The organism is Streptomyces sp. NPDC102283, from assembly GCF_044766265.1.
Taxonomy (GTDB): Bacteria; Actinomycetota; Actinomycetes; order Streptomycetales; family Streptomycetaceae; genus Streptomyces.
In genome coordinates, this window is the sequence record NZ_JBIWLQ010000010.1 from 89,514 (window position 1) to 320,199 (window position 230,686).

Genomic DNA, 230,686 nt, shown 5'->3' on the forward strand with positions numbered 1-230,686 from the left:
TCCCGGGGGGGGCCCCCGGCCCCCGGGCCCCGGCCGGGGCCCCCCCCGGGGGGGCCGGCCCGGGGGGGGGGCCCCCCCCCGGGGGGGCGGGGCGCCCCCCGCGCCCGGGCCCCCCCCCCGGCCCCGTTGACGCCGTTGCTCGCCGTCGCTCAGAACAGCCGCAGTTTGTCGTCCTCGATGCCCCGCATCGCGTCGTAGTCCAGGACCAGGCAGCCGATACCGCGGTCCGTCGCCAGCACCCGGGCCTGCGGCTTGATCTCCTGCGCGGCGAAGACGCCCCGGACCGGCGCGAGGTGCGGGTCGCGGTTCAGCAGCTCCAGATAGCGCGTCAGCTGCTCCACGCCGTCGATGTCACCGCGCCGCTTCAGCTCCACGGCCACCGTCTGCCCGTTCGCGTCCCGGCACAGGATGTCCACCGGGCCGATGGCGGTGGGGTATTCGCGGCGGATCAGGGTGTGACCCTCGCCGAGGATCTCGATCCGGTCCGCGAGCAGCTCCTGGAGGTGCGCTTCCACGCCGTCCTTGATGAGCCCCGGGTCGACGCCCAGCTCGTACGACGAGTCGTGGAGGACTTCCTCCATCGTGATGATCAGTTTTTCGCCCGCCTTGTTCACCACGGTCCAGACGCCTTCCTCACCATCGGCGCCCTCCTTCAGGGTGCACGGCGGGGACATCCAGTTGAGCGGTTTGTACGCCCGGTCGTCGGCGTGGATGGAGACGCTTCCGTCCGCCTTCACCAGGATCAGTCGGGGGGCGGAGGGCAGGTGGGCTGTGAGCCGGCCCGCGTAGTCCACGGAGCAACGGGCGATGACGAGACGCATGGTCGGCAACGCTACTCGACGACGGGGGCTCGGCGCGATTTCCCCACCCGTCGCCCCCTGTCACTCGGTGCACACCGGATCGCGACCGAGCGGGCTTGCCCCTCTTTGCGCCCCTTCGTTATTGGCCGGTTGTGTTCCCAATCTCCTGGTGCGGCCCCGACTGCGCGCTTACCGTGGAAGCAGGAGGTCGCCGTCCGTGCACGCTGCGTCGTCGCCGCCCCCCTTCCCTGCCCGTAAGGCCCCGGCCATCGCCCGGGGTCGCGAGAGGAGAACCCATGTCGCTCGACGTCTCACCGGCGCTGTTGGAACAGGCCGAGCGAGGCGAGGTCGACGAAGCCGACTTCGTCGACTGCGTCCGGACCTCCCTGCCCTTCGCATGGGAGATGATCAGCTCGTTGGTGGCTCAGCTGAAGGTCGACGGCGGACAGTTCGCCGACAACCAGACGCCGCCGCCGGACGAGCAGGCACGTGGTCAGCTGCTGCGCGCGCTCGCGAGTGATGCGATCCGCGGCGCGCTCCAGCGGCACTTCGGAGTGCGCATCGCATTCCAGAACTGCCACCGCGTCGCGGTGTTCCCGCTGGACGCCTCGGTCGACGACCGACTGGCCAAGTTCACTTCGGTGAGGGGCCAGTTGCTCAACCAGTCGCCCGTACTTCGGGACTGCTGAACGCTTCTGCTGCCGTCCCGGGCCGCGGGAGGTGCAACTGGCTCCGGGGCGGCAGCTCCCGCACCACCGCACCACTAGTCCCACCGATCCCGGCTGCCAGATGCCTCCGAGGAAACACCGGCATGCGCAGGTCAGGTGAGCAGTGGCAGGACGTCGGCGCCCAGCCGCCGGACGTTCTCCTCGGTCGCCGCGAGATCGCCCGACCCCTCCACGAGGAGGGCGAAGCGCGTGATCCCGGTGCGCTCGGCGGTGGCCGCCAGCCGGTCGGCCGCCAGCCGCGGCGGGCCCACCGGGTGCAACCCGCACAGCAGTTCCGTGTACGCGACCGGGTCCCGCATCACCCGGTGCCTGTCGTCGACGGTGACATGGGCGTCGAGCCCCTGGCGCAGCCAGCCGGGCATCGACTTCACCAGCATCTCCGTGGCCTCCCCGGCGCCGTCCTCGATCTGGGCCACCCCGGCGGACACATGTGCGGCCCCCTCCACCACCTCGGGCGGATGGCAGGCCTCCCGGGCGGCCGTCCGCCACAGGGCGACCATCTCCGCCTTCTCCTCGTCCCCGCAGTGCATGCCCAGCAGCATCGGAAGCGCCTGACGGGCCGCGAGCCGCACGCTCTTCGGCGAGGTGCACGCCACGACGACCTCGGGCCCCGCCGCGTCCGCCGGGCCTTCCAGCAGCTCGTCCGCGCGCGGCACCACCGCCACCTCACGGAAGCCGAACCGCTCGCCGCGCCCCGCGACGCGGGGCTCCCGCAGCCAGTCGAGCACCAGCCCGAGCGCCTCGGGGAAGCCGTTCTCGTACGCGTCGAGACCGCCGCCGAACACCTCCAGGTCCACCCACGGGCCGCCCCGCCCCACTCCGAGCGAGAAGCGTCCGCCGCTGGTCAGATGCAGCAGCGCGGCCTGCTCGGCGAGCGCGACCGGGTGGTGGTTGGGCAGCACGCTGACCGCCGTGCCGACCCGGATTCTGCGGGTCCGGCCCAGCAGCAGCGCCGCCAGCGTGGTCGCGGACGGGCAGACCCCGTACGGCACGAAGTGGTGCTCGGCCAGCCAGACCGAGTCGAGACCGCTCTCCTCCGCGGCCTCGGTGGACCGGACGGCCCGGTGCAGGGCCTCACCAGGCCCCTGTCCCGGGAACTGGGCTGCCAGAACGAACGTTCCGATGCGCATCGCCTATTGCCTCCTTGCGGCCGACGCGTTTCTCCCCCACCGGCAACAACGTCTGACACGTGCCAAAGGCACGCTCCAGGAGGAAGTTGTTGCGATTTTCCGCTAACTCACCCCACTGCCGAACAGGGGTGCCGGACAGCCCGGCCGCCGCCCCCGACACCAGGCTCTAGGCTTGGGCGGTACCGTGTCCGATCCGCCCCGTGAGGTGTTCTGTGTCCCCGCGCCGAAACCGCCCCCGCGGCGGCGAGAGTCCCGACGAACGCCCCGGCTCGGCGCCCGGCAGATACGGCGGGGGAGGGGCCACCGAGAGCTGGCAGGGCGAGGAGTGGTCGGTGCGCCCGGTGAGCGGCGCGAGCTCCCAGGGCAAGCGGTACCGCTGCCCCGGCTGCGACCAGGAGATCCCCTCCGGGGTCCCGCACCTCGTGACCTGGCCCGAGTTCGGCGGCATCGACGACCGCAGGCACTGGCACAAGGCGTGCTGGAACGCGAAGGACCGCCGCACCACCAGGGTGCAGCGGTCCCGTAACGCCCCGCGCCACTGAGGCCGACCGGCACCCTCGGACGTCGCTCGGCCCCTCACACGTCGCTCGGCCCCTCAGACGTCGCGCCGGTTCAGTATCACGACGGCCCCGCCCAGCGCCGCGGCGGCCAGGCACAGCATCAGCAGCAGCGGCTCCCAGCCCGACGGGCCGGTACTGGTCATCGTCGTGCCGTACAGTCCGCCGATCTGGTTGGGGATCGAGTAGTCGATCAGGAAGCGCTGAAGACCCCGCAGGCTGTTGGCGAACATGAACAGCGCGAGCACCAGGGGCGCCAGCACAACGCCGACCATGATGGTGATCGCGCCCGCCGAGTGCCGCACGATCGCGCCGACCCCGAGCGACAACAGACCGAGGGCCGCGAGATAGAGCCCGACGCCGGCCGTGGCGAGCGCCCAGTCGCCGCCCGAAGCGGAGGGGCCGTCCAGGATCAGGGTCTGGAGCCCCGCCACGACCGCGGCGGTCACCGTCGTGACCGCGAAGGCGAGGGAGGAGAGGACGATCGCCTTCGCCGCGAGCACCCGGACCCGGCTCGGGCAGGCCGTCAGCGTCGTACGGATCATCCCGGTGCTGTACTCGGATCCGATGGTCAGCACACCGAGCGTGATCACACAGATCGATCCCAGCAGCACCCCGAAGAAGCCGAGGGCCAGGACCGGCTCGTTCGGCATGCCGCCGCTGCTGTCCGCCGCGAGCAGCAGCGCGATGCCCGGCCCGACCGTCAGCATCAGCGCGATCATCACGCCGAGCGTCCAGATCGTGGCGCGCACCGAGCGGATCTTGGTCCACTCCGAGGCGACCGCGTCGCCGAGGGTGGCGGGCCGGATCGGGATCGGCGACACGTAGGAGCCCAGCAGGCCGGCGTCCGGCGCCTGCTGGTGGGCCTGCGGGGTGGCCGGCGTCGTCATCGGAGATCCTTGCTCGTCTGTTCTCCGGCCGCGGCGGCGGAAGAGGGCTCTGCTGCGGGTGAGGGCGCCACGGGTGCGGGGCTCCGGCCCGGAACGGGCGGCGGCGGGGCGTACCAGCCGTCCTGCGGCACCTCCACCGGCTCGGGGTACACGAAGCTTTCGGCGCTCCCGTACGGGTCCTGGGGGAGCGGCTCCACCAGCCCCGCCTTGGCGTCGTCCGTCGAGCGGTAGTCCACCAGGCCCTGCGTGAGGCGCATGTACGCCTCCTCCAGGGAGGCCTGGTGCGGCGACAGCTCCCAGAGCCGTACGTCGCACCCGTGGGCCAGGTCACTGATCCTCGGCAGCGGCAGCCCGGTGACCCGCAGCGCCCCGCCCGGCTCCGTCATGACCCGGCCGCCCGCCTCGATGAGCGAGGCCGTCAGCTTCTCCCGGTCCTCGGGGCCGTCCGTGGGCACCCGGACCCGGGCGAAGTCGGCGGAGTTGGCGGAGATGAAGTCCGTGACGCTCATGTCGGAGAGCAGCCGGCCGCGCCCGATCACGATCAGATGATCGGCGGTCAGCGCCATCTCGCTCATCAGGTGGGACGAGACGAAGACCGTGCGCCCCTCGGCGGCCAGCATCTTCATCAGATTGCGGACCCAGTGGATGCCCTCCGGGTCGAGACCGTTGACCGGCTCGTCGAACAGCAGCACCTGCGGATCGCCGAGCAGCGCGGCCGCGATCCCGAGCCGCTGCCCCATCCCGAGCGAGAAGCCCTTGGAACGCTGCTTGGCGACGTCCTGGAGGCCGACGACGCCCAGCACCTCATCGACCCGGGCCGCCGGGATGCCGGCCAGCTGGGCCAGGGACAGCAGGTGGTTGCGGGCGGTGCGTCCGCCGTGCACGCCCTTGGCGTCCAGAAGCGCGCCCACCTGGCGCGGGGCGTTCGGCAGGTCGCGGTAGGGGTGGCCGCCGATCGTGACGTGACCTGCGGTGGGGCGGTCCAGGCCGAGGATCATGCGCATGGTCGTGGACTTGCCCGACCCGTTGGGACCGAGGAACCCGGTGACGGCCCCCGGCCGCACCTGGAAGGAAAGGTCGTCCACGGCCGTCTTCGCGCCGTAGCGCTTGGTCAGGCCGACTGCCTCGATCATTCTCCAGCCCCATCGACTCACTCTGTCGTTCGGGGCTCGGGCCACCCGGCCGCGCACCCCCGTAAGAGTTAGGAGGATAACCAGGCGCTGACGGTTCCGGCCAAGTTGCGCACTGCGTGCGAGCGGGCCGTCACACAGATCAGGACATGGGCGGGGGCCCGCCCTTCAGGCGTCCCGCTTCTTCAGGACCAGGAAGCCGCCGAGCACCGCCGCCAGCACCCAGAGCACCATGATCCCGAGCCCGGCCCAGGGGCCGTACGGGGCCGGGTCGGTGTTCATCGCGTCCGGGACGACCTGCATGATCCGCATCCCCGCCTTGTCGGGGAAGTACCGGATGACGTCCTTGGCGTACGGCACCACGCTCAGGATGGTCGAGATCAGGAGGAAGAGGGTCACCAGGATGCAGATCGCCAGCACGGAACTCCGCAGCATGGCCGCTACGCCCATGGAGAAGATCGCGATCAGCCCCATGTAGAGGCCCGCGCCGACCACCGCGCGCAGGACGTTCTCCTCGCCGAGATCGGTGCCGTGATCGCCCAGCAGGGCCTGGGCGAAGAAGAACGAGACGAAGCTGGTGAGCAGGCCGACCAGGAGCGCCACCACCCCGGCCACGGTGATCTTGCTGAGGAGGAGCGTCCCCCGCTGCGGCACGGCCGCCAGTGAGGTGCGGATCATGCCGGAGCTGTACTCGGTACTGACGACGAGCACCCCGAACACGATCATGGCGAGCTGGCCGAAGGTCATTCCGGTGAAGCTGACGAGGGTCGGGTCGAAGGTGAGGCGTTCGGCCTCGGAGAGGTCGTCGAACGTGGCATTCACCAGGGCGCCGGAGCCCGCGGCGAGGCCGACCGTGACGGCGAACGCGGCGATGAGGGTCCAGGTGGTCGAGGAGACCGACCGGATCTTGGTCCATTCCGAGGTGAGAACCGCGGGTACTGATGCCATGGTCGTCACGCCCCCTTGCCGTCGGCGCCGTCGGGCTTGTTCCAGCTCTCGCCCCAGTTGGCCCCCACCGCTGGTGGTTCGGCCGCCGGGTCCCGTTCCGAATGGGCGTGGTACTCCACCGAGCCGGCGGTCATCTGCATGAACGCCTCCTCCAGGGAGGCCCGCTGGGAACTCAGCTCGTGCAGCACCAGCTGGTGCCGGGCTGCCAGCTCACCCAACTCCTCGGTGGTGGCGCCGTCGATCTCCAGGACGCCGCCCGCCGTCTCGACCACGGTGAAACCCTCCTGGTGCAGCACGTCGCGCAGCCGCTCCTGCTGCGGGGAGCGCAGCCGCGCGTAACTGCGGGAGTTCTCCTGGATGAAGTCCGCCATCGAGGTGTCGGCGAGCAGCCTGCCCTGGCCGATCACGATCAAATGGTCGGCGGTCAGCGCCATTTCGCTCATCAGATGGGACGAGACGAAGATCGTCCGGCCCTCCGAAGCGAGCGCCTTCATCAGATTGCGGATCCAGTGGATGCCCTCGGGGTCCAGTCCGTTGACCGGCTCGTCGAACATCAGGATCTCGGGGTCGCCGAGCAGCGCGGACGCGATGCCGAGCCGCTGGCCCATGCCGAGGGAGAACCCCTTGGACTTCTTCTTCGCCACCGCGCTCAGGCCGACCATGTCGAGCACCTCGTCGACCCGGCTGCTCGGGATGCGGTTGCTCTGCGCCAGGCAGAGCAGGTTGTTGTACGCGCTGCGGCCGCCGTGCATCGCCTTGGCGTCGAGGAGTGCCCCGATGTACTTCAGCGGTTCCTGGAGTTCGCGGTAGTGCTTGCCGTCGATGCGCACCGTACCGCTGGTCGGGTTGTCGAGATCGAGCATCATCCGCATCGTGGTGGACTTGCCCGCCCCGTTCGGGCCGAGGAAACCGGTCACGATGCCCGGTCTCACCTGACACGACAAATGATCGACGGCGACCTTGCTGCCGAACCGCTTGGTGAGTCCCTCGAGCTCGATCATGCGTTCACGCTAGAACGGCCGAGCGCCCGGCGCCACCACAAAGGCGGAACCGGGCGCACACGGGGGTATTACACGTGCCGGGGGTCAGCGGGTCTGCTGGGCCGGGACGCCGCGGGTGGCGGACTCGTCCTCCACCGGGGAGCCGGCGGCGGCCACGGCGGCGCCGGTCAGCGTCGCCAGCATCTCGCGGACGTTGGTCAGCTGCGCGTTGATCGAGTCGCGGCGGTTGGTGAGCGCCGCCAGCTCGCGCTCCGACTCGCTGCGGATCCGGTCGGCCTTGGCGTTGGCGTCGGCGACGATGTCCTCGGCCTGACGCTGGGCGGTCTCCACCGTCTGGCGGGCCCGGCGCTCGGCGTCCGTGCGGAGCTTCTCGGCCTCCAGGCGGAGCTGCTCGGCGCGGTGCTCGATCTCGGCGAGACGCTTCTCGGCCTTGGCCTGGCGGGACGCGAGGTCGCGCTCCGACTGCTCGCGGCGCTTGGCGAGGTTGGTCTCGAAGTCGGCCGCGGCCTGGGCGGCCTTGGCGCGGGTCTCCTCGAAGAGGGCGTCGGCCTCCTCACGCTTCTGCTGGGCGTCCTTCTGGGCGTCGGTGCGGAGCGTGTTCGCCTCGCCCTGGGCCTTCTCGACGATCCGGACGCCTTCGTCCTCGGCCTTCGCCTTGCGCTCGGCGGCGAACGACTCGGCGTCGTTGCGCACCTGCTGGGCCGCCGACTCGGCGAGCTCCCGGTGCTGCTCGGCCGCGCGACGGGCCTCCTCGCGCAGGTCCTTGGCCTCCTCCTCGGCGAGGCGGAGAATCTTCTCGACACGGGCGCCGAGACCGGCGTACGACGGCTCGGCGTCGTTTACCTGGGCCTGGGCGTTCTGCGTTTCGAGGTGCAGCTCCTCGATGCGCTTTTCCAGAGAGGTGATTCGGGCCAGAGCACTGTCACGGTCGGCGACGAGCTTGGTGATGCGGTCGTCCACCTGACCGCGGTCGTAGCCACGGCGCACGAGCTCGAAGCCGAAGGGGGAGGAAGGGTCACTCATGGGGTTCCTGTCGAATGAGACCGGTGAGGTGATAGGGGGAATCCTAGGGGCCATGGCGGCGTGTCAGCGTGCAGATGCCGGTTTGATCTGGAGAATGACACCCCTTTTGAGTGGCTGACCCCCGGAGTGCTTGCCACTCGGAAGGCTGAATGTCCATGACGAAACACGGCGCATCGCGGATCGGTTACCGCTCGGACGACTTGCCCCCCGATCGAGTGCCCGCCGCCGCCGGGGCCTTGGCGCCTCCCGCGGAACCGCCCGCCGACTTCCCGCCCCCGGTCGGAGCCTCGAAGGACTCCAACGCTTCGAGCACATCCTGGACACGGGAGATCTCCGCGTTGATGTCCTCGCGCCTGCGCACCAGGACGTCCAGCTCGCGCTTGCCCTCGTCCACCGTCTGCTGGGCCTCGGCCTCGGCGTCGGCACGCAGCTTCTCCGCCTCGCGGATCAGCCCGGCCTTCTTGGCCTCGGCCTCCTTCAGCAGCGACTCGGCCCGTTTCACCGCGGCGATACGGACCTTGCTCGCCTCCGAATTGGCCTGGGCCATCAGCTCCTTGGCCTTCGCCTCGGCCTCGTCGCGCTGCTCGGTCGCCGCCTTCATCAGATTGTCGACACGCTCGCCGGCGGTCCTCATCTGCTCGGACGTCTCCCGGCGGGCCCGCTCGTGCAGCTCCTCGATCTCGCTCTCCAGCCGGGCCCGCAGCTCCTCGGCCCGCTCCCGGATCGCCGTCGCGTCGCGCCGGGCGCCGACCAGCAGCTCGTCGGCATCCGCACGGGCGCGCTCGACCAGGGTGTTTCCCTCGACGGTCGCCTCCGAGGTGATGCGCACGGCCTCCTTGCGGGCCGCGCCGACCATCGTGTCGGACTGCCCCTCGGCCTCGGTGGCCGTACGAAGGGCCTCTTCCCGCGCCTTGTTGATGAGCTGGTCCGCCTGCTCGGCCGCGTCCGCCCGGCGCTTGGCCGCAGCCTCACGCGCCTCGTCCAGCAGCCGGTCCGCCTCCTGGCGGGCCTCCGAGCGCATCTCCTCGGACGCCGACTCCGCCTCCGCGCGCAGCCGTGTCGCCTCCTCGTGGGTGCGGGCCGCGTGCTCCTGCGCGGAGCCGAGCCGCTCGGCCGCCTCCGCGCGCAGCCGCTCGGCCTCGCCGGTCGCCTCGGCCAGCATCCGGTCCGCCTGCTCGGTGGACTCGGCCCGGCGGCGGTTGGCCTCCGTGGTGGCCTCGACGACGAGCTGCTCGGAGGCCTGGGCCGCCTCGTTGCGGACGCGTTCGCTCTCGTTGGCCGACTCGGCCACCAGCCGGTCCGACTGGGCCGCCGCCTCCGAACGGATCCGGTTGGCGTCCTGCCGGGCCTCGGCGCGTGCCTTCGACGCGTCCTGCTCCGCCGACGCCAGCGCGTCGGACGCCTCGGTGCGCATCCGCTGGCTGTACTCGGAGGTGTCCGCGCGCAGCCGCTCCGACTCGCCGATCGCGTCGGAGACCGTCCGCTCGGCCAGCGCCTTCGCGGCGTCGGTCTCCTCCTCGGCCTCCCGCCGGAGACGGGCCGCCTCCTCGTTCGCCTCCCGGCGCAGCCGAACCGCGTCCTCGGCGGCCCGCTCCCGCTCCGCGTGCGCGTCGGAGCGGACCCGGTCCGCCTCCTCCTGCGCCTCGCCCCGGGTGCGCTCCGCGACGTGCTCCGCCGTCGAGCGCAGCCGGGCGATCTCCTCCTCGGCCTGCTCCTGCAGCCCCGCGACGGAGTCCCGTACCTGCTGGGCCTTCTGCTCGGCCGCCGAGACCAGCTCGGTCGCCCGGGCGTCCGCCTCCTCGACGAGCCGGTGCGCCTCGGCCTGGGCCTCCGCGACCCGCTTGCGGGCGGAGGCGAGCAGCTCCTCGCTCTGCTCGCGGGCCCGCTCGCGCTCCTGCTCCGCCTCGGTCCGGGCCGCGCCGAGGATCTCCTCGGCCTCCCGGCGCCGGCGCGTGGCCTCCTCCTGGGCGGCGGTCAGCGCCTCGGCGGCCTCGGCGGCGACCCGCTCGGCGGCGGCCGCGGCCTCCGCGCGCACCCGGCCCGCGCTCTCCTGCGCCTCGGACTTGAGCCGCTCCGCCTCGGCGGCGGCCTCACCGCGCAGCCGTACGGCGACACTCTCGCCCTCGGCACGGGACTGGGCGGCGTCGGCGGCGGCCTCGTCGCGCAGCCGCTCGGCCTCCGCCCCGGCCTGCTCGGTCAGCGCCCGTACGCGCTCGGCGGCCTCGGCGCGCTGCCGCTCCGCCTCCTCGTTCGTCTCGCGGCGGATCCGCTCGGCCTCCGTGCGGGCCTCGCCCAGCGCCTCCTCGGCGCCGGCGAGCCTGGTCTCGGCCTCGGTGTGCAGCCGGGCCAGCTCCTCGGCGGCCTCGGTCTGCCGGGCGGCGACGCCGCGCTCGGTCTCCTCGCGCAGCTCGGTCGCGGCCCGCTCGGCCGCCTCCGTGACGGCCGCCGCCTGCTCCTCGGCCTCGGCCCGCAGCCGGTCGGCCTCGGTCCGGGTGCGCTCCAGCGTCTCCTCGGCCTGCTTGCGCAGGGTCGCGGCCCGCTCGGCGGCCTCGGTGCGGATGCGCTCGCTCTCGCCGTTGGCCTTGGTGCGCAGCTCGTCCGCGTCGGAGCGGGCCTCGGTCAGCAGCTCCTCGGCGGTACGGGCGCCCTCCTCCAGCTGCTGGACCGCCTCGCGGCGGGCCTCGCCCCGGATGCGCTCGCCCTCGGCGACCGCCTCGGAGCGCAGCGTCTCGGCCTCGCCGCGCAGTCGGCGGGCCTCCTCCTGGAGTTCGACCGTCTTGGCCCGGTACTCCTTGGTGTCGTCCTTGGCCGCGCCCTTGAGCTCGTCGGCCTGCTCGGCGGCCTCACCGCGCAGCCGGTCCGCCTCGGCCTCCGCCTCGCGGCGGATCCGCTCGGCCTCCTCGCTCGCCGCCTTCGTCGTCGACTTCGCGTCCTCGGAGGCCTTGGTGAGCACCTCCTCGGCGCTGCGGGCCGCCTTCGCCAGCTGGGCGGCGGCGTCCTCGGCGGCGACCGTACGGGCCTTCTCGCCCGCCTCGGCGACCAGTCGCTCCGCCTCGGCGCGGGCGTCGACGAGGGCCTGCTCGGCCTCCTCCTTCAGCGCCTCGGTGCTCTTGGTGGCCTCGCCGACCAGCCGGGCGATCTCCGACCTGGCCGTACGGGTGCGCTGTTCGTTCTGCGACTCGGCGGCGGCCAGCTGCTTGGCCGCGGCGTCCTTCGCCTCGGAGAGGAGCTTCTCCGCCTCCAGGCGGGACTCGCGCAGCCGGGTCTCGGCCTCCGAGAGGCGCTGCTCGGCGGACCGGCTCAGCTCGGCGGTCCGCCGGCGGGTCTGGTCGGTCTCCGCGGTGGTGCTGGAGCGCAGCTGCTCCGCGTGGCTGGTGGCCTCCTGCGCCTGGGCGGAGGCGGCCCCGAGGAGACGCTCGGCGTCCTTGCGGGCGCGCAGCAGGATCGCTTCGGCTTCGGTCCTTGCGGTCTCGGTCTCCGAGCCGGTGCGCCGACGGGTCTCCTCGGCCAGCCGGGCGGCCTCGTCGCGGGCGGCGGCCAGCGCCTGTTCGGCCTCGGCGCGGGACTCCTCCAGCAGCCGGCGGGCCTGCGACTCGGTGCGGGCGCGGAGCTGTTCGGCCCAGGCGACGTTCTCGTTGACGTGCGACTCGACGGTCTGGCGGCGCTCCGCCAGCTCCTGGTCGAGCCGCTGCCTGCGTTGGACGGCCTCGGTGTGCAACTCGGCCTGGAGGCGCGCCTGGTGCTCGGCGTGCTCCTGGAGGATCCGCTGCGTCTGGGCACGGGCCTCGCGCAGCTCGCGCTCGGCGTCGCCGCGCATCTGCTCGGCCTGGACCTGCGCGTTCCGCAGCATCTGCTCGGCCTGGTAGCCGAGGTCCGCGCTGTCGTAGGCGGGACGGGTCGCGAGATTGCGCCGGGCCTCGTGCAGCTTGGCACGCAAGACCTCGACCTGGTAGCCGAGGTCCTCGGCGTGCTGGACGGCCTTCTCCCGGTCGGTCTTCAGCCGGTCCATCTCGGCTTCGAACCGCGAGAGATGGTCGTCTTCAGCTCGGTGGCTCTCCTGGCGTTCGTAGCCCCGCACTGCGCGGTCCCATCCTTCCCCGAGCTCTCAACTTCGTTCGAGCGGGGGAGCCCCCTACCCTGGTCGCGACTCTCCGCACGAGCTGCTCGCCGACGTGAGTCCCCCGGGAATGGTGACAGACGAACGACGAGGACGCGGAACGCCCCCGACCCGGCCCCGGCCCGGAATCGCCCACTCTACCGGGCCGGGTATGCGGTGGTCAGTGCTCCGTCCTGCTCGTGACCAGTTCGGTGAGGACGCCATGGCAGTCCTTGGGGTGCAGGAACGTGATCCGGGACCCCATCGACCCCGTCCTGGGCTCGTCGTACAGCACCCGGACGCCCTTCTCGCGGATGTCCGCGGCGTCCCCGTCCACGTCCTCCGTACCGAAGGCGATGTGGTGCACGCCCTCCCCGTTCTTCGCCAGCCACTTGCCCACGGCGGAGTCCTCCCGGGTGGGCTCCAGCAGTTGGAGGTAGGAGGCCCCGCCGTCCGAGGTCCCGTTGATCCTGAGCATCGCCTCCCGGACGCCCTGCTCCTCGTTGATCTCGGAGTGGTACACCTCGAAGCCGTACGTGGCACGGTAGAACTCGACCGTCCTGTCCAGGTCGAAACAGGCGATCCCGATGTGGTCGATTCGCGTCAGCATGGATCCAGTGCAGCGCCACCGCGATGGTTACGCAACGTGCGCGCCGTCACACCGGTTGCCGGATGACGGGCGCGACACCGCTCAGTACATTCAGGTAAACCCTCGTTCACATCCGATCCCAAGGGGCCGTGCCCATGCCAGCAACGACCGGTACCACCACCTCAGTGATCGTCGCGGGCGCCCGGACGCCCATGGGCCGCCTCCTCGGCTCCCTCAAGAGCTTCTCGGGCGCCGACCTCGGCGGCTTCGCCATCAAGGCGGCCCTCGACCGGGCCGGCATCGGCGGTGACCAGGTCCAGTACGTGATCATGGGCCAGGTGCTCACGGCCGGCGCGGGCCAGATCCCCGCCCGGCAGGCCGCGGTCAAGGCCGGCATCCCGATGAACGTCCCCGCGCTCACCGTCAACAAGGTGTGCCTGTCCGGGCTCGACGCCATCGCGCTGGCCGACCAGCTCATCCGCGCCGGGGAGTTCGACGTGGTGGTCGCGGGCGGCCAGGAGTCCATGACCAACGCCCCGCACCTGCTCCCCAAGTCCCGCGAGGGCCACAAGTACGGCGCGATCGAGATGCTGGACTCGATGGCGCACGACGGTCTCACCGACGCGTACGAGAACATCCCGATGGGAGAGTCCACCGAGAAGCACAACGGCCGCCTCGGGCTCGACCGCGCCGCCCAGGACGCGATCGGCGCGCAGTCCCACCAGCGGGCCGCCGCCGCCCAGAAGAACGGCCTCTTCGAGGCGGAGATCACCCCGGTCGAGATCCCGCAGCGCAAGGGCGACCCGGTCCTCTTCGCCAAGGACGAGGGCATCCGCGCCGAGACGACCGCCCAGACCCTCGGCAAGCTGCGCCCGGCCTTCGCCAAGGACGGCACGATCACCGCCGGCACCTCCTCGCAGATCTCCGACGGCGCCGCCGCGGTCGTCGTGATGAGCAAGGCCAGGGCACAGGAGCTGGGCCTCGACTGGATCGCCGAGATCGGCGCCCACGGAAACGTCGCGGGCCCCGACAACTCCCTCCAGTCGCAGCCCTCGAACGCCATCCGGCACGCCCTGAAGAAGGACGGCCTGACCGTCGAGGACCTCGACCTGATCGAGATCAACGAGGCGTTCGCGGCCGTCGCCGTCCAGTCCATGAAGGACCTGGGCGTCACCTCGGACAAGGTCAACGTCAACGGCGGCGCCATCGCGCTCGGCCACCCCATCGGGATGTCCGGCGCCCGGATCGTCCTGCACCTCGCCCTGGAGCTGAAGCGGCGCGGCGGCGGCACCGGTGCGGCGGCGCTGTGCGGCGGCGGTGGTCAGGGCGACGCGCTGATCATCCGCGTCCCGGGCAAGTAGTCGTACCCGTAGGGATTCAGGGCAAGGCGAACGGAGCGGTGAACGTGGACGTGGACGTCCCCACGCTGGTCGAGCAGGCACGAGCAGGCAGGCCGCGTGCGGTGGCCCGGCTGATCTCGCTGGTGGAGGGGGCGTCCCCGCAGCTGCGGGAGGTGATGGCCGCGCTGGCGCCGCTGGCGGGCCACGCCTACGTCGTCGGGCTCACGGGCTCGCCGGGCGTCGGCAAGTCCACCTCCACCTCGGCCCTGGTCGCCGCCTACCGCCGGGCGGGCAAGCGGGTCGGCGTCCTCGCCGTCGACCCGTCCTCGCCGTTCTCCGGCGGGGCGCTGCTGGGCGACCGGATCCGGATGGCGGACCACGTCTCCGACCCGGGCGTCTACATCCGCTCGATGGCGACCCGGGGCCACCTGGGCGGCCTCGCCTGGTCCGCGCCGCAGGCGATCCGGGTGCTGGACGCGGCGGGCTGCGACGTGGTCCTCGTCGAGACGGTCGGCGTCGGCCAGTCCGAGGTGGAGATCGCCTCCCAGGCCGACACCTCCGTCGTGCTGCTCGCCCCGGGCATGGGCGACGGCATCCAGGCGGCCAAGGCCGGGATCCTGGAGATCGGCGACGTGTACGTGGTCAACAAGGCGGACCGGGACGGCGCGGACGCCACCGCCCGCGAGCTGAACCACATGCTGAGCCTCGGGGAGTCCCGGGGCCCCGGCGACTGGCGCCCCCCGATCGTGAAGACGGTCGCCGCCCGGGGCCAGGGCACGGACGAGGTCGTCCAGGCCCTGGAGAAGCACCGGGCCTGGATGGAGGAGCACGGCGTCCTGGCCGAGCGCCGCACCGCCCGCGCCGCGCACGAGGTCGAGACGATCGCCGTCACCGCGCTCCGGGAGAGGATCGCCGACCTGCGCGGCGATCGCCGGCTGCACGTCCTGGCCGAGCGCATCGTGGCAGGGACCCTGGACCCGTACGCGGCGGCCGATGAGCTGGTGGCGGGGCTGACGGGGGGCTCCTGAGCTATACGACGGAGGCCCCGGAACGGCACCCAGGCCGTTCCGGGGCCTTCCTCTTCCGCCCGGGGGTGTCCCGGCAGGCGGGCCGGGCTGCCTCCACGCGCGCGTCGGGACGCCCGGAGCCTCAGCCGTCCCCTCTCGTCAGCCGCCTTGCGCCGGACGCCCTTCATCGGCCGCGGCTTGGCCCGGCGAGCGGCGCCCCGGAGGCGCCGGGCGCCGGGCGCCGGGCGGCGGTCAGCTGTCGTCGTCGTCCCGGTCGTCCCGGTCGTCGTTGCGGTCGTCCGCGCGGTCGTCCCGGTCGTCGTCACCGTCGTCGTCGCTGTCCACGGTGACCTTGCCGGTCTTCGCGTCGACGCGCAGCTCGTGCTGCTTGCCGTCCTTGCCCGTGATGTCGATGTCCCAGCGCAGGACGTTGCCCCTGCTGTCGTCATCGTCGTCGTCCAGGTCGATCGACGTGACGCTGCCCGGCGCGGTCTTCAGAGCCGCGTCCACCGCCTGGTTCAGGGTGACGGCGGAGGCGCGGGGCGCGTGGCGGTCACGGTCGTCGTTGTCGTCGTCGCGGGTCTTCAGGACCTTGCCGTTGGCGGCGTCCACCGTCACGTCGTGCCACTTCTTGTCGGAACCGCGGACGTCCAGCTCCCAGACCGCGCGGTCGTTGTCGTCGTCGTCATCGTCCAGCTCGGCCTCGGTGACCGTGCCCGGGACGCTCTTCAGGGCGGCGGCGACGGCCTGGTCGAGGGTGATCCGGGTGCTCTTCGCGCCGCCGTCCGTCCGGGGGGCCCCCGCGTCGGCGTAGGACCGGTCGTCGTCGCGGTCGTCACGGTCCGTGCCGCCCTGCTGCTGCGTGGACGTGCCGCCCCGGCGGTCACCGTCGTCCGCGAAGGCGACGGTGGCGGCGGTGGTGCCGCCGATGAGAACGGCCGCGGTGATCGCTGCGATGGTGACGTTGCGCTTCATGAGGGTTCCTCCCGAGAGCTGCTGCTGTTCGACGTGACCCACACTGCCGGGAGGTAGCTGAACGCAACCTGAAGCCACCTGAAGGCGCCTTCAGGTCGAGTTTGCGAGGCTGTGCGCATGCGCCTGTTGATCGTGGAGGACGAGAAGCGACTCGCGGTGTCCCTGGCCAGGGGACTGACCGCCGAGGGCTTCGCCGTGGATGTCGTGCACGACGGTCTCGAAGGGCTGCACCGGGCGAGTGAGGGCACCTACGACCTGCTGATCCTCGACATCATGCTGCCCGGCATGAACGGCTACCGCGTCTGCTCGAACCTGCGCGCCGCCGGCCACGAGGTGCCGATCCTCATGCTGACCGCCAAGGACGGCGAGTACGACGAGGCCGAGGGGCTCGACACGGGGGCCGACGACTACCTGACCAAGCCCTTCAGCTATGTCGTCCTCGTCGCCCGGGTCCGCGCCCTGCTCCGCCGCCGGGGAGCCGGCACCGCCGCGCCCGTCCTGACCGTCGGGTCCCTGCGCATCGAGACCGCCGCCCGCCGGGTGATCCGCGGCGAGGACGAGATCGCGCTCACCGCCAAGGAGTTCGCGGTGCTGGAACAGCTCGCCCTGCGCGCGGGCCAGGTCGTCAGCAAGGCGGAGATCCTGGAGCACGTCTGGGACTTCGCCTACGACGGCGATCCGAACATCGTCGAGGTCTACATCTCCACCCTGCGCCGCAAGCTCGGCGCGAGTGCCATCCGTACCGTGCGCGGCGCGGGCTACCGGCTGGAGGCGAAGTGAGGTCCGTACGGGCCAGGGCCGCCATCGGTGCCACCCTGGTCGTCGCCGTCGCCCTGGTGGCGGCCGGCCTCGCCGTGCTCCTGGTCCTGCGGGCCAACCTGATCGACCAGGCGGACCTCCAGGCCGAGGTGGCGGCGCGCGAGGTGGCCGGACAGCTGGCCACGGGCACGCCGTACGACGAACTGGAACTGGACGACGAGGAGGACCACCCGGTCCAGGTGACCGATGAGGAGGGCCGGGTCGTCATCGTCTCCAAGGATCTGCGGGCCGTCACCGGCACCGGCACGAGCGGCGTCACCCCGGTGCCCTCGGCCTCGGCGGGGGCCTCCCCGTCGCCCGGCGAAGGCGACGGGGGCGACGGGGACGACGACGACAGCGCCGACGACGACGATGACGGCAGCCGCCCCGGCCGGAGCGAGGTCTCCTCCGACGACCCGGACTTCTCCGACGGCACCGCCACCGTCGACCGCACCACCGCCGACTACCGCTTCGCCGCCGTCGAGGCGACCACCTCCGACGGCGTGACCCTGACCGTGTACGCGGGCGCACCGCTCGCCGCCGAGCAGGAGGCGGTGAACACGGTGCGCGGGGCGATGCTCACCGGGCTGCCGCTGCTCCTGGTCGTCGTCGCCGGGGTGACCTGGCTGGTGACCCGCCGGGCCCTGCGGCCGGTCGAGGGCATCCGCCGCGAGATGGCGGCGATCACCGCCTCCGAGGACCTGGCCCGCCGGGTTCCGGAGCCCGGTTCGCGGGACGAGATCGCCGCGCTGGCCCGGACGACGAACGAGACGCTCACCGTCCTGGAGGCGTCCGTGGAGCGGCAGCGGCGGTTCGTCGCGGACGCCTCGCACGAGCTGCGCTCCCCGATCGCCTCGCTGCGCACCCAGCTGGAGGTGGCCGAGGCCCATCCGGAGCTGCTGGACCTCCCGGGCGCGGTCGCCGACACCGTACGGCTCCAGGTGCTGGCGGCGGATCTGCTGCTGCTGGCCCGGCTGGACGCGGGGGAGAAGCCCGGCAGCGCCACGGTGGAGCTGGGGGCGCTGGTGCGGGAGGAGGCGTCGCAGCGGACCGGGGACCGGATCGCGGTGAGCGTCGAAGCCCCGGAGGGCGGGGCGTTCGAGGTGAGCGGGTCGCGCGGGCAGCTGTCCCGGGTGGTCGGCAATCTGCTGGACAACGCCCAGCGGCACGCCGAGGGGAGCGTCGCGGTGTCGGTGGCGGCCGACGGGCGCGGCGTACGGGTGGAGGTCAGGGACGACGGGGCGGGCGTTCCCGAGGACGAGCGGGAGCGGATCTTCGAACGGTTCGTCCGGCTCGACGACGCCCGCAGCCGGGACGACGGCGGCGCGGGACTGGGGCTGGCCATCGCCCGGGACGTCGCCTCGCGCCACGGCGGGACGCTGACGGTGCACTCGGCGGCCGAGGGCGGTGCGGCCTTCCGGTTGTGGCTGCCCCGCTCCGCCTGACGGCCCCGGGCCCTACAGCTTGCCCCGCTTGCCGCGCAGGTGTTCCGCGATCGGGGCCAGCGCCGCGTGCAGGTCGGCGAGCGCCTCGGGGGACAGCAGGTCCATGAAGTGCTGCCGCACCGAGTCGACGTGGTGCGGGGCGACCTTGCGCATGGTCTCCGCCCCCTGTTCGGTGAGGACCGCGAACAGTCCGCGCCGGTCCGATTCGCAGTGGGTGCGGCGGACCAGTCCGGCGGTCTCCATTCGGGTGACCTGGTGCGAGAGCCGGCTCTTGGACTGGAGGGTGGCGGCGGCGAGGTCGCTCATCCGCATGCGCTGGTCATCCGATTCGGAGAGGTTGACCAGGATCTCGTAGTCGTTCATGGTCAGGCCGAACGGCTGGAGGTCCTTCTCCAGTTGGTGCATCAGCAGCCTGCTGACGTCCAGGTGGGTGCGCCAGGCGCACTGCTCCGTGTCGCTCAGCCAACGGGTGGCCGTCTCGGTCTCCATATATGGATTCTACCTAAGAAGTTGAAAGCCGGACGAAAATGGAGGGTGTGACGACCGGCACCCCCGGCTCGCGGGAGTGCCGACAGCTCCGTCGGCAAGCACCGACGGCTGGGCGCAGACGTTCGACGTCACACTCCGCAGACTACCGCTCACAACCCGAAGCGACGCTGGAGGTCCCCCAGCTGGCCGGGCATGCGCGGAGCGGATCCGGGGTGACCCCCGCCGCCCGGGACGCCCGGCTCGTTCGGGACCGCGCCCACCGCCTGCTCCGCCATCAGCGCCTCGCTCGACTGGAGCAGCACCGTACCCGCCCCGACGAACTCGAACTGGTGCTCCTCGCCCGACGTCCCGCCGATCCCCGTGAGCGACCGGATGCCGCCCATCACGCCCGTCATGTAGCCGTGGTCGTAGTGGTGGCACGGGGAGGGGCAGTCGGCCCAGCCCACCAGCGCCTGCGGATCGACCCGCAGTGGCGGCTCCATGAACACCACCGGGCCGTTCGACGCGGCCACGAACTTCCCCGTGCCGATCAGCGTCACGAACCCCGGCACGATCGACTGCTTCAGCGCCATCGTCGGCTGGTACGCCAGCAGGTTCCCGGACCGGATGGTGAGGTTGCCGTCCTCCAGGTCGAAGGAGTTGACGTCGAACGCCCGGTCCGCCAGCAGCATCTTCCCGCTGCCCTCGGCCACCACCCAGTCGCTCGCGTGCAGTGGCGAGTGGAAGCTGGACCGCACCAGCCGCTCGAAGCGGCCGTGCCCGATGCCGTCGAACCGGATCTGCCCGTAGTAGGCGATCATCCTGCCCTTCTGCAGGAACCACCGGCTCCCCTTGAGCTCCACGCAGAAGGTGTAGGAGTTGACGTTGTCGTCCGACGGCAGCGTCATCGGGTCGAGGACCACGGGCGTGCTCACAGCTTCTCCTCCGAGGCCTGGACGTACACCGCACCACTCCCGCTCAGCTCCAGCTGGAACGCCTCGCCGGAGCCCCGCCCCACCATGTCCCGCCAGCCGACGGCCGTGGACAGCTTGTTCCGCACGTCACCGTGATGGGCGACGTAGGCCTGCGGATCGACGTGGACGTCCCGGCCCGGGACGATCGGCAGCTCGATCACCCCGCCGTGCGCCATCACCGCGACCGCGCCGTGCCCCTTGAGGGTGGTGGTGAACAGGCCCTGGCCGGTCACCTGACCGCGCACCATGCCCATCACCCCGCCCTGCGAACCCATGAACATCGTGCCCTGTTGGAGCGTCCCGTCGAACGCGAGCAGCCGGTCGGCCTCCACGTACAGGGTGTCGCCCGCCAGCTCGATCACCTGGATGTGGTGGCCGCCGTGGCCGAACATCACCGTGCCCGAGCCCTCGACCGTCATCAGCGGCGTCGACTCGCCCGCCACCCGGCGGCCGATCATCGACGCGACACCGCCCTGGCCGCCCTGGAGGTTCGGGGTGAAGGACACCTCGCCCCGGTATGCCAGCATCGCGCCGCGCTGGCTGAACAGCTTCTGGCCCGGGGCCAGGGTGGCCTCGACCATCCTGGAGTTGATCTCCCGGAACGGCATCAGACATCGCCTCCGACGGTGTTGCGCTCGCTCGGCTGCACATAGACCAGGCCGTCGCCCTCGAAGCGGATCTGGAACGCCTCGCCGGAGCCCTCGCCCATCAGCGTCCGGAAGGTCACCCCCGCCTGGAAGTTCTGCTGAAGCCGCCCCTGGTGGGCGATGTACGCGCCGGGGTCGACCACCAGCGGATACCGCGGGGACACCCGCAGCAGGACCGCCGTGCCGTCCGACATGATCGCCGCCTGCCCGGTGCCCTCCACGGTGGTGGTGAACAGGCCGTTGCCGCTCGCCCCGCCGCGCAGCCCGGTGAACGTCGTGCCCGTGCGCAGCCCGGCGTCGGTGGCCAGCAGATTGCTCGCCTCCACGTACAGGGTGTCGCCGCGCAGCGAGACCAGGTTGATCTCGCTCGCCCGGTCGGCGAAGTAGCAGGTGCCCTGTCCGGACACCTCCATCACCGTCATCTGCTCGCCGGTCAGCCGGCGGGTCACCATGCCGCGGAGCCCCTCACCGCCGCCGGACATCTTCTTGAAGGACATCCGGCCGTCGTACGCGACCATCGAGCCGTTCTTCGCCTTGACGGCATCGCCCGTCAGGTCGACGGCGAGCGTCTTGCTGCCTTGGAGTCGGAACATCGCCACGCGACGACGGTAGCCGTCCGCGCCGCACCCCGGCCAGAGGCCCGGAACCGTTACGTCCCTGATGCGCGGGCGGACCGGCGCTGATATGCGGCGATACGCGCACCGGCGGACGGGGCGGCCCCCGCCGCCGGGGGCGCCCCGGCGCGATGCCACAATGGGGGCGGCTTGTGCCTCGGTTCACAAGCCCTCGCGACCCTCCCACCGAAGGTGCCCCTGTGGACATCAAGACCGCTTCCGCCCTGCACCGGCTGCGCCTCATCTCGATTCCCGAGGCGCTGTCCTTCCCCGCCCTGATCCTCTTCGGCTCGGTCCTCAGCCGCGTCTCGGACATCGACTTCCTGATGATGCCGCTCGGCATGATCCACGGTGCGCTCTTCGTGATCTACGCCGTGTTCCTGCTCGACGTCTGGATGAAGGCCAAGTGGCCGGTCAAGCGCGTCGCCCTCTTCTTCGTCCTGTCCCTGATCCCCTTCGGCGGGCTCTACGGCGACAAGCTCCTCAAGAGTTACGAGGCCGACGGCGTCATCGCCGCCCGCGCCCGCCGCGAGGGCACGGTCAGCGCATGATCGTCGCGTTCTCCGTCTCCCCGCTCGGTGTCGGCGAGGACGTCGGGGAGTACGTCGCCGACGCCGTGCGGGTCGTGCGTGAATCCGGGCTCCCCAACCGCACCGACGCCATGTTCACCTCCATCGAGGGCTCGATAGCAAAGCCCTGAGTACATAGACCGACAGAACGCAAAGAGCCCCGCCTCCCTGGGGGTGGGAGACGGGGCTCAGGGGTTGAAGCGGCGGAGGCGGGTATGTCGACCTCTCCTCCGCCGCTCCCACGCGTCGCACCGTGACGAGCGGCGGACGCGCGGTCTAGGGGGCGGGCGGGGGCTTGTCGCTCTCGCCCTCACGAACGACAAAGGCGTGGCTCAGCATGGCTCGCCGGAACACTCGGTGGTTGCTCCGGCCGGCATGGACGAGGCACTGCTCGTCGACGACGTCTGCGTCCGTCGACGGCACGGCGTCCCACGCACAGCGCTGGCAGGACGCCTCGAACATCACCTTCGTGTCCGGATGCTGCCTGATGGTGTGGGGGACGTGCCGGACGATGGCTCTCGTCACGATGCCCGCCTCCGTCCGTGCGGGTGCCGCCGGATCTCGACTGCCAGGTCCGTAGCGTGCGATGGGTCGTACGCCTGGCCTCCCACCTCCGTCGCCTGACACCACTGCTTCAGCAGCGCCGCGCAGATGTCGCAACCGGTGGCGGCTCGGGGTCGCTCCGGTAATGGGCTCGTCACGGTTACCGGGCCTTGCAGGTGGTTGCTCATCGAGGCACCTCCGCTGGGGGCTGACGAGACAACGCTAGGTGTCCGGGCACCGATGGTTCTGCGAAGTTCTACGGAGTTCTACGCGACATCAGACGAGGGCGGAAATACAGGCAGCGATCACCCGGTACGCCTCGTGCCCGAAGAGGGCGGCGTTCTCCATCTCGCTGTGCGCGGCGAGGTACTGCCCAACCTCCGTCGGAGCAGTGATCGTCATTGCAGCCGTCAGCAGCTCCACATAGACGGCTTCCTCGTCGTACACCGTGAAGGTTTCCAGCGGCCACATGGCGGTCCCTGACGCCGGAATGATGCCGAGGCGTACGGAGGGCACTGTCGACAGGGTCAGGAGGCTTCCCAACTGCGCGGCCATGGTCTCCGCCGTACCGATCCTTCGACGGAGTGCGGCCTCCTCAAGGACGAAGAGGAACGTCTTACCGGGCCGGCGGAGGATCCGCGACCGGGCCACCCGCGCGTCGGCTGCCGCATGTGAGTCGTCAGGGGTGCCGTGAAACCGCGCGATGTCGTGGAGGAGGGATTGCGCGTACTCCTGTGTCTGAAGCATGCCCGGGATGACGCTGGACGAGTAGACGCGCATGTAGGTCGTTCGCTCATGGATCGGGATGCGCGACTCCTGAACGCGCTTCAGCCCGGTGCGCTGGATACGGCGCCACTCCGTGTACATCGTGTTGGCGTCGCGGGACGCAGCGATGATGTCGTCTGCCTGATCCTCCGCTCCACACGCCTGGCACCATGCCCGGATGTCCTCGTCAGAGGGAGCGCTTACGCCACCCTGGATCCGGCTTACCTTCGACTTCTGCCAGCCGGATCGTGAGGCGATGTCCTGCCCCGTCAGCCCAGCGTCGAGACGCAGCTCCCGTAATCGCGCGGCGACACGTTCTCGGGCCTCTTGAATGCGGGCTGACGGGGATACAGACACGGTTAGACCTGGAACTCCTTGTGTGGAACGGCTCGCTCCCAGACTGCCGCCACGGCATCCGCGACCTGTCCGATGATGCGGGGATCGTAGGTCATCTCGTGGCCCACCAGCCCACCGTCACCGGTGAAGAGGCCGAACTTAACTGCGTGGTCGTCGAAGATCCAGAGATCGTTTCCGGGGAGCAGGAGATCGGACGCCTGACTGCGCGGCAACCAGCGAACATCCTCACCGGCCGCAAGGTTCTGCGGGGTGATGGCGTGCTCGTACCTGACGTACTCAGTGACCGGCTCCGATACCACCCGCACGCGACGCACACTGACACCCCGGGCGACGCCGTCGGACACGAGCTGATGAAACGGTGTCCACCACGACTTCCGGTCGTTCAGGTCGTAGCCCTTGCCCGCCCGGAAGTTCGCGAAGTCCGCATCCTCCTCCGCCACGGCGTAGACGTCGCGGGTCTCCAGGTGAACCGCGGATCCATGGGTCTCAGCCAGTAGCTCCGCGAAGGTGGGCACGCTCTGCGGCATCGCACGCCTCCCTCAACACCTCGACCATGCGGAACGGCACTTCGACGACGCTTTCAGTGTCGGGGATGTGCCCCGTGGCAAGGCACTCCGTCAGCGTCTCCGCGTCGGAGTTCCACCCTTGGACCACGATCCGCTCCCGCTCATGGTCTACCCAGACCGTGGGGCAGTTCTCCCCGCCGGTGTTCGGGTCCTTCGCGATGAAATGTAACGCCATGACGTCTCCCTCGTTGAAGCAGTTGCGCAATGTTCTACGACGATGACGTGGCGTCACTCTCCCGTCAACCAGGCGGCCTCACAGGTCGAAGCCGCCCGCTCGCATCTGACGTCGGTACAGCCGCCCGTGCCACTGGGTGCAGAAGCGACGCAGCCGGCCCCGCCCTTCCTTCTGCTCCAGCGTCGCGTTGCAGTGCAGGCACTTCAGGTTCTTGGTGCTCTTCATGGGGATGCCTCTCGGAAGTCAGGGAGCCCCTGGAGCGCCCATGCCGGGCCGCTCCAGGGGTAATTGGGGGTAACGCGTCGGCCGCCCCGCCATGTCGGCAGAGCGGCCCGTGTGTGCTTCTGGTGTGCGTCAGAGGATCCGGCCAGCGTCCAGCGCCCGGCCCGTCTCTGCGTCGTAGATGTCAATGCGTTCGTCGATGACCCCTGCGACCTCCCGGCCGTCCAGGTACGTACGCGCCTCCACGTTGACGTTGAACGTGGGCGTCGCTCCGTTCGTCGGAATGGACCGCATCGACCGAGTCATGGCCATGGAGTCGCTGTTGCTGTGAACCTGTGTAGGCGTCAGAAACTGGAGCAGCTCCGGTCCCTGCTCACCCACCCACGCCATCTCGCCAATGTTGGGGTACCCGCCGCTCGCGTAACCCGCGATCTTCTTACCGATGGCGGGAGCGAACCCGTAGTGGTCCGTGAAAAGGGAGTCGTTCCACCCTCGTGCGCCCTTGCCGACCACCACGCCGTCGCCTCCGCGGCTTTCGACGTTCACGCCCGCCAGGGTTCCAGCGGTGTGGCCGACCCCGTTGTTGGTGATGCCGATTTGGAAGGGCGAGCGAAGGTTCCGCACCCAGCCGGCGGGGGCGTTGTCACCCTGGAAGGAGAACGTCGACCACAGGCGACCCCGGGGGATCTGCCCCAAGATGACCTTCTGGATGGACGACATGAAGCCCGAGCAGTCGAACGACGGATCGCCCGCTCCGCCCCACTGGTACGGCAAGCCGTCCTTGGAGCGGGCCCACATGAGCGCCTTGCCGACACTGCCCGTGGCGGACGTACCGCTGCCGTCGCCACCGAAGAGGGAGTTCTTCAGGCTCTTGAGCATGGCTACCGGGATCTTCGTGACTATCTGGCCCCACCGGGAGGACGCGAATTCACGCATCTGCTCCTTGGCCCATCCCGTTGCGGCGTTGAACACCTTGTCGGGGTTGGTGAGGAATTCAGCGGTGCCCTTGATGCCGCCCGCGATGGAGCTGCCAACGGACTTGACTCCGCCCCACAGCTTGTCGACGATTCCGCCGTCGGCAAACGCTGGCATCCCATTCGAGATCGCTCGTTGGACGGCACCAACGCCACCGGAACGCGCGGCGGCGTTCCACGTGTTGATCGGATCGTGGCCCAACGCGCGGGTCACTTCCGGTCGGAGAATGGCTTCGCCGCCACCGACGGCAATCACGCGATCGTCACGACCGGGACTATAGCCGCTCATGATTCCACCGGTGTGGAATCCCTTGAGCTTGAGCGGCTTCAGGTCATCGGCGCCCGTTATTTTGGCGACAGCGTTCCAGACCGGAACAATACCCCCATTGTAGACTGTGTCAATGACGACCTTGATCGGCTCCTTGGCGATCTCGGCGACCTTGGACCACGCCTCGTCGATGTACGAATTGGCGGTCTCGAAGGAATCGGCAACAGCCTGGATTCCATCGCGCATCCACTTGAACGCCGGCTTCAGGTGCTCCGTGTAGAGCTTCTCCGCGCCGTCGCCAATCCAGCCGAAGACGGGGCTGAGAATCTTGTTCCACAGCCACTTTCCGGCATTGGCGAGATCCTCGAAGGACTGCTTGGAGTTCTTGAAGGCGGGCTTGATCGCCTTATCGTACAGCCACTTGGCCTTTTCGCCGATCCATCCGAACACCGGGGAGAGGATGGAGTTCCACAGCCACGTTGCGTCGGAGCCGATCTCTGCGAAGGCGGGACCGATTGCCTTCTCCCAGAGCCACCCCGCGATAGCTCCCAGTGCCTTGAAGGCCAGGTACGCAGGGACGAGAAACGCCGTGATGACGCCTGTGACGAGCCACTGAGCGCCCTTGTAGAGGAAGCCGAAGACTGGGCCGACGTAGCCCCACAGCCAGACGGCAGCCTCGCCAATCGCCTTGAAGCCGGTCATCATCCCCTCGAAGGCGGGCTTGATGACGCTGTTCCACGCGAATCCGATAGCCGTCTTGATGCCATTCCACGCACCGTCGACGATGGTCCGGAAGGTCTCACTGTTCTTGTACGCCAGGACGAAGCCGGCGACAAGCAGACCGACGACGAGGACGATAGCCCGGATGATGGGGCCGATTCCTGTTGCCGCGAGAACGGTACCGAAGCCGGCCGTTGCGATCGTCGACAGAAGAATGACCGACTGGTACAGCGTCATAGCCCCGGCAAACGCGACCATGCCGATAGCGATGGCCTTCTGAGCGGCGTAGATGCCCCACAATCCGACGACCAGTTCCGGCGTATTCGTCGCGATCCAGGAAACGGCTGTGAAGACGGGCCCAATTACCGCCATGACGCTCGTCGACAACGGGGAGATCGCCTTCGAAACGTCGAACGCTGCCTTGAGAACGTCACCGAGGAATTCGCCAACGCCCGGTGCGGTTTCCTTGACATAGTCCAGGAAGCGTTCGAACTCCGGTGAACCCTTGAGTGACGTCCCCCACTTCGCAAACCGCGCCGTGATGCCGTCAGAACGCTTGGCGATGCCGTCCATCTTCGGGAGGAACGCGTCGACAACGCCCGCAGCCCCCTTGATGACGTTGCCGATCGTCGTTCCCAGTCCGACGATCGCAGGTTCCGCGGCCTCCGCGATGCCCTTTTTGAACTCCGTCCAGAAGGGCGTCTTGAGTTCGGCTGACGCCTTGTCTTGGAGAGTGCTGATGCCGTCAGCGGCTCCGAGGACAAGAGGCGTTAGACCGGGCAGCGCATTCTTCGCCCCGTTCACCATGCGCGTGAAGATCGGGAGGACTTCTGGCTGAAGGCTCAGGCTCCAGTCGTCGAATGCTTTCTTCAGCCCGGACGGACCGGCGATGCTCTCGAAAAGGTCACGCTGCGGGCCGGTCAGCTTGGCGAGCGCCTCCCGATATTCATCGGCCTTGGTCCTCGCCGTGGCGACGCTGGCCGTCGACGAGAGGCGAGCGGAGGCTAGTGCGCGCTCTGCGTTGGCTACCGACTCTGCGGCCGACACCTGCGCTTCCGCGGCGGCTCGGGAGGCGTCGGCTACCCGATCCTGCGCGTCGGCTACAGCTCGTGCTCCGTCCACGGCTGCGCGGGTCTGGGCTTCCTGTGCGTCCCGCAGGGCGTCCGTCGCGTCGCCTACGCCCTTCTGCGTGGCGCTGAGTCGCTCCTGTGCCGCCTTGACGGCCTCGCTGCCTTCGACGCCTGCCTTCTTCTGTGCCTTCGCGGACTTCTGGAGTTCCTCGAAGTCGTCCTTCTGCTGCTGTGCGTTCCGGACGGCTTGGTCGTAGGCAAGCTGCGACTGCTCGCGCTGCAAGGTGGTCGCCTTGGGGTCCGCCAGGGTGGCGGCAAGGTCTTCCTGCGCAGCCTTCACACGAAGTGCGGCGTCGCGTTGTGCCAGCCCTCCATCGGTCAAGCGGTCATTCAGGTCTTCGAGCTGCTGCGCTGCCGTCTTACGGGCCTGCGTCAACTCGTCCTCCGCCTGACGCGCGGTGCGCTTGGCGTCGGTGAGGCTGGTCTCCGCCCGACGCACGTTGTCGGCTGCGGACTTCCGCTGATCGGCTGCGCGAACGGCAGCGTCGGCGACGGCTCGTTCGGCTACCTCGATCTGCCGGTTTGCCTGCTCGATGCTGCGCGCTGCGTTGCGGTGGGCGGCGCTCAGAGTTGCTTGGGCACCGGCTAGCTGGAGCGCCTTCGAGGCGGCCTGTCCGGCGATCTGAGCACTGTTGTCCGTCGCGTTGGCAGATTCCTGCTCTGCGGCAGTCTTGGCCGTCAGCGCCTCGCCCACGCCCTTGATGGCGGGAACAGCGGCCAGGGCGAGAGCACCGACTCCGGCACCGGCTGCCACGGCCATGCTGGCAACTGCTCCCAGCCCAGCAGCGAGTACCGGGCCGACGGGGATTGCCACGAGAGCAGCGGCCTGGATGCCGAGAGACATCAGGGCCGACGTCGCGCGGCTCGTGTCGACGTCGACGGGGACCTTGATCTCACGTCGCCCGATGGCGTCCATGTCGGCTCGCATTGCTGCGAGAGCGGCACGCGCGGCAGCCGTGTCAGCCTGCACACGGATGTTGGGGTGCTGGGCTCCGAGCCGCTCTAGCTGACGCTCGATGCGCTCGATCTCCGCGCGGGCTGCGGATGCCGTGACGTCGATGCCGATGCGGCGGTTGCTGAGCTGCTCCAACTTCGCCCGCAGGCGGGCTAGTTCGGCGTCCGCACCGGTCGCCGTGATTCTCACGTCAAGGTGAGGCATCGAGCGGAACGCCGCCTGAAGGTGACGCCGCATGGAACCGGCGAAGGCACCCGCGTTCTGGTCACCCTGACGTCGCGAGGCAGCCTGAGCAGCCTGGCCGGCTTGGTTGACCGCTGACGGAATGTTGATCGTCAGGTTCTGGGAGAGGGAGCGGCTCATCGCCCGCCCCATCCGCTCGCCCGCCTCACTGCCGACACGGTCCGCGATGGGCAGGACGAGCGTCTTCAGCTTGGCGTGGAACTGCGGGATCACCGGGACGACGTCGACCGCTGCTCCTCCAACGATGTCCAGGTCGGTCACAGCAGATCACCGCCGCTCGTGATCTGGAAGTCCAGCAGCCGGTCGATGTCGGTGGGGTCCTGTCGGGCGTTCAGCATCCGCCCGACTTCCCGGAGGTTGGCGACCATGGCCAGGGTTCGCGGGGTCTGCTCCATCGCCTCCAGACCCCTGCGGAGCCACTCGAAGTCGCGGCAGGCTTCACCGCACATCGAGGCTGGCAAGGGCATGTCGTCGATGAGGACTAGCTCCACCTGGAAGCGGCAGCCGTCTCGTTCGCAGATGTGGTCTCGGGGGTTGCTCATGGGCCCTCCGGAGGGCATGAAAAAAGGCCCTCGGAGCGTCCTCCGGGGCCTGCGAATGGGGTCTATGCGGTTGTGGTGCTGCGGGGTCGTTCCAGGCCGTCAGGCGGCCTTACGGCTGTCGTGGAGGAGCACCTCCAGGACAGCTTGGGAGGGGTCCGTACGGGCGTCCAGGAGAGCGGCCAGGCGGAGGAGTTCGTTCGCCTCGTCGCCGTTCTGCTCGTGCACTGCCCGACGAGCGCGCGCCTCCCAGACCACACACTCCCTTGAGCACGAGGTGCTCAGGCGGGTTCCTCCTCCGGGCTTCGGATACCGGGCGCGGGGCAGGGTGCAGCCGGGCCGGCGACACGTGGTGCGGGTGGGCTGTCTCATGGTTCCTCCAGGGCATGACGAAGGGCCCCGACGCTGTGCGCGAGGGGCTCCGTTACGGTTCTAGGCTTCTGACCTGCGGTTTTAGGGAGTATCAGGGCCCGATGTCACACTTTCTAGGCCGTTTTCGAGCCTCCGGGGCCCGTTTTGGGGCCTCGCGATCCTTCGCGTCGGACGGCTGGGAGGCGCTCAAAATCGCGCTCAGAGCCCCAGGAGGCCCAAAACGGCTCCAGAGGCCCTTTAGGGCTAACCGGTTGCCATTTTGGGAGTACCAGCACTCCTTCGGTCTTCGAGGTGCCTCAAAGGGGGTTACCCGGGTGGGGTAGCGGCGACGTCGTCGCAGGTCAGATGGGGTGCAGCCTCACGCGACCGCTGACCGGCTCTCTCCCGCTACGCCACGGGCGACGCAGCCGAACGCCTGCACCAGCGTGAGCCCGCGCTCGTCGGCCCACGCCTGCCGCGCTCGTCGCCAGCGGTTCCACGCGACGACGTCGCGCTGTCCGTCGGTGAGAGCGTGATCGTCAGCGGTGATCCACTCGTCTATGTAGCACTGCATGAGGACCGCAGGCACGACGGACGAGGAGCCTCGTCCCTGCTCCGCCGATGCCTGCGCCCTACGTGCTAGCTGTGCTGCCTTGCGTGCGCTCACGCTGTGAGCCGAGTGCGACGAGCGTCGATGTCCAGGCTGTGCGCCGTCGGCACGGTGTGCAGCTCGCCCATGCCGTCGCTCTCACGCTCCAGTGCCCAGCCCAGCGTTTTGAGCCCTGCGGGTGACAGGCCAAGGTGGTCTGCGTAGTAGCGCGCTTCTGCTGCCAGGCCAGCCGTCACCTTGCCGGTGAAGGCGTCGCACGTAATGCGCACGTACATCGCGACGATGGGGACGAACGAGTCATCCCACATCGTCGCCTGCCCCGACGCCCACAGCTCCGTCCACATGGCGCGCTCGTGCTCCGTCCACTCACGCCCTGTTGGCATGTCCGGGGCGGGAAGGTCGCACCCTGCGAGGGGGAGCACGACAGGGCCTGTCGCTCGCCGTGCTCCCTTCCCGCGGTACTCACGGCTGCCAGGGTTGGAGAGGTCTCGTCGTGGTCCAGGGGCAACCATCGGGGCCCCTCCTTCCGTTGTCGGGTCAGTCGTCCGGCGCCAGCCTCTTGACGCCAAGTCAGCGATATGAGAAGGTGCTTTCGCACCGGGAGCTTTGACCCGGACGCCACCACGGGCGTGGACCCACGTGGACGCCTTCACGCAGAAGGCAAGCTTGCAGTCATCCGACCGCAACGGAGTGTGCCCTTTTCAGGGCCTCCGCCGCGAAGGTGAAGGGTCCACCATCATGTCCGTGTCTCTTGTTGATTTCCTTGCCGCTTCCCCGTACGCCTTTGCTGCGGCTCTCGCGGCCGTTGTTCTCGTCGTCGGCGTTCTCTGCCTGACGTTCCTTCGTGCCGTTCGCATCAGCCTTGAAGGCGTCAAGGGTGCCGACCGCCCGGCCGTCATCGCGGAGGTTGGCCACGCCCTGAAGGCGTTCGTCTTCTGGCGCAGGAGGTAGTACCAGCGCCCCCGCAACGCTCAGTTGCGGGGGCAAGCTTGTTCAGCCCTGACCGATGGCCGCAATGGCATCGAGACGGACCGTGTAAGCCTTCGTCGAGACCGTCACGGTGAGCACGGTCGGGTAGTACTGGGTGTACTGCGGACCGTCGGCCATGGCGTACGAGAGCGTGCCCGTCAGGGCCTTGCCGCTCATCAGCTCCACCACCACGGCTGTGCCGTTCAGCTCGATGGCGCGGTTCTTCATGGCCTGCGCGTACTCGTCGAAAACAGTCGTAGTGGTGCTCATCGGCGGTGCTCCGTGGTGTAGGTGTTCTCCTGGAACGGGTTGGTTACCCGTCCGGTGTTCACGCGCTGGGGGACAGGCGGACGGTTGCCGTCCTCGTCCAGGCCGTGCTTCCTGCGGTAGGCCGCTGCGCCGCCCGCGACGGTTCCAGCGGTGCCCTGGACGTCAGGGCCACGGTCTCCGCCCGCACGGGGCGCCGGGGGCGCGAGCGTCGACGGGGTGAACTCCGCGGCAAGGGTGGCAGCGTCAGCGGTGAGAGCCGCCTCGTCGGTGCCGATGAGCCGCGCGGACTGCGCGGGGGTGAGTCCAGCCGTCAGGCCGGCTCGGAGCTTGGCCAGCTCCAGGGCGTCGCCCTCCAGGGGCGTAGGGGTCTCTTCAGACATGTTGGAGCCTCTCAGTTGATGTTGAGCACGATGTCCGCCGGAGCGGGCTTACGCCTGTGGACCGGGCGGGGCTTGGGGGTCGGCGCAGGCGGGTTGGGGACGACCTTCGGGGACAGGTCGATGACCGGGGGCGCGTCGGCAACGCTGTGCCGGGCCTCGTACGCGTCCTGCGCGGCGAGGATGTCCTCCACGCTCTCCGGTACGTAGGCCGTGCCGATCTGCGCGAGCCAGACGAGGTGATCAAGCGTGTACCGCTGATTCTGCATGGCGGTGAACTGCCCGCGCGGAGTGTCATCGTTGACGCCTTGGACGTCTCCGAAGCCGCTCTCCTTGGCTCGCTGGTACGGGCTGTTGGGCCCGGTGAGCTGTCCTAGCCGAAGCGTGTCCCACTGGCCGCTACGGATGTCGCGGAGCGTCGGCAGGAGCGCCCGGAGAGCTGTGTACGCCTCCGCTGTCTTCCCGCCCGCCGTCAGCGCCTCGTCGGCAGTGCGAACGCTCCCGAGCGCCTCCGTGTGCTTCCCGGCCTCTTTCAGGAGGGCCGCGAGCTGCGTACCCAGAGCCGCGAGGATCTCCGGGGCGTTCGCCTCCCGCAGGCCCTCCAGCGTCTGTGTGTGGATGCTGCCGGCGTACAGCGAGCCGACCGCGGAACGGAGGGCGTGGGCGCCGACGGACGCCGTGTACGCCTCGGTTGCCCGCTTCTCCACGTCAGCCGGCATGACACCGATACGGAGGTACTCCTCCAGCGCCTCGTTCACGATCTTCTGTGCTGCGATCTCCGGTGCGTCGGCCGTCGGAACGGTGCGATGGAGTTCACCGATGCGCTTCTTACGCTCGTGGTGCTCCACGAGTTCGGGAATGGCGGCGTAGGCCGCTTCCAGTGCGGGGTTGGGCATGTTGGCCTCTCTAGAAATGACTCAGCCCCCACCGGTAGTCGGCAGGGGCTCGGGGGTCTGTGGGGCCGCTCAGGCGACGTCGTACAAGCCGGTCGCCTCGAAGATCGCCGTTCGCTGCGCCCTCCGGTCGCGGAAGCGAGCAAGGACGGCAACCGAGTTCGCCTCGTAACGGGCTTTGGCCTCGTCGCACGCGCACGCGCGACACTGCTTCTTCAGCCCTGACGCGTTGTTCGCGTCTCGGTGGAAGTGTTCAGTCGTCAGCGGGAGCACCTCCCCGCAGGTGCGGCAAGCGCCCTTGGGGCGGCTGGGTACGTCACTCATCACGGGGTCTCCGTCCTTCTCGCTATCGGGATATCTCGCTATGTCGGCCACGAAAAAAGCCGCCCCGGAGGACGGCTGAAGTTTGACGACCCCAGCGGGAGCACGTCAGCGAGAGGAGGAGAGGCAACTCCCGTCGATGGCTCAACCGCTGGGGTCGATGCGTCCGCACCCGCAGGAGGGAGCGGGGGACGCAGCTTGCACGGAGGCGGCCAAGCCAAGAGCTTGGGGCCGGCCTCCGCAGTTCGTGGGGTCGCCACTCTGTGTGACGGCGGCTTGGAGGCCGCGCAAGGCTGCCCCTCTACCCTGTTATGTGGTGGGTGTTACACCTTCTCAATAAGGTAATGGGGCGGGACCTGGCCTTTTGTCAGACAGGCCCCAAATTGCTTTGTCAACTCTTTGCCAAATGTCTCACAGTGTGAGATTCGAGCCGACTTTGCGGCCCACTCCGCCCCCACGTCGGCCCGTCGACTAGCGGATGGCGCGCGGCCCCGTGTGGGCCAAAGCCACAGGAGGCCGCTGGAGGGCCTTTCGCAAGGTCGGTGGCTCCAGGTGCCGGAGCGTGGCCTCGCGTCCGCGAGAGGGGCACTCAGGGCTCTCTCGCCCGATCCTCGTCGATCGGCCTCCACCACCCTCGTCAGTCGACGTCGAGCAGGGCCTCCGACGCCCGCCGGGACAGTTTGGCCAAACTGGTCAAATTAAACGGTATTTTCCTTTCTCTCTAACGCGCGTTAAGGGAAAAGGAAAATGACAGTTAGTTTGACCAGATTGGCCAGACTGACCGCACCTTGGTGGCGGAGCGTAGCGATGGGGCGAGAAAGGTAACTCTCCGGAGGCAAGGTCAAGCTGGACCCCCATTTCAGGCGGGGGTGGCGGTGTGAGAGTTACCAGCCAGTAATGCCGAAGTTTGTCCAGAGCGGAGTTTCGCGCTCCGGATGGGGCGGCGCGGGACGTCGACGAGGGGGCGGCCCCGGACGCGACGAAGCCCCGCTTCTCCCTCCGGAGGCGGGGTGATCGTCACACAGGGTGAGCGTCAGGCGGCGATACCGAGGAGGATCATCGCGTCGGGCTCGTCGACGTCCTCCGCACCGTTCCAGGGCGACGGGTGGAGCGCCTTCGTGATCTTGGCGCAGCCCGCACAGAACGGCACCCACACGCCGTCGACGTAGACAGGCTCGGTCGCCTCGTCGGTCGTGAAGCACTGAGCGCAGCCCGACGTCTCTCCCGCGCAGTCACGGCAGAGCACGGCTCCGTCCTCGTCGCGCACGGTCGCGATCGTCTGCGTCTGGTCGCACCCCTCGCACGAGTCGTGCTCGCGGAGGCCCTGCGGGAAGATCACGGGCACGTCGTGCAGCTCCGCCAGCGCCTCCATGATCATCGACGTCCCCACCTTCGACGCGGGGTCGGCCAGCGACGGGCCTTCGACGACGAGAGCGGCGTAGCGGCTGACGTCGGTGGAGTCGTCGGCGACGGCGACGTTGACGCCGTACTGGTCGCATACGTCAAAGCCGAAGGCGATCAGGTCGTCGTGGTTGGCGCTGCCGGTGACGAGGAAGGCGTTCGCGTACATTGGGTGACTCCTTCAGGGGAATTCACAGGCCCGCTCTCCGCCAAGATGCGCGGGCCTGTGGTGTGCTCCCGGCCTGTTCCCGGGTGGTTGACCACCCCTGAAGAGTGGCACACGGTTGCGGGGTGGTCAACCACCCTGGCAAGGTGTCCTCATGGCCAACATGCATAAGCACCCTGTCCGCGGTCTGCGAGGCATCGACGACGCTCTGTGGACTGCGTTCGACCACGCCACGAAGGCGGCCGGCAGCGACCGTTCAGCGACGCTCAAGGCGTATATGGAGTGGTTCGTCAGGCGCGAGGGAGCGGCTCCTCCGGAACGTCCTCCAGCGCAGTGAGCAGCACAGAGCCCCGCCGGATTCGTCCGACGGGGCTCTGGCGTTGCTAGCGCGGCTATACGGCTTGCTCTGCGGCGTCCTCCGCAGCGTCCTGCTCCGGGTCGTCGCGCACCCAGTCGATGTCCAGGCGGTCAGCCCGCGCCTTCGGGTGGAGCACCACGCGCAGTCCCATTGAGCGGAGCAGCCTCGTCTTTCCTGCCTCGTCTGAGGCCGCCCATGCGTCGCTCATGGTCCGTCCGGTGGGAGTCTCCACCTCCCGTACCTCCGGGTCATGAGCGGCCAGAAGGGCGGCGTAGGCGGCTTCGAGGTTGGCGCTCATCTCTTCATACGTCGACAGCATCAGAGGCCCGGCCGTAGCCATTTGCGCGCCGATGCGCGCGGCCTGTTCTTGTGCCTCGATCATCTCGGCGGAGAGGTCGTTTCCGCCCTCAAGGTGTATGTCGACCTCTGCGAAGCGTCCGTAGACCTTGAGGAACTCCTCCTTGACCCTGTTGTTCAAGGTCTCCTGATAGATGGTGACGTGGCCGGCCTTGCAGCGGTAGAGGGGGACACCCTTGTCACTGGTCCCGCCGTTCAGTCGGCCCGCGCACCGGTAGCACGAGGACATCTCGGCACACCGGGGCGTCGCCTGCCGTGGCGCGCGGTCGGCACCCGTGGCAAGGTCTAGCATCCGTCGACGCACGGTGAGCAGTTCAGCGGCGCTGATGACCGGCTCCGCGAACTGGACAGGCGTGACGCCGTCGGCCGCCAGGACCAGGGTGCCCTTGTGGTTGCGTTGCCCTCGCAGCGTGGGCGACTTCAGGATCCGACGCCACTGTGGCTCGCTCAGTCCGACGGTCCGGGCAGAACTGGCCACCGTTCCGTCGGCGATCAGCTCTTGGATTCCCGCCCTGGCCCGGTCCACTAGTGGGGGATCGGGCTCCAGGTATGCAGCTCCATCCCGTCGGACGACTCGGTACGGGAATGGTGCCCGTCCGGATCCCCACCGACCCTGCGCACGTCGGGTGGTGTGTCCGTCCACGATCCGGCCCCGGATTAGGTCCCTCTCCCACTCGGCCAGTGCTGCTAGCACGACAGCGACCATGCGTCCCGTCGGGGTGCTCGTGTTGATCGTGTTGTCCGTTGTTGCGACGCGAACGGCGTGCGCCTCGCCCCATGCCGTCAGGCGTAGGAACTCGGAGACGCTTCGGGCGTACCGATCCAGCCTCCAACCGATCATCATCCGTCGGATGACTCCCGCGCGGTCCAGTCTCCGGGACTGTTCCACGTCACGCATGAGGCGTTTCATGTCCTTGCGCAGCTCCAGGGGGCGAGCGCCCGACACGCCTGCGTCGACGTACTCCCGCACTTCGACTTGGTCTCTCGTCACGCCCAGCTCAGCTAGCCAGCGCTGGAACTCGGATCCCTCCATCCATGCCTGATAGGCGGATCGCTGGGTGTCGATGCTTGCTGATCCGTCGGTGTCCCTGCTGAGCCGCAGGTACGCGTAAAGGATTACCTTGATAAGCGTTGCCGATGCCATGTACTCGAAGCTACCCGTGATCGGGGGAGTGGGACGAGGTCATGGACGTCGTCAAGCGCGCCGTGGCCGCGGTCGAGGCCCGCGCCGGCCGCGTCTCCCTGGTACTGAAGGCCGACATCCGGCCCGGCGTCACCGACGGCCTGACCTCCAAGGTCGAGACCGTGGAGCGCCACCTCGCCACCTGACGCACCGTCCGTACGGCACGTCCCTCGTTCACCCGAAAAGCCCCCGGCGCCACACGGTCGGGGGCTTTTCCGGCTCCGGATCAAAAACCGCTCACTCGGACCCGCCGAGTCGACACGCCGTTAGCCGTCCCCTTCTGTGGGGATATCAACCCGTTCGACAGTGGGAGGCACGGTGCGGTCGGAGGGCTACGACTACGACACCTACAGCCGGCTCGCGGGTCCGCTCACGGAGCCGGAGCCGACGGGGTACCGGGTGCGGTACAGGAGCCTGCTCTCGACGGAGAAGCACCGAATAAGAGCCGTCCTGCTGATGACCCTCGCCCCGGTGCTCACGGGCGTCCTGCTGCTCTACCTGGTCTGGCCCACGCACTGGACCGAGCGGGAGAACGGGGAGCGCTGGCTGGTCGTCGCCGACACCGTGATGCTGGTGTCGATCGCGCTGATCGAGCTGTTCATGCTGGTCAACGTGGTCTCCATCGCGCACGCCACGCTCGTCGCGCGGGACCCGGTCCCGGTGACGCCCGAGCCCGGCACCAAGGTCGCCTTTCTGACCACGTACGTCCCCGGCAAGGAACCGCTCTCCATGGTCCGCGCCACCCTCAAGGGCGCCGTACGCCTGAGGCACCCCGGCCCGCTGGACGTCTGGCTGCTCGACGAGGGCGACGACCCCGGGGCCCGGATGCTCTGCGCCGAACTGGGCGTCCACCACTTCACCCGGCGCGGGGTCCCCGAGTGGAACCGTGACAAGGGCGTCCACAAGGCGAGGACGAAGCACGGCAACTACAACGCCTGGATCGCCCTGCACGGCGGCGACTACGACTTCTTCGCCTCCGTCGACACCGACCACGTGCCCATGCCCAACTTCCTGGAGCGGATGATGGGCTACTTCCGCGACCCGGACGTCGCCTTCGTCGTCGGACCGCAGGTCTACGGGAACTACGACTCGGCCGTCACCAAGGCCGCCGAGTCGCAGCAGTTCCTCTTCCACGCCCTGATCCAGCGCGCGGGCAACCGCTACGGCGCCCCGATGTTCGTCGGCACCAACAACGTCGTGCGCATCGCCGCGCTGCGGCAGGTCGGCGGCCTGTACGACTCGATCACCGAGGACATGGCCACCGGCTTCGAGATCCACCGCCGCCGCAACCCGCGCACCGGGCACCACTGGCGTTCCGTCTACACGCCCGACGTGCTGGCCGTGGGCGAGGGTCCCGCCTCCTGGACGGACTTCTTCACCCAGCAGCTGCGCTGGTCCAGGGGAACGTACGAGACGCTGTTCAAGCAGTACGGCAAGGCGCTGTTCCGGGTGCCGCCCGGCCGGCTCCTCAGCTACACGCTGATGCTCGTCTACTACCCGATGACCGCGGTCAACTGGCTGCTCGGCGTGGGCAGCTGCGTGCTCTTCCTCTGGTTCGGGGCGTCCGGCACCCAGGTCGCCGCCTCCATCTGGCTGATGCTCTACAGCGACGCCGCCGCCCTCCAGATCGGGCTCTACCTCTGGAACCGGCGGCACAACGTCTCCCCGCACGAGCCCGAGGGCTCCGGCGGCCTCGCCGGCATGGCCATGTCCGCGCTCTCCGCCCCGATCTACCTGAAGTCGCTGGGCTCGGCCGTGCTGCGCACCGACGGCCGGTTCGTCGTCACGCCCAAGGGCGGCCAGACCTCCCCGGACCGGCTGCTCACCTTCCGTATCCACCTGTGCTGGGCGGCGGTCCTGCTCTCCTCGCTCGCCGCGTCCGTGTATCTGGACCACACCCACGTGGCGATGCGGACCTGGGCGATGCTGGGGCTGGCGATATCCCTCTCCCCGGTCGCCGTATGGGCCTGGACCGTCCGGCAGGACAAGCGCGCCGAGGCGGCGCGCACCGTCCCCGTCCCGGCGCCCCCGCCGCTCGAACCGGCCTACGTCGCGGGCCCGCCCCCTTCGGCGACCACCGCGGCGAGCGCCGGCACCACCGCCACCACCGCCGCAGGAGGGAACTGACCCATGGCCTACCGGCCCTCGAAGCAGATGAGGAAGACGCTCCTGGGAGGCGGCGCGGTGGTGCTGCTCGCCGGGCTGAACGCTCCCGCGGCCCTGTCGTTCGCCGAGGACAGGTACCACGCGTACAAGATCGACCAGCCGGAGTACAAGGCGGAGTACGGCTCCTGGGAGCGCGTGGACATCCCGAAGGAGTACCGGACCAACGCGATCCACGCGGCGCTCCTGCACACCGGGAAGGTGCTGATCGTCGCGGGCTCCGGCAACGACGAGGCGCACTTCGACGAGGGCACCTTCGACACCGTGCTCTGGGACCCGGCCGAGAACACCTTCCAGAAGATCCCCACCCCCGAGGACTTCTTCTGCGGCGGCCACGCCCAGCTCCCCGACGGCCGCCTCCTGATCGCGGGCGGCACCGCCCGCTACGAGGTGCTCGACGACAAGGTGAAGCGGGCCGGCGGCGGTATGCGGGTCAAGAACGAGAACCCGGACAAGCCGCTGAAGCTCAAGAAGGGCACGGTCTTCCGCTCGCCCTCCGGCGTCGAGTACGTGGCCAAGTTCGACGTCACCGTCCCCAAGGCCAAGCGCGAGTTCGAGGTCGACTACTTCGAGAGCGGCCAGATGAAGCCGTGGAAGACCAAGGTGACCGCCTCCGAGCAGCGGGTCTTCGTCGAGGCGGTGGGCGAAGGACCCGACGCGGTGGCGACGGACGCCGCCCAGTACGAGATCGTCGGGCTGAAGGGCAAGGCCGCCGAGAACTCCTACGGCCTCGCCGAGAAGATCACCATGGACAAGCAGGACTTCCAGGGGATCCGCGCCGCCTACGAGTTCGACCCGACGGCGGAGAAGTACATCAAGGTCGACCCGATGAAGGAGGCCCGCTGGTATCCGACGCTGGTCGGTCTGGAGGACGGCCGGGTGCTCTCCGTCTCCGGCCTCGACGACGTCGGCGCGATCCTCCCGGGCGACAACGAGGTCTACGACCCGAAGACGAAGAAGTGGTCCAAGGGCCCCTTCCACTACTTCCCGACCTACCCGGCGCTCTTCCTGACCAAGGGCGGCAAGCTCTTCTACCCGGGAGCCAACGCCGGCTACGGCCCGGCGGACAAGGGGCGCGAGCCGGGGATCTGGGACATCGAGAAGAACACCTTCACCAAGGTGCCCGGACTGACCGACACCGACCAGCTGGAGACGGCGGCCTCGCTGCTGCTGCCGCCCGTGCAGGACCAGAAGGTGATGGTGCTCGGCGGCGGAGGGGTCGGCGAGTCCAAGAAGTCCACCGCCCGCACGGCGGTCATCGACCTCAAGCAGGCGAGCCCGGCCTTCGAGCGGGGCCCCGACCTGCCGCAGGGCACGCGCTACCTGAACAGCGTGATCATGCCCGACGACACCGTCTTCACCAGCGGCGGATCCAAGGACTACCGGGGCCGTGGGGCGAGCAACATCCTGAAGGCGCAGACCTACGACCCGAAGACCAACACCTTCAAGGAGGCGGCCGAGCCGACGGTGGGGCGCAACTACCACTCCGAGGCACTGCTGCTGCCCGACGGGCGGGTGGCGACCTTCGGTTCCGACTCGCTCTACGGCGACAAGGACAACACCAAGCTAGGCAAGTTCGAGCAGCGGATGGAGGTCTACACCCCGCCCGCCCTGCACCGCGGCGAGGACGAGCGCCCGGTGATCGGCAACGGCCCCGAGAGCGCCGAGCGCGGCGCGGCGCTCACGTACGAGAGCGCCGACGCGGACCGGATCGCCACGGCCCGGCTGATGCGGCCGAGCGCCGTCACCCACACCACCGACGTGGAGCAGCGCTCCATCGAACTGGGCCTGAAGAAGGGCGAGGGCAAGGTGAGCGTGACCGTGCCGGACGATCCCACGCTGGTGCCGCCCGGTTGGTACATGCTCTTCGTCACCGACACCGACGACGTACCCTCCGAGGCGAAGTGGGTCAAGGTCGGCTGACTCCCGGGGCGCGCCGCGACCGGTTCAGGAGGCGGCGCGCCTCGCCAGGCCGAGCGCGTACTCCGGCCACCAGTCGCCGGCCGGCGGGCCGCCCCGGCAGGTGCCGTCCGAGTCGCCCGGCCGCTTGATCCACAGATAGGCGTCGAGCCGGTCGTCGCCGGTGTCGGTGGTCGGCGGCGTGCCGAGCCCCCGGCCCGGCGGATTGCACCAGGCCTCCTCACGGCCCCCGGACAGGGGGCCGTTGCCGTTGCGGCTGGTGTCGATCACGAAGTGCGAGCCGCCCACGGCGTCGGAGAGCCGCTTCGCGTACGCCTTCACGTTCTCGTTCGACTGGAAGTTGGAGACGTTCAGGGAGAAGCCGTCGGCCCGGTCGACGCCGGCCTGCCGCAGCGGCTGTGCCATCTTGGCCGGCTCGTCGATCCAGTCCGGGTTGCCCGCGTCCAGGTAGACCTGGGTCTTCGGCAGGGCCCCCAGCGTGTCCACCGCCTCGGAGAGGAGTTGGTAGCGCTCGGCGTGGTGCTCGGGCGGGGTGCAGCCGTCGGTGATGTGGGGGAGGGCGTCCGGCTCCAGGATCACGGTCGCCGGAGCGCTCCCGATGGCGTCGGCGAACTCGCCGATCCAGGAACGGTAGGAGTCCGCGTCCTTCGCGCCGCCCGCGGAGTAGAGCCCGCAGTCGCGGTGCGGGATGTTGTACGCCACCAGCAGGAGGGTCTTCTTCGTGCGGGCGGCGGACCGCGCGGCGGCCCGGATTCCCGGGGCCGGGTCGTCCCACGCGGGCCAGTCGGCCACCGGCCGGCCGGAGATCCGCCGCAGGATCTTCGCCTCCGCCTCGCGCCCCTCCTTCTCCCAGGCGCGCACCTGGCGGGCCGCGTCGCTGTTCGGGTCGACCCAGTACGGGGAGGCCGCGCTCGGGGCGGGCTCTCCCCGGACGAGCTCGTCCGCCGCCTCGGCGGTCCGGGTGACACGCGGTTCCGGTGTCGAGCAGCCCGCGGTGAGGACGGTCGCCAGGGTGAGGGCGGCCAGGACCGGGACGGTACGGGGGAGAGCGCGGGGGACGATTCTGCGGCCGGACATCCAGACCCCTAGGGCGGCGGTGACGCACGGATACGGAGCACAGGGAAACGTGAGCAATCGTGACATAACGGTTACGGGGAGTGGTGGTGCGACACTTTCCGTGACCCTTGTGCCCGCGACGGCCGCCCGGTGCGCGTCAGGCGGAGGCGGCCAGCGCGATGCCCAGCGGCGTGCGCTCGTACAGCACCTGGTGTCCGTAGCGCCGTGAGGTCAGCAGCCCCGCCCCGCGCAGCACGGACAGGTGGACCGACACGGACGAGGGGGCGAGGCCCAGCCGGTGCGCCAGCGCGCTCGTCCCGGCCGGTTCGTCCAGGGCGCACAGCACGTCGGCCCGGACCCGGCCGAGCAGCCGGGCGAGGGTCTCGGGGGTCCGGTCGCCGGACGCGCTCCACAGTCCGCCGATGCCGCGCGCCGGGTAGATCAGCCCGGGCCGCCAGGGCTCCTCGTGGCCGCCCACCACCTCGGGCCAGACGAAGACGCTCGGCATCAGCACCAGCCCCTGCCCGCCGAGCACCCGCTCGTGGTCGCCCTGGGTCCCGGCCACCGTGAGCGTCGAGCCGTTCCAGCTCAGCCGGGGGCTCAGCTCACCCAGGAGTTGTTCGAGCCCGCTGTCCGCGAGCCGCCGCGAGTGGTAGGTGATGTCCGCCTCCAGCAGCGCCCGCAGTCGGGGCCAGTACGGCTCGATCAGTGCCTGCCAGGCCTGCTCCAGCAGGTCGGCCAGCTCGCGCACGGCCCGCGCCGGATCGGCCAGCAGCCGCCGTCCCGTCGCCGACGCGGTCCCGCCCGGTCGGTCCGCCAGGGCCAGCGCCATGTCGGCCCGTGCCACCTCCGGATCGACCGCCCGCACCGCCGCGATCTCCTCCTCGAAGGTGGCCAGCGGCCCGATCGGCGGCGGGCAGATGAAGTCCGGGTTGTGGCCGACGGCCGGCATCAGCAGCCACAGCGGCTCCAGGTCCAGCGCCCCGGACGCCTCCCGGATCCGGCGGAGCCACGGCAGGTGGTAGCCGTGGCGGCCGGTGCGGTGCAGGGTGCGCACCGCCTCCTGGGTCTCGAACAGTGGTGACAGGGCGAACCGGCAGCGCAGCAGATCGCTCTCGCCGAAGTGCAGCTGGAACGGCATGCCTCTCCCTCACCTCGCGGCCGGACATTCGGCTCCAGCCGAAAGTCTAGGACCGGCCGCTCCTCGGCCGCAGGCTCGTCCCATGCCGACCGACAGCCCCGCCCCGGCGGACACACCCCGTACCCCGCCCGCCCCGGCGGCACCGGTCCCGGCTCCGCCCCCGGAGCGTGCCGCCCGCCCTGACCCGGGCCCCGGGCCCACGCTCCGGGAGCCCGCCGCCCCCGGCCCCGACCGCCTGGCCCCCGCCGCCCCGCGCGGCTACCGGGCCGTCTTCGCCGTCACCGAGTTCCGGGCCGTCTTCGCCGCGCACCTGCTCTCGCTGCTCGGCGTCGTGGTCAGTGAGCTGGCGCTCACCGTGCTCGTCTACGACCTCACCGGCTCCCCGCTGCTCAGCGCGCTGACGTTCGCGCTGGGGCTGCTCCCGTACATGATCGGCGGGACGCTGTTCGCGGGGGTCGCCGACCGCTACCCGGCCCGCCGCGTCCTGGTCGTCTGCGACCTGCTCTGCGCGGCCTGCGTCGCCGTGATGCTGGTGCCCGCCACCCCGGTCGCCGGACTCCTCGCCCTGCGCTGCCTGGTCGCCGCCATCGCGCCCGTCTTCACCGGCACCCGGATGGCGGCGCTCACCGACATCCTCGGCGAGGGCGACCTCTATGTGCTGGGCCGCTCCCTGCTGCGGATCGTCTCGCAGAGCGCGATGCTCATCGGGTTCGGCGCCGGAGGGGTGCTGCTCACCGTGCTGTCCCCGCGCGGCGCGATCACCGTCACCGTGGTGACCTTCCTGTGCTCGGCCGCCCTCCTCCGCTTCGGCACCCGCGACCGCCCCGCCCGCGCCGGCACCGGTGACGGCGGCGGCGGGACCCTGCTCAAGGAGTCGCTCTCCGGGGCCCGCCTGGTGCTGGGCGACCGCCGCATCCGGGCGCTGATGCTGCTGTTCTGGCTGCCCGCGATGTTCGTGGTGGCCCCGGAGGCGCTCGCCGCCCCGTACGCCGACGCGATCGGGGCCCCGCCCGCCGCGCTCGGGCTGCTGCTCTGCGCGATGGCCGTCGGGCACATCGGGGCGGAGCTGTTCGTGGGCTCCGCGCTCAGCCCCCGTAACCGCTCCCGGATCGTCCTGCCGGTCGCCGCCGCCGGCCTGCTGCCGCTCCTCGTGTACGTGGTCCGCCCCGGGCTGCCGCTGGCCGTGGCGGCCCTCGCCCTGGCCGGCGCGGGCGCCGCCTATGTGATCGGGCTCGACCAGTGGTTCCTCGACGCCGTGCCCCAGGAGTTGCGCGGCCGGGCCATGACGCTGCTCACCGCCGGGCTGATGACCGTCCAGGGCCTCGGGATGGCGCTGGCGGGGCTCGCGGCCGAGTTCTTCCCCGTGCACCAGGTGGTCGCCGGATCCGGAATCGTCGGCACCGCCTGCACGCTCCTGCTGGTCGCGGAGGTCCGCAGGACAGCCCCCGGACGGATGTCCGATACCGAAGGACGAGACGGGGCTGACCGGCATGTGACCAGTCGGTAAGGTCGATGCCGTGCCGAAGCCGCTCAGTCTTCCCTTCGATCCCATCGCCCGCGCCGACGAGCTCTGGCAGCAGCGCTGGGGACCCGTGCCCTCGATGGGGGCGATCACCTCGATCATGCGGGCCCAGCAGATCCTGCTCGCCGAGGTCGACGCCGTCGTCAAGCCGTACGGGCTGACCTTCGCCCGGTACGAGGCGCTGGTGCTGCTCGCCTTCTCCAAGGCCGGTGAGCTGCCGATGTCCAAGATCGGGGAGCGGCTGATGGTGCATCCCACCTCGGTCACCAACACCGTGGACCGGCTGGTCCGGTCCGGTCTCGTCGACAAGCGGCCGAACCCCAACGACGGCCGCGGAACGCTGGCGTCCATCACCGACAAGGGCCGCGACGTCGTCGAGGCGGCCACCCGGGACCTGGTCGCGATCGACTTCGGGCTCGGGGTGTACGACTCCGAGGAGTGCGCCGAGATCTTCGCCATGCTGCGTCCGCTGCGGGTGGCGGCCCAGGACTTCGAGGAGAAGTGAACGCGGGCTTCCGGTGAGGCCGGGGTCGCGCGAAGATCGCCCCGGTCGTCCCGTTACGCTCGTAGCCATGAAACAGAACGTGCTCACCCGCTACCGGGTGATGGCCTACGTCACCGCCATCTGGCTGCTCGTCTTCACCGTGGCGATCATCGCGAAGTACGGCTTCGAGACCGGCGACACCATGCTGATCTCGCAGATCCACGGCGTGCTGTTCATCGTCTACGTCGTCTTCGCGTTCGATCTCGGCTCCAAGGCGAAGTGGCCCTTCGGCAAGCTCCTGTGGGTGCTGGCCGCGGGCTGCATCCCCTTCGCCTCGTTCTTCGTCGAGCCGAAGGTCAGCCGCGAGGCCCGCGCCCTGGTCACCGACCCCGCCCCGGTCACCGCCAAGGCCTGAGCCGAAGGCTCCCGGGCCACCCCGAACCGCCCCGCGCGCGAAGCGCAGGGCGGTTTCCCATCGACATTTACTAGGACGTCCTAGTAAATTCGAGGTATGGACGCTGACGCGATCGAGGAAGGCCGCCTCCGCTGGCAGGCCCGTTACGACAAGGCCCGCAAGCGTGACGCGGACTTCACCACGCTCTCCGGGGACCCGGTCGAGCCCGCGTACGGGCCACGCCCCGGCGACACGTACGAGGGCTTCGAGCGGATCGGCTGGCCGGGGGAGTACCCCTTCACCCGCGGGCTGCACCCCACCGGCTACCGGGGCCGCACCTGGACGATCCGCCAGTTCGCCGGCTTCGGCAACGCCCAGCAGACCAACGAGCGCTACAAGATGATCCTCGCGGCGGGCGGTGGCGGCCTCAGCGTCGCCTTCGACATGCCGACGCTCATGGGCCGGGACTCCGACGACCCGCGCGCGCTCGGCGAGGTCGGCCACTGCGGGGTCGCCATCGACTCCGCCGCCGACATGGAGGTCCTCTTCGGTGACATCCCCCTAGGCGATGTCACCACCTCGATGACGATCAGCGGCCCCGCCGTGCCCGTCTTCTGCATGTACCTGGTCGCCGCCGAGCGCCAGGGCGTCGATCCGGGCGTGCTCAACGGCACGCTCCAGACCGACATCTTCAAGGAGTACATCGCGCAGAAGGAGTGGCTCTTCCAGCCCGAGCCCCACCTGCGCCTCATCGGCGACCTGATGGAGCACTGCGCCCGCGACATCCCCGCCTACAAGCCGCTCTCCGTCTCCGGCTACCACATTCGCGAGGCCGGGGCGACGGCCGCGCAGGAGCTGGCGTACACCCTCGCGGACGGCTTCGGCTACGTGGAGCTGGGCCTCTCGCGCGGCCTGGACGTCGACACCTTCGCACCCGGGCTCTCCTTCTTCTTCGACGCGCACCTGGACTTCTTCGAGGAGATCGCCAAGTTCCGCGCCGCCCGCCGCATCTGGGCCCGCTGGATGAAGGAGACGTACGGCGCGAAGACCGACAAGGCGCAGTGGCTCCGCTTCCACACCCAGACCGCCGGCGTCTCGCTCACCGCGCAGCAGCCGTACAACAACGTGGTGCGCACCGCCGTCGAGGCGCTCTCCGCCGTGCTCGGCGGCACCAACTCGCTCCACACCAACGCCCTCGACGAGACCCTCGCGCTCCCCTCCGAGCAGGCCGCCGAGATCGCCCTGCGCACCCAGCAGGTGCTGATGGAGGAGACCGGCGTCGCCAATGTGGCCGACCCGCTGGGCGGTTCCTGGTACGTCGAGCAGCTCACCGACCGGATCGAGGCCGAGGCCGAGAAGATCTTCGACCAGATCAAGGAGCGCGGCGCCCGGGCCCACCCCGACGGGCAGCACCCCATCGGGCCGATGACCTCCGGCATCCTGCGCGGCATCGAGGACGGCTGGTTCACCGGCGAGATCGCCGAGTCCGCGTTCCAGTACCAGCGGGCCCTGGAGAAGGGCGACAAGCGGGTCGTCGGCGTCAACGTCCACCACGGCTCGGTCACCGGCGACCTGGAGATCCTCCGGGTCAGCCACGAGGTCGAGCGCGACCAGGTCAGCCAGCTCGCCGACCGCAAGTCCCACCGCGACGACGCCAAGGTGACCGCCGCCCTCGACGCGATGCTCGCCTCCGCCCGCGACGGCTCGAACATGATCGCGCCGATGCTGGACGCGGTACGGGCCGAGGCCACGCTCGGCGAGATCTGCGGGGTGCTCCGCGAGGAGTGGGGCACCTACACGGAGCCGCCGGGCTTCTGAGGGGCCGTCACGTCATCACCCTCGTCCCGTCCGCCGTCCATCCCTCCCCGCGCCCCGGTGGCTACCCGCCGGGGCGCGGGGAGGGGGCGCGTACCGCCGGGGCCGGTCCCCGCTATCCCGCCTGCGCGCCCGCCAGCCCCAGCAGCAGCAGTGAGGTGAAGCCGCTCGCCCACGCGGAGTCCACCGGCTCCGCGCTCACCAGGGTGCGGTGCACCACGGCCCCGGCGATCACGTCGAAGATCAGGTCCGCGTTGCGGGCGGCCGTCGACGCGTCGTCCTCGTACCGCAACTCGCCGCGGGCCTGGGCGCGTTGCCTGCCCAGCAGCACCAGCCGCTTCTGCCGGTCCACGATCGCCGAGCGGATCCTCAGGCGCAGCGAGTCGTCACGGGTGGACTCGGCGACCACCGCCATCAGCGCCGTACGGGCCTCCGGCCGCTCCAGCAGGGCGGCGAACTGGAGCACGACGCCCTGCACATCGGCGGCCAGACTGCCCCGGTCGGGCACCTCCAGCTCGTCGAAGAGGACGGCGACCGCGTCCACGACCAGCTCGTTCTTGCCCGCCCAGCGCCGGTAGAGGGTCGTCTTGGCGACACCGGCCCGGGCCGCCACATCGCCCATCGTCAGCTTCGACCAGCCGAGATCGACCAGGGACGCCCGCGTCGCCTCGAGGATCGCGGCATCGGCCGCGGTGCTCCGCGGGCGTCCTGTTCGGGTGGCTTTGGGCTCGCTGTCGTTCATGATGCGGCGACCATACCGGCCGGTAGGGGAAACGGTTGTGCTCCGGTACCCGTGAGACAGATCACCGGGATGGCCTGTCCGGGCGGGGTGATCGGCGGTTACGCTACGGGTCGTAGCGTAAGGAAGGCGGCCGGATCGCCCTCGTACGCCACGGAACGAACGAGCGACAGCCACCGGGGTCTTTGCGGAGACCTCAGGCGCCGGGTGGGGACCCGGGGCCGCACGGACCGGCCGGATGGGGATCCGGAAGGTCCACCCGGGCCTTCGGGTCCGGTCAGTTCCAGCCAGGGTCTTTCAGGGGCCCGACCGGTTCCACCGGGCCTTTCGGGGCCGTCGGGGAGCCGGGGCCGCCTCGGCCCGTCCGCCCCCGCACACCGGTGGGGGCGCCCGGGCCGGTCCGGTTCTCGCACTCGCTTTCCGGAACGGTGCGCTCAGGGGGGAGGATGTACGTATGCAGCCTAGGAACATGTCCATGAGCGGCGTTGTCGACCTCGCCGCTGTCAAGGCGGCCGGTGAGGCCAAGGCCAAGGCGGAGCAGGCCCGCGCGGAGGCCTCCCGTACCGGTGGCGCCGGAGCCGTCGCTCCCGCCGCCCTGGTGATCGACGTCGATGAAGCCGGATTCGAGCGCGACGTCCTCCAGCGCTCCGCCGAGGTCCCCGTCGTCATCGACTTCTGGGCCGAGTGGTGCGAGCCGTGCAAGCAGTTGGGCCCCCTGCTGGAGCGCCTGGCCGTCGAGTACAACGGCCGCTTCCTGCTGGCCAAGGTCGATGTCGACGCGAACCAGATGCTGATGCAGCAGTTCGGCATCCAGGGCATTCCGGCCGTCTTCGCGGTCGTCGCCGGGCAGGCCCTCCCGCTCTTCCAGGGCGCGGCCCCCGAGGCGCAGATCCGCGAGACGCTGGACCAGCTGATCCAGGTCGGCGAGGAGCGCTTCGGGCTGACCGGGATCGTCGTCGACCCGGACGCCGCCACGGCGGACGCCGTCCCGGCCGAGGTTCCGGCCGGCCCGTACGACGCCGTGCTGGAGGCCGCCGCCTCCGCTCTCGACGCCAATGACTTCGACGGCGCGGTCCAGGCGTACAAGAACGTCCTCGCGGACGACCCGGGCAATCCGGAGGCCAAGCTGGGCCTCGCCCAGGCGGAGCTGCTCGGCCGCGTCCAGAGCACGGACCCGCAGGCGGTCCGCAAGGAAGCCGCGGAGAACCCGGGCGACGTGAAGGCCCAGCTCGCCGCCGCCGATCTCGACCTGGTCGGCGGGCATGTCGAGGACGCCTTCGGCCGGCTCGTCGAAGCGGTCCGCCGCACCGCGGGCGACGACCGCGACGCCGCCCGGCTGCGACTCCTGGAGCTGTTCGAGGTGATCGGTCCGGAGGACCCCAGGGTCACCGCCGCGCGCACCGCGCTGGCCCGCGTCCTGTTCTGACACCGGTCCGCCGTCCGCTCCGGACGAGCCCGATTGTGCCGATGTGACAAGACGGCCGCACCGCCTCCCGGGCGGCGCGGCCGTTTTGCCGTCCGGACGCCAAAGAAGAGCGCGATAAGCCCTCGCTTTACCAAAACTTGACAAAGATGCGAGCTGTTACTCGCAGTAAGGCGGGTCGATGCTTCTGTCCCGTTTCCAGGAAGTTTCCCGTCATTCCGATGTCCCTTTCGTGCCACCCTGCGTCGCCGCGTGATGCCGCCCTGTCGCCCTGTGGTTATCGGGCCGTTACTAGTCAGTAACGATCCCCCTTGTGTCACGGCCGTGAATGCACCACGATCGGCCACGCTCGGTCCAATACCTCCAGCCCGGCCTCCAGCCGGTGCCTGAGGGTCTGTTGGGTCCCCACCGAGTGGTCGGCGGCAGTGGCGCCGACCGCGGACAGGGGGGTTCCCGCCCACGGGCGGGGCCTGTCCGACCGGCTGTGCGGAAAGCGCGGCCAGTGGTTGTCGCTCGGGGGTGAACGCCGGTGGAACGGATGCGGGACACGTCTCCGTTCGCAGGCGCTCTCCTTCCCGAGGACGTAGCACTTCTCCCATCCCAGGACGGGCACGACGCCCGGACCGGAGATGTACGTCCGAGAAGAAGGAGCAAGTATGAGTTCCCAGGTTCGCGGTGGGACGAGATGGAAGCGGTTCGCTCTGGTCATGGTGCCGAGCGTCGCCGCGACGGCCGCGGTGGGCATCGGTCTGGCGCAGGGTGCGCTGGCGGCGTCGTTCAGCGTTTCCGGCCAGGAGTTCAAGGTCCAGGCCAAGGAGCTCAAGGGCCGCGACTTCGTCCAGTACGGCAGTGTGGCCTCGGGCAAGACGCTGGACGGCAAGCCGATGAACGCGCCGGTCGCGGTGTCGGGCTTCAGCGAGGCCTGGATCACGAACATGTGCCAGTCGGTCGTCACGCCGGACCTGCCGTTCGGCCTCGGCAGCGTCACCCTGAGGCTGGAGGCGGGCGGCGAGGGTCACAAGCGCGTCTACGCCAAGGACCTCTACCTCGATGTGTCGGAGCTCGACGCCGACGCCAAGTTCAAGAACATCGACATCGGCGTCGCGGCGGGCTCGCTCAAGAAGCCCGACGAGCCGGGGGCCATAGGCATCCAGCCCGGCACCCGGGCCGACGAGGAGGGCTTCGCCCAGCGGGCCGACGAGGCTCTGCTGACGAACGTCAGGCAGAAGGCGTGGGCCACGACGGCGGGCACCTTCAACCTCAGCGGTCTGAAACTGCGCCTGCACCAGGGCACCGAAGAGGAGTGCTACTAAGCACCCCGTCGGGTGACCGGAGCCCGTGCCTCACCGGTTTCCGGTCACCCACCCCTTCACTTCTCACCGCAGTACCGGTTCCAGGGAGCTGTTTTCCATGAGCCCCGAGTCCACAGGGCAGAACGAGCACTACATCCGCGTCTATCGGCGACGCTTCCGCGCCTGGCGGGGTAACCGGCCTTTCTGGGCCGGACTGTTCACCATGGCGGGTGGCGTTCCCATCGCCTACTTCCCGTACGCCAACATGCACCTCGGCAACGTGACGCTGGCCATGTCCACCACGGCCGGCGCGGGATCCCTGATCATCGGGGTCCTCCTGGTCACGCTCGGCCTGACGATGTGGTTCCACAGCATCGTCCGGGTCTTCGCCGGTGTCGCCGCCATCCTGCTGGCGCTGATCTCCCTACCCGTCGCCAACATCGGCGGTTTCGTCATCGGATTCGTCCTCGCCCTCGTCGGCGGAGCCCTGTCCATTTCCTGGGCCCCGGGCGGGACGAGGAGCGACGAGGAGCCGTTCGGCGAGCACGGGACCCGGCGCACCGCGCCGGCGAAGGGCCTGCCGTACGAGGACCGCTCCGAGGACGAGTTCCAGGCGGCGGCCGTCCCGCGGCAGCAGGGCTCCGGGTACGACCTGGCAGTCGACGGCGACGGCGGGAGGAACCGTGCGGGGTGACGACGGACAGCGGATGAACGCCTACCCCGGCGACGACCCCCGCGAGCGCAGGGGCCCCCGTCACGCGGCCCCCAGGAAGTCGCTGCTGACCAAGCTCCACCTGCCCAGCGGCAAGAAGGCGATCGCGCTCGCCGCGATGCCGACGGCGGTCTTCGTGGGCATGGGGCTGACGCCCAAGCTGGCCCTGGCCGACGACCGCGCCGACATCCCGTTCGCGCCCGGACCGTGCGTCACCCGGTCCGACGAGCCGAGCGGGTCCGAGTCGCCGAAGGCCACCCCCTCCCCGTCGGCCACGGAGAAGGACGAGGCCGGCAAGGACGCGAAGCCCGGCGACGACGCCACGCCCACGCCCACGCCCTCCGCCGGCGGCTCCGCCGACGGGGCGGAGCCCGACGCGGACAAGTCGGCGCGGTCCGCCGGGGAGACGCCCGCCGAGGCGCCCTCCGCGACCCCGACGCCCACGAAGTCGAAGAACCCGCTCGACCCGCTCGGCGTCGGCGACGCGCTCAAGGACCTCTTCGACGGGCCCGACAAGAAGACCGAGGAACCTGCGAGCCCGTCCCCGAGCCCCACGACCGAGGCCCCGGAGCCGTCCGACGAGCCGTCGGACGCGACCAAGGACCCGGCAGAGAGCGCCGCGGACAAGGCGAAGGAGACGTCCGACAGGACGGCCGACGCCATCCGCGAGGCGGCCGAGAAGGCGGGCAAGGACGTCGAGGAGCTCGACGAGGACGTCAAGGGACTCGACCCCAAGAAGGACGAGGACATCCCGGACGGCGCCAAGCCCCGCTTCCCGTGCCCCGAGCCGGACCCGGACGCGCTCGCCGCGGCCGAACTGGAGCCCGGCATCCCGCTGCTCCCGTCCGACCCGTGGATCCTGGAGTCGACGCTGCTCACCCTCAACGGCCTGGACTACCACGGCATCGTCGAGGTGAGGAAGGCGGACGGCAGCATCAAGAAGGTGCTCAAGTTCACCGCCAGCTCCATCGACATCAAGGACCTGCACCAGCTGACCGCCGGCCCCGCGGGCACGACCGGCCATGTGAAGTCGCGGCCCGGATCCACGTCGACGATCCGCGACGGCGAGGTGACGATGTACACGGAGGAGCTGAAGGGCAATCTCTTCGGTCTCATCCCGATCACCTTCACCCCCCGGACCCCGCCGCCGCTGAACGTGCCCTTCGCCTTCTTCACCAAGGTGAAGGTGGTCCAGGCCGGCCAGTTCGGCGGCACGCTCACCATTCCGGGACTGAAGAACTACCTCGACGGCGGCAACGGCTGACAGCCGCCCGCCCCCCGATCCCGTCCGGGAGCCGCACAGCGCCGTGGGCCGTACTCCTCACCAGGAGTACGGCCCACGGCGCTTCGGTGCGAGGTGCGGGTCAGACCCGCTCGCCGCCGCCCAGGTGGTGCACCCGGACCATGTTGGTGGTGCCGGGGATGCCGGGGGGCGAGCCGGCGGTGATGACCATCGTGTCGCCGTCGTTGTAGCGGTTCAGCTTCAGCAGCTCCGCGTCGACCAGGTCGACCATCGCGTCGGTGGTGTCCGCGTGCGGGACGACGTGCGACTCGACGCCCCAGCTCAGGGCGAGCTGGTTGCGGGTGGCCTCGTCCGTGGTGAAGGCCAGGATCGGCTGGGCCGTGCGGTAGCGGGAGAGGCGGCGGGCGGTGTCGCCGGACTGGGTGAAGGCGACCAGGGCCTTGCCGTCCAGGAAGTCCGCGATCTCGCAGGCCGCACGGGCCACCGAACCGCCCTGCGTACGGGGCTTCTTGCCGGGGACCAGCGGCTGGAGGCCCTTGGAGAGCAGCTCCTCCTCGGCGGCGACGACGATCTTCGCCATCGTCTTGACCGTCTCGATCGGGTACGCGCCCACCGAGGACTCGGCGGACAGCATGACCGCGTCCGCGCCGTCCAGGATCGCGTTGGCGACGTCGGACGCCTCGGCGCGGGTCGGCCGCGAGTTGGTGATCATCGACTCCATCATCTGGGTCGCCACGATCACCGGCTTGGCGTTCCGTCGGCACAGCTCCACCAGGCGCTTCTGCACCATAGGGACCTTCTCCAGCGGATACTCCACGGCCAGGTCGCCGCGGGCCACCATCACACCGTCGAACGCCATGACGACGCCCTCCATGTGCTCGACCGCCTGCGGCTTCTCCACCTTGGCGATGACGGGGACCCGGCGGCCCTCCTCGTCCATCACCTTGTGGACGTCCTTGACGTCGTCGGCGTCGCGGACGAAGGAGAGGGCGACCAGGTCGCAGCCCATCCGCAGCGCGAAGCGCAGGTCCTCGACGTCCTTGCCGGACAGGGCCGGGACGTTGACCGCCGCGCCGGGCAGGTTGATGCCCTTGTGGTCGGAGATGACACCGCCCTCGATGACGATGGTCCTGACCCGGGGGCCCTCGACCGCCACGACCTTCAGCTCGACGTTGCCGTCGTTGATCAGGATCGGGTCGCCCTTGACGACATCGCCGGGCAGGCCCTTGTAGGTCGTGCCGCAGATCGACTTGTCGCCGGGGACGTCCTCGGAGGTGATGGTGAACTCGTCCCCGCGGACCAGCTCGACCGGGCCCTCGGCGAACTTCGCCAGCCGGATCTTCGGGCCCTGGAGGTCGGCGAGCACGCCCACCGCGCGGCCGGTCTCGGCGGCCGCCTTGCGGACGCGGTCGTAACGGCCCTGGTGTTCCTCGTGGGTACCGTGACTGAAGTTGAAACGGGCCACGCTCATGCCGGCCTCGATCAGAGCGACGAGCTGCTCATGGGAGTCGACGGCGGGACCGAGGGTGCAGACGATTTTGGAACGGCGCATGGGGCGGATCCTATCGGTTTGTTTCGCTGCGGAATATTCCGTCTGGTGGAAGATACAAAGGGGCGCGGGGGTGCTCAGTTGTCGACCCGTCCGAACCGTGGACTACGGCCCCTCGACGAGCGCGAACGTCTGGTCGGCGATCTCCAGCTCCTCGTCCGTCGGCACCACGGCGACCGCCACCCGGGCGTCCCCCGGCGAGATCAGCCGCGGCTTTGCGGACCGTACGGCGTTGAGCGAGGCGTCCACCGCCATGCCCAGCTCCTCCAGGCCCGCGATGGCAGCTTCCCGCACCGGAGCCGCGTTCTCCCCGACCCCCGCCGTGAACACCACCGCGTCCACCCGGCCGAGCACCGCCGTATAGGCGCCGATGTACTTCTTCAGCCGGTGGATGTAGATGTCGAAGGCCAGCGCCGCCTGCTCGTCGCCCTCGTCGATCCGGCGGCGGATCACCCGCATGTCGTTGTCGCCGCAGAGGCCGACCAACCCGCTCTTCTTGTTCAGCAGGACGTCGATGTCGTCGGCCGACATGCCCGCCACCCGCTTCAGGTGGAACGTGACCGCCGGATCGATGTCCCCGGAGCGCGTTCCCATCACGAGCCCCTCCAAGGGCGTCAGCCCCATGGAGGTGTCCACGCACCGCCCGCCCGCGACCGCCGACGCGGACGCCCCGTTGCCCAGGTGCAGCACGATGACGTTCACGTCCTCGGGCGCCCGGCCCAGCAGCTCGGCCGTCTTGCGGGAGACGTACGCGTGCGAGGTGCCGTGGAAGCCGTAGCGGCGGATGCGGTGCGCGTCGGCGGTCTCCACGTCGATCGCGTACCGCGCGGCCGCCTCCGGCATCGTCGTGTGGAACGCCGTGTCGAAGACCGCGACCTGCGGCAGGTCCGGCCGCAGCGCCCGCGCCGTGACGATGCCCGTGATGTTCGCCGGGTTGTGCAGCGGTGCGACCGGGACGAGGCGCTCGATCTCCTCCAGCACCTCGTCGGTGACCACGGTCGGCGCGCTGAACCTCAGCCCGCCGTGCACCACCCGGTGCCCGATCGCGGCGAGTTCGGGGGAGTCGAGGCCCAGGCCGTCCGCCGCCAACTCCTCGGCCGCCGCCTTGAGCGCCGCGTCGTGGTCCGCGATCCGGCCCGTACGCTCACGGGGCTCGGCGTCGCCGCCGGTCAGCGGCGTGTGCACCAGGCGCGAGGTCTCCTCGCCGATCCGCTCGACCAGGCCCGAGGCGAGCCGGGAGCGGTCGCGCATGTCGAGGAGCTGGTACTTCACCGACGAGGAGCCGGAGTTGAGGACGAGGACGCGGTGCGGTTCCACAGAGGCTGCCGTGCTTTCGTTTCCGGGGTCGGTGGCCGGGGGAGTGGGTGTCGTCATGCGGGGCGCTCCTCGCCCTGCGCCTGGATCGCCGTGATCGCCACGGTGTTGACGATGTCCTGGACGAGCGCGCCGCGCGACAGGTCGTTGACCGGTTTGCGCAGACCCTGGAGCACCGGGCCGACCGCCACGGCGCCCGCCGAGCGCTGCACCGCCTTGTAGGTGTTGTTGCCGGTGTTCAGGTCCGGGAAGATCAGCACGGTCGCCTGGCCCGCCACCTCGGAGCCGGGCAGCTTCGTCGCCGCCACGGACGGCTCGACCGCCGCGTCGTACTGGATCGGCCCCTCCACCCGCAGCTCGGGCCGCTCCGCCCGCACCCGCTCGGTGGCCTCGCGCACCTTGTCGACGTCCGCGCCGGAGCCGGACGTCCCGGTGGAGTACGACAGCATCGCGATCCGGGGCTCCACGCCGAACCGGGCCGCCGTCACCGCCGACTGCACCGCGATGTCCGCGAGCTGCTCCGCGTCCGGGTCCGGGTTGACGGCGCAGTCGCCGTACACGAGGACCTTGTCGGCGAGGCACATGAAGAAGACGGACGACACGATCCTGGCGTCGGGCTTCGTCTTGATGATCTCGAACGCCGGGCGGATGGTGGCCGCCGTGGAGTGCACCGACCCGGACACCATCCCGTCGGCCAGACCCTCCTGCACCATCAGCGTGCCGAAGTAGTTCACGTCCGCCACCACGTCGACGGCCAGCTCCACCGTCACCCCGCGGTGCGCGCGCAGTTCGGCGTACCGCTCGGCGAAGGCGCCCCGCAGCTCCGAGGTGTGCGGGTCGATCAGCTGGGTGTCCGCGAGGTCGATGCCGAGGTCGGCGGCCTTCTTCCGGATCACGTCCACGTCGCCGAGCAGCGTGAGGTCGCAGACGTCCCGGCGCAGCAGTACGTCGGCGGCGCGCAGGACCCGCTCCTCGGTGCCCTCCGGCAGCACCACGCGCTTGCGGTCGGAGCGGGCCTGCTCCAGCAGCTCGTGCTCGAACATCATCGGCGTGACCCGTCCGCTGCGGGCCACGGAGATCCGGTCGAGGAGGGCGGCGGTGTCGACGTGGCGCTCGAACAGGCCGAGGGCGGTCTCCGCCTTGCGGGGCGTCGCCGCGTTCAACTTGCCTTCGAGGGCGAAGAGCTCGCCGGCGGTGGGGAAGGAACCGCCGGCCACCGACACGACCGGGGTCCCCGGTGCGAGCCGGGCGGCCAGCGTGAGTATCTCCTCGCCGGGGCGCTCGTTCAGGGTCAGCAGTACGCCCGCGATGGGCGGGGTGCCCGCGCTGTGCGCGGCCAGCGAACCCACCACCAGATCCGCCCGGTCCCCGGGGGTGACCACCAGACAGCCGGGTGTCAGCGCGTTCAGCAGGTTCGGCAGCATGGCCCCGCCGAACACGAAGTCCAGCGCGTCGCGCGCGAGCCCCGAGTCGTCGCCGAGCAGCACCGTGCCGTCCAGGGCCGCCGTGATCTGGGCGACCGTGGGCGCCGAGAGCGCCGGGTCGTCCGGCAGGACGGAGACGGGCACCGGCAGCCGGGCCGCGAGCCGCTCCGCGATCGTCTCGCGGTCCTCGGCGGCGACCCGGTTCACCACCATGGCCAGCACATCGCAGCCGAGGCCCGCGTAGGCGCGGTACGCGTTGCGGGTCTCGGCGCGGACGGACTCCGCGTTCTGCCCCTTGCCGCCGACCACCGCGATCACCGAGGCCCCGAACTCGTTGGCCAGTCGCGCGTTCAGCGCCAGCTCGTCGGGGAGTTGGGTGGCGGCGAAGTCGCTGCCCAGGACCAGGACCACCTCGTACGCGCGGGCCACCTGGTGGAAACGCTCGACGAGCCGGGAGACCAGCTCGTCCGTGCCCTTCTCCGCCTGCACGGCCGAGGCCTCGTGGTAGTCCAGGCCGTAGACCGAGGCCGGACTCTGGGAGAGCCGGTAGCGGGCCCGCAGCAGCTCGTAGAGCCGGTCGGGCCCGTCGTGGACCAGCGGACGGAAGACGCCGACCCGGTCCACCTGACGCGTCAGAAGCTCCATGACTCCCAGCTCGACGACCTGGCGGCCGTCCCCCCGGTCGATCCCGGTCACGTACACGCTGCGCGCCACGCGTGCTCTCCCGTCCTTGTGTTCGGTGCCGCGACCCGTAGGGCGTCCGGACGTGCGGTGATGCCCCCGTGCCCGCCCGGTGATCCGCCGGGTGCGGCATTGGCCTGCATTGCCTCTTGACGATACCTGCGAGGGCCGCTATGCCGCCCGCCGGAGGCCTCGCCCCGTCGGGCGGCACGGCGGGCCCGCCCGACAGGGCCTCCTACCCCCTGCACCCGGCCGAAAGCGCGGGGTCCGCGCCGGGCGTGGGACAATCGTCCTGGTTCAGGGCACGGAGGCCGCCACGGTCGGCCTCCCGGAAAAGCGCGACTAGCGAGCAGGAGACACACCTCGATGCGCATCGGAATTCTCACCGCGGGCGGCGACTGCCCCGGCCTGAACGCAGTGATCCGGTCGGTCGTCCACCGGGCCGTGGTCGGCCACGGCGACGAGGTCATCGGCTTCGAGGACGGCTTCAAGGGGCTGCTCGACGGCCACTTCCGCCCCCTCGACCTCAACGCGGTCAGCGGCATCCTCGCCCGCGGCGGCACCATCCTCGGCTCGGCCCGCCTGGAGCGCGACCGGCTGCGCGAGGCCGCCGAGAACTGCGAGGAGCTGTCCCGCCGTTACGGCATCGACGCGCTCATCCCGATCGGCGGCGAGGGCACGCTCACCGCGGCCCGCATGCTCTCCGACGCGGGCATGCCGGTCGTCGGCGTCCCGAAGACCATCGACAACGACATCTCCTCCACCGACCGGACCTTCGGGTTCGACACGGCGGTGGGCGTCGCGACCGAGGCCATAGACCGTCTCAAGACCACCGCCGAGTCCCACCAGCGGGTGATGGTCGTCGAGGTCATGGGCCGGCACGCGGGCTGGATCGCGCTGGAGTCCGGGATGGCCGGCGGCGCCCACGGCATCTGCCTGCCCGAGCGCCCCTTCCAGGTCGACGACCTGGTCAAGATGGTCGAGGAGCGGTTCGCGCGCGGCAAGAAGTTCGCCGTCATCTGCGTCGCCGAGGGCGCGCACCCGGCGGAGGGCTCCATGCCGTACGCCAAGGGCGAGATCGACCAGTACGGCCACGAGCGCTTCCAGGGCATCGGCAACCGTCTGGCCATCGAGCTGGAGACCCGGCTCGGCAAGGAGGCCCGGCCGGTCATTCTCGGCCATGTCCAGCGCGGCGGCACGCCGACCGCGTACGACCGGGTGCTCGCCACCCGCTTCGGCTGGAACGCCGTGGAGGCCGTGCACCGCGGCGACTTCGGCCGGATGACCGCCCTGCGCGGCAACGACATCGCCATGGTCCCGCTCGCCGACGCCGTCACCCAGCTGAAGAGGGTGCCGGCCGAGCGGATGTACGAGGCCGAGTCGGTCTTCTAGCCGCCCTTCCGGCAGGGGCCGACCCTCCAGAACCGCACGGGCCGCACGGGCGGCCCGTGCGGGGTCACACCCCGGCGGTCCGCCAGAACTGGTCCACCACCCGGGCCAGGAACGCCCGGCCCGCGTCGCCCGTCGACCCGGAGCGTTCCTGGCCCGTGCTGCTCCAGCTCAGCGTGGAGACCATCAGGGCCTGGTAGTCGGCGTGCAGTTGTTCCAGCGTGTCCTGGATCAGTGCCCGGTCCAGCGGGACGATCTTGGCCACCGGGCGGACGTACGCCTGCCAGCGCGTGGTGACCGCGCTGCTCAGCAGCTCCGCCAACTCCTCGTCGCGGCCCGTCGCCGTCAGGAACTGCGCCGTCGTCAGCCCCAGCGCCCGGCACAGCGCCGCCGACTGCTTCTCGTTGCCCCGCCAGCGCCCCGACTCCTCCATCCGCAGGTACGAGGCGCCGGTCATCCCCAGCTGACGGGCCAGCTCGTCCACGCTCAGGTCCCGGGCCATCCGGTGCTCGCGCAGGGTGACGGCGGCGGTCAGCAGCTCCCCGGGGGCGCACCAGAGGACGCCGGAGAGGGCGGTCAGCTCACGCTCCCCGGGCGTCGCGAGGCCGCGCTCCCAGGCGATGACGGTCTCTGCGCTGATCCGGAGTCCGTACTGGGCGGCGAGCCCGTAGGCGACATGACCGGGAGCCATCCCCAGAGCCTCGCGGAGACGGCGCGCGGCGGGGGCGTTGAATGGCGGGGTGGGGTGCACGGGCCCACCGTAGAAGTCCATTTCCGCCCTGGCTACGGTACGTTCCGCACAGATCACGCTTCGTAGGAACCTCCAGTCGCGAACCGGGCGGGCGGTACGTGAACCCGGCCCCACCAGCGCTTTCTTTTGCACCTCCGCAGAAGCGCACCGCGGGCGTGAAACCGACCGGCAAGCGCTTGTCGGCCCCTTCGTCCGCGACCGGTCAGCGTCCTGCGGCCAGCCAGCGGTAGTGCAGCTCCGGTCGGCCGACCTGACCGTAATGCGGACGCCTCGCGGCGCTGCCGACGGTCACCAGGTGCTCCAGGTACCGCCGGGCGGTGATCCGCGAGATGCCCAGCCGCTCCCCGGCGGCGGCCGCCGTCACCCCTTCCGGCGATCCCTTCAGCACCCGGGTGACCGCCTCCAGCGTCGGGCCGCTGAGGCCCTTGGGCAGCGCGGCCGGATGCGCGACCCGCAGCGCGCCCAGCGCCCGGTCCACCTCCTCCTGCCCGCTCGCCTCCCCGGCGGCGCCCCGGAACTCCGCGTACCGCACCAGCCGGTCCCGCAGCGTGGGGTACGTGAACGGCTTCAGCACGTACTGCACGACGCCGAGCGACACCCCCTCCCGCACCACCGCGAGATCCCGCGCCGAGGTCACCGCGATCACGTCCGCCCCATGGCCGGAGGCGCGCAGCGAGCGCAGCAGCCCGAGCCCGTGCCCGTCGGGCAGATAGAGGTCGAGCAGCAGCAGATCCACCGGCGTCCGCTCCAGCGCCCGCACGGCCGCCGCCCGGGTGTGCGCCACCGCCGTCACCGTGAAGCCCTCCACCCGCTCCACGTACATCTGGTGGGCGTCGGCGGCCACCGGATCGTCCTCCACCACCAGGACCCGGATCATGCCGTGACCTCCTTGTGCCCGGCCCCGGCCCCGGGCCCGGGCTGCGAGCCTGCCGGCGCCCGGGCCGGAAGCGGCAGCCGTACGGTGAAGCGCGCGCCGCCGTCCGGACCCGCGTCCAGCTCCACCGTGCCCCCGTTGCGGTACGCCGCCTGCCGCACCAGCGCCAGACCGAGCCCGCGCCCCGTCCCGTGCGTCGACCAGCCGCGCCGGAACACCTCGGCCGCCGCCTCCGGACCGATGCCCGCTCCGGTGTCCGCGACCCGCAGCAGCAGCTCCCGCTCGTCCGCGAGCGCCGTCACGGTGACCCGGGCCCGTCCCGCCGGACCTCCGGGCGCCCGGGGCGCGGGCACCGCCCCGGAACCGTCGTCGGCCGCGTCCGAAGCCGCTTCCACCGCGTTGTCGATCAGATTGCCCAGGATCGTCACCAGATCACGCTGGGCCAGCGAGGGCGGCAGTGCCCCGTCGTCGATCAGGCTGTCCTCCGCGAGCACCAGCTCCACACCCCGCTCGTGTCCCTGGGCGGCCTTGCCCAGCAGCAGGGCCGCGAGCACCGGCTCCTCCACCGCCCCCACCACCCGGTCGGTCAGCACCTGGGCCAGCTCCAGCTCCGCCGTCGCGAAGTCCACCGCCTCCTCCACGCGGCCCAGCTCGATCAGCGACACCACGGTGTGCAGCCGGTTCGCCGCCTCGTGGGCCTGGGAGCGCAGCGCCTGCGTGAAACTGCGCTCGGAGTCCAGCTCGCCGGTCAGCGCCTGGAGCTCGGTGTGGTCCCGCAGGGTCACCACCGTGCCGCGTTGTTCACCGCCCACCACCGGACGGGTGTTGACCACGACCACCCGCTCCGCCGTCAGGTGCAGCTCGTCCACCCGTGCCTCCGACGCCAGCAGCGCCCCGGTCAGCGGCGCGGGCAGGGCCAGCTCGTCGACCGTACGGCCGACCGCCTCCGTGTCCGGCTCCAGGCCCAGCAGCTCCCGCCCGGCGTCGTTGATCAGCGCGATCCGCCGCCGCCCGTCCAGCATCAGCAGCCCCTCGCGCACCGCGTGCAGGGTGGCCTGGTGGTAGTCGTGCAGCCGGCTCAGCTCCGCCGCGTTCATCCCGTGGGTGTGCCGTCGCAGCCGCGCGTTGACCACGTACGTGCCGATCCCGCCGAGCGCGAGCGCCCCGCCCGCCGCGAGCGCGAGGGCGCCGAGCTGGTCCCGGACCTGCGAGGAGACCCGGTCCACCGTGATGCCCGCGCTGACCAGGCCGACGATCCGCCCGTTGTCGCGGATCGGGGTCACCACCCGTATCGAGGGGCCCAGCGTGCCGGTGTACGTCTCGGTGAAGGTCTGCCCGCGCAGGGCCTTCGCGGTGTTCCCGAGGAAGGTGTCCCCGATCTGCTCCGCGTCCGGATGCGTCCAGCGCACCCGCTCGGTGTCCATGATGGTGATGAAGGCGATCCCGGTGTCCTCGCGCACCCGTTCCGCGTACGGCTGGAGTGCGGCGGACGGGTCCGGGGTACGGATGGCCTCCCGCACGGAGGGGGAATCGGCCACCGCCAGCGCCGCCACCCGCACCTGCCGGGCGGCCGTCTCCTCGGCCTGCTCGCTGCCCGAGACGTACGCGAAGACGGCACACCCCGCCACCACCGCGGCGATCAGGACGACCTGCATGGCGAAGAGCTGGCCCGCCAGGGATCGAGGACGGGTACGGGGGAGGCGCATACCCCACAGTCTGCCTCGCCCCGCCGGGCCTTCTCCGGGTGGCCGGAAAGTGACTGTGAACGATATGAACGCAAGGGTGACCGGGGTCACAGGGCGGTGGATAGTCGCCGGAGCCCCCAGGGACGGGGGCACACGCTATGACCGAGCCGAGGAGCCCCACCATGGCTGTGGCAGCCAAACAACGGGACCGCACCCACTACCTGTACATCGCCGTGATCGCCGCCGTGGCGCTCGGCATCCTGGTGGGCTTCGCGGCCCCCGGGGTGGCCGTCGAGCTGAAGCCCATCGGCGCCGGCTTCGTGAACCTGATCAAGATGATGATCTCGCCGATCATCTTCTGCACGATCGTCCTGGGCGTCGGCTCGGTGCGCAAGGCCGCCAAGGTCGGCGCGGTCGGCGGTCTGGCGCTGGGCTACTTCCTGGTCATGTCGACCGTGGCCCTCGCCATCGGCCTGCTCGTCGGCAACGTCCTGGAGCCCGGCTCCACCCTCCACATCACCGAGCAGGCGCGGGCCGCGGGCGAGGCGCAGGCCTCGGGCGCGAGCGAGTCCACCGTGGACTTCCTGCTGGGCATCATCCCGACCACTATCGTCTCCGCCTTCACCGCGGGCGAGGTCCTCCAGACCCTGCTCGTCGCGCTGCTCGCGGGCTTCGCGCTCCAGGCGATGGGCTCGACCGGCGAGCCGATCATCCGCGGCATCACCCACATCCAGCGCCTCGTCTTCCGCATCCTCGCCATGATCATGTGGGCCGCCCCGGTCGGCGCGTTCGGCGCGATCGCCGCGGTGGTCGGCGAGACCGGCCTCGACGCCCTGAAGTCCCTGGCGATCATCATGATCGGGTTCTACGTCACCTGCGCGCTGTTCGTCTTCGTGGTGCTCGGCGCGATCCTGCGCCTGGTCGCCGGGGTGAACCTGTTCTCGCTGCTGAAGTACCTGGGCCGCGAGTTCCTGCTCATCCTGTCCACCTCCTCCTCCGAGTCGGCCCTGCCGCGGCTGATCGCGAAGATGGAGCACCTGGGCGTCAGCAAGCCCGTCGTCGGCATCACCGTGCCGACCGGCTACTCCTTCAACCTCGACGGCACCGCGATCTACCTCACGATGTCCTCGCTGTTCATCGCCAACGCGATGGGCGATCCGCTGAGCGCGAGCGAGCAGATCTCGCTGCTGGTCTTCATGGTCATCGCCTCGAAGGGCGCGGCGGGCGTGACCGGCGCGGGCCTGGCGACCCTGGCCGGCGGACTCCAGTCGCACCGCCCCGAACTCGTCGACGGCGTCGGTCTGATCGTCGGCATCGACCGCTTCATGAGCGAGGCCCGCGCGTTGACCAACTTCGCGGGCAACGCGGTCGCCACGGTGCTGGTCGGCCACTGGACCAAGGAGATCGACAAGGACCGCGTGAACGAGGTGCTCGCGGGCCGGGTCCCGTTCGACGAGAAGACCCTCGTCGACGACCACGCCCCGGCAGCAGGCTCCGGCGAGGTCCCCGAGCAGCGGGACACCGCGGAGCAGCCCGCGAAGGTCTGACCCGGCGCCGCGCCCCCACGGTCACCGCACTCCCCACAGCCGCTGCGGCGCCCCCCACCCGAGGACACCCGTACCCCCGGTACGGGTGTCCTCGGCTTCCGTGTCCGGTACTGGTGCCTTGTGTCCGTGTTCTGTCACGACCGCTCCGGACCGCACAACCCTCCTCGTCCGGTGGCGGTCTTGGGGGGTGAAGGACCACAGTCCGTTCCACGAGCCCCACGACCGAAGGACTTCCATGCGCTTCCCCCCTTCCCGCAGCCGTACCCTGCGCGGCGGGACCGCCGCCGTAGCCGCCGCAGCGCTGGTGGCGCTGGGCGCCGTGCCGGCGCTCGCCGCCGAGCCGGAGCCGGACCTCGGCGTCGGAACGATCGCGCCGATCAAGGGGGTTCAGGCCGGAAGCGCGTTCTCCACACCGCTGACCTTCCTCAACAAGGGGACGGAGGAGGTGCCCGTCTCCTACGTGACGTACGCCGTGTCGCCCGGTCTCCAGGCGGACGAGATGCACAAGAACTGCAGCTACTACACGATCCCGTCCTACGACGAGATGCCCGACTCGCACGTCGCCGCCTGCAAGATCGACCAGCCGCTGAAGCCGGGCGTCGTCTACGGGACGGACAAGCCGCTCTCCCTCAAGGCGCTCGACTCCGCGCTCAACGACGACCTGCGGGTGACGATCGGCGTGACCGAGCCGGACCCGGACGAGGGCGACAGCGGCTCCACCGATCCGGTACAGGGCACCGGCGACCCGCTCACGCTGGTCGAGAAGAACCCGGCCACCGACGCCGACCGGAAGAACCACCCCCAATCGGCCGCATCGGCCGACGTCACGGCGGCGAACACCGCCGACTTCGGCCTGACCGGCGCCGAGCTGAAGGGCGAGGTCGGCGACAAGGTCACCGCGACGGTGAAGTTCGCCAACAAGGGCCCCGCCCGCGTGCAGGGCACCCGCGACGAGAGCGTGACCACCGTCGACATCCGGATCCCGAAGGGCACCTCCGTCGTCAAGGCGCACGGATACTGCGACGCGGTCACCAAGACGCACTACAGCTGCGGCACCTCGCAGTCCTGGGTGGACGTGGACGGCGGCGAGAGCTACCCCTTCGTCCTGCGCATCGACAAGGCGGTCGGCCGTACCACCGGCGAGGTCTCCTTCAGCGGGCAGGAGCGCCCCTTCGACCGGAACGCGGCCAATGACACCGCGCAGATCGTGATCGACACAGGCAAGGGCTCGGACACCTCCGGCTCCACCGGTTCGACCGGCGGTACGGGCGGTGGTACGGGCGGTGGTACGGGCGGTACGGGCGGCTCCTCGTCCACCGGAGGCTCCGGCTCCACCGGCTCCACGAGCGGCTCCGGCACCACCGGCACCACCGGCGGCTCCGCCGGCACGGGCGGCTCGACGGCCGGCGGCGCGACCCCGCAGACGACCGGCGGCAACCTCGCCGCGACCGGATCGGACTCCACCGCGCCGCTCGTCGGCATGGCGGCCGCGGCGGTCGCCGCGGGCGGCGGCATCGTCTGGGCCGTGCGCCGACGGTCGGCGGCCCGCGCCAACTGACGGCGCGGCGCCGAAGCCCTTGCGTTGACGTCGGCGTCAAGGAATACGTTCGTCCCATGCGAATCGGGGAGCTGGCCGAACAGGCCGGGACGACGACGCGGACGCTGCGCTACTACGAGTCGCGCGGGCTGCTGCCCGCGCGGCGCGCGGAGAACGGCTACCGCAGCTACGACGAGGACGACCTGCGTCTCCTCCAGCAGATCCGGACCCTGCAGGACTTCGGGTTCGACCTGGAGGAGACCAGGCCCTTCGTCGACTGCCTGCGCGCCGGTCACCCGGCCGGGGACTCCTGCCCCGCCTCGCTCGCCGTCTACCGGCGCAAGCTCGACGAGCTGGACGGGCTGATCGGCCGGCTCACGTCGGTGCGCGCCGAGGTCGGTGCACAGCTGGCCCGAGCCGAACTGGAGGCGTCGGCCGAGCAGCCCGGTGGACCGGCGCCCCGCTGCGAACTGGAAGGACACCCATGATCCGGACCGAAGGCGTCACCGAAGTCACCGAAGTCACCGAAGTCACCGAAGTCACCGAAGAGACCTTCGAGGCGGAGGTGCTGAAATCCGCGCTGCCCGTGCTGGTCCAGTTCACCGCCGACTGGTGCGGACCGTGCCGCCAACTCGCGCCGGTGCTAAGGGAGATGGCCCGCGAGGAGGCCGACCGGATCAGGATCGTCCAGCTCGACGTCGACCGCGAAACCGCGATCACCGTACGGTACGGCGTGCTGGCGACACCGACCCTGATGGTCTTCCGGGCGGGCGAGCCGGTGAAGTCGATCGTCGGCGCCCGGCCCAAGCGCGGGCTTCTGAAGGAACTGGAGGACGTCCTCGCGCCGGCCTGACCGAACCGCGCCTGACCGAACCGCGCCAGCTCCGAGCTGCGACCGCTCTGAGCTGGACGCTTCCCCGAAAGTGCGTATCTGACAGTCAAGTGGGTTCTGGTCAGCGCCTGTTCGTCCGCCCAGCATGGTCCCCATGACGCAAGCGAACACGACCACCGAACCCACCCCTGTCACCGTCCTCGGCCTCGGCGACATGGGCAGCGCCCTAGTCGGCGCCTTCCTGGCCGCCGGCCACCCCACCACCGTCTGGAACCGTTCCCCCGGAAAGGGCGAGGACCTCGTGGAACGGGGCGCGGTGCGGGCCGCCTCGGCCGAGGACGCCGTACGGGCGAGCGGCCTCGTCGTGGTCTGCCTCGTCGACTACGACGCCTCCGACGCGGTCCTGGAACCGCTGGCCGCCGCCCTGGCGGGTCGGGTCCTGGTCAACCTGACCTCGGACACCCCGGCCCGCTCGCGGCAGGCCGCCGCCTGGGCCGAGAAGCACTCCCTGGCCTACCTCGACGGTGCGATCATGGTGCCGGTGAGCGTGGTCGGCTCGGCGGAGGGGCTGGTGTTCCACTCCGGCGACCGGGCCGCGTTCGAGGCGCACGAGTCCACCCTCAAGGCGCTCGGCGCGCCCGCCACCTTCCTCGGCGGGGACCACGGGCTCGCCGCCGCCTACGACATGGCGATGCTGGACTTCTTCTACGGGGCCATGGGCGGTCTCGTCCACGCCTTCGCGCTGGCCCGCGCGGAGGGCATCGACGGCGCGTCGCTCGCCCCGTACCTCAACACGATCGCGGGCATCCTGCCGCCGATCGCCGCGTACACGGCGCAGGACATCGACACGCGTACGTACACGGGCGAGGGCGCGAACCTCGCCATGATGGCGGCCAGCGTCGACCACATCCTGCACACCGCGAAGGGCCGCGGCCTGGACGTCTCGCACCTCGCCGCCCTCAAGGGCATCACCGACCGGGCGATCGCCCAGGGCCACGGCTCCGAGTCCTGGTCGAGCATCGTCGAGGTGATGGCCGCCGATCGCTGACCCGCCGCGACGCGGAGGGGCCCGCGCCACGTCGTCATCGACGCGGTACGGGCCCCGGGCCGTTCACACCGGGAGGGCTACGCGGGGCGGAACCACACCGTGGCCAGCGGCGGCAGCGTCAGCGAGATGCTGCACGGGCGGCCGTGCGCGGGCACCGCCTCCGCCTTCAGCGGCTCCTCGTTGCGCACGTCGCCGCCGCCGTAACGGGCCGCGTCGGTGTTCAGGACCTCCACCCAGCCCTCGGCGCCGGTCTCCGGCACCCCGAGGCGGTAGTCGCTCCGGACCGCCGGGGAGAAGTGGGAGACCGCGAGCAGCGGGGAGCCGTCCGCGTCGTACCGCAGGAACGCGAACACGTTGTCCTCGGCCGCCCCGCCGTCCACCCAGCTGAACCCCTCCGGCACGGTGTCGCGCTGCCACAGCGCGGGCACCGCCCCGTACACCGCGTTCAGGTCGCCGACCAGGGTCCGCACCCCGCGATGGTCGCCGGACGCCCCGTAGGAGGGGTCCAGCAGCCACCAGTCCGGGCCGTGCCCCTCGGACCACTCCGCACCCTGGGCGAACTCCTGGCCCATGAAGAGCAGTTGCTTGCCGGGGTGGGCCCACATGAAGCCCAGGTAGGCGCGGTGGTTGGCGCGCTGCTGCCACCAGTCGCCGGGCATCTTGCTCACCAGCGCCTGCTTGCCGTGCACCACCTCGTCGTGCGAGATCGGCAGCACGTAGTTCTCGCTGTACGCGTACACCATCGAGAACGTCATCTCGTCGTGGTGGTACTTGCGGTGGACCGGCTCCTTGGCGATGTACTGGAGCGAGTCGTGCATCCAGCCCATGTTCCACTTCAGCCCGAAGCCCAGGCCCCCGCCGTCGGTGGGGCGGGTGACGCCGTCCCAGGCGGTGGACTCCTCGGCGATGGTGACGACACCGGGGTTGCGGCGGTAGACCGTCGCGTTCATCTCCTGGAGGAACGCCACCGCGTCCAGGTTCTCCCGCCCGCCGAACTCGTTGGGCGACCACTGGCCGTCCTCGCGGGAGTAGTCGAGATAGAGCATCGAGGCCACCGCGTCGACCCGGAGTCCGTCGATGTGGAACTCCTCGCACCAGTAAGTGGCGTTGGAGACCAGGAAGTTGCGGACCTCGGTGCGGCCGTAGTCGAACTCCAGCGTCCCCCAGTCCGGGTGCGCCGCACGCTGCGGGTCGGAGTGCTCGTACAGCGGCCGCCCGTCGAACTCGGCCAGCGCCCAGTCGTCGCGCGGGAAGTGCGCCGGAACCCAGTCCATGATCACGCCGATGCCCGCCCGGTGCAGCGCGTCCACCAGGAAGCGGAAGTCGTCCGGGGTCCCCATCCGCGAGGTCGGCGCGTAGAACCCGGTGACCTGATAGCCCCAGGATCCCCCGAAGGGATGCTCGGAGACCGGCATCAGCTCGACGTGCGTGAAGCCCAGGTCCTTGACGTACGCCGGCAGCTGCTCCGCCAATTGACGATACGTCAGGCCGGGTCGCCAGGAAGCGAGATGGACCTCGTACACCGAGAACGGGGCGTCATGGACGGGCCGGTCGCCCCGGTGCGCCATCCAGTGGGCGTCCTGCCACTGATGGTGCGACGCGGTGACGATCGAGGCGGTCGCGGGCGGCACCTCGGTGCGCCGGGCCATCGGGTCGGCCCGCACCGTGTGCGAACCGTCCGGCCGGCAGATGTCGTACTTGTACAGCGCGCCCTCGCCGACCCCGGGCAGGAACAGCTCCCACACCCCGGTCGAGCCGAGCGAACGCATCGGGAAGCCCGTGCCGTCCCAGTAGGTGAAGTCACCGGTGATCCGCACGCCGCGCGCGTTCGGGGCCCAGAGGGTGAACCGGGTCCCGGTGACCCCCTGGTGCTCCATCGGCTCCGCGCCGAGCGCCCGCCACAGCTCCTCGTGACGGCCCTCGCCGATCAGATGCAGATCCAGCTCGCCGATCGCGGGCCAGAAGCGGTAGGGGTCCTCCACCTCGATGGTGTTGTCGTCGTACGCCACTTCCAGCCGGTACGCGGGGGCCTCCGGCACCGGCAGCACACCGGAGAAGAAGCCGTCGCCGTCGTCGTGCAGCTCGGCCCGCAGTCCGGTCGCCAGCACCGTGACGGACCGCGCGAACGGCCGCAGCGCCCGGACGAGCACTCCGCCCGGGACCGGGTGCGCGCCGAGCACGTCGTGCGGCGCGTGGTGGTCGCCGGCCAGCAGCCGGCCCCGGTCCGCGCCGTCCAGGGCCGGCGCGGGGCGGGCGCCCTGGCCGTCGGCGGCCCGCCGGGGGCGCGGCGGGCCCGCGTCGGCGCGCCGGGGCCGGGCGCGCTCGGCGGGCGGGGCCTTCGCGGTGGTCGCGGGCGTCGGCGCCGCCACCACGTCGACGGCGGCTTCGACGGGTGCCTCGGCAAGGATCTCGGCGGGCAGCTCGGCGGGCAGTTCGGCGGGCAGTTCGACGGTCTTGCGGGATGCCTTGCGGGACGGCTTGCGGGCGGTCACAGGGACAGCCTCCTCGGAGGGTGAAGGGGGGAGAGCGCGGGGTGGTGGGGAGGTGCGTGGGGGTGCGGATCAGGCCGCGGCGGACCGGGCCAGCCGTTGGATGGCCGCCATCGGAACCGGCAGCCAGTCGGGGCGGTGCCGGGCCTCGTACAGCACCTCGTACACGGCCTTGTCGGTCTCATGGGCGCGCAGCAGCTCCGGTTCGCCGCGCGGGTCGCTGCCCGACGTCTGCGCGTAGCCCTCGCAGTAGGCGGTACGGCAGCGGGCCGCCCACTCCGGGTTCCACGGGCGGTGCGAGCGGGCCGCGTAGTCGAAGGACCGCAGCATGCCCGCCACATCGCGGACCGGCGGCGCGGGCATGCGGCGCTCGGGCAGCGGACGGGACGGTTCGCCCTCGAAGTCGATCAGCGACCAGAAACCGTCGGCGGAGCGCAGCGTCTGCCCGAGGTGGAGATCTCCGTGCACCCGCTGCTGCGCCCAGCCGCTGCCCCGTACCCCGAGGTCCGTCACCGCCTCGAACGCGGCGCGCAGCCCGGGGACGTGCGGCACGAGCGCCGGTACCGCCTGGGCGGTGGTCTCCAGCCGCCGGGTCATCTCGGCGACGAGCTGCCGGGTCTGGGTGCCGCGCAGCGCCGCGGTCGGCAGCGCGGCGGCGAGCGCGGTGTGCACCTCGGCGGTGGCCCGGCCCAGCGCCCGTGCCTCGGTGAGGAAGTCGCGGCCCGCGGCGAGCGCGGTCAGCGCGAGCTGCCAGCCGTCGCGCGCGCCCCGCAGGAAGGGCTGGAGGACGCCCAGGGTGAGCGGTTCGGGTCCTGGCGTCTCGAACCAGGCGACCGGGGCCGGCACTCGTGCGCACCCCTCGCCGCCGAGGGCGAGCGGCAGTTCCAGGTCCGGGTTGGTGCCCGGGAAGACGCGCCGGAAGATCTTGAGGATGAACGCGTCCCCGTAGACGAGCGAGGAGTTGGACTGCTCGGCGTCCAGCACCCGGGGCGTGAGGCCGGCCGGGATCGCGGCGGTCCCCTCGAAGCGCAGCGAGCCGAGGCTCCCGGGGCTGCGGAGGCGTTCCAGCAGCAGATCGGCCAGCCGCGGATCGTGCAGCGCGTCGTAGACGGTCCGTCCGGCGAGCGGACCCCGCTCCACCCGGCCGATCAGGGCGCCCGCGAGGAGTGGTGGCAGTGACGTTCTTGCACCGAGGAGCAGTTGGTAGCAGTCCTCGGCCGGGCGGGCCTGCTGGGAGGGCTGCTCGACCCGCAGCAGCAGGTGCAGCAGTCCCGGGCCCGCCGTGCCGTCCAGCGGCAGCATCTCGGTGGCCGAGACCAGGGAGAAGCCGGTGACCGGCCTGCCCTTGCCGGCGAACCACCGCTGCCGGGGCAGCCATGCGTGCAGCAGCGGGGCGAGGGACGGGAGCAGATCGCCGTCCGTCGTCATTCTGGGAGTTGCGCTGTTCCTCGTGCTCTTCGCCAGGGCGACGTGAGTGGATGCAGCCTCCGACATGGCATCGCGTCCTTTCCCCGGGCACACCACAGGATGCGAAGAGTGTCCCGGATTGCGGCAATGGCTGTCCGGCTGTGCGGGACGTGTCGGGTCAGGAGAGCCCTTACGGACTCGAACGGCGGAACGGTGAAGTCCGAAGGCGCCGGAACCGTGGAGGCCCAAGGCCTTTTCCTGGGGTCAGGGTGCCCCGTGCGGGACGGTGGAAACCGTCCCGCACGGGGCCGGCGGAGCTCAGGCCGGCGGCGCGTCCTTGCGCAGCCGGAGCCAGTAGAAGCCGTGTCCCGCAAGGGTCAGCAGGTAGGGCCACTGGCCGATGGCCGGGAAGCGTACCCCGCCGATCAGTTCCACCGGATGACGTCCGTCGAACGATCGCAGGTCCAGTTCCGTCGGCTGCGCGAACCGCGAGAAGTTGTGCACGCACAGGACGAGATCGTCCCCGTACTCACGGGTGAACGCCAGCACCGCCGGGTTGGAGGAGGGCAGTTCGGTGTACTCGCCGAGACCGAAGGCCGGATTCTGCTTCCGGATCTCGATCATCCGGCGGGTCCAGTGCAGCAGCGAGGACGGCGAGGCCATCGACGCCTCGACGTTGGTGACCTGGTAGCCGTGGACCGGGTCCATGATCGTGGGGAGGTAGAGCCGTCCCGGATCGCTGGAGGAGAACCCGGCGTTGCGGTCGGGCGTCCACTGCATCGGGGTGCGCACCGCGTCCCGGTCGCCCAGCCAGATGTTGTCGCCCATCCCGATCTCGTCCCCGTAGTAGAGGATCGGGGAGCCGGGCAGCGACAGCAGCAGGGCGGTGAAGAGCTCGATCTGGTTGCGGTCGTTGTCCAGCAGGGGGGCCAGCCGCCGCCGGATGCCGATGTTGGCGCGCATCCGCGGGTCCTTGGCGTACTCCGCGTACATGTAGTCGCGTTCTTCGTCCGTGACCATTTCGAGGGTCAGCTCGTCGTGGTTGCGCAGGAAGATGCCCCACTGGCAGTTCTTCGGGATCGCCGGGGTCTTCGCCAGGATCTCGGAGACCGGGTAGCGGCTCTCGCGGCGCACCGCCATGAAGATCCGCGGCATCACGGGGAAGTGGAACGCCATGTGGCACTCGTCCCCGCCCTGCTCGTAGTCGCCGAAGTAGTCGACGACGTCCTCCGGCCACTGGTTGGCCTCGGCGAGGAGCACGGTGTCCGGGTAGTTGGCGTCGATCTCCTTGCGGACCCGCTTGAGGAAGTGGTGGGTCTCGGGGAGGTTCTCGCAGTTGGTGCCCTCGCGCTGGTAGAGGTAGGGCACCGCGTCGACCCGGAAGCCGTCGATGCCCAGGTCCAGCCAGAACCGCAGGGCCGCCAGGATCTCCTCCTGCACCGCCGGGTTCTCGTAGTTGAGGTCCGGCTGGTGCGAGAAGAAGCGGTGCCAGTAGTACTGCTTGCGCACCGGGTCGAAGGTCCAGTTGGACGTCTCGGTGTCGACGAAGATGATCCGGGCGTCCTGGAACTGCTTGTCGTCGTCCGCCCAGACGTAGTAGTCGCCGTACGGCCCGTCCGGGTCGGTGCGGGACTGCTGGAACCACTCGTGCTGATCGCTCGTGTGGTTCATGACGAAGTCGATGATGACGCGCATGCCCCGCTGGTGCGAGGCGTCCACGAACTCCACGAAGTCGGCGAGATCGCCGAACTCCGGCAGGACGGCGGTGTAGTCGGAGACGTCGTAGCCCCCGTCGCGCAGCGGCGACTTGAAGAACGGTGGCAGCCAGAGGCAGTCGACGCCGAGCCACTGGAGGTAGTCCAGCTTGGCGGTGATGCCCTTGAGGTCGCCGATTCCGTCGCCGTTGGAGTCCTGGAAGGACCGGACGAGCACCTCGTAGAAGACGGCGCGCTTGAACCAGTCGGGATCGCGGTCCTTGGCGGGAGTGTCCTCGAACGTGTCGTGGACAGGCTCATTGACGATCATGGTGTGGGTGACCCTCCGGTCGGCGGGGACGGTCGCAGGACGGCGATGTGCGCGGGCGTGATGCCCGGCTCCAGACGCACATAGAAGGCCCTGCCCCAGTGGTAGGTATCGCCGGTGAGCTCGTCGCGCACCGGTACGCGCTCGTGCCATGAGAGGCCGAGCCGCTCCATGTCCAACGAGACCGTGGCCTCCTGGGTGTGGTGCGGGTCGAGGTTCACGACCACCAGGACGGCGTTCGCTCCGGAGCGCTTGCTGTAGGCGATCAGCGCTTCGTTGTCGGTGTGGTGGAAGTGGACGTCGCGCAGCTGCCGCAGAGCGGGGTTACGCCGGCGGATCCGGTTCAGCGAGGTGATCAGAGGGGTCAGCGTGCGGCCCTCGCGTTCCGCCGACTCCCAGTCCCTCGGGCGCAGTTCGTACTTCTCCGAGTGCAGGTACTCCTCGCTCCCCGGCTTGGCCGGAGTGTTCTCGCACAGCTCGAATCCCGCGTACACGCCCCAGGAGGGGGACAGCGTCGCGGCCAGGACCGCCCGTGCCTCGAAGGCCGGGCGGCCGCCCTCCTGGAGGAAGCCGGGAAGGATGTCGGGGGTGTTCACGAAGAAGTTGGGCCGCATGTACGAGGCGGCCTCGCCGGCCAGCTCCGTGACGTACTCCGTCAGCTCCTGCTTGGTGTCGCGCCAGGTGAAGTACGTGTACGACTGCTGGAAGCCGACCGCGCCCAGGGTGTGCATCATCGCCGGGCGGGTGAACGCCTCCGCCAGGAAGATGACGTCGGGGTCGGCGCCGTTGACCTCCTCGATGACCTTCTCCCAGAAGACCACCGGCTTGGTGTGCGGGTTGTCGACCCGGAAGATCCGCACGCCGTGGTCCATCCAGAAGCGCAGGATGCGTACCGTCTCCGCCACCAGGCCGCGCATGTCCTTGTCGAAGGCGATCGGATAGATGTCCTGGTACTTCTTCGGCGGGTTCTCGGCGTACGCGATCGAGCCGTCGGGGCGGTGGTGGAACCAGTCCGGGTGCTCCTTGACCCACGGGTGGTCCGGCGAGCACTGGAGCGCGAAGTCCAGCGCGATCTCCATCCGCAGATTGCGGGCCACGGAGACGAAGTGGTCGAAGTCCTCCAGCGTCCCCAGCTCCGGGTGGACCGCGTCGTGCCCGCCGTCCGGCGAACCGATCGCCCACGGCACGCCCGGGTCGTGCTCCCCTGGCGTCAGGCTGTTGTCCGGGCCCTTGCGGTGCGTCGTCCCGATCGGGTGGACCGGCGGCAGGTACACGACGTCGAACCCCATCGCGGCGACCGCGGGCAGCCGCTCGGCCGCCGTCCGGAAGGTGCCGCTCACCAGGCGTTTCTCCGCGTCCGGCGAGGTGTCCGCCGGGTCCACCGGCACCCGCTTCGCGCCCTCCGAGCGGGGGAACAGCTCGTACCACGAGCCGAACAGCGCCCGCTCGCGCTCCACCCGCACCGCCAGTGGCTTGGAGCGGGTGACCAGTTCGCGCAGCGGATAGCGGGCGAGCACCGCCTCGGCGGCCGGGGTCAGGGCCGCGGCCAGCCGGGCGGCCGGCGGGTGGGCCGTGTCGCGCAGGGCGTCCAGCGCGGCCAGCACCGCCTCGCGGCCGTGCTTCTTCGGGACGCCCGCCGCGGCACGTTCCAGCAGCGCCGCGCCCTCGGCCAGCACCAGGTCCGTGTCGATGCCCGCCGGAATCTTGATCGCGGCGTGCTGCCGCCAGGTGGTGACCGGATCGCTCCAGGCCTCCACCGTGTACGTCCAACGGCCCTCGGAGGTCGCGGTGACGTCGGCCCCCCACCGGTCCGTGCCCTGCGCCAGCTCGCGCATCGGCGTCCACGGCCCGACCCGTCCGCTCGGATCGCGCAGCACGACGTTGGCGGCGACCGCGTCATGGCCTTCACGGAAGACGGTGGCGCTGACCTGGAAGGTCTCACCGGCGACGGCCTTCGCCGCCCGTCTGCCGCAGTCGACGAGAGGACGGACGTCCAGGACGGGAATACGACCGATCATGGAATCACCTGAGGGCTGGAGGAGCTCGGCGTGCACGGGGGACGGCACGGGCGCGGAGGACCGACCGCGTGTGCCGCGAGGACGGGGATCTGTCCTTTGTAGCTGCTCAGCTGTCTGCTGACGGGCTGTGGGCATGGCCGCTCCTGTCCGCGTTCACTCGAATGGCACTCGAATGGGTGGGTCGCGGGGGTTTCGTGCATGTTTCGGGGTGCACGGAGAACGTCTGCGGGCCGGGTCGTGCCGCGTACCGGGGAAGCCTTCCCCGCGTCCGCGAGTGGGAAATGCGGCGCTGTGTTAACTACTCGGTCGTAGTCGACCGCCCGGGCCCCGCCGCACGCGGCGCGCACGCCCCCGGTGGGCCGAGGGCTGTCCGGGACAGTCCTCGGGGAAGCCCGAAGCGCCTCCACGGGTTCCGGATACCCGCTCTGCGGCGCCACACGGCAGCCTTCCCTGTGACAGGGAGGTCCACAAGGCTGCGTACGGGGGTGAAATCGGCCAAACCCCCAGGTGAGCGGAGTGACGGGGGATCACGGGCGGGACACGAGGTGCGTCTGTGGGGAGGCGGGTACCGGCCGCGTCGGGACCTCGCGCGCCGTCCGCGCGCCGTGGCGGGCCGCCACGGACGGCCGCTACCTTCAGGGGTGACGGAAGGGACGCACACCGTGGTGCGTCCGCCCGGATGCGCAAGTCCCCTGTAAAGGTGGAGTACGTGAAGGCCATTCGTCGATTCACCGTGCGTCCAGTCCTCCCCGAACCCCTCCGACCTCTCCACGACCTCGCGCACAACCTGCGCTGGTCGTGGCACACCGAGACCCGTGAGCTCTTCCGGTCCGCCGACCCCGAGGGCTGGCGGCCCGCGGACGCCGACCCCGTACGCCTGCTCGGCTCGCTGTCCGCCGGGCGGCTCGCCGAACTGGCCGGGGACGAGGAGTACCTCGGCCGCCTCGCCGAGGCCTCCGCGGATCTGGCCGAATATCTGGACGGCCCCCGCTGGTACCAGGAGCAGCGGGCCGCCGGAGCCGAACTGCCCTCCGCCGTCGCCTACTTCTCACCCGAATTCGGCGTCACCGCGGCACTGCCCCAGTACAGCGGAGGCCTCGGCATCCTGGCCGGCGACCACCTCAAGGCCGCCAGCGACCTCGGCGTCCCGCTCATCGGCGTCGGCCTGCTCTACCGGCACGGCTACTTCCGCCAGACCCTCTCGCGCGAGGGCTGGCAGCAGGAGCACTATCCCGTCCTGGACCCCAACGAACTCCCGCTCGACCTGGTCCGCGAGGCCGACGGCGCCCCCGCCCGGGTGGTGCTGGCCCTGCCCGGCGGGCGCTCGCTGCACGCCTGTGTCTGGCTGGCCCGGGTCGGCCGGGTGCCGCTTCTCCTGCTCGACTCCGACGTCGAGGAGAACGCCCCCGGCGAACGCGACGTCACCGACCGGCTGTACGGCGGCGGCAGCGACCACCGTCTGCTCCAGGAGATGCTGCTCGGCATCGGCGGGGTGCGCGCGGTGCGCACCTGGTGCCGGCTGACCGGCACACCGGAACCGGAGGTGTTCCACACCAACGAGGGCCACGCCGGCTTCCTCGGCCTGGAGCGCATCCGTGAACTGGCCGCCACCGGACTCGACTTCGACGGCGCCCTGGAAGTGGTCCGGGCCGGGACGGTCTTCACCACCCACACCCCGGTGCCCGCCGGGATAGACCGTTTCGACCGGGGGCTCGTCGCCCGTCACTTCGGCGACGACGGCGAGCTGCCCGGCGTCGGCGTCGAGAAGATCCTGCGGCTCGGCACCGAGACGTACCCCGGCGGTGAGCCTGAGCTGTTCAACATGGCGGTGATGGGCCTGAGGCTCGCCCAGCGCGCCAACGGCGTCTCCACCCTGCACGGGGCGGTCAGCCGGGAGATGTTCTCCGGGCTCTGGCCGGGCTTCGACCCCGCCGAGGTGCCGATCACCTCCGTCACCAACGGGGTCCACGCACCGACCTGGGTCGCCCCCGAGGTGTTCCGGCTCGGCGCGGGCCAGGTCGGCGAGGGCCGCGCCCACCAGGTGCCGGCGGGCGGCCCGGTGGCCGACGAGGCCTCCTCGCGGAGCGGCACCCCGCGCCGCTGGGACGCGGTGACCGGCATCGGCGACCAGGAGATCTGGGACCTGCGCCGGGACCTGCGCGGCCAGTTGGTCACCGAGGTCCGCCGCAGGCTCTACGCCTCCTGGCGCCGGCGCGGCGCGGGCACCGCCGAGCTGGGCTGGATCGACGGCGTCCTCGACCCGGACGTCCTGACGATCGGCTTCGCCCGGCGCGTCCCCTCGTACAAGCGGCTCACACTGATGCTGCGCGACCGCGACCGGCTGCGGGCGCTGCTGCTGCACCCGACCCGCCCGATCCAGATCGTCGTCGCGGGCAAGGCCCACCCGGCCGACGACGGCGGCAAGCGGCTGGTGCAGGAGCTGGTGAGGTTCGCGGACGACGCGGGGGTCCGCCACCGCATCGTCTTCCTCCCGGACTACGGGATGGGCATGGCCCAGAAGCTCTACCCGGGCTGCGACGTCTGGCTCAACAACCCGCTGCGCCCGTTGGAGGCGTGCGGTACGAGCGGGATGAAGGCGGCGCTGAACGGCTGCCTCAACCTGTCCGTGCGCGACGGCTGGTGGGACGAGTGGTTCGACCCGGACTTCGGCTGGGAGATCCCCACCGCCGACGGCTCGGCGATCGACGAGGACCGCCGCGACGAGCTGGAGTCGAACGCCCTGTACGCCCTGATCGAGGACCGCGTCGCCCCGCGCTTCTACGACCGGGGGGCCCAGGGGCTGCCCGACCGCTGGATCGAGATGGTCCGCTCCACGCTGGTCAATCTCGGACCGCGGGTGCTCGCGGGGCGGATGGTGCGCGAGTACGTGGAGCGCCTGTACACCCCCGCCGCGCAGTCGCGGCGGGCCCTGGATCCCGGGGCCGCGCGGGATCTCGCCCAGTGGAAGGCCAAGGTCCGGGCGGCCTGGCGCGGGGTCTCCGTCGACCATGTGGAGTCGGTGACCGACACCGCGGCGGGCGGCTCGGCGGAGCTCGGCGCCGCTCTGGCGCTGCGGGCGCGGATCGCGCTCGGCGGCCTGGACCCGGACGACGTGGAGGTCCAGGTGTTCGCGGGCCGGGTCGATTCGGGCGACGCCATCGCGGACGCGCAGACCTTCCCGCTGAAGCCGGCGGGCGGCCAGGACCTGGAGGACCGCTGGCTGTACGAGGGGCCGCTCGCGCTGGACCGGACGGGGCCGTACGGCTACACCGTGCGCGTCCTGCCCGCCCACCCGCTGCTGGCCACCAGCGCCGAACTGGGCCTGGTCGCGCTGCCGGCCGAGGCGGCGGGGGAGGGCGCGGGCGTCCTGCTGCGCTGAGCGCGCGCCACGGCGAACGGCCCGGGAGGGGGCGAACCCCTCCCGGGCCGTTCTCCGTGTGATCCCCGCGGGCCGATGGGCCCGGTGGGTCAGAAGGTGAGCTTGAAGCTGTTGATCCGCCCGGTGTCCTGACGGGCGATGTCCTGGACCTTGAGCTTCCAGACCCCGTTGGCCACCTCGGACGAGGCGTTGACCGTGTAGGTCGCCACCACGTCGTCCGCGGAGTCGCCGGAGGAGGAGTTCTTCAGCCGGTAGGCGGTGCCGTCCGGGGCCACCAGGTCGACGACCAGGTCACCGCGCCAGGTGTGCGTGATGTTCACGTCCGCCTTGAGGGTGCTCGGCGCGTTGCCGGCCACTCCGGAGACGGTGACCGAGCTGGTGACGGCGGCGCCGGCGTCCGGGATGGTCACCGCGGTGGTGTTCTCGAACACCTTGCCGCCCGGGTCGGGGTTGCCGCCGCCGGGGCGGGCGCCCACGTTGACGCCGGCCCAGGCGTGGGCCACGGCCGCGTACTCGGGGCTGGTGGCCCCGTACAGCTCACCGGCGACCGCGAGCGTGCCGGTGCGGGCGGCGGCGTAGTTGGTCGTGGAGGTGAACTTCGTGGTGAGCGCCTTGAACCAGATCTGCAGCGCCTTGTCCCGGCCGATGCCGGTCACCGGGAGCCCGTCGGAGGTCGGCGAGTCGTAGTTGACGCCGTTGACGGTCTTGGCGCCGCTGCCCTCGGAGAGCAGGTAGAACCAGTGGTTCGCCGGGCCCGAGGAGTAGTGGACGTCGACGTTGCCGATGCCCGAGTACCAGGCGTCCTTGGACGCGCCGTCCTTGGACGGCTTGTCCATGTAGCGCAGCGGGGTGCCGTCGCCGTTGATGTCGATCTTCTCGCCGACCATGTAGTCGCCCGGGTCCTGGGTGGTGTTGGAGTAGAACTCCACGCCCGCGGCGAAGATGTCGGAGGTGGCCTCGTTGAGGCCGCCGGACTCGCCGCTGTAGACCAGCTTGGCCGTGACCGAGGTCAGGCCGTGCGTCATCTCGTGGGCGGCCACGTCCAGGGAGGTCAGCGGCTTGACGTTGCCGCTGCCGTCGCCGTACGTCATGCAGAAGCAGCTGTCCTGCCAGAACGCGTTGACGTAGTTGTTGCCGTAGTGGACGCGGGAGTACGCGCCGACGCCGTCACCGCGGATGCCGGAGCGGCCGTGCACGGTCTTGTAGTAGTCCCACGTCTCGGCCGCGCCGTAGTGGGCGTCCGCGCCGGCCGTCTCGGCGTTCTGCGGAGTGCCGTCGCCCCAGACGTCGTCCGGGCCGGAGAACAGGGTGCCGGTGCCGGAGCTGCCCCGGTTCAGGTTGTACGTCTTGTGGTTGCCGCGCGTGGTGTCGGTCAGGGTGTACGAGGGCGCGGTGCCCAGGGTGACCTGGCCGTTGTACTGCGTGTTGCCCGTGCCGTTGTGGACGGCCTGCCACTCGTAGAGCTTCTCGCCGGAGGCGGCGTCCGTGAGGACGTGCAGCTCGTTCGGGGTGCCGTCGTGCTGGAGCCCGCCGACCACGGTCTCGTACGCGAGCTGCGGGGAGCCGCTGCCCAGCCACACCACCTTGCGCGGGGCGTTCTCCGCCTTCTTCGCCTTCGAGCCCTCGGCCTTCGCCGCGCCGAGCGCCTGCTTCTCGGCCGCTGCCGGGGCCACGTCGGCGGTGAGGCCGACGGCCTTCAGCTGCGCGCTGGTCGCCTTCGACGCCTTGGCCACGCCCTCGGTCGCCCCGGCCGCGGACTCCTTGACCACGAGGTCGCCGCCCAGGACGGGCAGCCCGTCCAGGGTGCGCTCGTAGCGAGTGTGCGTCGTGCCGTCGCGGTCCTGGACGACATCGCGGACCACGAGCTTCTCCGTGGACCCGAGGCCGAGCTCCTTCGCGGTGGCCGCCTTGGTGGCGTTCGCCTCGCTGAGCAGCTCGGCGCGCTGGGCGGGGGAGAGCTTGGCGGGCAGGGCGCCCGGGTCGGCCTTCGTGCCGGCGGTGATGCCGCCGAGCGGGGCCGAGGCGGGAGCGGAGGTGGCGGTCGCGGCGCCGGACGGAACGGCGACGGCTATGAGGGCTGCTGCGGCTATCAGAGCGCCGGTCGCGGTGGCGCGACGGCTGGGCGTGGATCTCACGCGGACTCCTTCTGCGAGGGGGGTACCGGCGGCGCTGGACGAGCCGTCCGGACGGTGCAGGCGGTGCGCAGAACGGGGTGAAGAGTGTCAGCAGATGACTGCACCTGTCAGGACCGCGTCAACAAGTTGGCCGGTTTTCGTTCGTTGCCGGAAAGGTCATGTTCGTTAAGCGGACGTTTCGCCGATCATTGCCGCAGTGTTACCGGGAGTTGTGAAGCCCGGCATTCACAGGGTGGTCACAGGTTTTGTGCGCGAAGGGCACCGCGGCGTCGCAGCCGGGAAGGGGTGGGGTGACCGCCTGATGAGACGGCGTCGGGTTCTGGCCAGATTCACACGCCGGAACGCGCCGGTCCGTCAGGGCGCGGCGCGGGGGCGGACGTGGCGCTCGGAGGGTCGGCCAGTCGTGGTGCTCGGACGGTCGTGGCGTCCGGGTGGGCGCGCGCGGCGTCGAGTGCGGCGGCGCTCAGCCGCTCGCGTCCGTCGGATACACCGCGTTCAGGAGGTCGCGTACGAAGCGGTCCACGTCGTCCAGCCCCGCCGCTGCGAGCGTGGCCGGGCCGTTCGTCAGCAGGTGCGGGATCGCCGCGTGCAGCGCGAGGGTGACGACGGCGGCCCGCTGCGGGGTGACGGGCAGTCCGGCGGAGCGCTGGGCCAGCTCCATGCCCACGAAGTCACCGCTCGCCATCGGGTCGAGGATGCCGGACAGCCAGGGGCGCCGGGTCGCCTCGGCCTGGAGTTCCAGCACCGCCAGCAGTCGGGAGCGGCCCGGTCCCGCGACGTTCTCCAGGAGTGAGCGGAAGAGGGCCGTCAGGCCCTCGCGGTCCGCCGGCCCCGGGGCCGAGGCCAGTCGCGCGGTGAGCGCGAGGTACTGCTCCAGGCACCGCTCCGCCGCCGCGCGGAGCACCGCGTCCCTGGTCGGGAAGTAGTTCTTGGCGGTGCCCGGCGGTACCTCGGCCGCCCGGTCCACGGCCCGGTGGGTCAACCCGCGCCCGCCTTCCCCGGCCAGCACCTCGACGGCCGCGTCCCGCAGCCGGTCCCGCCGGTCCGGATTCACGCGCGCTCCCTCACTCCCGTACGGCTGCCGCCCCCTCGGCCTCTCCTTGCCGATGCTACCCCAGCCGTGGTACCACAAGTGTGGTGGTTCTCTGTGCGGTGCTCCTCCGCACGGTCCGAACGAGCTCGGGAGTGCGACATGACAGGAACGGCGACCGTGGTGGGCGCGGGCATCGGCGGGCTGGCGACCGCGATCGGACTCCGCCGCGCGGGCTGGTCGGTCACGGTGCTGGAGCGGCGCGCCGAACTGGAGCGGTACGGCGGGGCCTTCGGCATCCACCCCACCGCGCAGTCCGCACTCGACCGGCTCGGCGTGGGCGAAGCGCTGCGCGACCACGCCGTGCCCTACCGCGACGCGCACATCCGCACCCCGGACGGGACGTCGATCGCCCGCCTCCCGCTGGAGCGCATCGAACGCAAGGCGGGCCGCCCCGAACTCCTCATCCCCCGCTTCCGCCTGCTCGACGCCCTGGTCGCCGCCCTCGACACCTTCGGCGACGTCCCGCTCAAGCTCGGCGAGAGGGTCACCGACGTGGACGCCCGCGCCGCCGGACAGGACCTGGTGATCGGCGCCGACGGCATCCGCAGCGCCGTTCGCACCGCCCGCTTCGGCGGCCGCAGCGGCCCGCGCGGGATCGGCACCGTCGCCTGGATCGGCACCGCCGACCTCGAGAGCCCGGTGTACGGCGAGACCTGGGGCAGCGGCCGGTTCTTCGGGATGACCCCGGTCGAGCCGGGCCGCACCAACTGGTACGCCACCGTGCCCGAGGCCACCACCGTCGAGGAGTTGCGCGCCTCCTTCGCCGGCTGGCACGACCCGGTCCCGCGCATCCTGGACGCCACCGACCCGGCCACCTGGATCCGTTACGACATGCTCCACCTGTACCCGGCCCTGCCCAGCTTCGTCGCCGACGCCCGCCCCGCCTCCCGTGCCCCCGCCGACGCCCGCCCCGTCCCCGTCGCGCTGGTCGGCGACGCGGCCCACGCGATGACGCCCAACCTCGGCCAGGGCGCCTGTACCGCGATCCTCGACGCGGACTCCCTGAGCCGTGCGCTGGCCGCCGCGCCCCCGGGGCCCGCGGGTATCGCGGGGGCCCTGCGCGCCTACGACCGCGAGCGCCGCCGCAGCGCCCAGCGGACGGCCTTCGGCTCGCGGACCCTGCACCGCTTCATGAGCACGGAGCGCACCCGGCTGAGGGACGCGGCGGTACGGCTGCTGCCGGGGTGAGCCACGGAGTACGCGTACGGACGCCCGGCAGCGTTCGCACCTCTACGGTCGGCGCACCGGGGCGGCGCGGTCCCGCAGGGTGCGGTGCCGTGGCCGAGCGGCCCCAGGCGATGACCGCGTACCGGATCGGTGTGGATGGTGCTCCCGCCCTGGAGGAGGGCCGAGGTCATGAATCCGGCAACGAGGCCACCGTCAGTGAACCACTGAAGGAGAACTCCACGAGTACGCGATCCTCAGGCGAAGAGAGCCAGAACTCCGGGCTCGAGTCCAGGACCGTCGCGATCCGGGCACGCGTGAACTCCGCATCCATTCTTGCGCCGGGAAGAGCGATGCTTCCCCGGAGCGGGACGAAACCGGGCCGGGCAGGCCGTCCTGTGGGACGGCGCCCACCGCATCGACGAACACCTCACTCTGGAGTCCGCGCCGGGCCACACGCCCGGCTCATCCGTACTGCGGCTCGCGTCCGGAAGCGACCGGGCGGTCTTCGTCGGCGACCTTCTGCACAGCCCGGTGCAGATCCTCACACCCTCCTGCAACAGCTGCTTCTGTCTGGATACGGAACAAGCGGTGGCCAGCCGCCACCGCGTTCTCGAACGAGCCTCCACCGAGAGGGAGTTGGTCGTTCCTGCACACTTCGGCGGGGCGGGTGCCGTGGAAGTCCGGCAAGAAGGCGGTGGATTCACCCTCGGACCGTGGGCGGCCTACGGGACGGAGTAGGCCGCGTCGGACATGGCGGCACCCACCTCGTCCTCGGCGCCATGAGGGGAAGACGGCTACCGTCAGGAGTCGGTGCGCACTGAACCTCGAACGTGCGCGTCCAGTGCGCGATTCATCGCTACGGTGCGCACCAGAACGTGGAACCTGCAACCCGATCCCGCTCAGGCCAGGCTGTCCTTCCACGTCCGGTGCAGCCCCGCGAACCGGCCCGTCCCGCCGATCAGTTCGGCGGGTGCGCCGTCCTCCACGATCCGGCCGTGCTCCATCACCAGCACCCGGTCCGCGATCTCCACCGTGGAGAGCCGGTGGGCGATCACCACCGCCGTACGACCGTGCAGCACCGTGTCCATGGCCCGCTGCACGGCCCGCTCGCCGGGGACGTCCAGCGAGCTGGTCGCCTCGTCCAGGATCAGCACCGCCGGATTCGCCAGCAGGGCCCGGGCGAACGCGACCAACTGCCGCTGGCCCGCCGAGATGCGCCCGCCCCGCTTGCGTACGTCCGTGTCGTAGCCGTCCGGCAGGGCGGCGATGAAGTCGTGCGCGCCGATCGCCTTCGCGGCGTGCTCGATCTCCTCGCGGGTGGCGTCCGGGCGGCCGATCGCGATGTTCTCCGCGACCGTCCCGGAGAACAGGAACGCCTCCTGCGTCACCATCACCACGCCCCGGCGCAGCTCGGCCGTGTCCAGGTCGCGCAGGTCGGTGCCGTCCAGCAGGACCCGGCCCTCGGTCGGGTCGTAGAAGCGGGCCAGCAGCTTCGCCAGCGTCGACTTGCCCGCGCCCGTCGACCCGACGACCGCCACCGTCCGGCCCGCCGGGATGCGCAGATCGAAGGCGGGCAGCACCTCGCCACCCGTACGGTAGGCGAACCGCACCCCGTCGAACGTGACCTCCCGGCCCGGGAGGTCGCCCGAGCGCGGCGGCAGTTCCCTCGGCCGGTCGGTCTCCGGGACGTTCGGCGTCTGGGCCAGCAGGCCGGCGATCTTCGCCAGCGAAGCGGCCGCCGACTCGTAGGAGTTGAGGAACATCCCCAGCCGGTCGATCGGGTCGTACAGCCGGCGCATGTACAGCACCGCCGCCGCCAGCACCCCGAGCGCCAGCGTGCCGTCCGCCACCCGGTAGGCGCCCCAGAGCACCATCCCGGCCACCGCCGTGTTCGCGATCAGCCGCGAACCGATGACATAGCGCGCCATCTCCAGCATCGCGTCGCCGTTCGCCCGCTCGTGGCGGGTGTTCAGCGCGGTGAACACGGTGTCGTTGCTCCGCTCGCGGCGGAACGCCTGGACCGGGCGGATGCCGTTCATCGTCTCCGCGAACTTCACGATCACCGCGGCGATCGCCGTCGACCGCGCCGTGAACGCGACGGACGCCCGCCGCCGGTACAGGCGGACCATCAGATACAGCGGCACGAAGGAGAGCGTCGCGATCGCGCCGATGCCCAGGTCCAGCCAGAGCAGCACCAACGCGATCGACACGAACGACAGGACCACGCCGATCAGTTCCTGGAGACCCTCGCTCAGCAGCTCCCGCAACGACTCCACATCCGTCGTGGAGCGCGAGATCAGCCGGCCCGAGGTGTAGCGCTCGTGGAAGTCGACGCTGAGCGCCTGCGCGTGCCGGAAGATCCGGCCGCGCAGATCGAGCAGCACGTCCTGGTTGATCCGCGCGGCAGCCCTGATGAAGGCGTACTGGAGGACGCCCGCGCCGACGGAGCACACCGCGTAGCCGATCGCGACCGCGATCAGCGGCCCGTAGTCGTGGTCCCGGAACGCCGGAACCCCGCTGTCGATGGCGTACGCCACCAGCAGCGGGCCCGCCTGCATCGCGACCTGCTGGACCACCAGGAGCAGGGCCGACACCGCGACCCGGCCGCGCATCGGGGCCAGCAGCGAGAACAGCAGCGCCCTGGTCGCCCCGGGCGGCGCGGGCAGGTCGTCCTGGTCGAACGGGTCGTCGGCGCGCCCTCGCGCGGGCGCGGTCCGGCTCCCCGGCGGGCCGTCGTCGTCGGCGGCCGGGAGCGAGGCGTCGTCGGTGGTCGTGGTCATCGGGCACTGCCCTCCTCGGCGGAGACCTGCTGGACGGGTGCGCCCACCGAAGTGGCGGGGCGCGGTGCGGCGGACGTGTCGACCCGGTCGGCCAAGGCGTCCACCGGGTCGGCGGGCGTGTCTCCCGCACTGGCAGGAGGCGGCCCGGAAGCGGGCTCGTCCCCGGCGCCCGACATCAGCCAGGCGTACTCCGCGTTGTCGCGCAGCAACTCCTGATGCGTGCCGACCGCCGCGATCCGGCCCCCCGACAGCAGCGCCACCCGGTCGGCCAGCATCACGGTGGAGGGGCGGTGCGCCACGACCACCGCGGTCGTCCGCTCCAGGACCCGCCGCAGCGCGGCCTCCACCAGCGTCTCCGTGTGCACGTCCAGCGCGGAGAGCGGGTCGTCCAGCACCAGGAAGCGCGGCTCCCCGACCACGGCGCGGGCCAGCGCGAGGCGCTGGCGCTGGCCGCCGGACAGGCTCAGGCCCTGCTCGCCGACCTCGGTGTCCAGCCCCCGCGGCAGCTCGTGCACGAAGTCGGCCTGGGCCACCGACAGCGCCCGGCGCACCTGCTCCTCGTCCGCGTCCGCCGCGCCCATCGTCACGTTCTCGCCGACCGTCGCGGAGAACAGCGTCGGCTCCTCGAACGCCACCGAGACCAGCTCCCGCAGCCGCGAACGCTCCATCGTGGCGATGTCCTCGCCGTCCAGCGTGATCCGCCCGCCGGTCACCTCGTGCAGCCGGGGCACCAGAGCGGTGAGCGTCGTCTTGCCCGACCCCGTACCCCCGACCAGGGCCAGCGTCTCACCGGGCCGGATGTGCAGATCGATCCCGGCGAGGACCGGCGGGGAGCCCGGATCCGCGTCCGGGTAGCGGAACGCGACGCCCTCGAACACCATCCCGGGGGCGGTGTCCGGCGCGTCCGTGCGGGCGGGCGCGGCCCCGGGCTCCTCGGCCACGTCCATCACCTCGAAGTACCGGTCGGTCGCGGTCGCCGACTCCTGGCTCATCGCCAGCAGGAAGCCGATCGACTCCACCGGCCAGCGCAGCGCGAGCGCCGTGGACAGGAACGCCACCAGCGTGCCCGCGGACAGCGTCCCGTCCGCCACCTGGATGGTGCCGAGCACCAGCGCCGCGCCGATCGCCAGCTCCGGGATCGCGGTGATCAGCGCCCAGATCCCGGCGAGCAGCCGTGCCTTGCCCAGCTCCGTGGTGCGCAGCCGGTGCGACATCGCCCGGAACGCCCGCGCCTGGCTGCGGTGGCGGCCGAAGCCCTTGACGATGCGGATGCCCAGCACGCTCTCCTCGACGACCGTGGTGAGGTCGCCGACCTGGTCCTGGGCCCGGCGCGCGACCACCGAGTACTTCGTCTCGAACAGCGAGCACAGGATCATCAGCGGCACCGCGGGCGCCAGCAGCACCAGACCGAGCGCCCAGTCCTGGGCGAACAGGATGACGAATCCGACCAGGATCGTGGCCGTGTTGACGACCAGGAAGGTCAGCGGGAACGCCAGGAACATCCGCAGCAGCATCAGGTCCGTCGTCCCGCGCGACAGCAGCTGACCCGAGGCCCAGCGGTCGTGGAACGCGACCGGCAGCCGTTGCAGATGGCGGAAGAGATCCGCCCGCATCGAGGCCTCGACCCCGGCCAGCGGACGCGCCACCAGCCAGCGCCGGAGCCCGAACAGCAGCGCCTCCGCGATGCCCAGCAGCAGCAGGTACAGCGCCCCCAGCCACACCCCGCCCGGATCGCGGTCGGCGACGGGGCCGTCCACCATCCACTTCAGGACCAGCGGGATCACCAGCCCCAGGCAGGACGCCAGGATCGCCACGGAGGCGGCCGTGAACAGGCGCACCCGCACGGGTCGGACATAGGGCCACAGGCGCAGGAGGGAGCGCACGGCGGACCGGTCCGTGCGCTCTGCAGGCTTTTTGGGCATCAGGGGCGACTTTACGTTTCACCACTGACATCGGTCCTGCCAATTTCCGCCGGGCGGACCCGCTGCCGACGGCGGCGGTCGTACCCCGGGTCAACCGATCGGCTGATGCGCCGTCGAGCGTGACGGCGGATACCGCCCGCGCCCGCCCGCCGGAACCCTGGTGGACATGGCAATCATCGAAGTCAACGGGGTACGCAAGACCTACGCGGGCCGTGCCGTGGTCGACGGCGTCTCCTTCTCCGTCGACGAGGGGGAGATCTTCGGCATCCTCGGCCCCAACGGGGCGGGCAAGACCACCACCGTCGAATGCGTGGAGGGCCTGCGCATCCCCGACGCGGGCACCATCAGGGTCGCCGGGCTCGACCCCGTCGCCGACCACGACCGGGTCACGCGGCTGCTCGGCGCCCAGCTCCAGGAGAGCGAACTCCAGGCCAAACTGACCGTACGGGAGGCGCTGGAGCTGTACAGCGCGTTCTACCCGACCCCGGTCGACTGGCGTCCGCTCGCCGCCCGTCTCGGCCTCGACGAGAAGCTCACCACCCGCTTCGCCCAGCTCTCCGGCGGCCAGAAGCAGCGCCTGTTCATCGCACTCGCCCTCATCGGCAACCCGAAGGTCGTCGTGCTGGACGAGCTGACCACCGGCCTCGACCCGCGCGCCCGCCGCGACACCTGGAAGCTCATCGAGGAGATCCGCGACGGCGGGGTGACCGTCCTGCTCGTCACCCACTTCATGGAGGAGGCCCAGCGCCTCTGCGACCGGATCGCCGTCATCGACCGGGGCAAGGTCGTCGCCCTGGACACCCCGACCGGGCTGATCCGGCAGGCCACCGGCTCCACCGTGCTCTCCTTCGTGCCCTCCCGGACGCTCACCGGCCCCGACCTCACCCGGCTCAATGCGCTTCCCGGCGTCGCGACCGTGACCCCGCCCGACCGCGAGGGGGCGCTCACGCTGCACGGCACCGACGAGACGGTCGCCCCGTTCGTCGCCCTGCTCGCCGAACTCGGCGTCACCGCCCAGCGGCTGCGTATCACCGAGACCAGCCTCGACGAAGCCTTCCTCGACCTCACCGGACAGGACCTCTGACATGCCGACCGAGACCACCACCGCACCGGCCACCGCCCCCGGGTCCCGCGTCGCCCGGCGACGCGGCCCCGCGGCCGCCGTCCTGATCGCCGAGACCCGGCTCTTCCTCCGCGAACCGGGCAACCTGTTCTGGATCTTCGCCTTCCCCTCCGTTCTTCTGGTGATCCTCGGCTTCATCCCCGCCTTCAAGGAGGCGCAGGACGACCTCGGCGGACGGCGCGTCATCGACCTGTACGTCCCCATCTCGATCCTGCTCGCCATGATCACGGCGGCGGTCCAGGCGATGCCGCCGGTCCTCACCGCCTACCGCGAGCGCGGAATCCTGCGCCGGATGTCCGCCACCCCGGTGCGGCCCTCCGCCCTGCTCTGTGCCCAGATCCTGCTGCACGGCGCGGCCTGCCTCGCCTCCGCGCTCCTCGTCACCGTCGTCGGCCGGATCGCCTACGGGGTCGCGCTGCCCGAACAGCTCCTCGGCTATCTGCTGGCGCTGCTGCTCGCCGTCGCCGCCGTGCTGACTCTGGGCTCCATGATCTGCGCCCTGTCCCGGACGACGAAGGCGGCCACCGCGTTCGGCACGGGTGCCTACCTCGTGATGATGTTCAGCGCCGGGGTGTGGCTGCCCGTCCAGACGATGCCCGACGCCCTGCGCCGCATCGTGGAGATCACCCCGCTGGGGGCCGCCTCCCAGGCGCTGGAGCAGGCCGCGTCCGGGAGCTGGCCGGGCTGGATCCACCTCCTGGTCCTCGCCCTGTGGACCGCGGCTCTGGGCATCGCGGCCGCTCGACTCTTCCGGTGGCAGTGACGGAGACTGCACGCATGACGCAGCCGCCCTGCTCCCCGTACCCGTCCGGTGCGACGGGGCCCCGCACGATCGAGGAGCGCTGGGAGCAGTTCTACCGGTACGGGCCCTACGCCGTTCTCACCCTGTCCGTCCTCGTCGGGGCCGTCGCCGCCGGCCTGATCATGACCCGCACCGAGATGTACGTGGCCGGGGTCCTGGCCGTCGCGGCGTACGGGCTCCAGGGCTGGTGGGGCCGGGCCCGCCCGCGTACCGCTCCGGGCGCCCCGGCCGGGGTGGCCTACTACGGCGCCCGGACCGTCCTGGCCTTCGCGCTGTCGTGGCTCAACCCGTTCTTCGCGATCTACGCGGCGCTCAGCTACTTCGACGTCGAGCCCCTGCTGCCCAAGCGCTTCGTCCGCGTCGGGGTGCTCACCACCGCCTTCACCCTGGCCGGTTCGCAGAGCGGAGGCCTGCCGCCCGCCTCGTTGATGAACTGGGTCGCCTTCTGCGTGCTCTACATCGTCAACGCCACCCTCGCCCTCTTCTTCTGGCACGTCGGGATGCGGGAGGAGGAGAAGGCCCGCATCCAGGTCGAGACCATCGCCGAACTGGAGCGCACCAACCTCCGGCTGGAGCGGGCCATGGCGGAGAACGCGGCCCTGCACGCCCAACTCCTCGTCCAGGCCCGGGAGGCCGGGGTCGACGACGAGCGGCGCCGGCTCGCCGCCGAGATCCACGACACCCTCGCCCAGGGCCTCACCGGGATCATCGCCCAGCTCCAGGTCGTCACCTCCCTGACGGACCGCGATCCGCAGACCGCCCGCGTCCACCTGGAGCGGGCCGCCGCACTCGCCCGCCACAGCCTCGGCGAGGCCCGCCGCTCCGTGCACAACCTGGCCCCCGTCGCCCTGGAACACGACGAGTTGGCCGGCGCGCTGGAGAAGACCGTCGCCGAATGGACCGAACAGCACCGCGTCCGGGCCGACTTCACCGTCACCGGCACCGTCGAACCGGTCCACGACGAGATCGCCGCCACCCTGCTGCGCATCGCGGGCGAGGCCCTCGCCAACGCCGGCCGGCACGCCGGGGCCTCCCGGGTCGGGGTCACGCTGTCCTTCATGGACGACGAACTGACCCTGGACGTACGGGACGACGGGCGCGGCTTCGACCCCGCGGCCGCCGCCCCGGCCGACCGCACCGGCGGCTTCGGCCTCGGCGGGATGCGGGCCCGCGCGGAGCGCATGGCGGGCGCGGTCGAGGTGGAGTCGGAACCGGGTGGCGGCACGGCGGTATCGGCCAGGGTCCCCCTGGTCAGGCACCCCGTGAACAGCACCGCGGCGGCCGCTGGCCAGACCCCTGCGACCCGCCGTACGGTGCGGTCATGACCGAGAACGCCGCCCGCGCCATCAGCCTCGTCGTCGTCGACGACCACCCGGTCGTCCGGGACGGACTGCGCGGCATGTTCGCCGCCGCCCCCGGATTCGAGGTCCTCGGCGAGGCGTCGAACGGCGTCGACGCCCTCACGGCCGTCGAACGCCTCGACCCCGACGTCGTCCTGATGGACCTGCGGATGCCCGGCGGCGGGGGAGTGGCGGCCATCGCGGAGCTGACCCGGCGCGGCGCGCGCTCGAAGGTCCTGGTGCTGACCACGTACGACACCGACTCCGACACCCTGCCGGCGATCGAGGCGGGCGCGACCGGCTACCTCCTCAAGGACGCGCCGCGCGAGGAGCTGTTCGCTGCCGTCCGGGCCGCCGCCGACGGACGCGGCGTCCTGTCGCCCGCCGTCGCCTCCCGGCTGATGACCCGGGTCCGCACCCCCGCCGCCGACCTCGCCGGGACCTCCCTGTCGGCCCGCGAGCGCGAGGTGCTGGTCCTGGTGGCGCGGGGCACCACCAACCGGGAGATCGCCGCCGAGCTGTTCGTCAGCGAGGCGACCGTGAAGACCCACCTCACCCACGTCTTCGCCAAGCTGGGCGCAAAGGACCGGGCCGCCGCCGTCGCCGTCGGCTACGACCGGGGCATCCTCGGCTGACCCGGAGGCGCCGGCCCTCCTCTCAGGCCGTCACCCGCAGCAGCAGCACCGAGCGGGCCGGCACCGTCATCTCCGTACCGCCGTCCAGCACCGTGCCGGGCGCCTCGGTCTGCTCCTCCCGCGAGGTGTCCAGGACCAGTTCGTACGCGCTCGCCCACGGCGCTCCCGGCAGGGCGAAGGCCGTCGGCTCCGCGCCCGCGTGCAGGACCGCCAGGAAGCTGTCGTCGGTGACCGGCTCGCCCCGCGCGTCCCGGCCCGGGATGTCCCGCCCGGAGAGGTAGAGGCCGAGCGTGGCGGCGGGGGCGTACCAGTCGCCCTCCGTCATCTCCCGGCCGTCCCGGGCGAACCACGCCAGGTCCCGCAGCCCGTCCGGGGCCTGCGCCCGGCCGGAGAAGAACGCGCGGCGCCGCAGCACCGGATGGGCCCGGCGCAGTGTCAGCACCCGGGCCGTCAGCGCGGTCAGCTCCCGCCACGCGGGCTCCTCCAGGAGCGACCAGTCCAGCCAGCCCGTCTCGTTGTCCTGGCAGTAGGCGTTGTTGTTGCCGCCCTGTGTCCGGCCCATCTCGTCGCCCGCCACCAGCATCGGCACCCCGGTGGAGAGCAGCAGGGTGGTCAGCAGGTTACGGAGCTGACGGCGGCGCAGCGCGTTGATCTCCGGGTCGTCGCTCTCCCCCTCCGTCCCGCAGTTCCACGCCCGGTTGTCGCTCGTCCCGTCCCGGTTGCCCTCCCCGTTGGCCTCGTTGTGCTTCTGCTCGTAGCTGACCAGGTCGCGCAGGGTGAAGCCGTCGTGCGCGGTGACGAAGTTGACCGAGGCGTACGGGCGGCGGCCGCCCCAGGCGTACAGGTCGCTGGAGCCGGTCAGCCGGTAGCCGAGATCCCGTACGTCGGGGAGCGCGCCGCGCCAGAAGTCGCGCACCGCGTCGCGGTAGCGGTCGTTCCACTCGGTCCACAGGGGAGGGAAGGCACCCACCTGATAGCCGCCGCTGCCCACGTCCCACGGCTCGGCGATGAGCTTGACCCGGCGCAGCACCGGGTCCTGGGCGATCACCGCGAGGAACGGGGAGAGCATGTCGACGTCGTGCATCGAGCGGGCCAGCGCCGCCGCCAGGTCGAAGCGGAAGCCGTCGACGCCCATCTCGGTGACCCAGTAGCGCAGCGAGTCGGTGATGAGCCGCAGCACCTGGGGCTGCACCACGTGCAGGGTGTTGCCGCAGCCCGTGTAGTCGGCGTAGCGGCGCGGGTCGTCCCGCAGCCGGTAGTAGCCCCGGTTGTCGATGCCGCGCAGCGACAGCATCGGGCCCAGCTCGCCCGCCTCCGCGGTGTGGTTGTAGACGACGTCGAGGATCACCTCGATCCCGGCCTCGTGCAGCGCGTGCACCATCCGCTTGAACTCGCCGACCTGCTGGCCCGCCGTCCCCGAGGCGGAGTAGCCGGCGTGCGGGGCGAAGTAGCCGATCGAGTTGTAGCCCCAGTGGTTGCGCAGCCCGCGCCGCAGCAGATGGTCCTCGTGGGCGAACTGGTGGACCGGGAGCAGTTCGACGGCGCTCACCCCGAGCCGCGTCAGGTGCTCGATCGCGGCCGGATGCGCGAGCCCCGCGTACGTGCCGCGCAGCTGGGGCGGGATGTCCGGGTGCCGTTTGGTGAAGCCGCGCACGTGCAGCTCGTAGATCACGGAGTCCGCCCACGGGGTCTTGGGACGGCGGTCCTCCACCCAGTCGTCGTCGTCGCGCACGACGACGCCCTTGGGCACGAAGGGCGCCGAGTCCCGGTCGTCCCGCACGGTGTCGGCCACATGCTGGTCCGGCCAGTCGCGTACGTGTCCGTAGACCTCCGGCGGCAGGGTGAAGGTCCCGTCGACCGCACGGGCGTACGGGTCCAGCAGCAGCTTCGCCGCGTTCCAGCGGGCCCCCGTCCACGGGTCCCAGCGGCCGTGCACCCGGTAGCCGTAACGCTGACCGGGCCGCACCCCGGGCACGAAGCCGTGCCAGATCTCATGGGTCAGCTCGGTCAGCGGGCAGCGGGTCTCCGTGCCCCGCTCGTCGAAGAGGCACAGCTCGACCGCCTCGGCCCCGCCCGCCCACAGCGCGAAATTGGTCCCCGCCACCCCGTCCGGGCCGACCCGGAAACGGGCCCCCAGCGGCATCGGGGCCCCGGGCCAGACGGCCGGGGACGGCGCCTGGATCCGGGCGGGGGCCGTGCGGTGCGCCTCCGTGCCCTCCGCCCCGGCGCCGATCGCCGCGTCCGGATCCCTTACTGCCTCCTGCTCGGCTGCGCTGGACACCGTGTCGCCTCCCGCGGCTCGTGGGACGGGCACCTACGAGTGGCGCGCGGCGTCCCGGCCGCGGCCTCTTCGGGTAGTCCTCCCCTCTGTTCTGCCCACCGGGCGGCCCGCACTCACGTTTCCCCCGACCGGCCCTGGTCGTTGGGGGAGCGTGAACCAGACAGCGAAGAGCGCACGGGCCGGTTCGGCCGCCGTGCTGACATGGGCAGGACTGCTGACCGTGCTGGCCCTCCTGACCGGCTGCACCGACGCCCGGGAGGCCGTGTTCGACGGCAAGGCGTGGTTCTCCGGCGACGCGATCGGCGTCTTCCCCGAGGACGGCGCCAAGGACGTCGACGAGGGGACCCGCATCGCGGTGAAGGTCCCCGACGGGCGGCTGGAGAGCGTGAAGGTCATGCGGATCGAGGACGCGCGGCAGCAGACGGTGGCCGGGCGCATCGCCGACGACGGGAGGTCCTGGAAGCCGGAGCCCGCCGCGGGACGGCTCGCCCTCGCCGCGAAGTACAGCATCGACGCGGTGGCCGTGGACGGGGCGGGCCGCCGCTCCGCCCGGCACTCCACGTTCACCACGCTCGTCCCCGAGCACCGCTTCATCGGGTACTTCAAACCGGAGAACCGGTCCACCGTGGGCACCGGCATGATCGTCTCCTTCTCCTTCAACCGCCCGATCGCCGACCGGGCCGCGGTGGAGAAGGCCATCCGGGTGACGTCCGATCCGGTGGTGGAGGTCTCCGGCCACTGGTTCGGCAAGGACCGGCTCGACTTCCGCCCGAAGGCGTACTGGAAGCCCGGCACCGAGGTCACCGTCGACATCGGGCTGCGCGACGTCGAGGGCGCCCCGGGGGTCTACGGCGGCCAGGACAAGAGGGTCGTGTTCACGGTCGGCCGCTCCCAGGTCTCCCTGGTCGACGCGGAGGAGAAGACCATGGAGGTGCGCCGGGACGGCGAGCTCGTGGATACGGTCCCGATCACCGCGGGGGCCCCGAAGACGACCACGTACAACGGGAAGATGGTGGTCACCGAGATGCACGAGGTGACCCGGATGAACGGGGCCACGGTCGGCTTCACCGACAAGAAGGGCAAGGGCGAGTACGACATCAAGGACGTGCCGCACGCGATCCGGCTCACCGAGTCCGGCACCTTCCTGCACGGCAACTACTGGGCCGAGGAGTCCGTCTTCGGCGAGGAGAACGTCAGCCACGGCTGCGTCGGACTGCGCGACGTCAAGGGCGGCAGCGGCTCCACTCCCGGCGGCTGGTTCTTCGACCGGACCCTGATCGGCGACGTGGTCGAGGTGGTCAACTCCAAGGACAAGAAGGTCGCACCGGACAACGGGCTCAGCGGCTGGAACCTCGGCTGGAAGAAGTGGAAGGCCGGCTCCGCCCTGCGCTGAGACCCCGGGCTCCGTCGCGTTCCGCCCGCACCCCGCCGCTCCGCCCCGGCACCCCGCGCCACCTGCACAACTCCCCGGACCACTGGTACGGAACGGTGACATTCCGGAGGGAGTTCACCCCGCTCGCGGTGTGATTATCTTGCGGCGGCGCGCATGTTCGGCGCGCGGGGGTGCGGGCCACGGCGGGAGCCGGGCCGTGCGAGGGGAGACGACCACAGTGAACGGGCAGCCGATATCGGGGGCATCGGCCGGGGCGAGCGGGAAGCGGCGCGGCGGACCGGGGCTTCTGGCCCTGGTTCTGGGAGCACTGCTGTTGCTGGTGACGGCGTGCGGCGGCGGTGACACCGGCTCGGGGGACGAGAAGGGGCCGGCGGGCAGCGCGAAGAACAAGGACACGGCCGCCTCGCAGGCGGTGGTGACCATCGCGCCCGAGGACGGTGCGGAGTCCGTGGCGACCAGCGGTGCGCTGAAGATCGGTGCCACGCAGGGCAAGCTGACCACGGTGAAGGTCTCCGACCCCAAGGGCAACGAGGTCGAGGGCGAGATCGCGGCCGACGGCGCGAGCTGGACGCCCGAGCGTCACCTCGCCGCCTCGACGAAGTACGCGGTGCACGCGGTGGCGAAGGACGCCGAGGGACGTGAGTCGGCGAAGGACACCACCTTCACCACGCTCGTCCCGGCGAACACCTTCATCGGGCACTACACACCGGAGGACGGCTCGACCGTCGGGGTCGGCATGCCGGTCTCCATCAACTTCACCCGGGGCATCACCGACCCCGACGCGGTGGAGCGGGCCATCAGGGTGACGGCCGAGCCGGCCGTCGAGATCGAGGGCCACTGGTTCGGGAACGACCGTCTCGACTTCCGCCCGGAGAAGTACTGGGCGGCGGGCACCAAGGTGACCGTCGACCTCAACCTCGACGGCGTCGAGGGCCGGCCGGGCGTCCACGGCAAGCAGGCCAAGAAGGTGTCGTTCACCATCGGCCGCAGCCAGGTCTCCACCGTCGACGCGAGCGCGAAGCGGATGAAGGTGGTCCGTGACGGCAAGCAGATCAAGGACATCCCGATCTCCGCGGGCGCCCCGGCGACGACCACGTACAACGGTCAGATGGTCATCAGCGAGAAGCTCAAGGTGACCCGGATGAACGGCGACACCGTCGGCTTCGGCGGCGAGTACGACATCAAGGACGTGCCGCACGCCATGCGGCTGTCCACGTCGGGCACCTTCCTGCACGGCAACTACTGGGGCGCGTCCTCCATCTTCGGCAGCAGCAACACCAGCCACGGCTGCGTCGGTCTGCGCGATGTGCGCGGCGGCTACGACAACCAGACGCCGGCGGCCTGGTTCTACAACAAGTCGCTGATCGGCGACGTGGTCATCGTGAAGAACTCCCACGACAAGACCATCCAGCCCGACAACGGCCTCAACGGCTGGAACATGGACTGGGAGGAGTGGAAGAAGTAGGACTCCTTCCGCTCCCCGACCGACCCGGCGGGCCCGGTGCTGTGACCAACGGCACCGGGCCCGCCGGCGTTAGCCTTGGTTAACCTGCCTCCATGACTGTGACCCTCGAAGTACGCGACGGCGTCGGCACGATCCTTCTGGACCGGCCGCCCATGAACGCCCTGGACGTGGCGATCCAGGACCGGCTGCGGGAACTGGCCGAGGAGGCGACCCGGCGCGAGGACGTGCGGTCCGTGGTCCTCTACGGCGGCGAGAAGGTGTTCGCGGCGGGCGCGGACATCAAGGAGATGCAGGCGATGGACCACACCGCGATGGTGATCCGGTCCAAGGGCCTCCAGGACGCCTTCACCGCCGTCGCCCGCATCCCCAAGCCGGTCGTCGCCGCCGTCACCGGCTACGCGCTCGGCGGCGGATGCGAACTGGCGCTCTGCGCCGACTTCCGGATCGCCGCGGACAACGCCAAGCTGGGCCAGCCGGAGATCCTCCTCGGCCTGATCCCGGGAGCGGGCGGCACCCAGCGGCTCGCCCGGCTGATCGGCCCCTCCCGGGCCAAGGACCTCATCTTCACCGGCCGCATGGTCAAGGCCGATGAGGCTCTGACGCTGGGTCTGGTCGACCGGGTGGTCCCGGCCGCCGAGGTCCACGACCAGGCCCAGGCCTGGGCCGCCAAGCTGGCCAAGGGCCCCGCGCTGGCGCTGCGCGCGGCCAAGGAGTCGATCGACGCCGGGCTGGAGACGGACCTCGACACCGGGCTCACCATCGAACGGAACTGGTTCTCCGGACTGTTCGCCACCGAGGACCGCGAGCGGGGCATGCGCAGCTTCGTCGAGGAGGGGCCGGGGAAGGCCTCTTTCCTCTGATCGGTAGTCAGAACGGGTGGCCCGGTAGTCGGGTCGGGCGGTCCCGCGCGGGGAGTTCATCCGTCAGAGCGGATTATCCGGGCCTTAAGGCAACCTTAAGGCCCGGTACCGCCTCCGGCCGGGCGGTTCTCCTCGGGTGGGGGATCGTCGCAGCTCAACGGGGTCGCCCGGGGAGCTGTGGTGCCATGGGCATATGCCAAAAGCCTGCCGCGGGAGGGGTCGTTCCGGGGTGCCGATTCCTCCGGAACGGCCCCGGAGGGCGATCCGTGCGGCCATGATGGTGGGCATGGCGGGCTTGGAGGGTGTGGATCAGCCGCGACCGCGCAGCAGCGCGACCGCGGCACGCTGGACGTCGACCATGGATGACGAACAGGCGTTCAAGGCGCTGGAGTTGTTCGGGAATCCGACCGAGGAGGAGGTCCGGCTGCCGTCCCGACCGGAGTCGGCGGCGACGGCCCGGCGCATCACTTCCTGTGTCGTGCTCCGCCAGTGGGCGCTCTCGCCCCAGACCGCCGAGTACGCGGTGCTCCTGGTCTCCGAGCTCGTGGGGAACGCGGTACGCCACACCGGGGCCCGGGTCTTCGGGTTGCGGATGGTCCGCCGCCGGGGCTGGATCCGCGTCGAGGTGCGTGATCCCTCGCGCGGGCTGCCGTGCCTGATGCCGGTGCGCGAGATGGACGTCAGCGGCCGCGGGCTCTTCCTCGTCGACAAGCTCTCCGACCGCTGGGGTGTGGATCTGCTGCCGCGCGGCAAGACCACGTGGTTCGAGATGCGCATCTCCGACCGCTGACCGGTAACCGCTGACCGCCGGCCCCGGTCGCGCCGGGCACGCAGAAGCCCCCGGTCGGCCGTGGTGCGGCGCTGCGGGGGCTTCTGGCGGGGGCCGTGGAATGGGGGGTGTGTCCACGGCCGCTTGGGAACGACCTGTGCCCGGGTCAGTGGGGGTCGTGGCTCCGACTATGGCAGACGGGCGACCACGGTGCCAAAGCGACTTGTCGGGCTATTCATGGAACAACCGGTCATGCGTCGATTGAATCGCAGGTGTGCTCGATCACTCGCCTGGCAATCCATGCATCTTTATGGCAACGCCTGAATGTTTCATTGATCATCCGTTGAACTGCTCAATCGCCCCATTTCGCCCATCCTGCCTCTACTGTGTCCGGGGAATCGGTGGAACCCGTGGAGCGCGAGGTGGTCGGGCATGGACGGACACAGGGCGCCGATGGGTCGCCGGGGCGCGCTGGGCGCGGGGGCCGGGGCGCTGGCCGCCGCCCTCGCCGCGGGCTGCGCCCGGAGCGACGGGGCGGGCGGCGCCGCCGGACCCGCGGCCGTCACCCGCCCTCCCGGCGAGGCCCCCGCCCCGACCGCCTCCGGCACCCCCGCCCCCACCCCCTCCCGGGCCGCCGCCCCCGCCCCGCACCGCTTCCCCGGGCTGCCCTTCCGGATCGCGCACGGCCCCCGCGACCGGCCCCGCGTCGCCCTCACCTTCGACGGTCGGGGCGACCCGGACCTCGCCCACGCCGCACTCGCCCGGTGCGAACAGGCCGGAGCGCGCGTCACGGTGCTCGCGGTCGGCGCCTGGCTCGCCGAACACCCCGGCCTGGCCCGCCGGATCCTCGACGGGGGCCACGAGATCGGCAACCACACCGAGCACCACCTCGACCTCGCGTCCCTGGACGAACGCGCGGCGTACGAGGAGATCGCCGCCTGCGCCCGGCGGCTGCGCCGGCTCACCGGGTCCATCGGCGCCTGGTTCCGCCCCTCGCCCACCGCGTACGCCTCCCCGCTCCTCCAGCGCCTCGCCCAGCGGGCCGGCTACCCCCATGTCCTCGGCTGCGACGTGGAGTCGCTCGACCACGCGGCCACCCGCGTCGCCGCCGTCACCCGCAAGGTCGCGGGGGAGCTGCGCAACGGGTCGGTGGTGGAGCTGAGCCTCGGCCGCCCGGTCACCGTCGACGCGCTGCCGCTGCTGCTCGCCGAGATCGGCCGTCGCGGACTGCGCGCGGTGACGGCCACGGAGCTGCTGGGCCGACCGGCCGCCGATGTCACCCGGACGGCCCGATAATCTGACCCTGACATTCGGCATCACGAAGGGGCGGAACTGTGGCGGACATCGAGTCGGCGCGGACGGCATTCCAGCGGTTCGACAGAGACGGCGACGGGCTCATCACGGCCAACGAGTACAAGAGCGCGATGGCCCAGCTGGGCGACCCCTTCGTCACCGAGACGGTGGCGCAGGCGATCATCAACGCCCACGACGCCAACGGTGACGGCCTGCTCACCTTCGACGAGTTCTGGGCCTCGCAGAACAAGGCCTGATCCGCCGCGGCGGCCGGCCCCGCGATGTCGGGGCCGGCCGCCGGGTTCGTCCGGGGGAGTCCCTCACGGAGTCTTCCGGGCCATCCGTCCACCGTGCGCGGCTTGCTGTGCCTTTGTCCACCGGCCAGGATCGAGCCGTGATGTTCTCCGGACCCCCTGCCGACCCGGCCGCGCCGACCGGGCCCGGCCAGCCCGCGGCGGTGGCCGTACCGGCGCCGACGGACGGCGCGCCCTTCGCCGGCGGGATACCCGGGGGACCGCCCGGACCGCGGGCCGGACGCTCCTGGACCGCTCCCCTCCTGCTCTGCGCCGCGGGCGTCCTCGCGCTCCTCGTGGCGCTGCTCGGCCCCGGCCTCGTGGCACGCGGCACCGGGGAGCTCCGGATACCCGGCGCGGGGCTCACCACCGTGCTCCGCACCGTCCTGTTCGCCGCGCTCGCCCTCCACCTCGGCGAACTCCTCGCCCCGCAGCTCGTCCGGCCCGTCCGGGGCCGTCCCCGCACCGCCGTGCGGAGCTGGGCGGTGTACGCCTCGCTCGCCGGGGCGGCCGCCGCGGCCGGGCAGATCGTCCGGCTCGCCGCCGTCAGCGATCTCGGGATCACCGAGACCTACGGCACCCGCGAGGGCGGCCTGCTCCTCCTCATCGCCAACGGCCTGGTCCTCGCCGCCGTCTGCGCCGCGAGCAGGCGCCCGGCCCTCGCGCTCGCCCCGCTCGCCCTCGTCATCGGCGCGGAGGCCCTGCGCGCGCATCCGGAGGCGTACAGCCCGGAGTTCGGCGCCGCCCTCACCGTCGTCCATCTGACCGCCGCGTCGCTGTGGACCGGCGGTCTGCTGCACGTCCTGCGCACCATGCGGCTCTGGCGCGGCTCACCCGTCGCGGCCCGCGCACTGCTCGGCCGGTACGCGCGCCTGGCGATCTGGCTGTACGTCGCCCTCGCCGCCACCGGCACGGCGTCGACCCTGCGCCGGCTGCCGCTGGACGTGGTGTTCACCTCCGCCTACGGGCGCACCCTGCTGGTCAAGCTGGCGCTGATGACCGTGGTCAGCGTGCTGGCGGTGGCGGCCCGGCGGCGGATGCTCCGGGACGCCGACCCGTCGGCCGCCCACCGGCTGGCCCGCCGCGAACAGGCCGTCCTGGGCCTGGTCGTGGTGGTCTCGGCGATCCTCACCGTGGTCCCCGACCCGCACTGGATCTCCCTGCGGCCTTGAGGGCCGCTCGTTCGGCGAGGCCCGACATCCGGCCGCGTACCGGGAGCGTGCTCCCGGGCCCCCGGGTAGCGTCGAAGGCGACCGAGGGAGGCGTGACGGCGATGCAGGAGTACGGGGAGAGCGAGGACCGCGACGAGCACACGGCCCGGCGGCTCGTCGAGGCCGCCGGAGTCGTGATCGACCAGACCGGGTACGCCGGTGCGTCGACCTCGGAGATCGTGCGCCGGGCCGGAGTCTCCCGCGAGGCCCTCCACCACCACTTCGAGGGCAAGGAACAGCTCGGCAACGCGATCCTGGACCGTCAGCACGCGTTCTTCCAGCAGATCTCCGAGCAGGCGGATGAGGGCCCGGCTCCCCAGGTCTGGCTCCAGGCGCTGATCGACATCAGCCACCTCTACACCGCCGGCATCCTGGAGGACCCCGTCCTGCGGGCCGCCGTGCGCCTCTCGATCGAACCGGGCCCCTACCTGACCGCCGAGAGTTACGCGGGCCCGCTCGGGGCCGTCACCGCCGTCCTCGAATCCGCCCGTGCCGCCGACGAACTCCAGGACCACGTCACCCCGGAGGAGGCATCCCGGACCATCGTCGGGTGCTACAGCGGAGTGCAGCTGCTCGCGCTCGCCCTCGACGAGCGCGATGCCCTGCACCAGCAGGTCAGCGCCATGTGGGCCCTGATCATGCCCGGACTCGCCCGCACCGCCGTCCTCACCCGGCTGCGCCTGAGCGCACCACCCGCGGACACCGCGCGACAGCGGTGACCCCCGGCCCGGTCCGCGCCGGGGCTCCCCGCGGCCTCAGCGCCTGTACGGCTTCCAGCCGCGCAACTCGTCGTCGCGCGGGGCCAGGACCAGCTCCGGATCGCCCGGACCGAAGACCCTGACGGGCCGTCGCGCGTCCCAGGACGGCCACCCCGGGTCCCCCACCGTCACGAAGTCCACCCACGCCCGGTGCATCGCGTCCGCCAGCTCCTGCGGGGCGTCCGGTCCGGTGAGGGCCATCGTGTCGGGGTGGGCGAGCGTGTCGAAGACGAAGCCCAGCTCCAGCGCGTGACAGGAGCCGAGGCGCTGTACGGGGGTGGGCCAGCCGAACTCGTACACATACGTGGCACCCGGCGCCCGCGTCCGGGCGTCGGCCAGCCGGTTGAGCGGGACCCGCAGCAGCAGGTCCGTGGCGAGCGCGCCGAGGATCTCGCCGGGGGTGGCGTCCGGGCGGTTGGCGCGGTAGGTGCGGGCGGTGGCGCCCGGCACCCCGAACTTCAGCAGGGCGAGGCGGAGCCGTAGCTCACCGATCCTCTCGGTGAGGCCGCCGGGCACGAACCAGAGCCGGTACTCCTCGGTGTTCGTGCCCAGCAGCACGTCGATCCCGGCGGACGCGCCCGCGTGCAGCGCCTCCACCGGGTCGTGGGGCAGCAGTTCGCCGTCCACGACCAGCTGGAAGGAGGCGCGGCCGGTCAGCGGGTTCCCGCCGCTGGTGACCTCGGTCTGCGCGGTCAGCAGCGCCTCGGGGTCCACGGCTGCCAGCGCGGCGGCCGTCGCGGGCACCCCGAGCCGCTGCGCGATCAGCCCGGTCGTCCCGCGCGCGGCGGCGGGCGGCAGCGCGGCGGGCGCCCCGCTCTGGAGGACCGCCCGCCGCAGCAGCCCCGCCGACCGGGGCGAGGCCAGCAGGGCGGCGATGCTGATCGCCCCCGCCGACTCCCCGGCCACCGTCACCCGGTCCGGGTCGCCGCCGAACGCCGCGATGTTGTCGCGCACCCACTCCAGGGCGGCCAGCTGGTCCAGGAGACCCCGGTTGGCGGGCGCGTCCGGGAAGACCCCGAAGCCCTCGACGCCCAGGCGGTAGTTGACCGAGACGAGGACCACCCCGTCCCGGGCGAACGCGGTCCCGTCGTACACCGGCACCGCCGAGGAGCCGTGCACCAGCGAGCCGCCGTGGATCCACACGAGGACGGGAAGCCCGGCGGCCCCGGGCGAGGGCGTCCACACGTTGAGGTTGAGCCAGCCGTCGCCCGGCACCTCCGGGTCCGGCAGCAGCCGGTCCAGCGGCGGGGCGTAGGGCCGCTTGGGGGCCGTCGGGCCGTACGCCACGGCCTCGCGCACCCCCGTCCACGGCTCGGGCGGCCTCGGCGCGCGGAACCTCTCCGCGCCCACCGGCGGGGCCGCGTACGGGATGCCGAGGAAGACCGCGACGCCCCGTTCCACCGCACCGCGCACGGTGCCGTGCACGGTCCTCACCTGCGGGGAAGCCCCCGCCACGATGTCGGACATGTGCCAACCCCTCTCGCGGTGCGGTGGTCCGGGCGGCTACTTCAGGTAGACCAGCCCGTCCGTGGTCAGGGCCGGGCGGCCCTTCGTGCCGACGACCACGATCTTGACGGTGTGCTTGCCGCCGGCGGACCAGGACTTCGTCCAGATCGCCTGCCGGTACTTCGTGGCCGAGGACTTCAGGTCCACCGTGGCGGCCTTCTTCCCGTCGACATAGACGTATGCCTGCCCCGAAGTGGCGGCCCGCGACACCACCCAGGCGGCTGACCGGCCGGTGAACGTCCAGGTCAGACTGGCGCCCTTGGTGCTGCTGGAGTACGACTTGCCGCCCAGGTAGCTGCCGGAGGACTTTGTGGTCCACTTCCCGCCCTTCTTGGCGGCGGACTCCTGGAGGAACACCGGGGTGCCGGAGACCGAGGCGGCGGCCGTGTTGCCCGCGCGGTCGTACGCCGTCATCTTCCAGGCGGTCGCCCTCGCGGGCTTCACGGTGTGCGAGGCGCTGGTCGTGGTCGGGCCGTAGGTCTTCGCGACGGGGGCGGTGAGCCGGACCTCCTTGAGGGAGGCGGCGTCGGTGGCCTTCCACTTCAGGGTGAGCGGGACGGCCGTGGTGTTCACCGTGCCGGTGCGCAGGGTGAGGGCCGGCTTGGTGGAGAAGACCGGCGGTGCGGTGTCGGCGACCACGGTCGCGACCGGGGACAGGGACGTCTTCCCCGACTGGTGGGTGGCCCGGACCTGCACGGAGTGCTTGCCGGCGGCGAGGGTGGCCGGGGCCGAGGTGACGTTGCCCTTGACCGTGGCCACCGGCTTTCCGTCGACGAGCAGTTCGTAGCCCTTGACGAAGGAGGAGGGGGTGGTCGCCTTCCAGCCGACGGTGATCTTCGACCGGGTGTAGTACGTGGAGCCGGAGGCGCTCGCCCCGGTCACCGAGGCGATGGTGAGACCGGTGACGGGCCCGGCGGCCAGGGAGCGGATGGCCGGAAGCTGGGCGTGGAGACTGCCGCCGGGGCACTGGGTGTTGAACCCGTCCCGGTGTCCGGAGATCTGCCGGAAGGGGTAGGCCTTGCCCGCGACGAACTTCTGGCCGGCGAAGTTGCCGCCGTTCGCCCCGGCGGTGAGCTGGGTGGAACCTGCCGGGTCGCCCTTGTACTGGCCCAGCTTCCACGCGGCGACCCGGGCGACCGAGGTGGTCGCGGCGGTCGCGGCCTTGGTGTCGGTGTACATGCCGATCACGGCGATTCCGGTGGTGTCCCGGTTGAAGCCGTAGGTGTGCGCGCCCATCACGGGCCGGTCCACACCGCCCTTGCGGCCCTCGAAGACCGTGCCGCACTTGTCGACGATGAAGTTGTAGCCGAGGTCCTTCCAGCCGTTCGACTGCACGTGGTACGTGTGCAGACCGCGCACGATGGCCGCCGAGTCGGCGCAGGAGTACGCGTTCGTCTGCGCCGTGTGGTGGACGAAGACGGCCTTGACCCCGTCCAGGTAGTCGGGCGCCTCGGTGCTGAGCGACTCGTCCGCCTTCCAGGCCGCCCGGGAGACGATCGGCGGCCGGGGAACGGTGGACGGCGGGCCGGGCGTGAGCGTCGGCGACGGTGCGGTGGTGGGCGTCGTCGGCGGGGCGGACGGCGTCGGGGGCTCGGTGCTCGGGCTCGGCGTGGGGCTCGGCGGCGCCGGGGCCTCGGTGGTCGGGGTGGGCGAAGGATCGTCCGTGGGCTCCTCGACCGGGTCCTCCGCGGGCGGGGTGACCGGGAGCTCCTCGCCGGGCGTGGGCTCCTCGGTGGGGGTCTCCTCGACGGCGAACGCGGCCGGTTCGGCGGCGAGCGGGGTGGTGGTGCCACCCGGGTCCACCGTGTCGAGCCGCAGTCCCGCGGGCAGCCCGGACCGGGCGCCGTCCCCGGCCCGGACGCGGACCTCGACGCCGTCGGAGGCGCCGACCCAGCGGGGTTCGGTGGTGCCGCGGACGCCGGACCGGCCGGTCTCGGTGCGCCCGTCGATCTCGGTGTCCAGGGGCAGCCAGCCGGTCCATTCGCCGGTGGCGGCGGAGCGGGTACGGGCCTCGACGCTCCCCGTCACCTTGGCGGCGGGATCGGTCCAGGTGACGCCGAGCAGGCTGAACGGTTCGGTGTCGCGACGCGCGAGCGACGCGGAGCCGCCGTCCGGCGAGGTCTTCAGCGCGGCCTTGTGCACATCGGCCTCCACCGGGGCGGACTTGGCGTCCGCCGCCCGCCCGTCGCGGTCGGCGTCGGAGGTGCCGGTCACTCCCTGGAACACCAGGACACCCGCCACGGCCGCCGTCGTGACGGCGGCCGTGGTCCAAACTCTTCGCTGTGCTCTCACGTGTGACTCCCCGAGGACGACGCTGGCTGGAAGGCAGGGCATTCCGGCCGGTCAGTCGCTGACCGGGGGCACGACGCGTGCGTCGGCCCGGTCGGTGGGGCGACCCGGGACATGCTTGCGGGCCCCAGTCTTCCATGCGGTCGAACCGCACCCCGCCCCACCCTGTCGGCGTCCGGCAGGAAACGTTCGGGTCGCCGTGCCACGCGGAGACGGTCGTCGCGGGCCGGGGTGTTCAGGCGGCGAAGTGCTGGGACAGCGAGTCCCGTTCGTCCAGTTCCACCAGATCCGGGCGGGTGTAGCGCTCGGCGCGCGCGTGGTAGTCGAAGTCGCCCCGTACGAGTCCCCGGTAGTCCTGGACACAGCGCTCCAGGGCCGCCCGGGTCGGGCCGCCGATGCCCGCAGCCTCGATTTCCTCGAGCAGTTCCTTTTCCGCCCGCTGCACCCGCTCGGCAATCCGGGCCAGTTGGACAGCGGCCTCGTCGACCGCCTCCTGGAGGGTGCAGCCCCGGTCGCGCTGAATCAGCCGTACGGCGTTGTGCTCGTACCCGAGAGCGGCTTCCTTCTCGAAGGAACAGATGTCGTTGCAGAGCCCGGAATGATCGGTGACCGCGTTTCGCAGGGCGATATAGGCGGGCAGGCTCCGGGCGGAATCCGGGAGGTCGATTCCGGCGGTGATCTCGTGCAGGCAGAGAAAGGGCTGCATGGCGACCGAATCCCGCCGGTGCTTGGCGAAGTCGGCCCGGCTCGGCACCTGTCCGGCGGCGCGCTCGACGGCCTCGGCGTAGTACGTCCACAGCCAGGCGGCCGTATCCCGCCGGAACTGCCGGTTCCACTGCGGCGACCGGCCGCGGCAGGTGCGGTCCCGCAGTCCGGCGAGCGCCCGCTCCATCGGCCCGCTCGGCGCGGCCCCGTCGAGGACGTCCACCAGGCGCGTGATCGCTCTCTCGCACATCAGCGGATCGCGTCCGGCCGGGCCGTCGTCGAACTCGTCATCCACCAGGAAGGCCCAGAAGAGCCATTGACAGAAGAGGTCGAGATGCTTCTGTGCGGCCTGCGGGAAGATGAGGGAAATCCATAATTCCGGGCGGGTCCGGATCATCTTCTTCCGGGCCGGTACGGACAGATCGAGCCCTTCGGACTCGGCCCATTCCCAGGCTGCCCCACGGGTTTCCGCCAGGCCTGGATGACATCCGGCACTCTGGAAGGGCATGTGAAACGCCGGTAACGTGATATGGCTCATTGCTGACCCTCGTCTGATGAATACGGGCGGACGATGTGAACGACGCATTCCGGGTGATCGGGCAGGGGACGGGCCGGCCCGGAGGCGGCGGCCGGGAGCCCGGCGGCCGGGCGGCGGGGCGACGTGCGAGGTGGGAGGGTCATCGCAGTCCTCATTCCTCCGCCGGGAGCCCGGGGCGTCGGGGCAGGGGTGGCGAGCCGGTGGGCGGGCGCGTCACCATGGGTGATGCCCAGTCAACCCCGAGTGGGGGCGCGGAGGGAAGCCGTTTGTGACCGAAAATGCTTGATCGTCAATAACTCTCTTATCGCCACTGGGTAGTTGGTGACCTCGCGGGGCACGCGGTGCGGCAGTGACCGGAGTGGGACCGGGCGTGTCGGGTGAAGGGCGGAGCGACGGCTTCCGGCTCGGGCGCGCCTGCTCAGGTGCGCTTGAAGAACTCGATCTCGCCGACCGCGATCGGCCGGCTCTCACCCTGGCCGGCCGCCTCCCGCAGCACCAGCCGGACGGAGACGACGTCGCTGATGCCCAACCGTGTCTCCTGCTTGCCGGGCTTGTCGTTGAAGGTCACCGTCTTCTTGTGCACCTTGTCGTCCTTCGTGGTGACGATCAGCTCCGCCCGGGTCGGCCGCGCACCCCTCCGGAACTCCTGCGGCTCCTTCGACACGCCGGTGTACACCACGACGCCGACCAGCCGGAACGGCGTCCGGAACGAGGAGGTCAGCGACGCGCCGAGCGCGGGGGCGCCCCAGTACTTGTTCGTCAGGCTGTCGATCGCCGCGCTCGCCGGGTGACCGGGAGCCGAGGCGCTGGCGGCCACCCCGGTGGGGCTGATCTCCGCCGTGCCGCCGAGCTTGTCCCGGACGTCCTCGTAGACGTAGCGCCCGAGCGGGAAGAACAGGAAGCCCGCGAGCAGCAGCCCGGCCACGACCAGGACCAGCAGCGTCCGCCGCAGCGCCCGGCCCGAACCGCCGCGTACCCGGCGGCGGAACGGCCACACGGTGCGCCACCACGGCAGGGCCGCGGGCTGTTCCCGGGGCCGGAGCGGAGCGGCGCACCGCCGGCAGAACTGACGCCCTGGGAGGTTCGGCGTGCCGCAGGCCGGGCAGGGCGGGCCGTCCGGGGTCTCGTCCGCCGCCACCGGCCGCACCACGGGCCGTCGGGCCACGGGCCTGGCCGGCCGCACGGCCCCGATCGGTTCGTTCTCCTCGTCCGCATCGGACGCACTCCCGGAAGCCGGTGCGGGGGCCGGGATTCCGGGGCGTACGGGAGCGGGAGCGGGCCGCGCCGGGGGCACGGGCGGTGTCACCGGTACGGGCCGGGCCGGGGGCGCGGTGGGCTGCGGCGGTACGGGAGCGGGAGCGGGAGCCGACCGGGGCGGCGCGGGCGGCTGTTCGGGGCGCGGCGGCTGTTCGGGCCGCTCCGAGGGCGAGGGCGAGGGCGAAGGGGCAGGGGCAGGCGCGGGTGGAGGAGTCGGTACGGGGGCGGGGGAGGGCGCGGGGGGACCCGGGTCCGGTGCGGGCGGCGCCGGCGGCGTCGTCCTCGGCGGCCCAACCGGTTCCGGGGCCGTGTCCGGGGGCGTGTCCGGTGCCGACGAGGGCCTGGCCTCCGCCACCGGTGTTGCTGCTTCCGGCTCCGGCTCCGGCTCCCGGTCCGGCTCCGGTTCCGGCGTCGCCGGTCGCGTCGGCCGTGTGGGCTGGGAGGACCAGCCCAGGTATCCGCCGCAGTTGCCGCAGAAGTCGTCACTCTCGCCGTTGGCCGTACCGCACGCCGGGCACGAACGCATCACGTCAGCTTCCTGTCTGTTCGGGCTCTCCGGGCGGGCCCGGCAGGACCTCCACCCGGCAGGTGAGGTGGACGGGGCACGAGGCGGTGGCGACGTCCAGGACGCGGCGGGCGTCCACCGCGACGCCCTCGCGCACCGGCCAGACCCGGACGAGCAGTTCGCCGGTCGGCGGCGGCGGGAGAGCCGCGCCCGGCTCGGCCGACCAGGTGGCGCCCCCGCCGTCCCGGACGTCCGCGTGCACACCGCAGCAGAGCCGCAGCCGCTCGACGAGACCCCGCCGCGTGCCGCGCCACCGGTGCAGCTCCACGGCGCGGGCGACGACCGCCCGGCGCAGCTCGACCGGCCACGCCGGATCGGCCTCGACGCCCACCCAGGACGCCAGCCAGGGCAGGAAGTCGGCCGGGGCCAGCGACGGGTCGAAGTAGGCGGGCAGGTTGTCCAGGGTGGACAGCACCGGGGCCAGCACCGTGTCCAGGCCCGCCGTGAACCGCTGGGCCAGGTCGTCGTCCGCGTACAGGGCGGGCAGCAGTCCGCCGATCGGGTACCGGCTGGGCAGTCCGGGTATCGCGGCCCGCGTCACGCGCTCCCACCGGCCCCGTTCGCGGTGACCACCACCTGGTGCTGGTGCGAGAAGACCAACGCCCCCGGCGCCACGTCGACCCGGTCCACCGCCGCCCCGCGCCGCCCGGTGATCGGGTCCGCCGGGAACAGCCGGACGTCCTCCACCAGACCTGCGCCCTCCACACTCTGGAGCACGGCGAAGACCTCCCCGTACTGCACGGGCCTGCCGAACGGCCACCCCCGGCCGTCCGCCCCGCCCCGCAACGGATCGATGTGCCGGAACAGCGCCTCCAGCGCCTCCGCCCGGACCCGGTCCACATCGCCGGGCGCGGCCACCAGCCGGGCGACGACGGTGACGCCCTGGTAGGCGGGCGGTTCCACGACCAGCCGGGTGCCGACCAGCCGCCGCTCGTCGAGCCGCTCGGTGACCGCCGCGAGCACCGGGTCCGACGGGATCAGCTGCTCGAACCGCAGCCGGCCGTCCTCGTCGGCGGTCGCGTCGGGCACCACCAGCACCCGTACCGCACCGGCCTCGCCCGCCACCGCCGGCAGGCACCGCACCCGGCGCAGCGACGGCGCGGCCTCCCGGGCGATGACCTCGTAGTCCTCGGCCGTCACCGCCCGCTCCTGCACCCGCAGGATGTTGGGCGCGCGCACCTTCGCGTTCTCCACGGTCTCCCCGTCGACGCCGCCGGTCGCCGCCTCACGGTTGTTCACGCCCGCGACGTACGGCACCGAGCTGCGCAGCACGGAGATCGCGCCCCGGGCGACGTTGCCCGCCGCGCCGCCACCGGTCCGGTAGCGCGGAACGCGCAGCTGGGCGCCCTTCTCCGGCACCGCGCCGTACGTGCGCATCGTGCCGTCCGGCTCCCGCACCTCCGGAGGGAACGCGAACTCCCCGGCGACGGCGTCGATCCGGACATGCCGGTCACCGGGGCCGGACGCGCCGAAGTGCTCGACCGGGGTCCACACCTGCCAGCCCTCGTCCGTCGACACCTGGACGACCGGTGGCTCCCCGTCCAGCAGCAGCGGCGCCCGGCTCACCGAGAACCGCTGCCCCGCGACGCCCTCGGACAGCCCGAGGGGCACGTCGAGGACGGTCTCCGCGTGCTCGGCCGCCGCCGTGCCGCCGACCGTGAACACCTCGGCCTCCCGGATCGTCGGCGACTCCGAGTAGAACGGCTGGCCCGGCTCCGGGGCGGTGACCCGGCAGCGCAGCCACCCCGCCCGGGTCCCCGCCACGACGGAGGCGGTGTGCCCGGACGGGACGAACACGACGACCTCGCCGGGCCTGTTCAGCCCGCCGGTGCTGTCGGTGCCGGTCACGCAGGTCACCCAGCGGGCCCCGTCCCACGCCTCCCACACCAGCGGCGGCTGACGCGGGTCGACGCCCACGCCCTCCACCCGGCTGTCGAGGCGGACGGCGACGATGCACCGGGGCACGGCGGTCGGCAGCCCGAACAGCAGGGCGTCACCGGGCTCCGGCCGGGCCTGGAAGCACGGGATGTCCTTGCCCGCCCCGAGCGGTCCCGTCCGGTCCGTCTGCTCGCCCGACACCGGGGCGGTGACCAGCCGGACCAGCGAACTCGGCACGATCGGCAGGTCGCCGGAGGTGGAGAACACCACCGGCTCCTCGGCCTCCCCGCGCGCGGTCGCCACCTCCGTACCGGCCAGGAGGTGCACGGTCTCCGGCTGCGGCGCGGACAGCCAGAAGTCGATCTCGGCCCGTGCCACGGCCGGCGGGAACAGGGTCACGCCCAGCAGGTCGAGGAAGGCCGCGTAGTTCTTGTCCGGCACCCGGTTGAGCCGGTACAGCAACTGGTCGACCAGGTAGGCGAACGTCTCGATCAGCGTGACCCCGGGGTCCGACACGTTGTGGTCGGTCCACTCGGGGGAGCGCTGCTGGACGTACCGCTTGGCCTCGTCGACGAGCTGCTGGAAGCGCCGGTCGTCCAGGTTGGGCGAAGGCAGGGCCATCAGCGCACTCCCGCTTCCCGGGCGGCACCGGACGAGCCCTCGGAGGAGCCCTCCGACGACGGGATCGTGTAGAAGGGAAAGACGAGGTTGCGCAGGTCGTTGGTGGCCCGCACGGTGTAGTGCACGTCGATGTAGAGCGTGCCCTCCTCGACGGCGTCGAACGCGATCACCACGTCCGTCACCTCGATGCGCGGCTCCCACCGCTCCAGCGAGGTGCGGACCTCCTGCGCGATCCGCCCGGCCGTAGCCCCGTCGCCGGGCGCGAAGACGTAGTCGTGGATGCCGCAGCCGAACTCCGGGCGCATCGGCCGCTCGCCCGGCGCGGTGCCGAGGATCAGCCCGATCGCCTCCTCGATCTCCCGGTCCCGCTCGACCAGCGCGATCCCGCCCGTCGGCCCGACCCGCAGCGGGAAGCCCCAGCCGCGCCCGATGAATCCGCCGCCGCTCACATCGGGCCCCCGATCAGGACGTTCGGCGCCCCGCTGATGATGGGCGCGCCGCAGCTGGTGTTGTCCCGCATCCGGGCGGCGGGCAGCCCGCCGATCAGCACCTGGCCGGTGAGCGCGGCGGCCGGGTTGGGCATGATCACGTTGCCCGGCCCGAGCGCGGCGTGCGGAGGGACGACGCACACGTGGAGGCTCCCGGGGACGGCCGCGGGCCGGCCGCCGATGAGCACGGTGGCCACGGCCACCGCACCCGGGGGCGGGGTGCCGATGAGGCCGCCGTGGGCGGTGCTGTCGCCCGTGCGGGCTGCGGGGGGCATGGCCGGGGTTCTCCTAGCTGTGAAGGGGACTTCGGGGCGATCGGACTTCGTGGCGGACGGGCGGGAGGCGGACGGGCGGTCAGTTGATCCTGATGAGCTTGGCCTTGAGGACCGCGAGCAGTCCGCCGTCGACCGTGACCCCCGTCCTGCCGTTGACGGTCACCGAGCGGCCCGTGATGTTCACGTCGCCCGTGGCTCCCGCGTCGAGCGTGATGCCCGAAGCGGACAGCGTCACCGAGCTGAGTTCCCGGGTGCCGCCGCGGGCCTTCACCGTCAGCGTGATCTCGCCCTTCTTCTCGTCGAGCATCACGTCGAGCCGCTTGTCACCGCTGGCGATGCGCACCCCTGAGGGGCCGCGCGGGGCATCGAGCAGCTCCAGCCGGTTGCCCGAACGGGACACCAGGGAACGGCGGTTGACCTTCCCGCTCGTCGGGTCGACCAGCGGGACGTCGTGCGGCGAGGGCTTGTCCACCCCGTTGTAGAGACCGCCGAGCACGTACGGACTGTCCAGCAGCCCCTGCTCGAACCCGACCAGCACCTCGTCGTTGACCTCGGGGCTGAACACCCCGCCGCCGCCCTGGCCGCCCCACTGCACCGTACGGACCCAGTCGGTGACGTACGTGTCGTCGAGCCACGGGAACTTCAGCCGCACCCAGCCGCGTTGGCCCCGGCCCTCCTCGCGGATGTCGGTGACCACGCCGATCGCCAGGCCCGGCATGCGCGGGCCGCGCGAGGGGGCGTTCCCGCCGGAGGCCAGCCCCGAGAGCGACCGGTCCGGCGAGGCGCTGACGATCACCGTCGTGCGGTAGCCGGTGTCCGGTTCGAGGACGTGGTGCGCGGCGGTCGCGGTGTAGCGGCCGGAGAACGCGGGTCCCACGTTGCCGAGGGCCACCGGCATGCCCGCCCGCAGCTGCGGGTTCCCGTACGCGACCGCCTCGATCTCGCCGAAGCCGGCGCTGACCGACGCGGCGAGCGCACCGGCCACGGCACGGGTCTCCGCCTGGGTGCGGTACGGGGTGTCGGCGATCGTGGTCCGGGAGCCCGAGCCGAACATCTTGGCCGCCGTCGACGGGCTCATCCCCGGGGCGACGGTGTCGCTGCGGACGGACTGCTGCCGGGCCACCAGCCGGGTCTTGGTGTCGACGTTCCAGCCGCGCACCTCGACGTTGTCCGCCCCGTCCGCCCCGGTCAGCACCGCGCGCAGGGCCAGCAGGTTGTTCCCGTACTCCAGGACCATCGGGTCTCTCGCGGCGGAGGTCGAGGGCGAGGGGGCCGAGGAGGCGGGGTCCGGCTTGGTGAACTGCAGCCGGCCCTTGTCGTCCACCCGCACCGTGGCCCCGCTCTCGGCCGCGAGGTGCTGGAGGAACTCCCAGTCCGACACGTTCGGCTGGGTCACCTGCTTGTACGTGACCGGCGCGGCCTCGATCCGCCCGCAGGCCAGACCCGCGCCGGCGGCGACCTTGCGGACGATGTCCGCCGTCTTCATGTTCCGGTACGCCATGACCTTCCGGCCGCGCTGGAGCCGGTGCGCCTTGGAGAACGCCCGCACGACGGTGAACGATCCGGTGGTGTCGGTGTCCAGCTCGACCGCCGTGACCTCCCCGGTGAACAGCCGCTCGGGCGCCCGGTCCCGCGCGGTGACGACCGAGATCTTCAGCGGGGTGCCCATGCCGATGCCGGTCGCGGTGAGGAAGGTGTGGTTGGGGTCCCGGTACATCAGCACGGCGGTGTCCGGCAGACCCACGTTCTCGTCGACCACACAGCTCACCAGCTGGGTGGCCCAGGCGGCGGGCAGCGCGGCGGGCGCCTCGACGACCGGGTCGGCGGCGAAGGAACGGCCGGGGGCTTCCTTGCCGCTCATCGGCTCTCCTCCGTCAGGTGGTCCGCCCGGCCGGGCACCAGGAGCTCCCGGCCGGGGGTCAACTGCATCGGGTCGTCGATGTCGTTGGCGTGCGCGATGGTCCGCCACGCGGTGGCGTCGCCGTACTCCCGCCAGGCCAGCAGCGGCAGGCTGTCCCCGGCCACGACCCGGTGCGTGCGCCGTGCCTCCTTCGAACCCGAGGTGGGGTTCTGGCCGGCCGGGCCGATGCTCGCCTCCTCGATCGACAGGGAGCAGGTGGCGCGCAGCGGCTTCCCGTCGACGTCGAACAGGGTGTAGGAGACCGAGAGGTTGGAGAGCACCCCGTCGAACGAGGTCGTCTTGGACGTCCCCCAGTCGAAGCGCACCCAGGGGCTGGCGGGCGTCTTGCGGGCCAGGCTCTTGGGGGTGGGGACACACGCGGTCATCAACTGCTCCACCGCCTTCTCCACGGAGTTGTCGTGCGTGGCGGTGGCGTCCAGGAAGACCTCCAGCGACAGGGCCCGCGGCCCGCTGCCGACGAACTCGGGCAGCGCGGACTGCCCGGCCATCCGGGACGGAGTACGCCGCCACTCGGTGGTCTTGCTCAGCGACAGCTTCGACGGGTTGAACTGCAACGTGAGACGGGCGAGCGCCCCGCCGGGCTTGGCGCCGACGGTCGACGGCGGCTCCATGATGGTCAGCTGGGCGCGAGCACGGCTCGCGCGGAGAGCGGGTGACATTGCGTTCCTCCTTCCTTCGTCCGGTTCCTGTCGGATGCGTTGGTGCTGTTGGTGCCGGTCAGGAGGGCTCCAGGCCCTCGTGCGCGATCTCCAGCGTCTCGATCGCCGCCTGGGAGTTGGCCGGGTCGAAGGACGGCCCCTGCCAGCGCACCGGCACGATGCCGTGCACCTGCCAGCTGATGATCCGGCTGAGGTCGGGGCGCAGCGCCACGATCTCGCCGTCCTTGGGCTCGACCCGCTGGATCGTCTCGTTGAGCCAGCGCGCGATCTTGAGGGTGTCGGCGGTCACCGGGCGGGTCAGCGTGATGTTCGTCCAGGTGATCCGCCCCGGCAGCTGCCAGGTAAAACCGTTGTTGCCGCCCTCGGCGTACGTCTCCATCTCCACCTCGGCGCCCAGGCCGGAGCAGGTGTGGAACGCGCCCAGGTCGCTGCCGCCGATCGCGAGCTTGAAGAACACACTCGTCGCGAAGATGTTGTCCGTCATGCGTCTCTCGTCTTCTCTGCTGTCTCTCGTACGGGGCGTGCGCGGGTGGGCCGGGGCGGTCGCCCGTCAGCGGCGGCCGTCGTGGAGCCGCCCGGTGCGTTCCCGGCCCCGGCGCAGATCGGCGCGGATGAGCCGGCTCACCGGGTCGAGGAGTCGGCGGGCCAGCTCCTCGATCTCCGTTCCGCTCATCCGGTTCGCCGACGGAGCGTCGGAAGCGTCGGAGCCGGTGGCCGCCTCCGTCGCCCCGGCCGCGGGCTTCGCCGGGGCCGCCCGCACGGGGACCCCGGTGATTCCGGCGCTCGCCGCCGCGCGCTGGACGGCCTGCGCCCTGCTCTCCGGGCGGCCCGCTCCGGCGGTCTGTGCGGGGGCGGTGCGGGGCGGCACCCGTACGGAGAGTGCGGGCGACGCGCCGGGAGCGCCGCCGCCCGCGGGCGCGGGTCCGGTGAGCGGTGGACCGGTGCTGTCCGGCGCCACCGGCATCGGCAGCCGCTGTACGGGTACGGCGGCTTCCCCACGCGCCGCCGCGGGCGGATGCGGTCGGACGACGGGAACGGGGCGCGCGGCGGCGCCGGTCGCGTACGCCGGAGGAACCGGCGCGGCACCCGGCATCGCCGGCCGGGAGGGCAGGGCGTGCGGGAGCGGCACGGCGCGCTGGACGACAGGAGCAGAGGCAGGGGGAGCGACCGGGACGGCGGCCCGGTCCGGGGCCGGGGCGGCGCGCCGTGCGGCAACCTGCTGTGGACTCCGGCGGGGCGTCGGCCCGGAAGCCCGTTGCGGCGAGGGCGTGCCGGGCGGCGTGGGCGAGGGACTGGTGGCCCGCCCGGACCGTCGTACGAGTCGCTGGAGTACGCCACCGGCGGAGGGACCGCGCCCGGCGGGGGTGGACGTGGTCCCCGGCGCGCGACCCGGTGCGCTCCCGCCGTGCCGGTCGGTGGGTTGGGCGCTCCGGTTCGCGGTGCCTCGGGCCGGTTCGGTGGAGGCGTCGCCACCCCGGTGCGCGGGGTGTTCGGTCGCCGAGCGCTGGACCAGGGGCCCCGGTGCCGTACCGGAGGACGTCGGCCGCTGGGGGCCGATGCTCGGCCCGTCGCCGGTCGGCCCGGTGCCGGAGCCCGGTGCCGGAGTGCCGGTGCCCGGCTGCCGTACGTCGCGCCGCCAGGTGGCCGCCACGACCGGGCGCGCGGTGCTGCCGCCCGCCGTCGCCGTCGTCGGAGGCGCCGAAAACCCTTCGGCGGAACCGGTGTTCACCGTCAGGGCGCGGCCGGAGAGGAGAGTCCGCGACCGCTGGATCGTGGGCGACGCTGACGGTGACAGCGTCGTACTGCCGGAGCCCCGGTCCGTACGGTCCCGGGCGATCGGCCGGACGCGTACGGGCTGCGGGGGAGCGGCGGAGGCCGGACCGGTCCGGGCACGGGCGGGGGCCGCCGCACGCTGGACGGCCGGGCCTGCGGACGACGGCCCGGCGGGCGCCGAGGGCGCCGAGGGTACGGCGGGCGGGACGGAAGCCGTCCGCACCGGCATCGCGGAGGGCGTGCCCGGAGGCGCCGGAGCGGGGGCAGGAACAGCGGGCCCGGTGCCCTGGGGCCGACCCGGATCCGGCCGCGCCCCGGCGGACGCGCGGTCACCGAGCAGCGGCGCGTCGCCGCCGAGCCGGGCGGTGGGCGGCAGGGAGGGCAGCGGCGTGCCGATCCCGCCCCGCGCGCGGGCCCGTGCGCTGCCGGAGGCGTCGGCCCGCGGTGCCGGCGGCACCGCGGGGGAGGGCCCCGATGGCGTCGGCGGATCGGACGGTCGGGCGCGCTCGGAGGACTGGGGTGACGGAGACGGCTGGGACCGGGCATCCGGCGTCGGCTGCTGCTGCTGCCGTGCGGGCGCTGACGCAGGCCCAGGTCCAGGCGCGGGCGGCTTCGTCGAGCCGGTCGAGCCGGTCGAGCCGGTCGAACGGGTCGAACGGGTCGAACGGGTCGAACGGGTCGAACGGGTCGTGGGCGTCGTGGCCGGAAGGCCCGGCGCGCTCGGCGGGTCCGCTGCCTGGCGCTGGAGCACCGGCATCTCCGCCGCCGGGTGGGCCGTCGCGGGGGCGGACGGAACGACGCCGGCCGGTCCGCCGGCACCGGCCGGCCTGGCCCCGGCGGGCATCTCGCGCAGCGGCTTGCCCAGGGCGGGACGGACCACGTCGGCGGCGGGCCGGTCGGAGGGACGGCCGGGAGACGGGGTGCCGTCCTGCGGAACCGTACGGTCCGGACCGCTCCGCCGCTCGGGGACGGCCCGCTGGACGGAGGCGGCGGCAGCCGGAGCGGACGGTGCGGCCGATGGCGCGGCACCGGAGGACGTGGAAGAAGCGGAAGGGACGGTGGGCGTGGCGGGCATGAGCCCGGCGATCTGCCGCAGCGGCATCGCCGGACGGCGGGCGACGATCAGCGGCGGGGCGATCCGCTGCGGACGTACGGCGGCGGAGGTGCGCGCACCGGAGGGCACGGACGACCGGGACGGGGCCGCGGAGCCGGACGGGACGGCTGATCCCGACGCACCCGATCCGCCCGACACACTCGATCCGCCGGACGCACTCGATCCGCCCGACGCACCCGGCTTGACCGAAGACGAGCGGTTCGCGGTGGATGTGGCCGGGGCCGGGGCACGCGCCGCGCCCGACCGCTGGACCGGCGGCGATCCAGGGCTCGGCCTCCCCTTTCCCGTACCGCCGTTCGTCCTGCCGTCCCTGCCCGCCGTCCGGTTCGCCGAGGCGGACGGCAGGTCCGTCGCGGGACCGGCGGGTTCGTCGGCGTCCGCAGGCCGGACCGCACGCAGCAGCAGTGGTCCGCCGGGGGAGGCGGACCGTGCGCCGCCCGGGCGGGTGACGCCGTGGATGAGGCCGACCGGGGCGGAGGGCAGGACGGAGTGGCCGAGTTCACCGCCGAGCGCCGGGTTCTGCCAGGAGGCCAGCCGCGAGCGGAACCGCAGCCCGTCGCTCACACCGATCGAGGACCGGGCGACGGTCACCGACGGCGGGGCCACCCGCCGCCAGCCGCCGTCCCAGCCGCCGCCGTCCCCGCCGGAAGCCGCCGAGGAACCGGAGCCGGAGTCGGAGCCGAACCCGGAACCGGCGTCGGGGTCGGAACCGGCTGCGGAAGCAGGGCCGGAGTCCGGGACGGGAGCGGGTACGGCCGACACGTCGGCGTGCCCGCCGCCCTCCCGCGAGGGTGCGCCGGAGCGCTGCCGGTCCGCCCGGCGCAGCCAGTCCCCGAGCCCCACACGATCACCCGCCTTCGTTGACGCGGGTGTTGATCCGCGCTATCTCCCGCACCCACTGCTGACGCTCGCCGTGGGTGAGGTCGAGAATGTCCTCACGCTGCCAATGGAAGTGGTAGGCGACGTACGCGATCTCCTCCCGCAGCCGGGGAAGCGCGTACGTCACGATTCCCCCAGGCGCCCACCCGAGAGGTCCACCTCGAACGACCCGTGGCACAGCGGGCAGGTCACCGCGGCATGCGTGTGGCCCTCGCTGTTGATCCGGCGGTAGAAGTCCTGGAGGAACGCCACGTCGGTCGCGTACATCCGCTCGACGATCCCGGCGTGCACATCCGTGACCGTGCCGAGCTGGGTGATCACCTGGCTCAGCAGCACCACGGACAGATACGCCGGGTTCTCCTTCACCCGCAGGTCGATCTGCGGGCGCAGCTCGTCCCGGGCGGTCGCGAGCCGCATGGTGCCACTGCGGTGCACGTGGCCCTCGTCGTCGACGTACCCGCGCGGCAGCTCGAAGGCGAACTCCGTCTGCAGTGTCTCCCGTTCCCGTTCCCGGGGGCGGGCGGGCGCGGGCGCGGAGGCCTCCTCGCGTGCGGCGGGCGCCGCGGCGAGATTGTCCAGGACCTCTTCGAGGCCGCTGCCCGGCGTAACGGTCCGGCGCCTCATTCGACCACGATCTCCTCGAAGGTGATGGTCACCGTCTCGGTCGCCGCGCTGGACTCGCCGGCCTTGAGGGAGGGGCCCTCCCACTTGGAGGCCCAGCCCTGCATCAGCTGGATGCGGCGGACGGTCTCACCGGTCGAGTCCTTGATCTCGATCGTGAGGTTCTGTCGCGCGGTGTCGACGGCCCCGTTGTTGAGGGTCTCCTTGATCCAGGTGGTGAACTCGCTGCTCTGGTCGAGCCCGCGGGTGATCGTCACCTCGCCCGCCTGCCGGGCGCCCGGCTGCTTGCGGATGATCTGCTTGCCCTCGGCGGTCACCTGACGGACCTCGACGACTTCTTCCTCGACGGTCATGCCGCTGATCTCCTGGATGGACTCCACGAGATAGCCGCCGAGCTGTACGCCGAAGACGTGGGTGGAAAGAGCGTCGCCCTCTGCCATGACTTTGTGTCACCTGTTCTTGTCGGAAGGGAGGTTAAGGGGTGCGCCGAGGACCGCGAGGGTCACTCGTCGACGAGGCTGGTGCTGTCGGAGAACTGCGAGAGGCGGAAGATCACGAACTCCGCGGGCTTCACCGGGGCCACCCCGATCTCGCAGACGACCTGACCGAGGTCGATCGACTCCTGCGGGTTGTTGCTCCGGTCGCACCGGACGTAGAACGCCTCCTCGGCCGTGCGGCCGAACAGCGCGCCCCGGCGCCACTCCTCGGTGAGGAAGGCGGTGACGTTGCGCCGGATGCTCGACCAGAGGCGGTCGTCGTTCGGCTCGAACACCACCCACTGCGTGCCCAGGAGGATCGACTCCTCCAGGTAGTTGAAGAGGCGGCGCACGTTGAGGTAGCGCCAGGCCGGGTCGGACGAGAGGGTGCGCGCGCCCCAGATGCGGATGCCGCGGCCCGGGAAGGCGCGTACGCAGTTCACGCCGATCGGGTTGAGGAGGTCCTGCTCGCCCTTGCTGAGGCGGATCTCCAGGTCGACCGCGCCGCGGATGACCTCGTTGGCGGGGGCTTTGTGGACACCGCGCTCATTGTCGCTGCGCGCCCAGACACCGGCCACGTGACCGCTCGGCGGGACCAGGGAGTTGCGGCCGCTCGCCGGGTCGAAGACCTTGACCCACGGGTAGTAGAGGGCCGCGTAGCGCGAGTCGTAACCGGCGTCCTCGTTGCGCCAGGTGCGCACCCGCTGGGCGTTCATGCCCGGCGGGGTGTCGAGGACGGCGACCCGGTCGCCCATCTGCTCGCAGTGCGAGATGACCGCCAACTGCACGGTCTTGACGCCCTCGGCGTCGATGTCGCCGCGCTGGAAGGCGCTCATCAGGTCCGGGACGGCGACCATCGTGATCTCGTCGATCGCTTCGAGGCCGGAGAACCCGGTACGCGCGGAGGCGTCACCCACGTACTCCGAGGCGTCGAGCCGTGCCACACCGGAGCCCGGGGCGCCCGCGGCGGCGGGGGCGAGAGCGACGGTCTGCTTCTCGGGGCGGCTCTGGGCCGTGCCGGGCTGCTCGGTGACCTGGACGAACCTGGAGTCGCGGGCCTGGGTGACCAGATAGCCCTTGACGTTCTTGCGGGTGGAGACGTCATAGGTCTCCACGGCCTTGCCGGCCTGGCGCACCAGCAGCCGGAAGCGGTCCTCCGGGGGGTTCTCGCCCTCGGCGTCGGTGATCTCCACGGAGAGGTCGGCGCCCGTGCCGGGCCTGGCGGAGACGAGGAACCCGCCGAGCGCGACGGGAGCGGGGGCCTGGGCGACCGCGCCCTGGGCCGTGCCCTCCGCGGGGCCGCCGATGCGCACGATGTAGGCCGCGCCGCCGCCGTTGGCGAAGAAGCCGTATACGGCGTGCGCCAGATAGGTGTCGGCGGTGAACGCGCCGAACGTCTGCACGTACTGGTCCCAGTTGGTCACCAGCGTCGGCTGATGGAAGGGGCCCGTCCCTGCGAAGCCGACGAAGGCTGCGACCGCGGTGCCGACACCCTCGATGGGCCGTGCTCCGGACTGCACCTCCTCCACGTAAACACCGGGGGTGAGGTACGACGGCATGCTCGCTCCTTCTGGATGGTCACTCGATCACTGGCCAGTCTCGACCGTCCGGCCGGGCGGGGAGTAGGCCCCAGAGTCCTGGACACAGGGCAATGAGGCTGCCTTTCCGGGCCCTCGTACGCCGGGTAACGCTGCCCTTGGCGGGCCGGCCCGAACGGTCGCCGTATTCGCGGAGCGGGCACGCATTCCCCGCGCGACATGAAGAGAACGGGAACAGCGTGTTACGGAACGGCCCGATGCCGCCGGCCCTGACGGGGGATTGGTGGAAAGGGAGGGCGCCGCGCCAGGGACCTGATGTGTTTGGTATCTCTTTTTTCCCGGTAAACCCCGGAAGGTCGACCGCCGTCCGGGGCCACCGGGGAAACGCTCCGAGGTGACGCGATTCGGCCAGAATGCGCCGAGAAGGTATGCGGATTCGGCCCGGTACGGAAGGAGGAAGCGGGCGCGGGGAAGTTCCGAACGGGCAGGCACCGATCGTCGGCAGACCGTCAGGACCGTTTCTGAACAGGCACGTTCGTGCCCGCGGCCACCGGATGCGGATATTGTTCCGGTGCTGCCGCCGCCGCGGACGACCGAACTGGTCGAGACCTCTGGTGTATCCGGGAGGGCGAATCCGCCACGGCCCGGCACGCCGGGTTTCCTCTCGACCGGGTTTCTGCTGTTGTCTCGTCGACAGGCGAAGCAGAACGCTCGGCGTCGCTGTTTCTATCGTGCGAGATCGCTCAGTTCGCCGCTGACATTCAGAACCTGATGGCACCCGGAAGCCTGCGTACCGGTGGCCGGAGTGCCGGGCTTGGCACAGGTGACGGAAGCGGTGACGGTGGCGTTCTCCGGAACCTGAATGGGGGTGACCCAGTGATAGTCCTGGTTGCGGAAGGTTTCCAGCGCGATCGTCGTGATCTTGTTCTCTCCGAAGGAGATCGTCACGATGCCCTCGTCCCCCTGGAAGTTCGCCACCACGATGTCGGTGACGCCGAACACCTTCCCGGCCGGAACCTTGTAGACGCCCTCCTTCGAGCTTCCCGCCGCGGTCTTCACGTCGATGGTCCTGGAGTGCTGTGCACCGCCACCGGGACCGCTCCCGCCGGAGCCCCCGCCTCCGCCGGAGCCGCCCGGTCCGGAGCCGCCCGGTCCGGACCCGCCCGTACCGGGGCCCGTCCCATCCGGACCGGCGCCCTCTCCCTGGCCTCCTGCCGGGTTCTCCGCGCTGCCGGGCGGCGTCGACCCCTGCTCCTTGCCCCGCTCGTTCTCCTTCTGCGCGGCCTTCGTTCCCGCCTGCTCGGCCGTACTCTTCACCGCGGGCCGCACCAGGGCGAACCACGCGAGCAGCAGGGCCAGCAGCGCCGCCAGCACGATCAGCAGCCACTTGGGAAGCACCGGTATCTGGGCGAACTCCCCGGGCAGCGGCTCGGGGCCACCGGGCTGCTCGTCCTCGGCCTCCCCCTCGGCGCCCTCGGTCGCCCGGACCTCGAACGGCCAGGTGACGGGCTCGCCGAACCAGATCAGCTTCAGGGCCCGGACCTTCAGCCGGACCTCCGCCGACTCCCCGGGCTCCAGCCGCTTCCGGTCCGGCGTGAAGGCCAGCCGCAGATCCTCCCCCGCCTGCCTGCCCGCGAGGGCCACATCGACCGGGGTGTTCCCCCGGTTCTGCACCGCGGCGCCGAAGCGGGCACCCAGCCAGCCCCGGCGGCGGCGCGGTTCCAGCTCCGTGCGGAGCTCGTGGAAGGGCTCCACGGTCACCGTGCCCTCGGGGACCACCACCGACTCGGGCCGCTCCACGGGCAGAACCCGTACGGCCAGGGGGGTTTCGCCCGCCCGGACCTCGTGGGAGCGCGGCGGGGCGAACTTCAGGGTCACCGTCTCGGAGGTGCCCGGGTACAGCGACACACGTGCCGGCTCGACGGTGCTCCAGGCAGCGCAGTCGCCGACCACTTCGAGGGTGTAGGCCTCGACGATGTCGCCGTCGTTGCGCACGGTCAGGGTGGTCGTCGCGGTACCGCCAGGCGACACCGTCACCGTGGGGCTTTCGAGTTCGGCAGATGTGGTCACTCTGCGACGGTAGGCCGCCCGCACCACCCGGCAGCAGAGACGCGAGGGCAAAGAGCGGGCAGGGGTGGTGCCCCGCGGGCCCCCCGGCACGGTGTCCCCCTGCCCCCTCCGCGGGCCCGCGCGCCCTGCGCGCCGAACGGTGGGGGCGACACGAGCACCAGCAGGCATATCGGGCTGAAGTACCTGAGGAAGACGGGCACGGAACGATGACGACGATCACGGACACGACGAACAGCACGGCGAGCGGCACGGCGACGCGCGGGCACTACCGCAGGCCCGACGCGGCGCACCGCCGTACGGCCGGCTCCGGGGGAGCGCCCGGAGGCAGGGTCTCCGTGGCGGTGTACGCGGAGGACCTGATCCTGCAGACCGGCATGATCCACCAACTGCGCGTGCGGCCCGAGATAGAACTGCTGCCGGAGGCCGAGGCGGACCGGGCACAGGTCTCCCTGGTCGTGGTGGACATGGTGGACGATCCCACCGTCCAGCTCCTGCACCGCCTCCAGCGCAATACCTCCACCCGCACCGGGCTGGTCGTCGGGTTCTTCGAGTCGGGCGCCCTCCAGACGATGATCGAGTGCGGGGTCGCCGCCGTCCTCCGGCGCGGTGAGGCCGACCAGGACCGGCTCGTCCACCTGGTGCGGGCGATGGCCAACGGCGAAGGCGTCCTGCCGGGCGATCTGCTCGGCAAACTCCTCGACCACGTCAGCTCCCTCCAGCGGACGGTGCTCGACCCCCGGGGGCTCACGCTCTCCACCCTCACCGTGCGCGAGGCGGAGATGATCCGGCTGGTCTCGGAGGGCTGCGACACCGCGGAGATCGCGCAGAAGACCTCGTACTCCGAACGCACCGTCAAGAACGTGCTGCACGAGGTCGCGACCCGGCTCGAACTGCGCAACCGCGCCCACGCGGTGGGCTACGCGATGCGACACGGGCTGATCTGAGGGCCGGGCCCGTCGCCCCCGTCCGGACCCGTCGCCCCCCGTCCGGGCCGGGAAGCCCCGCGTCGGGCGGGAAGGCGGCCGCCCCTCCCCCGGACGCCCCTCCCTCTGGCCGCCCCGCCCCCGCGCGGCCCCGACCCGCGGGGCCGGCCCGGCCCCTGTCAGCGCTCCGGCGGCCGTGTGCCGTCGGGGCCCGCGAACACCAGCTGCGTCAGCGGCGAGGGCAGCCGGTCGGCCTCCACCACGACGCGGTACAGCCCGGCCTCGGGGAGTTCCACGTCGGCCGTCAGCGCGTCGCCGTCCTCCGCGTACGGACGGGCCCGGCGGCGGACGGACCCGTCGACCGAGGCCACCGTGCAGTCGATCCCGGACGGGTCGTCGGTCCCGGTGATCCGGAGCGACCAGGCCGCCCCCGGCGTCACGTAGTCCGGGACCGTCAGGCCGACGCCCTCGTCGGCCTGGTCCGGGCCGAGGTCGTCCTCCTCCAGGAGGAAGTCGACGACCGCGTGCCGGGCCGCCCGGCCGCTCGCCAGCGCACCGTGCTGGAGCGCGATCGGGACCGCCCCGCCCTTCACGGAGGCCGAATCCCGGTGGACCGTACCGTCCCCCCGGGCGCCGAAGCGGAGAGCCACCCCGTTCCCGTCACGCCTCAACTCACCGTTGCGGTGGGTGCGGAAGCAGTACTCGGACGCCAGGACCTCGCCGTTCTCCAGCCGGAGGGACTGCACCGTGTCCTGGTGCACTCCGGCGACCGGCCGGTGGCGGGGCAGCTCGTGCCCGGCCAGCCGGTCGAAGAACTCCCCGGACGTCTTGGCGAGTTCCTCGTCACCGCCGAGCGCGCCGACGTCCGACGGGGTGAGCCGGCGCGCCCCGGCGCCCTCCTCCAGGCAGACGAACCGGGGCAGCAGGTCATGGACGCCCGGCATCGCGGCGGCCAGGGCAGCGAGCCTGCGGTGCGGCAGCGGCAGCGGCGCGCCCTGCGCCGCGTTGAGGATGTTCGCCGCGACCACGGAGCCCCTGAACGGCGTCCCCAGCGTCATGACTCCCCGGGTGTCGGCCGCCAGGTCGTCGTCGAAGCCCAGAGTGAGCGCCGCATGCGTGACGAGCCCGCCCATGGAGTGGGCGACGAAGACGAGGCGCCCCTCGCGCTCGTCGAGCGCCCGGCGGCGGGCCGCGGTGTGGGCCCGGTGCCCGCGCCACCGCTCCAGATGCTTGCGCGCCTGTGCCGCGAGGAGCCGGGCGTTGACCTCGACCGGCAGCCGCCAGTCATAGGGGAACGGCAGCACCGCGTCGGGATGGGCGACGGTCTCCTCGATCGCCCGGGTCAGCTTGTGGTACGGCTCGATGCCCCGTACGAACGGAATCCACACCGGGGTCCGCAGGAGCCTGCGCGGCTGGATCCGCCCGTACTCCCCGGCCTTCTCCTCCGCCGTCAGATGCAGCGGGGCGAGACCGTCCCGGGTCAGCCAGGCCTTGGCGAGCCACTGCGGATGCGCCAGCCCCCAGAGCACCTTCCCGGTGACGGTGTCGTACAGCTCGCTCCCCATGATGCCGGGCACGATCACGACCGCGTCGTGCGTGACGGCCGGAGTCACCTCCGGAAGAAGACGGGGGGTGCTGCCGGGACTGCGGCCCGGATTCGTCTGCGGCGGCTTCGTCATGCCTGGAAGACTAGAGAGATGCGTAACACGGTGGGGGAGTTAGGGCGGAATCAGGCCGCCGAGCAGAACGGGGCGGAGCGGACCCTGCTCACGCTGGCCGTACGCGACTACGGCGACGGCGACGAGAGCTTCACCGCGGGCATCGACGAACAGCTGGACGTCGTCGCCGAGTGGTGGTCCTCGCCGGTCGCCTCCGCCGGGTTCCACCAGATCCCCGCCCCGACCGTGACCGAACGCGCGCACGTCGAGGACTTCCTCCGCGAGCACCGGGTACGGGAGATGACGGGCGAGGCGCTGGTCCTGTTCATCACCGGCCACGGCGTGGCGGGCTCCCGGACACACTTCCTGGAGCTGCCCGACTCCGAGAAGGGACGCCACCTCAACACCTCCATCCGCACCACGGACCTCATCACCGCGGCACTCGACTCCCACGCCAGGAACGTCCTGGTCATCGTCAACACCTGTTACGCCGGAAAGATCAGCGGCGAGATCGACGAACTGGTCGAGGACATCCGCGCCGACCGGCGCAACAGCTGCCAGCTCGACGTCCTCGTCACCTGCGGACACGACCGGCCCGTCCAGGTCAGGCGGTTCTCCACGCTGCTGCGCGACGCGTTCGAACGGCTCCGCACCACCGCGGGCATCACCACCCCCCACCTCCGCGTCGTCGACCTCATGTCGGAGTTCGAACGGGGCCTGGACCCGGCGGACCGCAAGAAGCACCGGCTCCACCGGGTGGTCGACGGCAGCGGCGTCCTCGCCCCCACCCCCTGCATCCCCAACCCCGGATACCGCCGGGTGCGCGAACTGACCGGCGCGGACGGGCGGCACGCGGGCACACCGGCCGGCGACTACTGGCTCGACCGGGCCACGGGCCGCACCCAGGACCAGGACCCCGGCTGGTACTTCCGGGGCCGTGAGGACCTCAACCGCAGCATCGCGGCCTTCCTCAGCCCGGCCCGCACCCGCGGGGTCCTGCTCGTCACCGGCAGCGCGGGCAGCGGCAAGTCCGCCGTGCTCGCCCGGGCCGTCGTCCTGAGCGACCCCGCGTTCCGCGACGACCCCCTCTGCAAGACGGCGCTCGACCTGTCCGCGCCCGACACCGTCCCCGCGGCCGAATCCATCACCGGGGCGGTCCTGGCCCGGCACCGGGGCGCGGCGCAGCTGGCCCACGACATCCTCGAAGCCCTGGGGGAGACGCCCCGGCGGATCCGGTCGACCGAGGACCCGGTCGTCGAGGCGGCCCAGCAGATCCTCGCCGCGCTCCGGGGCCGCGAGGAAGCGGTCACCCTCGTCATCGACGGTCTCGACGAGGCGGACGAACGGCAGCGCATCATCGAGGACGTGCTGGCGCCGCTCAACGAGTTCTGCGCGCCGCGGCTGGACCAGGTCCCCGTACCGCGGCTCGACGGCGAGCCGTTCGCCGCCCCGGAACCCGGCCTGCGGCTGCTGATCGGAGTGCGTTCCAGCCGCCCGCTCAGCGAACCGTCCGGGGAACTGCCCGAGGAGGAGCAGGGACACAACGAAGCGCTGAAGGCCTTCTTCCCGACGGCCGAGGAGCAGCGTACGGACGACGAGGCCAGCGAGAAGGACATCGCCGCGTATCTGCACGCCCTCATCTGCGAGGGCGGCGGGCACCGCGAGTCGGCCGAGGAGGCGGCCCGGCTGGTCGCACCCGTCGTCTGGCCCTCCTTCATCGACGCGCGCATCGCCGGGGAACAGCTCCGCTCCGCCGAGGACCCCGCCGCCGTCGCCCGGCAGCCGGAGTGGCAGCGGATGCTGAACAACGGCACGGAAGGACTCCTCAAGCGCGACCTCGTGCTGGTCGAGGGCGACGGGCTCCCCTCCGAGGTGGCGCTCGCCCTGCTGCGCGCGTCCGCCTTCGCCGGGGGCGCGGGCATCCCCTGGTCCACCATCTGGCCGCAGATGGCCCGGGTGCTGCTCGGCCGGCCCCTGGCGGACTGGGACGCGATGATCGCGAAGCTGCTCAAGAGCCGGCTCAACGGCTATCTGGCCCACGACCACGAGGACGACCGGCGGGTCTACCGGCCCGCCCACGAAACACTGGCCGAGGCCCTGCGCGACGTCGGCACGGACTGGCTCGACCGGGGCGGGGCGGCATGAGCGGGCCCGCCGGCGGCGACCGGCACGCGGAGATCCACCGCCGACTGGCCGCCGCCCTCGCCGAACTCGTCCCCGACGACCCCAGCATCCCGCCCCACCCCTATCTGCGGCGGCACCTGGCCCAGCACGCCGCGCAGGGCCGCGTCCTGGACGACACCCACGTGCCGCCCGCCCTGCTGCCCTGGGAGTCGAGTTCCGGGCTCGGCCGCCTGCTGGCGGGAGAGGGGGACCGGCCGGCCCAGCAGCAGTGGCTCCAGGCCTGGGCCACTCTGGAGCCCTACTCCCGTGATCTCAGCCCGCTGTCCCGGCTGACCAGCCTGCACCTGGCGCACCACGCCGCGATGTCACGGGACACGCCGTCGCCCCGGCCGGGCACCCCGAAGACGCCGTTCGACCGCTCGCCCGTCACGCCGCTGTGGAGCGACTGCGCGAGCCCGGACAACGTGTGGGCGCTCAACGACGCCGACGTCGTCTCCCTGACGTCGACCCTCCCGCGCCGACGGGCGCCCCACCAGGCCCTGCTGGTCACCGGGGACGACCACGGCGTCGTACGCGTCCTGAGGCGCGACGGCTCCGCGTCCGCGCCGCCGATCACCCTGCACGAAGGGGCCGTCGCCCACCTGTTGACCCTGCCCGAGGGGATCGTCGCCACCGGAAGCACCGACGGCGCCGTCGCGATACTCGACGCCTCCCGCGGCCGCCCGATCGGTCCGGTCGCGCGACGCGCCGGGGCCTGGGTCACCTCGCTCACGCTCCACCGGCCGCAGGCCGGGGCCCCCGTCCTCCTCGCCGCCTGGAGCGACGGCCACCTCGCCGCGTTCAACACGGCGACCCTGCACCGGGCCGACGTCCCGCTGCCCTCGCCGGCCCCCGCGGCGGCCCTCCTGAGCGGCACGACACGGCCGGACGGCGGACCGCTGCTCATCGCCCGGCACGACACCGTCGCCGACTTCGACGGCGGCGCCACCCGGATCCGCTCCCGTCATCCCGCGCCCGTCCGCACCCTGGTCGCACTGGCGGAGCCCGGGAGTTACGCGGTGGGCGACGCCGACGGCAACCTCTCCGTGCACAGCGCCGGTTCCACCCCCCGTACGCGCTCGGTCCGGGCCACGACGGTCGGCGCGGTCACCTCCCTGGCCGTCGTCACCGTCGAGGGCCGCGAGACCCTCGCCTCCGGTGGCGCCGACGGCACCGTCCGCCTCTGGCGGCCCGAGAGCCTGGAACCCGTCGGTGAGCCCCTGCAAGCGCACGCCGAGGCGGTCACCGCCCTCACCGCCCTGCCCGAACGCTCCGGAGCCCGCCTGATCACCGCCGGATCCGATCGCACGATCCGCAACTGGCCCTTGGCCGGCGCCACGTTCCTCCACGGGCGGGCCAGGTGGAACCGCGTCACCGCCAGCGCGCTGTCACCCGGACCCGCGCATCTCCTCGCGGCGACCGAGGGCACCACCACGCTCGTCCGCGACATCGGCACCGGCGAGAAGCGGCCCGTCATCGACGACGAGCCGGTCACCGCCCTCGCCTGGGCCCGTCCGCACCACCGCCTGATGCTGGCCGCCGCTCTCAGCGACAACAGCATCGCGCTCCACACCCTCGGCCCCGGCGACGACCGCACGCCGCCGCCGCGGCTGCGCGGGCACCACTCACCCGCGCTCACCCTGCTCGCGCTGCCCGGCGGCGACGGTCCGGCCCTGCTGGCCAGCGGCAGCGCGGACGGAACCGTACGGCTGTGGGACCTGGACCGGCACCGCGGTGTGGCCGTCTTCGACGACCACCGGTTCAGCGTCCGCTGCCTGGCCTCCACCCGTACCGACGACGGCGTCCTCCTCGCGTCCGGCGGCAGTGACGGAAACCTCCGCGTCTGGGACGTCGCCGCCCTCGCCCAGCGCGGTCCGACGATCCGGTGCGGCCAGAACATCGTCAACGACGTGGCCTTCGCCCGCCCGCGGGGCGGGGCCGGACTCCGGATGGTCACCGCCGGGCAGAACGGCACGCTCAGGCTCTGGGACCCCGACGCGGCCTCCGGCCACCTCGCCGAATTCGCCCCCGGCGACGGGGAACTGAACGCCGTGACCGCCTTCCGGGTCCACGGCGGGCGCGTGGTCTTCGCCGCCGCCGGGGCCACCGGCATCCACCTGTGGGACGCGGTCGCCGACCGGCTGCTCCTGCAGATCGTCACGGGCCACGCCGTCAGCGCCCTCCGCACGGCCCCGCAGCCGGAAGGGGAGCCGTCCACCGTGCTCCTAGCGACCGGAGAGGCGGGAACCATGATCTTCCGTGTCCACCACGACCGTCTCCGGCCCGACCGTCCGTGACGCCCATGTGCGCCGTCCGCGCGCCGACGTGCTCCGCCGATGCGCCCGCCGACGGGGCATGACGGGCCGACAAGCGCGGGGTGCGTACGCCACAATGATCAGCCGCGAGCCGGGACCACACGGGCACGCCTTCACCGCTATCGCCATCGAGGACTCATGACCGCTGTCTTAGACCCGGACGCCGTTCCTCCGGTCGCGCTCGCGCTCCCCCCGGACCGGGGCGTCTGGCGGCTCGGAAAGTCGACCGATCCGCTGAAGTTCAACCGGATCGAACCCGAGACCATCGAGGGATCGTCGGCGGGCCGCTTCAGCCTCTTCACCTACGGCATGCTCTACTGCGCGTCCGAACAGGCCGGCTGCTACGCGGAGGCCCTGGCCCATTTCCGGGTCCAGCCGAAGATGCGCGAACTCCTCGCCGACGAGCCCGTGGCGGCCGGCCGGATGAAGCTCGGCCATCTCGCGTCCAGCTGGCGCGACACCCACATCCTCGTCCGGCTGAAGCTGGCGCCCGACGCCCGGTTCCTGGACGTCGACGCGGACGCCACCCGTGAAGTGCTCCGCAGGGAACTGCGGCACGAGTTCGAGGCGTGGGGCATCGAAGGCCCGCTGAGCGAGGAACACATCCACGGACGGGACCGCCGGGTCGCCCGGCAGATCGCCGCCTGGACCGTGGCCCAGCGCAACGCCGAAGGACACCGGCTGGCCCAGGGCATCGCCTACCGGTCGGGGTACGGCGGACGCCGCTGCTGGGCCGTTCTCAGCGGCACCGAGTACGTCGAGGCCGAACGCCGCCCGATCCTCGCCGAATCCGTCGAACTGAAGGAAGTGGCCCGGGAGTACGGCCTCACCGTCCGGTGATCCGCGCCCCGGTGGGGCCGACTGGCGGTGCTCCATGTCCCCCGATCCGGTGTTCCGCTCGGGGCACTCCTTCGCACGGGTGCTCCAACAACATGAAGGCTTTTCGGAAACACGCAGCTCAGAGGAGTGCGCAGTAAAAGGAGGAGGGATTTACCACTCTTTCCAGGTGGGAAAACTATGGAGTAAGTGACAGGTAAACGGGTACCCTTTCCTCAGTATCAGAGGGGGGAAGCCGTGTTGACCCAGACTGCCGGCCACTTACGCCTGCCGATCGCCGCGCCCGACCGCGGATGCGGGGCGATCCCTACGTCCCACCACACCGGTCACCTCCTCCGGCCCGAAGATGCGCCCGAAGCGATCACGGGAACCCCGCGCATATCGCGGACCCCGTCGCCCCTGCCTGACGAACGGCAGCGCCACGCGGCCCCTTCCCGTCATCGCGCCTCCGGCGCACGCATCCTCGGCTGACGCCTCACAGCGAGCGAGAGGAAACGAGGAGACCATGCAGACCATGCGAGAGACCGCCGCCGAGGCCCGCGCACACCGGGACACGACGGAGAGGACCATCGCGGACATCGCGCGCTTTTTGCAGGACAACTTCAGCCAGCGCGTCACCGCGCACGTCGCCGGCATCGAGGACGCCAAGCAGGTCGGCAAGTGGTGCAAGGCGCTCAACGCCCCGCGCTACGAGGCCGAAGTGCGCCTGCGCACCGCCTACCAGATCTTCAAGCTCATCGAGGAGGGCGAGAACCCTCACACCGCCCGCGCCTGGATGATCGGGATGAACCCCCAGCTGGAGGACGAGTCGCCCCTGCAGGCCATCGCCGACGGGCACTTCAAGGACGTGATGGCCGCGGCCCGTTCCTACCTCCAGGGCGACCTCTGACGCCCCCGCCCACCCGAGCAGCGCCACCGCCGCCGGCCTGACGGACCTCCGTCGGCCGGCGGAGCCGTTGTGCGGCCCGCCCGGCGCCCTGCCGAGGCCCTCCCATCGGGGCGGTGCCCCGGACACCGGGGCGCCCGCCGCCGCAAAGGGCAGCGATCCCTTCCCCCGTCCCGGGTACTCGCGGCCTGTCCTTCGCCCCCGCGCGGAGGCGAAGCTGGCCGGTGGAGAGTCATCGACAGACTGTGAGGTGGGCCGTGACCGGCACTGCTGGCCCGGCAAAGCATTCCCGGCTGGGCCGACTGACCGGTGCGGTGGTGCTGTTGGCACCGCTGCTGCTGGTCGGCTCGGCCGCCGCCCCCCACGGGGCCGCCGAGGCCGTCGCCGCCGTGGCGGACGCCGAACCGCTCCAGGCGGGGCGCGTCGCCTTCGCCGGCACCGAACACCGCAGCCTGGGGCAGGCCAACGGCGAGGACACCACCGACCCGCTGTTCGGCGACGGCCCCACCCACTACGACCAGGACCCCTCCGCCCGCGGCGACGTCCTGGTCTTCACCAGCCTGCGGGACAGCGCCCGGCCCCAGCTGTACGTCCGCGACGCCGACGGATCGGTGCGCAGGCTCACCACCGACAAGGACGCGGCCCACCCCGAACTCTCCCCGGACGGCCGGACCGTCGTCTTCGACTCGGCGGAGCCCGGACCCGGCGGCACGGTCCAGCGCGACCTGTGGTCGATCGGTGTCGACGGCTCGGACCTGCGCCGGCTCAGCGACACCCCGGACAACGAGGAGTCCCCGACCTGGTCCCCGGACGGCACGCGGATCGCGTACGCCTGCGACGGCGACACCCTGCGGGGATGGCAGATATTCGAGCAGGCCGTCGCCGGCGGCCCCCGGACCCGGATCAGCGACGGACCGGCGGGCGACGCCACCGAGCCGTCCTGGAACCCGGTGGACGACGACGCCCGCCGGGGCCTCGTCGCGTACACCCTCACCACGAACCCCGACCCGAACGTCGACGACGGCACCGAACTGCGGGCCACCCAGGGCCTGGGGACCGACCGCCCGCTGCTGGCCGGCGCGCATGCCGAGTGGGGCACCCGCTCGGCCTCCTGGCTGCCCGACGGCGACGACATCGTCTTCCTCAGCCCGTACCACACCTGCGGCTGCGACGACTTCGACCACGTCTACCGGGTGACCGCGTTCCAGGACGAGCCGCCGAAGCAACTGGTCAACGAGAACCGCCAGGTGGGCCCGCCCACCTGGTTCGCCCCGGCCGGGACCGTCGTCGTCCCCCGGATCACCCCGGACCCCGAGACCGTCAAGAAGCCGGACGAGCTGCTGGCCGCCGCGCAGATCGTGACGCTCCAGGACGTCCGGCAGGACGGCTCCGACCCCCGCGACCTGGGCCTCACCATCCTGAAGGAGGACCCTGAGGCCCGCACGAACACCGACCACACCAGGAACCCCCTGTTCCGGCCGGGGCCCGGGTACGACCCGTGGCACGAGCGGCAGAACTACACGCCCAATGGCCGGCACATCGTCGTCACCCGCTTCGAGGACGGCGCCGCCGGGCGGATCGAACGGATCTGGATGGCCGACGCCGACGGCACGAACGCGGAGGTGCTACAGCTCGACGGGCGCGGCCCCGAGGACTGGGACACCGACCCCACCTTCTCGCCGGACGGCACCAAGCTCGCGTTCACCCGGACCTCGCCGGGCGGCGTCGGGGACGACGCGGGTCCGAGCCGCATCCTCATCGCCGACGTCGCCACCGGCGCGATCCTCGACGAGGTCCGGCCGCCCGAGGGACAGCAGACGGGCGACGACGCCCAGCCGACCTGGTCCTCCGACGGCCTCAACCTCGCCTTCACCCGCAGCCAGGTCATCAACGGAAACGGCGGCAACAAGCACATCTGGGTCGTGCCGGTCGCGAACCTCGACCGGCAGCGGGACCTGAGCGCCACCATCTGCCCCGGCGACTGCGACGTCATCGACGACAGCCCCGCGTTCTCGCCGGACGGCACGAAGGTGGCCTTCAACCGCAAGGACGGCGGCGGCCGGTCCAACCATCAGGCCGGGGTGCTCATCAAACCCCTGCGCGGCGGCGGCTGCCGGGTCGTGCTGCCCTCCGTCCAGAAGGACAACCCCGACGGCTGCGACCTGCCGATCCCCGACACCTCCGTGACCGGCCCCCACCAGCCCCGTGACGTGGCCTGGTCCCCGGACGGCGGCAAGCTCCTGTTCACCTCGCGCCGCGCGTTCCCGGCGAACTCCATGGAGCAGCTCTCCGTACTCGACATCGGCTCCGGCGATGTGGCCCCCCTGGACAACACGCACAACGGACGGCAGAAGGAGCCCGCCTACCAGCAGTCGGTCGACCTGTCGCTGACCGCACCGCCCACCGGGGACCCGGTGGAGGTCGGCTCGTCCACCGAGGTGCCGATCACCGTCACCAACCGCGGCCCCTCGCCCTCGCCCGGCACCCTCCTCACCGTCGACGCCCCGCCCGGCGTACGACTGGAGGAGTTGACCACCGACGCCGGGAGCTGCGCCGCCGGTACGCCCCAATGCGACCTCGGCATCGTCCCGCCCGGGACCGACGTGACGATCACGGCGCGGCTGACCGGCGTGACCACCGGCGACCAGCGGATCAACTGGTCCGTCACCGGAGCCGTCCTCGACCCCAACCCCACGGACAACGCCACCGGAACGATCGTCCCGGTCGAGGAGGTGCCGCCGCCGCCGCCGACGCCCACACCCACACCCACCCCGACCCCCACTCCCACGACGCCGACCCCGACCCCGACGACGCCCACCCCCACCCCGCCGACGACGACCACGCCGCCCCCGCCGCCGGCCCCCGCACCGCCGCCGCCCGCGCCCGAGGCCGGACCCGGCGTCACCGTGCGGGCCCAGCCCAGCCCCGGCTACGTCGGCGGCAAGGTCGTGGTGACGTACACCGTGCGCAACGGCAGGAACGCGCTCGCCACCGGACTCCGGCTGAAGCTCGGACTGCCCGGAGGCATCCCCGCCGGACCGCTCCCCGCGGGCTGCGCCGGCGGCGCCTGCACGCTCCCCGACCTCGCGCCCGGCGCGTCCACGGTCATCAGCGTCGTCCTGTCGCCCGACAAGGCCCTCCGGACGACGATCACCGCACAGCTCACCACCACGGGCACCGACGCCGGCCTTCGCGACAACGTCTCCCGGATCCCGCTGCGCATCCTCCAGCCCCGCATCATCGCGGTGCCCGCCATCGGCAAGCCCGGCTTCGTCACCTCCGTACGGGGCAAGGACTTCCCGCCCGGCGCGCCCGTCACCCTCAGCTGGAAGCCCGGGATCACCGCGGCGGCGGCCCCGACCCGGCCGCTGGGCGACGGCACCTTCATCGCCCAGCTCCTCATCCTGGCCAAGGACCGGACCGGGCCGCGCACGATCACCGCGAAGGGCCCCGGCTTCAGCCCCGTGAAGACCGACTTCCTCGTGGTGCTCGGCACCATCACCCCGCCGGACGAGGTGATCCGCCGATGATCCACGAAGTCGACGAGGGGCTGCGGCTGCTGCTGGTCGAGGCCGGTCTGGAGGACAGCGGCGTCGACCTGGTCTTCGACGCCCCGACGAAGGACTGGTCCGCGCGCCGCAACGCACCGACCATCAGCGTCTTCCTGCACGGCATCCGTGAGGACGCGGGCAGGCGGCGCACCGGCACGGCCGAGACGCACGACGAGGAGGGCGTGGTCACCGGCTGGCGGACCCCGCCGCGCTGGTTCGAGCTGACCTATCTGGTCACCGCCTGGACCAACCGTCCGCAGGACGAACACCGCCTGCTCTCCGAGGTGTTGAGAGCCCTCGTCCGCTCCGACGTGCTGCCCGCCCGGATGCACACCGGAAGCCTCGCCGAACTCGGCCTGACCGTGGAGCTGGAGGCGGCGGGGCCCGGAACCGGCGGACCGTCGGCCTCGGACGTCTGGTCCGCGCTCGGCGGCGAGCTGAAGGCCGCCATCGACCTGCGGGTCGTCGCCCCACTGGCCGGGGAACGCACCCCCGCGGGCCCGCCCGTCACCGAAGGACTCGTGATGAAGGCAGCACCCCACCTGGACGGCGACGACGGCGGCCCCGGCCGGCGCCTGCGCTACGACGGAGCATCCGACCCGGGCGGGCAGGGCTTCGCCGCGCCCCGTGAACGGCGGTTGCCGCCCGGCCGGCGCAAGCGGGGGAACGCCGCACGATGACCCTGGCACCACAACAGCTCCACGGTCACGGCCCCATGACCGGCGTCGAGGAACTCTGGGAGCGGCTCGGCCGCGTCGAGCAGCGGGTCCGGGAGGCCGTCGCGGCACGCCGGGCCGTCGACCCGGACCCCGAGGACCCCTACCGGGGGCAGTACCTCACCCCCGAGGGCGCCGCACGGATCCTTGAGACCCGCGACGCGTTCACGCCCGTACCGGCGTACGAGGACGGGGCTTGGCCGGACGCCCCGGCCGGGAGCCGGCTCGGCCGACTGGCAGAAGGCTTCGGTCTCGCCCCGCTGGACGTCGAACTCCTGCTGGTCGCCATGGCCCCGGACATCGACACCCGGTTCGAGCGGCTCTACGGCTACCTCAACGACGACCTCACCCGCCGCCGGCCCACCATCGGCCTGGCCCTGGAACTCTGCGGGCTGCCCGCAGCGGGCTCCGGCCGCTTCCGCTTCTCGCCGTCCGCCCCGCTCGTCGCGGGCGGACTGCTGGAGATCGCGGACGGCGAGCGTCCGCTGCTCTCCCGCACCCTGCGCGTACCGGACCGGGTCACCGCGCATCTCCTCGGCGACGACGAGACCGACGGCCGGCTGCGCGGCCTCGTCCAGGAGGCCGTGCACCCCGGGGACCCGGACGAGCGCCCCGAGGTCTCCCGGATCGCGGCGGCCCTCGGCACGGGCAGCGGCCTGGTGCACCTGCTCGACCGGGGCGGCGACCCGCGCGGCCTCGCGGTCGAGGCGCTGGCCACCGTCGGCCGGCGCCCGCTGGTCCTCGACATCGCGGCGCTCGCCGCCGCCTCCGAACCGGCCCCGCTCGTAGTGGCCCTGGCGACCGAGGCCCGTCTCGGCCGCGCCGGGGTGATCCTCGGCCCGCTCGAAACGCTCGCCCCCGAACGCCCCGAGGGGGCCCGGGTGCTCGGCTCCCTGTGCGCGGCGCTCGGCTCCACGCCCCTGATCGCGTACGGGAAGAAGAACTGGGATCCGCTGTGGACGGCGGAGAGCCCGGTGCCCGTCACCGCCCCGCCCCCCGGCCCCGACGGCGCCGGGCGCCAGTGGCGGCGCGCGCTCGCCGACGCGGGCCGGACGGTCGGCCTGCCCGCCGCCCACGCCTGCGCCGACGACGCCCTCATCGAGTCCGCCGCCGCCTACCGGCTCGACTCCGGCCAACTGCGCAGGGCGGCGACCGTCGCGTCCCGGCTGGCCGTTCTCGGGCAGCGGCCGGTGACGCCGGAGGACCTGCGGACGGCGGTCCGCGCCCAGAACGGCGCGGGCCTGGAACGGCTCGCCCGCCGCATCGAGCCCGCGGTCGGCTGGGACGACCTGGTGCTGCCCCCGGCGACCCGCACCCAGCTCGGCGAACTCGCCCTGCGCGCCCGCCACCGCGAGACGGTGCTCGGACAGTGGCGGATGCGGCCGGGCGGCGGCCGGGGGCGGGGCGTCATCGCCCTGTTCGCCGGTGAGTCCGGCACCGGCAAGACCATGTCCGCCGAGGTGATCGCCGCCGAACTGGGCATGGAACTCTACGTCGTTGACCTGTCCACGGTGGTGGACAAGTACATCGGGGAGACCGAGAAGAACCTGGAGCGGATCTTCGTGGAGGCGTCCGACGTCAACGGCATCCTCCTGTTCGACGAGGCCGACGCGATCTTCGGCAAGCGGTCCCAGGTCAAGGACGCGCACGACAAGCACGCCAACGTGGAGTCGGCCTACCTCCTCCAGCGCATGGAGTCCTTCGACGGCATCGCCGTGCTCACCACCAATCTGCGGGCCAACCTCGACGAGGCGTTCACCCGCCGCCTCGACGTGATCGCCGAGTTCCCGATGCCCGACGCCCGGCAGCGCCTGGCCCTGTGGGACCGCTGTCTGGGCCCGGCGGTCCCGCGCGACGCGGCGCTCGACCTGGAGTTCTGCGCGGACCGCTTCGAGCTGGCCGGCGGGTCGATCCGTGCCTGCGCGGTGACCGCCGCCTACCTCGCGGCCGAGTCGGGGGCCCCGCTGACCATGGACCAACTGGTCACGGCGGTGCTCCAGGAGTACCGCAAGCTCGGACGGCTGGTGCTGGAGAGCGAGTTCGGTCCGTGGCTGGCGAAGGAGCGGGCGCGCGGCGGGCGGTAGCGGGCACCGGTCTCCGTCGCGGCGTCAGCGTTCGTGCCCCGGTCCGCCGCGAGCGAGGGCGGCCCGGTCCCAGGCGGCCTCGCGCAGGAGGCGCAGGCCGTTGAGGCCGACGATGACCGTGGAGCCCTCGTGCCCGGCGACGCCCAGCGGCAGGGGGAGGGTGCCGAACAGGTCCCAGGCGACCAGAACGGCGGCCGTCGATGGCCGCGGTGACGCCGGCCCCGGGGGAGGAGGTGAATCCGGTCGCCTCGGCGAGGACGAGGACGAGGACGAGGACGAGGCCGCGTGTCCGGGCGGCCCGGACGACGGCGCGGGCGAGGGGTGCTCGCTGGGGCGCTCGGCCGCCGCCGCCAACGCCAGCAGCCGGTCCTCGTCCAGGCCCGACGCGGGCAGGGGGAGCATGTCGGTGACCCGCGGAGTGCCCTCGGTCAGGGTGCCGGTCTTGTCCAGGGCCACCGCGTCGACCCGCCCCAGGCGCTCCATCACGACCGCGACTTGGCGAGCACGCCGTGGCGGCCCGCGTTGGCGATCGCGGAGAGCAGCGGCGGCATGGTCGACAGGACCACCGCGCACGGCGAGGCGACGATCATGAACGTCATTCCGCGCAGCAACGCCGACCGGAGATCATCGCCGAAGGCCAGCGGGACGCAGAAGACGGCCAGGGTGGCGATGACCATGCCGATCGAGTACCTCTGTTCGATCTTCTCGATGAACAACTGGGTCGGCGCCTTGGTCCCGGACGCCTCCTCGACCATCTTCACGATCCGGGCGATCACCGAGTCCGCCGGATCCCGCTCGACACGCACCCGCAGAGCACCGGTGCCGGCGAACACCTCGTCCCCCGCCTGCTTGGCCACCGGCAGCGGCTCGCCGGTGATCGTGGCCTGAGCGACGTCGCTGGCCCCGTCCAGTACGTGCCCGTCCGCGCCGACCCGCTCACCGGGGCGCACCAGGACGACGTCCCCCCACCAGCAGGCGTCCGGCGTCCACCGTCTCCTCGGTGCCGTCCGCGCGAAGCCGGGTCGCGACGTCGGGGGCGAGATCGAGCAGGCCGCGCACGGAATCCGCGGTGCGGGCGGTCGCGACCGCTTCCAGGGCGCCGGAGGTGGCGAAGACGTCGATCAGCAGAGCGCCGTCCAGGACCTGCCCGATGGCGGCCGCGCCGAGTGCCGCCACGACCATCAGCAGGTCCACGTCCAGCGTCTTCTCGCGCAGGGCCTTGAGGCCTTCCCACCCCGGCTCCCAGCCGCCGGTGACGTAGGTGGCGGCGAACAGCGGACCCCACGCCCACACCGGAGCACCCGGCAGATACACGGGAAGCGCCAGCAGGAACAGCAGCAGGGAAGCCAGCGCCCACCGGGCCTCCGGCAGCGCCAGGAGGCGTGTACGCCGCCTGGGCGGCACCGGGCGCGGAGCCCCCGGGCCCGCCCTCGCCGACTGATCCCGTCGCGAGCGGTGCGTGGACTTTCGGACAATCCCGGCCGATCTTCTGTCCCTGCCTGTCGGGGCCGCCCTTCTCTCCTATGCTCTACATGTCTGTAGAGCTGGATGGGGCGGTGCGGAAGTCCGCGCGGCTCCCGCGGTACGCGCGCGCTTCGTGGGGAGCGCGGAACGAGGAGGGTACGGACGTGGCTTCGATCGATCTGGGCAAGGTGCTGGACAAGGCGTGGGCGGAGAAGAGCGTGCCCGAGGTACTGGCGGCGCCGGTGTCGGCGCTCAAGGGAGTCTCGGACCGGCAGGGTGCCCTCCTTGAGGAGGCCTTCGGCGTCAAGACCGTGGCCGACCTCGCGGACCTGAAGTACGTCGGCTGGGCGCAGGCCCTGGCCGCACTGGACGCGGCGAAGTAGCGCCTCCGCGGGCGAGCGGTGCCGCGGACGGGGCCCGTGGCACCGCGCTCGTACGGGAATCGGAGACCGCGGGGTGGCGAGGAGACCTCGACCTCGGCACGCGTCCCGCCGCTGCCCCGGTGTCCTGGGCCTGAAGTCATGGCGTCAAGTTGCTGTGGTTCCAGGATGTCGCTTTCGGGGCGCCCTTGCGTCGAGTTCGTGTTGACCGCTGACGAGCGTGACCAGCTGGTGCGCTGGTCGCGGGAGCCGTAGTCAGCGGCGGCCCCGGAAGTGGATGACGTGTTGATGGGGCAGACCGCAGGTCACTGCGGGGCACCCCTTCCCCTCAAGGGAGTTGCCCCCACGCTTCCTGGTCGAGGGCTCAGGTAGATCTTGTGATGACGGCGGCGCCAGGACGCGGCCCGCGCTACCCTCGCGATGGGTGTGACGACGGTCACTGGGGCGACGCCGTGGCGTACGGGGACGGGGCAGAGGGCGATGACATCGGTAGCACGAGCCATGCGGAATACGTCCGGCGTGGATGAGTTGGCCCGTGGCGTGGTGCAGCGCATCGCACCAGACGAGATTCCTCGATTTCCCTCTGTAGCCAGGACGTTCCACGCGGCCTCAGGGCGTCAAGTGCGCCGGGCGGCCCGGCGGAACGAGCCGCTCGGCATTGGCGCTGATGGTGTGACGACCATGCTGAGCCTGGCGGTGCTGTACATCGTCGCCAAGCTGGCCGACTCCGTGCTCGAAGAGGTTGCCACTTCCTTGACCGGCCGCATGCGTGCGTGGGCAGGGCGAGTCTTCCGGCGCGGTAGCCCGTCCCTGGAGGGGGAAGCGGAGTGGGCGCCGGGACCTGAACAGCTGGCGACCATCCGGACGGTCGCGGGCAGTGAGGCTCGTAGGCTGGGACTGACGGCCGAACAGGCCGAGTTGGTCGCCGCCGGAATCGTCGCAGAGCTGGCGACACGCACGGCTACCACCGGTACGAACCCAGCCCGCACGGCCGACGGCGACGGCGGTGATGAGCGCGGCTGACCTTCCTGGCACGTCGCGGAACCGTTCGCCTGCGTCGTTGGTCTCCGGGACGACACTCCGCTTCGTTCTGCTCGCGGCCATCCCCTCGGCGTTCATGATGTCCCTGGCCGACAATGTGGCGGATGTCTTCCAGCCCGTCAGCGACGCCGCCGTGGCGGCGTACGAGAGGTGCCAGACCGAGCAGTACCGCCAGATCGGGAAGGTGAACTGGGCAAACGTCGACCAGCCGTCTGCACTACCCGAGTGCGGCAGCCCGCCACACAACTTCGCGGGATGGTCGCTGGTTGCTCTGGTGATGTTCTGGGTGGCGATGGGCCTGGCCGTGTGGTGGCTGCCGGCCTGGCGCATCCGGCGCCGCCGGTATGAGGAGATCGGCCGCGTCGTACCGTCGAGAATCGCGTCGGACGGGGCGCTCCCGGGCGGTGGGGACCTGCTGGCGCTACTGGCCCGGCTCCAGCTCGGCACCGACGTCGCGGTCCCCGTGACGTACCTGCTCGACCCGCTTGACCCGCGCTGCTCGGCCCTTGCCTTCGGACGGCCGGGGCGTCGGTTCATTGTGCTCTCCGGCGGCCTGGAGACTCTGTCGCGGCGTGACCCGGTGGCCTTTCGCGTGGTACTGCTGCACGAGCTGGCGCATATTCACAACCGCGACCTCGACAGGGGATTCCTCACCATTGTGATGTGGCGCTTCTTCATGCCGCTGCTGGTGTTCAACATCCTGACGAACCCCCTTCTTGTCCCTGGGTTCCTGGGGGCCACCCCGGACAGTGCTCTCCTCGCCTATGCGTTCGCCGGCTCGGCCTTGCAGATCGTCCTCGCCGTGATGGCTCCGCTGCTGCGCAACTCGGTTCTGCGTAGCCGTGAGTTGTTCGCGGACGCGCAGGTGTACCGGTGGGGTGTGGACGTGGCGCACACGGACGCGATGCTCGCGACGTACTTTCCGAGCAGCCGGAGGCGGTGGCCGGAGGTGCTGCGCGTGCACCCGTCGCCTCAGCGCCGTCGTGCCGTATTGCACGACAGCCGTCTGCTGGGGACTACGAGTGTGTGGGACTGGGGTGCGGTGGGGTTGGGCGCGGTGATCCTCCACTGGAGCGTGCTGGGGTCGTGGCCGGGCGGCTCGCTCATTGTCCAGGGAGTGGGGATCGCGGCAGCTGGGGTCTTCATCACGGTCGCCGTAGGGGCGGCGACGTGGCAGGACACTGTACGAGAGGGGGCTCCCCAGTCGCGGGTTCCGGGTCGTCGTGCGGTCGGCGTCGGCCTGGGGCTGGGCCTGGCGGTGGGTAGCAGTCTGGTTCCGACCACCGTCGCCGCGTTTTTCCATGGGGGCGACTCCGTGTGGGGACAGTTCTTTGCGTGGCTTCCCTTGATGCTGCTGTTCGCGTGGGCGGTTCGACGCTGGCTGGGTGCGGTGGTGGCTGCGTGGGCGGACGCGGTGGGCGCGCGGGAGGGGTGGGCGGCGAAGAGGGTGTTGTGGACGGTTCTGGGGGTGGCGTCCGTCCTGGTATCCGTTGGGCTGGCCTATCTCAGCCTGGGGCGCTGGGTTGCGACGTACATGCCGATGCTTGGCGGTGAAGCTGGAGCACTCAGCGGCTTCGCAACCCTTGTCGCACTGCCTGTGCTGTTCGCGCTCTTCCCTGCTCTGGCTCTCCCGATGCTGCTCGCGGGGGCTGTGCTGCTGCTCGCCGGGTCGGGTTCGGCGAATCTCGGACAGGCTCTCCGCAAGGGACTGTGGTGCGGGCTGGTGGCCGCCGTGCCGGCTGTCTGCCTCACCGTGTACGGCGCCAGGGCGGGCATGGTCATCGCCGTCGTCATGCTGGTGCAGGTCGGCTGCGCGGTAGGTGTGGCCCGCACTACGGATCGCCGAGGTCACCCGCTCCCCGTGGCCGCCGCCATAGTCGCGGCCTTCGCCGCCGGTGTCGTGGGCAACCTGAGCTGCCTGGCGGTCGGGGCCCGGTACAGCGTTGCCCTCGGCGTCACCCTCGGCGTCATCCTCGGCAGCGTGTCAGCCGCGGTCGCGCTGGGAATTCGGCGCCGCCGGGCCCAGAGGGCCGGTGCTGGGCGCCCGCGCATACACAAACCGTCGGCGGCCAACGGTCCGAGCCCGAGCCAGGGACCATGGAAGGTGACTTGGGGGCGCCGTAAGGGGCTGTGGTACGGCGTGGGGGCAGCTTTGACAGCTGTACTGCTCATGCCGTTCGGCTCGTTGCATGTCGTATGGGGTGTCGTCGTGCTGGCACAGGCCGTCTGCGCGACGCGTGTCGCCCTTACCGTGGGCCGGCAGCCGCGTCCCGTGGCTGCGGCTGCCTACGCCGCACTCGTCGCCGGACTCATCGGATATCTGGGCTTCTTTGCGACCTTGGCCGCAGTGACGCTGCCCAGCTTGGCGAGCACGAGGTCGGACTACAGCTGGGGCGCGATTGCTACGGGCCTCACCTTCGTGGTTGGCGTTGCTGTCGGGTTCGGCGTCGCCGCCGGCGGCGTGTCGGCCTCCGTTGCGCTGGGCGTTCATCGCCGCCGAGCTCAGCGATCCAGTGTCCAGTAGATGCCGCGTATGCGGTCGGCGGCACTGCGGTGACTGGCGGGATCCAGTGGTTCCGGTCCCGGTCGTTCGTGCCGGCTCGTGCGGAAGCAGCCGGCGACGGGCCTGGGAGCCGGTGTTCCGCGATCCACGTCCACCCGCGGTCTCGACCAGTGCCTGGAGCGCGTGCGGCGGTTGCGAGACCCCGACCGCCACGTCGGACGGCGCACGAAGTTGGTATCGCCGCTCCACCAGCGCGAGCAGATGTTCACTGACAGCCGCGCGAAGACGCGCTCCGGTGTACAGACGCCCTTGCCAGGGGCTTTCCGTCGAGTGGGCAGCGAAGGCCCTGACAACGCTGAAAGATGCGAACGCGCTGGTCAGGGCCGTCTGCCTAACACTCGATGATGTTCACCGCGAGCCCGCCCCGCGCCGTCTCCTTGTACTTCACGCTCATGTCGGCCCCGGTCTCCTTCATGGTCTTGATGACCTTGTCGAGGGAGACCTTGTGGCTGCCGTCGCCCCGCAGTGCCATCCGCGCCGCGGTGACCGCCTTCACCGCCGCCATGCCGTTGCGCTCGATGCAGGGGATCTGGACGAGGCCGCCGACCGGGTCGCAGGTCAGGCCCAGGTTGTGCTCCATGCCGATCTCGGCGGCGTTCTCCACCTGCTCGGGGGAGCCGCCGAGGACCTCGGCCAGGGCTCCGGCCGCCATCGAGCAGGCGGAGCCGACCTCGCCCTGGCAGCCGACCTCGGCGCCGGAGATCGAGGCGTTCTCCTTGAACAGCATGCCGATCGCACCGGCCGCCAGGAGGAAGCGCACCACGCTGTCCTCCTTCTCCGTCTCGGTGCAGCCGCCGGCCGCGAAGTTCATGTAGTAGTGCAGAACGGCGGGGATGATGCCCGCGGCGCCGTTGGTGGGGGCGGTGACCACGCGGCCGCCCGCCGCGTTCTCCTCGTTGACCGCCATGGCGTACAGAGTGATCCACTCCATCGCGTGGGCCTGCGGGTCGCCCTCGGCGCGCAGCTGGCGGGCCGAGTTCGCGGCGCGGCGGCGGACCTTGAGGCCGCCGGGGAGGATGCCCTCGCGGGACATGCCGCGCGAGACGCAGGCCTGCATGACGCGCCAGATGTCCAGCAGCCCGGAGCGGATCTCCGCCTCGGTGCGCCAGGCCAGTTCGTTCTCCAGCATCATCGAGGAGATCGAGAGACCGGTCTCCCGGGAGAGGCGCAGCAGCTCGTCGCCGGTACGGAAGGGGTGTTTGAGGACCGTGTCGTCCGGGACGATCGGGTTCTCCCCGGCCACCGCGTCCTCGTCGACGACGAAGCCGCCGCCGACCGAGTAGTACGTCTTCTCCAGGACCGGCGCGCCCTCGGTGTCGTACGCGAGGATCGTCATGCCGTTGGCGTGGTACGGGAGCGCCTTGCGGCGGTGCAGGACCAGGTCCTCGTCGAAGTCGAACGGGATCTCGTGCATGCCCAGCAGGTTGATCCTGCCGCTGCCGCGGATCTCCTCGACCCGGCCGTCGGCGGACTCCACGTCCACGGTCTGGGGCGACTCGCCCTCCAGTCCGAGCAGGACCGCCTTGGGCGTGCCGTGCCCGTGGCCGGTCGCGCCGAGGGAGCCGTACAGCTCGGCCCGTATCGAGGCGGTGTGCGCGAGCAGGCCCTCGTTCTTGAGGCGGCGCGCGAACATCCGGGCGGCCCGCATCGGGCCCACCGTGTGGGAGCTGGACGGGCCGATGCCGACCGAGAAGAGGTCGAAGACCGAGATGGCCACGGGAGAACTCCTTGAGGTTGGAAGACGCCGTTGTCTGCCTGGGTGGTGCGGGAACGGGCCAGGTGGTGCGGAACGGGCCGGGGTGGGGCCCGCGGGTCAAGCAGGTCAAACGGGTCGAGCAGGGCAAAAGGTGGCGCGGGGGACACGGGTCGGGGCACCGCGCTCACTCTTTCAGTGTGCGCGGTGCCCCGTCCGAACGTGCGGAACCGCAGGCCAGGTGTTACTTCAGGCCGGGGTACAGCGGGAACTTCTCGGCCAGCGCGACCACGCGGGCCTTGAGGTCGTCCGCGTCGTAGGACGGCTTGAGGGCGGCGGCGATGATCTCCGCGACCTCCGTGAAGTCCTCGGTGCCGAAGCCGCGGGTGGCCAGCGCCGGGGTGCCGATCCGCAGGCCCGAGGTGACCATCGGGGGGCGCGGGTCGTTCGGGATGGCGTTCCGGTTGACCGTGATGCCCAGCTCGTGGAGCCGGTCCTCGGCCTGCTGGCCGTCCAGCTCCGAGTTGCGCAGGTCGACCAGGACCAGGTGCACGTCGGTGCCGCCGGAGAGGACGGATACGCCCACCTCGGTGACGTCCTGCTGGACCAGGCGCTCGGCCAGGATCCGCGCGCCGTCCAGGGTGCGCTGCTGGCGCTCCTTGAACTCCTCGCCCGCCGCGATCTTGAACGAGACCGCCTTGGCCGCGATCACGTGCTCCAGCGGGCCGCCCTGCTGACCCGGGAAGACCGCGGAGTTGATCTTCTTGGCGAGCTCCTGGGTGGAGAGGATCACGCCGCCGCGCGGACCGCCGAGGGTCTTGTGCGTGGTGGTGGTGACGACATGGGCGTGCGGCACCGGGTTCGGGTGCAGGCCGGCCGCGACCAGGCCCGCGAAGTGCGCCATGTCGACCATCAGGTACGCGCCGACCTCGTCCGCGATGCGGCGGAAGGCGGCGAAGTCCAGCTGGCGCGGGTAGGCGGACCAGCCGGCCACGATCAGCTTCGGCTGGGACTCCTTGGCGAGGCGCTCGACCTCCTCCATGTCCACGACGCCGCTCTCGTCGACGTGGTACGGGACCACGTTGTAGAGCTTGCCGGAGAAGTTGATCTTCATGCCGTGGGTCAGGTGACCGCCGTGGGCCAGGTTCAGGCCCATGATCGTGTCGCCCGGCTTCAGCAGCGCGAACATCGCGGCGGCGTTCGCCTGGGCGCCGGAGTGCGGCTGCACGTTCGCGGCCTCGGCGCCGAACAGGGCCTTGATCCGGTCGATCGCGATCTGCTCGACGACGTCGACGTGCTCACAGCCGCCGTAGTAGCGGCGGCCCGGGTAGCCCTCGGCGTACTTGTTGGTGAGGACGGAGCCCTGCGCCTCCATGACGGCGACCGGAGCGAAGTTCTCCGAGGCGATCATTTCGAGGGTGGACTGCTGACGGTGGAGCTCGGCGTCGACGGCGGCGGCGACGTCCGGGTCCAGCTCGTGGAGGGAGGAGTTCAGAAGCGACATCAGGGGGTCCCTTAAGGTCTCAGTTGCCGGAGAACGCGGTGTACTCGTCGGCGGAGAGCAGGTCGGCCGGCTCCTCCGCGACGCGCACCTTGAACAGCCAGCCGCCCTCGAAGGGAGCGGAGTTCACCAGCGAGGGGTCGTCCACGACGTCCTGGTTGGCCGCCGTCACCTCACCGGTCACCGGCGAGTACAGATCGCTGACGGACTTGGTCGACTCCAGTTCGCCGCAGGTCTCGCCCGCGGTCACCGTGTCGCCGACCTCCGGGAGCTGGGCGTAGACGACGTCACCGAGCGCGTTGGCCGCGTACTCCGTGATGCCGATGGTGGCCACGCCGTCCTCGAGGGCCGACAGCCACTCGTGCTCCTTGCTGTACCGCAGCTGCTGGGGGTTGCTCATGACCTGAATTCTCCTGTACGCGGGGGAGTGCTGATGAACGGTGGTCTTACGGTGTGAGACGGAGGAACGTCACTTCTGTGACGTCTGTGCGCGCGTCACTTCGATGACGTCTGCGCGCTGTCGAAAAGGTCCGGTCGCCGCCGGTCCTTCCGGGATGTCACTTCTGGCGCTTGTAGAACGGCAGTGCGACGACCTCGTACGGTTCGTGCGTGCCGCGGATGTCCACGCCCACGCCCTCGGCGCCCGGCACGGCGAAGGCCGCGTCCACGTAGGCCATGGCGATCGGCCTGCCCAGCGTCGGGGACGGGGCGCCGGAGGTGACCTCGCCGATCACCTTCCCGTCGGCGACGACGGGGAAGCCCGCGCGCGGGACCCGGCGGCCCTCGGCGATCAGGCCCACCAGCTTGCGCGGCGGGGCCAACTCGGCGCGCTCGGCGGCGGCGGTCAGGGCCTCACGCCCGACGAAGTCGCCCTCCTTCTCGAACTTCACGACCCGGCCCAGGCCCGCGTCGAACGGGGTGAGCGCGGTCGTCAGCTCGTGCCCGTACAGCGGCATGCCCGCCTCCAGACGCAGCGTGTCCCGGCAGGAGAGCCCGCAGGGGATCAGGCCGTGCGGCGATCCGGCCTCGGTCAGCGCCCGCCACAGCTGCTCGGCGTGCTCCGGCGCGACGAAGAGTTCAAAGCCGTCCTCGCCGGTGTAGCCGGTACGGGCGATGAGCGCCGGGACCCCGGCGACCGTGCCCGGCAGGCCCGCGTAGTACTTCAGCCCGTCCAGGTCGGCGTCGGTGACGGCCTTCATGATGGCGGGCGACTCCGGGCCCTGGACCGCGAGCAGCGCGTACGCGTCCCGGTCGTCGCGCACCTCGGCGTCGAAGCCCCCGACCCGGGCGGTCAGCGCGTCCAGCACGACCTGCGCGTTGCCCGCGTTGGCGACCACCATGTATTCGGTGGCCCCGCTCTCGCCGAGCCGGTAGACGATCAGGTCGTCCACGATCCCGCCGTCCTCCTGGACGATCATCGTGTAGCGGGCCCGGCCGTTGCCGACGGTGGCGATGTTGCCCACCAGCGCGTAGCTCAGGAAGGCGGCGGCCTCGGGCCCGGTGACGGTGATCTCGCCCATGTGCGACAGGTCGAAGAGACCGGCCCGGGTGCGTACGGCGTTGTGCTCGTCGCGCTCACTGGCGTACCGCAGGGGCATGTCCCAGCCCGCGAAGTCGGTCATGGTGGCGCCGAGCGAGCGGTGCAGGGCGTCGAGGGCGGTGAGACGGGGGGCAGTGCTCATGGATACGGCTCCAGGGCATGACGACGTCAGGACGAATCCTCCCCATCTGTCATCGGAACCTGAGAGGTTCGCCGATAGCCCCTGACGGGGTATGCCCCTGGAGGGCGCCCCGGATCAGGGGGCTCGGCTTGCACCTTGGGTGGAGCCGCGGAACGGCTCGCTTTTCAGATCTGCCTCATCCACGCGGTACGGGGCCTGAGAGATTCAAGGGAGGATCTTGCTCCTTCGGCGCCCGGCTCACACTGTGGCCGGAACTCTCCCGCGCGGATTCGAACGGCCGGTATGCAGTTGGCGGGGTCATCATCGCATGCATTGGGGGAGAGTGGGGGGTCCGGTCCCCACGCAGGTGAATACGGCTACAACAGGCCCTGGGACGGTTGTGCCGCATTGCCTTTTCTTTACACTTCAGGGGCAGGCGTGGGGGACACGACGGCAGGGGGATGGGCGATGACGTTGCAGCGGTCGGCACCGACCGCGGGGGTCGCCGACGGCGCGATGCCCGCACAGCCCGGCGCTCCCGTGCGGGAGCTGCTGACGGAGGGCGCGCCGGTGGTACGTGACCTGCGCGGGCGTAACAGCTGTGCCCCGTACAGCCTCGATCTCACCGCCGGTGACGTCGTCGTGGTCTCCGGACTCCCCGGCAGCGGGAAGTCGACCCTCATCCGGCGGGCCGCGCGGGGCCGCGCCATCGACTCCCAGAACACCCGCGACAGCTGGGCCGCCGCCCTGCCCCGTTTACTGCCCTACGCCCTCTACCGCCCCCTGGTCCGCGCCGCGCACTACCTCGGCCTCTGGAACGCCCTGCGCTCCGGTGAATCCGTCGTCGTGCACGACTGCGGCACCCAGACGTGGGTACGCCGCTGGCTCGCCCGGCACGCCGTGGGCCGGGGCCGCACCCTCCATCTGATCCTGCTCGACGTGACGCCCCAGGTGGCGCGGCAGGGGCAGCGCGAGCGTGGGCGCGGGGTCTCCGGCTACGCCTTCGCCCGCCACCGGCACGCGGTCGCCCGGCTGCTCCGCGACACCGAGCAGGGGCTGCTGCCCGCCGGCTGCACCTCCGCGGTGCTGCTGGACCGCGAGGCCGCGGGAGCGCTCGACCGGATCTCCTTCACGGCCGCCGAGGCCTCCACCGCCCGCTGACGGTTAAGGTGCTGGCCGGAGCAGAGGGCCGCCGCGGCGCGGCCGAAGCGGTGGAGAGAGGGCGCAGAGGCAGTGGACATTCCGGCACCCGCACCGGCGCACCCCCAGCAGGGGTGGCCCGCCAACGAGCTCGAAGAGGTGCTGACGGCCTCCCTCGGCGTCCCCGACGCGGGCGGTCGCCTCGTCGAGGTGCTCGGCCGCAGCTCCGTCTGGGTGCCGCTGCCGAACGGTGGCACCCCCGCGAGCGCGGACCTCGACCTGCCGATGATGGAGATCGACGGCGCGGCCTTCGTCCCCGTCTTCAGCTCCGAGGCCCAGTTCCTCAGCTGCGTCGGCAGCCATATGTCCTTCACCGTCGCGCCCGCCCGCGACTTCGCCCGGGGCCTGCCCCCGCAGGTCGGCATCGCCGTGAACCCGGGCGGCGCGGTCGGCATACCGCTTCCGCCGCCCGCCGTCGCCGAGCTGTGCCGGGCCGGCCGCACCGCCCTGGACGGGCCCGCCACCGGCGGCCGGGTCCGGCTGTTCGAGCCGGACTGGCAGCACGACCCGGTCGACTTCCTCGCCGCCGTGTCCGAGGAGTTCGAGGCCACCGGAGTGGTGAGCACCGCCCGCCGGGCGCTGGCCAGCATCGAGGGCGGCGACCCGGTCCTCTTCGTCGGCGTCGAGTTCGCCACCTGGGACGGCGCGGGACAGAGCGCGCCGATGGACGCCATCGGCCGCGCGCTCGGCCGGGTCCAGGTGCCCTGGCCGGTCAATCTGGTCCTGCTGGACGTGGCGGACGACCTCGTCGGCGACTGGGTGCGGGAGAAGGTGCGCCCGTTCTACCGCCGCGAGGGGCACTGACCGCCGCGAGGGCCACTGACCGCCGGCCGGACGCCCACTGACGACCGCGGAAGGCTGCCGGGTCACGGTGCCGTCGGACCGTGGCGTCAAGTCGGTGTCAGAAGTGGCGCATAAGCTGGTTTGATGGCGTGGTCGCTCCCGTGTGCCCGGGAGCGTCTGCGCGAACGCGACGGATCGACACGCGACGGATCGACGAGGGGCGGAACCCAGGGTGAGTGCGTCAGGCACTGCGGCGGCCGGGAAGGTCGAGCACATGCTGCGCCAGGTGACCCCCGGGCGTTACGACGCCTACGAGGCGCTGCTCGCCGCGGTCGCCGAGGGCCGGATCTGGATGCTGCTCTGGCACGGCACGGCCGGCTCACCGGACGCCCAGTACGGCAACATGGAGATCGACGGCCTGGGCTACGCCCCCTGCGTCACCTCCGCCCAGGAGCTGTCCGCCAGCGGCTGGAACCGCGCCCACGAGCTGGTCACCGGACGCGACATCGCCCGCTCCCTGTTCCCCGACCGCTGGGGTATCTGGCTCAATCCGCACGCTCCCGGGGGCGGCGTCGGCATCCCCTGGCTCGACCTGCGGCGCATCGCCACCGGCCTGGACCGGCTGCCCGCCGGACCGCTCCGGCTCTCCGACCCCACCATCGAACTCCCGCAGTTCTACGCCCTGCTCACCCAGAACGCCCACCGCACCCCCGCGATCCGCTCCCTGCGCCGCGCCTGGGTGCACCCCGCGGTCGGGGTCCCGTATCTCGCGATCGGCCTCGACCTCTACGACACCGGCCGCGCCTCCGTCGAATCGGTGCGCGAGATGATGCGGCAGTCGGTCGGCGCGGTCCCCGAGGGGCTGCCCGTCTCCACCGTCGCCCTGTCCGACGAGTACGACCCGGTCGGCATGTGGCTGCGCGCGAACGCCCGTCCGTTCTACGACCGCGAGGCGCACGCCCCCGCGGGCCCGCCCCCGGCCGCCGCCCCCGGCTACGGCTACCCGCCCCTTCCCCGCTGACCCTCAAGGGGCCGGCCGATCCCGGAAAGGGCCCCCGGGCGGCCCCGGTCGGCCCGCTCAGGGCTGTTGACGGCGTTCAGGCGCGTGACCTCCGCGGCGTGACCGGCGGTGCGCAGCGCGGACGTGCCGGAGGCGTACAGCGCGGTGCCGACCGCGGCCGGCGGGAGCGAGAGCAGGAGGGCGGCGAGCATCGGCCCCCAGTCGCGTGCGGCGTCGCAGCGCTCGCGCTCGGTCTCGGTGTGCGACGCATCAAAGGAGGCGTCCCCGGGGAAGGCGCGGGAATCGCACGCGATGGGACGGGACTTCGCGCCGTATTCGACGCTGAACGAGAAGAAGAGCTGGTAGGCCGGCCAGAGCCGGATGAGGGCGGCCACGGCCACCAGCCCCCGGCCCCAGCCCTGTTCGCGTACTCCGCGCCGGCGGAACTCCCGGTCGTACACCTGCGCCTGCGAACTGGTGAGGGGAAGCATGCCGGGCAAGCCGGCGCACGCGGACCGCCCCTGGGAGTCGGGGCGGCGCGGTCGGGCGCGGCTCGCCGCTCGTGGTCACCCTGCGTCGAACACTCGTCGATGTCCGGCTTGTTAACTTCCCCCGTGAGGATGTCCCGGAACTGGACGGTTTGTTAACTGTCCGGGTCTCGACTAGGTCTCACCGCTATCCGGACTGTTCTCTTGCGGCAGGCACCGTCTGTAGTGTGCGGCCATCAAAGCTCACCACATGGCGAACCAGGGGTGGACCCATGCGCATATTCAAGTCCCGGGCTGTCCGGGCGATCACGACAGCGGTCGCTGTCGGCCTGATCGCCACGGGCTGTTCCAGCGAGCGGGACGAGGGCAACTCCAAGGGGGGCGACAAGGACACCTTCGTCTTCGCCGGAGCCGGTGACCCCGGTTCCCTCGACCCCGCCCTCGCGAGTGACGGCGAGACGTTCCGCGTCACCCGTCAGGCCTTCGAGGCGCTCCTGGAGCACGAGCCCGGTGGTAGCAAGCTCGTCGGCGGCCTCGCGGAGAAGTGGTCGAGCGACCCGGCCGGCAAGGTCTGGACGTTCAACCTGCGCCAGGGCGTGAAGTTCCACGACGGCGAGGCGTTCAACGCCGCAGCGGTCTGCGCGAACTACGACCACTGGTTCAACTGGAAGGGCACGTACCAGTCCAGCGCGGTCTCCTACTACTGGCAGACCATCATGGGCGGGTTCGCGAAGAACGAGGACGCCGAGGCGCCCAAGCCCAACTACAAGTCCTGCACGGCCAAGGACGACAACACGGCCGTCATCGAGGTGAACGAGCCCTCGGCGAACCTGCCGGGCGGGTTCTCCCTCCAGGCGCTGGCGATCCACTCGCCGAAGGCCATCAAGGAGTACGAGAAGCAGGACGCGAGCGCCAAGGGCGACGCGATCACGTACCCCAAGTACAGCCAGGAGGCCGGCACGGTCGCCGGCACCGGCCCGTACAAGATCACGAAGTGGAACAAGGGGAACAAGGAAGTCTCCCTCACGCGCTTCGACGGCTACTGGGGCGACAAGGCCAAGGTGAAGAACCTGGTCTTCCGCACCATCTCCACCGAGGAGACCCGCCGCCAGGCGCTCCAGGCGGGTGACATCGACGGCTACGACCTGGTCGCGCCGGCCGATGTGACGACGCTGGAGAAGGAGGGTTACGAGGTCCCGACCCGTGACGTCTTCAACATCTTCTACATCGGGATGAGCCAGTCGGCGAACCCGGCGCTGAAGAAGCCCGAGGTCCGTCAGGCGATCACGCACGCCATCGACCGCGAGAACCTGGTCAACACCCAGCTGCCCGAGGGCGGCAAGGTCGCGACCCAGTTCATGCCCGACACGGTCGCCGGCTACTCGGACAAGGTGAAGACGTACCCGTTCGACACCGCCAAGGCGAAGGACCTCCTCAAGCAGGCCGGTGCGGAGAAGCTGAGCATCGACTTCTGCTACCCGACCGAGGTCACCCGCCCGTACATGCCCGCCCCGCAGGACATGTTCGAGCTGATGAAGGCCGACCTGGAGAAGGCCGGCATCACCGTCAAGCCGAAGGCCATGAAGTGGGCCCCGGACTACCTGGACGCCACCGAGGCGGGCTCCTGCGCCCTGCACATGCTCGGCTGGACCGGTGACTTCAACGACGGCTACAACTTCATCGGCACCTGGTTCGCCGGACCGGACAAGCAGTGGGGCTTCAAGGACCAGAAGGTCTTCGACGCCGTCAACGCCGCCTCCAAGGTCACCGACCCGGCGGCCCGCACCGAGGCCTACAAGAAGGCCAACGACGTGATCGCGGAGTACGTCCCGGGCGTGCCGATCTCGTCGTCGCCGCCGGCCATCGCGTTCGCCAAGAACGTCAACCCGCCGAAGGTCTCCCCGCTCACGCAGGAGGACTTCGCCGAGGTCTCCTTCAAGTAATCGCACACCAGCGGGTCCGCCCGGCCACAGCAACCAGGTGGCCGGGCGGACCCGCATCGACGCACGTGAGAAAGGGGCATGCGGGGTGCTGCGACTCGTCGTAAGAAGACTTCTCCAGCTCATTCCCACCCTGCTCGGCCTGTCGGTCCTGCTGTTCCTCTGGCTGAACCGACTGCCCGGCGGACCCGCCACAGCGATCCTGGGCGAGCGGGCCACCGAAGCCGAAGTAGCGAGAATCAACCGGGCACTCGGGCTCGACGAGCCGGTCCACGTCCAGTACTGGCGCTTCCTCAAGCGCATCTTCGAGCTCGACCTCGGAACCTCCACCCAGACCGGCCAGCCGGTGTGGGACGAATTCACCCGCGCCTTCCCCGCGACGGTGGAGCTGAGCCTGGCGGCGATCCTGATCGCCGTCGTCGTCGGCATCCCGATGGGCTACCTCGCGGCCAAGCACCGCGGCGGCTGGCTGGACGTCGCCTCCGTCTCCGGATCGCTGCTCGGCATCTGCATCCCGGTCTTCTTCCTGGCCGTGCTGCTGCGCGGGATCTTCTCCGTGCAGCTGCAGTGGTTCCCGAGCCAGGGTCGGCTCGACTCCGGCCTCAACGCCACCGACGTCACCGGATTCGCTGTCCTGGACGGCCTGTTGACGGGTGAGTTCGACGCGAGCTGGAACGCGATCATGCACTTGATCCTGCCCGCCGTCGCGCTGGCCTCGATCCCGCTCGCCGTCATCGTCCGGATGACCCGCGCCAGCGTGCTGGAAGTGCTCGGCGAGGACTACATCCGCACCGCCGAGTCCAAGGGCCTCGACAAGAAGACCGTGCGCGGGCGCCATGTCCTGCGCAACGCCCTGCTGCCCGTGATCACCGCGGTCGGCCTGCTGACCGGCAGCCTGCTCTCCGGTGCGGTGCTCACCGAGTCCGTCTTCGACTTCGGCGGGCTGGGCTCCTTCATCCGTACCGCGATCGACGGCCGCGACTATCCGGTCCTCGTCGGGTTCATTCTCTTCATCGCGATGGTGTACGTGCTGATCAACCTGCTGGTCGACCTCGCGTACAGCATCATCGACCCGAGAGTGCGGGTGCACTGACGTGACGATCCTGACCAACAAAGCGGACAAGGTCGACCGCCTCGCCGAGCTGACCCAGAGCTCGGAGACGGTCACCGGAACCAGTCTGTGGCGCGAGGCGTTCCGCCGGATGCGCTCCAGCAAGATGGCGATCATCGGCGCGGTCATCATCGGCGCGTTCGTCATCGTCGCCGTCGTCGGACCGATGGTGGCCCCGCACGGAGCCACCGCGCAGAACTGGCGCAGCGAAGTCTTCCCCAACCAGGGCAAGTTCGTCGGCATGCGCGGCGAGAACTGGTTCGGCCTGGACCACCTGGGCCGCGACATGTTCTCCCGCTGGCTCGTCGGGGCCCGGCAGACACTGCTCGTCGGTGTCGTCTCCATGCTCATCGGACTGATCGTCGGCGCGCTGGTCGGTGTGCTCTCCGGAGCCGCCGCCACCCTCGGCGGCAAGGCCGGCCAGCGCGTCGACACCGTGATCATGCGCTTCACCGACATCATGCTGTCGCTTCCCTCGCTGCTGCTCGCGGTCTCCATCGCCGCGGTCCTCGGTCAGTCCCTGACCACCGTGATGATCGCCGTGGGTGTCGTCCAGATCCCCATCTTCGCCCGCCTGCTGCGCGGTTCGATGCTGGTCCAGGGCGGCGCGGACTACGTGCTCGCCGCGAAGGCGGTCGGTATCCGGCGCAAGCGGATCGTGCTCACGCAGATCCTGCCGAACTCGCTGAGCCCGGTGATCGTCCAGGCCACGCTGAGCCTGGCCACCGCGATCATCGAGGCCGCGGCCCTGTCCTACCTGGGCCTCGGCAACCCCGACCCGGCCATTCCCGAGTGGGGCGTGATGCTCTCCCAGGCACAGCGCTTCTTCGACAACGAGCCGATGATGGCCGCCTACCCGGCCGTCGGGATCATCATCACCGCCCTCGGCTTCACCCTGCTCGGCGAGGCCATGCGCGAAGCCCTCGACCCGAAGTTGCGAGGCTGAAGTCCCATGTCACTGCTCTCCGTTGAGGAACTCAGCGTCACCTTCACCGCCCGCGGCCGCAAGGACGCCACGGCCGTGGACGGTGTCTCCTTCGAGGTCGACCAGGGCCAGGTCGTGGGCCTGGTCGGCGAGTCGGGCTGCGGCAAGTCCGTCACCTCGCTCGCCCTGATGGGGCTGCTGCCCCGCAAGGGTGTGCGCGTCGGCGGCCGTGCCGAGTTCGACGGTCAGAACCTGCTGACCATGAACGAGCGCAAGCTGCGCGATCTGCGCGGCAGCCAGCTCGCGATGATCTTCCAGGACCCGCTCTCCTCACTGAACCCGGTCGTCCCCATCGGGATCCAGGTCACCGAGATCCTCCAGCGCCACCGCGGGCTGAAGGGCGAGAAGGCCCGCAAGGAAGCCGCGTTCCTGCTCGACCGGGTCGGCATCCCCGACCCGGACCGGCGGCTCAAGGAGTATCCGCACCAGCTCTCCGGCGGTATGCGCCAGCGGGCGCTGATCGCCATGGCGGTCGCCTGCGCCCCCCGGCTCCTGATCGCCGACGAGCCGACGACCGCCCTGGACGTGACCATCCAGGCGCAGATCCTGGAGCTCCTGAAGGAGTTGGTCGACCAGGAGGGCACTGCCCTGCTGATGATCACGCACGACCTGGGCGTCGTCGCCGGCCTCTGCGACGAGGTCAACGTCCTGTACGCGGGACGGGCGGTGGAATCGGCGGGCCGCCGCGAGCTGTTCGCCCACCCCACCCACCCGTACGCGCACGGGCTGCTCGGCTCCATCCCGCGGCTGGACGCGCCGCGCGGCGAGCCGTTGCACCCGATCCGCGGCTCCATCAACGACAAGATCGCCTGGGCCGACGGCTGCGCGTTCGCACCCCGGTGCGACCACTACACGATGGAGTGCCTCACCGGCACTCCCGAACTGACCGAACCACGCACGGCCGGACACCAGGTGCGCTGCGTCAACCCGGTCCTGCCCAAGGCGGAGGTCCCGGCATGAGCCTTCTCGAACTGGACGGCGTCAAGGTCCACTTCCCGGTCAAGAAGGGCCTCCTCTTCGACCGTACGGTGGGCCACGTCTACGCGGTCGACGGCGTCTCGCTGAGCGTCGAGGCCGGTCAGACGTACGGGCTGGTCGGCGAGTCGGGCTGTGGCAAGACGACGCTCGGCCGCGCGGTCCTGCGGTTGAACGACATCACCGAGGGCGGGGTCGTCTTCGACGGCACCGACCTGGCGAAGCTGCCCTCCGAGGAGATGCGGGCCTTCCGCCGCCGCCTCCAGATGGTCTTCCAGGACCCGCTGGGCAGCCTCAACCCCCGGCAGAACATCGAGTCCATCCTCGCCGAGGGCATGGCCGCCCACGGCATCGGGAAGGACGCGGCGGAGCGCCGGAAGAAGATCGAGTCCATCCTCGCCAAGGTCGGCCTGCCGTCCAACGCGATGTCCCGCTACCCGCACGAGTTCTCCGGCGGCCAGCGCCAGCGCATCGGCATCGCCCGCGCGCTGGTGCTGGAGCCGGACGTGATCATCTGCGACGAGCCGGTGTCCGCGCTGGACGTCTCGGTCCAGGCGCAGGTGATCAACCTGCTGGAGGAGCTCCAGGAGTCCCTCGGCCTGACCTACCTGGTCATCGCGCACGACCTCGCGGTCGTCCGGCACATCTCGGACGTCATCGGGGTGATGTATCTCGGCGGGCTCGTCGAGGAGGCCCCGAGCGACGCGTTGTACGCGGGGCCCCGGCACCCGTACACCAAGGCGCTGATGTCGGCCGTCCCGGTGCCCGACCCCGAGGTCGAGGACCGCCGCGAGCGGATCCTGCTCCACGGCGACCTGCCCTCGCCGGCGAACCCGCCGGCCGGCTGCCGCTTCCACACCCGCTGCCCGTGGGTGCAGGAGACCAAGTGCGCCACGGAGCGCCCGCCGCTGCTGGACACCGGCGACGGGCACAAGGTGGCCTGCCACTTCACGGCCGGGATCGAGGCCGGGACGGTGAAGCAGACCCTGGCCACGGGCATCGAGGCGGTCACCGGCACGGAGACGGTGGCGGCCGAAGCGGTGGAGACCGCGGAGGGCGAGCCCGCCACCGAGGCTCCCGCGAAGGAGCCCGCGACCGTACCGGCCCAGGCCGACGCGGATCCCACCCAGAAGGCGGCGGACGCCACGCAACAGACGGAGGACAGCCCGAAGGCGTAGGGGGAGCGTCCGGCACCGGCACAATTGCCCGGTGCTCACCGAACTGTTCACGCCCTCCGTCCAGCATGCGCTCGATCTCGTCGGGATCTTCGTCTTCGCGATCTCGGGCGCCCTGCTCGCCGTCCGCAAGAACTTCGACGTCTTCGGCATCGCGGTTCTCGCGGAGGTGACAGCGCTGGGCGGAGGGCTGTTCCGTGACGTGATGATCGGGGCGATCCCGCCCGCCGCCTTCACCGACCTCGGCTACTTCACCACCCCGCTGTTCGCCGCCGTCCTGGTCTTCTTCCTCCACCCGCACGTGGAGCGCATCCAGGTCGGCGTCAACGTCTTCGACGCGGCGGGGCTCGGCCTGTTCTGCGTGACCGGCACGGTCAAGGCGTACGAGTACGGCCTCGGGCTCACCGCGTCGGCGGCACTGGGCCTGGCCACCGCGGTCGGCGGCGGCGTGCTGCGCGACGTGCTGGCCAACGAGGTGCCCTCCCTGCTGCGCTGGGACCGCGACCTGTACGCGGTGCCCGCGATCGTCGGCGCGACCATGGTCGTCCTCTGCATCCGCTTCGACACCCTCAACGCCCTGACCAGCGGGCTGGCGGTGATCGCCGCGTTCGCCCTGCGACTGCTGGCGCTGCGCTTCCACTGGCGCGCGCCCCGCGCGTACAACCGCTCCTCCGCGCGCGCCGAGAAGGGTTCGGCGGCCACGTAGCCCGGCGATCCGGCTCCCAAAAAGCTACCGCTCAGTAGCGGGACCCATGTACCGTGCATGCCATGGCACAGGCAGCGACTGAGGCGGCGCAGACCGCACGGGCAACCATCGGCGACAGCGAGTTCGACCGGGACACCGCGGTCACCCTGCGCGAGGAGGGCGTCTACGACGCCGACCTCTCCGCGGGCTGGACCATCATCCAAGCCGTCAACGGCGGCTATCTGCTGGCGCTGCTCGGCCGGGCACTGGGCGACGCCCTGCCGCACCCCGACCCGTTCTCCGTCTCGGCGCACTACCTCACCGCCTCCGTGCCCGGACCCGCCGTCGTACGCACCCAGGTCGTCCGCACCGGCCGCACCCTCTCCACGGGCCAGGCCTCCCTCTTCCAGTACGCCGAGGACGGGAGCGAGGTCGAGCGCATCCGGGTCCTGGCCACCTACGGCGACCTGGACACGCTCCCCGACGACGTCCGCACGACGGCCCTGCCGCCCGCCATGCCCGACCGGGACCACTGCCTGGGCCCGAGCGACGGTGCGCCCAGGATTCCCGGCAGCTCCGCCATCACCGACCGCCTGGACATCAAGCTCGACCCGGCCACCGTCGGCTGGGCCGTCGGCGCCCCGTCCGGCAAGGGCGAGATGCGCGGCTGGTTCGGCCTGGCCGACGGCCGCGACCCGGACCCGCTGTCGCTGCTGCTCACCGTGGACGCCCTGCCGCCGACCTCGTTCGAGCTGGGCCTGGCCGGCTGGACCCCCACCGTCGAGCTGACCACCCACATCCGCTGCCGCCCCGCGCCGGGCCCGCTGCGCGTCTCCATCACCACCCGCAACCTCGCGGGCGGCTTCCTGGAGGAGGACGCGGAGGTCTGGGACAGCGCCGACCGCCTCGTCGCCCAGTCCCGCCAGCTGGCCAAGGCCCCGCGCACCGCCTGAGGCGCCTTCACTCCCAGACCGCGGACGCCGGATCGACGCCATGCGCCCCGGCGTTCGCGGCGATCACCTCGCACAGCCAGCCGCCGAGGCCCGGCGCGATCGCGTCGTAGTGCGCGGCGTAGCCGGGATCGGTGACATACGTCCGGCCGATGCAGACCTGCATGGCGTACGTGCAGTCGAAGTACGTCGCGATCTGCGCGCGGTGCCGCTCCGCGAGGGCGTCCGCGACCTCCGACCCGGGAGCCACGCCCGTGCGGTAGGCGGTGGCGAGGTCGGCGGTCAGGGCCTCGACGGTCGCCGCCACGTCCTTCCAGTCCTCGCGGCTCATCCTCGCCGCCCGCTCCGCGTACTGCGCCCACTGGTCCGTGTCGCTCCAGCGCTCCTCGGCCTCCTCGGTCCGGGCGGGCTGCCAGTCGGCCCCGAAGATCTCCACCTGTTCCTCGGGCGTCAGCCGGATCCCCGGTTTCGACTCCAGCAACATGCGGTCCACCGCCCCCACCATCCGTTCCAGCCGGGAGATCCGCTCCGCGAGCTGCCCCCGCTGCCGGTGCAGATGCTCGCGCGCGTCGACCTCCGGGTCGTCCAGGAGCCGCCCGATCGAGGCGAGCGGAATGCCGATCTCCCGGTAGACGAGCACCCGGTGGAGCCGGGCGACGTCGTCGTCCCCGTACACCCGGTATCCGGCCCTCGTGCGCCCGCCAGGCCGCACCAGGCCGATCGTGTCCCAGTGGTGCAGCGTCTTCACGCTGACCCCGACGAGCTCGGCCGTCCGCCCGACGGTCAGGCCGTCGGCGGGCGGTTCCCCGGGGTGTCGGTCCTCGCTCCTCATCGGACCAGTCTCCCGGAACCGGAGGCGGAGGTCCCCGGGCCGGGTCATGAGCGGGTCGGCACGCCCGCGTTCCCGAGGATCTCGCGCGCGGGCAGGGCGACGCTCGCGGCTGCGGTCAGTCCGGAGGCCGCGAGGTGGGCGTCGGCGAAGCGCAGCCCGGCCGCGTATCCGGCGAAGTCCGGCAGCCCGACCGGCTCCTGCCCCAGCTGGAGGGCGGTGCGGTCGCCGAACACGTACGGGGACAGGTTCCGCATGCCCGCCACGTCGATCCCGGCCGCCACCTTCGCGCAGACGTCGTCCAGCTCCGCGCCGGACAGCGACGTCGCCCAGGGGCCCATGGCGTCCTCGCCCGCCAGCTCCCGTACGAAGGCCTCGGCCAGCCCCTCGGCCACGACCTGCTCGCCGACCGTGACCGCCATCGGGTCCCAGTCCACGTTGGCGTAGCGGACGTTGTGGTGCAGCTCGTGGGCGGCGGCGTGCTCGATCTTGGCGAGGCTGGTCGCGGTGGGCCACATCATCAGCAGGATCGCGCCCGGGATGCCGCCGAGGCCGAAGTAGCCCTGGTTCAGGCTCATCATCGGGTCGTCCGGGTCGCCGAGCACGAGAACCACGTGCACGGTGCCGGCGGTCCGCGCACCGGGCGCGGCCGCGCCCAGCCGTTCCCGCGCGGTGGCGAGGGAGTCCTCGATCCGCTCCCACACCCGGGCCTCCCGCATCCGCTCCAGGGCCTCCGGAAGGCGCGGGTCGTCCCGGTCGAGCGGGAAGCCGCTGCCCGTGCGGTGCCTCTCGACCAGGTCGCCGACCCCCACCCGGGACATCACCTCCTGCAACGGGGCGAGCATCTCGCGCAGGGCGTCGGGTCGCCGGGCCACGGGGCGGCGCAGGAGTTCGAGGTGGGCGGAGGCGGTGTCATGGACGACGATCTTCATACCCGGGGACCGTAGAGCCTCCTGTTACGGGAGGGTCAAGGGTGGTCGGGGGCGGCGGGCCCGGTGCGGCCACCGCGGTCACTCCTCGTCCAGCCAGTGCTCGCGGCCGATCGAGATGAGCCGCAGCCGGCGGCGGGCCACCCGGACGACCTCCCGCTCACCCGCCGGACCCGCCTCCAACAGGGCCGAGGCGGTGATCACCATGTGGTCCACATAGAGGCCGCCCAGCATCAGCAGGTCCGCCGCGCTCCACCCGGAAGACCCCGGCTCCTCACGCAGCGCGAGCGCCACCTCCTGCGCGAACCGCAGCAGCTGGGCGGCGATGGCCACGCGCACCGGCCCCACGCCGCCGTGCTGCTCACGGGCGATGAACCGGAAGTGGGCGGGCTGCGCGCCGACGTGGCGCGCTATCACCTCCACGCTGCGGTCCAGCCGTTCCTCGCTGTCGCCGGTCTCCGCGAGCACCGCGCCGATCAGCCCGTGCAAGCTGCCCAGGGTCTCCTCGACCAGGGCGACGCCGAGCGCGGCGGTGTCCTCGAAGTGCCGGTAGAAGGCCGTCGGGGTGACTCCGGCGGCCCGGGTGACCTCCCGCAGACCCAGGCTGCTCAGGCTCTGGTGCTCCAGCAGGGTGAGCGCCGCGTCCAGGAGGGCCTGGCGCGTCCTGAGCTTCTGGGTCTGGCGGACTCCGGCGGGGGTGTGACTCATGCCATTCAGTAAACAACCGTTCTCCGGGCCGAGGAAGGGGTCCGGGGTTTAGACTGACAAGTCAGTGAACACTCGTACTCCCAACGGCTTCCCAGGCTCCGCGGGCTTTCCGACGGCTGCCGAAGCTGCCGAGGCCGCCGAACGCCGTTCGCCGTCGCACAGAGAGGTTCCGCCGTGCTCGTCCTCGTCGCCGCGCTGCTCCTGCTGGGCATCGTCCTCGGGGCGGTCGCCCACATGCCGCTGCCGCTGACCCTGGCCGCCGCGACCGTCATCGGCTGCTGGCTGCTGATCTTCGCCGTACGCGAGCGCGCGTCGCGCCGCGACCACTGACCCGCCCCGCCGCCGCACCCGGAACCGCACCCGCACCCGCACCCGCCGAGCCTGCCGTTTCCCGGACCGATCCGAAGGAGCTCGCACCATGACCCTCACCGACTTCGCCCGCCGCGCGACCGATTCCGGCGCCGGCGCCGACGCCGATACGGGTTCCGGAGCCACCGGGCGGGACCTCGTCCCCGTCCCCGCCTCCGATGCGCGTGCGGCAGCCTCCCGGTCCGCCGGCCGGGAGGCCGACGGACCGGCCGTCGCCTCGTTCGTCCTCGGCCTCGTCGGGCTGCTGGTCCTCAACATCCTGCTCGGGCCCACCGCGATCGTGCTGGCCCTGCTGGCCCTGGCCCGCCGCACACGCCGCCGGGGACGTGCCCTGCTGGGCCTCGCCCTGGGCATCGCCGACCTCGTCGTGCTCGCCGTCCTCGTCACCGGCAACGGCACGGTCGCCTGGAATCTCGGCGGCTGATGCCACCGCCACGCGGCCCCACGAGCCGCCCACGCGGGTGTGCGCGGGGACCCACGCGGGTGTGCGCGGGGACCGGGCCGAGACGCGCCCGGCATGCGCCCCGTGCCGGGCTCGTAGAATCGGCCCCACCATGGCTTACCTCGACCACGCCGCGACCACCCCGATGCTTCCCGAAGCGATCGGGGCGATGACCGCCCTGCTCTCCGCCACCGGCAACGCCTCCTCACTGCACGCCGCCGGACGCCGGGCCCGCCGTACCGTCGAGGAGTCCAGAGAAGCCCTCGCCGACGCCCTCGGCGCACGCCCCAGCGAGGTGGTCCTCACCTCCGGTGGCACGGAGGCCGACAACCTCGCCGTGAAGGGCCTCTACTGGTCCCGGCGCGACGCCGACCCCCGCCGCACCCGGGTCCTCGCCGGACCCGTCGAACACCACGCGGTCCTGGACGCCGTCGACTGGCTCGCGGAGCACGAGGGCGCGACCGTCGACTACCTCCCGGTCGACCGCCACGGCCGGGTCCACCCCGAGGACCTGCGCGAGGCGATCCTCCGCGACCCCGACGACGTCGCGATGATCACCGTGATGTGGGCCAACAACGAGATCGGCACGATCATGCCGGTCCGCGAACTGGCGTCGGTGGCGGCGGAGTTCTCCATCCCCATGCACGCCGACGCGGTCCAGGCCTTCGGCCAGCTGGAGGTCGACTTCGCCCGCTCCGGGCTGGCCGCCATGACGGTCAGCGGGCACAAGATCGGCGGCCCGTTCGGTATCGGCGCGCTGCTGCTGGGGCGCGACCACACCCCCGTACCCGTCCTGCACGGCGGCGGGCAGGAGCGGCACGTGCGCTCCGGCACCCTGGACGTGCCCGCCGTCGCCTCCTTCGCGGTCGCCGGACGGCTGGCGGCCGAGCGGCGCGAGCAGTTCGCCCGGCGCGTGGGCTCCCTGCGCGACGACCTCGTGGCCGCCGTGCGCCGGGCCGTGCCGGACGCCGTGCTCGGCGGCGACCCGGATCCGGCCGGACGCCTCCCGGCCAACGCCCACTTCAGCTTCCCGGGCTGCGAGGGCGACTCCCTCCTCCTGCTGCTGGACGCCCAGGGCATCGAGTGCTCCACCGGCTCCGCCTGCACCGCCGGGATCGCCCAGCCCAGCCACGTGCTGCTCGCCACCGGCACCGATCCGGACCTGGCCCGGGGCACCCTGCGCTTCTCGCTCGGCCACACCTCGACCGAGGACGACGTGAAGGCGCTGGCCGAGGCGATCGGCCCGGCGGTGGAGCGGGCGAGGACGGCCGGGCTCAGCTGAGGGAGAGGCCGCTACGCCGCCGCTACGCCTTCGCCGAAGGTGTGGGCGTAGGCGTGGGCGTGGGTGCCGTCGCGGCCCGGCGTACCAGCTCCATGTAGCGGTCCCAGTCCCAGTGCGGGCCCGGGTCCGTGTGGTCGGTGCCCGGCACCTCCACGTGCCCGATGATGTGCTCCCGGTCGACGGGTATGCCGTGCCGTGCGCAGATCGACGCCGTGAGCCGCGCCGAGGACGCGTACATCGCCTTCGTGAGGTCCTTGGGCCGGTCCACGAACCCCTCGTGCTCGATGCCGACGCCGCGTTCGTTGTACGCGCGGTTGCCCGCCTGGTACGCCACGTCCAGCTCGCGGATCATCTGCACCACCCGCCCGTCCTGACCCACGATGTAGTGCGTCGCGGCCTGGTGGGCGGGGTCCTGGAACACCCGCACCGCGCTGGCGAAACTCCCCTGCGTGACGTGGATGATCACCCGGTCGACAGTGAAGTCATCCGGCCGGTCCGCGCGCCGCCAGTTCGCCTCCGACGCGGCCACCCAGGTCGCCCCCGCGTAGTCCAGCTCGCCCGGCTTCCGGGGCTTCTCGACCCCGGGCACCTGCCACCACAGGCGCTTGACCTTGTCGCGCGCGAGCACGGCGGCGGTGCCGGCGGCCGCCACCGCGCCGCCGCCGATCAGCAGCGCGCGCCGGCTGACGCCGTCCGCGGGCTTCTTCCGCGCATTCGCGGGCTTCCTCCGCGAAGACGAGCCCGAAGACTTTCCCGAAGGCTTTCGCGCACCCCGGGTGCTCCCGTTGTTCCCCATGTGAGCGTCAACGCATATCCGCGAGCGTTCGGTTCCCGGCGACCCGTACCCTGGAGGAGCTATGACTCAGACTCCCCAGCGCCCCCTGCGTGTCCTCGCCGCGATGTCGGGCGGCGTGGACTCCGCCGTCGCCGCGGCCCGCGCCGCCGAGGCGGGCCACGACGTGACCGGTGTCCACCTCGCCCTGTCCGCGAATCCCCAGTCCTTCCGGACCGGGGCGCGCGGCTGTTGCACCATCGAGGACTCCCGGGACGCCCGCCGCGCGGCCGACGTCATCGGTATCCCGTTCTACGTCTGGGACCTCGCGGAACGCTTCCGCGAGGACGTCGTCGAGGACTTCGTCGCGGAGTACGAGGCCGGGCGCACCCCCAACCCCTGCCTGCGCTGCAACGAGAAGATCAAGTTCGCCGCGCTGCTCGACAAGGCCCTCGCCCTCGGCTTCGACGCCGTGTGCACCGGCCACTACGCCACCGTCGTGCTCGCCGAGGACGGCAGCCGCGAGCTGCACCGCGCCTCCGACATGGCCAAGGACCAGAGCTATGTGCTCGGCGTCCTGGACGAGAAGCAGCTCGCCCACGCCATGTTCCCGCTCGGCGACACCCTCACCACCAAGGACGAGATCCGCGCCGAGGCCGAGCGCCGGGGCCTGGCCGTCGCCAAGAAGCCCGACAGCCACGACATCTGCTTCATCGCCGACGGCGATACCCAGGGCTTCCTGGCGGACCGCCTCGGCGGCCCCGCCGAGGGCGACATCCTCGACGAGTCCGGTACGAAGCTGGGCACCCACGAGGGCGCGTTCGGCTTCACCATCGGCCAGCGCAAGGGCCTGAGGATCGGCCACCCGGCCCCCGACGGCAAGCCGCGCTACGTCCTCGACATCTCCCCGGTGGACAACACCGTCACCGTCGGCCCCGTCGAGGCCCTCGACGTGACCTCGCTGACCGCGATCAAGCCCCGCTGGTGCGGAACGCCGCCCGCCGGCCCGGGAACGTACACCGCCCAGCTCCGCGCCCACGGCGGCGAGAGCGAGGTCACCGCCGAGCTGGTCGACGGCTCCGAGCTCAACGTCACCTTCACCGAGCCGGTCCGGGGCGTGGCCCCGGGCCAGGCGGTCGTCCTGTACGACGGCACGCGCGTGGTCGGCTCGGCCACCATCGCCACGACGTCCCGCCGCGAGCGGGTGGCGACGGGCGGCTGAGGCCGGGGCCCTCCGGCCGGACCGGCGGAGGGCAGTCCCGCGGCGGCCGGCGCGCGAGAAGGTCTACGACGCCTGCCGGTACGCGTACACGTCCCTGGCGAAGAAGTCCGCCAGCACCGGGGCGATCACCTGGGGCGCCACCTCACGCATCTGGCCCGTCAGCGTGCGGTGCCGGCCGCGCGGCAGGGCGTCGGCCAGCGTCCGGGTCGCCGCGCGCGCCGGGGCGCTGCTGAAGCCGCCGCAGATCACCAGCGTCCGGGCGGCGACGGCCGCGAACCGCTCGACCGGGACAGCCCCGTCGCCCAGCAGGGCGTCGTCGTACGCCAGTGTGTGCGCCATCGCCTCCAGCTCCGCCCACAACGGCGTGCGCCGCATCAGGGCGGCCGTCTCCTCCGCTACGCCCGTCATCGACAGGAACAGCTCCACGGCGCCGCCCCGGTCACCGGCCGCCAGCAGCCGGTGCAGCCGGGCCGTGCAGCGGGCCTTGAACAGCAGACCCGACGCGCCAGGCGTATAGGGCGGCTCGTACACGGCGAGCAGCTCCACCGGCAGTCCGGCGGCGACCGCCTCCAGGGCCAGCGCCCCGCCCGACGACATCCCGAAGACCGACGCGCCCGCCCCGGCGGCCCCGACGACGGCGGCCAGATCCTCGACCTCCCGCGCCAGGGAGCAGCGCCCGGCGTCACCGCTGGCGCCCCGGCCCCGGCGGTCGTAGGTGAGCACCGTGAAGCGCGGCGCGAGCAGGGCGGCCAGCGGGGCGTCGGTGGCCGAAGCGCTCAGCGCCCCGCCGACCAGCACCAGCGGCGGGCCGTCGCCCTGGCGTCGGTAGGCGATCGGCGTGCCGTCGGCGGAGAGAATCCTGTCCATGGGAGTGCAGACCGGGGTGGTCAGGAAAACTCATCGTTCCGGCGGAGAAAACTTCACGGAGCCCGGAGCGAGGGATGCCCTTATGGATGTCAGTCGGCGACCGTCTCCGCCGCGTAGAAGCAGAAGTGGTCCTTGACGGCGGCGACTTCGGACTTCGGGTCCGAGTAGGCCCAGACGAGATCGGCGGCCCCGGGCCGCGACCAGTAGGAGGCGTCGCCCTTGAACGGGCAGTGGGTGGTGGTGTCCGACGGGGAGAGCAGATCGGTGCGGACGTCCTCGGGCGGCAGGTAGTAGCGGACCGGGCAGCCGGTCTCGCGGAGCACGAGCGGGCGGCTGCTCTCGGCCAGCAGTTGTCCGTCGTGCACCACCCGCACGTGCTCGGTGCCCGGCTCGACGGTGATGCGGTGTCCTCGTGTCGTGGTCATTCCTGTTCCAGCGATGTACGGGCCCATAATCTTCCCCGCCTCTCTCCTGCGGCCGGATTTCGCCCCGGAACGAGGCGGACGAGGAGGCGGACGGGGGATGCGAGCAGGGACGCGAACGGAGGGTGTGTCCGAGGCGGGTCGTACCGTTGGCGCATGAACATCTGCGTCTTCCTCTCCGCCGCCGACCTCGACGACCGCTACACCGTGCCCGCCCGGGAGTTCGCCGAGCTGCTCGGCAGAGGCGGGCACACCCTGGTCTGGGGCGGATCGGAGAGCGGGCTGATGAAGGTCGTCGCGGACGGCGTGCAGGCGGCGGGCGGACGGCTCGTGGGCGTCTCGGTCGACTTCCTCGCCGCGAAGGCCCGCACGAACGCCGACGAGATGGTGATCGCCCGCGACCTCGCGGAGCGCAAGGCACTCCTTCTGGAGAAGGCCGACGCCGTCGTGATCATGGTCGGCGGGACCGGGACGCTCGACGAGGCCACCGAGATCCTGGAGCTGAAGAAGCACGGCCAGCACACCAAGCCGGTCGTCCTGCTGAACACGGCGGGCTTCTACGACGGACTGCGCCAGCAGTTCCAGCGCATGGAGGACGAGGGCTTCCTGCCCCTCCCTCTGACCGACCTGGTCTTCTTCGCCAAGGACGGAGTCGGCGCGCTCGCCTACCTGGAGGAGTCCGCCGGTCACCAGTGAGGAGAGCCGGTCAGGAGCACCGGTCAGAGCACCCGTGACGAGTCCGCCGGTCACCGGCGGGGAGGGGCGGTCCTAGGATCGCCCCATGTCTACCCACCTCATCACCGGCGCCGGTTCCGGCATCGGGGCCGCTGTCGCCCGCCGTCTCCAGGAGCGCGGCGACGACGTCGTCCTGCTCGCCCGCGACGCTGGCCGCGCCAAGGAGTTCGCCGACCGCTACCCGGGCGCGCGCACCCTCGTCGGCGACCTCGGCAACCCCGACCGGCTGTCCTGGGCGTTCGGCCAGCAGTCCATGCCCGAGCGGATCGACACCCTGCTGCACATCGCGGGCGTCGTCGAGCTCGGGGAAGTCGGCGAGCTCACCCCCAAGGCCTGGCACTTCCAGCTCAACGCCAACCTGATCGCCCCCGCCGAGATCACCCGCCTCCTGCTCCCGCAGCTCCGCGTCTCCCAGGGCCAGGTCCTGTTCGTGAACTCCGGGGCGGGACTGGCCGCCCACGCCGGCTGGAGCGCGTACGCCGCGAGCAAGCACGGCCTCAAGGCGCTCGCGGACTCCCTGCGCCACGAGGAGCACGGCAACGGAGTGCGCGTCACCACCGTCTACCCCGGCCGCACCGCCAGCCCCATGCAGGCCAAGGTGCACCAGCAGGAGGGCAAGGAGTACGACGCGGCCCGCTGGATCGACCCCGAGTCGGTGGCCACCACGATCCTGATGGCGATCGACCTGCCGCGCGACGCCGAGGTCAACGACCTCACCGTCCGTCCCGGTCGCTGACGTCCCGGGGAGCCGGTCGCCCGCCGCGGACCGTAGGCTTCCCGCGTGAGCGAGAAGAGCAAGTTCAGCGGGTGTCCGGCGACCGGCATCGGGTCGATGCCCGGGGGAGACGCGAGGGAGGCGGCGAAGACCGTCACCGGCTCCTTCGCCGACGGCCAGGGCATGCCGTACCTGGCGGAACTGCCCGGGCGCGGGCCGGGCGCCGACATGATCGGCCGGACCATCGGCATGCTCGTCGAGATGTACGGACACGTCGAGCCGAGCGGCTGGCGGATCAGCGACCGGCCAGGCCGCGACACCCGCCGCGCCCGCTCCTGGCTGGGGGAGGACCTGGACGCCCTGGAGGAGTTCACCCAGGGGTACGAGGGCCTGCTCAAGGTCCAGGCCGTCGGCCCCTGGACGCTGGCCGGAGCACTGGAACTGCGCGGCGGCGAAGCCATGCTGGCCGACCCCGGCGCCTGCCGCGACCTCGCCGGATCCCTGGCCGAGGGGCTCCGTGCCCACCTCGCGGAGGTCCGCCGCCGGATGCCCGGGGCGAAGGTCGTCCTCCAACTCGACGAACCCTCCCTGACCGCCGTCTTGCTGGGCAGGGTCCGCTCCGCCAGCGGCTACCGCACCTACCGCGCCGTCGACCGCCAAGCCGTCGAGGGGACCCTGCGCGACGTCCTCGCCGCGGCGGGCGAGGACGGCACGACGCTCGTCCACTCCTGCGCCCCCGAGGTGCCGTTCGCGTTGCTGCGCCGGGCCGGGGCCGACGGGATCTCGTTCGACTTCTCGCTGCTCACCGAGCGTGAGGAGGAGGCGATCGGGGAAGCCGTCGAGGGCGGCACCCACCTCTTCCTCGGCGTGGTGCCCTCCACGGACGCGGCTTCGGAGGGATTGTCCGACCCGGGCGGTAGCGTCATGGGGGTCAGGACGCTGTGGAGCAGGCTGGGGCTGAATCCGGGGACTCTCGCCGAGTCCGTCGCGATCACCCCGTCGTGCGGTCTCGCGGGCGCGTCGCCCGCGTACGCCCGCACCGCGCTCGCCCACAGCGCCCGGGCGGCGAGGTCGCTCGCGGACAACCCTGAGTGACGGGGACGACGGGTACACAGGAGGACGGGACGATGGCGGGCGAAGAGCGGGTGGAGCAGGAGAGCTCGGTTCCGGCGGACGTGCGGGAGAAGCACGCGCTGCTGGCCGAGCAGATCGAGGAGCACCGCTTCCGCTACTACGTGAAGGACCAGCCGGTCGTCAGCGACGGCGAGTTCGACCGGCAGCTGCGCGCCCTGGAGGCACTGGAGGAGGAGCACCCGTCGCTGCGCACCCCGGACTCCCCGACCCAGAAGGTCGCCGGGCCCTACCGCACGGAGTTCACCTCCGTGGTCCACCGCGAACGCATGCTCTCCCTGGACAACGCCTTCGACGACGAGGAGCTGGCCGCCTGGGCGGACCGGGTCGCCAAGGACGTCGGCACCCCCGACCACCACTTCCTGTGCGAGCTGAAGGTCGACGGCCTCGCCGTCAACCTCACCTACGAGCAGGGCCGGCTGACCCGGGCGGCGACCCGCGGCGACGGCCGCACCGGCGAGGACATCACCCCCAACGTCCGGACGATCGCCGAGATCCCGCACCGCCTCAAGGGCGAGGACATCCCCGCGCTCGTCGAGATCCGCGGCGAGGTCTTCTTCCCCATGGAGGACTTCGAGGAGCTGAACGCCCGGCTGGTCGCCGCCGACGACAAGCCCTTCGCCAACCCGCGCAACGCGGCGGCCGGATCGCTGCGCCAGAAGGACCCCAAGGTCACCGCCACCCGCCCGCTGCACATGGTGGTGCACGGCATCGGCGCCCACGAGGGCCTGAGCGTCGACCGCCTCTCCGCGGCCTACGAGCTGCTCCACGCCTGGGGTCTGCCCACCGCCCAGCACAACAAGGTCGTCGACTCCCTCGCCGGCGTACGGGAGTTCATCGCGTACTACGGCGAGCACCGGCACTCCGTGGAGCACGAGATCGACGGCGTCGTCGTCAAGCTCGACGAGATCCCGCTCCAGGGACGGCTGGGCTCCACCTCGCGTGCCCCGCGCTGGGCCATCGCCTGGAAGTACGCACCCGAAGAGGTCAACACCAAGCTGGTCAACATCCGTGTCGGCGTCGGACGCACCGGCCGCGTCACTCCGTACGCCCAGGTCGAGCCGGTCGAAGTGGCCGGTTCCGAGGTCGAGTTCGCCACCCTGCACAACCAGAACGTGGTGAAGGCCAAGGGCGTCCTCATCGGCGACACCGTCGTCATCCGCAAGGCGGGCGAGGTCATCCCCGAGATCCTCGGACCCGTCGTCGACCTGCGCGACGGCACCGAGACGGCCTTCGAGATGCCGACCCACTGCCCCGAGTGCGGGACGGAGCTGCGCCCGATGAAGGAGGCCGACATCGACCTCCGCTGCCCCAACGCCCGTACCTGCCCCGCCCAGTTGCGTGAACGCGTCTTCTACCTCGCCGGACGCAAGAGCCTGGACATCGACCACTTCGGCTATGTGGCCGCCGCCGCCCTGACCCGGCCCCTGGAGCCCGCCGAGCCCGTGCTGCGCGACGAGAGCGATCTGTTCTCCCTGACCGTCGAGCAACTGCTGCCGATCCGGGCGTACGTCCTGGATCAGGACAGCGGGCTGCCCAAGCGCGACCCGAAGACCGGCGAGGAGAAGATCGCGACGGTCTTCGCCAACCAGCAGGGCGAGCCGAAGAAGAACGCGGTGGCCATGCTGGAAGGCATCGCCGCCGCCAAGGACGCCCCGCTCGCCCGCGTCCTCACCGGGCTCTCCATCCGGCACGTCGGTCCGGTCGCCGCCCAGGAGCTGGCCCGTCAGTTCCGCTCCATCGACCGGATCGACGAGGCGAGCGAGGAGGAGTTGGCCGCCGCCGACGGCGTCGGGCCGACCATCGCCGCCTCGGTCAAGCAGTGGTTCGCCGAGGACTGGCACCGCGAGATCGTGCGCAAGTGGCGCGAGGCCGGGGTGCGCATGGCGGACGAGGGCTCCGAGGCGGACGAGGGCCCCCGCCCCCTCGAAGGGCTCACCGTCGTCGTCACCGGCACCCTCGCGGGTCACACCCGCGACGGCGCGAAGGAGGCGCTCCAGGCGCTGGGCGCGAAGGTCGCCGGATCGGTGTCGAAGAAGACCGCGTTCGTGGTCGTCGGCGACAACCCCGGCTCCAAGTACGACAAGGCGATGCAGCTGAAGGTGCCCGTGCTGGACGAGGGCGGATTCGCGATCCTGCTCGAACAGGGACCCGAACGTGCGAAGGAGGCGGCCCTGCCCGCCCCGGAGGCCACGCCCGGCACCGATCCGGAAGACAGCGGGGAGTGACCGCCCGCCGGACCCGCGTTCGCCCACTGTTCTCCGGATCGAGACGCCTTCGAGACGCCGCCCCGGCGTGGCGCGGCCCGTACGGGGAAGGAAACGGGGCAGAGGGGTGAAGAAGGGGCCGCCGTTCCCCGAATGGCCCTGCCGCGCCACCCGTTCGGGTCAATAGCAGATGGTGACGGGTGGTCGGTTCGCATTCGGGCAAGAGCTGTAGAGCGCTGCCCCTGGAAGCCTTTCGCGGCCTACTGTTGAGAGGTGCGCCCGCCGTGCACGGCTGCTCGACGGGGCCGTGGTGCCACGGGAGCGGGCGCCACCGAGGGACATCGGCACCGCCGGCTGTGAGAGGGACGGAATGAAACCGACCGAGAGCGCCGCCCCGGTGTCGCGGCTGCAAGGTTTCGTCGGCCTCACGCCCCCCGTGGGCGCCGCCGTCGTGGGGATCGCCGCGGTGCTGCTGGCGGTCGGGTCCTACCGGACCGTCCAGCAGGGGCACGCGCTCTTCCCGGACGGTGCGGTGGGCTGGTCCCTCGCCGTGCTCACCGGGATCATCGTCGGCCATCTGGTGGCGCTCGGCCGCGACCGGTGGTGGGGCGGCACCGGCTCCGGGGCCGCCCTCACCCTCGCCGTGCTGCTGCTGTTCGGCTGGCTCCCGGCCGTGCTGGTCAGCCTCGCCGTCGTGGTGCTCGTCGGGACCGCCCGCAGACACCGCTGGTGGCAGGGGCTCCTGCACGGCGGGGTGGACATGCTGGGCATCGGCGCGGCGGCCCTCGTGCTCGCCGCCTTCGGCGAGGTCCCCACCGTCGAGAAGCCCTGGCAGCCACTCGACTGGGGCATCGCGGCCGTCCCGGAACTGCTCCTGACGGCATCGACGTATCTGCTCGTCACCCGGGTCCTGCTGTGGTACGCGCAGGCCCCGCACAACGGCGGACTGCCCACCATCGCCCGCACCGCGATGCTGCGGCAGGGACTCGTCGCCGTCGCGCTCCTCGGACTCGCCCCGCTGATCTGCGCCGTCGCGATGTCCATGCCCGTCCTGCTGCCGCTCTTCGCGGTGCCGCTGATCGCCCTCGACTCCACGCTCTGGATCGCCCGCGCCCGCGCCGAGGAGCAGCTGCGCGACCCGCTGACCGGGCTGCCCAACCGCCAGTGGCTGCTGGAGCGGACCTGGTCGGCGCTGGAGGACGCGGAGTCCATCGGCACCCGCTCCGCCCTGGTCCTCATCGACCTGGACCGCTTCCGCGCGGTCAACGACACCCTGGGCCACCTGGCCGGCGACCGGCTCCTGCTGCAGATAGCGGAGCGCCTGAAGCTCGCCCTGCCGCGCGGCGCGGAGGCCGCCCGGCTCGGTGGCGACGAGTTCGCCGTCCTGCTGCCGCACACCGACTCGACCACCAGCGCCCAGCAGGTCGCCCGCCATCTGGTCGCCGAGCTGTCCTCCCCGCTGGACCTCGACGGACTGACCCTCGTCCTGGAGGCCAGCGCGGGGGTCGCCGTCTACCCCGACCACGCCCTGGACGCCGAAGGCCTGCTGCGGCGGGCGGACGTCGCGATGTACCAGGCCAAGCGGGACCGCACCGCCGTGGAGGTCTACGAGTCCAAGCGGGACAGCAACACCCCCGACCGGCTCGGGCTCCTCGGCGACCTGCGCCGGGCGCTGGACGCGAGCGAGGTCGAACTGCACTACCAGCCCAAGGTCCGCTTCGACGGGCAGGTCGCCGGCCTGGAGGCGCTGGTGCGCTGGGTGCACCCGGAGCGCGGCAGGGTCCCCCCGGACGAGTTCATCGCGATCGCCGAGTCCTCCGGTCTGATGCCGCACCTCACGGAGTACGTCCTGGAGACGGCGCTCGCCCAGGTCGCGCGCTGGCGGGCGCAGGGCCTGTTCGTGCCCGTGGCGGTCAACGTCTCCCCGCGCGACGTCCACACCCCCGGCTTCGCGGGGAGCGTGGCGGCCCGGCTCGCCCGTCACGGTGTGCCCGCGGGAGCGCTCCAACTGGAGATCACCGAGCATGTGCTGCTGGAGGACCCGCAGCGCGCCGCCGACACCCTGGCCGGGCTCACCGCGCACGGCGTGAAGATGTCCCTCGACGACTTCGGCACCGGCTACTCCTCCTTGGTCCACCTGCGCAGACTGCCGGTCAGCGAGCTGAAGATCGACCGGTCCTTCGTGGCCCGGCTGGCGGTCGACCACGAGGACGCGGAGATCGTCCGCTGCACCATCGACCTGGCCCACTCGCTCGGCCTGGTCGTCGTCGCCGAGGGCGTCGAGGACGACGAGACGTGGGAGCGGTTGCGGGACCTCAGGTGCGACGCGGTGCAGGGCTGGCTGGTGGCGGCCGCGATGCCGCCGCAGGAGACGACGGCCTGGCTGCGGGCGCGCGGCGAGCACGGCTGGCGCAGGCCCGCGGAGCTGAAGGCCCAGGCGGCGGCCGCCGCCACCGGATCGGCCACCGGCTCGATGAACGCGTCGCTGAACGGCGCGGTGAACGGCGCGGTGAACGGGACGGCGGAGACCGAGAGCTCCTGAGAGCCACCCCTTGCGAACACCCTCCTCCGAGCCCCGGGCCGCGGCCCGGGGCTCACTCCTTTCCGGGCCCCGCCGCCCGGAAAGGAGTGAGCCGATCGGGGTGGGGTAACCGGCCCTGACGGACCCCATAGGATTGGGCCAAAACCACACACCAACCCCTGAGGATCGCTGCATGCCTGGCATCACGCGCGAGGAGGTCGCCCACCTCGCCCGGCTGGCGCGTCTGGAGCTGAAGGGCGAAGAGCTCGATCACTTCGCCGGTCAGCTCGACGACATCATCGGCGCGGTCGCCCGCGTCTCCGAGGTCGCCGACCAAGACGTACCGCCGACCTCCCACCCGCTGCCGCTGACCAACGTCATGCGCGCGGACGAGGTCCGTCCGTCGCTCACCCCCGCGCAGGCGCTCTCCGGCGCCCCGGCCCAGGAGCAGCAGCGTTTCAAGGTGCCGCAGATCCTGGGGGAGGACTAACCGCCATGACGGACATCAGCACCATCATCAAGCTCACCGCGGCCGAGATCGCCGGGAAGATCGCCTCCGGCGAGCTGACCGCCGTCGAGGTCACCGAGGCCCACCTGGCCCGGATCGACGCGGTCGACGAGAAGGTCCACGCCTTCCTCCACATCGACCGCGAGGGCGCCCTCGCCCAGGCCCGTGCCGTGGACGCGAAGCGGGAGGCGGGCGAGAAGCTCGGCCCGCTGGCCGGCGTCCCGCTCGCGCTGAAGGACATCTTCACCACCAAGGACATGCCGACCACCGTCGGTTCCAAGATCCTTGAGGGCTGGGTCCCGCCGTACGACGCGACGCTCACACAGAAGCTGCGCGCCGCCGACGTCGTCATCCTCGGCAAGACCAACATGGACGAGTTCGCCATGGGGTCCTCCACCGAGAACAGCGCCTACGGCCCCACCGGCAACCCCTGGGACCTCACCCGCATCCCCGGCGGCTCCGGCGGCGGCTCCTCCGCCGCCCTCGCCTCCTACGAGGCCCCGCTCGCCATCGGCACGGACACCGGCGGTTCGATCCGCCAGCCCGCCGCCGTCACCGGCACGGTCGGCGTCAAGCCCACCTACGGCGGCGTCTCCCGCTACGGCATGGTCGCCTTCTCGTCCTCCCTCGACCAGGGCGGGCCCTGCGCCCGTACGGTCCTGGACGCGGCGCTGCTGCACGAGGCCATCGCCGGGCACGACCCGCTGGACTCGACGTCCATCGACGCGCCGGTCCCGCCGGTCGTCGAGGCCGCCCGCAACGGCTCCGTACAGGGCATGCGCGTCGGCGTCGTCAAGCAGTTCCGCGGCGAGGGCTACCAGGCCGGTGTCCTCCAGCGGTTCGACGAGTCGGTCGAGCTGCTGAAGTCGCTGGGCGCGGACGTCGTCGAGCTGGACTGCCCGTCCTTCGACCTGGCGCTCTCCGCGTACTACCTGATCGCCCCGTCCGAGTGCTCCTCCAACCTGGCCCGCTTCGACGCCATGCGCTACGGCCTGCGGGTCGGCGACGACGGCACGAAGTCGGCCGAGGACGTCACCGCGCTCACCCGCGAGGCGGGCTTCGGCGACGAGGTCAAGCGCCGCATCATCCTGGGCACGTACGCGCTCAGCTCCGGCTACTACGACGCGTACTACGGTTCGGCCCAGAAGGTCCGCACCCTCATCACCCAGGACTTCGAGAAGGCCTTCGAGCAGGTCGACGTGATCGTCTCCCCGACGACGCCGACCACCGCCTTCCCGATCGGCGAGCGCGCCGACGACCCGATGGCGATGTACCTCGCGGACCTGTGCACCATCCCCACCAACCTGGCCGGCAACTCCGCCATGTCGCTGCCCTGCGGCCTGGCCCCGGAGGACGGTCTGCCGGTCGGACTGCAGATCATCGCCCCCGCCATGAAGGACGACCGGCTCTACAAGGTCGGAGCGGCCGTCGAGGCCGCGTTCGTGGAAAGGTGGGGGCACCCGCTGCTTGAGGAGGCTCCGTCGCTGTGAGTGCCATGGCAAAGAAGGCCAGTAACTTCAAGAAGTCCAAGACCGGGCTGTACGTCGCGCTCGGCAGTACCGCGTTCGGCGCTATCAGCGTCGCCAAGCAGGCGAAGCTCGCCCGCAACGACAACGACGTGCTGCGTCTCGTCGACGCGGCGGTCTCCGCGGCCGCCATCGTCACCGGACTCGCGATCCTCTATCGCGAACTGAAGCGTCTCGGCGACGACGACGTTCTGCTGGGCTGAGAGGGATAAGTTTCACCGTGACTGTCACTGACCTGGTGTCGTACGAGGACGCGCTCGCGTCCTACGACCCCGTCATGGGCCTCGAAGTCCATGTCGAGCTCGGCACCAAGACGAAGATGTTCTGCGGCTGCTCCACGGAGCTGAAGCAGGACGCCAACTCCCAGACCTGCCCGGTCTGTCTCGGACTGCCCGGCGCGCTGCCGGTCGTCAACGAGATCGGCGTGGAGTCGGCCATCAAGATCGGTCTCGCGCTCAACTGCGAGATCGCCGAGTGGTGCCGCTTCGCCCGGAAGAACTACTTCTATCCGGACATGCCGAAGAACTTCCAGACCTCCCAGTACGACGAGCCGATCGCCTTCGAGGGCTATCTGGACGTCCAGCTGGAGGACGGCGAGATCTTCCGGGTGCAGATCGAGCGCGCCCACATGGAGGAGGACACCGGCAAGTCGACGCACGTCGGCGGCGCCACCGGCCGGATCCACGGCGCGTCCCACTCCCTGCTCGACTACAACCGGGCCGGCATCCCGCTCATCGAGATCGTCACCAAGCCGATCGAGGGAGCCGGCGCCCGCGCCCCCGAGGTCGCCAAGGCGTACGTCGCCGAGCTCCGCGAGCTGATCAAGGCCCTCGGGGTCTCCGACGCCCGCATGGAGATGGGCCAGATGCGCTGCGACGTCAACCTGTCGCTGCGCCCGCACGGCCGCGAGGCGTTCGGCACCCGCTCCGAGACGAAGAACGTGAACTCGCTGCGTTCCGTCGAGCGGGCCGCGCGCTTCGAGATCCAGCGGCACGCCGCCGTGCTGTCCTCGGGCGGCACCATCGTGCAGGAGACCCGGCACTTCCACGAGGAGGACGGCTCCACCACGGCCGGCCGCATCAAGGACAACGCCGAGGACTACCGCTACTTCCCCGAGCCGGACCTGGTGCCCGTGGCGCCGGCCCGCGAGTGGGTCGAGGAGCTCCGCAAGGGCCTCCCCGAGCTTCCCCGGCTCCGCCGGGCGCGGCTCAAGGAGGAGTGGGGCGTCACCGAGCACGACATGCAGTCCATCCTCAACGCCGGCGCGGTCGACCTGATCGTCGCCACGACCGAGGAGGGCGCACCCTCGGACCAGGCCCGCAAGTGGTGGATGGGCGAGCTGGCCCGTAACGCCAACGAGACCGGCCGCGGCCTGGACGAGCTGCCGATCACCCCGGCGCAGGTCGCCCGGGTGGCCGCGCTCGTCGCCGGGGGCGACCTCAACGACAAGCTGGCCCGCCAGGTCATCGAGGGCGTCCTCGCGGGCGAGGGCGACCCGGACACCGTCGTCGAGAAGCGCGGCCTGAAGGTCGTCTCCGACGAGGGCGCGCTGTCCACGGCCGTGGACGAGGCCATCGCGGGCAACGCGGCCATCGCGGACAAGATCCGCGGCGGCAAGGTCGCGGCGGCGGGCGCGCTCGTCGGCGCGGTCATGAAGGCCACCCGCGGTCAGGCGGACGCGGCCCGCGTGCGCGAGCTGATCCTGGAGAAGCTCGGCGTCGAGGGCTGATCCACCCGTCATCACCCCGAAGGGGCGGTGCACCCGCACAACGCGGGCGCACCGCCCCTTCCCCCGTGAACCCTTCCCGCTCCCCGTGAACGCTCCCGTTCCCCGTGAACCCCTCCCACTCTCCGCGAATCCCTCCCGCTCTGTGAGACCGCCCTGAACACCGTCTTCGCCGAGATCGTCTCTCTCGCGCTCCTCGTGGGCGTCCTCGCCTTCGCCGTCGTGCGCCCCCGCGGTCTGCCGGAGGCGACCGTCGCCGTGCCCGCCGCCGTCCTCGCGGTGGCCGCCGGAGCGGTGTCCTGGCCCGAGGCGCGCGAGCAGGTCGGCGAGCTGCTGCCGGTCGTGGGGTTCCTCGCCGCGATCCTGGTGCTGGCCCGGCTCTGCGCCGACGAGGGGCTGTTCCGGGCCGCCGGGGATCTCGTGGCGCGCGCCTGCCGGGGGCAGACCCGGCCCCTGCTCGGCGGTGTCTTCGTCATCGCCTCCCTCGTCACCGCCGTCCTGAGCCTGGACGCCACCGTCGTCCTGCTCACCCCCGTCGTCCTCGCCACCGCCGCCCGGGTCGGCGCGCGGCCGCGCCCCTACGTCTACGCCTGCGCGCACCTGGCCAACTCCGCGTCCCTCCTGCTCCCCGTCTCCAACCTGACCAACCTGTTGGCGTTCACCGCGAGCGGCCTCTCCTTCACCCGGTTCGCCGCACTGATGGCGCTGCCGTGGCTCGCCGCCATCGCCGTCGAGTACGCCGTGTTCCGCCGCGCCTTCCGGGCCGACCTGGCCGCCGGGGCGCACGCGCCGGAGCCCGACGCGGAGCGCACGCCCGCCCCCGTCTTCACGCTCGTCGTGCTGGCGCTGACCCTGGCCGGGTTCGTCGTCACCTCGTTCGCGGGGGCCGAGCCGCTGTGGGCCGCCCTGGCGGGCGCCGTCGTGCTCGGCGTCCGCGCCCTCATCAAGCGGGAGACCACCCCCCTCGCGGTCGTCCGCTCGGCCAACCCGCTGTTCTGCCTCTTCGTCCTCGCGCTCGGGGTCGTCGTCAAGGCCGTCGTCGACAACGGACTCGGCGACGGGACAGCCGCCCTGCTGCCCGACGGTGACACCCTGCCCGCTCTGCTCGGCGTCGCCGTGGTCGCGGCGCTGCTCGCCAATCTGATCAACAACCTGCCCGCGATCCTCGCCCTGCTGCCGATCGTCGCGGCGGCCGGGCCCGGACCGCTGCTCGCCGCCCTGATCGGGGTGAACCTCGGGCCGAACCTCACCTACGTCGGGTCGCTGGCCACGCTTCTGTGGCGGCGCATCCTGCTCGCCCACGGGGACGCCCCGGAGCTGGGCCACTTCACCCGGCTGGGACTCGCGACCGTACCGGCGACGATCCTGGCCTCCACGTTCGCGCTCTGGGCATCGCTGCACCTCATCGGCGTGTGAGAGCCGGTTGGACTTCCGGTCCGACCTCTTGGACGTTCACCGCCGGTCCGTACGCAGTCCTTCCCGACGCCACCTGCGCTGACTAGCTTCCCGGCTGTAACCACCGGAACCAGGAGGCTCTTTTGACCACGGACATGTCACGGCGACGGCTCTTCGCGCTGGGCGGCGGCGCACTCGGCGCCGCTGCGGCCGGATCGTTCCTGCCGCCGTCGCTCCAGGCCGCCATCGCCGCGCAGCCCGCCCACGCGGGGTCCGGCGGGGGAGGCCTCGGCTCCATCAAGCATGTGGTGATCCTGATGCAGGAGAACCGTTCCTTCGACCACTACTTCGGCACCCTGCGCGGCGTACGCGGCTTCGGGGACCGCAACGCCATCGAGCTGCCCACCGGCGGAACGGTGTTCGAGCAGCCCGCCGCGGCAGGCTCCACCGTGCTGCCCTTCCCGGTGCGCGGAGCGGCCGAGGAGCAGAAGAAGGACCTCCAGTACATCGGCGCCCTCGACCACTCCTGGAACGGCGGCGCGAAGGCCTGGGGCGGCGGCTGGATGAACGGCTGGATCAGCGCGAAGACCGCGGCGACGATGGCGTACTACGACCGCCGCGACATCCCGCTCCACTACGAGCTGGCCGACACCTTCACCGTCTGCGACGCCTACCACTCCTCGATCCACACCTCCACCAGTCCCAACCGCAACCACCTCTGGAGCGGGAAGACCGGCTTGGAGGCGAACGGGAAGCGGGCCGTCGGCAACGACGCGTACAACGAGGGCACCCACCCCGGCTACGACTGGTCCACCTACGCCGAGCGGCTGGAGAAGGCCGGGCGCAGCTGGCGGACGTACACCGAGTGGGAGAACTTCACCGACAACCAGATCGAGTTCTACGCCACCTTCAAGGCGATCGCCCGCAAGGCGCTCGCCAGGACCGGCGGCCACACCTACATGGAAGCCTTCTACGCGAAGGTCCGGAGCGCGTCCGAGACCGAGCGCACCCGGCTCCTCGGGCTGCTGGAGGAGGGCGTCGCCACCCTCGACCGGCGCGAGCGCAGCCTGTTCGAGCGGGGGCTGCGCCGGGTGGAGACCGGGACGCTGGCGGACGAGTTCGCCAAGGACGTGGCGGCCGGGACGCTGCCGGCGGTCTCCTACCTGGTCCCCTCGGCGATCGACTCCGAGCACCCGAGCACCTCGTCGCCGGTGCACAGCGCCACCATCGTCTACAAGATCCTCGACGCGCTCGGCAAGCACCCCGACGTGTGGCGGCACACCGCCGTGCTGATCAACTACGACGAGAACGACGGCTTCTTCGACCACGTCCCGCCGCCCGTCGCACCCCCCGAGGTCACCGACGAGCAGTGGGAGGGCCGGCCCACCGGCCTCGGGATCCGGGTGCCGCTGCTGGTCGTCTCGCCGTGGACCGTCGGCGGCTACGTCTGCTCCGAGGTCTTCGACCACACCTCCGTCATCCGCTTCCTGGAGCGCTGGACCGGCGTGAAGGAACCCAACATCGGCGACTGGCGGCGGCGCGTCACCGGCGACCTGACCTCCGCCTTCGACTTCACCCGGGCCCGGCGGCAGCCCGCCGTCGAACGGCCCGGCGCGATACCGCCGATCGGCGGGCGCTGGCAGCCGAAGCCGCCCGCCGTCCAGCACCTCCCGGCCCAGGAGCCCGGCGCACGACCGGCGCGCCCGCTGCCGTACCGGCCGGACGCCCGGGCGAGGCGCTCGGGCGACACCCTGCGCGTGGAGCTCGCCAACACCGGCCGGTCCTCGGCGCACTTCACGCTGTACCCGTACGCCGGCGAGTTCCCGGCCCCGCAGCACAAGGACGTCCCCGACACCGCGCACTGGACCGTCCCGCTGACCGGGGAGGCGTACCGCTTCACGGTCACCGGGCCGAACGGCTTCCGGCGCGAGTTCGCCGGACCGGCCGACGGGGGAGCGGAGGTCGCCTCCCGCGTCGACCACCGCGACCGCGACCTGCACCTCACCCTGCGCAACACCGGCCGCCGGACCCTGACCTTCCTGGTGCGGCCGCTCGGCTACGTCGACGAGGACGACGTACGGGACTGGACCCGCCGCGTCACGGTCAAGCCGGGCCGCAGCCGGGCGCTGGTGCACTCGGCGGCCGACGCCCACGGCTGGTACGACCTCGCCGTCACCGTCGACGGGGAGGACGGCTTCCGGCGACGGCTCATGGGTCACATCGAGAACGGCCGCGCCAGCGTCTCCGGCTGACCCGGCCCGAGGGCCGCAGGGCTTGATCCGTTCCGCGCAGGAAACAGATCAAGCCCTGTGAGCATGGCCACGAAACGGACAAAGGATCACGTTCTGCTGACAGAGTGACGGTCTCAGGTCATGAGACGTTTACGGGCAGATCACGCTATCTGTGGGTAAATGTTCACGAACCCGCAGGGAGCTCATCCGTTGGCTGCCATCGCCCGCTGGTGCATCAGGCACCGTCTCGTCGCCGTTCTCATCTGGCTCGCCGCCCTCGGCGGGACCGCCGCCGCGGCGGGCTTCGCGGGTTCGGCGTACTCCAACGACTACGAGGTCCCCGGCACCGAATCCGGCCGGGCCACCGAACTCCTCTCCCGCGGCTTCACCGACCTCGGCGGTGACACCGACACCGTCGTCTGGCACACCACCGGCTCCACGGTCCGGGCCGCCGACGTCGAGCAGACCATGACCCGGACGCTCCACGCGATCGAGGAGCTGCCGGGCGTCGGCGCGGTCACCGGCCCCTACGGAGGCACCGGCCCCGGCCAGATCAGCGAGGACGGCCACACGGCGTACGCCACGGTCACCTTCGACCACCCCGCCGACGAGATCCCCGCCTCCCAGGCCCATGCCCTCGTCGACACCGCGAAGGGAGCCGAGGCCGACGGGCTCCGGGTCGAGCTGGGCGGCACCGCCGTCGCCCTCACCGAAGCGCCCTCCGTCCACCTCGCCGAGGGCGTCGGCGTCGTCGTCGCGGCCGTCGTGCTCTTCCTCGCCTTCGGCTCGCTCGCCGCCAGCCTGCTGCCCATCGCCACCGCCCTGGTCTCCGTGGGCACCGCCTACGCGGGCATCGTGCTCCTCGGCCATGTGATGACCGTGGCGGACTTCGCCCCGATGCTCGGCATGCTCATCGGGCTCGGCGTGGGCATCGACTACGCCCTGTTCATCGTCACCCGGCACCGCAGAGGGCTCCGGCGCGGGATGTCCGTCGACGAAGCCGCGCAGAACGCCGTCACGACCACCGGCCGCGCCGTCGTCTTCGCCGGGGCCACCGTCTGCATCGCCCTGCTCGGCATGCTGATCCTGCGGCTCGGCTTCCTCAACGGCGTCGCCATCGCCGCCTCGCTCACCGTCGTCCTCACCGTGCTGGCCTCGGTCACCCTGCTGCCCGCCCTGCTCTCCCTCATCGGGATGCGGGCGCTCAGCCGCCGCGAGAGGCGGCAGCTCGCCGAACACGGGCCGCGACCCGAACCGCCCACCGGCTTCGCCGCCCGCTGGTCCGCGTTCGTGGAACGGCACCCCAAGCTGCTCGGGGGCATCGCGGCCGTCGTCATGCTGGTGCTCGCCCTGCCCGCCCTCGGCCTCCACCTGGGCACCTCCGACCAGGGCAACAACCCGGCCACCGCCACCACCCGGCAGGCCTACGACCTGATCGCCGACGGCTTCGGGCCCGGCGTCAACGGCCCCCTCACCATCGCCGCCCAGCTCGACGGCGCGGACGACCGGCTCGCGCTGGACTCCCTGCCCGAGAAGCTGCGCACCACCGAGGGCGTCGCGTCCGTCAGCCCGGTCACGTACAACAGCGCCGGCGACACCGCCTTCCTCACCGTCGTCCCCGACTCGTCCCCCCAGTCGCAGGACACCAGCGAGCTGGTCGACCGGATCCGGGGCGACGTGCTGCCGCCGGTGCGGGACGACACCTCGCTGGAGGCCCACGTCGGCGGGGTGACGGCGAGCTACGACGACTTCGCCGAGATCATCGTCGGGAAGCTGCCGCTCTTCGTCGGGGTCGTCATCGCCCTCGGCTGCCTGCTCCTCCTCCTGGCCTTCCGCTCCATCGGCATCCCGCTCAAGGCCGCCGTGATGAACGTGGCCGCCGTCGCCTCCTCCTTCGGCGTCGTCGTGGCCGTCTTCCAGTGGGGCTGGGGGAGTGAGCTGCTCGGCCTCGGCAGCGCCGGGCCCATCGAACCCTTCCTCCCCGTGATCATGGTCTCGGTCCTCTTCGGCCTCTCCATGGACTACCAGGTCTTCCTGGTCGGCCGGATGTACGAGGAGTGGCTGGAGACCGGAGACAACCGGCGGGCCGTACGCGTCGGCCTCGCGGAGACCGGCCGGGTCATCAACTCCGCCGCCGTGATCATGATCTCCGTCTTCCTCGCCTTCGTGCTCAGCGGCGACCGGGTCATCGCGATGTTCGGCATCGCGCTGGCCACCGCGGTCGCCCTGGACGCCTTCGTCCTGCGCACCCTGCTGGTGCCCGCCCTGATGCACATGCTCGGCGGGGCGAACTGGTGGCTGCCGGGCTGGCTGGAGAAGCGGCTGCCCCGGATCAGCATCGAGCCGCCCGACTGCGTGCCGCTCGGTTCCCGGATCCCCGAGGCACGCGGTACGGGTGCCTCGGAGGGCGCCGGACCGGTGACGGACCGGCCGGCCGGGAAGGAGCGCGATGTTCGCCGTATCCCTGGGTGACGACCGGGCGGAGCTGTGCCCGCTGGAGGTCTGGCAGGCCGAGGAGTTCCTCGCCCACATGGACCGGGCCCGGGAGCTGGTCGACTCCTGGATCCCGCTCGCCTCGTTCGTCACCGACCCGGACTCGGCGCGCGCCCTGCTGCGGCGGTACGCGGAGAAGCAGGCGGCGGACACCGGGCGGCTGTACGGCATCCGGCTGGACGGCGTCCTCGTCGGCGGCGTCCTCTTCCGGATCTTCGACGCGGAGTCCGGCACCTGCGAGATCGGCGTGTGGCTGGAGCCCGCCGCCCAGGGCCGCGGTCTGATCACCCGTGCCGCGGGGCGCCTGATCGACTGGGCGCTGCACGAGCGCGGCATGCACCGCGTGGAGTGGATCGCCTCCGCCGGGAACACCAGGTCGATCGCGGTCGCGAGGCGGCTCGGCATGACCCGCGACGGGGTGATGCGGCAGAACCACCTCCACCGGGGCGTACGCCACGACTCCGAGGTCTGGGTCGGTCCTCGCCCCGGAATGGCGGGCCCGTACCGGGCGCTGAGCCCCGGCAGCCCGGGCCCGGCGTGGCCCGCGGCGTCGAGGGGGCTCTCGTACGGGCCGCCTGGCGTGCGGCGCACGAACACCACCCCCCTCCAAGAGGACGATGACGATGTCCTGGAGCCCGACCCCTTCGACGAGGCCCACCTGGGTCCGCGCGGTCGCCCTGGCCGGAGTCGCCCTCGGCGCCATCGGCGTGCTGATCTCCGCGGGCATGTACTTCGACCTCTTCATGACCCTGCCCGCCGCGGGCGCCCCGGCCGGCGGCTGACCCCAGCTCACGGCCGCCGTACGGCACGGGTCTAAGGCCCTCGCCCACCCCTCGGACACCCGGGGGCCGGCCCTAAGGCCCCCACCGCCGCGAACATGCGGAACTCGCCCGATGCGGCGCCCCCTCCTGGCCGACGACAGTGGACACACAGCGAACACAGGGCCCCGGCCGACCGGCCGGGCACCCCTCCGGTCCGCTGCCACGACCAGGAACCAGGGGCACACCATGTACGAGTACGAGCTCTACCGCTCCACCTCCGCCGAGCTGATCCGCCGGGCCGACGCCGAGCGCGAGATCGGCCGGGCCCGCCTCGTCCGCCGGGCCGCCCGCCGCTCCGGCCGCGGCGATCCCGAGGGGAAGGTGGTGGAGGGCGACCGCACCCGCTTCGCCCCGGCCGCCTGACGGTGCCCGGGACCGGGAGCACCGTCGCACCGGTCACCGGTCCCGCCGACGCCGCCTCCGGACCGGGTGCGGCGGGACCGGACCGCGCCGGGAGCATGATCACCGTCCGCGAAACGGGTCCCGCCGGCTCGTACGCGTATGCGATGCTCAGCGACGTGGAGACCAGGTCAGTCAGCCCCGTGTTCGTCGGACGCGCCGAGGAGTTCGCCGCGCTCACCGAGGCGCTCGCGCGGGCCGCGTCCGGCGACCCGCAGGCGCTGCTGATCGGCGGCGAGGCCGGCGTCGGCAAGACCCGCCTGGTCGAGCGGTTCGTCACGGCGGCCGAACGGCGCGACGCCGTCGTCGCCGTCGGGTCCTGCGTCGAGATCGGGGCCGACGGGCTGCCGTTCGCCCCCTTCCCCACCGCTCTGCGCGCCCTGCGCCGGGCCCTGCCCGAGGAGATGGCCGCCGCCTGCGCCGGCCAGGAGGGCGAGCTGGCCCGGCTCCTGCCCGAACTGGGCGAGGTCCACCGGGACGCGACCGACGAGCACAACATCGCCCGCCTCTTCGAACTGACCGTACGACTGCTGGAGCGGATCTCCGCCGACCGCGTGGTCGTCCTCGTCCTGGAGGACCTGCACTGGGCGGACGCCTCCACCCGGCACCTGCTCGCCTATCTCTTCCGCACCCTGGGCAGCGGCCGGCTCATGGTCGTCGGCACCTACCGCGCCGACGACATCCACCGCCGCCACCCCCTGCGCCCCCTCCTCGCCGAGCTGGACCGGCTGCGCACCGTCACCCGCGTCGAACTGGCCCGGTTCAGCCACGACGAGGTCGGCCACCAGCTCGCCGGCATCCTCGCCGAGACCCCCGATGCCGCACTCGTCGACGAGATCTTCGACCGCTCCGACGGCAACGCCTTCTTCGTCGAGGAGCTGGCCCGATCCCTGGAGTGCTGCGGCGACAGCTCCGGCCTGACCGAGTCGCTCCGCGACCTCCTGCTCGTCCGCGTGGAGGCGCTCCCGGAACACGCCCAGCGGATCGCCAGGCTGGTCGCCGAAGGCGGCTCCTTCGTCGAACACGAACTGCTGGCCACCGTCGCCGGACTCGGCGAGGTCGACCTCGACGAGGCCCTGCGCGCGGCCGTCGGCGCCAACCTGCTGCAACCCGCGCCCGACAACGACGGCTACCGTTTCCGCCACTCCCTGGTCCGCGAGGCCGTCAGCGACGACCTGCTCCCCGGTGAACGCACCCGCGTCAACCGCCGGTACGCCGAAGCCCTGGAGGCCGACCCCTCCCTCGTCCGGGACGACGAACGCGCCACCCGCCTCGCCAGCTACTGGTACGCCGCCCACGACGCGGCCAAGGCCCTGCCCGCCGTGCTCCGGGCCGCCGTCGAGGCCCGCCGCCGCTACGCCTACTCCGAGCAACTGAGGCTGCTGGAACGAGCGATGGAACTCTGGGACGACGTCCCCGACGCGGTGCTCGCCACGCTGCGCCCGTTCGACTACGCGGAGGTCTACCCGGCCTCCGGCTGCGACCCGGAGAACACACCGCTGCGCTACCTGGACGTGATGGCCGAGGCCACCGTCGCCGCCCACTTCGGCGGCGACCGCAAACGCGCCCTGGCCATCTCCAAGAAGGCGATGCGGGTCCTGGCCTCCGAGGCCGATCCATTGCGCGAGGCCTGGTTCTGGGTGCAGCGCGCCCGCCTGGTGCAAGGGCTCGACAAGGGGGACGGCTGGGAGGAGCTGGCCACCGCGCAGGAGTTGGTGCGCGGACTGCCGCCGTCCCCCGTGCAGGCCGACGTCCTGACCAACGTGGCCAGTTGGCGGGCGCTGCACCAGCCGGGTCCGCAGGCGCTCGCCGACAGCGACCGCGCGGTGGAGTACGCCCGACTCGTCGGCGACGAGTACATCGAGCTGCACGCCCGTCTCACCCGGGGCTGGCTCACCGCGGACGCGGGCGGCGTCGAGGACGGCCTCGCCGAGATGTACGCGGTCCGGGACCGTGCCGAGAAGCTGCACCTGATGAACCTGCTGGGCCGGGTCAGCGTCAACCTGCCCTCCTCGCTCGAAGCGATGGGCCGCTCGCTGGAGGCCGTCGCCGCCGCCGACCACGGCATCGAGATCTGCCACAGCCACGGCCTCGCCGACTCCGGGGCCTGGGTGTACGCGAACCAGGCGCAGTCCCTGTTCTCCCTCGGGCACTGGACCCGGAGCGAGGACGCCGCCGTGTTCGCCGCCCGCCTGGCGCTGGCCCCCAAGGCGAAGGGCCTCGCCGCTCTGCGCCGCACCGAACTGGCCGTCGCGCGCGGGGACCTGGCCGAGGGCGAGGAGCTGCTCGCCCTGGCCCGGACCCACTTCGGCCAGCGCGATCCCCAGCCCCAGCACCTGATCGCCCCGGTCCGGCACACCATGCTGCTGGCCGCCTCGCAGGGCAGGATCGCCGAGGCCCGCGCCGCCTTCGAGGAACTGGCCCGCCACGGCTTCCCGCCCGGCACCCAGCGCTACGCCCTGCCGCTGCTCCAGACCGCCGCCATGATCGAGGCGGACGCCCGCGGGCTGCCCGCCGCCGAACCGGGACGCCCGGAGCTGCTCGACCTGATCCGCCGGTGTGCGAAGAGGCTCCCGACGCTCGTCCCCGTATGGGCGGCCCACGGCGTCCTCATCGACGCGGAGCTGGCCCGCGCGGAGGGCACGGACACCCCCGGCCACTGGGCGCGCGCCGCCGAGGCTTTCGGCCCGTTGAGCCGCCCGTACGAATTGGGCCAGATCCACCGCCGCTGGGCGGAGTCGCTGCTCATCGCCCCCGGAGACCGGTCCACCGCCACGGCCCTGCTGCACCGCGCCCGGGAGGTCGCGAACCGCCTCGGCGCGCGCCCGCTCGCCGCGGCCGTCGAACAGCTGGCGGCCCGGGCGCGCATCACCCTGGACGGCTCCGGCGCGGCACCCGGCCCCGACGCCGCGATCCACCCGGCCGTCCTGGCCGACGTACCCGCCGCGGGGAGCCCCGAGTGGGCGACGGCCGACGAACAGGACCCCGCCATCGCCGCCGTGGCGTCCTTCGGGCTGACCCCGCGCGAGCAGGACGTGCACCGGCTGGTCGCGGCCGGCCACACCAACCGCAGGATCGCCGAGGAGTTGTTCATCTCGCCGAAGACCGCGAGCGTGCACGTCTCCAACATCCTGGCCAAGCTCGGCGTCTCCAGCCGCGGCGAGGCGGCCGCCCTCGCCCACCGCCTCCGGCTCTACCCGGCCGCGTAAGTCCTGCTATGTCGCGGACTCCTCGTCCGCGCGCCGCTCGGGCCCGCTCACCGGCTTCCCGGGTCTCGGCCTGTCCGGGACGGCGTCCCGCTCGGGCGCGGCCGGGGCACGGACGGTCACCTTCCCGGAGGTCAGGTCTATCGGCCCCCGGTTCGGATCGCCGATGCCGAGATCCACCCGGCTCAGCTCCAGCCGCTTCTGCTCGTCCGAGGTGTGCTTGCGTCCCGGGGCGAACAGCTCCTCGAAGAAATTGAACACGTGCCGTGCTCCCTTCGACATGCCGCACAGGGGGTCGGGCTACTCCACCTCCACCTGGAGGACCCTGTCGTCCCCGGGCTTCCGCGTGCCCCGTCCGTCCGTGTTGCTGGTGACCAGCCACAGGCGGTCGCTCCCCGCACTCACCACCGTGCGCAGGCGGCCGTGCTTCTCATCCAGGAACGACTGCGGGTCCGCAGAAGGTTCCTCCGCCTTCGCGCCGGACAGCGGAATGCGCCAGAGCCGCTCGCCGCGCAGCCCGGCCATCCAGATCGAGCCCTCCGCGTACGCGATCCCGCTGGGGGAGGCCTCCGAGGTCTTCCACTGCGCCACCGGGTCGATGAACCCGTCCTCGCCCTCCTCGCCCTCCACCTCGGGCCAGCCGTAGTTCCCGCCGGGCTCGATCAGATTCAGCTCGTCCCAGGTGTTCTGGCCGAACTCGGCGGCCCACAGCCGCTTCTCCCTGTCCCAGGCGAGCCCCTGCACATTGCGGTGGCCGTACGAATACACCACCGAGTCCGCCTCCGGATTGCCGTGGACCGGCTCGCCGTCGGGGGTCATCCGCAGGATCTTGCCCGCCAGCGACTCCTTCTCCTGGGCCAGCCCGGTGTCCCCGGTCTCGCCGGTGCCCGCGTACAGCATCCTGTCCGGGCCGAAGGCGATCCGGCCGCCGTTGTGGATGCTGCCCTTGGGGATGCCGCGCAGGATGGTGTCCGGCGCCCCCAGCTGCTGTCCCGCCGGGCGCTTCTCGTCGTAACTCATGCGGACGATCCGGTTGTCGGACGTGGTGGTGAAGTAGGCGTACACCAGCTGGTCCGCGCCGAACGTGGCGGAGACGGCGAGCCCGAGCAGCCCGCCCTCGCCGGCCGGGGACACCCCGGGCACCGTGCCCAGCAGCGTCTGCTTCCCGCTCTCGCCGTCGATCCGGTGGACCGTGCCCTCGTCGCGCGAGGACACCAGCAGGTCACCTCCCGGCAGCGCGGCCAGGCCCCAGGGCGACTTCAGGCCCTCGGTCAGCGTCGAGACGACCTTCGCCGAGCCCTTCGCGGGCGGCAGATCGGCCGACCTGCTCGGGGAGGCCGGGGGAGCGGAGTCCCCCGAGGCGCTCGGGGAACCGGCGGGCCGCCCGGACGACCCCCCGTCCCCGTCGCCGGAACACGCGGCGGTCAGCAGCAGGGCGGCCGACGCCAGCACGGCCACCACCCCCCTGCGCATCGCCGGGGGCTGCACAGGTCCGAACAGAGCACCTCGCACGGAACCGATCCTTTCGACGGTTGCCTGACTACCTGTTCCTACACCGCGACCGGCCCAGGAGTTCCCGATGCGCCCATTCTCCCGCCGCACGGCCGACGACGCCCGGTCCGCCGGCCCCGCCCCGCGACCTCCGCCCCGCGCCCCCCGGCCCCGGGACGCTCAGTCCCACGACTCGCGGGCGGCGGGCAGACCGTCGATCTCCGCCAGGTCCCGGTCGTCCAGGACCACCCGCGCCGCCCCGGCGTTCTCCACCGCCCACCGCTCCCGCTTCGCCCCCGGCACCGGCACCACATGCGGGCCCTGGCGCAGCACCCACGCCAGCGCCACCTGGGCCACGGTCGCCCCGCGCCGCTCCGCGACCCGCCGCAGACCGGCCACCACCGGCTGGTTCGCCGCCATCACCTCCGCCGTGAACCGCGGATGCCTGGCCCGCAGATCCTCCGGTTCGAAACCCTGGCCCGGCTTCAGCGTCCCGGTCAGATAGCCGCTGCCCAGCGGCATCGCGGCCAGCAGCCCGACCCCGCGCGCCACGCACCACGGCAGCAGCTCCGCCAGCGCCTCGCGCGACCACACCGACAGCTCCGCCTCGACGGCGCTGACCGGGAAGACCTGCTGGATCCGCTCCAACTGCCGGATCGTTCCCTCATGCGGCCCCTCACCCGACCGGCGCGGGGCCCGCGCGCCCACCGCGCACAGCCCGAGCGAGCGCACCTTGCCCGCGGTGACCAGCTCCGCCATCGCACCCCAGGTCTCCTCCACCGGCACCTCCGGGTCGGCCCGGTGCAGCTGGTACAGGTCGATCACATCGGTCTGGAGCCGCCGCAGCGAGGCGTCGCAGGCCCGCCGGACATACCCGGGACGGCCGTTGGCGACGATGTGCTGATCGCCCACCAGCAGCCCGCACTTGGTCGAGACGAACGCCTCCTGGCGGCGGCCCTTCAACGCCCGTCCCACCAGCAACTCGTTGGTGAACGGGCCGTACATGTCCGCGGTGTCGAGCAGCCGGACGCCCGCGTCCAGCGCCGCGTGCACCGTCCGCACCGAACGGTCGCCGAGCCGCTGCGACGCGCTGTAACCCCAGCTCATCGGCATACAGCCGAGACCGACCGCACCCACGGCAAGTCCCGCCGCCCCGATAGTCCTGCTCTCCAACTCCCCGAACCCTTTCCTGGACGAGCCGTTCCGTCTTCCCGTCCGCCGCGGCCCGCCGGCGGCTCTTCCGGAGACGGCGCGAGAGCGCGGTCCCGGACCCGGACGGTCACGCCCGCCCGATCCACGACGCAGGTCCCTGTCGGGGGAGTTCGGTGAGTGATTGACGGAAGCGTTTGGGCGATGTGACGATACGCCGATGCCCGGCCTACACGCACGGATGGCTGCTCGCGGTGGCGACTTCACCGCTGCCGTGGTCGCTCGCTGCGCGGCGGAGGTCCCGTTCTACGGGGAGCTGCCGCGCCGGACTCTGGACGGCGAGGTGACGCGCTCGATCACCGCTGTGCACGATCTGCTGCTGCGGGCCCTGCGCCGGGACGGCGTGATGGGCCCGGGCGACCTGACCCGTCTGATCGAGTGGTCGGGGCGCCGGGCCGAGGAGCGCGTGCCTCTGGAGGCGGTGATCGCCGCCTATCTCGTCGGTGCCGAAGTGTGGTGGCAGGTGCTGTCCGAGACGGCGGCACCCGAGGAGCTGACCGGCGCCGGAGCGAAACTGCTGGCCTGCCTGCACGCGGCGATGCCCGCCGTCGTGCTCGCCCACCGCAACGCCCAGGAGGACATCCGCAGCGAGGACAAGCGGGTACGGCGGGCGCTGCTGACCGCGTTGCTCGCCGGTCGGCCGTACGAGGAACTGGCGGAGGCGGCAGGGGTCCCGGTGGCCGGCGGACACGAGGTGGTCGCCCTGTCCTTCGAGCCGAATCCGCCGCCCCGGCTGGTGCAGTCGTCGCTGGAGGCCCACGCGGGCGTCCCGGTGCTGATGGACCACGTCGCCGGGATCGCCCTGCTGCCGGGCGGTTACGACCTGCCCGGCCTGCGGGATGCGCTCGGGAAGGACATCGGGCACCGTGTGTTCGCCGCCGCGGCCCCGGCCGCGGCCCCGGCCGCCGTTCCCGCGGCGGCCCAGGAGGCGGGACGCGTTCTCGAACTCGTCCAGCGGCTGCGCCGTCCGCCCGGACTGTACCGACTCGACGACGTCCTCCTGGAGCACCAGCTCGCCCGCCCGGGTGAAGCACTGCTGCGGCTGGCGGCCAAGCTCGACCCGCTGGACGAGCATCCGTACCTGCTGGAGACCTTGAGGGTGTTCGTCGACCACGGACACAACCGCAGCCGGAGCGCCGCGGAGCTGTGCGTCCACCGCAACACGCTGGACTACAGGCTGCACCGGGTGACCACGCTGACCGGGCTGGACCCGGCGGTTCCCGCCGAGGCGCGGCTGTTGCAGGCGGCGCTCGTCGCCAGGGACCTCGCCTGAGGGGCGCCCCGACCGCGGGGCCCGACGGCGCACGCCACCGCGGGCCCCGCGGCTGCGGCGCACGGCACTACAGCCAGGCCCGCAGCTCCTCCTGGCGCGGCGCGAGGACCGTGGACGTGGCGGGGTGGTCGAAGACCCTGACCGGCCGGCGGGCGTCCCAGGAAGTCCAGCCGGGGTCGCCCGAGGCGGCGAAGTCGACCCAGGCCCGGTGCATGACGTCGGCCAGGGGCTGAGGGGCGTCGGGACCGGAGAGCGCCTCACCGTGACGGAGGTTGTCGAAGACGAAACCGATCTCCAGCGCGTGGCAGGCGCCCAGCCCGAGAACCGGCGAGCGCCAGGCGAACTCGTAGACATACGTCCGGGCGGGCCGGGAGTCGGCGAGCCGGTTGAGCGGCACTCGCAGCAGCAGGTCGGTGGCCATCTCACCGAGGATCACCCCCGGCTTCGCGTCCGGCCGGCCCGCCCGGTACAGCCGTGCCACCCGGCCGGGAATCCCGAACTTCAGCAGGGCCAGCCGCAGGGTGAGCCCGTTGACGCGGTCCACCGCTCCGCCCGGCACGAACCACAACCGGTACTCCTCCCGGTTGCAGCCCAGCAGCAGGTCGACCGAGGGCGGCGGAGGATCGGCCGGCACCACGTCGTCGTCGACCACGATGTGGAAGCCCGGTCCGCCGCTGACCGGGTCGGCCCTGCCGGCCAACTCGTCCTGGACGTCCAGCAGCCGTCCGCGGTCCACCCCGGCGAACTCCTCGGCCGTGGCGGGCACCCGCAGCGCCTTCGCCATCGCCCGCACGGTCCTGGCGCCCTCGCCGCGCGTCACGGTGTGCGGCGGGCCGCTCTGCAGGATCGCCCGGTGGAACAGACCGGCCGCGCGCGGGCTGGTCAGCAACGCGGCGATGCTGATGGCTCCGGCGGACTCACCGCAGACCGTGACGCACCCGGGGTCCCCGCCGAATCCCGCGATGTTGTCCCGCACCCAGGTCAGGGCGGCGATCTGGTCCAGCAGGCCCCGGTTGTCGGGTGCGTCGGGGAAGACACCGAACCCCTCCACCCCGAGCCGGTAGTTGATCGAGACCAGGACCACACCGTCGCGCGCGAAGGCCCGGCCGTCGTACAGGGGCATGGCGGCGGAGCCGTTCCGCAGGGAACCTCCGTGGATCCACACCAGCACCGGCAGTGGTCCGCCGGCGGCCCGGGGAGCCCAGACATTGAGGTTGAGGCACTCCTCCCCGGGGATGTCCACATCGGGAATCAGCTGGTCCAGGGGCGGCCGGTAAGGGCGTTGCGGAGCGCTCGGTCCAAAGTCCAGCGCGTCGCGTATCCCCTCCCAGGGCTCGACGGGCGCGGGGGCGCGGAACCGATGGACCCCGAAGGGCGCGGCGGCGTACGGGATCCCCAGGTAGGAGGCGATTCCCCCGTCGGCGCGGCCCCGCACCTTTCCCTGGAGTGTCGTCGCGATGATGTCCATGTCCGTCCTTTCACGAGAAGTGCCCCTTCCCCGGTCGGGGGGGGCGACCGGGGAAGCGGCGGTGAGGGGATCGGGGCGCCGCCCGCCACGGCGCCGGCGATCGTTCGGGCGGGTTACGGAGTGGCGGCCGGGACGCTCAGGGCCAGGCTGTTGCGGCGGACGTCGGACCAGGTGGCGGAGTCGGTGCAGACGCCGCAGCCGGGGCCGAAGAACTGGGCACGGGCCGCCCGGTCGCCCATGAGGTGGGCCCGGAACCAGGCGGTGGTCGGTGCGGCGAACGGGCCGGGATCGCCGACGACCGTGAAGTGGTCCGCCCCGCGCACCTCGCCGTAGAGGGCCGGAATGTGGTCGGCGGCGTTGTAGAACGCCTTGACCAGGGCGGGGAAGACGATGCTGTCCCTCTGACCGGCCAGCAGCAGCGCGGGCACGCGTACCGCGTTGATGTTCGCCAGCGGACCGGGCTGGATCGGCAGGACGGTGTCGATGCGGGGGTCCGAGCCGACGACGATGGCGGCCGCGCCGCCCTGGGAGTGACCCGACGCGCCGATGTGCTCCAGGTCGACACGGTCGAAGAAGACGCTGCCCGGGTCGGCGTTCCTGCCGGTGAGCATGTCGATGCTCGCCCGCATCGAGAGCCCGAGGTTGGACATGGGGGTGTTCGCGGCGGCGACGACGAAGCCCTGACCGGCCCAGTGGAGCATCAGGTCCCGGTAGACGAGGGGGACCCCGCCGGTGCCGTTGCCCCACACGATCACCGGGTGGCGGCGGTCGCTGTCGGCGATGTCGCGCGGGTAGTACAGGGTGGTGATCGCCCCGACCTCCACCGCCGTCGCGTACGGGCCGGGAGCCCCGGAGTCACCGGCGGCCGAGGCGGTGGGCGTCGCGGCGGGCGCGGCGGGCGCGGCGGTGTCCGTGGCGGCCGCGGCGGTGCCCGCGCCCGCCGACGCGGTCAGGACCAGGGCGAGTGCGGCCAGCGGGGCGAGCAGATTCCTTCTCCACAACACGGCGACTCCTGACGTCAAGGTGAACCGGATGACGCGGCCGGATCACATCGGTGTTCGACCGCACATCCTGGGGGGAGCGAACGCCGGTCGTCTCTGCGCAGTCGCGGCAATCACCGACGGCGGAGTTTGTGCAACCTGCCAGGGCGGCTCACCGGAGCCCCCGGGCCTCCGCGGCGAGTTCGCGCTTGAGGATCTTGCCGGTGGACGTCAGCGGCAGGCTGTCGCGGAACTCCACGCCGCGCGGGTACTTGTAGGCGGCCATGCGTTCGCGGCACCAGGCGATCAGCTCGTCCTCGCGCAGGTCCGTGCCGGGCACGGGGACGACGAACGCCTTGACGTCCTCCCCGTGCGTGGCGTGGGGCACGCCCACCACCGCGGCCATGCTCACGGCCGGATGCGTGATCAGGACCTCTTCGATCTCGCGCGGGTAGACGTTGAAGCCGCCGCGGATGACGGACGTCGCCGCCCTGTACGCCGGGGTGCGGGCCCTCGAACTGCGACCGCGCTGACCGCCGCTCGCGCGAGGGCCCCGGGCGGCCCTGGAGCGCTCGCACATCTGTCGCATAGCCTCCTGACCATGACTGCGACGACTGCTGATGTGTGGCTGCCCTTCCCGGCCGAGGAGATCGAGGGGCTGCCCGAGGGCCTCGACTACCTCTTCTGGGACGGCGAACCGGACTACCCGGGGGACCCGGCCGACTGCGCCTACTACGTCGTGCCCTACATGAAGGGTCCCGAGGTCGCGGTGCGCCCGCTCGGCTCGATGAGCGCCGTCCAGGTGGTGCAGACGCTCTCCGCGGGCATCGACCACGTGGAGCCGGGACTCGGCCTGCTCCACGCCGGCGTACGCCTCTGCAACGCCAAGGGGGTGCACGAGGCGTCCACCGCCGAGCTGACGCTCGCCCTGATCCTCGCCTCCCTGCGCGGGCTCCCCGGATTCGTCCACGGCCAGGACGAGGAGGAGTGGCGCTCCGGCTTCTACCCGTCGCTCGCCGACAAGTCCGTCCTCATCGTGGGCTACGGATCCATCGGCTCGGCCATCGAGGACCGGCTCGCCCCCTTCGAGTGCGCGCGGGTGGCGCGCGTCGCGCGCTCCGCACGGACCACCGCACGCGGTCCCGTACACACGCTCGACGACCTGCCCGCTCTGCTGCCCGAGGCCGACGTCGTGATCCTCTCCACTCCGCTGAACCCCTCCACGCAGGGGCTGGTGGGCACCGACTTCCTCGCCGCGATGCCCGACGGAGCCCTCCTCGTCAACGTCGCCCGCGGCCCGGTCGTCGACACCAAGGCCCTGTTGTCCGAACTCGAATCCGGGCGACTGCGCGCCGCACTCGATGTCACCGACCCGGAACCCCTGCCCGCGGGCCACCCTCTCTGGCATGCTCCGAATGTCTTGATCACACCTCATGTGGGCGGCAGCACCTCGGCGTTCGAACCGCGCGCCAAGCGGCTCCTGGCCGCACAGCTCACCCGGTTCGCCGCCGGAGAGCCGGTGCGCAACGTCGTGACCACCACCGGCTGACCCCGCCGAAGCGGCCACGCTACGGGGCGGTCCGGATGCACGCGGTGCCGCTCACCTCGCCTTTCGTCACGGAGCGTAGAGAAAGTATGGCGCTGAGTGACGGATCTGGTGTATCGTCCGATCCGGGGGGCTGCGCCGTGGAAGGGACGGCGCGGGGGGAGCATCGGAACGCGAGGGGGCGACGGGCGATGTGCTGGCCATGGAGAGACGATCCGACGCGGACGAGCGGACGGCCGCGGCCGCCCGCGCCGACGGACCACAGCGCCCGCCGATGGCCGGATCCCTGCCCCGGGCCGGCCTCGCCGAAGCGGTCGCGGCCGGGCCGGAGCGAGCGGTGCCGGAGGGGCCCCTCGAGGAACCCGGAGGCGGGGAGGACGTTCCCTGCGCGCCCGGGGCGGGGAGCCCTCCGGTGAGCGCGCTGGGTGCCCTGCTCGCCCCGCGGTCCGCCGCCGGCTCCACGGGGCTGCGGTCACGGATCCTGCTCTGCGTCGTCTGCGCGGGATATTCCGTGGGTGCCGCCGTCGGCTGGGGATCGCCGCAGGTCGCCGTATTCATGGGGGACTTCGGCCTCGCCGCGGCCGCCCTGATCGCCGCGGTCTCCTGCTTCCTGTACGCACGGGTGGTCGCGGTCCGACTCCGGCCCGCCTGGCTGCTGTTCTCGCTCTCCTCCGCCATGGCGGCCTGCGGAAACGCCGTCTGGGGCTGGTACGAGGTGGTCCTCGGCGTCCCCGTGCCCACGCCCTCCCTCGCCGACTTCTTCTTCCTCTGCTTCGCGCCGCCCGCCATCGTCGGACTGCTCGTGCTCGCCAAACGGCCCGTCACCCGGGCCGGCTGGGTGTGCCTGGCCCTGGACGCCTGGCTGATCGGCGGCTCCCTGCTGACGCTCGCCTGGAGCCTCGCCCTCGCGCACACCACGCACCTGGCGGGTTTCCAGGACGCCAGCGTCGCGCCCGCGGCCCTCTCGCTGGCCTATCCGCTGCTGGACATCGTGCTCGTCTCGATGGTGCTCGCCCTGCACTTCCGCCGGGCCGGGGTCAACCGCTCCGCGGTGAACACCGCCATCGCCGCCCTCGCGCTCACCGTGCTGAGCGACGCGGTGTTCACCTCGCCGCTGCTGCGCTCCACCTACAACTCGGGCCAACTCCTGGACGCCGGCTGGTTCGCCGGGTCGCTGCTCCTCGCCTACGCGCCCTGGGGCGCCCGGGGCGGGGTCGGGCCGTCCGCCCGACCCGGGCCCCCGCGCGCCATCGCCAGCCGCCCGATCGCCGGCTCACTGGCCGCCCTGACCCCGTATCTCGCCGCCGCCGTCTGCACCCTGGGCATCCTGTACAACGTGGTCGACGGCCGCCGGGTGGACCGGGTCGTCATCTTCACCGGCTGCACCGTCGTCCTGGCACTGGTCGTCCGGCAGGGCATCATGCTCCTCGACAACATCTCGCTCACCCAGGAGCTGGCCCAGAAGGAGAACCACTTCCGCTCCCTCGTGCAGGGCTCCAGCGACGTCATCATGATCGCCGCGCCCAACGGCACCCTGCGCTACGTCAGCCCCGCCGCCGCCGGGGTCTACGGGCGCGAGGCGGAGGGGCTCGTCGGCTCCGAGCTGTCCTCGATCATCCACCCCGAGGATCTCGGCCGGTTCGTCCACGAGGTGCGGCGCTTCCTGGCCGCACCGCCGCACGAGGAGCCCACCACCCGCATCGAGTGCCGCTTCCGCTCGGGCACGGGCGACTGGCTCAACGTCGAGTCCACCGTCAACCGCCACCAGGGCGGCCTCCTCCTCAACAGCCGGGACGTGACCGAGCGGGTCAGGCTCCAGGCCCAGTTGCAGCACAACGCCGAGCACGACCCGCTCACCGACCTGCCCAACCGGGCCCTGTTCACCGCCCGGGTCCGTCAGGCGCTCGGCGGGCGCCGCTCGGGCGATCCGGGCACCGCCGTCCTCTTCATCGACCTCGACGGCTTCAAGGCGGTCAACGACACCATCGGCCACCAGGCGGGCGACGAACTGCTCGTCCAGGCCGGCCGCCGCCTCCAGGACTCCGTCCGGGCCGGCGACACCGCGGCGAGGCTCGGCGGCGACGAGTTCGCCGCGCTCATCATGGGCGACGGCACCCGCGACCAGGGCGCCCGGGAGTACCAGGTCCACGAGATCGCCGACCGGCTGCGCCTCACCCTCTCCCAGCCCTACCGGATCGGCCCCAGCGAGGTCCGGGTGGCCGCCTCCATCGGCGTGGCCTTCGCCGAACCCGCCATCAGCCCCACCGACCTCATGCGCAACGCGGACCTCGCGATGTACCGCGCCAAGGCCGGCGGCAAGGACCGGGTCGAGCTGTACGCCCCGCAGATGCAGGCCGACGTCGTACGCCGCTCCGAGCTGGCCACCCGGCTGCGCACCGCCCTGCGCGAGGGCGAGTTCGCCCTGCTCCACCAGCCCGTCGTCCACCTCGCCAGCGGGTCCGTCGCGGCCGTCGCCGCCCAGGCCCGCTGGCGTTCCGCCCAGGGCATCCTGTTCACCCCCGCCGAGTTCCTCCGGGTCTCCGGCGACGACGACCGCACCGCGGAGCTCGGCCGCTGGCTCCTGGAGGAGGCGGTGGCCCAGGCCGCCGACCGGGCCAGGGCAGGGCACCCCGTCGCCGTCTCCGTCCGGCTCCCCGCCGCCCGGCTGCTCGACGCGGCCTCGCCCTCCGGCTCCATCGAAGCGCTGCTGACCCGCCACGGCCTGCCCTCGGGCGCCCTGATGATCGAGGTCGCCGACAGCGACCCGCGCGTCTCCTTCGACGCCCTGGAGCAGCGCCTCGTGGCCCTGCGCCGCCTCGGCGTACGGATCGCTCTCGACGGCTTCGGCAGCGGCTTCGCGGCGATCAACGCGCTGCGCAGGCTCCCCATCGACGTACTGAAGCTCGACCGGAATCTGGTGGAGGGCGTGGTCGAATCGGCCAGGCTGCACAAGATCACCAGTGGTCTCCTGCGGATCGCCTGCGACCTCGGCCTCCAGTCGGTCGCCGACGGGGTCGACGTCCCCGAGCAGGTCCTCGCCCTGCGCTCCATGGGGTGCACCCACGGCCAGGGGATGGCCTTCTCCGGCCCGCTCGACGAGTACCGGCTGCGACGGGCCCTGGTCCGCGGGGAGTTCCCCGTGCCGGGCGTCCCGAGCGCCCGGCCGGTGATGGCGGGCGGCTCCATTCCCCTGCTCGCCGGATCACATGCTGAGACGCCCGTCCCACCTACTTGACACGTCATGCGTGCCGGAGAGAGGGTCAATGCCATGCGCACCCGAATTCTCGTACTTGGAAAGCGCGTCGGCTGAAGCAGAGTCACTCCACGACACTCTGCTACCGCACCCGGCGCGCTCCCCTCGCTTGCCTCACGGCACGAGGGGTTTTTTGTTGCACTGACACAGTTCAAACCGCTGCAAAACACCCGCGAAAACCCTCAGCTTCGAGAAGAGAATGCCGATGACCGAGCAGGCCACCGGGGCCCACCACCCGCAGCCGCGCGCCCGTAACGGCGGACAGTCGTCCGTCGCCGTTGAGCACGTCACGGGCGCGCAGTCCCTCATCCGTTCTCTCGAGGAAGTCGGCGCCGACACGGTATTCGGACTCCCCGGCGGTTGCATCCTCCCCGCCTACGACCCGCTGATGGACTCCACCCGGGTCCGCCACATCCTGGTCCGCCACGAGCAGGGCGCCGGTCACGCCGCCACCGGGTACGCGCAGGCCACGGGCAAGGTCGGCGTCTGCATGGTCACCTCCGGCCCCGGCGCCACCAACCTGGTCACCCCGATCGCCGACGCGCACATGGACTCCGTGCCCCTGGTCGCGATCACCGGCCAGGTCGCCTCCAAGGCGATCGGCACCGACGCCTTCCAGGAAGCCGACATCTGCGGCATCACGATGCCGATCACGAAGCACAACTTCCTGGTCACCAGGGCCGAGGACATCGCGCACACCATCGCCGAGGCCTTCCACATCGCCTCCACCGGCCGCCCCGGACCGGTCCTCGTCGACATCGCCAAGGACGCCCTCCAGGCGAGGACCACCTTCAGCTGGCCGCCCACCCTGGACCTGCCCGGCTACCGCCCGGTGACCAAGCCGCACGCCAAGCAGATCCGCGAGGCCGCGAAGCTGATCACCCAGGCCAAGCGCCCCGTGCTGTACGTCGGCGGCGGCGTCCTGAAGGCCGGGGCCACCGCCGAGCTGAAGGTCCTCGCCGAGCTGACCGGAGCGCCCGTCACCACCACCCTGATGGCGCTCGGCGCCTTCCCCGACAGCCACCCGCTGCACGTGGGAATGCCGGGCATGCACGGTGCGGTCACCGCCGTCACCGCGCTGCAGAAGGCCGACCTGATCGTCGCCCTCGGAGCCCGCTTCGACGACCGCGTCACCGGCAAGCTGGACAGCTTCGCGCCGTACGCCAAGATCGTCCACGCCGACATCGACCCGGCCGAGATCGGCAAGAACCGCACCGCCGACGTGCCCATCGTGGGCGACGCCCGCGAGGTCCTGGCCGACCTCGTCCAGGCCGTCCAGGCCGAGCACACCGAGGGCCACACCGGTGACTACACCGCGTGGTGGAAGGACCTCAACCGCTGGCGCGAAACCTACCCGCTCGGCTACGACCTGCCCGAGGACGGCAGCCTCTCCCCGCAGCAGGTCATCCAGCGCATCGGCAAGCTCGCCCCCGAGGGCACGATCTTCGCGGCGGGCGTCGGCCAGCACCAGATGTGGGCCTCCCACTTCATCGACTACGAGCAGCCCGCCACCTGGCTCAACAGCGGCGGCGCCGGAACGATGGGCTACGCGGTCCCGGCCGCCATGGGCGCGAAGGCCGGCATGCCCGACCGCACGGTCTGGGCCATCGACGGCGACGGCTGCTTCCAGATGACCAACCAGGAACTGACCACCTGCGCGCTCAACAACATCCCGATCAAGGTCGCCGTCATCAACAACGGCGCGCTCGGGATGGTCCGCCAGTGGCAGACCCTCTTCTACAACCAGCGCTACTCCAACACGGTGCTGCACTCCGGCGCGGACACGGACGGTGTCCCGGCCAAGGGCACCCGCGTCCCGGACTTCGTCAAGCTGTCCGAGGCCATGGGCTGCTACGCCATCCGCTGCGAGGACCCGGCCGACCTGGACAAGGTCATCGAAGAGGCCAACTCCATCAACGACCGCCCGGTCGTGATCGACTTCATCGTCCACGAGGACGCCATGGTCTGGCCGATGGTCGCGGCGGGCACCTCCAACGACGAGGTCCAGGCCGCCCGCGGCGTCCGCCCCGACTTCGGCGACAACGAAGACGACTGAGAGACAGAGAGAGACCGAGTCCATGTCCGAAAAGCACACGCTCTCCGTCCTGGTCGAGAACAAGCCCGGTGTCCTCGCCCGGATCACCGCCCTGTTCTCCCGACGCGGCTTCAACATCGACTCGCTCGCGGTCGGTACCACCGAGCACCCCGACATCTCCCGCATCACCATCGTCGTGAATGTCGAGGGCCTGCCCCTGGAGCAGGTCACCAAGCAGCTCAACAAGCTGGTCAACGTCCTGAAGATCGTCGAACTCGAGCCCGCCGCTGCGATCCAGCGGGAGCTCGTCCTGGTGAAGGTCCGCGCCGACAGCGAGACCCGCTCCCAGATCGTCGAGATCGTCCAGCTGTTCCGCGCCAAGACCGTCGACGTCTCCCCCGAGGCCGTCACGATCGAGGCGACCGGAGGAGCCGACAAGCTGGACGCGATGCTCAAGATGCTGGAGCAGTACGGCATCAAGGAGCTCGTCCAGTCCGGCACCATCGCCATAGGGCGCGGCGCGCGCTCGATCACCGACCGGTCCCTGCGCGCCCTCGACCGTTCCGCCTAGGCGGAACGGGGAGCGGCCCCCGCGCCGCTCGCATGGCGAGACCCGACAACGCATACGACGCACCCCGCCGTACGGTGGGACGCAACACCTGCACACCAAGGAGAAGACCCAGTGGCCGAGCTGTTCTACGACGACGATGCCGACCTGTCCATCATCCAGGGCCGCAAGGTCGCGGTTCTCGGTTACGGCAGCCAGGGCCACGCCCACGCGCTGTCGCTCCGTGACTCCGGCGTCGACGTCCGCGTCGGTCTGCACGAGGGCTCGAAGTCCAAGGCCAAGGCCGAGGAGCAGGGCCTGCGCGTGGTGACCCCGGCCGAGGCCGCCGCCGAGGCCGACGTCATCATGATCCTCGTTCCGGACCCGATCCAGGCCCAGGTCTACGAGGAGTCCGTCAAGGACAACCTCAAGGACGGCGACGCGCTGTTCTTCGGCCACGGCCTGAACATCCGCTTCGGCTTCATCCAGCCGCCGGCCGGCGTCGACGTCTGCATGGTCGCCCCCAAGGGCCCCGGCCACCTCGTCCGCCGCCAGTACGAGGAGGGCCGCGGCGTTCCCTGCATCGTGGCCGTCGAGCAGGACGCCTCGGGCAAGGGCCTGGAGCTCGCCCTCTCGTACGCCAAGGGCATCGGCGGCACCCGCGCCGGCGTCATCAAGACGACCTTCACCGAGGAGACCGAGACCGACCTGTTCGGTGAGCAGGCCGTCCTCTGCGGTGGCACCGCCGCTCTGGTCAAGGCCGGTTTCGAGACGTTGACCGAGGCCGGCTACCAGCCCGAGATCGCGTACTTCGAGTGCCTGCACGAGCTGAAGCTCATCGTCGACCTCATGTACGAGGGCGGCCTGGAGAAGATGCGCTGGTCCATCTCGGAGACCGCCGAGTGGGGCGACTACGTCACCGGCCCGCGCATCATCACGGCCGACACCAAGGCCGAGATGAAGAAGGTCCTCACCGAGATCCAGGACGGCACCTTCGCCAAGGCCTGGATGGCGGAGTACCACAACGGTCTGCCCAAGTACAACGAGTACAAGAAGGCCGACAGCGACCACCTGCTGGAGACCACCGGCCGTGAGCTGCGCAAGCTGATGAGCTGGGTGAACGACGAAGAGGCCTAGGCCTCTTCGGGAGCGGGGCGGGTCCTTCACGGATCCGCCCCGCTCCGCGGTCACCGGAGAAGCCGCTCCGTACGGGGGTACCGGAGGGGCAGTTCCGTACGGGTGTACAGCACGTCCACCCTCGTGCGGGTGATCCTTCCACCGGGGCGCAGTACGAGGCGCGTCGCATGACTACACTTCTCAACAGATACACGCGTCAGGGCCCACAGTGTCGTGCGTCTTCCACGCGGCTAGCCCCTCCACCGCCTGCGGCCGTCGGGACGGCCGTCCGCACTGGACTTGTGAGGACTCACGTGAGCTCGAAACCTGTCGTACTCATCGCTGAAGAGCTGTCGCCCGCCACGGTCGACGCCCTGGGTCCGGATTTCGAGATCCGGCACTGCAACGGCGCCGACCGCGCCGAGCTTCTTCCCGCGATCGTCGACGTCGACGCCATCCTGGTGCGCTCCGCCACCAAGGTCGACGCCGAGGCCATCGCCGCCGCCAAGAAGCTCCGGGTCGTGGCCCGCGCCGGCGTCGGTCTGGACAACGTCGACGTCTCCTCGGCCACCAAGGCCGGCGTGATGGTCGTCAACGCCCCCACCTCCAACATCGTCACCGCCGCCGAGCTGGCCTGCGGTCTGCTCGTGGCCACCGCGCGGAACATCCCGCAGGCCAACACCGCGCTCAAGAACGGTGAGTGGAAGCGCTCCAAGTACACCGGGGTGGAGCTCAGCGAGAAGGTCCTCGGCGTCGTCGGCCTCGGCCGCATCGGCGTCCTGGTGGCCCAGCGCATGTCGGCCTTCGGCATGAAGATCGTCGCCTACGACCCCTACGTCCAGCCGGCCCGCGCCGCGCAGATGGGCGTCAAGCTCCTCAGCCTGGACGAGCTGCTGGAGGTCGCCGACTTCATCACGGTGCACCTGCCCAAGACCCCCGAGACCCTTGGTCTCATCGGTGACGAGGCGCTGCACAAGGTGAAGCCCTCGGTGCGCATCGTCAACGCCGCGCGCGGCGGGATCGTCGACGAGGAGGCCCTGGCCTCCGCGCTCAAGGAGGGCCGCGTCGCGGGCGCCGGCCTCGATGTGTACGCCAAGGAGCCCTGCACGGACTCCCCGCTGTTCCAGTTCGACCAGGTCGTCTGCACCCCGCACCTCGGCGCCTCCACCGACGAGGCGCAGGAGAAGGCGGGCATCGCGGTCGCCAAGTCCGTCCGCCTCGCGCTGGCCGGCGAGCTGGTCCCGGACGCGGTCAACGTCCAGGGCGGCGTCATCGCCGAGGACGTACGCCCCGGCCTGCCGCTCGCCGAGAAGCTCGGCCGGATCTTCACCGCGCTCGCGGGCGAGGTCGCGGCCCGGCTCGACGTCGAGGTGTACGGCGAGATCACCCAGCACGACGTCAAGGTGCTGGAGCTCTCCGCGCTCAAGGGCGTCTTCGAGGACGTCGTCGACGAGACCGTCTCCTACGTCAACGCCCCGCTGTTCGCGCAGGAGCGCGGTGTCGAGGTCCGCCTCACCACCAGCTCCGAGTCGCCCGACCACCGCAACGTGGTCACCGTGCGCGGCACGCTCTCCGACGGCCAGGAGGTCGCGGTCTCCGGCACGCTGGCCGGCCCGAAGAACCTCCAGAAGATCGTCGCCATCGGGGAGCACGACGTCGATCTGGCGCTCGCCGACCACATGGTCGTCCTGCGCTACCAGGACCGTCCCGGTGTGGTCGGAGCGGTCGGCAAGATCCTCGGCGAGGCCGGGCTGAACATCGCGGGCATGCAGGTGTCGCGGGCCGCCGAGGGTGGCGAGGCGCTGGTCGTCCTGACCGTCGACGAGACCGTCCCGCAGCCGGTGCTGACCGAGATCTCCGAGGAGATCGGCGCCTCCTCGGCCCGCTCGGTGAACCTCACCGACTGACGCGGGCGCACTGCCGCACGACCCCGCTCCGTACCCGGTAGCAGGCCCGTTCGTTCCGTACGAGCGGCCCCGCTGCCGGGTACGTTGCCTTTCCGCGTCCCGGTCAACCCTTCCGGGTGGGCCCGGGGTTGGGTCCTGGGGCCCACGACGCGAGCGGGTCCCCGCCCCTAGGGTGACCGGTTGTCATGTCACTCATGGGCGCCGGGGGTCGGATCACGTATGTCTGCTGTCGGTGGCATACCCGTAGCGGGAGGACCGGCTCCGGCCGTCGCCCCGCGGCGTGAACTCCCGCGCCCGCTCGTCCTGGTCCGCGTGGCTCTCCTCGTGCTGTTCGGGGCGACGGTGCTGGGCGCGATCGGCCTGTCCGGCTCGGCCCTCGCCGCGGACGCGATGGGCGCCGAGGTGCTCGGCATCCTGCTCTACGCCTCCGCGCCCGGGGTGCTCGCGGCGCTGCTGGCCCGGCATGTCAGGACCGGCGGCGCGCGGGTGCGGTGGGGCATCGTCGCCGTCCAGGTCTGGCTGATCCTCGGCGGCCTCGCCAACCTCGGGGACGGGTCGCCGGACGGACTGACCCAGCTGGTCCTGCCGATCCTGATCATCGTCCTGATCAGCCGCGCGGGGAGCCGGGCGTGGTTCCGGCTGCCGCCCGGCGAACGCGGGCAGCCGCCGAAGTTCTCGCTCCCGCACATGATCACCTGGAAGCGGGACCGGGGACAGACCGCACTGGAGTACCTGGGCCTGGTCCTGATCGTCGTCGCGCTGATCGCGGCCCTGACCGTGGGCGGCCTCGGCGGCCGGATCACCGAGGGCCTCCAGTCCGCGATCTGCTCGCTGACCGGCAGCTCCTGCCCGGTCTCCCCGGGCAGCGGCTCCGTCGAAGCGGGCGAACGCCCGGACGGCGGCGTGGACGGCGCTACGGACGGGGGAGCGGACGGCGGTACGTCGGGGAGCGCGGACGGAGGTGCCAACGGGGGAGCCGACGGCGGCTCGACGACCACGGGCGGTGTCACCGGAGGATCCACGGACGGGGCCACCGGCGGCTCCCCGGGCGGCTCCACGGGCGGCGACGCGACCGGCGGTACGGGAGGCTCCGGCGGCACCGAGGGCCCCGGCGGTACGGGCGGGACCGGCGGCGGAGACAGCTCCGGTTCCACCGCGGCCGGCGGCGGCACGGGAGGCCCCGACGACGCCGGCCGCCCCGGCACCGGCGAGGACACCTTCCCCGAGGACAACGAGGAGCCCGAGGCCGCCCACGACGTACAGGCGTCCGACGACGGGGAGGGCGAGGGAGGCGGCGAGCAGGCCGAGGAGCAGGAGGACTGCGGCGGCTGGGGCTTCTTCGGCTGCGCCTGGGACCGTACGACGCAGGTCGTCAAGGGCCTCGTGGTCGACGGGCTCTGGGGCGACATCACCGGGATCATCGACCTGTTCAAGCCGGAGACCTGGTCGGGCCTCGCCGACTACGGCAAGCAGCTCGGCGACCAGTGGACGCAGGACTCCTCGGGCGCGGGCGACAAGTGGGCGGACGGCGACTATCTGGGCGCGGTCTGGGACTGGGGCAAGGCGTCCGTGGGCACGGTGGTCACCGTGGGCGACGACGTCTTCGTCGGGGACGAGGTCCGCGAGCGCTGGAACAACGGCGAGAAGACCCGGGCCGTCACCGATGTGATCTGGAACGTCGGCTCGATCTTCATCCCCGGCTACAACGTCGGGAAGGTCGTCGGCAAGGTCGGCAAGCTCGGTGTGCTCGGCAAGGCCGCCGGGGCGGTGGGCCGCGCCGCCGACGACGCCGGGGCCGCCGCCCGCAGGGCCCGCAAGGCGGCCGAGGCCGGCGACCTCGACGGCGTACGGAAGGCGGCGAAGGAGGCCGACGACGCGGCGGACACCGCCGAGGACGCGGCGCGCAGGACCGGCTGCGCCATCGCCTCGGGCCCGCCGCGCGCGCGGTACGGCGGGGGCGGGGCCACCGGAGTCCCGGGCTCGGGCACCGGAGTGCTGGCGGGCGGCCCCCCGGGCCGGATCGTCCTCGCGGACGGCGGGTGCGACGAGGCGGCCAAGGCGGCCGCCGCCGAGGCGCGGGCCGCCGAACGGGCCGCCCACCTGGAGCAGAAGAGGCTGGAGGAGCCCGAGCGGGCCCGCAAGGCCGAGGTGGACAAGAAGAAGTACCCCGAAGCGCAGCGCAACGACACCTCCGACCCGCGCAACTACAACCCGCCGTCCTGGGCCGACGACCTCACGGACCGCACGCTCGGGGACGCCGACGCGGGCGACGGCTACTGGGCGAGCCGGGACCGCAACCCCGCGCCCAACTGGAAGAACGAGTCCTGGCTGCGCTACCAGGAGCAGGTGACCGGTACCAACCGGGGCCAGGAGTACGTCGTGCCGCACCCCCGGGAGGGCAAGCCGGCGGTGGAGTACGACGGCTGGGACTCCTCCCGGCAGACGTTCCTGGAGGCCAAGAACGGTTACGGCAGCTATCTGTCCAAGTCCGACAGCGGCTCCCTCACCACGTCGGGCAAGGACAAGTTCGTCACCGAGGCCCGCGCCCAGGTGGAGGCGTCCGGCGGCCGGAGCGTGGAGTGGCACTTCTCCGACCCGGATGTGGCCAAGGCGGCCCGCAAGGCCTTCCGGGACGAAGGGCTGCCGGTCAAGGTGGTCCACAGCCCGACGAAGCCCAACGACAGCACCAGGAAGCCGGGGGCCTTCGACGAGTAGGCCGCGTCAGGACGCGAGCCCCCTCCCGTCCTGAGGGGCGCCTTGTAGCCTGCACGCGTGGTGATCCCGGCCGCCGTCCGGCCGGATGGACCGCGCACTGTGGGCCGGCCGACGGAGGAGAGACGAGCATGCGACGTGTAGTGCGGGGCTTCTGGGGCCCCCGGCCGGAGCCGGCCGAGGCGCTGGCCGACCGGTGGCGGCGGACCCTCGACGGGTTCGCCGAGCTGGTCCCGCAGGCGGCCGACGCCTGGAGCCAGGTCCACGGGAACAGGCACGCCACCGCCTTCACCTCCGATGGGGACGCCCTGCTCGGCGCGCTCCGCACCGCCCAGAGCGCGGCCGACTGGTCGGACCTCACCGGCACCGGGCTGCGGCTCGTCGGCACGGGGGCGCCGGGCTGGGAGGCCGAGGTCAGCGGACTGGCCGGAGGGGCCCCGGAGTTCCTGCTCCAGTCGCTCGCGATCATCCTGCACGCCCCGGACGGGGCCGTGGTCCCCGAGGAGGCGCTCCTGTCGCTCGTCGCCCGGGTGTGGGAACCGGACTTCGGCGACGTGAGCGACGACGACGTGCTGGACGCGCTGGAGGACGACGCCGGGTACTCCGTCGGCGACCCGGTCGTCGGCCGGACCGGCTACCTCTCGCCGGCCCGTGCCGCCCTGGTCCCCGACGGCCTGGAGGTGGTCCGCGAACCGCTGCCCGACGGCGGGGAGTTGCTGAGCATCGCGGCCCCGGGCGACAGCGCGGGCGTGGTGCGGGTGTACCAGCGGCTGCGTGAGGCGGGGGCACTGGAGCCACTGCCCCGCCCGATGGACCGGGCGGTCCTGTGACCTGCCGGGCGGGCGAGGACTTCGACGCGGAGCGCGCGACGGCCGAGGTGACCGGGCTGCTCGCCGCGCCCGTACCGGCGACCGGCCCGACGGCCGCCGAGGGCGACCCGGCCACCGGTGAATGGACGGTGACCGTCGGAGCGGGCTTCCGGATCGTGCCGCTCTGGGAGGGGGACCCTCTCACGGGCGTTTACGCCCCCGAGTGGAACGACGCCGAGGAGGCCGCCGAGGGCCATCTGGGCTCGCTGGCAGGGGCGTTGGACGAGCTTTGGGGCCCGCACCGGCCGGTGCGGCTGCATGTGGCGCTGCTGCGGCGGGAGGCCGGGACGCCCGTGGAGCCGCTGTTCGAGGCGCTGTTCGCCGAGGATCTGTACGGAGACCTGGTGGTCTGGGGGCCGGTCGCCCCCGGCGGTCGGTGGATCGCCCTGACCGTGGGTCACAGCGACGGCGACGCGCCGCTGGTGCTGGCCGCCCTGGTCAGCGACCGTCCGATCACCGAACCGGACGACGGGGACGGCCCGTTGTGAGGACCGGCCGGGAGGCGCCGGAGGCGACCGGGGCCGCCGGCGGGGGCCTCCGGCACCGGCGGTCCTGTGATGAAGTGGGCCCATGAAGCTGCTTCCCCTGTTCCTCCGACGGCCGATCGAAGCGGTGTACGAGCGTCGGCTCGCCGCCACCCTGGTGGGCCTGCCGCGCCCCCAGCATGTCGGGATCATGGTCGACGGCAACCGGCGCTGGGCCCGGAAGGCCGGGCACACGGACGTCCGGGAGGGCTACCGGGCGGGCGGCGCCAAGGTCACCACGTTCCTGGGCTGGTGCACGGCCGCCGGGATCGAGCACGTGACCCTCTTCATGCTCTCCGACGACAACCTGGGCCGCCCCGCCGAAGAGCTCGGCCCGCTGATCGAGGTCATCGAGGAGACCGTGCGGGACATCACCGCCGAGGGCCGCGACTGGGAGGTCCGGGCGATCGGCTCGCTCGACATGCTGCCCGGCGCCAGCGCCCGGGTGTTCAAGGAGGCCACCGCCGCCACGGCCGGGCGCGGCGGCCTCAAGGTGGACGTGGCGGTCGGCTACGGCGGACGGCGCGAGATCGTCGACGCGGTGAAGAGCGCCTTCGAGGAGCACATCGCGGCCGGCGGCGACCCGGCCGAGCTGGTCGCCCGGTTCGGGATCGACGACATCTCCCGGCACCTCTACTCGCCCGTCGCCGACCACACCGACTTCATCATCCGCACCTCCGGCGAGCAGCGGCTGTCCGGCTTCCTCCTCTGGCAGTCCGCCTACGCCGAGATGCACTGGGTGGACTGCTACTGGCCGGCCTTCCGGCACGTGGACTTCCTGCGCGCGCTGCGCTCGTACGCGAACCGGGAACGCCGCTTCGGCAAGTGACGGGCCCGCCGATCGGGCGTCCATCGGGCCGGCACGAAGACGGGGACACCCGCGCGGACTTCCGGGCGGCCGGCCCGTCAGGCGTCCGGGGGGACGCGCAGGGCGAGCAGGGCGGTGTCGTCGCTGGCCCAGCCACCGTGATGTGCGGCCAGGACCTCGGTGAGATGTCTGACGGTGGCCGTGGCGTCCAGCGCATGGGTGGCGGCCAGTGCGCCGACGAGCTCGTCCTCGCCGAACACGCCGTGAGCCTCCTGGCCGGTGTTTCCGGGACGGGGCCGCGCCTCGCACGCCCCGTCGCTGTAGAGCAGCAGAAGGTCCCCGGGAAACAGCTGGTAGTCGACATCGGTGAGGTGGACCTGCTCCAGCACGCCCAGGAGCGTTCCGGCTCGTCCGAGCTGGTGGACCTCGCCGTTCGCCCGGCGGAGGAGAGCGGGCGGATGCCCTGCCAGGGCGATCCGCCCGGACAGGCCGGTGGGAGTGGTGTGGAAGGTGGTGTAGGCGGCCGTGAGGAAGCGTGGGGACCGCTGGGCGAGCATCGCCCTGTTCAGCCGGTCGAGCAGGAGGGCGGGGGTGAGGCTCTGCCCGGCGTCGGCGCGCACGGTGTAGCGGGCCATCGAGGTGACCTGCGCCGCCTCCACACCCTTGCCGCAGACGTCACCCAGGACTGCGCCGTAGGTGTCGCCGGTGGTGTGGAACAGGTCGTAGAAGTCTCCGCCGACCTCGACGCCGCTGTAGCCACTGGCCGAGGCGGGCAGATAGGAGGCGGCGGCGTCCAGGCCGGGTACCGGCGCCAGCGCCGGGGGCAGCAGCCCCTGCTGGAGGGAGCGGGCCAGGTCCAAGGAGACCTGTTGGGCTTTCCGCGCGGCCGCCAGGCTCTGGCGCAGATGGATTTCCGCGGAGACCGACCGGGCGAGCGTGGCCAGCGTGCTCAGATCGCCCCGCGACCAGGTACGCGGGGCGTCGTCGATGACGCAGAAGCTCCCCAGCACCTGCCCGTCCGGGCTCATGAGCGGATATCCCGCCCACGCTCCGATGTTCATCGGCCCGACCGAGGGATGCTCACGCGTGCGCGGGTCGGCGGCGGCGTCGTCCACGACGAAGGGGTCACCTGCCAGCCCCACCAGGAAGTAGCAGAAGCTCTCCCGGACCGGGTTCTGCCGTTGCGCGAGATCCGTCGCCCGCACACCGACGCACGACTTCCAGAACGAGCGCTCCTCATCGACCAGGGTCACGAACGCCCTCCCCGCGCCGGTCACCCTCGCCGCCAGGGTCGCGAGGTCCTCGAAAGCCTCTTCCGGGCCGGTGTCCAGCAGTTCCGTCGCGGCGACCGCGGCCAGCCGCGTGGGATCCGACAAGGCTGCCGGCAGGCCGTCGTCACGCAGCCCGCCGACGAAGTCCACTCCACCACCCATGCCGTCCACTCCTTCACCTTGTGCGCGCACGAAGACCAGGCTGATTATCCGCACCACTGTGGCCGTATCCAACTGGAAGCCCACTCCTCGACACCACCGCGTCGCAGACCGCCGAGCGGGCGTCGCTGACCGTCACGGACGCCCCGGCCCTTGCCGGGCCCCGGCGATGACGGGGCCCATCGACCTCGGCCACTGTGGTCGGCCGACGTGCGGCGATCCGGCCGGCTGGCGCAGTTATTCGAACATGCGATCTAATTGGAGGATGGAGCGCTTCCCTTTCCCCGACGATTTGATCCGCGCACAACGGGAGTGGCACGACATCTGTCGCGCGCTCGCCGCGCCCCGCCCGCGCCACGCCACCGAGCTGCGCCGCCGCCTGCTCCAGCTGTCCGTCCGCATCCACTGGCATCCGTTCTGGTCCACCCCGGACGGCTGGACGCCTGCGGCCCGGGTGGAGCTGAGGCGGCAGACCCGAGAGGCCCGGCGGGCGGACGCGGCGTGAGTCGTCGCGCCGCCGGGGCCCTACGGGTGGTGGACGCCCTTACAGCCGGGCCCGCTTCACCGCCATGTGCAGCAGCAGCCGGTCCTCGCCGTCGTTCAGGTCGAGGCCGGTGATCTGCTGGATCCGGGAGAGCCGGTAGTACAGCGTCTGGCGGTGGATGCCCAGCGCGGCGGCCGTCCGGCCCGCCTGGCCCGCGCAGTCCAGGAACACCTCGGCGGTGTGCGCCAGCTCCCGGTGCAGCGGGGTCAGCAGGGAGGCGACCGCCGGGTCCCCGGGGTCGCCTCCGGTGCCCGGGAGGGCGGTCAGCAGGCGGTACGGGCCGATCGCCGACCACTGGGCGACCGGGCCGAGGCGGGTCTCGGCCCGTGCCGCGCGGGCCGCCGCCGCGGCCTCGCGCCAGGAGACCGTCAGCTCGTCCAGGCCCCGGCGCGGCGTGGCGATGCCCCCGGTGGCGGCCGGGTCCGCGCCGGTACGCAGCCGGTCCGCGGCGCTCAGGGCCGGGTCGAGGCGGTCCGGCGCGCGCAGCCGTACGAGCGCGGCCAGGGCCAGGGGCCCGGCGGCCCCCGGCGCGGCGACCGTCGCCAGGGCGGCCGCCGACGCCACCCCTCGTACGGAGGGCGTGTCGTCCGCCCACGGCGTCACGCACACCACCGTGTGCAGCCCCTCCGCGTCCGGCCCCAGGGCCTCGCCCAGCGCGGCGACGGCGGTGTCGCGCTGCCTGCCGGGGCCCGCCGTGAGCACCGCCCCGAACTCCCGGGACAGGTCGGCGCCCGCCCGGGCCTCGTCGGAGAGCAGCGCCCCGATCCGGGCGGCGACCTCCATCGCGGCGGTCAGCTGCTCGTCGGTCGGGCCGGGATCGGCGTCGAGGAGCCAGACGTAACCGAGGACGACGCCCCGATGGCGTACGGGAAGGCAGATGCGGTCCCGGAACACCCCGGCCTCGGGGGCGGCGGGGATCCGGACGGGACCGGCCGCCCGGGTGATGCCGAACCCCTCGAACCAGGCGCGCACCGCGGGCGTGGAGCGCCGGGTCAGGATCGAGCGGGTGCGGACCGGGTCCATGGCGGAATCGTCGTCGCTGTCGTGGGCTCCGAAGGCGACCAGGCCGAAATCCCGGTTCTCCAGGGTGGCCGGAGCGTCGAGGAGGGCCGAGATCTCGTCGACCAGTTCCTGGTAATCGCCTGTCACTCCGCCATTCTGCACCTCTTCCCGCCTTTCTTCAGACAGATGTCTGAGATGGCGGCCACGGATGCGTGACAGGTGTCGATGGCACAGGATCGGAGCGGTCCCTAGATTTCACGGTGGTTATCCGTGCCGTACCGGTCCGTTCATGTTCGTGCCGTTACGGCCCTTCGTCCGTACATTCGTGGAGGTGCCCCGTGCTGGGTCCCGTGATTCTCGCCGCATCGCGCAGCGACAAGATGCGCCGGTTCGTCTCGGCCGCGCCCGGCACCAAGCAGGTCGTCGACCGCTTCATCGCCGGGGAGACCGTCGACCAGGTCGTGCCGATCGTGGAGGACGCCGCGGACAAGGGGCTGGAGGTCACGCTCGACGTCGTCGGCGAGGACATCACCACCCCCGCGCAGGCCGAGGCCGCCCGTGACGCCTACCTGGAGCTCGTCGAGCGTCTGAAGGACCTCGGCCTGGGCACCCGTGCCGAGATGTCCGTCAAGCTGTCCATGTTCGGCCAGGCGCTGGAGAACGGCCACGAGCTGGCCCTCGCCAACGTGCGCCCGGTCGTCGAGGCGGCGGCCGCCATCGGCACCACGGTCACCCTGGACGCCGAGGACCACACCACCCTCGACTCGATGTTCGCCATCCACGAGGAGCTGCGGAAGGACTACCCGGAGACCGGCTGCGTCATCCAGTCCTACCTGTTCCGCACCGAGGACGACGCCCGCAGGCTCTCCGCCGCGGGCAGCCGCGTACGCATCGTGAAGGGCGCCTACAAGGAGCCCGCCTCCGTCGCGTACCAGGACAAGGCCGAGATCGACAAGGCGTACGTCCGCATCACCCGGATCCTGATGGAGGGCGAGGGCTACCCGATGATCGGGTCCCACGACCCCCGTCTCATCGCCATCGCCCAGGAGCTGGGCCGCCAGACCGGGCGCAAACTGGACGAGTACGAGTTCCAGATGCTGTACGGCATCCGCAGCGACGAGCACGTCCGGCTCGCGGCCGAGGGCCACCGGATGCGCGTCTACACGGCGTACGGCACCGACTGGTACGGATACTTCATGCGCCGCCTCGCGGAGAAGCCGGCCAACCTGCTGTTCTTCGGCCGCTCGATCCTCACCAAGGGCTGAGCAGCCCCCGGGCTGACCCACACCCCGCCGACATCAAGGAGACAAGGCACTCATGGACGCCGTCACCCAGGTCCCCGCGCCGGTCAACGAGCCGGTTCACTCCTACGCCCCGGGCTCCCCGGAGCGCGCCCGCCTGGAGCTGAAGCTCAAGGAGCTCAGCGAGAACCCGATCGACCTGCCGATGACCATCGGCGGAGAGAAGCGGATGGGCGGCGGTGAGCGTGTGAACGTCGTGCAGCCGCACAACCACCAGGCCGTCATCGGCACCTTCGCCGGCGCCACCGAGCAGGACGCCCAGGACGCCGTCGACGCGGCCCTCGCCGCCGCTCCGGCCTGGCGCGCCATGGCCTTCGACGACCGCGCGGCGATCATCCTGCGCGCCGCCGAGCTGCTGGCGGGCCCCTGGCGCGAGACGCTGGCCGCCTCCACCATGCTCGGCCAGTCCAAGACCGCCCAGCAGGCCGAGATCGACACCCCCTGCGAGCTCATCGACTTCTGGCGCTTCAACGTGCACTACGCGCGCCAGATCCTCGCCGAGCAGCCCCCGGCGAACTCGCCGGGCGTGTGGAACCGCATGGACCACCGCCCGCTGGAGGGCTTCGTCTACGCGATCACGCCGTTCAACTTCACGGCCATCGCGGGCAACCTCCCCACCGCCCCGGCCCTCATGGGCAACGTCGTGGTGTGGAAGCCGTCCCCGACCCAGACCCACGCCGCCGTGCTGCTGATGCAGCTCCTGGAGGAGGCCGGGCTGCCCAAGGGCGTCATCAACCTGGTCACCGGCGACGGCATCGCCGTCTCCGAGGTGGCGCTGAACCACCGCGACCTGGCCGGCATCCACTTCACCGGCTCGACCCCCACCTTCCAGCACCTGTGGAAGACGGTCGGCAACAACATCGCCAACTACCGCACCTACCCGCGGCTCGTCGGCGAGACCGGCGGCAAGGACTTCGTCGTCGCGCACCCCAGCGCCGACCGCGCCGTCCTGAAGACCGCGCTGACCCGCGGCTCCTTCGAGTTCCAGGGCCAGAAGTGCTCGGCGTCCTCGCGGGCGTACGTCCCGGCCTCCATCTGGAACTCCGGCTTCAAGGAGGAGTTCGCGGCCGAGGTCGACTCGATCACGATGGGCGACGTCACCGACCTGACGAACTTCATCGGAGCCGTCATCGACGAGCGCTCGTTCGCCAAGAACAAGGCCGCGATCGACCGCGCGAAGTCCGACCCGGCGTGCACCGTCGTCGCCGGCGGCACCTACGACGACTCGGTGGGCTACTTCGTCCGCCCGACCGTCATCGAGTGCTCCGACGCCGAGAGCGAGGTCTTCACGACCGAGTACTTCGGCCCGATCCTCGCGATCCACGTCTACGAGGACGAGAAGTACGACGCCATGCTGGAGCAGATGGAGTCGGTCTCCGACTACGCGCTGACCGGCTCGGTCATCTCGGGCGACCGCGCGGCCGCCGCGTACACGATGGACAAGCTCCGCTACGCCGCGGGCAACTTCTACATCAACGACAAGTCGACCGGCGCCGTCGTCGGCCAGCAGCCCTTCGGCGGCGGCCGTGCCTCCGGCACCTGCGACAAGGCGGGCGCCCCGCAGAACCTCCAGCGCTGGACCCTGACCCGGGCCATCAAGGAGACGCTGGTCCCGCCGACCGACTACACCTACCCCCACCAGGGCTGACGCCCTCCCGGGGCGCCGCAGCACGACGCCCCGGACCCGGGGTCTCCCCGCGACGGAAGACCCCCCAGAGCACCGCCCCCCGACCGGCCCCCCTGCCGGCCGGGGGGCGGTTTCCATGAGGCGGGGGCCCTGGCCGGGCCGGCGGCTCAGACCTCCACGAACACCTGGTCCAGCGACTTGCGCACCAGGTCGGGGACCTCGCAGTCGTCGGCGGGATAGCCGACGGGGATCACGGCGAAGGCCTTCTCGTTCTCGGGCCGGTCCAGGACCTCGCCGAGGAAGCGCATCGGGCTCGGTGTGTGGATCAGCGCGGCGAGACCGGACAGGTGCAGGGCGGTGAGGAGCATGCCCACCGCGATCCCGACCGACTCGTCCACGTAGTAGTGCTTGCGCTTCGTGCCGTCCTCGCCCAGCCAGTAGCGCTGCTGGAACACCACGATCAGGGCGGGCGCGTCCGTCATGTGGGCCTTGACCGCGTCGGTGCCCAGAGGGCGCAACGCGGCGAGCCACTCCTCGCCGAGCCGCCCGTCGTAGCTGACCTTCTCCTCGTGCTCGGCGGCCTCCCGGATCCGGCGGCGTACCTCGGGATCCTTGACCAGGACGAAGGTCCACGGCTGCTGATGGGCGCCGGAGGGCGCGGTGGCCGCGCACGCGACGGCGTCGCGCAGCACCTGCTCGGGGACCGGGTCGGGGGAGAAGGCGCGGACGGTCCTGCGCTCGTCCATGCGCTCCCGAAGCCGGGCGGCGCGGGCGAGGGACTCCTCGGGGGCGATCCGGTCGGGGCGGTAGGGCGCGGGACGGTACGGGTCGCCGTGGGTGGGCGACCACTGCCGGTGCGTGGGCGTCGTGTCGGACATGGCCGCAGTGTGCGCGGTGGGGGAGGCCCGGGGGAAGCGGTGCTTCGGACAGGCGCGGGACCGGTCCCGGTCAGTGTCCGCTGACCGGGACCGGCTGTCCGCCCTCCGACGCTCCCGGTGTGCTCCAGGTCGGGCGGTCTTGTGGATTGGGTAATGAGCATGTCAAATTCCTTCTCGGTACGTCCCCACACGTCACCCCAGAAGGAGCTCCCCCATGAGACGCAACTCCCGCGCGCGCCTGGGCGTTTCCCTGCTGCTCGTCGCCGGCGCCCTCGGAGCCGCGCCCTCCACCGCCGCCGACACCCCGGCACCCGCCCCCTCGGCGATCCCCGCCCCGTCCGCGTACGCGCTCGACGCCGCCGTCGAGCGGCAGCTCGGGGCCGCCACCGCCGGAAGCTACCTCGACGCGAAGACCGGGAAGCTGGTCGTCACCGTCACCACCGACCGGGCCGAGGAGCAGGCCCGCGCCGCCGGGGCCACCGTCCGCCGGGTGGCCCGCAGCGCCGCCCAGCTCGGCGCCGCGATGGAGACCCTGGAGGCCGAGGCCAAGATCACCGGCACCTCGTGGGGTGTCGACCCGCGCACCAACCGGGTCGCCGTCGAGGCCGACTCCTCCGTCTCCGCACGGGACATGGCCCGCCTCGAAGCCGTCGCGGAACGGCTCGACGGCGCGGTCGACATCAAGCGCGTACCGGGCGTCTTCCATCGCGAGGTACTGGGCGGCGGAGCGATCTACGGCGGCGGCAGCCGCTGCTCGGCGGCCTTCAACGTCACCAAGGGCGGGGCCCGCTACTTCGTGACCGCCGGACACTGCACCAACATCTCCGCCAACTGGTCGGCCGGCTCCGGCGGTCCGGTCGTCGGTGTCCGGGAGGGCACCAGCTTCCCGACCAACGACTACGGCATCGTCCGCTACACGGACGGCTCGTCGCCCGCCGGGACCGTCGACCTCTACAACGGCTCCACCCAGGACATCGGCTCGGCCGCCAACGCCGTCGTCGGCCAGGCGATCAAGAAGAGCGGATCCACCACGAAGGTGACCTCCGGCACGGTCACCGCCGTCAACGTCACCGTCAACTACGGCGACGGACCCGTCTACAACATGGTCCGCACCACCGCCTGCTCGGCCGGCGGCGACAGCGGTGGCGCGCACTTCGCCGGTTCCGTCGCCCTCGGCATCCACTCCGGCAGCTCCGGCTGCTCGGGCACCGCGGGCTCGGCCATCCACCAGCCGGTCACCGAGGCGCTCTCCGCGTACGGCGTGACGGTGTACTGAGCCGCCACCGTCTCTCCGCGCACGGCGTGACGGCGCGGTCAAGCCGCCACCGTCACCACCGCCGCAGCACCGCCGCCGCACCGGCGCTGCTCGACCCCGCCCGCCCGGACCACCGCGCACCACGGTCCGGGCGGGCCCGTGCGCGGCGTCGATATTCGGTGTCGGGCGGGGGAGGGGCCTGGCAGGCTCAGGGCCATGGACCGGTCCCCCGCACTGCGCGTCGCCCACACCTCCGAGCTCACCGCCTCCGAACCGGGCCGGATCCGCGCCCTGCTCGACACCGCCTTCGACGGCGACTTCGCCGACGAGGACTGGGAGCACTCCCTCGGTGGCGTCCACGTCCTGGTACGCGCCGGAGACGGCCTCCTGATCGCCCACGGCAGCGTCGTCCAGCGCCGGGTCCTGCACGCGGACCGTTCCTACCGCGCCGGATACGTCGAGGCCGTCGCCGTCCACGCCGACCACCGCCGCCAGGGTTACGGCCACCGGGTGATGGCCGCGCTGGAGCGTGTCGTCGACACGGCCTACGACTTCGGGGCCCTGTCCGCCTCCGACGCCGGCGCGGCGCTCTACGCGGCGCGCGGCTGGCAGGTGTGGCCGGGCCAGCTCGCAGCCCTCGGCCCGGCGGGCCCCGTCCCGCTGCCCGAGGAGGAGGGCACCACCTACATCCGCCCCGCGGCCGGACGGCCCCTGCCCGCGCCCGGCGACCCGCTCCAGTTCGACTGGCGGGAGGGCGACCTGCTGTGACGGGCGGGGCGGGTCTCAGTCGGCGATCCGGATCAGCATCTTGCCGGTGTTCTCGCCCCGCAGCATCCCGAGGAACCCGTCCACCGTCCGCTCGAAACCGTCCACGACGGTGACGTCGGGCACGACCAGCCCACTGCGCAGACGCGGCACCACCAGCGCGTCCAACTCCGACTGTGCGTCCGGGTGGTTGCGCACCAGCACCCCTTCCAGGCGCAGGCTCTTCTCCACGATGTCGAAGAGGTTGCGCGGAGCGGCGGGCGGTTCGTGCGCGGAGTGGTATTGGGAGATGGCGCCGACCCAGGCGATCCGCCCGTGCTCACGGAGGGTGGAGATCGCGCCCTCCAGATGGTCCCCGCCGACGTTGTCGACGTAGGCGTCGATGCCGTCCGGGGCCGCTTTCGCCAGCAGTTCGCCGACCGGGCCGTCGTGGTAGTCGAAGGCCGCGTCGAATCCGAGCTCCGCGGTCAGCCGGGCGACCTTCGCGGGTGTTCCCGCACTCCCGATCAGGCGTCCGGCTCCGAGCAGTCGCGCGATCCGCCCCACCGCGGTGCCGACCCCGCCCGCCGCCGCCGAGACGAAGAGGTCCTGACCTGCCCGGAACTCCAGCGTCCGGGTGAGCGCCACATAGGCCGTGAGCCCGGTGCCGCCGAGTATCGAGAGGTGGGCGGTGAGCGGGACCCCCTCGTACGCGGGCACCGGACGCGTTCCGCCTCCACCTGGTGTCACCAGGGCGTGGGTCCGCCAGCCCGCGCGGTGCAGGACGAGGTCGCCCTCCGCGAGGCCGGGGGCCCGGGAGGCCGTCACCCGGCCGAGGGCGCGGCCCTCCAACGGGACCCCCAGCTCCCAGCCGCCGTCCATCTCCTCGCGGTGGTACGGGTCGACCGAGAGGTAGAGGTTCTCCACCACCGCCGTACCGGGAGCCGGTTCCGGCACGGGTGACTCGTCGACGGCGAAGAGATCCGCTGTCGGGAAGCCGTGCGGGCGGGCGGCGAGGTGGAAGGCGCGGGCGGTGCGCTGTGTCGTCATGCCGCTGAGGTTAGGAGGGGGTACGGCGGTCGGGCAGGGGGTGGCGTCGATGGAAGAATCGTTTCCATGAGCAGCTTTCATGTGTCCGGTGCGCCGGAGGGGCCGCGTGGGGTCCGGGACCGGCGGCGGGTGGCGCGATGAACGACCTCCTCCCGCAGGAGCTCCGCGTCATCGCCGCCGTCGCCGAAGCACGCGGATTCTCGGCCGCCGCCCGGACCCTCGGCATGACGCAGTCCGCCGTGTCCCACTCCGTACGCGCCAGCGAGCGCAAGGTCGGCGCGGTGCTCTTCGAGCGCGGGCGGCGCGGGGCGGCGCCCACGCCGGCCGGCGACCTGGCCGCCGGGCACGCCCGGCGCATCCTGCGGCTGCTCGAAGTGCTGGGCGCCGAGGCCCGCGGGGCCGCCGCCGCGTCCGGCGGTGCGTCCGGTGGTGCGGACGCGGTGGGCGGCCCGCTGCGGATCGCCGCTTTCCGCAGCGCCGCCCTGTACCTGCTGCCACCGGTGCTGGCACGCCTCACCGCCCGCCATCCCGGGATCGAGCCGGTGGTCCGGATGGTCCGCGAGGTGGGCCGGGGTACGGCCGGCGAGGTGCTGGACGGCCGGGCGGACCTGGCTCTCGCGACGCTCGGGACCACCTCACCGGTGCCGCCGGGGCTGGTCGGAGGCGTACTGCTGGAGGAGGAGTACGCCCTGGTGCACCCGGCCGGACACGCGACGCCCCGCACGCTGCCCCTGGTCGACTGGGCCGAGAACTGCACCTCGTACACCCGCGACTGGTGGGCGGCCCAGGACTGGATCCCCCGGGCGACGGTCGAGGCCGAGGACGACGGGGCGGTGCTCTCGATGGTGTCCCGCGGCCTCGGCATGGCGATCATGCCCGGTCTGTCCCTGTACGGAGCACCCGACGGAACGGAGATCACTGCTCTCGGGCCAGACCGTCCCACCCGTCGGGTGGGCTATGTCACCACTCCTGAGCAGGCGCGATCGCTCGTGGTGCAGGCGTTGATCCGGGAGCTGCGCACGGAGCGCGCGAAGGTGACCGTCTCAGATAGTAGGAAGTCCGAGTAACTGTGGAGACAGGACGGCTCCGCTGTCCTAGCTTGGTAGGAGCCGAACGAATCGCTCGATCGAGCGACCGGCGGATGCGGGCGCACGCCCCGAAGCAGGCAACCCCTGCGGCGTACGCTCCCCGCCCCTTCCGGCGCCTCGAAATCCGATCCCGGCCCGGCCTCGGCGCCGCACCGCGATGTGCGGCCCGCCCCCGGCGTCCATGCGATCTCAAGGAGTCGATCCATCATGACCACCACCACCGCTCGTCGCGTCCGTCACGCCGCCCGTCCGTCCGAGTCGGACCGCAAGAACGCCGCCGCCGCTCTCCAGCGCGCCCTGGACCGCCGGGACAACGGCGGCTCGACCGGCCACTGAGCCGCCCGCGTACCGCTCGCCCCCACCCAGAACGCCCCGAACGCCCTTACGTCCCGTCCGAATGGTGGACACCGGATGTCATGGGGTGGGACGCACCGTTAGGCTTCCGGCATGTCTCGCAGCATCGATCTCGCAGTGATCCCCGGTGACGGAATCGGCCAGGAAGTCGTGGCCCAGGGCCTCAAGGTCCTCAACGCTGTCCTCCCGCAGGATGTGAAGCTGGAGACCAAGGAGTACGACCTCGGCGCCCAGCGCTGGCACCGCACCGGCGACACCCTCCCGGACGCGGAGCTGGAAGCCCTCAAGAACCACGACGCCATCCTCCTCGGCGCGATCGGCGACCCGTCCGTGCCGTCCGGCGTCCTGGAGCGGGGGCTGCTGCTGAAGCTGCGTTTCGCGTTCGACCACTTCATCAACCTGCGGCCCTCCAAGCTCTTCCCGAACACCGCGACCCCGCTCGCCGGCCGCCCCGACATCGACTTCGTCGTCGTGCGCGAGGGCACCGAGGGCCCGTACACCGGCAACGGCGGCTCGCTGCGCACCGGCACCCCCGCCGAGGTCGCCACCGAGGTCAGCCTCAACACGGCGTACGGCGTCGAGCGCGTGGTCCGGGACGCCTTCGAGCGCGCGGCGGCCCGCCCGCGCAAGAAGCTGACGCTGGTCCACAAGAACAACGTCCTCGTCTACGCCGGCCACCTGTGGAAGAACACCTTCGACCGGGTCGCCGCCGAGTATCCGCAGGTCAGCACCGACTATCTGCACGTCGACGCCGCGACGATCTTCTTCGTCACCCAGCCGGAGCGCTTCGACGTCATCGTCACCGACAACCTCTTCGGCGACATCCTCACCGACCTCGCCGCCGCCGTCTCCGGCGGTATCGGCCTGGCCGCCTCCGGCAACATCAACCCGACGGGCGCGTTCCCGTCGATGTTCGAGCCGGTCCACGGCTCCGCCCCCGACATCGCGGGGCAGGGCAAGGCCGACCCGACCGCCACGGTTCTCTCCGTCGCCCTCCTGCTGCGCCACCTCGGCTACGAGGCCGAGGCCGCGCGCATCGAGGACGCCGTCTCCGCCGATCTCGCGGAGCGCGACGGGGCCGCCACGCGTACGACCGACGAGATCGGCGACGCCCTCGCGGTACGCGTAGCGGGCTGATCCGACGACTCCCTTCGAAGCCGCCGGGTCAGCGAAAGCACCCGGCGGCTTCACCTGTGCGGCCCTGGGTGCCACCATCGACCCCTGGACCGCATTCACACCATTTCGTGCACGGCCCCCCGCAAGTGATAATCGAACGCGGGGCCGTGGCTCGCGGTAAAGCTCGGACGTCCTAGGACCTGGCCGAACAGCGTCGGGCACGAACAGGCGTGAGCGCGGTCCATCACACACAAGACCGGTGAAGGACACGCACTCATGACGACGCCCACGATCGAGCTCAAGCCCTCCTCGAACCCGCTGTCCGACGCGGAGCGCGAGGCGATCCTGGCCAACCCCGGATTCGGCCGGCACTTCACCGACCACATGGTGACCATCCGCTGGACCGAGGGCCGGGGCTGGCACGACGCCCAGCTGGTCCCCTACGGCCCGCTGTCGCTGGACCCGGCCAACATGACCCTGCACTACGCGCAGGAGATCTTCGAGGGGCTGAAGGCCTACCGCCAGCCCGACGGCACGGTCGCCTCCTTCCGCCCCGACGCCAACGCCCGCCGCTTCCAGCGCTCGGCCGCGCGCCTGGCCATGCCCGAGCTGCCCGTCGAGACGTTCATCGAGGCGTGCGACGCGCTGGTGCAGCAGGACAAGGCGTGGGTCCCGGCCCACGGCGGCGAGGAGTCCCTCTACCTGCGCCCCTTCATGATCGCCACGGAGGTCGGCCTCGGCGTGAAGCCGGCCAACGAGTACCTCTTCCTGGTCATCGCCTCGCCCGCCGGCGCCTACTTCCCCGGCGGCGTGAAGCCGGTCTCCATCTGGCTCTCGGAGAACCGCGTCCGCGCCGTCCCCGGCGGCATGGGCGACGCCAAGACCGGCGGCAACTACGCCGCCTCCCTCCTCGCCCAGGCCGAGGCCGCCGCACACGGCTGTGCCCAGGTCGCCTACCTCGACGCGGTCGAGCACAAGTGGGTCGAGGAGCTCGGCGGGATGAACCTCTACTTCGTGTACGCCCAGGAGGACGGCTCGAAGAAGATCGTCACCCCGTCCCTCACGGGCTCGCTGCTGGCCGGCGTCACCCGCGACTCCCTCCTGAAGGTCGCCCGCGACCTCGGTTACGGCTCCGAGGAGGGCCGGATCTCCATCGACCAGTGGCGCGACGACACCGCGAAGGGCGCCCTCGTCGAGGTCTTCGCCTGCGGCACGGCGGCCGTCATCACCCCCGTCGGCCTGGTCAAGTCCGAGGGCGGCGAGTGGACCCAGGGCGAGGGCGGGCCCGGCGAGGTCACCATGAAGCTCCGGGAGCGTCTTCTCGACATCCAGCGCGGTGTCGTCGAGGACACCCACGGCTGGATGCACCCGCTCGGCTGAGGGCTGTCCCGCCGGGAATCGCGGGACAACCTTCAGGGACCCGCGTCCCCGGACCGTCAGGGCCTGCATGCTCCGGCATGCGGGCCCTGACGGCAGGATCCATGCGCCGGAACGGGCGAGGCCCAGCCTCCGGGGTTACTCGAGCCAGGAAATGTCGTTGAGGTCGTCCGACAGCGGGACGGACTCCCAGAAGTCGACAAGATGTTCCGGAGCCTCTGTGGAGTTGCCGAAGGTCACCGTGATTCTGAGCAAACCCTGATCGCGATGGATCGACGTGCGCCGCTCTCTCTCGACCAGACAGCCGGAAGAGCTGCCGCGGAATTCGACGCACATGATCTGCACGGGAGCGGTGGACGCGCGGGCGCCCCCGAACAGGGCGGAGCGCAGAACGGCCTTCCTGTTCTCGATGTGTGTCGATTCATGACCAAGAAAACGGACGCCTTCGGGCAAGCGTTCCGGAAGCAACGACGGCAGGCCTGGATTCTGCGCCGTATATGTCCTCATATAAGACTCTCCGTAGAGAGGGTCTTCGTTCTTGTCGGGCAGGAGAAGATACCCGGCGCCGACGAGTGCAACGATAAGGAAAAGGATTTGCGGCGGCCTTGCGTGCAATATCGAGACATCCCGAATGATCGGCCTGGTCACATGAAGTTCCTTACCTCGGTGGCGACGGAACCTTCGGTGGCGGTCCGGTGCGTGAGCCGGCGTGAGTGCTCCCATGGCCGTCACGGGTGCTCATCCTAGAGGTGTGATCATTCGGCGGGACCGGAACTGTTCGCACCGCCACCGCCACCCGCCCGGGGCGCGGCCGCTGCCTCCGGCCGCCCTCACGAAACGTGAAGGTCCCAGCATGAACTCCCTCCTCACCGCCGACGATGTGCGCTCCGTGTTCGGCCTGACGGGCGTAGTCCACTTCCCCCGCTACGAAGCGCCGCACCACCGGCTCGACGACCGCACAGCGCTCGTCCTGAGCACCATCGGCCTCCCCGACACCGAATGGTTCATGTCGAGGGCGAGCCTGCGCGCGGACGACCTCATCGACCTCGTCGGCTGGTGCGGCAGCCGAGGCGCCGTCCCCGACTCCTGTCGGCACTGGCTCGTGCTCGGACTCTTCGCCGACACCACGCTCGCCCTCGACCCGGACCGAGGGACCGTTCATGCCCTCGGCGAGGGAGTGAACGGACTGCTTCACAAACCGATCCACCGCGACGTGGAATCCCTTGTGTACGCGCTGACCCGGTTCGAGACGCTGCACCGGCAACTGGCGAACGACGACGAAGAGGCCGAGGGACGCGTGGACGCCCTGCGCGCTGAAATCACCTCGGTCGACCCGCTCCCCTTCGCTGACGAGGACTCACCGTGGCACCTCGCCCTCGAAGAGGTCGTCGACGGCATCTGGTAGTGCCGTGCCCTGAGGATAGAGCGCCGCTCGAACCATGTGGAAACGGCTTCCGCGCGGGCGTGGCATGTCGTTAGAGTGGCACTCTAACCACTGCGACCAGGAGCCACCATGTCCCTCACTCCCGCCCCCTCCTTCCGCATGCCCCCCGAGTGGGCCCCCCACGAGCGCACCTGGATGGCCTGGCCCGGGCCCAACCCCACCTTCGCCTCCGACGCCGAGCTGGACGAGGCCCGCCGCGCCTGGGCCGGTGTCGCCCGGGCCGTGCGGCGCTTCGAGCCGGTGACCATGGTCGTCGGGCCTGGCCAGGAGGAGAGTGCGGCGGCGCTGCTCGGACCGGACGTGGAACTGGTCGTGCGGCCGCTCGACGACGCCTGGATGAGGGACATCGGCCCCACCTTCGTCACCGACGGCCGGACGCTCGCCGCCGTCGACTGGACATTCAACGGCTGGGGCGCCCAGGGATGGGCCCGCTGGGAGCACGACCAGCACATCGCCCGGGCCGTCGCCGAGCTGGCCGGCGCCCCCGCCCACAGCTCCCCGCTCGTCAACGAGGGCGGCGCGATCCACGTGGACGGCGAAGGCACCGTCCTGCTCACCGAGACCGTCCAGCTCGGCGAGGAGCGCAACCCCGGCTGGAGCAGGGAGCAGGTCGAGGCGGAGGTCCACGCCCGCCTCGGCACCGAGAAGGCCGTCTGGCTGCCCCGGGGGCTGACCGGCGACTACGGGACGTACGGCACGCTCGGCCATGTCGACATCGTCGCCGCCTTCGTCCGCCCGGGCACCGTCGTCGTCCACGCCCAGCCGGACCCCGCCCACCCCGACCACGAGGTCACCCGGGAGAGCCTGGCGATCCTGCGGGCCGCCACCGACGCCAGGGGTCGCGCCCTGGAGGTCGTCGAGGTGCCCGCGCCCACCGTCCTGTGCGACGAGGACGGGGAATGGGTCGACTACTCCTACGTCAACCACTACCTCTGCAACGACGCCGTCATCCTCTGCGCCTTCGACGACCCGCGCGACGAGGAGGCCGCCGCGATCTTCCGCGGTCTCTTCCCGGACCGTACGGTGGCCCTCGTCGACGCCCGTACGATCTTCGCCGGCGGTGGAGGCATCCACTGCGTCACCCAGCAGCAGCCGAAGGTCCGAGCGAACCCATGACCCATGCCCCCCGTCGTACCCACCACGCCGCCCCGCCCCGCGAGGACGTCCTCGCCGCCGCCATGGCCACCGTCGCCGAGCGCGGGCTCGACGGGCTGACCATGGCCGGGCTGGGGCGGGAGGTGGGGATGAGCAGCGGGCACCTCCTCTACTACTTCCGCACCAAGGACGAACTGCTCCTCCAGACCCTGGAGTGGAGCGAGCGGCGACTCGGGGCCGAGCGCGGCGCCCTGCTCGCCCGGCCGGGGACGGCCCGCGAGCGGCTGGAGGCGTACATCGACCTCTATCTGCCCGCCGGGCACCGGGACCCCCACTGGACGCTCTGGCTGGAGGTCTGGGGCCGCTCGCAGGACGCCGACGACGACGCCCGCGTCCGCCAGGCCGCGATCGAAGGCGTCTGGCACCGTGACCTGGTGGCACTGCTCGCCGAGGGGGTATCGCGCGGCGAGTTCCGGCCCGTGGACGCCGACCGGTTCGCCGCCCGGCTGCGGGCGCTGCTCGACGGGTTCAGCATCCATGTGACGGTCGGCATCCCGGGGACGGGGCGCGAACAGGTGCTGGCGCAGGCGGCGGAGTTCCTCGACGAGACGCTGACGCCGGGCGCCCGTTGAGCGGTGCGTCCAGCATCACGACCGCATCCTGAGACGACGCCGTCACGGGGCCGACGCTGTGCCAGACTGCTCCCGTGTCCTCGTTCGTCATGATTATTGGCAGCAGGCGCGCCGGTCCGCAGTGACCGTCCCGTACCACCCCGTACGGCGCGGCCATCGTGCCCCAGACCCGCGCGCAGACCTCTCGCACCCGCGAGGGGTTTTTTCGTTTTCCGGCCCGTACCCGGGCCGGGGCGAGGCGCGCGAGATGATGGGGGCAAGTGGAGCTGGGGCCTGTTCCGGGTTCCCCGAACAGGCCCAGACCGTCCGGATCCACTCATCCGACAGGAGTCAGATCAGCATGACCACCAAGGCCAACGCCACCGACGACAGTTTCCATGTCTTCGACACCACACTGCGCGACGGTGCTCAGCGTGAGGGCATCAACCTGACGGTCGCCGACAAGCTGACCATCGCCCGTCATCTGGACACCTTCGGTGTGGGGTACATCGAGGGCGGCTGGCCGGGGGCCAACCCGCGCGACACGGAGTTCTTCGCCCGCGCCCAGCAGGAGATCACGTTCGAGAACGCCCAGCTCGTGGCGTTCGGAGCGACCCGCAGGGCCGGCGGCAGCGCGGCCGAGGACCCTCAGGTGAAGGCCCTCCTGAACTCCGGCGCCCCGGTGATCACGCTGGTGGCCAAGGCACACGACCGGCATGTGGAGCTGGCCCTGCGCACCACCCTGGAGGAGAACCTGGAGATGGTCCGCGACACCGTCTCCCACCTCCGCGAGCAGGGCCGCCGGGTCTTCGTGGACTGCGAGCACTTCTTCGACGGCTACCGCGCCAACGCCGAGTACGCGAAGTCCGTGGTCCGCACCGCGTACGAGGCGGGCGCCGAGGTCGTCGTCCTCTGCGACACCAACGGCGGCATGCTCCCCGCGCAGGTCCAGGCCGTCGTCTCCACGGTCTTCGCCGACACCGGCGCACGGCTCGGCATCCACGCCCAGGACGACACCGGCTGCGCCGTCGCCAACACCCTGGCCGCCGTCGACGCCGGTGCCACCCACGTCCAGTGCACGGCCAACGGCTACGGCGAGCGGGTCGGCAACGCCAACCTCTTCCCCGTCGTCGCCGCCCTGGAACTCAAGTACGGAATGAAGGTGCTGCCCGAGGGCGCGCTCGCCGAGATGACCCGCATCTCGCACGCCATCGCCGAGGTCGTCAACCTCACCCCCTCCACCCACCAGCCGTACGTCGGCGTCTCGGCCTTCGCCCACAAGGCCGGACTGCACGCCTCCGCGATCAAGGTCGACCCCGACCTCTACCAGCACATCGACCCCGAGCTGGTCGGCAACACCATGCGGATGCTCGTCTCCGACATGGCGGGCCGTGCCTCCATCGAGCTGAAGGGCAAGGAGCTCGGCATCGACCTCGGCGACGACCGCGCCCTGGTCGGCCGGGTCGTGGAGCGGGTCAAGGAGCGCGAACTCCAGGGCTACACCTATGAGGCCGCCGACGCCTCCTTCGAACTGCTGCTGCGCGGCGAGGTCGAGGGCCGGGCCCGGCGCTACTTCCGCACGGAGTCCTGGCGGGCCATCGTCGAGGACCGCCCCGACGGCACCCACGCCAACGAGGCCACCGTGAAGCTCTGGGCCAAGGGTGAGCGGATCGTCGCCACCGCCGAGGGCAACGGCCCGGTCAACGCGCTGGACCGGGCGCTGCGCGTCGCCCTGGAGCGGATCTACCCGCAGCTCGCCAAGCTGGAGCTGGTCGACTACAAGGTCCGCATCCTGGAGGGCCGCACGGGCACCGAGTCCACCACCCGCGTGCTCATCACCACGGGCGACGGCACCGGCGACTGGGCGACCGTGGGGGTCGCCGAGAACGTCATCGCCGCCTCCTGGCAGGCGCTGGAGGACGCGTACACCTACGGACTGCTGCGCGCGGGCGTCGAGCCCACGGAGTAACCTCCGGGCAGCACGCCCAGGACCGCACCGCGTGTGAGCCGCCGCCCGTCACCGGGTGGCGGCTCACACGCGTTCCCCGACGCCCTCGCCGCCCACCGGCCCGAGCCGAGAAAGTGCCAACGCACTGCACGGGAAGGGTAGTTGCTCGGCATCTCCGCCGACCGCTTCGCTGCCTGCGCCGCATCGTCCAGTTGAGGGAACGGTCGGACTTCTCGGTCGTGTCCATCACCCGCGACCTCCCCCTCCTGATCGAATTCCCGGACCGGATCGCGATCACGAACGGGGGCTGCTCCCCGTTCGGACAACCGCCCCGAGAAGAGAGTGCTCCCGGATGCCCCGCACACCGCACCTCCCCTCCCGGCCCCGGAAGCGCCGGAGCAGAACCGTGACGGCCGCCCTCGCCGCCGCGGCCGTGCTGGCCACCCTGCCGGCCCGGGGCGGTGGCGCGGACGACCACGGCATCGACCAGGCTCTCGGGATCGCCGGGACGGGGAGCCACGCACTCACCGTGCCCGGCGGCGTGCCCGGCACGTTCGCGATGGACGCCGTCGAGCCGGACGGCAAGGCGGCCCCGGCGCTCACCGCGAGCGTCCTCACCGACACGGCGGTCCGTCCGGTGAGGAACGGCGCAGACGCCCGGATCGAGCTCTCCGTCGCCACCACCGGCTCCGCGCCCACGAAGGAGCCCGTCACCGTCACGTACGCCACGAGGGGCGGCACCGCCGAGGCCGGGAAGGACTACGCCCCGGTCACCGGCAGCCACACCTTCCCCGCGGGCACCGCCTCCGGCACCACCCACCGGATCACCGTCCGCACGGCGAAGGCGTCGAGGCCCGCCGTCGCGAAGACGATCCCCCTGGAGCTGGTCGTCACCGGAGCCAAGGCCCCCGAGGAGAACCCTCAGTTCGTCATCGACGCGCACGGACTCCCGTACCAGAACGCGAAGCTGCCCGTGGAGCAGCGGGTGGCGGATCTGCTGGCGCGCATGTCGCCCGCCGAAAAGGCCGGCCAGATGACCCAGGCCGAGCGCAACGCGCTCCGCGCCCCCGGCGACATCGCCGCCCACCACCTCGGCTCACTGCTCTCCGGCGGCG

At 71.8% G+C, this 230,686-nt stretch carries 189 protein-coding genes, 6 pseudogenes and 1 riboswitch (1 of these 196 running past the window's edge); of the genes and pseudogenes, 105 read left to right on the plus strand and 90 right to left on the minus strand.

The window, feature by feature from the left end:
• Positions 1-149: 149 nt before the first annotated feature.
• Complete coding sequence (nucS, locus tag ACIRJT_RS20880; protein ID WP_030579851.1) at positions 150-821, minus strand: endonuclease NucS; 672 nt, start codon at positions 819-821, stop codon at positions 150-152.
• 275 nt (positions 822-1,096) lie between these two features.
• On the opposite strand from nucS, the gene ACIRJT_RS20885 reads away from it, so the two are divergent.
• Positions 1,097-1,489 (plus strand): SCO5389 family protein, encoded by a 393-nt coding sequence (locus ACIRJT_RS20885; RefSeq protein WP_403911232.1) that lies wholly within the window; start codon positions 1,097-1,099, stop codon positions 1,487-1,489.
• A gap of 131 nt (positions 1,490-1,620) precedes the next feature.
• Here the strand turns inward: ACIRJT_RS20885 and ACIRJT_RS20890 are convergent, their stop codons facing one another.
• Positions 1,621-2,658 (minus strand): LLM class flavin-dependent oxidoreductase, encoded by a 1,038-nt coding sequence (locus ACIRJT_RS20890; protein WP_403911233.1) that lies wholly within the window; start codon positions 2,656-2,658, stop codon positions 1,621-1,623.
• A gap of 212 nt (positions 2,659-2,870) precedes the next feature.
• Between ACIRJT_RS20890 and ACIRJT_RS20895 the strand changes: the two genes are divergently transcribed.
• Positions 2,871-3,200, plus strand: coding sequence for an ATP/GTP-binding protein (locus ACIRJT_RS20895; RefSeq protein ID WP_403911235.1), 330 nt, complete (start codon positions 2,871-2,873; stop codon positions 3,198-3,200).
• A gap of 53 nt (positions 3,201-3,253) precedes the next feature.
• Here the strand turns inward: ACIRJT_RS20895 and ACIRJT_RS20900 are convergent, their stop codons facing one another.
• From ACIRJT_RS20900 to mce, 7 genes are all read right to left on the minus strand, one after another.
• On the minus strand, positions 3,254-4,105 hold the full coding sequence (locus ACIRJT_RS20900; protein ID WP_403911237.1) for an ABC transporter permease: 852 nt from the start codon (positions 4,103-4,105) through the stop codon (positions 3,254-3,256).
• Complete coding sequence (locus ACIRJT_RS20905) at positions 4,102-5,238, minus strand: ABC transporter ATP-binding protein (protein WP_403911239.1); 1,137 nt, start codon at positions 5,236-5,238, stop codon at positions 4,102-4,104. The genes ACIRJT_RS20900 and ACIRJT_RS20905 overlap by 4 nt, the downstream gene beginning before the upstream one ends.
• Before the next feature lie 165 nt (positions 5,239-5,403).
• Positions 5,404-6,183, minus strand: coding sequence for an ABC transporter permease subunit (locus tag ACIRJT_RS20910; protein WP_403911241.1), 780 nt, complete (start codon positions 6,181-6,183; stop codon positions 5,404-5,406).
• A 5-nt stretch (positions 6,184-6,188) separates the two neighbouring features.
• Positions 6,189-7,184, minus strand: coding sequence for an ABC transporter ATP-binding protein (locus ACIRJT_RS20915; protein ID WP_403911243.1), 996 nt, complete (start codon positions 7,182-7,184; stop codon positions 6,189-6,191).
• 84 nt (positions 7,185-7,268) lie between these two features.
• Positions 7,269-8,207 carry a cellulose-binding protein gene (locus ACIRJT_RS20920; RefSeq protein WP_402014763.1) on the minus strand — a complete coding sequence of 313 codons (939 nt, stop codon included), beginning with the start codon at positions 8,205-8,207 and terminating at the stop codon, positions 7,269-7,271.
• 184 nt (positions 8,208-8,391) lie between these two features.
• A complete protein-coding gene (gene scy, locus ACIRJT_RS20925; protein ID WP_403911244.1) occupies positions 8,392-12,285 on the minus strand; it encodes a polarized growth protein Scy in 3,894 nt (1,297 codons plus the stop codon).
• A gap of 199 nt (positions 12,286-12,484) precedes the next feature.
• Positions 12,485-12,913, minus strand: a complete 429-nt coding sequence (gene mce, locus ACIRJT_RS20930; protein WP_007452419.1) for a methylmalonyl-CoA epimerase — start codon at positions 12,911-12,913, stop codon at positions 12,485-12,487.
• A 134-nt stretch (positions 12,914-13,047) separates the two neighbouring features.
• Here mce and ACIRJT_RS20935 point away from each other — a divergent pair, with 134 nt between their 5' ends.
• Positions 13,048-14,253: an acetyl-CoA C-acetyltransferase gene (locus ACIRJT_RS20935; protein ID WP_403911246.1), complete on the plus strand. Its 1,206-nt coding sequence runs from the start codon at positions 13,048-13,050 to the stop codon at positions 14,251-14,253.
• Between the two features lie 38 nt (positions 14,254-14,291).
• Entirely contained in the window at positions 14,292-15,260 is a 969-nt protein-coding gene (gene meaB, locus ACIRJT_RS20940; protein ID WP_403911248.1) for a methylmalonyl Co-A mutase-associated GTPase MeaB, read from the plus strand.
• A 231-nt stretch (positions 15,261-15,491) separates the two neighbouring features.
• Here meaB and ACIRJT_RS20945 read toward each other — a convergent pair whose 3' ends face one another.
• Positions 15,492-16,214: a PepSY domain-containing protein gene (locus tag ACIRJT_RS20945; RefSeq protein ID WP_403911250.1), complete on the minus strand. Its 723-nt coding sequence runs from the start codon at positions 16,212-16,214 to the stop codon at positions 15,492-15,494.
• A 117-nt stretch (positions 16,215-16,331) separates the two neighbouring features.
• On the opposite strand from ACIRJT_RS20945, the gene ACIRJT_RS20950 reads away from it, so the two are divergent.
• Entirely contained in the window at positions 16,332-16,994 is a 663-nt protein-coding gene (locus ACIRJT_RS20950) for a response regulator transcription factor (protein ID WP_403911252.1), read from the plus strand.
• The gene (locus tag ACIRJT_RS20955; protein ID WP_403911254.1) at positions 16,991-18,457 is read left to right on the plus strand and encodes a sensor histidine kinase; all 1,467 of its coding nucleotides are present in this window, start codon (positions 16,991-16,993) and stop codon (positions 18,455-18,457) included. Before ACIRJT_RS20950 ends, ACIRJT_RS20955 begins: the two co-directional genes overlap by 4 nt.
• A 12-nt stretch (positions 18,458-18,469) precedes the next feature.
• On the opposite strand, the gene ACIRJT_RS20960 is transcribed toward ACIRJT_RS20955, so the two are convergent.
• The 4 genes from ACIRJT_RS20960 to ACIRJT_RS20975 form a co-directional block, all read right to left on the minus strand.
• Positions 18,470-18,946 carry a MarR family winged helix-turn-helix transcriptional regulator gene (locus tag ACIRJT_RS20960; RefSeq protein ID WP_403911256.1) on the minus strand — a complete coding sequence of 159 codons (477 nt, stop codon included), beginning with the start codon at positions 18,944-18,946 and terminating at the stop codon, positions 18,470-18,472.
• Positions 18,947-19,095: 149 nt separating this feature from the next.
• The gene (locus ACIRJT_RS20965; RefSeq protein WP_403911258.1) at positions 19,096-19,860 is read right to left on the minus strand and encodes an AIM24 family protein; all 765 of its coding nucleotides are present in this window, start codon (positions 19,858-19,860) and stop codon (positions 19,096-19,098) included.
• Positions 19,857-20,507, minus strand: a complete 651-nt coding sequence (locus tag ACIRJT_RS20970) for an AIM24 family protein (RefSeq protein ID WP_403911260.1) — start codon at positions 20,505-20,507, stop codon at positions 19,857-19,859. Before ACIRJT_RS20970 ends, ACIRJT_RS20965 begins: the two co-directional genes overlap by 4 nt.
• Positions 20,507-21,139, minus strand: coding sequence for an AIM24 family protein (locus tag ACIRJT_RS20975; RefSeq protein ID WP_403911559.1), 633 nt, complete (start codon positions 21,137-21,139; stop codon positions 20,507-20,509). Before ACIRJT_RS20975 ends, ACIRJT_RS20970 begins: the two co-directional genes overlap by 1 nt.
• A 221-nt stretch (positions 21,140-21,360) precedes the next feature.
• Between ACIRJT_RS20975 and ACIRJT_RS20980 the strand changes: the two genes are divergently transcribed.
• Together ACIRJT_RS20980 and ACIRJT_RS20985 are read left to right on the plus strand one after the other, a co-directional pair.
• Positions 21,361-21,711 (plus strand): DUF3817 domain-containing protein, encoded by a 351-nt coding sequence (locus ACIRJT_RS20980; RefSeq protein WP_403911262.1) that lies wholly within the window; start codon positions 21,361-21,363, stop codon positions 21,709-21,711.
• Positions 21,708-21,842 (plus strand): annotated as a pseudogene (locus ACIRJT_RS20985) (MTH1187 family thiamine-binding protein); the annotation flags it as partial. The gene ACIRJT_RS20980 and the pseudogene ACIRJT_RS20985, both read left to right, overlap by 4 nt.
• Before the next feature lie 163 nt (positions 21,843-22,005).
• Here the strand turns inward: ACIRJT_RS20985 and ACIRJT_RS20990 are convergent.
• The 17 genes from ACIRJT_RS20990 to ACIRJT_RS21070 form a co-directional block, all read right to left on the minus strand.
• On the minus strand, positions 22,006-22,254 hold the full coding sequence (locus tag ACIRJT_RS20990; RefSeq protein ID WP_403911264.1) for a hypothetical protein: 249 nt from the start codon (positions 22,252-22,254) through the stop codon (positions 22,006-22,008).
• A gap of 294 nt (positions 22,255-22,548) precedes the next feature.
• Complete coding sequence (locus ACIRJT_RS20995; RefSeq protein ID WP_403911265.1) at positions 22,549-23,394, minus strand: helix-turn-helix domain-containing protein; 846 nt, start codon at positions 23,392-23,394, stop codon at positions 22,549-22,551.
• 2 nt (positions 23,395-23,396) lie between these two features.
• Positions 23,397-23,921, minus strand: coding sequence for a DUF6879 family protein (locus tag ACIRJT_RS21000; protein WP_403911267.1), 525 nt, complete (start codon positions 23,919-23,921; stop codon positions 23,397-23,399).
• Positions 23,881-24,135, minus strand: a complete 255-nt coding sequence (locus tag ACIRJT_RS21005) for a hypothetical protein (protein WP_403209842.1) — start codon at positions 24,133-24,135, stop codon at positions 23,881-23,883. The genes ACIRJT_RS21000 and ACIRJT_RS21005 overlap by 41 nt, the downstream gene beginning before the upstream one ends.
• A 78-nt stretch (positions 24,136-24,213) precedes the next feature.
• The gene (locus ACIRJT_RS21010; RefSeq protein WP_403911269.1) at positions 24,214-24,360 is read right to left on the minus strand and encodes a hypothetical protein; all 147 of its coding nucleotides are present in this window, start codon (positions 24,358-24,360) and stop codon (positions 24,214-24,216) included.
• Between the two features lie 129 nt (positions 24,361-24,489).
• Positions 24,490-28,908 (minus strand): hypothetical protein, encoded by a 4,419-nt coding sequence (locus ACIRJT_RS21015; RefSeq protein WP_403911271.1) that lies wholly within the window; start codon positions 28,906-28,908, stop codon positions 24,490-24,492.
• Positions 28,905-29,189 (minus strand): hypothetical protein, encoded by a 285-nt coding sequence (locus tag ACIRJT_RS21020; protein ID WP_403911272.1) that lies wholly within the window; start codon positions 29,187-29,189, stop codon positions 28,905-28,907. The genes ACIRJT_RS21015 and ACIRJT_RS21020 overlap by 4 nt, the downstream gene beginning before the upstream one ends.
• Positions 29,190-29,288: 99 nt before the next feature.
• A complete protein-coding gene (locus tag ACIRJT_RS21025) occupies positions 29,289-29,414 on the minus strand; it encodes a hypothetical protein (RefSeq protein WP_403911274.1) in 126 nt (41 codons plus the stop codon).
• A gap of 502 nt (positions 29,415-29,916) precedes the next feature.
• Positions 29,917-30,204: a hypothetical protein gene (locus ACIRJT_RS21030; protein WP_403911276.1), complete on the minus strand. Its 288-nt coding sequence runs from the start codon at positions 30,202-30,204 to the stop codon at positions 29,917-29,919.
• Positions 30,201-30,491, minus strand: coding sequence for a hypothetical protein (locus tag ACIRJT_RS21035; RefSeq protein ID WP_403911277.1), 291 nt, complete (start codon positions 30,489-30,491; stop codon positions 30,201-30,203). Before ACIRJT_RS21035 ends, ACIRJT_RS21030 begins: the two co-directional genes overlap by 4 nt.
• Positions 30,492-30,819: 328 nt before the next feature.
• Complete coding sequence (locus ACIRJT_RS21040; protein ID WP_403911279.1) at positions 30,820-31,062, minus strand: hypothetical protein; 243 nt, start codon at positions 31,060-31,062, stop codon at positions 30,820-30,822.
• 78 nt (positions 31,063-31,140) lie between these two features.
• Positions 31,141-31,386: a hypothetical protein gene (locus ACIRJT_RS21045; RefSeq protein WP_403911281.1), complete on the minus strand. Its 246-nt coding sequence runs from the start codon at positions 31,384-31,386 to the stop codon at positions 31,141-31,143.
• Positions 31,383-31,766, minus strand: a complete 384-nt coding sequence (locus tag ACIRJT_RS21050) for a hypothetical protein (RefSeq protein ID WP_403911283.1) — start codon at positions 31,764-31,766, stop codon at positions 31,383-31,385. Before ACIRJT_RS21050 ends, ACIRJT_RS21045 begins: the two co-directional genes overlap by 4 nt.
• 11 nt (positions 31,767-31,777) lie before the next feature.
• A complete protein-coding gene (locus ACIRJT_RS21055) occupies positions 31,778-32,659 on the minus strand; it encodes a hypothetical protein (protein ID WP_403911285.1) in 882 nt (293 codons plus the stop codon).
• Positions 32,660-32,728: 69 nt separating this feature from the next.
• Positions 32,729-32,980 (minus strand): hypothetical protein, encoded by a 252-nt coding sequence (locus ACIRJT_RS21060; protein WP_403911287.1) that lies wholly within the window; start codon positions 32,978-32,980, stop codon positions 32,729-32,731.
• Between the two features lie 1,030 nt (positions 32,981-34,010).
• Positions 34,011-34,547 carry a hypothetical protein gene (locus ACIRJT_RS21065; protein ID WP_403911288.1) on the minus strand — a complete coding sequence of 179 codons (537 nt, stop codon included), beginning with the start codon at positions 34,545-34,547 and terminating at the stop codon, positions 34,011-34,013.
• A 389-nt stretch (positions 34,548-34,936) separates the two neighbouring features.
• On the minus strand, positions 34,937-36,403 hold the full coding sequence (locus ACIRJT_RS21070; protein ID WP_403911290.1) for a recombinase family protein: 1,467 nt from the start codon (positions 36,401-36,403) through the stop codon (positions 34,937-34,939).
• A 23-nt stretch (positions 36,404-36,426) separates the two neighbouring features.
• On the opposite strand from ACIRJT_RS21070, the pseudogene ACIRJT_RS21075 reads away from it, so the two are divergent.
• From ACIRJT_RS21075 to ACIRJT_RS21085, 3 genes and pseudogenes are all read left to right on the plus strand, one after another.
• A pseudogene (locus tag ACIRJT_RS21075) lies at positions 36,427-36,588 on the plus strand (thiamine-binding protein); the annotation flags it as partial.
• Positions 36,589-36,760: 172 nt separating this feature from the next.
• Positions 36,761-38,569: a glycosyltransferase family 2 protein gene (locus ACIRJT_RS21080; protein ID WP_403911291.1), complete on the plus strand. Its 1,809-nt coding sequence runs from the start codon at positions 36,761-36,763 to the stop codon at positions 38,567-38,569.
• 3 nt (positions 38,570-38,572) lie between these two features.
• Positions 38,573-40,528 carry a galactose oxidase-like domain-containing protein gene (locus ACIRJT_RS21085; protein WP_403911293.1) on the plus strand — a complete coding sequence of 652 codons (1,956 nt, stop codon included), beginning with the start codon at positions 38,573-38,575 and terminating at the stop codon, positions 40,526-40,528.
• Positions 40,529-40,552: 24 nt separating this feature from the next.
• Here ACIRJT_RS21085 and ACIRJT_RS21090 read toward each other — a convergent pair whose 3' ends face one another.
• Positions 40,553-41,602, minus strand: coding sequence for a glycoside hydrolase family 6 protein (locus ACIRJT_RS21090; RefSeq protein ID WP_403911295.1), 1,050 nt, complete (start codon positions 41,600-41,602; stop codon positions 40,553-40,555).
• A 136-nt stretch (positions 41,603-41,738) separates the two neighbouring features.
• The gene (locus ACIRJT_RS21095) at positions 41,739-42,722 is read right to left on the minus strand and encodes a DUF5937 family protein (RefSeq protein WP_403911297.1); all 984 of its coding nucleotides are present in this window, start codon (positions 42,720-42,722) and stop codon (positions 41,739-41,741) included.
• Between the two features lie 82 nt (positions 42,723-42,804).
• Here ACIRJT_RS21095 and ACIRJT_RS21100 point away from each other — a divergent pair, with 82 nt between their 5' ends.
• The 4 genes from ACIRJT_RS21100 to ACIRJT_RS21115 all read left to right on the plus strand — a co-directional run bounded on the left by ACIRJT_RS21100 (position 42,805) and on the right by ACIRJT_RS21115 (position 46,940).
• Entirely contained in the window at positions 42,805-44,229 is a 1,425-nt protein-coding gene (locus ACIRJT_RS21100) for an MFS transporter (RefSeq protein WP_403911299.1), read from the plus strand.
• A gap of 10 nt (positions 44,230-44,239) precedes the next feature.
• Complete coding sequence (locus ACIRJT_RS21105; protein ID WP_217226404.1) at positions 44,240-44,749, plus strand: MarR family winged helix-turn-helix transcriptional regulator; 510 nt, start codon at positions 44,240-44,242, stop codon at positions 44,747-44,749.
• A 67-nt stretch (positions 44,750-44,816) separates the two neighbouring features.
• A complete protein-coding gene (locus tag ACIRJT_RS21110) occupies positions 44,817-45,143 on the plus strand; it encodes a DUF3817 domain-containing protein (RefSeq protein WP_026290710.1) in 327 nt (108 codons plus the stop codon).
• Positions 45,144-45,239: 96 nt separating this feature from the next.
• Positions 45,240-46,940: a methylmalonyl-CoA mutase gene (locus ACIRJT_RS21115; protein ID WP_403911301.1), complete on the plus strand. Its 1,701-nt coding sequence runs from the start codon at positions 45,240-45,242 to the stop codon at positions 46,938-46,940.
• A 112-nt stretch (positions 46,941-47,052) separates the two neighbouring features.
• Here ACIRJT_RS21115 and ACIRJT_RS21120 read toward each other — a convergent pair whose 3' ends face one another.
• On the minus strand, positions 47,053-47,679 hold the full coding sequence (locus tag ACIRJT_RS21120) for a TetR/AcrR family transcriptional regulator (protein ID WP_403911303.1): 627 nt from the start codon (positions 47,677-47,679) through the stop codon (positions 47,053-47,055).
• A 451-nt stretch (positions 47,680-48,130) separates the two neighbouring features.
• Here ACIRJT_RS21120 and ACIRJT_RS21125 point away from each other — a divergent pair, with 451 nt between their 5' ends.
• The 4 genes from ACIRJT_RS21125 (at position 48,131) to ACIRJT_RS21140 (ending at position 52,367) form a co-directional block, all read left to right on the plus strand.
• Positions 48,131-49,102 carry a tetratricopeptide repeat protein gene (locus tag ACIRJT_RS21125; protein ID WP_403911305.1) on the plus strand — a complete coding sequence of 324 codons (972 nt, stop codon included), beginning with the start codon at positions 48,131-48,133 and terminating at the stop codon, positions 49,100-49,102.
• Positions 49,103-49,755: 653 nt separating this feature from the next.
• Positions 49,756-50,412 carry a DUF6230 family protein gene (locus tag ACIRJT_RS21130; protein ID WP_403911307.1) on the plus strand — a complete coding sequence of 219 codons (657 nt, stop codon included), beginning with the start codon at positions 49,756-49,758 and terminating at the stop codon, positions 50,410-50,412.
• A 97-nt stretch (positions 50,413-50,509) separates the two neighbouring features.
• Entirely contained in the window at positions 50,510-51,085 is a 576-nt protein-coding gene (locus ACIRJT_RS21135; protein ID WP_403911309.1) for a DUF6114 domain-containing protein, read from the plus strand.
• Positions 51,075-52,367 (plus strand): hypothetical protein, encoded by a 1,293-nt coding sequence (locus ACIRJT_RS21140; protein ID WP_403911311.1) that lies wholly within the window; start codon positions 51,075-51,077, stop codon positions 52,365-52,367. Before ACIRJT_RS21135 ends, ACIRJT_RS21140 begins: the two co-directional genes overlap by 11 nt.
• Before the next feature lie 100 nt (positions 52,368-52,467).
• Here ACIRJT_RS21140 and pyk read toward each other — a convergent pair whose 3' ends face one another.
• The 3 genes from pyk to pta all read right to left on the minus strand — a co-directional run bounded on the left by pyk (position 52,468) and on the right by pta (position 57,347).
• Positions 52,468-53,898 carry a pyruvate kinase gene (pyk, locus tag ACIRJT_RS21145; RefSeq protein WP_403911313.1) on the minus strand — a complete coding sequence of 477 codons (1,431 nt, stop codon included), beginning with the start codon at positions 53,896-53,898 and terminating at the stop codon, positions 52,468-52,470.
• A gap of 102 nt (positions 53,899-54,000) precedes the next feature.
• A complete protein-coding gene (locus ACIRJT_RS21150) occupies positions 54,001-55,212 on the minus strand; it encodes an acetate kinase (protein WP_403911561.1) in 1,212 nt (403 codons plus the stop codon).
• Between the two features lie 53 nt (positions 55,213-55,265).
• Positions 55,266-57,347 (minus strand): phosphate acetyltransferase, encoded by a 2,082-nt coding sequence (gene pta / locus ACIRJT_RS21155; RefSeq protein ID WP_403911315.1) that lies wholly within the window; start codon positions 57,345-57,347, stop codon positions 55,266-55,268.
• 333 nt (positions 57,348-57,680) lie between these two features.
• Between pta and ACIRJT_RS21160 the strand changes: the two genes are divergently transcribed.
• The gene (locus tag ACIRJT_RS21160) at positions 57,681-58,706 is read left to right on the plus strand and encodes an ATP-dependent 6-phosphofructokinase (protein WP_007448045.1); all 1,026 of its coding nucleotides are present in this window, start codon (positions 57,681-57,683) and stop codon (positions 58,704-58,706) included.
• Positions 58,707-58,770: 64 nt separating this feature from the next.
• Here the strand turns inward: ACIRJT_RS21160 and ACIRJT_RS21165 are convergent, their stop codons facing one another.
• The 3 genes from ACIRJT_RS21165 to ACIRJT_RS21175 all read right to left on the minus strand — a co-directional run bounded on the left by ACIRJT_RS21165 (position 58,771) and on the right by ACIRJT_RS21175 (position 62,034).
• On the minus strand, positions 58,771-59,475 hold the full coding sequence (locus ACIRJT_RS21165) for a helix-turn-helix domain-containing protein (RefSeq protein ID WP_403911317.1): 705 nt from the start codon (positions 59,473-59,475) through the stop codon (positions 58,771-58,773).
• A gap of 181 nt (positions 59,476-59,656) precedes the next feature.
• On the minus strand, positions 59,657-60,331 hold the full coding sequence (locus tag ACIRJT_RS21170) for a response regulator (RefSeq protein ID WP_403911319.1): 675 nt from the start codon (positions 60,329-60,331) through the stop codon (positions 59,657-59,659).
• Positions 60,328-62,034 carry an ATP-binding protein gene (locus tag ACIRJT_RS21175; RefSeq protein ID WP_403911321.1) on the minus strand — a complete coding sequence of 569 codons (1,707 nt, stop codon included), beginning with the start codon at positions 62,032-62,034 and terminating at the stop codon, positions 60,328-60,330. The genes ACIRJT_RS21170 and ACIRJT_RS21175 overlap by 4 nt, the downstream gene beginning before the upstream one ends.
• 161 nt (positions 62,035-62,195) lie before the next feature.
• Between ACIRJT_RS21175 and ACIRJT_RS21180 the strand changes: the two genes are divergently transcribed.
• The 5 genes from ACIRJT_RS21180 to ACIRJT_RS21200 all read left to right on the plus strand — a co-directional run bounded on the left by ACIRJT_RS21180 (position 62,196) and on the right by ACIRJT_RS21200 (position 66,977).
• Entirely contained in the window at positions 62,196-63,560 is a 1,365-nt protein-coding gene (locus ACIRJT_RS21180; protein WP_403911322.1) for a cation:dicarboxylate symporter family transporter, read from the plus strand.
• Positions 63,561-63,795: 235 nt separating this feature from the next.
• On the plus strand, positions 63,796-65,118 hold the full coding sequence (locus ACIRJT_RS21185; RefSeq protein ID WP_403911324.1) for an LAETG motif-containing sortase-dependent surface protein: 1,323 nt from the start codon (positions 63,796-63,798) through the stop codon (positions 65,116-65,118).
• 56 nt (positions 65,119-65,174) lie between these two features.
• Positions 65,175-65,585, plus strand: a complete 411-nt coding sequence (locus ACIRJT_RS21190) for a MerR family transcriptional regulator (RefSeq protein ID WP_403911326.1) — start codon at positions 65,175-65,177, stop codon at positions 65,583-65,585.
• The gene (trxA, locus tag ACIRJT_RS21195) at positions 65,582-65,950 is read left to right on the plus strand and encodes a thioredoxin (protein ID WP_403911328.1); all 369 of its coding nucleotides are present in this window, start codon (positions 65,582-65,584) and stop codon (positions 65,948-65,950) included. The genes ACIRJT_RS21190 and trxA overlap by 4 nt, the downstream gene beginning before the upstream one ends.
• 133 nt (positions 65,951-66,083) lie before the next feature.
• Positions 66,084-66,977: an NAD(P)-dependent oxidoreductase gene (locus tag ACIRJT_RS21200; RefSeq protein ID WP_403911330.1), complete on the plus strand. Its 894-nt coding sequence runs from the start codon at positions 66,084-66,086 to the stop codon at positions 66,975-66,977.
• Between the two features lie 77 nt (positions 66,978-67,054).
• On the opposite strand, the gene glgB is transcribed toward ACIRJT_RS21200, so the two are convergent.
• From glgB to ACIRJT_RS21220, 4 genes are all read right to left on the minus strand, one after another.
• Positions 67,055-69,469, minus strand: coding sequence for a 1,4-alpha-glucan branching enzyme (gene glgB / locus ACIRJT_RS21205; protein WP_403911332.1), 2,415 nt, complete (start codon positions 69,467-69,469; stop codon positions 67,055-67,057).
• Between the two features lie 69 nt (positions 69,470-69,538).
• Positions 69,539-70,960: a phosphotransferase gene (locus ACIRJT_RS21210; RefSeq protein ID WP_403911334.1), complete on the minus strand. Its 1,422-nt coding sequence runs from the start codon at positions 70,958-70,960 to the stop codon at positions 69,539-69,541.
• A 231-nt stretch (positions 70,961-71,191) separates the two neighbouring features.
• Positions 71,192-72,898 (minus strand): maltose alpha-D-glucosyltransferase, encoded by a 1,707-nt coding sequence (gene treS / locus ACIRJT_RS21215; RefSeq protein WP_403911336.1) that lies wholly within the window; start codon positions 72,896-72,898, stop codon positions 71,192-71,194.
• Positions 72,895-74,913 (minus strand): alpha-1,4-glucan--maltose-1-phosphate maltosyltransferase, encoded by a 2,019-nt coding sequence (locus tag ACIRJT_RS21220; protein ID WP_403911337.1) that lies wholly within the window; start codon positions 74,911-74,913, stop codon positions 72,895-72,897. Before ACIRJT_RS21220 ends, treS begins: the two co-directional genes overlap by 4 nt.
• Positions 74,914-75,622: 709 nt before the next feature.
• On the opposite strand from ACIRJT_RS21220, the gene glgP reads away from it, so the two are divergent.
• A complete protein-coding gene (glgP, locus tag ACIRJT_RS21225; protein WP_403911339.1) occupies positions 75,623-78,292 on the plus strand; it encodes an alpha-glucan family phosphorylase in 2,670 nt (889 codons plus the stop codon).
• Positions 78,293-78,381: 89 nt separating this feature from the next.
• Here the strand turns inward: glgP and ACIRJT_RS21230 are convergent, their stop codons facing one another.
• Both ACIRJT_RS21230 and ACIRJT_RS21235 read right to left on the minus strand, forming a co-directional pair.
• Positions 78,382-80,427: a M4 family metallopeptidase gene (locus ACIRJT_RS21230; protein ID WP_403911341.1), complete on the minus strand. Its 2,046-nt coding sequence runs from the start codon at positions 80,425-80,427 to the stop codon at positions 78,382-78,384.
• Between the two features lie 463 nt (positions 80,428-80,890).
• Positions 80,891-81,481, minus strand: coding sequence for a TetR/AcrR family transcriptional regulator (locus ACIRJT_RS21235; protein ID WP_403911343.1), 591 nt, complete (start codon positions 81,479-81,481; stop codon positions 80,891-80,893).
• A gap of 138 nt (positions 81,482-81,619) precedes the next feature.
• On the opposite strand from ACIRJT_RS21235, the gene ACIRJT_RS21240 reads away from it, so the two are divergent.
• Entirely contained in the window at positions 81,620-82,708 is a 1,089-nt protein-coding gene (locus tag ACIRJT_RS21240; RefSeq protein WP_403911344.1) for an FAD-dependent oxidoreductase, read from the plus strand.
• 351 nt (positions 82,709-83,059) lie between these two features.
• Positions 83,060-83,425: pseudogene (locus ACIRJT_RS21245) on the plus strand (MBL fold metallo-hydrolase); the annotation flags it as partial.
• 161 nt (positions 83,426-83,586) lie between these two features.
• Here ACIRJT_RS21245 and ACIRJT_RS21250 read toward each other — a convergent pair.
• Entirely contained in the window at positions 83,587-85,467 is a 1,881-nt protein-coding gene (locus ACIRJT_RS21250; protein ID WP_403911346.1) for an ABC transporter ATP-binding protein, read from the minus strand.
• The gene (locus ACIRJT_RS21255; RefSeq protein ID WP_403911348.1) at positions 85,464-87,389 is read right to left on the minus strand and encodes an ABC transporter ATP-binding protein; all 1,926 of its coding nucleotides are present in this window, start codon (positions 87,387-87,389) and stop codon (positions 85,464-85,466) included. Before ACIRJT_RS21255 ends, ACIRJT_RS21250 begins: the two co-directional genes overlap by 4 nt.
• A 166-nt stretch (positions 87,390-87,555) precedes the next feature.
• Here ACIRJT_RS21255 and ACIRJT_RS21260 point away from each other — a divergent pair, with 166 nt between their 5' ends.
• The 4 genes from ACIRJT_RS21260 to ACIRJT_RS21275 are packed head-to-tail and all read left to right on the plus strand — an operon-like array spanning position 87,556 to position 91,289.
• Entirely contained in the window at positions 87,556-88,473 is a 918-nt protein-coding gene (locus tag ACIRJT_RS21260; RefSeq protein ID WP_403911350.1) for an ABC transporter ATP-binding protein, read from the plus strand.
• A 1-nt stretch (position 88,474) separates the two neighbouring features.
• Complete coding sequence (locus ACIRJT_RS21265; protein ID WP_403911352.1) at positions 88,475-89,275, plus strand: ABC transporter permease; 801 nt, start codon at positions 88,475-88,477, stop codon at positions 89,273-89,275.
• 14 nt (positions 89,276-89,289) lie between these two features.
• The gene (locus ACIRJT_RS21270; RefSeq protein WP_403911353.1) at positions 89,290-90,639 is read left to right on the plus strand and encodes a histidine kinase; all 1,350 of its coding nucleotides are present in this window, start codon (positions 89,290-89,292) and stop codon (positions 90,637-90,639) included.
• Positions 90,636-91,289: a response regulator gene (locus ACIRJT_RS21275; RefSeq protein WP_403911355.1), complete on the plus strand. Its 654-nt coding sequence runs from the start codon at positions 90,636-90,638 to the stop codon at positions 91,287-91,289. The genes ACIRJT_RS21270 and ACIRJT_RS21275 overlap by 4 nt, the downstream gene beginning before the upstream one ends.
• 22 nt (positions 91,290-91,311) lie before the next feature.
• Here ACIRJT_RS21275 and glgX read toward each other — a convergent pair whose 3' ends face one another.
• Positions 91,312-93,570 carry a glycogen debranching protein GlgX gene (gene glgX, locus ACIRJT_RS21280; protein WP_403911357.1) on the minus strand — a complete coding sequence of 753 codons (2,259 nt, stop codon included), beginning with the start codon at positions 93,568-93,570 and terminating at the stop codon, positions 91,312-91,314.
• A 151-nt stretch (positions 93,571-93,721) separates the two neighbouring features.
• Here glgX and ACIRJT_RS21285 point away from each other — a divergent pair, with 151 nt between their 5' ends.
• The 8 genes from ACIRJT_RS21285 to ACIRJT_RS21320 all read left to right on the plus strand — a co-directional run bounded on the left by ACIRJT_RS21285 (position 93,722) and on the right by ACIRJT_RS21320 (position 101,573).
• Positions 93,722-94,963, plus strand: coding sequence for an Ig-like domain-containing protein (locus ACIRJT_RS21285; protein ID WP_403911359.1), 1,242 nt, complete (start codon positions 93,722-93,724; stop codon positions 94,961-94,963).
• Between the two features lie 217 nt (positions 94,964-95,180).
• Positions 95,181-96,428, plus strand: a complete 1,248-nt coding sequence (locus ACIRJT_RS21290) for an Ig-like domain-containing protein (RefSeq protein ID WP_403911361.1) — start codon at positions 95,181-95,183, stop codon at positions 96,426-96,428.
• Between the two features lie 92 nt (positions 96,429-96,520).
• On the plus strand, positions 96,521-97,288 hold the full coding sequence (locus ACIRJT_RS21295) for an enoyl-CoA hydratase/isomerase family protein (protein ID WP_403911362.1): 768 nt from the start codon (positions 96,521-96,523) through the stop codon (positions 97,286-97,288).
• A 274-nt stretch (positions 97,289-97,562) separates the two neighbouring features.
• Positions 97,563-98,078, plus strand: a complete 516-nt coding sequence (locus ACIRJT_RS21300) for an ATP-binding protein (protein ID WP_371627999.1) — start codon at positions 97,563-97,565, stop codon at positions 98,076-98,078.
• A 411-nt stretch (positions 98,079-98,489) separates the two neighbouring features.
• The gene (locus tag ACIRJT_RS21305) at positions 98,490-99,353 is read left to right on the plus strand and encodes a polysaccharide deacetylase family protein (RefSeq protein WP_403911364.1); all 864 of its coding nucleotides are present in this window, start codon (positions 98,490-98,492) and stop codon (positions 99,351-99,353) included.
• A 38-nt stretch (positions 99,354-99,391) separates the two neighbouring features.
• Positions 99,392-99,607 carry an EF-hand domain-containing protein gene (locus ACIRJT_RS21310; RefSeq protein WP_403911366.1) on the plus strand — a complete coding sequence of 72 codons (216 nt, stop codon included), beginning with the start codon at positions 99,392-99,394 and terminating at the stop codon, positions 99,605-99,607.
• A 140-nt stretch (positions 99,608-99,747) separates the two neighbouring features.
• Complete coding sequence (locus tag ACIRJT_RS21315) at positions 99,748-100,815, plus strand: CopD family protein (RefSeq protein ID WP_403911368.1); 1,068 nt, start codon at positions 99,748-99,750, stop codon at positions 100,813-100,815.
• Positions 100,816-100,916: 101 nt separating this feature from the next.
• Positions 100,917-101,573: a ScbR family autoregulator-binding transcription factor gene (locus ACIRJT_RS21320; RefSeq protein ID WP_403911562.1), complete on the plus strand. Its 657-nt coding sequence runs from the start codon at positions 100,917-100,919 to the stop codon at positions 101,571-101,573.
• 36 nt (positions 101,574-101,609) lie between these two features.
• Here ACIRJT_RS21320 and ACIRJT_RS21325 read toward each other — a convergent pair whose 3' ends face one another.
• From ACIRJT_RS21325 to ACIRJT_RS21405, 17 genes are all read right to left on the minus strand, one after another.
• The gene (locus tag ACIRJT_RS21325; RefSeq protein ID WP_403911369.1) at positions 101,610-103,079 is read right to left on the minus strand and encodes a carboxylesterase/lipase family protein; all 1,470 of its coding nucleotides are present in this window, start codon (positions 103,077-103,079) and stop codon (positions 101,610-101,612) included.
• A gap of 36 nt (positions 103,080-103,115) precedes the next feature.
• Entirely contained in the window at positions 103,116-105,410 is a 2,295-nt protein-coding gene (locus ACIRJT_RS21330) for a peptidoglycan recognition protein (RefSeq protein WP_403911370.1), read from the minus strand.
• A gap of 232 nt (positions 105,411-105,642) precedes the next feature.
• Positions 105,643-106,620, minus strand: coding sequence for a terpene synthase family protein (locus ACIRJT_RS21335; RefSeq protein ID WP_403911372.1), 978 nt, complete (start codon positions 106,618-106,620; stop codon positions 105,643-105,645).
• A 448-nt stretch (positions 106,621-107,068) separates the two neighbouring features.
• Positions 107,069-107,647 (minus strand): NADase-type glycan-binding domain-containing protein, encoded by a 579-nt coding sequence (locus ACIRJT_RS21340; RefSeq protein ID WP_403911374.1) that lies wholly within the window; start codon positions 107,645-107,647, stop codon positions 107,069-107,071.
• Positions 107,648-108,437: 790 nt separating this feature from the next.
• Positions 108,438-109,013, minus strand: a complete 576-nt coding sequence (locus ACIRJT_RS21345; RefSeq protein ID WP_403911376.1) for a phage tail protein I — start codon at positions 109,011-109,013, stop codon at positions 108,438-108,440.
• The gene (locus ACIRJT_RS21350) at positions 109,010-110,971 is read right to left on the minus strand and encodes a putative baseplate assembly protein (protein ID WP_403911378.1); all 1,962 of its coding nucleotides are present in this window, start codon (positions 110,969-110,971) and stop codon (positions 109,010-109,012) included. The genes ACIRJT_RS21345 and ACIRJT_RS21350 overlap by 4 nt, the downstream gene beginning before the upstream one ends.
• A complete protein-coding gene (locus tag ACIRJT_RS21355; protein WP_403911379.1) occupies positions 110,971-111,420 on the minus strand; it encodes a GPW/gp25 family protein in 450 nt (149 codons plus the stop codon). Before ACIRJT_RS21355 ends, ACIRJT_RS21350 begins: the two co-directional genes overlap by 1 nt.
• On the minus strand, positions 111,417-111,734 hold the full coding sequence (locus tag ACIRJT_RS21360) for a PAAR domain-containing protein (protein WP_403911381.1): 318 nt from the start codon (positions 111,732-111,734) through the stop codon (positions 111,417-111,419). The genes ACIRJT_RS21355 and ACIRJT_RS21360 overlap by 4 nt, the downstream gene beginning before the upstream one ends.
• A gap of 79 nt (positions 111,735-111,813) precedes the next feature.
• Entirely contained in the window at positions 111,814-113,595 is a 1,782-nt protein-coding gene (locus ACIRJT_RS21365; protein WP_403911382.1) for a VgrG-related protein, read from the minus strand.
• On the minus strand, positions 113,592-114,314 hold the full coding sequence (locus ACIRJT_RS21370; protein ID WP_361326005.1) for a LysM peptidoglycan-binding domain-containing protein: 723 nt from the start codon (positions 114,312-114,314) through the stop codon (positions 113,592-113,594). The genes ACIRJT_RS21365 and ACIRJT_RS21370 overlap by 4 nt, the downstream gene beginning before the upstream one ends.
• Positions 114,315-114,372: 58 nt before the next feature.
• A complete protein-coding gene (locus ACIRJT_RS21375) occupies positions 114,373-114,798 on the minus strand; it encodes a phage tail protein (protein ID WP_007457195.1) in 426 nt (141 codons plus the stop codon).
• Positions 114,799-114,864: 66 nt separating this feature from the next.
• Positions 114,865-118,044, minus strand: coding sequence for a hypothetical protein (locus ACIRJT_RS21380; RefSeq protein WP_403911384.1), 3,180 nt, complete (start codon positions 118,042-118,044; stop codon positions 114,865-114,867).
• Between the two features lie 4 nt (positions 118,045-118,048).
• Positions 118,049-118,207: a DUF6760 family protein gene (locus ACIRJT_RS21385; protein ID WP_003966147.1), complete on the minus strand. Its 159-nt coding sequence runs from the start codon at positions 118,205-118,207 to the stop codon at positions 118,049-118,051.
• Entirely contained in the window at positions 118,204-118,704 is a 501-nt protein-coding gene (locus ACIRJT_RS21390) for a hypothetical protein (protein WP_403911386.1), read from the minus strand. Before ACIRJT_RS21390 ends, ACIRJT_RS21385 begins: the two co-directional genes overlap by 4 nt.
• Positions 118,701-119,141, minus strand: a complete 441-nt coding sequence (locus ACIRJT_RS21395; protein ID WP_073802749.1) for a phage tail protein — start codon at positions 119,139-119,141, stop codon at positions 118,701-118,703. The genes ACIRJT_RS21390 and ACIRJT_RS21395 overlap by 4 nt, the downstream gene beginning before the upstream one ends.
• A 62-nt stretch (positions 119,142-119,203) precedes the next feature.
• Positions 119,204-120,736, minus strand: a complete 1,533-nt coding sequence (locus ACIRJT_RS21400; RefSeq protein WP_403911388.1) for a phage tail sheath family protein — start codon at positions 120,734-120,736, stop codon at positions 119,204-119,206.
• A 705-nt stretch (positions 120,737-121,441) separates the two neighbouring features.
• Positions 121,442-122,752, minus strand: a complete 1,311-nt coding sequence (locus ACIRJT_RS21405) for a hydrolytic protein (RefSeq protein ID WP_403911564.1) — start codon at positions 122,750-122,752, stop codon at positions 121,442-121,444.
• 239 nt (positions 122,753-122,991) lie between these two features.
• Here ACIRJT_RS21405 and ACIRJT_RS21410 point away from each other — a divergent pair, with 239 nt between their 5' ends.
• Entirely contained in the window at positions 122,992-123,729 is a 738-nt protein-coding gene (locus tag ACIRJT_RS21410; protein ID WP_403911390.1) for a LuxR C-terminal-related transcriptional regulator, read from the plus strand.
• Between the two features lie 158 nt (positions 123,730-123,887).
• On the opposite strand, the gene ACIRJT_RS21415 is transcribed toward ACIRJT_RS21410, so the two are convergent.
• Complete coding sequence (locus tag ACIRJT_RS21415; protein WP_403911392.1) at positions 123,888-125,387, minus strand: esterase/lipase family protein; 1,500 nt, start codon at positions 125,385-125,387, stop codon at positions 123,888-123,890.
• An 18-nt stretch (positions 125,388-125,405) separates the two neighbouring features.
• Between ACIRJT_RS21415 and ACIRJT_RS21420 the strand changes: the two genes are divergently transcribed.
• The 7 genes from ACIRJT_RS21420 to ACIRJT_RS21450 all read left to right on the plus strand — a co-directional run bounded on the left by ACIRJT_RS21420 (position 125,406) and on the right by ACIRJT_RS21450 (position 137,918).
• Positions 125,406-127,511 carry an AAA family ATPase gene (locus ACIRJT_RS21420; RefSeq protein WP_403911394.1) on the plus strand — a complete coding sequence of 702 codons (2,106 nt, stop codon included), beginning with the start codon at positions 125,406-125,408 and terminating at the stop codon, positions 127,509-127,511.
• A complete protein-coding gene (locus ACIRJT_RS21425; RefSeq protein WP_403911396.1) occupies positions 127,508-129,826 on the plus strand; it encodes a WD40 repeat domain-containing protein in 2,319 nt (772 codons plus the stop codon). The genes ACIRJT_RS21420 and ACIRJT_RS21425 overlap by 4 nt, the downstream gene beginning before the upstream one ends.
• Positions 129,827-129,982: 156 nt before the next feature.
• A complete protein-coding gene (locus ACIRJT_RS21430; RefSeq protein WP_403911398.1) occupies positions 129,983-130,684 on the plus strand; it encodes an RES domain-containing protein in 702 nt (233 codons plus the stop codon).
• Positions 130,685-131,186: 502 nt separating this feature from the next.
• A complete protein-coding gene (locus ACIRJT_RS21435) occupies positions 131,187-131,570 on the plus strand; it encodes an XRE family transcriptional regulator (RefSeq protein ID WP_403911400.1) in 384 nt (127 codons plus the stop codon).
• Between the two features lie 254 nt (positions 131,571-131,824).
• On the plus strand, positions 131,825-135,097 hold the full coding sequence (locus ACIRJT_RS21440; protein ID WP_403911402.1) for a hypothetical protein: 3,273 nt from the start codon (positions 131,825-131,827) through the stop codon (positions 135,095-135,097).
• Positions 135,094-135,798 carry a DUF4255 domain-containing protein gene (locus ACIRJT_RS21445; RefSeq protein WP_403911403.1) on the plus strand — a complete coding sequence of 235 codons (705 nt, stop codon included), beginning with the start codon at positions 135,094-135,096 and terminating at the stop codon, positions 135,796-135,798. Before ACIRJT_RS21440 ends, ACIRJT_RS21445 begins: the two co-directional genes overlap by 4 nt.
• Positions 135,795-137,918, plus strand: a complete 2,124-nt coding sequence (locus tag ACIRJT_RS21450; protein ID WP_403911405.1) for an ATP-binding protein — start codon at positions 135,795-135,797, stop codon at positions 137,916-137,918. Before ACIRJT_RS21445 ends, ACIRJT_RS21450 begins: the two co-directional genes overlap by 4 nt.
• A 157-nt stretch (positions 137,919-138,075) precedes the next feature.
• Here the strand turns inward: ACIRJT_RS21450 and ACIRJT_RS21455 are convergent.
• Positions 138,076-139,322, minus strand: a pseudogene (locus tag ACIRJT_RS21455) (HAD-IC family P-type ATPase); the annotation flags it as partial.
• A gap of 224 nt (positions 139,323-139,546) precedes the next feature.
• Between ACIRJT_RS21455 and ACIRJT_RS21460 the strand changes: the two are divergent.
• The 3 genes from ACIRJT_RS21460 to ACIRJT_RS21470 all read left to right on the plus strand — a co-directional run bounded on the left by ACIRJT_RS21460 (position 139,547) and on the right by ACIRJT_RS21470 (position 143,327).
• Positions 139,547-139,765: a hypothetical protein gene (locus ACIRJT_RS21460; RefSeq protein ID WP_403911406.1), complete on the plus strand. Its 219-nt coding sequence runs from the start codon at positions 139,547-139,549 to the stop codon at positions 139,763-139,765.
• Between the two features lie 669 nt (positions 139,766-140,434).
• Complete coding sequence (locus ACIRJT_RS21465) at positions 140,435-140,785, plus strand: hypothetical protein (RefSeq protein ID WP_403911408.1); 351 nt, start codon at positions 140,435-140,437, stop codon at positions 140,783-140,785.
• Between the two features lie 37 nt (positions 140,786-140,822).
• Positions 140,823-143,327 carry a M48 family metalloprotease gene (locus ACIRJT_RS21470; protein ID WP_403911410.1) on the plus strand — a complete coding sequence of 835 codons (2,505 nt, stop codon included), beginning with the start codon at positions 140,823-140,825 and terminating at the stop codon, positions 143,325-143,327.
• A 370-nt stretch (positions 143,328-143,697) separates the two neighbouring features.
• Here the strand turns inward: ACIRJT_RS21470 and ACIRJT_RS21475 are convergent, their stop codons facing one another.
• The 4 genes from ACIRJT_RS21475 to gcvT form a co-directional block, all read right to left on the minus strand.
• A complete protein-coding gene (locus ACIRJT_RS21475; RefSeq protein WP_215103184.1) occupies positions 143,698-145,083 on the minus strand; it encodes an L-serine ammonia-lyase in 1,386 nt (461 codons plus the stop codon).
• Positions 145,084-145,303: 220 nt separating this feature from the next.
• Complete coding sequence (glyA, locus tag ACIRJT_RS21480; protein WP_403911413.1) at positions 145,304-146,563, minus strand: serine hydroxymethyltransferase; 1,260 nt, start codon at positions 146,561-146,563, stop codon at positions 145,304-145,306.
• Positions 146,564-146,582: 19 nt separating this feature from the next.
• Complete coding sequence (gene gcvH, locus ACIRJT_RS21485) at positions 146,583-146,960, minus strand: glycine cleavage system protein GcvH (RefSeq protein ID WP_010060008.1); 378 nt, start codon at positions 146,958-146,960, stop codon at positions 146,583-146,585.
• 157 nt (positions 146,961-147,117) lie between these two features.
• The gene (gene gcvT, locus ACIRJT_RS21490; protein ID WP_403911415.1) at positions 147,118-148,242 is read right to left on the minus strand and encodes a glycine cleavage system aminomethyltransferase GcvT; all 1,125 of its coding nucleotides are present in this window, start codon (positions 148,240-148,242) and stop codon (positions 147,118-147,120) included.
• 174 nt (positions 148,243-148,416) lie between these two features.
• Positions 148,417-148,514: riboswitch (glycine riboswitch) on the minus strand.
• A gap of 175 nt (positions 148,515-148,689) precedes the next feature.
• Here gcvT and ACIRJT_RS21495 point away from each other — a divergent pair.
• From ACIRJT_RS21495 to ACIRJT_RS21505, 3 genes are all read left to right on the plus strand, one after another.
• The gene (locus tag ACIRJT_RS21495) at positions 148,690-149,382 is read left to right on the plus strand and encodes an AAA family ATPase (RefSeq protein ID WP_403911417.1); all 693 of its coding nucleotides are present in this window, start codon (positions 148,690-148,692) and stop codon (positions 149,380-149,382) included.
• A gap of 72 nt (positions 149,383-149,454) precedes the next feature.
• Positions 149,455-150,225: an enhanced serine sensitivity protein SseB gene (locus ACIRJT_RS21500; RefSeq protein WP_403911419.1), complete on the plus strand. Its 771-nt coding sequence runs from the start codon at positions 149,455-149,457 to the stop codon at positions 150,223-150,225.
• Between the two features lie 253 nt (positions 150,226-150,478).
• On the plus strand, positions 150,479-151,225 hold the full coding sequence (locus ACIRJT_RS21505) for an enhanced serine sensitivity protein SseB C-terminal domain-containing protein (protein ID WP_371626040.1): 747 nt from the start codon (positions 150,479-150,481) through the stop codon (positions 151,223-151,225).
• Here the strand turns inward: ACIRJT_RS21505 and ACIRJT_RS21510 are convergent.
• Positions 151,204-151,695 carry a hypothetical protein gene (locus tag ACIRJT_RS21510; RefSeq protein WP_403911421.1) on the minus strand — a complete coding sequence of 164 codons (492 nt, stop codon included), beginning with the start codon at positions 151,693-151,695 and terminating at the stop codon, positions 151,204-151,206. The genes ACIRJT_RS21505 and ACIRJT_RS21510 overlap by 22 nt on opposite strands.
• A 269-nt stretch (positions 151,696-151,964) precedes the next feature.
• Here ACIRJT_RS21510 and ACIRJT_RS21515 point away from each other — a divergent pair, with 269 nt between their 5' ends.
• From ACIRJT_RS21515 to ACIRJT_RS21545, 7 genes are all read left to right on the plus strand, one after another.
• Positions 151,965-153,635 (plus strand): ABC transporter substrate-binding protein, encoded by a 1,671-nt coding sequence (locus ACIRJT_RS21515; RefSeq protein WP_403911423.1) that lies wholly within the window; start codon positions 151,965-151,967, stop codon positions 153,633-153,635.
• A gap of 85 nt (positions 153,636-153,720) precedes the next feature.
• Positions 153,721-154,725 carry an ABC transporter permease gene (locus ACIRJT_RS21520; protein WP_403911425.1) on the plus strand — a complete coding sequence of 335 codons (1,005 nt, stop codon included), beginning with the start codon at positions 153,721-153,723 and terminating at the stop codon, positions 154,723-154,725.
• Position 154,726: 1 nt separating this feature from the next.
• A complete protein-coding gene (locus ACIRJT_RS21525) occupies positions 154,727-155,689 on the plus strand; it encodes an ABC transporter permease (protein WP_403911427.1) in 963 nt (320 codons plus the stop codon).
• Between the two features lie 6 nt (positions 155,690-155,695).
• Positions 155,696-156,688, plus strand: a complete 993-nt coding sequence (locus tag ACIRJT_RS21530) for an ABC transporter ATP-binding protein (protein ID WP_403911429.1) — start codon at positions 155,696-155,698, stop codon at positions 156,686-156,688.
• Positions 156,685-157,881: an oligopeptide/dipeptide ABC transporter ATP-binding protein gene (locus tag ACIRJT_RS21535; protein WP_403911431.1), complete on the plus strand. Its 1,197-nt coding sequence runs from the start codon at positions 156,685-156,687 to the stop codon at positions 157,879-157,881. The genes ACIRJT_RS21530 and ACIRJT_RS21535 overlap by 4 nt, the downstream gene beginning before the upstream one ends.
• 31 nt (positions 157,882-157,912) lie before the next feature.
• Positions 157,913-158,584: a trimeric intracellular cation channel family protein gene (locus ACIRJT_RS21540; RefSeq protein ID WP_402014554.1), complete on the plus strand. Its 672-nt coding sequence runs from the start codon at positions 157,913-157,915 to the stop codon at positions 158,582-158,584.
• A 62-nt stretch (positions 158,585-158,646) separates the two neighbouring features.
• On the plus strand, positions 158,647-159,516 hold the full coding sequence (locus ACIRJT_RS21545; RefSeq protein WP_403911433.1) for a thioesterase family protein: 870 nt from the start codon (positions 158,647-158,649) through the stop codon (positions 159,514-159,516).
• A 7-nt stretch (positions 159,517-159,523) separates the two neighbouring features.
• Here ACIRJT_RS21545 and ACIRJT_RS21550 read toward each other — a convergent pair whose 3' ends face one another.
• The 3 genes from ACIRJT_RS21550 to ACIRJT_RS21560 form a co-directional block, all read right to left on the minus strand.
• Positions 159,524-160,345 (minus strand): MerR family transcriptional regulator, encoded by an 822-nt coding sequence (locus ACIRJT_RS21550; RefSeq protein WP_403911435.1) that lies wholly within the window; start codon positions 160,343-160,345, stop codon positions 159,524-159,526.
• Positions 160,346-160,389: 44 nt separating this feature from the next.
• Positions 160,390-161,274: a DUF2268 domain-containing protein gene (locus tag ACIRJT_RS21555; RefSeq protein ID WP_403911436.1), complete on the minus strand. Its 885-nt coding sequence runs from the start codon at positions 161,272-161,274 to the stop codon at positions 160,390-160,392.
• Positions 161,275-161,352: 78 nt separating this feature from the next.
• Positions 161,353-161,979, minus strand: coding sequence for a TetR family transcriptional regulator (locus ACIRJT_RS21560; protein WP_403911438.1), 627 nt, complete (start codon positions 161,977-161,979; stop codon positions 161,353-161,355).
• Positions 161,980-162,153: 174 nt separating this feature from the next.
• Here ACIRJT_RS21560 and ACIRJT_RS21565 point away from each other — a divergent pair, with 174 nt between their 5' ends.
• From ACIRJT_RS21565 to ACIRJT_RS21575, 3 genes are all read left to right on the plus strand, one after another.
• On the plus strand, positions 162,154-162,309 hold the full coding sequence (locus tag ACIRJT_RS21565) for a hypothetical protein (RefSeq protein WP_403911439.1): 156 nt from the start codon (positions 162,154-162,156) through the stop codon (positions 162,307-162,309).
• An 88-nt stretch (positions 162,310-162,397) separates the two neighbouring features.
• Positions 162,398-162,772, plus strand: a complete 375-nt coding sequence (locus ACIRJT_RS21570; protein ID WP_403911441.1) for a hypothetical protein — start codon at positions 162,398-162,400, stop codon at positions 162,770-162,772.
• Between the two features lie 130 nt (positions 162,773-162,902).
• Positions 162,903-164,072 carry a cysteine desulfurase family protein gene (locus ACIRJT_RS21575; protein ID WP_403911442.1) on the plus strand — a complete coding sequence of 390 codons (1,170 nt, stop codon included), beginning with the start codon at positions 162,903-162,905 and terminating at the stop codon, positions 164,070-164,072.
• Between the two features lie 22 nt (positions 164,073-164,094).
• On the opposite strand, the gene ACIRJT_RS21580 is transcribed toward ACIRJT_RS21575, so the two are convergent.
• Positions 164,095-164,868 (minus strand): N-acetylmuramoyl-L-alanine amidase, encoded by a 774-nt coding sequence (locus tag ACIRJT_RS21580; protein ID WP_403911444.1) that lies wholly within the window; start codon positions 164,866-164,868, stop codon positions 164,095-164,097.
• A 61-nt stretch (positions 164,869-164,929) separates the two neighbouring features.
• On the opposite strand from ACIRJT_RS21580, the gene mnmA reads away from it, so the two are divergent.
• Positions 164,930-166,066, plus strand: a complete 1,137-nt coding sequence (gene mnmA / locus ACIRJT_RS21585) for a tRNA 2-thiouridine(34) synthase MnmA (RefSeq protein ID WP_403911446.1) — start codon at positions 164,930-164,932, stop codon at positions 166,064-166,066.
• Between the two features lie 63 nt (positions 166,067-166,129).
• Here the strand turns inward: mnmA and ACIRJT_RS21590 are convergent, their stop codons facing one another.
• Both ACIRJT_RS21590 and ACIRJT_RS21595 read right to left on the minus strand, forming a co-directional pair.
• Complete coding sequence (locus ACIRJT_RS21590) at positions 166,130-166,933, minus strand: alpha/beta fold hydrolase (protein ID WP_403911448.1); 804 nt, start codon at positions 166,931-166,933, stop codon at positions 166,130-166,132.
• 89 nt (positions 166,934-167,022) lie between these two features.
• The gene (locus ACIRJT_RS21595; RefSeq protein ID WP_403911450.1) at positions 167,023-167,358 is read right to left on the minus strand and encodes a DUF427 domain-containing protein; all 336 of its coding nucleotides are present in this window, start codon (positions 167,356-167,358) and stop codon (positions 167,023-167,025) included.
• Positions 167,359-167,511: 153 nt separating this feature from the next.
• Here ACIRJT_RS21595 and ACIRJT_RS21600 point away from each other — a divergent pair, with 153 nt between their 5' ends.
• The 15 genes and pseudogenes from ACIRJT_RS21600 to ACIRJT_RS21670 all read left to right on the plus strand — a co-directional run bounded on the left by ACIRJT_RS21600 (position 167,512) and on the right by ACIRJT_RS21670 (position 188,972).
• Positions 167,512-168,051, plus strand: a complete 540-nt coding sequence (locus ACIRJT_RS21600; protein WP_403911452.1) for a TIGR00730 family Rossman fold protein — start codon at positions 167,512-167,514, stop codon at positions 168,049-168,051.
• Between the two features lie 85 nt (positions 168,052-168,136).
• Positions 168,137-168,826: an SDR family oxidoreductase gene (locus tag ACIRJT_RS21605; RefSeq protein ID WP_265599160.1), complete on the plus strand. Its 690-nt coding sequence runs from the start codon at positions 168,137-168,139 to the stop codon at positions 168,824-168,826.
• Positions 168,827-168,871: 45 nt separating this feature from the next.
• A complete protein-coding gene (locus tag ACIRJT_RS21610) occupies positions 168,872-169,900 on the plus strand; it encodes a methionine synthase (RefSeq protein WP_403911454.1) in 1,029 nt (342 codons plus the stop codon).
• Positions 169,901-169,932: 32 nt separating this feature from the next.
• Positions 169,933-172,164, plus strand: a complete 2,232-nt coding sequence (gene ligA, locus ACIRJT_RS21615; RefSeq protein ID WP_403911455.1) for an NAD-dependent DNA ligase LigA — start codon at positions 169,933-169,935, stop codon at positions 172,162-172,164.
• A gap of 349 nt (positions 172,165-172,513) precedes the next feature.
• Complete coding sequence (locus tag ACIRJT_RS21620; RefSeq protein ID WP_403911457.1) at positions 172,514-174,685, plus strand: putative bifunctional diguanylate cyclase/phosphodiesterase; 2,172 nt, start codon at positions 172,514-172,516, stop codon at positions 174,683-174,685.
• A 172-nt stretch (positions 174,686-174,857) separates the two neighbouring features.
• The gene (gene gatC / locus ACIRJT_RS21625) at positions 174,858-175,154 is read left to right on the plus strand and encodes an Asp-tRNA(Asn)/Glu-tRNA(Gln) amidotransferase subunit GatC (RefSeq protein WP_003966094.1); all 297 of its coding nucleotides are present in this window, start codon (positions 174,858-174,860) and stop codon (positions 175,152-175,154) included.
• A 5-nt stretch (positions 175,155-175,159) separates the two neighbouring features.
• The gene (gene gatA / locus ACIRJT_RS21630) at positions 175,160-176,662 is read left to right on the plus strand and encodes an Asp-tRNA(Asn)/Glu-tRNA(Gln) amidotransferase subunit GatA (protein ID WP_403911459.1); all 1,503 of its coding nucleotides are present in this window, start codon (positions 175,160-175,162) and stop codon (positions 176,660-176,662) included.
• A gap of 5 nt (positions 176,663-176,667) precedes the next feature.
• On the plus strand, positions 176,668-176,901 hold the full coding sequence (locus tag ACIRJT_RS21635) for a hypothetical protein (protein ID WP_018509752.1): 234 nt from the start codon (positions 176,668-176,670) through the stop codon (positions 176,899-176,901).
• Positions 176,902-176,918: 17 nt separating this feature from the next.
• On the plus strand, positions 176,919-178,427 hold the full coding sequence (gene gatB / locus ACIRJT_RS21640) for an Asp-tRNA(Asn)/Glu-tRNA(Gln) amidotransferase subunit GatB (RefSeq protein ID WP_403911461.1): 1,509 nt from the start codon (positions 176,919-176,921) through the stop codon (positions 178,425-178,427).
• A 153-nt stretch (positions 178,428-178,580) separates the two neighbouring features.
• Positions 178,581-179,840 (plus strand): SLC13 family permease, encoded by a 1,260-nt coding sequence (locus tag ACIRJT_RS21645; protein ID WP_403911566.1) that lies wholly within the window; start codon positions 178,581-178,583, stop codon positions 179,838-179,840.
• Between the two features lie 122 nt (positions 179,841-179,962).
• Positions 179,963-182,071: a phosphocholine-specific phospholipase C gene (locus tag ACIRJT_RS21650; RefSeq protein WP_403911463.1), complete on the plus strand. Its 2,109-nt coding sequence runs from the start codon at positions 179,963-179,965 to the stop codon at positions 182,069-182,071.
• 189 nt (positions 182,072-182,260) lie between these two features.
• Positions 182,261-184,522: an MMPL family transporter gene (locus ACIRJT_RS21655; protein WP_403911465.1), complete on the plus strand. Its 2,262-nt coding sequence runs from the start codon at positions 182,261-182,263 to the stop codon at positions 184,520-184,522.
• Positions 184,500-185,058: pseudogene (locus ACIRJT_RS21660) on the plus strand (GNAT family N-acetyltransferase). Before ACIRJT_RS21655 ends, ACIRJT_RS21660 begins: the two are co-directional and overlap by 23 nt.
• A gap of 492 nt (positions 185,059-185,550) precedes the next feature.
• Positions 185,551-185,727: a hypothetical protein gene (locus ACIRJT_RS21665; protein WP_402014497.1), complete on the plus strand. Its 177-nt coding sequence runs from the start codon at positions 185,551-185,553 to the stop codon at positions 185,725-185,727.
• Positions 185,728-185,822: 95 nt separating this feature from the next.
• A complete protein-coding gene (locus tag ACIRJT_RS21670) occupies positions 185,823-188,972 on the plus strand; it encodes an AAA family ATPase (RefSeq protein ID WP_403911467.1) in 3,150 nt (1,049 codons plus the stop codon).
• Between the two features lie 6 nt (positions 188,973-188,978).
• On the opposite strand, the gene ACIRJT_RS21675 is transcribed toward ACIRJT_RS21670, so the two are convergent.
• From ACIRJT_RS21675 to ACIRJT_RS21685, 3 genes are all read right to left on the minus strand, one after another.
• Entirely contained in the window at positions 188,979-189,230 is a 252-nt protein-coding gene (locus ACIRJT_RS21675) for a DUF6191 domain-containing protein (RefSeq protein ID WP_403911469.1), read from the minus strand.
• Between the two features lie 39 nt (positions 189,231-189,269).
• Complete coding sequence (locus tag ACIRJT_RS21680; RefSeq protein WP_403911470.1) at positions 189,270-190,481, minus strand: PQQ-dependent sugar dehydrogenase; 1,212 nt, start codon at positions 190,479-190,481, stop codon at positions 189,270-189,272.
• Positions 190,482-190,640: 159 nt separating this feature from the next.
• Positions 190,641-191,597 (minus strand): aldo/keto reductase, encoded by a 957-nt coding sequence (locus ACIRJT_RS21685; RefSeq protein WP_403911567.1) that lies wholly within the window; start codon positions 191,595-191,597, stop codon positions 190,641-190,643.
• A 232-nt stretch (positions 191,598-191,829) separates the two neighbouring features.
• Between ACIRJT_RS21685 and ACIRJT_RS21690 the strand changes: the two genes are divergently transcribed.
• Positions 191,830-192,942, plus strand: coding sequence for a PucR family transcriptional regulator (locus ACIRJT_RS21690; protein ID WP_403911471.1), 1,113 nt, complete (start codon positions 191,830-191,832; stop codon positions 192,940-192,942).
• A gap of 67 nt (positions 192,943-193,009) precedes the next feature.
• Here ACIRJT_RS21690 and ACIRJT_RS21695 read toward each other — a convergent pair whose 3' ends face one another.
• The 3 genes and pseudogenes from ACIRJT_RS21695 to ACIRJT_RS21705 form a co-directional block, all read right to left on the minus strand.
• The gene (locus tag ACIRJT_RS21695) at positions 193,010-194,410 is read right to left on the minus strand and encodes a carboxylesterase/lipase family protein (RefSeq protein WP_403911472.1); all 1,401 of its coding nucleotides are present in this window, start codon (positions 194,408-194,410) and stop codon (positions 193,010-193,012) included.
• A 113-nt stretch (positions 194,411-194,523) separates the two neighbouring features.
• Positions 194,524-195,414, minus strand: coding sequence for an alpha/beta hydrolase family protein (locus ACIRJT_RS21700; protein ID WP_403911473.1), 891 nt, complete (start codon positions 195,412-195,414; stop codon positions 194,524-194,526).
• 148 nt (positions 195,415-195,562) lie between these two features.
• A pseudogene (locus tag ACIRJT_RS21705) lies at positions 195,563-195,868 on the minus strand (long-chain fatty acid--CoA ligase); the annotation flags it as partial.
• A gap of 123 nt (positions 195,869-195,991) precedes the next feature.
• Here ACIRJT_RS21705 and ACIRJT_RS21710 point away from each other — a divergent pair.
• The 10 genes from ACIRJT_RS21710 to ACIRJT_RS21755 all read left to right on the plus strand — a co-directional run bounded on the left by ACIRJT_RS21710 (position 195,992) and on the right by ACIRJT_RS21755 (position 210,728).
• Positions 195,992-196,939, plus strand: a complete 948-nt coding sequence (locus ACIRJT_RS21710; protein ID WP_403911475.1) for a 2-hydroxyacid dehydrogenase — start codon at positions 195,992-195,994, stop codon at positions 196,937-196,939.
• A gap of 409 nt (positions 196,940-197,348) precedes the next feature.
• Positions 197,349-200,171, plus strand: coding sequence for a putative bifunctional diguanylate cyclase/phosphodiesterase (locus ACIRJT_RS21715; protein ID WP_403911569.1), 2,823 nt, complete (start codon positions 197,349-197,351; stop codon positions 200,169-200,171).
• A 217-nt stretch (positions 200,172-200,388) separates the two neighbouring features.
• Entirely contained in the window at positions 200,389-202,245 is a 1,857-nt protein-coding gene (locus tag ACIRJT_RS21720; RefSeq protein WP_403911477.1) for an acetolactate synthase large subunit, read from the plus strand.
• Between the two features lie 22 nt (positions 202,246-202,267).
• On the plus strand, positions 202,268-202,795 hold the full coding sequence (gene ilvN / locus ACIRJT_RS21725; protein WP_371626078.1) for an acetolactate synthase small subunit: 528 nt from the start codon (positions 202,268-202,270) through the stop codon (positions 202,793-202,795).
• A 111-nt stretch (positions 202,796-202,906) separates the two neighbouring features.
• Positions 202,907-203,908 (plus strand): ketol-acid reductoisomerase, encoded by a 1,002-nt coding sequence (gene ilvC, locus ACIRJT_RS21730; RefSeq protein WP_403911479.1) that lies wholly within the window; start codon positions 202,907-202,909, stop codon positions 203,906-203,908.
• Positions 203,909-204,201: 293 nt separating this feature from the next.
• Positions 204,202-205,794, plus strand: a complete 1,593-nt coding sequence (gene serA, locus ACIRJT_RS21735) for a phosphoglycerate dehydrogenase (RefSeq protein ID WP_219612360.1) — start codon at positions 204,202-204,204, stop codon at positions 205,792-205,794.
• Between the two features lie 219 nt (positions 205,795-206,013).
• Positions 206,014-208,509, plus strand: a complete 2,496-nt coding sequence (locus tag ACIRJT_RS21740; protein ID WP_403911481.1) for a Tox-REase-5 domain-containing protein — start codon at positions 206,014-206,016, stop codon at positions 208,507-208,509.
• Positions 208,510-208,637: 128 nt separating this feature from the next.
• A complete protein-coding gene (locus ACIRJT_RS21745; protein WP_403911483.1) occupies positions 208,638-209,336 on the plus strand; it encodes an Imm52 family immunity protein in 699 nt (232 codons plus the stop codon).
• Positions 209,333-209,863, plus strand: coding sequence for a hypothetical protein (locus ACIRJT_RS21750; protein ID WP_403911485.1), 531 nt, complete (start codon positions 209,333-209,335; stop codon positions 209,861-209,863). Before ACIRJT_RS21745 ends, ACIRJT_RS21750 begins: the two co-directional genes overlap by 4 nt.
• Before the next feature lie 82 nt (positions 209,864-209,945).
• The gene (locus tag ACIRJT_RS21755; RefSeq protein ID WP_097872023.1) at positions 209,946-210,728 is read left to right on the plus strand and encodes an isoprenyl transferase; all 783 of its coding nucleotides are present in this window, start codon (positions 209,946-209,948) and stop codon (positions 210,726-210,728) included.
• 77 nt (positions 210,729-210,805) lie between these two features.
• Here the strand turns inward: ACIRJT_RS21755 and ACIRJT_RS21760 are convergent, their stop codons facing one another.
• Positions 210,806-212,140: a PP2C family protein-serine/threonine phosphatase gene (locus ACIRJT_RS21760; RefSeq protein WP_403911487.1), complete on the minus strand. Its 1,335-nt coding sequence runs from the start codon at positions 212,138-212,140 to the stop codon at positions 210,806-210,808.
• A gap of 262 nt (positions 212,141-212,402) precedes the next feature.
• Between ACIRJT_RS21760 and ACIRJT_RS21765 the strand changes: the two genes are divergently transcribed.
• Complete coding sequence (locus tag ACIRJT_RS21765) at positions 212,403-212,642, plus strand: hypothetical protein (protein WP_403911489.1); 240 nt, start codon at positions 212,403-212,405, stop codon at positions 212,640-212,642.
• Positions 212,643-212,681: 39 nt separating this feature from the next.
• On the opposite strand, the gene ACIRJT_RS21770 is transcribed toward ACIRJT_RS21765, so the two are convergent.
• Positions 212,682-213,830: a PucR family transcriptional regulator gene (locus ACIRJT_RS21770; RefSeq protein WP_403911491.1), complete on the minus strand. Its 1,149-nt coding sequence runs from the start codon at positions 213,828-213,830 to the stop codon at positions 212,682-212,684.
• Positions 213,831-214,021: 191 nt separating this feature from the next.
• On the opposite strand from ACIRJT_RS21770, the gene ACIRJT_RS21775 reads away from it, so the two are divergent.
• Positions 214,022-214,948, plus strand: a complete 927-nt coding sequence (locus tag ACIRJT_RS21775; protein WP_403911493.1) for a proline dehydrogenase family protein — start codon at positions 214,022-214,024, stop codon at positions 214,946-214,948.
• Between the two features lie 52 nt (positions 214,949-215,000).
• On the plus strand, positions 215,001-216,632 hold the full coding sequence (gene pruA, locus ACIRJT_RS21780; protein WP_403911495.1) for an L-glutamate gamma-semialdehyde dehydrogenase: 1,632 nt from the start codon (positions 215,001-215,003) through the stop codon (positions 216,630-216,632).
• Between the two features lie 146 nt (positions 216,633-216,778).
• On the opposite strand, the gene ACIRJT_RS21785 is transcribed toward pruA, so the two are convergent.
• Complete coding sequence (locus ACIRJT_RS21785) at positions 216,779-217,489, minus strand: nitroreductase family protein (RefSeq protein ID WP_403911497.1); 711 nt, start codon at positions 217,487-217,489, stop codon at positions 216,779-216,781.
• A 214-nt stretch (positions 217,490-217,703) separates the two neighbouring features.
• On the opposite strand from ACIRJT_RS21785, the gene ACIRJT_RS21790 reads away from it, so the two are divergent.
• Together ACIRJT_RS21790 and ACIRJT_RS21795 are read left to right on the plus strand one after the other, a co-directional pair.
• The gene (locus ACIRJT_RS21790) at positions 217,704-218,765 is read left to right on the plus strand and encodes a S1 family peptidase (protein WP_403911498.1); all 1,062 of its coding nucleotides are present in this window, start codon (positions 217,704-217,706) and stop codon (positions 218,763-218,765) included.
• Positions 218,766-218,960: 195 nt separating this feature from the next.
• Entirely contained in the window at positions 218,961-219,512 is a 552-nt protein-coding gene (locus ACIRJT_RS21795; protein WP_403911500.1) for a GNAT family N-acetyltransferase, read from the plus strand.
• Positions 219,513-219,527: 15 nt separating this feature from the next.
• Here the strand turns inward: ACIRJT_RS21795 and ACIRJT_RS21800 are convergent, their stop codons facing one another.
• Complete coding sequence (locus tag ACIRJT_RS21800; protein WP_403911502.1) at positions 219,528-220,538, minus strand: NADP-dependent oxidoreductase; 1,011 nt, start codon at positions 220,536-220,538, stop codon at positions 219,528-219,530.
• A gap of 137 nt (positions 220,539-220,675) precedes the next feature.
• Here ACIRJT_RS21800 and ACIRJT_RS21805 point away from each other — a divergent pair, with 137 nt between their 5' ends.
• The 4 genes from ACIRJT_RS21805 to ACIRJT_RS21820 all read left to right on the plus strand — a co-directional run bounded on the left by ACIRJT_RS21805 (position 220,676) and on the right by ACIRJT_RS21820 (position 224,476).
• Positions 220,676-221,605, plus strand: coding sequence for a LysR family transcriptional regulator (locus tag ACIRJT_RS21805; RefSeq protein ID WP_403911504.1), 930 nt, complete (start codon positions 220,676-220,678; stop codon positions 221,603-221,605).
• Between the two features lie 228 nt (positions 221,606-221,833).
• Positions 221,834-221,962: a hypothetical protein gene (locus ACIRJT_RS21810; RefSeq protein ID WP_402014444.1), complete on the plus strand. Its 129-nt coding sequence runs from the start codon at positions 221,834-221,836 to the stop codon at positions 221,960-221,962.
• Between the two features lie 111 nt (positions 221,963-222,073).
• On the plus strand, positions 222,074-223,117 hold the full coding sequence (locus tag ACIRJT_RS21815; protein WP_402096129.1) for a 3-isopropylmalate dehydrogenase: 1,044 nt from the start codon (positions 222,074-222,076) through the stop codon (positions 223,115-223,117).
• Between the two features lie 255 nt (positions 223,118-223,372).
• The gene (locus tag ACIRJT_RS21820; RefSeq protein ID WP_403911506.1) at positions 223,373-224,476 is read left to right on the plus strand and encodes a branched-chain amino acid aminotransferase; all 1,104 of its coding nucleotides are present in this window, start codon (positions 223,373-223,375) and stop codon (positions 224,474-224,476) included.
• Between the two features lie 135 nt (positions 224,477-224,611).
• On the opposite strand, the gene ACIRJT_RS21825 is transcribed toward ACIRJT_RS21820, so the two are convergent.
• Positions 224,612-225,121 (minus strand): hypothetical protein, encoded by a 510-nt coding sequence (locus tag ACIRJT_RS21825; protein ID WP_403911508.1) that lies wholly within the window; start codon positions 225,119-225,121, stop codon positions 224,612-224,614.
• 205 nt (positions 225,122-225,326) lie between these two features.
• Between ACIRJT_RS21825 and ACIRJT_RS21830 the strand changes: the two genes are divergently transcribed.
• The 5 genes from ACIRJT_RS21830 to ACIRJT_RS21850 all read left to right on the plus strand — a co-directional run.
• Complete coding sequence (locus tag ACIRJT_RS21830; protein WP_403911510.1) at positions 225,327-225,878, plus strand: SUKH-4 family immunity protein; 552 nt, start codon at positions 225,327-225,329, stop codon at positions 225,876-225,878.
• 108 nt (positions 225,879-225,986) lie between these two features.
• The gene (locus ACIRJT_RS21835; protein ID WP_403911512.1) at positions 225,987-227,033 is read left to right on the plus strand and encodes an agmatine/peptidylarginine deiminase; all 1,047 of its coding nucleotides are present in this window, start codon (positions 225,987-225,989) and stop codon (positions 227,031-227,033) included.
• Positions 227,030-227,644: a TetR/AcrR family transcriptional regulator gene (locus ACIRJT_RS21840; RefSeq protein ID WP_403911513.1), complete on the plus strand. Its 615-nt coding sequence runs from the start codon at positions 227,030-227,032 to the stop codon at positions 227,642-227,644. Before ACIRJT_RS21835 ends, ACIRJT_RS21840 begins: the two co-directional genes overlap by 4 nt.
• A 340-nt stretch (positions 227,645-227,984) precedes the next feature.
• Positions 227,985-229,592: a citramalate synthase gene (cimA, locus tag ACIRJT_RS21845; protein ID WP_403911515.1), complete on the plus strand. Its 1,608-nt coding sequence runs from the start codon at positions 227,985-227,987 to the stop codon at positions 229,590-229,592.
• Between the two features lie 385 nt (positions 229,593-229,977).
• A protein-coding gene (locus ACIRJT_RS21850) for a glycoside hydrolase family 3 N-terminal domain-containing protein (protein ID WP_403911517.1) crosses the window boundary here: on the plus strand, positions 229,978-230,686 show its 5' end (the start). The gene runs 1,880 nt beyond the window's last position; the window shows 709 of its 2,589 coding nt (coding positions 1-709); it begins with the start codon at positions 229,978-229,980; the stop codon falls past the right edge of the window.

Bases quoted from the DNA above. Each gene is read 5' to 3' on its own strand.
- ACIRJT_RS21135 (WP_403911309.1), top strand. From the start codon at position 50,510: ATGAGCCCCGAGTCCACAGGGCAGAACGAGCACTACATCCGCGTCTAT.
- ACIRJT_RS21185 (WP_403911324.1), top strand. From the start codon at position 63,796: ATGCGCTTCCCCCCTTCCCGCAGCCGTACCCTGCGCGGCGGGACCGCC.
- ACIRJT_RS21130 (WP_403911307.1), top strand. From the start codon at position 49,756: ATGAGTTCCCAGGTTCGCGGTGGGACGAGATGGAAGCGGTTCGCTCTG.
- ACIRJT_RS20890 (WP_403911233.1), bottom strand. From the start codon at position 2,658: ATGCGCATCGGAACGTTCGTTCTGGCAGCCCAGTTCCCGGGACAGGGG.
- ligA (WP_403911455.1), top strand. From the start codon at position 169,933: ATGGCGGGCGAAGAGCGGGTGGAGCAGGAGAGCTCGGTTCCGGCGGAC.
- ACIRJT_RS21740 (WP_403911481.1), top strand. From the start codon at position 206,014: ATGTCTGCTGTCGGTGGCATACCCGTAGCGGGAGGACCGGCTCCGGCC.
- ACIRJT_RS21495 (WP_403911417.1), top strand. From the start codon at position 148,690: ATGACGTTGCAGCGGTCGGCACCGACCGCGGGGGTCGCCGACGGCGCG.
- ACIRJT_RS21270 (WP_403911353.1), top strand. From the start codon at position 89,290: ATGACGCAGCCGCCCTGCTCCCCGTACCCGTCCGGTGCGACGGGGCCC.
- ACIRJT_RS21820 (WP_403911506.1), top strand. From the start codon at position 223,373: ATGACGACGCCCACGATCGAGCTCAAGCCCTCCTCGAACCCGCTGTCC.
- ACIRJT_RS21315 (WP_403911368.1), top strand. From the start codon at position 99,748: ATGTTCTCCGGACCCCCTGCCGACCCGGCCGCGCCGACCGGGCCCGGC.
- ACIRJT_RS21785 (WP_403911497.1), bottom strand. From the start codon at position 217,489: ATGTCCGACACGACGCCCACGCACCGGCAGTGGTCGCCCACCCACGGC.
- ACIRJT_RS21530 (WP_403911429.1), top strand. From the start codon at position 155,696: ATGTCACTGCTCTCCGTTGAGGAACTCAGCGTCACCTTCACCGCCCGC.
- ilvN (WP_371626078.1), top strand. From the start codon at position 202,268: ATGTCCGAAAAGCACACGCTCTCCGTCCTGGTCGAGAACAAGCCCGGT.
- ACIRJT_RS20950 (WP_403911252.1), top strand. From the start codon at position 16,332: ATGCGCCTGTTGATCGTGGAGGACGAGAAGCGACTCGCGGTGTCCCTG.
- ACIRJT_RS21515 (WP_403911423.1), top strand. From the start codon at position 151,965: ATGCGCATATTCAAGTCCCGGGCTGTCCGGGCGATCACGACAGCGGTC.
- ACIRJT_RS21190 (WP_403911326.1), top strand. From the start codon at position 65,175: ATGCGAATCGGGGAGCTGGCCGAACAGGCCGGGACGACGACGCGGACG.
- ACIRJT_RS21505 (WP_371626040.1), top strand. From the start codon at position 150,479: ATGCTGCGCCAGGTGACCCCCGGGCGTTACGACGCCTACGAGGCGCTG.
- ACIRJT_RS21095 (WP_403911297.1), bottom strand. From the start codon at position 42,722: ATGCCGTTCCAGCTGCACTTCGGCGAGAGCGATCTGCTGCGCTGCCGG.
- ACIRJT_RS21765 (WP_403911489.1), top strand. From the start codon at position 212,403: ATGGAGCGCTTCCCTTTCCCCGACGATTTGATCCGCGCACAACGGGAG.
- ACIRJT_RS21790 (WP_403911498.1), top strand. From the start codon at position 217,704: ATGAGACGCAACTCCCGCGCGCGCCTGGGCGTTTCCCTGCTGCTCGTC.
- ACIRJT_RS21320 (WP_403911562.1), top strand. From the start codon at position 100,917: ATGCAGGAGTACGGGGAGAGCGAGGACCGCGACGAGCACACGGCCCGG.
- ACIRJT_RS21555 (WP_403911436.1), bottom strand. From the start codon at position 161,274: ATGAAGATCGTCGTCCATGACACCGCCTCCGCCCACCTCGAACTCCTG.
- ACIRJT_RS21055 (WP_403911285.1), bottom strand. From the start codon at position 32,659: ATGCCCAACCCCGCACTGGAAGCGGCCTACGCCGCCATTCCCGAACTC.
- ACIRJT_RS20900 (WP_403911237.1), bottom strand. From the start codon at position 4,105: ATGACGACGCCGGCCACCCCGCAGGCCCACCAGCAGGCGCCGGACGCC.
- ACIRJT_RS21580 (WP_403911444.1), bottom strand. From the start codon at position 164,868: ATGGGGAACAACGGGAGCACCCGGGGTGCGCGAAAGCCTTCGGGAAAG.
- ACIRJT_RS21435 (WP_403911400.1), top strand. From the start codon at position 131,187: ATGCAGACCATGCGAGAGACCGCCGCCGAGGCCCGCGCACACCGGGAC.
- mce (WP_007452419.1), bottom strand. From the start codon at position 12,913: ATGCTGACGCGAATCGACCACATCGGGATCGCCTGTTTCGACCTGGAC.
- ACIRJT_RS21815 (WP_402096129.1), top strand. From the start codon at position 222,074: ATGTCTCGCAGCATCGATCTCGCAGTGATCCCCGGTGACGGAATCGGC.
- ACIRJT_RS21600 (WP_403911452.1), top strand. From the start codon at position 167,512: ATGAACATCTGCGTCTTCCTCTCCGCCGCCGACCTCGACGACCGCTAC.
- ACIRJT_RS21620 (WP_403911457.1), top strand. From the start codon at position 172,514: ATGAAACCGACCGAGAGCGCCGCCCCGGTGTCGCGGCTGCAAGGTTTC.
- ACIRJT_RS21420 (WP_403911394.1), top strand. From the start codon at position 125,406: ATGCGTAACACGGTGGGGGAGTTAGGGCGGAATCAGGCCGCCGAGCAG.
- ACIRJT_RS21415 (WP_403911392.1), bottom strand. From the start codon at position 125,387: ATGACGAAGCCGCCGCAGACGAATCCGGGCCGCAGTCCCGGCAGCACC.
- pruA (WP_403911495.1), top strand. From the start codon at position 215,001: ATGGACGCCGTCACCCAGGTCCCCGCGCCGGTCAACGAGCCGGTTCAC.
- ACIRJT_RS21120 (WP_403911303.1), bottom strand. From the start codon at position 47,679: ATGAACGACAGCGAGCCCAAAGCCACCCGAACAGGACGCCCGCGGAGC.
- ACIRJT_RS21375 (WP_007457195.1), bottom strand. From the start codon at position 114,798: ATGACGGACAACATCTTCGCGACGAGTGTGTTCTTCAAGCTCGCGATC.
- ACIRJT_RS21745 (WP_403911483.1), top strand. From the start codon at position 208,638: ATGCGACGTGTAGTGCGGGGCTTCTGGGGCCCCCGGCCGGAGCCGGCC.
- gatA (WP_403911459.1), top strand. From the start codon at position 175,160: ATGACGGACATCAGCACCATCATCAAGCTCACCGCGGCCGAGATCGCC.
- ACIRJT_RS20910 (WP_403911241.1), bottom strand. From the start codon at position 6,183: ATGGCATCAGTACCCGCGGTTCTCACCTCGGAATGGACCAAGATCCGG.
- ACIRJT_RS21000 (WP_403911267.1), bottom strand. From the start codon at position 23,921: ATGCCGCAGAGCGTGCCCACCTTCGCGGAGCTACTGGCTGAGACCCAT.
- ACIRJT_RS21590 (WP_403911448.1), bottom strand. From the start codon at position 166,933: ATGGACAGGATTCTCTCCGCCGACGGCACGCCGATCGCCTACCGACGC.
- ACIRJT_RS21220 (WP_403911337.1), bottom strand. From the start codon at position 74,913: ATGATCGGTCGTATTCCCGTCCTGGACGTCCGTCCTCTCGTCGACTGC.
- ACIRJT_RS21450 (WP_403911405.1), top strand. From the start codon at position 135,795: ATGACCCTGGCACCACAACAGCTCCACGGTCACGGCCCCATGACCGGC.
- ACIRJT_RS21510 (WP_403911421.1), bottom strand. From the start codon at position 151,695: ATGCTTCCCCTCACCAGTTCGCAGGCGCAGGTGTACGACCGGGAGTTC.
- treS (WP_403911336.1), bottom strand. From the start codon at position 72,898: ATGATCGTCAATGAGCCTGTCCACGACACGTTCGAGGACACTCCCGCC.
- ACIRJT_RS21010 (WP_403911269.1), bottom strand. From the start codon at position 24,360: ATGAAGAGCACCAAGAACCTGAAGTGCCTGCACTGCAACGCGACGCTG.
- ACIRJT_RS21045 (WP_403911281.1), bottom strand. From the start codon at position 31,386: ATGAGCACCACTACGACTGTTTTCGACGAGTACGCGCAGGCCATGAAG.
- ACIRJT_RS21060 (WP_403911287.1), bottom strand. From the start codon at position 32,980: ATGAGTGACGTACCCAGCCGCCCCAAGGGCGCTTGCCGCACCTGCGGG.
- ACIRJT_RS21160 (WP_007448045.1), top strand. From the start codon at position 57,681: ATGCGCATCGGAATTCTCACCGCGGGCGGCGACTGCCCCGGCCTGAAC.
- ACIRJT_RS20960 (WP_403911256.1), bottom strand. From the start codon at position 18,946: ATGGAGACCGAGACGGCCACCCGTTGGCTGAGCGACACGGAGCAGTGC.
- ACIRJT_RS21200 (WP_403911330.1), top strand. From the start codon at position 66,084: ATGACGCAAGCGAACACGACCACCGAACCCACCCCTGTCACCGTCCTC.
- mnmA (WP_403911446.1), top strand. From the start codon at position 164,930: ATGACTCAGACTCCCCAGCGCCCCCTGCGTGTCCTCGCCGCGATGTCG.
- ACIRJT_RS20975 (WP_403911559.1), bottom strand. From the start codon at position 21,139: ATGTTCCGACTCCAAGGCAGCAAGACGCTCGCCGTCGACCTGACGGGC.
- ACIRJT_RS21720 (WP_403911477.1), top strand. From the start codon at position 200,389: ATGCCGATGACCGAGCAGGCCACCGGGGCCCACCACCCGCAGCCGCGC.
- ACIRJT_RS21360 (WP_403911381.1), bottom strand. From the start codon at position 111,734: ATGCCCCCCGCAGCCCGCACGGGCGACAGCACCGCCCACGGCGGCCTC.
- ACIRJT_RS21175 (WP_403911321.1), bottom strand. From the start codon at position 62,034: ATGCGCCTCCCCCGTACCCGTCCTCGATCCCTGGCGGGCCAGCTCTTC.
- ACIRJT_RS21020 (WP_403911272.1), bottom strand. From the start codon at position 29,189: ATGAGCAACCCCCGAGACCACATCTGCGAACGAGACGGCTGCCGCTTC.
- ACIRJT_RS21035 (WP_403911277.1), bottom strand. From the start codon at position 30,491: ATGTGGACGGAGCTGTGGGCGTCGGGGCAGGCGACGATGTGGGATGAC.
- ACIRJT_RS21260 (WP_403911350.1), top strand. From the start codon at position 87,556: ATGGCAATCATCGAAGTCAACGGGGTACGCAAGACCTACGCGGGCCGT.
- ACIRJT_RS21840 (WP_403911513.1), top strand. From the start codon at position 227,030: ATGACCCATGCCCCCCGTCGTACCCACCACGCCGCCCCGCCCCGCGAG.
- ACIRJT_RS21545 (WP_403911433.1), top strand. From the start codon at position 158,647: ATGGCACAGGCAGCGACTGAGGCGGCGCAGACCGCACGGGCAACCATC.
- ACIRJT_RS20970 (WP_403911260.1), bottom strand. From the start codon at position 20,507: ATGCCGTTCCGGGAGATCAACTCCAGGATGGTCGAGGCCACCCTGGCC.
- ACIRJT_RS21550 (WP_403911435.1), bottom strand. From the start codon at position 160,345: ATGAGGAGCGAGGACCGACACCCCGGGGAACCGCCCGCCGACGGCCTG.
- ACIRJT_RS21605 (WP_265599160.1), top strand. From the start codon at position 168,137: ATGTCTACCCACCTCATCACCGGCGCCGGTTCCGGCATCGGGGCCGCT.
- ACIRJT_RS21250 (WP_403911346.1), bottom strand. From the start codon at position 85,467: ATGACCACGACCACCGACGACGCCTCGCTCCCGGCCGCCGACGACGAC.
- ACIRJT_RS21370 (WP_361326005.1), bottom strand. From the start codon at position 114,314: ATGTCACCCGCTCTCCGCGCGAGCCGTGCTCGCGCCCAGCTGACCATC.
- ACIRJT_RS21570 (WP_403911441.1), top strand. From the start codon at position 162,398: ATGACCCTCACCGACTTCGCCCGCCGCGCGACCGATTCCGGCGCCGGC.
- ACIRJT_RS21805 (WP_403911504.1), top strand. From the start codon at position 220,676: ATGAACGACCTCCTCCCGCAGGAGCTCCGCGTCATCGCCGCCGTCGCC.
- ACIRJT_RS21635 (WP_018509752.1), top strand. From the start codon at position 176,668: ATGGCAAAGAAGGCCAGTAACTTCAAGAAGTCCAAGACCGGGCTGTAC.
- ACIRJT_RS21265 (WP_403911352.1), top strand. From the start codon at position 88,475: ATGCCGACCGAGACCACCACCGCACCGGCCACCGCCCCCGGGTCCCGC.
- ACIRJT_RS21210 (WP_403911334.1), bottom strand. From the start codon at position 70,960: ATGTCGGAGGCTGCATCCACTCACGTCGCCCTGGCGAAGAGCACGAGG.
- ACIRJT_RS21365 (WP_403911382.1), bottom strand. From the start codon at position 113,595: ATGAGCGGCAAGGAAGCCCCCGGCCGTTCCTTCGCCGCCGACCCGGTC.
- ACIRJT_RS21410 (WP_403911390.1), top strand. From the start codon at position 122,992: ATGACGACGATCACGGACACGACGAACAGCACGGCGAGCGGCACGGCG.
- ACIRJT_RS21755 (WP_097872023.1), top strand. From the start codon at position 209,946: ATGAAGCTGCTTCCCCTGTTCCTCCGACGGCCGATCGAAGCGGTGTAC.
- ACIRJT_RS21575 (WP_403911442.1), top strand. From the start codon at position 162,903: ATGGCTTACCTCGACCACGCCGCGACCACCCCGATGCTTCCCGAAGCG.
- cimA (WP_403911515.1), top strand. From the start codon at position 227,985: ATGACCACCAAGGCCAACGCCACCGACGACAGTTTCCATGTCTTCGAC.
- ACIRJT_RS21690 (WP_403911471.1), top strand. From the start codon at position 191,830: ATGCCCGGCCTACACGCACGGATGGCTGCTCGCGGTGGCGACTTCACC.
- ACIRJT_RS21305 (WP_403911364.1), top strand. From the start codon at position 98,490: ATGGACGGACACAGGGCGCCGATGGGTCGCCGGGGCGCGCTGGGCGCG.
- ACIRJT_RS21835 (WP_403911512.1), top strand. From the start codon at position 225,987: ATGTCCCTCACTCCCGCCCCCTCCTTCCGCATGCCCCCCGAGTGGGCC.
- ACIRJT_RS21110 (WP_026290710.1), top strand. From the start codon at position 44,817: ATGAAACAGAACGTGCTCACCCGCTACCGGGTGATGGCCTACGTCACC.
- ACIRJT_RS21115 (WP_403911301.1), top strand. From the start codon at position 45,240: ATGGACGCTGACGCGATCGAGGAAGGCCGCCTCCGCTGGCAGGCCCGT.
- ACIRJT_RS21255 (WP_403911348.1), bottom strand. From the start codon at position 87,389: ATGCCCAAAAAGCCTGCAGAGCGCACGGACCGGTCCGCCGTGCGCTCC.
- ACIRJT_RS21390 (WP_403911386.1), bottom strand. From the start codon at position 118,704: ATGAGGCGCCGGACCGTTACGCCGGGCAGCGGCCTCGAAGAGGTCCTG.
- pyk (WP_403911313.1), bottom strand. From the start codon at position 53,898: ATGCGCCGTTCCAAAATCGTCTGCACCCTCGGTCCCGCCGTCGACTCC.
- ACIRJT_RS21090 (WP_403911295.1), bottom strand. From the start codon at position 41,602: ATGTCCGGCCGCAGAATCGTCCCCCGCGCTCTCCCCCGTACCGTCCCG.
- ACIRJT_RS21180 (WP_403911322.1), top strand. From the start codon at position 62,196: ATGGCTGTGGCAGCCAAACAACGGGACCGCACCCACTACCTGTACATC.
- ACIRJT_RS21170 (WP_403911319.1), bottom strand. From the start codon at position 60,331: ATGATCCGGGTCCTGGTGGTGGAGGACGATCCGGTGGCCGCCGACGCC.
- ACIRJT_RS21100 (WP_403911299.1), top strand. From the start codon at position 42,805: ATGCCGACCGACAGCCCCGCCCCGGCGGACACACCCCGTACCCCGCCC.
- ACIRJT_RS21005 (WP_403209842.1), bottom strand. From the start codon at position 24,135: ATGGCGTTACATTTCATCGCGAAGGACCCGAACACCGGCGGGGAGAAC.
- ACIRJT_RS20905 (WP_403911239.1), bottom strand. From the start codon at position 5,238: ATGATCGAGGCAGTCGGCCTGACCAAGCGCTACGGCGCGAAGACGGCC.
- ACIRJT_RS21670 (WP_403911467.1), top strand. From the start codon at position 185,823: ATGATCACCGTCCGCGAAACGGGTCCCGCCGGCTCGTACGCGTATGCG.
- ACIRJT_RS20920 (WP_402014763.1), bottom strand. From the start codon at position 8,207: ATGAGTGACCCTTCCTCCCCCTTCGGCTTCGAGCTCGTGCGCCGTGGC.
- ACIRJT_RS20945 (WP_403911250.1), bottom strand. From the start codon at position 16,214: ATGAAGCGCAACGTCACCATCGCAGCGATCACCGCGGCCGTTCTCATC.
- ACIRJT_RS21445 (WP_403911403.1), top strand. From the start codon at position 135,094: ATGATCCACGAAGTCGACGAGGGGCTGCGGCTGCTGCTGGTCGAGGCC.
- ACIRJT_RS21560 (WP_403911438.1), bottom strand. From the start codon at position 161,979: ATGAGTCACACCCCCGCCGGAGTCCGCCAGACCCAGAAGCTCAGGACG.
- ACIRJT_RS21830 (WP_403911510.1), top strand. From the start codon at position 225,327: ATGAACTCCCTCCTCACCGCCGACGATGTGCGCTCCGTGTTCGGCCTG.
- ACIRJT_RS21810 (WP_402014444.1), top strand. From the start codon at position 221,834: ATGACCACCACCACCGCTCGTCGCGTCCGTCACGCCGCCCGTCCGTCC.
- ACIRJT_RS21125 (WP_403911305.1), top strand. From the start codon at position 48,131: ATGCAGCCTAGGAACATGTCCATGAGCGGCGTTGTCGACCTCGCCGCT.
- ACIRJT_RS21335 (WP_403911372.1), bottom strand. From the start codon at position 106,620: ATGCCCTTCCAGAGTGCCGGATGTCATCCAGGCCTGGCGGAAACCCGT.
- ACIRJT_RS21165 (WP_403911317.1), bottom strand. From the start codon at position 59,475: ATGGACTTCTACGGTGGGCCCGTGCACCCCACCCCGCCATTCAACGCC.
- ACIRJT_RS21425 (WP_403911396.1), top strand. From the start codon at position 127,508: ATGAGCGGGCCCGCCGGCGGCGACCGGCACGCGGAGATCCACCGCCGA.
- ACIRJT_RS21295 (WP_403911362.1), top strand. From the start codon at position 96,521: ATGACTGTGACCCTCGAAGTACGCGACGGCGTCGGCACGATCCTTCTG.
- ACIRJT_RS20935 (WP_403911246.1), top strand. From the start codon at position 13,048: ATGCCAGCAACGACCGGTACCACCACCTCAGTGATCGTCGCGGGCGCC.
- ACIRJT_RS20885 (WP_403911232.1), top strand. From the start codon at position 1,097: ATGTCGCTCGACGTCTCACCGGCGCTGTTGGAACAGGCCGAGCGAGGC.
- ACIRJT_RS21325 (WP_403911369.1), bottom strand. From the start codon at position 103,079: ATGTCCGACATCGTGGCGGGGGCTTCCCCGCAGGTGAGGACCGTGCAC.
- ACIRJT_RS21300 (WP_371627999.1), top strand. From the start codon at position 97,563: ATGATGGTGGGCATGGCGGGCTTGGAGGGTGTGGATCAGCCGCGACCG.
- ACIRJT_RS21240 (WP_403911344.1), top strand. From the start codon at position 81,620: ATGACAGGAACGGCGACCGTGGTGGGCGCGGGCATCGGCGGGCTGGCG.
- gcvH (WP_010060008.1), bottom strand. From the start codon at position 146,960: ATGAGCAACCCCCAGCAGCTGCGGTACAGCAAGGAGCACGAGTGGCTG.
- ACIRJT_RS21430 (WP_403911398.1), top strand. From the start codon at position 129,983: ATGACCGCTGTCTTAGACCCGGACGCCGTTCCTCCGGTCGCGCTCGCG.
- ACIRJT_RS21760 (WP_403911487.1), bottom strand. From the start codon at position 212,140: ATGGGTGGTGGAGTGGACTTCGTCGGCGGGCTGCGTGACGACGGCCTG.
- ACIRJT_RS21350 (WP_403911378.1), bottom strand. From the start codon at position 110,971: ATGGCCCTGCCTTCGCCCAACCTGGACGACCGGCGCTTCCAGCAGCTC.
- ACIRJT_RS21710 (WP_403911475.1), top strand. From the start codon at position 195,992: ATGACTGCGACGACTGCTGATGTGTGGCTGCCCTTCCCGGCCGAGGAG.
- ACIRJT_RS21065 (WP_403911288.1), bottom strand. From the start codon at position 34,547: ATGTACGCGAACGCCTTCCTCGTCACCGGCAGCGCCAACCACGACGAC.
- gatC (WP_003966094.1), top strand. From the start codon at position 174,858: ATGCCTGGCATCACGCGCGAGGAGGTCGCCCACCTCGCCCGGCTGGCG.
- ACIRJT_RS21800 (WP_403911502.1), bottom strand. From the start codon at position 220,538: ATGACGACACAGCGCACCGCCCGCGCCTTCCACCTCGCCGCCCGCCCG.
- ACIRJT_RS21595 (WP_403911450.1), bottom strand. From the start codon at position 167,358: ATGACCACGACACGAGGACACCGCATCACCGTCGAGCCGGGCACCGAG.
- ACIRJT_RS21085 (WP_403911293.1), top strand. From the start codon at position 38,573: ATGGCCTACCGGCCCTCGAAGCAGATGAGGAAGACGCTCCTGGGAGGC.
- ACIRJT_RS21695 (WP_403911472.1), bottom strand. From the start codon at position 194,410: ATGGACATCATCGCGACGACACTCCAGGGAAAGGTGCGGGGCCGCGCC.
- nucS (WP_030579851.1), bottom strand. From the start codon at position 821: ATGCGTCTCGTCATCGCCCGTTGCTCCGTGGACTACGCGGGCCGGCTC.
- gcvT (WP_403911415.1), bottom strand. From the start codon at position 148,242: ATGAGCACTGCCCCCCGTCTCACCGCCCTCGACGCCCTGCACCGCTCG.
- ACIRJT_RS21050 (WP_403911283.1), bottom strand. From the start codon at position 31,766: ATGTCTGAAGAGACCCCTACGCCCCTGGAGGGCGACGCCCTGGAGCTG.
- ACIRJT_RS21070 (WP_403911290.1), bottom strand. From the start codon at position 36,403: ATGGCATCGGCAACGCTTATCAAGGTAATCCTTTACGCGTACCTGCGG.
- ACIRJT_RS21395 (WP_073802749.1), bottom strand. From the start codon at position 119,141: ATGGCAGAGGGCGACGCTCTTTCCACCCACGTCTTCGGCGTACAGCTC.
- ACIRJT_RS20915 (WP_403911243.1), bottom strand. From the start codon at position 7,184: ATGATCGAGCTCGAGGGACTCACCAAGCGGTTCGGCAGCAAGGTCGCC.
- ACIRJT_RS21665 (WP_402014497.1), top strand. From the start codon at position 185,551: ATGTACGAGTACGAGCTCTACCGCTCCACCTCCGCCGAGCTGATCCGC.
- ACIRJT_RS21795 (WP_403911500.1), top strand. From the start codon at position 218,961: ATGGACCGGTCCCCCGCACTGCGCGTCGCCCACACCTCCGAGCTCACC.
- glyA (WP_403911413.1), bottom strand. From the start codon at position 146,563: ATGTCGCTTCTGAACTCCTCCCTCCACGAGCTGGACCCGGACGTCGCC.
- ACIRJT_RS21400 (WP_403911388.1), bottom strand. From the start codon at position 120,736: ATGCCGTCGTACCTCACCCCCGGTGTTTACGTGGAGGAGGTGCAGTCC.
- trxA (WP_403911328.1), top strand. From the start codon at position 65,582: ATGATCCGGACCGAAGGCGTCACCGAAGTCACCGAAGTCACCGAAGTC.
- ACIRJT_RS21535 (WP_403911431.1), top strand. From the start codon at position 156,685: ATGAGCCTTCTCGAACTGGACGGCGTCAAGGTCCACTTCCCGGTCAAG.
- ACIRJT_RS21275 (WP_403911355.1), top strand. From the start codon at position 90,636: ATGACCGAGAACGCCGCCCGCGCCATCAGCCTCGTCGTCGTCGACGAC.